This is a genomic window from Bdellovibrio bacteriovorus (genome assembly GCF_048286975.1).
Lineage (GTDB): Bacteria > Bdellovibrionota > Bdellovibrionia > Bdellovibrionales > Bdellovibrionaceae > Bdellovibrio > Bdellovibrio bacteriovorus_H.
In genome coordinates this window covers 795,268-1,022,012 of record NZ_JBLVRT010000001.1, presented here as the reverse complement: position 1 = coordinate 1,022,012, position 226,745 = coordinate 795,268, and the positions used below count along the sequence as shown (strand labels likewise).

At 49.7% G+C, this 226,745-nt stretch carries 224 protein-coding genes, 2 tRNA genes and 1 other RNA gene (2 of these 227 only partly in view); 114 read left to right on the top strand and 113 right to left on the bottom strand.

The annotated features are described in order from the left end of the window. Window positions 1-444, top strand: partial view of a serine/threonine protein kinase gene (locus ACNQKP_RS05055; RefSeq protein ID WP_417863232.1) — the end only. It extends 531 nt beyond the left edge of the window; only the last 444 of its 975 coding nucleotides appear in the window; the start codon falls outside the window, past its left edge; it ends in the stop codon at window positions 442-444. Window positions 445-467: 23 nt separating this feature from the next. On the opposite strand, the gene ACNQKP_RS05050 is transcribed toward ACNQKP_RS05055, so the two are convergent. The 5 genes from ACNQKP_RS05050 to ACNQKP_RS05030 all read right to left on the bottom strand — a co-directional run bounded on the left by ACNQKP_RS05050 (window position 468) and on the right by ACNQKP_RS05030 (window position 4,069). Then, a complete protein-coding gene (locus tag ACNQKP_RS05050) occupies window positions 468-863 on the bottom strand; it encodes a hypothetical protein (protein ID WP_417863230.1) in 396 nt (131 codons plus the stop codon). A gap of 64 nt (window positions 864-927) precedes the next feature. Further along, a complete protein-coding gene (locus ACNQKP_RS05045; RefSeq protein ID WP_417863229.1) occupies window positions 928-1,716 on the bottom strand; it encodes a hypothetical protein in 789 nt (262 codons plus the stop codon). Window positions 1,717-1,851: 135 nt separating this feature from the next. After that, entirely contained in the window at window positions 1,852-2,370 is a 519-nt protein-coding gene (locus tag ACNQKP_RS05040) for a hypothetical protein (RefSeq protein ID WP_417863227.1), read from the bottom strand. Window positions 2,371-2,587: 217 nt separating this feature from the next. Beyond that, window positions 2,588-3,403, bottom strand: a complete 816-nt coding sequence (locus ACNQKP_RS05035; protein WP_417863226.1) for a dipeptidyl aminopeptidase — start codon at window positions 3,401-3,403, stop codon at window positions 2,588-2,590. A gap of 171 nt (window positions 3,404-3,574) precedes the next feature. After that, on the bottom strand, window positions 3,575-4,069 hold the full coding sequence (locus ACNQKP_RS05030; protein WP_417863225.1) for a hypothetical protein: 495 nt from the start codon (window positions 4,067-4,069) through the stop codon (window positions 3,575-3,577). A gap of 86 nt (window positions 4,070-4,155) precedes the next feature. Here ACNQKP_RS05030 and ACNQKP_RS05025 point away from each other — a divergent pair, with 86 nt between their 5' ends. Both ACNQKP_RS05025 and ACNQKP_RS05020 read left to right on the top strand, forming a co-directional pair. Further along, the gene (locus ACNQKP_RS05025) at window positions 4,156-5,028 is read left to right on the top strand and encodes a LysR family transcriptional regulator (protein ID WP_417863223.1); all 873 of its coding nucleotides are present in this window, start codon (window positions 4,156-4,158) and stop codon (window positions 5,026-5,028) included. 424 nt (window positions 5,029-5,452) lie between these two features. Then, window positions 5,453-5,755: a hypothetical protein gene (locus ACNQKP_RS05020; RefSeq protein WP_038450245.1), complete on the top strand. Its 303-nt coding sequence runs from the start codon at window positions 5,453-5,455 to the stop codon at window positions 5,753-5,755. A 15-nt stretch (window positions 5,756-5,770) separates the two neighbouring features. On the opposite strand, the gene ACNQKP_RS05015 is transcribed toward ACNQKP_RS05020, so the two are convergent. Both ACNQKP_RS05015 and ACNQKP_RS05010 read right to left on the bottom strand, forming a co-directional pair. Next, window positions 5,771-6,349 (bottom strand): NAD(P)H-dependent oxidoreductase, encoded by a 579-nt coding sequence (locus ACNQKP_RS05015; protein ID WP_038450247.1) that lies wholly within the window; start codon window positions 6,347-6,349, stop codon window positions 5,771-5,773. Then, the gene (locus ACNQKP_RS05010; protein WP_417863221.1) at window positions 6,346-6,792 is read right to left on the bottom strand and encodes a hypothetical protein; all 447 of its coding nucleotides are present in this window, start codon (window positions 6,790-6,792) and stop codon (window positions 6,346-6,348) included. Before ACNQKP_RS05010 ends, ACNQKP_RS05015 begins: the two co-directional genes overlap by 4 nt. Before the next feature lie 64 nt (window positions 6,793-6,856). Between ACNQKP_RS05010 and ACNQKP_RS05005 the strand changes: the two genes are divergently transcribed. After that, window positions 6,857-7,459 carry a TetR/AcrR family transcriptional regulator gene (locus tag ACNQKP_RS05005; RefSeq protein ID WP_417863220.1) on the top strand — a complete coding sequence of 201 codons (603 nt, stop codon included), beginning with the start codon at window positions 6,857-6,859 and terminating at the stop codon, window positions 7,457-7,459. Window positions 7,460-7,681: 222 nt separating this feature from the next. After that, window positions 7,682-8,911: an NADP-dependent isocitrate dehydrogenase gene (locus ACNQKP_RS05000; protein WP_011166031.1), complete on the top strand. Its 1,230-nt coding sequence runs from the start codon at window positions 7,682-7,684 to the stop codon at window positions 8,909-8,911. 55 nt (window positions 8,912-8,966) lie between these two features. Here ACNQKP_RS05000 and ACNQKP_RS04995 read toward each other — a convergent pair whose 3' ends face one another. From ACNQKP_RS04995 to ACNQKP_RS04985, 3 genes are all read right to left on the bottom strand, one after another. Continuing rightward, window positions 8,967-11,708, bottom strand: a complete 2,742-nt coding sequence (locus ACNQKP_RS04995) for a hypothetical protein (RefSeq protein WP_417863219.1) — start codon at window positions 11,706-11,708, stop codon at window positions 8,967-8,969. Further along, window positions 11,705-12,919, bottom strand: a complete 1,215-nt coding sequence (locus ACNQKP_RS04990; RefSeq protein WP_417863217.1) for a hypothetical protein — start codon at window positions 12,917-12,919, stop codon at window positions 11,705-11,707. Before ACNQKP_RS04990 ends, ACNQKP_RS04995 begins: the two co-directional genes overlap by 4 nt. 148 nt (window positions 12,920-13,067) lie before the next feature. Further along, window positions 13,068-13,823 carry a hypothetical protein gene (locus tag ACNQKP_RS04985; RefSeq protein ID WP_038450258.1) on the bottom strand — a complete coding sequence of 252 codons (756 nt, stop codon included), beginning with the start codon at window positions 13,821-13,823 and terminating at the stop codon, window positions 13,068-13,070. A gap of 229 nt (window positions 13,824-14,052) precedes the next feature. Here ACNQKP_RS04985 and ACNQKP_RS04980 point away from each other — a divergent pair, with 229 nt between their 5' ends. Next, entirely contained in the window at window positions 14,053-14,622 is a 570-nt protein-coding gene (locus ACNQKP_RS04980; protein ID WP_417863215.1) for a lipocalin family protein, read from the top strand. Here ACNQKP_RS04980 and ACNQKP_RS04975 read toward each other — a convergent pair. Both ACNQKP_RS04975 and ACNQKP_RS04970 read right to left on the bottom strand, forming a co-directional pair. Continuing rightward, complete coding sequence (locus ACNQKP_RS04975; protein WP_417863213.1) at window positions 14,591-15,529, bottom strand: hypothetical protein; 939 nt, start codon at window positions 15,527-15,529, stop codon at window positions 14,591-14,593. The genes ACNQKP_RS04980 and ACNQKP_RS04975 overlap by 32 nt on opposite strands. Before the next feature lie 56 nt (window positions 15,530-15,585). After that, window positions 15,586-15,951, bottom strand: coding sequence for a hypothetical protein (locus ACNQKP_RS04970; RefSeq protein WP_038450262.1), 366 nt, complete (start codon window positions 15,949-15,951; stop codon window positions 15,586-15,588). A gap of 473 nt (window positions 15,952-16,424) precedes the next feature. Here ACNQKP_RS04970 and ffs point away from each other — a divergent pair. From ffs to ACNQKP_RS04920, 10 genes are all read left to right on the top strand, one after another. Continuing rightward, window positions 16,425-16,523, top strand: an RNA gene (gene ffs, locus ACNQKP_RS04965) — signal recognition particle sRNA small type. Between the two features lie 34 nt (window positions 16,524-16,557). Next, window positions 16,558-18,375, top strand: a complete 1,818-nt coding sequence (dnaX, locus tag ACNQKP_RS04960) for a DNA polymerase III subunit gamma/tau (RefSeq protein WP_417863211.1) — start codon at window positions 16,558-16,560, stop codon at window positions 18,373-18,375. Between the two features lie 13 nt (window positions 18,376-18,388). Next, window positions 18,389-18,712 carry a YbaB/EbfC family nucleoid-associated protein gene (locus ACNQKP_RS04955; RefSeq protein ID WP_011166039.1) on the top strand — a complete coding sequence of 108 codons (324 nt, stop codon included), beginning with the start codon at window positions 18,389-18,391 and terminating at the stop codon, window positions 18,710-18,712. Window positions 18,713-18,768: 56 nt separating this feature from the next. After that, window positions 18,769-19,383, top strand: coding sequence for a recombination mediator RecR (recR, locus tag ACNQKP_RS04950; protein ID WP_041578098.1), 615 nt, complete (start codon window positions 18,769-18,771; stop codon window positions 19,381-19,383). Next, window positions 19,383-19,976 carry a GTP-binding protein gene (locus ACNQKP_RS04945; RefSeq protein ID WP_011166041.1) on the top strand — a complete coding sequence of 198 codons (594 nt, stop codon included), beginning with the start codon at window positions 19,383-19,385 and terminating at the stop codon, window positions 19,974-19,976. Before recR ends, ACNQKP_RS04945 begins: the two co-directional genes overlap by 1 nt. Window positions 19,977-20,188: 212 nt before the next feature. Beyond that, window positions 20,189-21,154: a quinolinate synthase NadA gene (nadA, locus tag ACNQKP_RS04940; RefSeq protein WP_011166042.1), complete on the top strand. Its 966-nt coding sequence runs from the start codon at window positions 20,189-20,191 to the stop codon at window positions 21,152-21,154. Window positions 21,155-21,160: 6 nt separating this feature from the next. Further along, window positions 21,161-21,697, top strand: coding sequence for a 4'-phosphopantetheinyl transferase superfamily protein (locus ACNQKP_RS04935; RefSeq protein ID WP_417863208.1), 537 nt, complete (start codon window positions 21,161-21,163; stop codon window positions 21,695-21,697). 70 nt (window positions 21,698-21,767) lie between these two features. Beyond that, window positions 21,768-22,160, top strand: a complete 393-nt coding sequence (locus ACNQKP_RS04930) for a hypothetical protein (RefSeq protein WP_011166044.1) — start codon at window positions 21,768-21,770, stop codon at window positions 22,158-22,160. Window positions 22,161-22,276: 116 nt separating this feature from the next. Next, window positions 22,277-23,026 carry a hypothetical protein gene (locus tag ACNQKP_RS04925; protein ID WP_417863206.1) on the top strand — a complete coding sequence of 250 codons (750 nt, stop codon included), beginning with the start codon at window positions 22,277-22,279 and terminating at the stop codon, window positions 23,024-23,026. A gap of 117 nt (window positions 23,027-23,143) precedes the next feature. Beyond that, window positions 23,144-23,632, top strand: coding sequence for a hypothetical protein (locus tag ACNQKP_RS04920; RefSeq protein WP_417863204.1), 489 nt, complete (start codon window positions 23,144-23,146; stop codon window positions 23,630-23,632). Window positions 23,633-23,706: 74 nt separating this feature from the next. On the opposite strand, the gene ACNQKP_RS04915 is transcribed toward ACNQKP_RS04920, so the two are convergent. From ACNQKP_RS04915 to ACNQKP_RS04890, 6 genes are all read right to left on the bottom strand, one after another. Continuing rightward, window positions 23,707-24,342 carry a hypothetical protein gene (locus ACNQKP_RS04915; protein ID WP_038450270.1) on the bottom strand — a complete coding sequence of 212 codons (636 nt, stop codon included), beginning with the start codon at window positions 24,340-24,342 and terminating at the stop codon, window positions 23,707-23,709. Between the two features lie 96 nt (window positions 24,343-24,438). Next, a complete protein-coding gene (locus ACNQKP_RS04910) occupies window positions 24,439-25,179 on the bottom strand; it encodes a L,D-transpeptidase (RefSeq protein WP_235046195.1) in 741 nt (246 codons plus the stop codon). Window positions 25,180-25,409: 230 nt separating this feature from the next. Next, a tRNA-Val gene (locus tag ACNQKP_RS04905) sits at window positions 25,410-25,485 on the bottom strand. Window positions 25,486-25,552: 67 nt separating this feature from the next. After that, window positions 25,553-26,122, bottom strand: a complete 570-nt coding sequence (locus ACNQKP_RS04900) for a hypothetical protein (protein ID WP_015092706.1) — start codon at window positions 26,120-26,122, stop codon at window positions 25,553-25,555. Window positions 26,123-26,131: 9 nt separating this feature from the next. Further along, window positions 26,132-27,235, bottom strand: a complete 1,104-nt coding sequence (locus tag ACNQKP_RS04895) for a winged helix-turn-helix domain-containing protein (RefSeq protein ID WP_011166050.1) — start codon at window positions 27,233-27,235, stop codon at window positions 26,132-26,134. Between the two features lie 207 nt (window positions 27,236-27,442). After that, window positions 27,443-27,706, bottom strand: a complete 264-nt coding sequence (locus ACNQKP_RS04890) for a YheU family protein (protein ID WP_011166051.1) — start codon at window positions 27,704-27,706, stop codon at window positions 27,443-27,445. Window positions 27,707-27,869: 163 nt separating this feature from the next. Here ACNQKP_RS04890 and ACNQKP_RS04885 point away from each other — a divergent pair, with 163 nt between their 5' ends. Then, a complete protein-coding gene (locus tag ACNQKP_RS04885) occupies window positions 27,870-29,291 on the top strand; it encodes an SUMF1/EgtB/PvdO family nonheme iron enzyme (protein WP_417863201.1) in 1,422 nt (473 codons plus the stop codon). 143 nt (window positions 29,292-29,434) lie between these two features. Next, window positions 29,435-30,244: a hypothetical protein gene (locus ACNQKP_RS04880; protein WP_417863199.1), complete on the top strand. Its 810-nt coding sequence runs from the start codon at window positions 29,435-29,437 to the stop codon at window positions 30,242-30,244. Window positions 30,245-30,323: 79 nt separating this feature from the next. On the opposite strand, the gene lon (ACNQKP_RS04875) is transcribed toward ACNQKP_RS04880, so the two are convergent. Next, a complete protein-coding gene (gene lon, locus ACNQKP_RS04875) occupies window positions 30,324-32,819 on the bottom strand; it encodes an endopeptidase La (RefSeq protein ID WP_417863198.1) in 2,496 nt (831 codons plus the stop codon). A gap of 457 nt (window positions 32,820-33,276) precedes the next feature. On the opposite strand from lon (ACNQKP_RS04875), the gene ACNQKP_RS04870 reads away from it, so the two are divergent. Together ACNQKP_RS04870 and ACNQKP_RS04865 are read left to right on the top strand one after the other, a co-directional pair. Further along, a complete protein-coding gene (locus tag ACNQKP_RS04870; RefSeq protein WP_417863196.1) occupies window positions 33,277-34,686 on the top strand; it encodes an ATP-binding protein in 1,410 nt (469 codons plus the stop codon). Continuing rightward, window positions 34,683-35,081, top strand: coding sequence for a response regulator (locus tag ACNQKP_RS04865; RefSeq protein ID WP_417863195.1), 399 nt, complete (start codon window positions 34,683-34,685; stop codon window positions 35,079-35,081). Before ACNQKP_RS04870 ends, ACNQKP_RS04865 begins: the two co-directional genes overlap by 4 nt. On the opposite strand, the gene ACNQKP_RS04860 is transcribed toward ACNQKP_RS04865, so the two are convergent. From ACNQKP_RS04860 to ACNQKP_RS04850, 3 genes are all read right to left on the bottom strand, one after another. Then, the gene (locus tag ACNQKP_RS04860) at window positions 35,070-35,927 is read right to left on the bottom strand and encodes a hypothetical protein (RefSeq protein ID WP_417863193.1); all 858 of its coding nucleotides are present in this window, start codon (window positions 35,925-35,927) and stop codon (window positions 35,070-35,072) included. The two genes, ACNQKP_RS04865 and ACNQKP_RS04860, sit on opposite strands and share 12 nt — an antisense overlap. 77 nt (window positions 35,928-36,004) lie before the next feature. Further along, window positions 36,005-37,300, bottom strand: a complete 1,296-nt coding sequence (clpX, locus tag ACNQKP_RS04855; protein WP_011166058.1) for an ATP-dependent Clp protease ATP-binding subunit ClpX — start codon at window positions 37,298-37,300, stop codon at window positions 36,005-36,007. 6 nt (window positions 37,301-37,306) lie between these two features. Continuing rightward, window positions 37,307-37,945, bottom strand: a complete 639-nt coding sequence (locus ACNQKP_RS04850; protein ID WP_011166059.1) for an ATP-dependent Clp protease proteolytic subunit — start codon at window positions 37,943-37,945, stop codon at window positions 37,307-37,309. Between the two features lie 117 nt (window positions 37,946-38,062). Here ACNQKP_RS04850 and ACNQKP_RS04845 point away from each other — a divergent pair, with 117 nt between their 5' ends. Both ACNQKP_RS04845 and ACNQKP_RS04840 read left to right on the top strand, forming a co-directional pair. Next, window positions 38,063-39,565, top strand: a complete 1,503-nt coding sequence (locus ACNQKP_RS04845; protein WP_417863191.1) for a leucyl aminopeptidase — start codon at window positions 38,063-38,065, stop codon at window positions 39,563-39,565. A 229-nt stretch (window positions 39,566-39,794) separates the two neighbouring features. Then, window positions 39,795-40,430 (top strand): hypothetical protein, encoded by a 636-nt coding sequence (locus ACNQKP_RS04840; protein WP_417863189.1) that lies wholly within the window; start codon window positions 39,795-39,797, stop codon window positions 40,428-40,430. 28 nt (window positions 40,431-40,458) lie between these two features. On the opposite strand, the gene ACNQKP_RS04835 is transcribed toward ACNQKP_RS04840, so the two are convergent. Beyond that, entirely contained in the window at window positions 40,459-41,091 is a 633-nt protein-coding gene (locus ACNQKP_RS04835) for a hypothetical protein (RefSeq protein WP_417863187.1), read from the bottom strand. Window positions 41,092-41,360: 269 nt separating this feature from the next. Here ACNQKP_RS04835 and ACNQKP_RS04830 point away from each other — a divergent pair, with 269 nt between their 5' ends. Both ACNQKP_RS04830 and ACNQKP_RS04825 read left to right on the top strand, forming a co-directional pair. Continuing rightward, window positions 41,361-42,110: a TIGR02147 family protein gene (locus ACNQKP_RS04830; protein WP_417863186.1), complete on the top strand. Its 750-nt coding sequence runs from the start codon at window positions 41,361-41,363 to the stop codon at window positions 42,108-42,110. After that, window positions 42,107-43,354: a hypothetical protein gene (locus tag ACNQKP_RS04825; RefSeq protein ID WP_417863185.1), complete on the top strand. Its 1,248-nt coding sequence runs from the start codon at window positions 42,107-42,109 to the stop codon at window positions 43,352-43,354. Before ACNQKP_RS04830 ends, ACNQKP_RS04825 begins: the two co-directional genes overlap by 4 nt. Window positions 43,355-43,425: 71 nt before the next feature. Here ACNQKP_RS04825 and gshA read toward each other — a convergent pair whose 3' ends face one another. The 4 genes from gshA to ACNQKP_RS04805 are packed head-to-tail and all read right to left on the bottom strand — an operon-like array spanning window position 43,426 to window position 47,761. After that, window positions 43,426-44,682, bottom strand: a complete 1,257-nt coding sequence (gene gshA, locus ACNQKP_RS04820) for a glutamate--cysteine ligase (RefSeq protein WP_417863183.1) — start codon at window positions 44,680-44,682, stop codon at window positions 43,426-43,428. A 30-nt stretch (window positions 44,683-44,712) separates the two neighbouring features. After that, window positions 44,713-45,825 (bottom strand): tetratricopeptide repeat protein, encoded by a 1,113-nt coding sequence (locus ACNQKP_RS04815; protein WP_417863182.1) that lies wholly within the window; start codon window positions 45,823-45,825, stop codon window positions 44,713-44,715. Then, window positions 45,822-46,895, bottom strand: coding sequence for an ArsA family ATPase (locus ACNQKP_RS04810; protein ID WP_417863181.1), 1,074 nt, complete (start codon window positions 46,893-46,895; stop codon window positions 45,822-45,824). The genes ACNQKP_RS04815 and ACNQKP_RS04810 overlap by 4 nt, the downstream gene beginning before the upstream one ends. Continuing rightward, the gene (locus ACNQKP_RS04805; protein WP_417863179.1) at window positions 46,892-47,761 is read right to left on the bottom strand and encodes an ArsA family ATPase; all 870 of its coding nucleotides are present in this window, start codon (window positions 47,759-47,761) and stop codon (window positions 46,892-46,894) included. Before ACNQKP_RS04805 ends, ACNQKP_RS04810 begins: the two co-directional genes overlap by 4 nt. A gap of 128 nt (window positions 47,762-47,889) precedes the next feature. On the opposite strand from ACNQKP_RS04805, the gene tig reads away from it, so the two are divergent. Together tig and ACNQKP_RS04795 are read left to right on the top strand one after the other, a co-directional pair. Continuing rightward, window positions 47,890-49,203: a trigger factor gene (gene tig, locus ACNQKP_RS04800; RefSeq protein WP_417863177.1), complete on the top strand. Its 1,314-nt coding sequence runs from the start codon at window positions 47,890-47,892 to the stop codon at window positions 49,201-49,203. A gap of 129 nt (window positions 49,204-49,332) precedes the next feature. Next, complete coding sequence (locus tag ACNQKP_RS04795; RefSeq protein WP_417863175.1) at window positions 49,333-51,171, top strand: diguanylate cyclase; 1,839 nt, start codon at window positions 49,333-49,335, stop codon at window positions 51,169-51,171. Here the strand turns inward: ACNQKP_RS04795 and ACNQKP_RS04790 are convergent. Both ACNQKP_RS04790 and ACNQKP_RS04785 read right to left on the bottom strand, forming a co-directional pair. Continuing rightward, window positions 51,168-52,463 carry a S1 family peptidase gene (locus ACNQKP_RS04790; protein WP_417863173.1) on the bottom strand — a complete coding sequence of 432 codons (1,296 nt, stop codon included), beginning with the start codon at window positions 52,461-52,463 and terminating at the stop codon, window positions 51,168-51,170. The genes ACNQKP_RS04795 and ACNQKP_RS04790 overlap by 4 nt on opposite strands. Window positions 52,464-52,567: 104 nt before the next feature. Then, entirely contained in the window at window positions 52,568-53,353 is a 786-nt protein-coding gene (locus tag ACNQKP_RS04785) for a S1 family peptidase (RefSeq protein WP_417863171.1), read from the bottom strand. A gap of 314 nt (window positions 53,354-53,667) precedes the next feature. Here ACNQKP_RS04785 and ACNQKP_RS04780 point away from each other — a divergent pair, with 314 nt between their 5' ends. Both ACNQKP_RS04780 and ACNQKP_RS04775 read left to right on the top strand, forming a co-directional pair. Then, entirely contained in the window at window positions 53,668-55,026 is a 1,359-nt protein-coding gene (locus ACNQKP_RS04780; protein WP_417863169.1) for a hypothetical protein, read from the top strand. A gap of 17 nt (window positions 55,027-55,043) precedes the next feature. After that, window positions 55,044-56,465: a hypothetical protein gene (locus ACNQKP_RS04775; RefSeq protein ID WP_417863167.1), complete on the top strand. Its 1,422-nt coding sequence runs from the start codon at window positions 55,044-55,046 to the stop codon at window positions 56,463-56,465. 3 nt (window positions 56,466-56,468) lie between these two features. Here ACNQKP_RS04775 and ACNQKP_RS04770 read toward each other — a convergent pair whose 3' ends face one another. Further along, window positions 56,469-57,308, bottom strand: coding sequence for a transglycosylase SLT domain-containing protein (locus ACNQKP_RS04770; protein ID WP_417863166.1), 840 nt, complete (start codon window positions 57,306-57,308; stop codon window positions 56,469-56,471). Further along, on the bottom strand, window positions 57,308-57,556 hold the full coding sequence (locus tag ACNQKP_RS04765) for a hypothetical protein (RefSeq protein ID WP_157678690.1): 249 nt from the start codon (window positions 57,554-57,556) through the stop codon (window positions 57,308-57,310). The genes ACNQKP_RS04770 and ACNQKP_RS04765 overlap by 1 nt, the downstream gene beginning before the upstream one ends. Window positions 57,557-57,670: 114 nt before the next feature. Between ACNQKP_RS04765 and ACNQKP_RS04760 the strand changes: the two genes are divergently transcribed. Further along, a complete protein-coding gene (locus tag ACNQKP_RS04760) occupies window positions 57,671-59,122 on the top strand; it encodes a DUF6531 domain-containing protein (protein ID WP_417863164.1) in 1,452 nt (483 codons plus the stop codon). A gap of 126 nt (window positions 59,123-59,248) precedes the next feature. Further along, entirely contained in the window at window positions 59,249-60,610 is a 1,362-nt protein-coding gene (locus tag ACNQKP_RS04755) for an energy transducer TonB (RefSeq protein WP_417863162.1), read from the top strand. Window positions 60,611-60,746: 136 nt separating this feature from the next. On the opposite strand, the gene ACNQKP_RS04750 is transcribed toward ACNQKP_RS04755, so the two are convergent. Then, window positions 60,747-60,875: a hypothetical protein gene (locus ACNQKP_RS04750; protein WP_269768125.1), complete on the bottom strand. Its 129-nt coding sequence runs from the start codon at window positions 60,873-60,875 to the stop codon at window positions 60,747-60,749. Between the two features lie 36 nt (window positions 60,876-60,911). Beyond that, window positions 60,912-61,676 carry a hypothetical protein gene (locus tag ACNQKP_RS04745; RefSeq protein ID WP_417863160.1) on the bottom strand — a complete coding sequence of 255 codons (765 nt, stop codon included), beginning with the start codon at window positions 61,674-61,676 and terminating at the stop codon, window positions 60,912-60,914. Between the two features lie 61 nt (window positions 61,677-61,737). On the opposite strand from ACNQKP_RS04745, the gene ACNQKP_RS04740 reads away from it, so the two are divergent. Continuing rightward, window positions 61,738-62,844, top strand: a complete 1,107-nt coding sequence (locus ACNQKP_RS04740; protein ID WP_417863159.1) for a M23 family metallopeptidase — start codon at window positions 61,738-61,740, stop codon at window positions 62,842-62,844. On the opposite strand, the gene ACNQKP_RS04735 is transcribed toward ACNQKP_RS04740, so the two are convergent. After that, window positions 62,841-64,094: a hypothetical protein gene (locus ACNQKP_RS04735; RefSeq protein ID WP_417863157.1), complete on the bottom strand. Its 1,254-nt coding sequence runs from the start codon at window positions 64,092-64,094 to the stop codon at window positions 62,841-62,843. The genes ACNQKP_RS04740 and ACNQKP_RS04735 overlap by 4 nt on opposite strands. Window positions 64,095-64,225: 131 nt before the next feature. Between ACNQKP_RS04735 and galU the strand changes: the two genes are divergently transcribed. The 5 genes from galU to ACNQKP_RS04710 all read left to right on the top strand — a co-directional run bounded on the left by galU (window position 64,226) and on the right by ACNQKP_RS04710 (window position 70,099). Continuing rightward, window positions 64,226-65,110, top strand: a complete 885-nt coding sequence (gene galU / locus ACNQKP_RS04730) for a UTP--glucose-1-phosphate uridylyltransferase GalU (protein WP_011166078.1) — start codon at window positions 64,226-64,228, stop codon at window positions 65,108-65,110. Window positions 65,111-65,120: 10 nt separating this feature from the next. Next, window positions 65,121-65,978 carry a hypothetical protein gene (locus ACNQKP_RS04725; RefSeq protein WP_417863155.1) on the top strand — a complete coding sequence of 286 codons (858 nt, stop codon included), beginning with the start codon at window positions 65,121-65,123 and terminating at the stop codon, window positions 65,976-65,978. Further along, the gene (gene priA / locus ACNQKP_RS04720) at window positions 65,975-68,020 is read left to right on the top strand and encodes a replication restart helicase PriA (protein ID WP_417863154.1); all 2,046 of its coding nucleotides are present in this window, start codon (window positions 65,975-65,977) and stop codon (window positions 68,018-68,020) included. Before ACNQKP_RS04725 ends, priA begins: the two co-directional genes overlap by 4 nt. A 71-nt stretch (window positions 68,021-68,091) precedes the next feature. Beyond that, a complete protein-coding gene (locus tag ACNQKP_RS04715) occupies window positions 68,092-68,901 on the top strand; it encodes a CFI-box-CTERM domain-containing protein (protein WP_417863153.1) in 810 nt (269 codons plus the stop codon). 52 nt (window positions 68,902-68,953) lie between these two features. Continuing rightward, window positions 68,954-70,099: an NAD(P)-binding protein gene (locus tag ACNQKP_RS04710; RefSeq protein ID WP_417863152.1), complete on the top strand. Its 1,146-nt coding sequence runs from the start codon at window positions 68,954-68,956 to the stop codon at window positions 70,097-70,099. Here the strand turns inward: ACNQKP_RS04710 and ACNQKP_RS04705 are convergent. Then, on the bottom strand, window positions 70,096-71,445 hold the full coding sequence (locus tag ACNQKP_RS04705; RefSeq protein ID WP_417863151.1) for a sensor histidine kinase: 1,350 nt from the start codon (window positions 71,443-71,445) through the stop codon (window positions 70,096-70,098). The genes ACNQKP_RS04710 and ACNQKP_RS04705 overlap by 4 nt on opposite strands. Before the next feature lie 293 nt (window positions 71,446-71,738). On the opposite strand from ACNQKP_RS04705, the gene rpsB reads away from it, so the two are divergent. From rpsB to trhA, 14 genes are all read left to right on the top strand, one after another. Further along, window positions 71,739-72,677, top strand: a complete 939-nt coding sequence (rpsB, locus tag ACNQKP_RS04700) for a 30S ribosomal protein S2 (RefSeq protein ID WP_417863150.1) — start codon at window positions 71,739-71,741, stop codon at window positions 72,675-72,677. Between the two features lie 121 nt (window positions 72,678-72,798). Further along, window positions 72,799-73,725: a translation elongation factor Ts gene (gene tsf / locus ACNQKP_RS04695; protein WP_417863149.1), complete on the top strand. Its 927-nt coding sequence runs from the start codon at window positions 72,799-72,801 to the stop codon at window positions 73,723-73,725. Between the two features lies 1 nt (window position 73,726). Next, window positions 73,727-74,440, top strand: coding sequence for a UMP kinase (pyrH, locus tag ACNQKP_RS04690; protein ID WP_011166086.1), 714 nt, complete (start codon window positions 73,727-73,729; stop codon window positions 74,438-74,440). 13 nt (window positions 74,441-74,453) lie between these two features. Further along, a complete protein-coding gene (gene frr / locus ACNQKP_RS04685) occupies window positions 74,454-75,014 on the top strand; it encodes a ribosome recycling factor (RefSeq protein ID WP_011166087.1) in 561 nt (186 codons plus the stop codon). Between the two features lie 18 nt (window positions 75,015-75,032). After that, window positions 75,033-75,767, top strand: a complete 735-nt coding sequence (locus ACNQKP_RS04680) for an isoprenyl transferase (protein WP_417863148.1) — start codon at window positions 75,033-75,035, stop codon at window positions 75,765-75,767. Then, window positions 75,748-76,572 (top strand): phosphatidate cytidylyltransferase, encoded by an 825-nt coding sequence (locus ACNQKP_RS04675; protein ID WP_417863146.1) that lies wholly within the window; start codon window positions 75,748-75,750, stop codon window positions 76,570-76,572. Before ACNQKP_RS04680 ends, ACNQKP_RS04675 begins: the two co-directional genes overlap by 20 nt. Before the next feature lie 76 nt (window positions 76,573-76,648). After that, window positions 76,649-78,322, top strand: coding sequence for an RIP metalloprotease RseP (gene rseP / locus ACNQKP_RS04670; protein ID WP_417863145.1), 1,674 nt, complete (start codon window positions 76,649-76,651; stop codon window positions 78,320-78,322). After that, a complete protein-coding gene (gene tsaB, locus ACNQKP_RS04665; RefSeq protein WP_417863144.1) occupies window positions 78,319-79,023 on the top strand; it encodes a tRNA (adenosine(37)-N6)-threonylcarbamoyltransferase complex dimerization subunit type 1 TsaB in 705 nt (234 codons plus the stop codon). Before rseP ends, tsaB begins: the two co-directional genes overlap by 4 nt. 15 nt (window positions 79,024-79,038) lie before the next feature. Continuing rightward, window positions 79,039-79,992, top strand: coding sequence for a P-loop NTPase (locus tag ACNQKP_RS04660; protein WP_011166092.1), 954 nt, complete (start codon window positions 79,039-79,041; stop codon window positions 79,990-79,992). Window positions 79,993-80,000: 8 nt separating this feature from the next. Next, window positions 80,001-80,627, top strand: coding sequence for a helix-turn-helix domain-containing protein (locus tag ACNQKP_RS04655; RefSeq protein ID WP_417863141.1), 627 nt, complete (start codon window positions 80,001-80,003; stop codon window positions 80,625-80,627). A 37-nt stretch (window positions 80,628-80,664) separates the two neighbouring features. Further along, window positions 80,665-81,624: an RluA family pseudouridine synthase gene (locus ACNQKP_RS04650; protein ID WP_417863140.1), complete on the top strand. Its 960-nt coding sequence runs from the start codon at window positions 80,665-80,667 to the stop codon at window positions 81,622-81,624. Continuing rightward, window positions 81,609-82,319, top strand: coding sequence for a polyphenol oxidase family protein (locus tag ACNQKP_RS04645; RefSeq protein ID WP_417863138.1), 711 nt, complete (start codon window positions 81,609-81,611; stop codon window positions 82,317-82,319). Before ACNQKP_RS04650 ends, ACNQKP_RS04645 begins: the two co-directional genes overlap by 16 nt. Continuing rightward, window positions 82,316-82,894: a DNA-3-methyladenine glycosylase gene (locus tag ACNQKP_RS04640; RefSeq protein WP_417863137.1), complete on the top strand. Its 579-nt coding sequence runs from the start codon at window positions 82,316-82,318 to the stop codon at window positions 82,892-82,894. The genes ACNQKP_RS04645 and ACNQKP_RS04640 overlap by 4 nt, the downstream gene beginning before the upstream one ends. 101 nt (window positions 82,895-82,995) lie before the next feature. Continuing rightward, window positions 82,996-83,622, top strand: a complete 627-nt coding sequence (gene trhA / locus ACNQKP_RS04635; protein ID WP_011166097.1) for a PAQR family membrane homeostasis protein TrhA — start codon at window positions 82,996-82,998, stop codon at window positions 83,620-83,622. An 80-nt stretch (window positions 83,623-83,702) separates the two neighbouring features. On the opposite strand, the gene ACNQKP_RS04630 is transcribed toward trhA, so the two are convergent. The 6 genes from ACNQKP_RS04630 to ACNQKP_RS04605 all read right to left on the bottom strand — a co-directional run bounded on the left by ACNQKP_RS04630 (window position 83,703) and on the right by ACNQKP_RS04605 (window position 87,463). After that, window positions 83,703-83,778, bottom strand: a tRNA-Phe gene (locus ACNQKP_RS04630). Between the two features lie 62 nt (window positions 83,779-83,840). Further along, complete coding sequence (locus ACNQKP_RS04625) at window positions 83,841-85,004, bottom strand: cystathionine gamma-synthase (RefSeq protein ID WP_011166098.1); 1,164 nt, start codon at window positions 85,002-85,004, stop codon at window positions 83,841-83,843. An 8-nt stretch (window positions 85,005-85,012) separates the two neighbouring features. Further along, on the bottom strand, window positions 85,013-86,059 hold the full coding sequence (locus ACNQKP_RS04620) for a PLP-dependent cysteine synthase family protein (RefSeq protein WP_417863134.1): 1,047 nt from the start codon (window positions 86,057-86,059) through the stop codon (window positions 85,013-85,015). A 4-nt stretch (window positions 86,060-86,063) separates the two neighbouring features. After that, window positions 86,064-86,273 carry a hypothetical protein gene (locus ACNQKP_RS04615; RefSeq protein ID WP_011166100.1) on the bottom strand — a complete coding sequence of 70 codons (210 nt, stop codon included), beginning with the start codon at window positions 86,271-86,273 and terminating at the stop codon, window positions 86,064-86,066. A gap of 27 nt (window positions 86,274-86,300) precedes the next feature. After that, window positions 86,301-86,738 (bottom strand): hypothetical protein, encoded by a 438-nt coding sequence (locus ACNQKP_RS04610; protein WP_088563840.1) that lies wholly within the window; start codon window positions 86,736-86,738, stop codon window positions 86,301-86,303. Next, entirely contained in the window at window positions 86,726-87,463 is a 738-nt protein-coding gene (locus ACNQKP_RS04605; RefSeq protein WP_417863131.1) for a hypothetical protein, read from the bottom strand. The genes ACNQKP_RS04610 and ACNQKP_RS04605 overlap by 13 nt, the downstream gene beginning before the upstream one ends. A 147-nt stretch (window positions 87,464-87,610) precedes the next feature. Between ACNQKP_RS04605 and ACNQKP_RS04600 the strand changes: the two genes are divergently transcribed. Beyond that, entirely contained in the window at window positions 87,611-87,742 is a 132-nt protein-coding gene (locus tag ACNQKP_RS04600) for a hypothetical protein (protein ID WP_011166103.1), read from the top strand. Between the two features lie 353 nt (window positions 87,743-88,095). Here ACNQKP_RS04600 and ACNQKP_RS04595 read toward each other — a convergent pair whose 3' ends face one another. The 6 genes from ACNQKP_RS04595 to ACNQKP_RS04570 are packed head-to-tail and all read right to left on the bottom strand — an operon-like array spanning window position 88,096 to window position 92,591. Further along, window positions 88,096-88,749 carry a hypothetical protein gene (locus tag ACNQKP_RS04595; protein ID WP_417863129.1) on the bottom strand — a complete coding sequence of 218 codons (654 nt, stop codon included), beginning with the start codon at window positions 88,747-88,749 and terminating at the stop codon, window positions 88,096-88,098. Window positions 88,750-88,777: 28 nt separating this feature from the next. Then, window positions 88,778-89,554, bottom strand: a complete 777-nt coding sequence (locus ACNQKP_RS04590; RefSeq protein ID WP_417863128.1) for an MlaD family protein — start codon at window positions 89,552-89,554, stop codon at window positions 88,778-88,780. Between the two features lie 8 nt (window positions 89,555-89,562). After that, on the bottom strand, window positions 89,563-90,282 hold the full coding sequence (locus ACNQKP_RS04585; protein WP_417863127.1) for an MlaE family ABC transporter permease: 720 nt from the start codon (window positions 90,280-90,282) through the stop codon (window positions 89,563-89,565). Then, window positions 90,279-91,052, bottom strand: coding sequence for an MlaE family ABC transporter permease (locus tag ACNQKP_RS04580; RefSeq protein WP_417863126.1), 774 nt, complete (start codon window positions 91,050-91,052; stop codon window positions 90,279-90,281). The genes ACNQKP_RS04585 and ACNQKP_RS04580 overlap by 4 nt, the downstream gene beginning before the upstream one ends. A gap of 2 nt (window positions 91,053-91,054) precedes the next feature. After that, window positions 91,055-91,786: an ABC transporter ATP-binding protein gene (locus ACNQKP_RS04575; protein ID WP_417863124.1), complete on the bottom strand. Its 732-nt coding sequence runs from the start codon at window positions 91,784-91,786 to the stop codon at window positions 91,055-91,057. A 46-nt stretch (window positions 91,787-91,832) separates the two neighbouring features. Next, window positions 91,833-92,591 (bottom strand): ABC transporter ATP-binding protein, encoded by a 759-nt coding sequence (locus ACNQKP_RS04570; RefSeq protein WP_417863122.1) that lies wholly within the window; start codon window positions 92,589-92,591, stop codon window positions 91,833-91,835. A gap of 128 nt (window positions 92,592-92,719) precedes the next feature. Here ACNQKP_RS04570 and sucC point away from each other — a divergent pair, with 128 nt between their 5' ends. The 3 genes from sucC (at window position 92,720) to ACNQKP_RS04555 (ending at window position 96,733) form a co-directional block, all read left to right on the top strand. Then, complete coding sequence (gene sucC / locus ACNQKP_RS04565; RefSeq protein ID WP_417863121.1) at window positions 92,720-93,883, top strand: ADP-forming succinate--CoA ligase subunit beta; 1,164 nt, start codon at window positions 92,720-92,722, stop codon at window positions 93,881-93,883. A gap of 6 nt (window positions 93,884-93,889) precedes the next feature. Then, window positions 93,890-94,762, top strand: coding sequence for a succinate--CoA ligase subunit alpha (gene sucD / locus ACNQKP_RS04560; RefSeq protein WP_011166112.1), 873 nt, complete (start codon window positions 93,890-93,892; stop codon window positions 94,760-94,762). A 201-nt stretch (window positions 94,763-94,963) separates the two neighbouring features. Next, window positions 94,964-96,733, top strand: a complete 1,770-nt coding sequence (locus tag ACNQKP_RS04555; RefSeq protein ID WP_417863119.1) for a beta-sandwich domain-containing protein — start codon at window positions 94,964-94,966, stop codon at window positions 96,731-96,733. Between the two features lie 38 nt (window positions 96,734-96,771). Here ACNQKP_RS04555 and ACNQKP_RS04550 read toward each other — a convergent pair whose 3' ends face one another. After that, entirely contained in the window at window positions 96,772-97,128 is a 357-nt protein-coding gene (locus tag ACNQKP_RS04550) for a KH domain-containing protein (protein ID WP_417863118.1), read from the bottom strand. Between the two features lie 205 nt (window positions 97,129-97,333). Between ACNQKP_RS04550 and ACNQKP_RS04545 the strand changes: the two genes are divergently transcribed. From ACNQKP_RS04545 to ACNQKP_RS04530, 4 genes are all read left to right on the top strand, one after another. Further along, window positions 97,334-99,007: a hypothetical protein gene (locus tag ACNQKP_RS04545; protein WP_417863117.1), complete on the top strand. Its 1,674-nt coding sequence runs from the start codon at window positions 97,334-97,336 to the stop codon at window positions 99,005-99,007. 211 nt (window positions 99,008-99,218) lie between these two features. Further along, window positions 99,219-99,557: a DUF2388 domain-containing protein gene (locus tag ACNQKP_RS04540; protein ID WP_374031560.1), complete on the top strand. Its 339-nt coding sequence runs from the start codon at window positions 99,219-99,221 to the stop codon at window positions 99,555-99,557. A gap of 182 nt (window positions 99,558-99,739) precedes the next feature. Continuing rightward, on the top strand, window positions 99,740-101,674 hold the full coding sequence (locus ACNQKP_RS04535) for a DUF4105 domain-containing protein (RefSeq protein ID WP_417863115.1): 1,935 nt from the start codon (window positions 99,740-99,742) through the stop codon (window positions 101,672-101,674). 24 nt (window positions 101,675-101,698) lie between these two features. Further along, window positions 101,699-102,499, top strand: a complete 801-nt coding sequence (locus ACNQKP_RS04530) for a hypothetical protein (protein WP_417863114.1) — start codon at window positions 101,699-101,701, stop codon at window positions 102,497-102,499. Here ACNQKP_RS04530 and ACNQKP_RS04525 read toward each other — a convergent pair. Continuing rightward, the gene (locus ACNQKP_RS04525) at window positions 102,496-103,335 is read right to left on the bottom strand and encodes an energy transducer TonB (protein ID WP_417863112.1); all 840 of its coding nucleotides are present in this window, start codon (window positions 103,333-103,335) and stop codon (window positions 102,496-102,498) included. The genes ACNQKP_RS04530 and ACNQKP_RS04525 overlap by 4 nt on opposite strands. A 120-nt stretch (window positions 103,336-103,455) precedes the next feature. Between ACNQKP_RS04525 and ACNQKP_RS04520 the strand changes: the two genes are divergently transcribed. The 7 genes from ACNQKP_RS04520 to ACNQKP_RS04490 are packed head-to-tail and all read left to right on the top strand — an operon-like array spanning window position 103,456 to window position 109,846. Next, the gene (locus ACNQKP_RS04520; protein ID WP_374034392.1) at window positions 103,456-103,755 is read left to right on the top strand and encodes a hypothetical protein; all 300 of its coding nucleotides are present in this window, start codon (window positions 103,456-103,458) and stop codon (window positions 103,753-103,755) included. Between the two features lie 16 nt (window positions 103,756-103,771). Beyond that, window positions 103,772-104,197, top strand: a complete 426-nt coding sequence (ndk, locus tag ACNQKP_RS04515; RefSeq protein WP_417863110.1) for a nucleoside-diphosphate kinase — start codon at window positions 103,772-103,774, stop codon at window positions 104,195-104,197. A gap of 37 nt (window positions 104,198-104,234) precedes the next feature. Continuing rightward, window positions 104,235-105,416 carry a class I SAM-dependent RNA methyltransferase gene (locus tag ACNQKP_RS04510; protein WP_417863108.1) on the top strand — a complete coding sequence of 394 codons (1,182 nt, stop codon included), beginning with the start codon at window positions 104,235-104,237 and terminating at the stop codon, window positions 105,414-105,416. A 23-nt stretch (window positions 105,417-105,439) separates the two neighbouring features. After that, window positions 105,440-106,195 carry a tetratricopeptide repeat protein gene (locus tag ACNQKP_RS04505; RefSeq protein WP_417863107.1) on the top strand — a complete coding sequence of 252 codons (756 nt, stop codon included), beginning with the start codon at window positions 105,440-105,442 and terminating at the stop codon, window positions 106,193-106,195. Next, window positions 106,195-107,319: a helix-turn-helix domain-containing protein gene (locus ACNQKP_RS04500; protein ID WP_417863105.1), complete on the top strand. Its 1,125-nt coding sequence runs from the start codon at window positions 106,195-106,197 to the stop codon at window positions 107,317-107,319. Before ACNQKP_RS04505 ends, ACNQKP_RS04500 begins: the two co-directional genes overlap by 1 nt. A gap of 2 nt (window positions 107,320-107,321) precedes the next feature. Next, a complete protein-coding gene (locus ACNQKP_RS04495; RefSeq protein WP_417863103.1) occupies window positions 107,322-108,638 on the top strand; it encodes an ArnT family glycosyltransferase in 1,317 nt (438 codons plus the stop codon). Then, entirely contained in the window at window positions 108,635-109,846 is a 1,212-nt protein-coding gene (locus ACNQKP_RS04490; protein WP_417863101.1) for a hypothetical protein, read from the top strand. The genes ACNQKP_RS04495 and ACNQKP_RS04490 overlap by 4 nt, the downstream gene beginning before the upstream one ends. On the opposite strand, the gene ACNQKP_RS04485 is transcribed toward ACNQKP_RS04490, so the two are convergent. Further along, on the bottom strand, window positions 109,843-110,202 hold the full coding sequence (locus ACNQKP_RS04485; protein WP_417863099.1) for a 2Fe-2S iron-sulfur cluster-binding protein: 360 nt from the start codon (window positions 110,200-110,202) through the stop codon (window positions 109,843-109,845). The genes ACNQKP_RS04490 and ACNQKP_RS04485 overlap by 4 nt on opposite strands. A 21-nt stretch (window positions 110,203-110,223) precedes the next feature. Between ACNQKP_RS04485 and ACNQKP_RS04480 the strand changes: the two genes are divergently transcribed. Further along, a complete protein-coding gene (locus ACNQKP_RS04480) occupies window positions 110,224-110,841 on the top strand; it encodes a PolC-type DNA polymerase III (protein ID WP_374031572.1) in 618 nt (205 codons plus the stop codon). Between the two features lie 51 nt (window positions 110,842-110,892). Continuing rightward, entirely contained in the window at window positions 110,893-111,204 is a 312-nt protein-coding gene (locus tag ACNQKP_RS04475) for a hypothetical protein (protein ID WP_417863097.1), read from the top strand. 31 nt (window positions 111,205-111,235) lie between these two features. Here ACNQKP_RS04475 and ACNQKP_RS04470 read toward each other — a convergent pair whose 3' ends face one another. The 3 genes from ACNQKP_RS04470 to ACNQKP_RS04460 form a co-directional block, all read right to left on the bottom strand. Further along, on the bottom strand, window positions 111,236-112,858 hold the full coding sequence (locus ACNQKP_RS04470) for an NAD+ synthase (protein ID WP_417863096.1): 1,623 nt from the start codon (window positions 112,856-112,858) through the stop codon (window positions 111,236-111,238). Further along, window positions 112,855-113,208, bottom strand: coding sequence for a DUF2203 domain-containing protein (locus ACNQKP_RS04465; protein WP_417864090.1), 354 nt, complete (start codon window positions 113,206-113,208; stop codon window positions 112,855-112,857). The genes ACNQKP_RS04470 and ACNQKP_RS04465 overlap by 4 nt, the downstream gene beginning before the upstream one ends. 131 nt (window positions 113,209-113,339) lie before the next feature. Then, window positions 113,340-114,140 carry a hypothetical protein gene (locus ACNQKP_RS04460; protein ID WP_417863094.1) on the bottom strand — a complete coding sequence of 267 codons (801 nt, stop codon included), beginning with the start codon at window positions 114,138-114,140 and terminating at the stop codon, window positions 113,340-113,342. A 139-nt stretch (window positions 114,141-114,279) separates the two neighbouring features. Here ACNQKP_RS04460 and ACNQKP_RS04455 point away from each other — a divergent pair, with 139 nt between their 5' ends. Continuing rightward, window positions 114,280-115,572 (top strand): tetratricopeptide repeat protein, encoded by a 1,293-nt coding sequence (locus ACNQKP_RS04455; RefSeq protein ID WP_417864089.1) that lies wholly within the window; start codon window positions 114,280-114,282, stop codon window positions 115,570-115,572. Here the strand turns inward: ACNQKP_RS04455 and rimO are convergent. From rimO to ACNQKP_RS04440, 3 genes are read right to left on the bottom strand one after another with little or no spacing between them, the layout of a single operon-like run. Continuing rightward, window positions 115,569-116,942: a 30S ribosomal protein S12 methylthiotransferase RimO gene (rimO, locus tag ACNQKP_RS04450; RefSeq protein ID WP_011166141.1), complete on the bottom strand. Its 1,374-nt coding sequence runs from the start codon at window positions 116,940-116,942 to the stop codon at window positions 115,569-115,571. The genes ACNQKP_RS04455 and rimO overlap by 4 nt on opposite strands. Next, window positions 116,939-117,589 (bottom strand): LolA family protein, encoded by a 651-nt coding sequence (locus tag ACNQKP_RS04445; protein WP_417863093.1) that lies wholly within the window; start codon window positions 117,587-117,589, stop codon window positions 116,939-116,941. The genes rimO and ACNQKP_RS04445 overlap by 4 nt, the downstream gene beginning before the upstream one ends. Next, complete coding sequence (locus tag ACNQKP_RS04440; protein ID WP_417863091.1) at window positions 117,582-118,256, bottom strand: ComF family protein; 675 nt, start codon at window positions 118,254-118,256, stop codon at window positions 117,582-117,584. The genes ACNQKP_RS04445 and ACNQKP_RS04440 overlap by 8 nt, the downstream gene beginning before the upstream one ends. A 70-nt stretch (window positions 118,257-118,326) precedes the next feature. Between ACNQKP_RS04440 and ACNQKP_RS04435 the strand changes: the two genes are divergently transcribed. Then, window positions 118,327-119,085 (top strand): protein-glutamine glutaminase family protein, encoded by a 759-nt coding sequence (locus tag ACNQKP_RS04435; RefSeq protein ID WP_417863090.1) that lies wholly within the window; start codon window positions 118,327-118,329, stop codon window positions 119,083-119,085. On the opposite strand, the gene ACNQKP_RS04430 is transcribed toward ACNQKP_RS04435, so the two are convergent. The 7 genes from ACNQKP_RS04430 to ACNQKP_RS04400 form a co-directional block, all read right to left on the bottom strand. Next, on the bottom strand, window positions 119,082-119,552 hold the full coding sequence (locus ACNQKP_RS04430) for a 23S rRNA (pseudouridine(1915)-N(3))-methyltransferase RlmH (RefSeq protein ID WP_011166145.1): 471 nt from the start codon (window positions 119,550-119,552) through the stop codon (window positions 119,082-119,084). The genes ACNQKP_RS04435 and ACNQKP_RS04430 overlap by 4 nt on opposite strands. A gap of 2 nt (window positions 119,553-119,554) precedes the next feature. Next, window positions 119,555-120,583, bottom strand: coding sequence for a nicotinate (nicotinamide) nucleotide adenylyltransferase (gene nadD / locus ACNQKP_RS04425; RefSeq protein WP_041578145.1), 1,029 nt, complete (start codon window positions 120,581-120,583; stop codon window positions 119,555-119,557). After that, complete coding sequence (obgE, locus tag ACNQKP_RS04420; RefSeq protein ID WP_417863087.1) at window positions 120,583-121,614, bottom strand: GTPase ObgE; 1,032 nt, start codon at window positions 121,612-121,614, stop codon at window positions 120,583-120,585. Before obgE ends, nadD begins: the two co-directional genes overlap by 1 nt. Window positions 121,615-121,701: 87 nt before the next feature. After that, a complete protein-coding gene (gene rpmA, locus ACNQKP_RS04415; RefSeq protein ID WP_011166148.1) occupies window positions 121,702-121,962 on the bottom strand; it encodes a 50S ribosomal protein L27 in 261 nt (86 codons plus the stop codon). A gap of 29 nt (window positions 121,963-121,991) precedes the next feature. After that, the gene (rplU, locus tag ACNQKP_RS04410) at window positions 121,992-122,555 is read right to left on the bottom strand and encodes a 50S ribosomal protein L21 (RefSeq protein ID WP_374034407.1); all 564 of its coding nucleotides are present in this window, start codon (window positions 122,553-122,555) and stop codon (window positions 121,992-121,994) included. Between the two features lie 207 nt (window positions 122,556-122,762). Next, window positions 122,763-124,382 carry a hypothetical protein gene (locus ACNQKP_RS04405; protein ID WP_417863085.1) on the bottom strand — a complete coding sequence of 540 codons (1,620 nt, stop codon included), beginning with the start codon at window positions 124,380-124,382 and terminating at the stop codon, window positions 122,763-122,765. A gap of 214 nt (window positions 124,383-124,596) precedes the next feature. Next, window positions 124,597-126,114 (bottom strand): Rne/Rng family ribonuclease, encoded by a 1,518-nt coding sequence (locus ACNQKP_RS04400; protein WP_015092790.1) that lies wholly within the window; start codon window positions 126,112-126,114, stop codon window positions 124,597-124,599. A gap of 147 nt (window positions 126,115-126,261) precedes the next feature. On the opposite strand from ACNQKP_RS04400, the gene ACNQKP_RS04395 reads away from it, so the two are divergent. Then, window positions 126,262-127,365, top strand: coding sequence for a type IV pilus twitching motility protein PilT (locus ACNQKP_RS04395; RefSeq protein WP_011166152.1), 1,104 nt, complete (start codon window positions 126,262-126,264; stop codon window positions 127,363-127,365). A 1-nt stretch (window position 127,366) separates the two neighbouring features. Here ACNQKP_RS04395 and ACNQKP_RS04390 read toward each other — a convergent pair whose 3' ends face one another. Further along, window positions 127,367-127,744: a hypothetical protein gene (locus tag ACNQKP_RS04390; RefSeq protein WP_417863083.1), complete on the bottom strand. Its 378-nt coding sequence runs from the start codon at window positions 127,742-127,744 to the stop codon at window positions 127,367-127,369. 59 nt (window positions 127,745-127,803) lie between these two features. Between ACNQKP_RS04390 and deoC the strand changes: the two genes are divergently transcribed. From deoC to ACNQKP_RS04355, 7 genes are all read left to right on the top strand, one after another. Continuing rightward, window positions 127,804-128,466, top strand: a complete 663-nt coding sequence (gene deoC / locus ACNQKP_RS04385; protein ID WP_417863081.1) for a deoxyribose-phosphate aldolase — start codon at window positions 127,804-127,806, stop codon at window positions 128,464-128,466. Beyond that, window positions 128,466-129,785 (top strand): thymidine phosphorylase, encoded by a 1,320-nt coding sequence (locus tag ACNQKP_RS04380; protein WP_417863079.1) that lies wholly within the window; start codon window positions 128,466-128,468, stop codon window positions 129,783-129,785. The genes deoC and ACNQKP_RS04380 overlap by 1 nt, the downstream gene beginning before the upstream one ends. 27 nt (window positions 129,786-129,812) lie before the next feature. Next, window positions 129,813-130,628: a purine-nucleoside phosphorylase gene (locus tag ACNQKP_RS04375; RefSeq protein WP_088563807.1), complete on the top strand. Its 816-nt coding sequence runs from the start codon at window positions 129,813-129,815 to the stop codon at window positions 130,626-130,628. A 144-nt stretch (window positions 130,629-130,772) separates the two neighbouring features. Beyond that, a complete protein-coding gene (locus tag ACNQKP_RS04370) occupies window positions 130,773-132,002 on the top strand; it encodes a S8 family peptidase (protein ID WP_417863077.1) in 1,230 nt (409 codons plus the stop codon). A gap of 138 nt (window positions 132,003-132,140) precedes the next feature. Next, window positions 132,141-133,709 (top strand): acyl-CoA carboxylase subunit beta, encoded by a 1,569-nt coding sequence (locus ACNQKP_RS04365; RefSeq protein ID WP_417863075.1) that lies wholly within the window; start codon window positions 132,141-132,143, stop codon window positions 133,707-133,709. A gap of 14 nt (window positions 133,710-133,723) precedes the next feature. Then, complete coding sequence (gene accC / locus ACNQKP_RS04360; protein ID WP_417864087.1) at window positions 133,724-135,220, top strand: acetyl-CoA carboxylase biotin carboxylase subunit; 1,497 nt, start codon at window positions 133,724-133,726, stop codon at window positions 135,218-135,220. A 2-nt stretch (window positions 135,221-135,222) separates the two neighbouring features. Then, window positions 135,223-135,750, top strand: a complete 528-nt coding sequence (locus ACNQKP_RS04355) for an acetyl-CoA carboxylase biotin carboxyl carrier protein subunit (RefSeq protein WP_011166160.1) — start codon at window positions 135,223-135,225, stop codon at window positions 135,748-135,750. Between the two features lie 61 nt (window positions 135,751-135,811). Here ACNQKP_RS04355 and ACNQKP_RS04350 read toward each other — a convergent pair whose 3' ends face one another. The 4 genes from ACNQKP_RS04350 to ACNQKP_RS04335 form a co-directional block, all read right to left on the bottom strand. Further along, window positions 135,812-136,807, bottom strand: a complete 996-nt coding sequence (locus ACNQKP_RS04350) for a hypothetical protein (protein ID WP_417863073.1) — start codon at window positions 136,805-136,807, stop codon at window positions 135,812-135,814. 116 nt (window positions 136,808-136,923) lie between these two features. Beyond that, a complete protein-coding gene (gene tatC, locus ACNQKP_RS04345) occupies window positions 136,924-137,685 on the bottom strand; it encodes a twin-arginine translocase subunit TatC (protein ID WP_088563801.1) in 762 nt (253 codons plus the stop codon). Beyond that, entirely contained in the window at window positions 137,682-138,029 is a 348-nt protein-coding gene (locus ACNQKP_RS04340; protein WP_088563800.1) for a twin-arginine translocase TatA/TatE family subunit, read from the bottom strand. The genes tatC and ACNQKP_RS04340 overlap by 4 nt, the downstream gene beginning before the upstream one ends. A gap of 18 nt (window positions 138,030-138,047) precedes the next feature. Further along, window positions 138,048-138,683, bottom strand: coding sequence for a hypothetical protein (locus ACNQKP_RS04335; protein WP_088563799.1), 636 nt, complete (start codon window positions 138,681-138,683; stop codon window positions 138,048-138,050). A 141-nt stretch (window positions 138,684-138,824) separates the two neighbouring features. Between ACNQKP_RS04335 and ACNQKP_RS04330 the strand changes: the two genes are divergently transcribed. Continuing rightward, window positions 138,825-139,883, top strand: a complete 1,059-nt coding sequence (locus tag ACNQKP_RS04330) for a hypothetical protein (RefSeq protein WP_417863070.1) — start codon at window positions 138,825-138,827, stop codon at window positions 139,881-139,883. Here ACNQKP_RS04330 and ACNQKP_RS04325 read toward each other — a convergent pair. Continuing rightward, the gene (locus ACNQKP_RS04325; protein ID WP_417863068.1) at window positions 139,880-142,486 is read right to left on the bottom strand and encodes a M16 family metallopeptidase; all 2,607 of its coding nucleotides are present in this window, start codon (window positions 142,484-142,486) and stop codon (window positions 139,880-139,882) included. The genes ACNQKP_RS04330 and ACNQKP_RS04325 overlap by 4 nt on opposite strands. A 16-nt stretch (window positions 142,487-142,502) precedes the next feature. Between ACNQKP_RS04325 and hemW the strand changes: the two genes are divergently transcribed. The 11 genes from hemW (at window position 142,503) to ACNQKP_RS04270 (ending at window position 156,278) form a co-directional block, all read left to right on the top strand. Further along, complete coding sequence (gene hemW / locus ACNQKP_RS04320; protein ID WP_417863066.1) at window positions 142,503-143,675, top strand: radical SAM family heme chaperone HemW; 1,173 nt, start codon at window positions 142,503-142,505, stop codon at window positions 143,673-143,675. Between the two features lie 84 nt (window positions 143,676-143,759). Then, a complete protein-coding gene (gene grpE / locus ACNQKP_RS04315) occupies window positions 143,760-144,278 on the top strand; it encodes a nucleotide exchange factor GrpE (RefSeq protein ID WP_417863064.1) in 519 nt (172 codons plus the stop codon). Window positions 144,279-144,287: 9 nt separating this feature from the next. Further along, the gene (locus tag ACNQKP_RS04310; protein ID WP_417863062.1) at window positions 144,288-145,298 is read left to right on the top strand and encodes a DnaJ C-terminal domain-containing protein; all 1,011 of its coding nucleotides are present in this window, start codon (window positions 144,288-144,290) and stop codon (window positions 145,296-145,298) included. Then, window positions 145,295-146,965: an ABC transporter substrate-binding protein gene (locus tag ACNQKP_RS04305; protein ID WP_417863060.1), complete on the top strand. Its 1,671-nt coding sequence runs from the start codon at window positions 145,295-145,297 to the stop codon at window positions 146,963-146,965. The genes ACNQKP_RS04310 and ACNQKP_RS04305 overlap by 4 nt, the downstream gene beginning before the upstream one ends. Window positions 146,966-147,072: 107 nt before the next feature. Then, entirely contained in the window at window positions 147,073-147,444 is a 372-nt protein-coding gene (locus tag ACNQKP_RS04300) for a TraR/DksA family transcriptional regulator (RefSeq protein ID WP_041578160.1), read from the top strand. A gap of 92 nt (window positions 147,445-147,536) precedes the next feature. Then, a complete protein-coding gene (locus ACNQKP_RS04295; RefSeq protein ID WP_088563791.1) occupies window positions 147,537-147,917 on the top strand; it encodes a TraR/DksA family transcriptional regulator in 381 nt (126 codons plus the stop codon). 153 nt (window positions 147,918-148,070) lie between these two features. Further along, a complete protein-coding gene (gene lon, locus ACNQKP_RS04290) occupies window positions 148,071-150,476 on the top strand; it encodes an endopeptidase La (RefSeq protein ID WP_417863057.1) in 2,406 nt (801 codons plus the stop codon). A 186-nt stretch (window positions 150,477-150,662) separates the two neighbouring features. Next, window positions 150,663-153,209 (top strand): hypothetical protein, encoded by a 2,547-nt coding sequence (locus tag ACNQKP_RS04285; RefSeq protein WP_417863056.1) that lies wholly within the window; start codon window positions 150,663-150,665, stop codon window positions 153,207-153,209. Window positions 153,210-153,215: 6 nt separating this feature from the next. Next, window positions 153,216-153,713 (top strand): PilW family protein, encoded by a 498-nt coding sequence (locus tag ACNQKP_RS04280; protein ID WP_417863055.1) that lies wholly within the window; start codon window positions 153,216-153,218, stop codon window positions 153,711-153,713. Further along, a complete protein-coding gene (locus ACNQKP_RS04275; RefSeq protein WP_417863053.1) occupies window positions 153,710-154,789 on the top strand; it encodes a PulJ/GspJ family protein in 1,080 nt (359 codons plus the stop codon). Before ACNQKP_RS04280 ends, ACNQKP_RS04275 begins: the two co-directional genes overlap by 4 nt. A 115-nt stretch (window positions 154,790-154,904) precedes the next feature. Then, window positions 154,905-156,278 carry an HD domain-containing phosphohydrolase gene (locus tag ACNQKP_RS04270; RefSeq protein ID WP_417863051.1) on the top strand — a complete coding sequence of 458 codons (1,374 nt, stop codon included), beginning with the start codon at window positions 154,905-154,907 and terminating at the stop codon, window positions 156,276-156,278. 32 nt (window positions 156,279-156,310) lie between these two features. Here ACNQKP_RS04270 and ACNQKP_RS04265 read toward each other — a convergent pair whose 3' ends face one another. Continuing rightward, complete coding sequence (locus tag ACNQKP_RS04265; protein WP_015092817.1) at window positions 156,311-156,730, bottom strand: hypothetical protein; 420 nt, start codon at window positions 156,728-156,730, stop codon at window positions 156,311-156,313. Between the two features lie 360 nt (window positions 156,731-157,090). Here ACNQKP_RS04265 and ACNQKP_RS04260 point away from each other — a divergent pair, with 360 nt between their 5' ends. Then, window positions 157,091-158,290, top strand: coding sequence for a patatin-like phospholipase family protein (locus tag ACNQKP_RS04260; protein ID WP_011166180.1), 1,200 nt, complete (start codon window positions 157,091-157,093; stop codon window positions 158,288-158,290). Here ACNQKP_RS04260 and ACNQKP_RS04255 read toward each other — a convergent pair. The 10 genes from ACNQKP_RS04255 to ACNQKP_RS04210 form a co-directional block, all read right to left on the bottom strand. After that, entirely contained in the window at window positions 158,287-160,221 is a 1,935-nt protein-coding gene (locus ACNQKP_RS04255; protein WP_417863048.1) for a transglutaminaseTgpA domain-containing protein, read from the bottom strand. The two genes, ACNQKP_RS04260 and ACNQKP_RS04255, sit on opposite strands and share 4 nt — an antisense overlap. Continuing rightward, entirely contained in the window at window positions 160,218-161,162 is a 945-nt protein-coding gene (locus ACNQKP_RS04250) for a DUF58 domain-containing protein (protein ID WP_417863045.1), read from the bottom strand. Before ACNQKP_RS04250 ends, ACNQKP_RS04255 begins: the two co-directional genes overlap by 4 nt. Continuing rightward, window positions 161,098-162,012 (bottom strand): AAA family ATPase, encoded by a 915-nt coding sequence (locus tag ACNQKP_RS04245; protein WP_417863043.1) that lies wholly within the window; start codon window positions 162,010-162,012, stop codon window positions 161,098-161,100. The genes ACNQKP_RS04250 and ACNQKP_RS04245 overlap by 65 nt, the downstream gene beginning before the upstream one ends. A 128-nt stretch (window positions 162,013-162,140) precedes the next feature. Beyond that, window positions 162,141-163,601, bottom strand: a complete 1,461-nt coding sequence (locus tag ACNQKP_RS04240) for an NADH-quinone oxidoreductase subunit N (protein WP_417863041.1) — start codon at window positions 163,599-163,601, stop codon at window positions 162,141-162,143. Continuing rightward, window positions 163,601-165,154 (bottom strand): complex I subunit 4 family protein, encoded by a 1,554-nt coding sequence (locus ACNQKP_RS04235; protein ID WP_417863039.1) that lies wholly within the window; start codon window positions 165,152-165,154, stop codon window positions 163,601-163,603. Before ACNQKP_RS04235 ends, ACNQKP_RS04240 begins: the two co-directional genes overlap by 1 nt. Before the next feature lie 3 nt (window positions 165,155-165,157). After that, the gene (nuoL, locus tag ACNQKP_RS04230; protein WP_417863037.1) at window positions 165,158-167,071 is read right to left on the bottom strand and encodes an NADH-quinone oxidoreductase subunit L; all 1,914 of its coding nucleotides are present in this window, start codon (window positions 167,069-167,071) and stop codon (window positions 165,158-165,160) included. A gap of 28 nt (window positions 167,072-167,099) precedes the next feature. Then, window positions 167,100-167,423, bottom strand: coding sequence for an NADH-quinone oxidoreductase subunit NuoK (nuoK, locus tag ACNQKP_RS04225; protein ID WP_011166187.1), 324 nt, complete (start codon window positions 167,421-167,423; stop codon window positions 167,100-167,102). Further along, window positions 167,413-167,949, bottom strand: coding sequence for an NADH-quinone oxidoreductase subunit J (locus ACNQKP_RS04220; RefSeq protein WP_011166188.1), 537 nt, complete (start codon window positions 167,947-167,949; stop codon window positions 167,413-167,415). Before ACNQKP_RS04220 ends, nuoK begins: the two co-directional genes overlap by 11 nt. A gap of 9 nt (window positions 167,950-167,958) precedes the next feature. Next, complete coding sequence (locus ACNQKP_RS04215) at window positions 167,959-169,110, bottom strand: complex I subunit 1/NuoH family protein (protein WP_226987860.1); 1,152 nt, start codon at window positions 169,108-169,110, stop codon at window positions 167,959-167,961. Window positions 169,111-169,119: 9 nt separating this feature from the next. Then, window positions 169,120-169,491 (bottom strand): NADH-quinone oxidoreductase subunit A, encoded by a 372-nt coding sequence (locus ACNQKP_RS04210; RefSeq protein WP_144313889.1) that lies wholly within the window; start codon window positions 169,489-169,491, stop codon window positions 169,120-169,122. 120 nt (window positions 169,492-169,611) lie between these two features. On the opposite strand from ACNQKP_RS04210, the gene mfd reads away from it, so the two are divergent. Then, window positions 169,612-173,130, top strand: a complete 3,519-nt coding sequence (gene mfd, locus ACNQKP_RS04205) for a transcription-repair coupling factor (protein WP_417863033.1) — start codon at window positions 169,612-169,614, stop codon at window positions 173,128-173,130. On the opposite strand, the gene ACNQKP_RS04200 is transcribed toward mfd, so the two are convergent. Next, on the bottom strand, window positions 173,127-174,104 hold the full coding sequence (locus tag ACNQKP_RS04200; protein WP_417863031.1) for a hypothetical protein: 978 nt from the start codon (window positions 174,102-174,104) through the stop codon (window positions 173,127-173,129). The genes mfd and ACNQKP_RS04200 overlap by 4 nt on opposite strands. Before the next feature lie 190 nt (window positions 174,105-174,294). On the opposite strand from ACNQKP_RS04200, the gene ACNQKP_RS04195 reads away from it, so the two are divergent. Then, window positions 174,295-175,836: a glycoside hydrolase family 3 protein gene (locus ACNQKP_RS04195; RefSeq protein WP_417863029.1), complete on the top strand. Its 1,542-nt coding sequence runs from the start codon at window positions 174,295-174,297 to the stop codon at window positions 175,834-175,836. A 60-nt stretch (window positions 175,837-175,896) separates the two neighbouring features. Here the strand turns inward: ACNQKP_RS04195 and atpC are convergent, their stop codons facing one another. From atpC to ACNQKP_RS04145, 10 genes are all read right to left on the bottom strand, one after another. Further along, window positions 175,897-176,313, bottom strand: a complete 417-nt coding sequence (gene atpC / locus ACNQKP_RS04190) for an ATP synthase F1 subunit epsilon (protein ID WP_235046201.1) — start codon at window positions 176,311-176,313, stop codon at window positions 175,897-175,899. Window positions 176,314-176,339: 26 nt separating this feature from the next. Next, window positions 176,340-177,746: a F0F1 ATP synthase subunit beta gene (gene atpD, locus ACNQKP_RS04185; RefSeq protein ID WP_417863027.1), complete on the bottom strand. Its 1,407-nt coding sequence runs from the start codon at window positions 177,744-177,746 to the stop codon at window positions 176,340-176,342. An 11-nt stretch (window positions 177,747-177,757) separates the two neighbouring features. Further along, window positions 177,758-178,645: an ATP synthase F1 subunit gamma gene (atpG, locus tag ACNQKP_RS04180; RefSeq protein WP_417863025.1), complete on the bottom strand. Its 888-nt coding sequence runs from the start codon at window positions 178,643-178,645 to the stop codon at window positions 177,758-177,760. A gap of 12 nt (window positions 178,646-178,657) precedes the next feature. Next, window positions 178,658-180,181, bottom strand: a complete 1,524-nt coding sequence (gene atpA, locus ACNQKP_RS04175) for a F0F1 ATP synthase subunit alpha (protein WP_015092833.1) — start codon at window positions 180,179-180,181, stop codon at window positions 178,658-178,660. Window positions 180,182-180,183: 2 nt separating this feature from the next. After that, a complete protein-coding gene (gene atpH, locus ACNQKP_RS04170; RefSeq protein ID WP_417863023.1) occupies window positions 180,184-180,732 on the bottom strand; it encodes an ATP synthase F1 subunit delta in 549 nt (182 codons plus the stop codon). A gap of 4 nt (window positions 180,733-180,736) precedes the next feature. Further along, on the bottom strand, window positions 180,737-181,294 hold the full coding sequence (locus ACNQKP_RS04165) for an ATP synthase F0 subunit B (protein ID WP_417863021.1): 558 nt from the start codon (window positions 181,292-181,294) through the stop codon (window positions 180,737-180,739). A 13-nt stretch (window positions 181,295-181,307) separates the two neighbouring features. Beyond that, complete coding sequence (locus ACNQKP_RS04160) at window positions 181,308-181,742, bottom strand: hypothetical protein (protein ID WP_417863019.1); 435 nt, start codon at window positions 181,740-181,742, stop codon at window positions 181,308-181,310. 94 nt (window positions 181,743-181,836) lie between these two features. Beyond that, window positions 181,837-182,151, bottom strand: a complete 315-nt coding sequence (locus tag ACNQKP_RS04155) for a bactofilin family protein (RefSeq protein ID WP_015092837.1) — start codon at window positions 182,149-182,151, stop codon at window positions 181,837-181,839. A 41-nt stretch (window positions 182,152-182,192) separates the two neighbouring features. Next, on the bottom strand, window positions 182,193-183,203 hold the full coding sequence (locus ACNQKP_RS04150) for a ParB/RepB/Spo0J family partition protein (protein WP_417863017.1): 1,011 nt from the start codon (window positions 183,201-183,203) through the stop codon (window positions 182,193-182,195). Window positions 183,204-183,217: 14 nt separating this feature from the next. After that, a complete protein-coding gene (locus ACNQKP_RS04145) occupies window positions 183,218-184,030 on the bottom strand; it encodes a ParA family protein (RefSeq protein WP_417863015.1) in 813 nt (270 codons plus the stop codon). Between the two features lie 127 nt (window positions 184,031-184,157). On the opposite strand from ACNQKP_RS04145, the gene ACNQKP_RS04140 reads away from it, so the two are divergent. Next, complete coding sequence (locus ACNQKP_RS04140; protein ID WP_417863014.1) at window positions 184,158-184,652, top strand: hypothetical protein; 495 nt, start codon at window positions 184,158-184,160, stop codon at window positions 184,650-184,652. Between the two features lie 28 nt (window positions 184,653-184,680). On the opposite strand, the gene rsmG is transcribed toward ACNQKP_RS04140, so the two are convergent. From rsmG to rpmH, 8 genes are read right to left on the bottom strand one after another with little or no spacing between them, the layout of a single operon-like run. Continuing rightward, on the bottom strand, window positions 184,681-185,346 hold the full coding sequence (rsmG, locus tag ACNQKP_RS04135) for a 16S rRNA (guanine(527)-N(7))-methyltransferase RsmG (protein ID WP_417863012.1): 666 nt from the start codon (window positions 185,344-185,346) through the stop codon (window positions 184,681-184,683). Continuing rightward, window positions 185,297-187,225, bottom strand: a complete 1,929-nt coding sequence (gene mnmG, locus ACNQKP_RS04130) for a tRNA uridine-5-carboxymethylaminomethyl(34) synthesis enzyme MnmG (RefSeq protein WP_417863010.1) — start codon at window positions 187,223-187,225, stop codon at window positions 185,297-185,299. Before mnmG ends, rsmG begins: the two co-directional genes overlap by 50 nt. A 2-nt stretch (window positions 187,226-187,227) precedes the next feature. Then, complete coding sequence (mnmE, locus tag ACNQKP_RS04125; RefSeq protein ID WP_417863009.1) at window positions 187,228-188,658, bottom strand: tRNA uridine-5-carboxymethylaminomethyl(34) synthesis GTPase MnmE; 1,431 nt, start codon at window positions 188,656-188,658, stop codon at window positions 187,228-187,230. Window positions 188,659-188,677: 19 nt separating this feature from the next. Further along, the gene (locus tag ACNQKP_RS04120; RefSeq protein WP_011166208.1) at window positions 188,678-189,238 is read right to left on the bottom strand and encodes a protein jag; all 561 of its coding nucleotides are present in this window, start codon (window positions 189,236-189,238) and stop codon (window positions 188,678-188,680) included. A gap of 51 nt (window positions 189,239-189,289) precedes the next feature. After that, entirely contained in the window at window positions 189,290-190,909 is a 1,620-nt protein-coding gene (yidC, locus tag ACNQKP_RS04115) for a membrane protein insertase YidC (protein ID WP_417863006.1), read from the bottom strand. Next, window positions 190,893-191,189: a membrane protein insertion efficiency factor YidD gene (gene yidD / locus ACNQKP_RS04110; protein WP_417863004.1), complete on the bottom strand. Its 297-nt coding sequence runs from the start codon at window positions 191,187-191,189 to the stop codon at window positions 190,893-190,895. The genes yidC and yidD overlap by 17 nt, the downstream gene beginning before the upstream one ends. Then, on the bottom strand, window positions 191,131-191,490 hold the full coding sequence (gene rnpA / locus ACNQKP_RS04105) for a ribonuclease P protein component (protein WP_011166210.1): 360 nt from the start codon (window positions 191,488-191,490) through the stop codon (window positions 191,131-191,133). The genes yidD and rnpA overlap by 59 nt, the downstream gene beginning before the upstream one ends. After that, the gene (gene rpmH, locus ACNQKP_RS04100; protein WP_011166211.1) at window positions 191,480-191,629 is read right to left on the bottom strand and encodes a 50S ribosomal protein L34; all 150 of its coding nucleotides are present in this window, start codon (window positions 191,627-191,629) and stop codon (window positions 191,480-191,482) included. The genes rnpA and rpmH overlap by 11 nt, the downstream gene beginning before the upstream one ends. 225 nt (window positions 191,630-191,854) lie before the next feature. On the opposite strand from rpmH, the gene dnaA reads away from it, so the two are divergent. The 10 genes from dnaA (at window position 191,855) to ACNQKP_RS04050 (ending at window position 203,122) form a co-directional block, all read left to right on the top strand. Next, the gene (dnaA, locus tag ACNQKP_RS04095) at window positions 191,855-193,228 is read left to right on the top strand and encodes a chromosomal replication initiator protein DnaA (protein ID WP_417863001.1); all 1,374 of its coding nucleotides are present in this window, start codon (window positions 191,855-191,857) and stop codon (window positions 193,226-193,228) included. A gap of 232 nt (window positions 193,229-193,460) precedes the next feature. Then, window positions 193,461-194,567: a DNA polymerase III subunit beta gene (gene dnaN / locus ACNQKP_RS04090; RefSeq protein ID WP_011162627.1), complete on the top strand. Its 1,107-nt coding sequence runs from the start codon at window positions 193,461-193,463 to the stop codon at window positions 194,565-194,567. Then, entirely contained in the window at window positions 194,567-195,691 is a 1,125-nt protein-coding gene (recF, locus tag ACNQKP_RS04085) for a DNA replication/repair protein RecF (protein ID WP_417862999.1), read from the top strand. The genes dnaN and recF overlap by 1 nt, the downstream gene beginning before the upstream one ends. 86 nt (window positions 195,692-195,777) lie before the next feature. Then, complete coding sequence (gene gyrB / locus ACNQKP_RS04080; protein ID WP_417862997.1) at window positions 195,778-198,198, top strand: DNA topoisomerase (ATP-hydrolyzing) subunit B; 2,421 nt, start codon at window positions 195,778-195,780, stop codon at window positions 198,196-198,198. Between the two features lie 23 nt (window positions 198,199-198,221). After that, window positions 198,222-200,705, top strand: a complete 2,484-nt coding sequence (gene gyrA, locus ACNQKP_RS04075; RefSeq protein WP_417862995.1) for a DNA gyrase subunit A — start codon at window positions 198,222-198,224, stop codon at window positions 200,703-200,705. Window position 200,706: 1 nt separating this feature from the next. Beyond that, a complete protein-coding gene (locus ACNQKP_RS04070) occupies window positions 200,707-201,504 on the top strand; it encodes a tetratricopeptide repeat protein (RefSeq protein ID WP_417862993.1) in 798 nt (265 codons plus the stop codon). Then, window positions 201,504-201,740: an AtpZ/AtpI family protein gene (locus tag ACNQKP_RS04065; RefSeq protein WP_088563748.1), complete on the top strand. Its 237-nt coding sequence runs from the start codon at window positions 201,504-201,506 to the stop codon at window positions 201,738-201,740. Before ACNQKP_RS04070 ends, ACNQKP_RS04065 begins: the two co-directional genes overlap by 1 nt. Beyond that, window positions 201,737-202,093: a hypothetical protein gene (locus tag ACNQKP_RS04060; protein ID WP_041576707.1), complete on the top strand. Its 357-nt coding sequence runs from the start codon at window positions 201,737-201,739 to the stop codon at window positions 202,091-202,093. Before ACNQKP_RS04065 ends, ACNQKP_RS04060 begins: the two co-directional genes overlap by 4 nt. Continuing rightward, on the top strand, window positions 202,083-202,772 hold the full coding sequence (gene atpB, locus ACNQKP_RS04055; RefSeq protein ID WP_011162634.1) for a F0F1 ATP synthase subunit A: 690 nt from the start codon (window positions 202,083-202,085) through the stop codon (window positions 202,770-202,772). The genes ACNQKP_RS04060 and atpB overlap by 11 nt, the downstream gene beginning before the upstream one ends. A gap of 41 nt (window positions 202,773-202,813) precedes the next feature. Further along, the gene (locus tag ACNQKP_RS04050; protein ID WP_417862992.1) at window positions 202,814-203,122 is read left to right on the top strand and encodes an ATP synthase F0 subunit C; all 309 of its coding nucleotides are present in this window, start codon (window positions 202,814-202,816) and stop codon (window positions 203,120-203,122) included. A 98-nt stretch (window positions 203,123-203,220) separates the two neighbouring features. On the opposite strand, the gene ACNQKP_RS04045 is transcribed toward ACNQKP_RS04050, so the two are convergent. Continuing rightward, a complete protein-coding gene (locus ACNQKP_RS04045; protein ID WP_417862991.1) occupies window positions 203,221-204,141 on the bottom strand; it encodes a hypothetical protein in 921 nt (306 codons plus the stop codon). 145 nt (window positions 204,142-204,286) lie between these two features. Here ACNQKP_RS04045 and ACNQKP_RS04040 point away from each other — a divergent pair, with 145 nt between their 5' ends. Next, window positions 204,287-204,775, top strand: a complete 489-nt coding sequence (locus ACNQKP_RS04040; RefSeq protein ID WP_417862989.1) for a hypothetical protein — start codon at window positions 204,287-204,289, stop codon at window positions 204,773-204,775. A gap of 43 nt (window positions 204,776-204,818) precedes the next feature. Further along, a complete protein-coding gene (locus ACNQKP_RS04035; protein WP_417862987.1) occupies window positions 204,819-205,796 on the top strand; it encodes a MerR family transcriptional regulator in 978 nt (325 codons plus the stop codon). Between the two features lie 33 nt (window positions 205,797-205,829). Here the strand turns inward: ACNQKP_RS04035 and ACNQKP_RS04030 are convergent, their stop codons facing one another. The 8 genes from ACNQKP_RS04030 to ACNQKP_RS03995 form a co-directional block, all read right to left on the bottom strand. Then, window positions 205,830-207,197 (bottom strand): phosphomannomutase/phosphoglucomutase, encoded by a 1,368-nt coding sequence (locus ACNQKP_RS04030; RefSeq protein WP_417862986.1) that lies wholly within the window; start codon window positions 207,195-207,197, stop codon window positions 205,830-205,832. A gap of 47 nt (window positions 207,198-207,244) precedes the next feature. Further along, window positions 207,245-208,195, bottom strand: coding sequence for a 4-hydroxythreonine-4-phosphate dehydrogenase PdxA (locus ACNQKP_RS04025; protein WP_417862984.1), 951 nt, complete (start codon window positions 208,193-208,195; stop codon window positions 207,245-207,247). After that, complete coding sequence (locus ACNQKP_RS04020; RefSeq protein ID WP_417862982.1) at window positions 208,188-209,132, bottom strand: peptidylprolyl isomerase; 945 nt, start codon at window positions 209,130-209,132, stop codon at window positions 208,188-208,190. Before ACNQKP_RS04020 ends, ACNQKP_RS04025 begins: the two co-directional genes overlap by 8 nt. Further along, window positions 209,125-210,093 carry a peptidylprolyl isomerase gene (locus ACNQKP_RS04015; RefSeq protein WP_417862981.1) on the bottom strand — a complete coding sequence of 323 codons (969 nt, stop codon included), beginning with the start codon at window positions 210,091-210,093 and terminating at the stop codon, window positions 209,125-209,127. The genes ACNQKP_RS04020 and ACNQKP_RS04015 overlap by 8 nt, the downstream gene beginning before the upstream one ends. 12 nt (window positions 210,094-210,105) lie before the next feature. Beyond that, a complete protein-coding gene (locus tag ACNQKP_RS04010) occupies window positions 210,106-210,915 on the bottom strand; it encodes a peptidylprolyl isomerase (RefSeq protein WP_417862980.1) in 810 nt (269 codons plus the stop codon). A 47-nt stretch (window positions 210,916-210,962) separates the two neighbouring features. After that, complete coding sequence (locus ACNQKP_RS04005) at window positions 210,963-211,496, bottom strand: lysophospholipid acyltransferase family protein (protein WP_226987867.1); 534 nt, start codon at window positions 211,494-211,496, stop codon at window positions 210,963-210,965. Window positions 211,497-211,630: 134 nt separating this feature from the next. After that, window positions 211,631-212,599 carry an electron transfer flavoprotein subunit alpha/FixB family protein gene (locus ACNQKP_RS04000; protein WP_417862979.1) on the bottom strand — a complete coding sequence of 323 codons (969 nt, stop codon included), beginning with the start codon at window positions 212,597-212,599 and terminating at the stop codon, window positions 211,631-211,633. A gap of 10 nt (window positions 212,600-212,609) precedes the next feature. Further along, on the bottom strand, window positions 212,610-213,383 hold the full coding sequence (locus tag ACNQKP_RS03995) for an electron transfer flavoprotein subunit beta/FixA family protein (protein WP_011162646.1): 774 nt from the start codon (window positions 213,381-213,383) through the stop codon (window positions 212,610-212,612). A gap of 180 nt (window positions 213,384-213,563) precedes the next feature. On the opposite strand from ACNQKP_RS03995, the gene ACNQKP_RS03990 reads away from it, so the two are divergent. From ACNQKP_RS03990 to ACNQKP_RS03970, 5 genes are all read left to right on the top strand, one after another. Further along, window positions 213,564-214,223 carry a succinate dehydrogenase cytochrome b subunit gene (locus ACNQKP_RS03990; protein ID WP_417862978.1) on the top strand — a complete coding sequence of 220 codons (660 nt, stop codon included), beginning with the start codon at window positions 213,564-213,566 and terminating at the stop codon, window positions 214,221-214,223. Between the two features lie 11 nt (window positions 214,224-214,234). Then, complete coding sequence (locus tag ACNQKP_RS03985) at window positions 214,235-216,151, top strand: fumarate reductase/succinate dehydrogenase flavoprotein subunit (protein ID WP_417862977.1); 1,917 nt, start codon at window positions 214,235-214,237, stop codon at window positions 216,149-216,151. Between the two features lie 10 nt (window positions 216,152-216,161). After that, window positions 216,162-216,950 carry a succinate dehydrogenase/fumarate reductase iron-sulfur subunit gene (locus ACNQKP_RS03980; RefSeq protein ID WP_011162649.1) on the top strand — a complete coding sequence of 263 codons (789 nt, stop codon included), beginning with the start codon at window positions 216,162-216,164 and terminating at the stop codon, window positions 216,948-216,950. Window positions 216,951-217,250: 300 nt separating this feature from the next. Beyond that, the gene (locus tag ACNQKP_RS03975; protein WP_417862976.1) at window positions 217,251-217,502 is read left to right on the top strand and encodes a hypothetical protein; all 252 of its coding nucleotides are present in this window, start codon (window positions 217,251-217,253) and stop codon (window positions 217,500-217,502) included. A gap of 210 nt (window positions 217,503-217,712) precedes the next feature. Beyond that, complete coding sequence (locus tag ACNQKP_RS03970) at window positions 217,713-219,356, top strand: S8 family serine peptidase (RefSeq protein WP_374027774.1); 1,644 nt, start codon at window positions 217,713-217,715, stop codon at window positions 219,354-219,356. A 68-nt stretch (window positions 219,357-219,424) separates the two neighbouring features. Here ACNQKP_RS03970 and ACNQKP_RS03965 read toward each other — a convergent pair whose 3' ends face one another. Continuing rightward, the gene (locus ACNQKP_RS03965; RefSeq protein WP_417862975.1) at window positions 219,425-220,309 is read right to left on the bottom strand and encodes an alpha/beta fold hydrolase; all 885 of its coding nucleotides are present in this window, start codon (window positions 220,307-220,309) and stop codon (window positions 219,425-219,427) included. Between the two features lie 11 nt (window positions 220,310-220,320). Next, complete coding sequence (locus ACNQKP_RS03960; RefSeq protein ID WP_417862973.1) at window positions 220,321-221,010, bottom strand: FHA domain-containing protein; 690 nt, start codon at window positions 221,008-221,010, stop codon at window positions 220,321-220,323. Between the two features lie 148 nt (window positions 221,011-221,158). On the opposite strand from ACNQKP_RS03960, the gene rpsF reads away from it, so the two are divergent. From rpsF to ACNQKP_RS03940, 4 genes are all read left to right on the top strand, one after another. Beyond that, entirely contained in the window at window positions 221,159-221,617 is a 459-nt protein-coding gene (rpsF, locus tag ACNQKP_RS03955; RefSeq protein WP_417862972.1) for a 30S ribosomal protein S6, read from the top strand. Window positions 221,618-221,636: 19 nt separating this feature from the next. Further along, a complete protein-coding gene (locus tag ACNQKP_RS03950) occupies window positions 221,637-222,527 on the top strand; it encodes a DUF2232 domain-containing protein (protein ID WP_417862970.1) in 891 nt (296 codons plus the stop codon). A gap of 16 nt (window positions 222,528-222,543) precedes the next feature. Then, on the top strand, window positions 222,544-222,987 hold the full coding sequence (rplI, locus tag ACNQKP_RS03945; protein ID WP_417862969.1) for a 50S ribosomal protein L9: 444 nt from the start codon (window positions 222,544-222,546) through the stop codon (window positions 222,985-222,987). Between the two features lie 171 nt (window positions 222,988-223,158). Beyond that, on the top strand, window positions 223,159-224,034 hold the full coding sequence (locus tag ACNQKP_RS03940) for a S1 family peptidase (RefSeq protein ID WP_417862968.1): 876 nt from the start codon (window positions 223,159-223,161) through the stop codon (window positions 224,032-224,034). A gap of 74 nt (window positions 224,035-224,108) precedes the next feature. Here ACNQKP_RS03940 and ACNQKP_RS03935 read toward each other — a convergent pair whose 3' ends face one another. The 3 genes from ACNQKP_RS03935 to dnaB all read right to left on the bottom strand — a co-directional run. Then, window positions 224,109-224,312, bottom strand: a complete 204-nt coding sequence (locus tag ACNQKP_RS03935) for a hypothetical protein (protein ID WP_417862967.1) — start codon at window positions 224,310-224,312, stop codon at window positions 224,109-224,111. A gap of 114 nt (window positions 224,313-224,426) precedes the next feature. Then, window positions 224,427-225,353: an SDR family oxidoreductase gene (locus ACNQKP_RS03930; protein ID WP_417862966.1), complete on the bottom strand. Its 927-nt coding sequence runs from the start codon at window positions 225,351-225,353 to the stop codon at window positions 224,427-224,429. Between the two features lie 14 nt (window positions 225,354-225,367). Continuing rightward, window positions 225,368-226,745, bottom strand: the 3' portion of a protein-coding gene (dnaB, locus tag ACNQKP_RS03925; RefSeq protein ID WP_011162661.1) for a replicative DNA helicase. The gene runs 38 nt beyond the window's last position; the window shows 1,378 of its 1,416 coding nt (coding positions 39-1,416); its start codon lies beyond the right edge, outside the window; it ends in the stop codon at window positions 225,368-225,370.

Below are 226,745 nucleotides of genomic sequence, written 5' to 3'. Positions count from 1 at the left end.
GATCGCTACAACATCGCGGCGGAAGATATTCTGTATGCGATCGATGACAGCTTCGACACGTCTGAATTTATTCGCATTCACGGCGACTGCCACAAGGGGAATCTGCTGAACAACGGCAAAGAATTTTTCCTGGTGGATTTCGATGATTTCGTCAACGGCCCGGTCATTCAGGATTTCTGGATGCTGCTATCCGGGGACGAAGACAGTCTGGATGACGAGCGCATGCAGATCATTCAAGGCTATGAAGAACTGCGCGAATTCCCCGATCACCAATGGTCCTGGATCCCGATGTTGCGAGGTTTGCGGATTGTTTCCTATGCCGGTTGGATCGCGAAACGCTGGACGGACCCAAGTTTTCCGCGTCTGTTCCCGGAATTTAACAAATACACCTATTGGGCGGAAGAAGTTGAAGCCCTGGAAAAGATCGCCTGGAAAATCGGATAAGCTACCGCCTCAGCGTCGACTTCCTAATCGCCAACGTTGAAGTTCATATTCATTTGCGGGCCGGAATTTTGTGATTTCGAATTGTCGGCCTTGCTATTATTTAAGGATTTTAACTTCACATCACTCAGACAGGTTTCATATCCGGCTTCACCTTCCTTGATGGTGCGCCCGGTGATGTCTATACAACTGGAAGAAAAAGTAACCTTGGATTTGGCTTTTTTTGATAGCTCAGCAGGCATCCCTTCCATTTCCATGGTTCCAAAACCTTCGGGCACGGGAACCTTGGTGGTCGTTTCTTCAGAATAGCCTGAACAACTAAACGCCAACATAAAGATAATGACCATGAAATTCCTCATAACTAACCCCCACTTTGCGGGTATTCCATCCAAGAATTCCTCTGAAATCAATAGGAATTCCATCTCATAAAAAAAGCCCTATCTTATTCAGGATAGGGCCTCTTTCATTTGCTCATTGCGCCGACAATCAACGACGGCGCAAAGCTGGATTGATGGAATTTGAAGGCAGGATTTCGCTGGCCTGACGACCATGAAGGGCCTGACCGCCTTTTTTCAGGCTCTTTCTTGGCAGACGCATTTTCGGCTGCTGAGTCATGGCTCTTGAGAACTGCTCTTCTGATTTGGGTGCAAAGCTCAACTCATCTATAGTGGCCTCGCGACGTTGTTTGCCGTTTGTTGATGCCGGTCTTTTTCTAACGCCACTGGCTTTGATGGTTTTGGATGTTCCCGCTTTTTTCGTGCGGATTGATGGTTTGGACTTCATCTTCGCACTCATCGTGCGTTTGGCTTTCGCTGAACGAGTTAGTGAAGAAGACTTGGCTTTTTTGGCTGAAACCGATTTACGGGCACTGATTCGTTTACTTGCCGTCTTTCTGGTTGGTTTAGCGGAAACAGCTTTTCTGACGGGTTTTGCAGAAATGGCGGCTTTAGCTGACTTGCCACGACCTGCGGCGGATTCTTTGGATCTTTTCAGTTGCGAGCGGAATTTTCTAAGACAGGCGTTCAGCTCATTCATGCGATAACGAATCAATCGCGCACTGCCGATCTTTTCGTCCGGTCCTCTCCACGCGTGCTGAAGGCTTTCTTTATCGCTCAGGCGCACGCGATAGCTTTGAATCAGCTTTTGGCAGCGTTCGATGTGTTCATTTAATCTTGTCGGCGAAAGATGATGAAGGGTTTCCGGGAAACTGTCTTTCACAAGTTGGTATTCTGCCCGTGGAAAATTGCGGCGAGCAGTCTGTAGTTCGTCTCTCATAACTGGCTCCTCGGTTAGAGTGATGTTGCTGACTCTAGTTTAGAGAACTCTTCCCGGGTGGCCTTTAAAATCATGTCCTTGCTGTTATAAAACAAGAGCCGCACAAAGCGGCTCTTGAAATTGAAAGTCAGGCTCTTACTGGCCCAAAGTAACGGTATTCAACTCGATCGTTTTTGTTCCTTTGTCCCCTGTGTGCATGACTTTCACCACGCCAAATGGAACATCCCCCATCCACATTGTCATGGTTCCATCATCGTCATCATCATGCTTGCCAAGGCCTACAAAGTCCTCGTCAGACTTCGTAAACTTACAAGTGCTGAAGGTGCCCGCTGGAACGGTCACGTCCTCAAGCATTCCTCCCCTTGCCACGCAATTTGTCTGGACAGTGGTCCACTTTTCCGGAGTCCACATTTTTTTAGCGTACTTCGTTTCCATTTTTTCCCACTTGCCCATTTTGTACCAGGATTTCACCAGCCACTTCATTGTGGTTGGATCCTGCTCAAGAACTTCTTTAGAACCCAACACCTCTGTAGAAGTGCCATCAGTACCAACTACCGTGCCCTTCCATTCCACTTTATCCCCCACCATCGGATACGCCACCGCGTAGTTCGCTGCCAGGAATACTAAGCCCGCAATAATATTTTTTGCTTTCATAAGACCTCCTCGTCTTGGTTTGGTTTGAATTTGGAAGCCTAGGTTGAACTGAAGAAAAAGTTCGGTCGTCCTTTTTCTGGGATAGCTGCAACCTTACACCCACCAAGACCCACAAGGCACAAGATGAAGACAATCTGCTTGTGATTGATCAGTAAAAAAACGAAAAAAGCCAGGTTGTGACGCCTGGCTTTTGTTAATTGAATGATATCTATTTCAACTATTTATGGTTGATGAACCAGTTGGTGATCAGCTCGGGAGCTTCTTCCAGCCATTCGTGACGAGCCCAAGGGCTGACGGACATTTCGGTTTCAACACCCTGATTTTTCAGAGTCTCGTGATACGGATACATCGTGCGCACTGGAACCACCGGATCCAATCGGCCGTGCAGGAAGATTGTTGGTGGATGATTTTCCGGAACCTGCGCCGGAACAAAACACATCGGTCCACCGCAATCAGCATAAGACGCCGAATGAACCGCCAGGGCTTTAAACACCCCTGGGAAGGCCACCGCCATACGGCTGGAATGATATCCACCGCTGGAGATCCCTGTGGCATACAGACGATCCATGTTCAGCTTCCCGAATTCCCCATTCCCCATGGCTACTAATAGCTCTTCCACGAAATAGAAGTCTTCAGAAGTGTCATAATCAATGCCCACGATATTCGTCATCCATGCCACACCTTCAATCGCCGGCGGAGCAATCACCGCAAAGCCGGAATCAAGCAGCGTCTGGATCAGACGAATTTCGTTATAACCCCCAGCAATCATCAGACTGCTGCGGGAAAACTCCACCGGGAAAAGACTGCCCTGATACAGAATGACCGTGGGCCATCCCGCTTTCGGCGTTTTTCCCTTGGGCAGGGAGTATTTCACATGACGAGTCAGGTGCGGACCGGACACCAGCTTTTCCAAGTAAGGGCAGGTCATGCGATCCACAAGTCCCGTGACTTCACAGTTCGATGCCTTTTTTGCCGCTTGAGCCGACATGCTCATCGCCACAACACCAAAGACACCTGCTAAAAGTTTTTTCATCCGGGACTCCTTTGTCCAAACTAAAACCCGAGGCCACTATAAAGGCATCGGCCTTAGTTTGTCCCCTGAATCAGTTGACGGTTTTCCAAGTCTTTTGTCAAAAAGACCCTTTAAACCGCGACTCAGAAGCCCCGAAATACCACTTTGTCGTGGGATAATCCGGTCAGCCGACTAGTGGCAGACCCACTTTGTGCCTTTTCCTGTCAGCTCTGTGCCTTGAACCTGCAAAGTCTTCACAGTCATCGGAACAAAAGACTGCAAAGCCTGTGGCATTTTGTGTTCCAGGATCATCAGGAACTCAAGGCCATTGCCGTTGGCAACATTCAAAACCAACTGGTGATCATTGTAGTTGTTCGCGCCGCCGGTTTTTCCTGGCTCTGCGCTGGAACCTTCGTTCGTGTATTGGACTTCGCTGCCGCAGTTACGGCTTGGACATTTCCCAGCAACCCAAGTTGAAAGATCGTAAGTCACTTTCCCTTGGTCATCGAAAGTTACAGACAATTGCTGCAGGTTGCTGCCAGTGGCCTGGTCCGCTTCTTTCGTGCAGGTGATCTGCTTCGGGAAAGAACACTGATAACTGCTGGCACGATCAAGGAAACAATCCGCCTGCGCCGCTGTGGTGGAAAGAATCAAACCAGAAAGAACCATCAAAGACTTTAATTTCATGACAACCTCCTACGTTGTTGGAGGCGAAATTATTTTCAAACAAAGTATTTGTATAATTCATATATTTCATTTTACTATGATTTTAAATGAGTTTACTGAGCCCTTCCCTTGAAGCTTTCTGGGCCGTCGTCCAAAAGGGCACGGTCCTGGAAGCTGCTAAAATGGTAAATCTCACCCAGACAGGGGTGACCCAACGAATCCGGAGCCTGGAAAAGCAACTGGGTGTAACGCTGTTCACCCGCTCCCGTAAAGGCATGCGTCTGACCCAGGAAGGGGAATCCCTTCTGCGCTATGTCCAGGCGGCCCGCGATCTCGAAGGGGACACCCTGTCTAAAATTTCCGGCAAAAAAGAATCCAGCTTCTTTGAAGTCTGCATCAGTGGCACTTCCACACTGATGCGTTCGCGGATCATCCCCAAAGCCAGCTTGGTGATGAAAAAAAATCCGAAGCTGCGTGTGCGCTTTGATATCACCGACACCGACAGTGTTTTAGGAAAACTAAAAACCGGCTTTGCCCAGATTGGGGCTTTGCCCGCAAATCAAGTGGGTCTGGAACTGGATTCCAAAACGCTCGCGCCGGAACGATATGTTCTGGTGGGACCTTCGGCGTGGAAGAAAAGAACGCTCGATGATATTTTAGCCAACGAGCCCATCATTGATTTTGATCCTCAAGATACGGTGACACTGGATCTGTTAAAGAAGTACAAACTTGCCGGAAAAGCGCAGAAATTGCGTAACTATGCCAACAACATCGATGCGCTGACCTACATGCTGCAACAGGGACTGGGTTATTCCACTCTGACCGAAGAATTCGCGCGGCCTTATGTTAAAGATGGCAGCCTTTGTCTTCTTGCGAGTGATTTGCATCTGGATTATTCCGTAGCGCTTGCATGGTATCCACGCACAGAAATGCCGCCGTATTTCAAACAACTTGTCGAATCTCTGACAAAGAAAACGTAATTCCGCATTTAAGTTCCAACTTGGAACTGACTCTGCTCAATGATTTCAAAAAATTTAGTTTACTTTTTCAGCATCTTCGCGGATATTTGAAATCACTCTATTGAAAGGAGGCCATCAATGAAATTGATGAACATTAATAAATCCAATCACCACGGATCCGCAGTCATCGGGATGGCCTCTGATATCCAATCATAGGTACTCAGATTCAATCCCACGACAATTGAACTGCTATTCTAAGAATTAAAACGCTTTGCTGCGTCTGATTCTCAGATCTTAACCCAAAACAATTTTTTTCAGTCCTACAGGCGCCTTCGCATGGGGCGATTCGTCTGAAGGTCTGAAATTTCAACTCTTGCATCCGCACGGTCAAAACGGCCTTTTGCCACCGCGCTTTGCAAGCATCATTAATCCTGAGGAGGAAGCTATGAACGCTCTAATGCGTAAAAAGAAAGAATGGGAATTCCAAAACGAACGATACTTTATGAGTCTCGTCGAAACCTCAGCTGATGTTTCTGTTGAAAGCGTGAAAAAGGCCGGTCAAGTAACAAGCTTCCTTCTGTACCTCGCGTACAAATCCACAAGGATGATGCTTGCATTGGCGTCTTGGACGATCAATGGACCGAAACTAGTGCGCTATTCAAATCCGGAAAAGTCTTTCGAGACTTTGGAGACAGAAATCAAGCTGTTGGAAACCCGCTTACAAAACCCTTTCAGTCTGCAAAGGTAATCGGTGGAAGGGGGCTTAAATCCCCTTCTTTCCCAATTCGTAAGTTTTTTGCAGGAAGGCCTCAATCTGTGGGGCCTTTCTGTTTTTCACTTCATCAAACTGTGTGACCTTCACCGGTTTCACGCCACAGAATTCCAAAACAGTGGTTTTCATCATATGAATCGCCGGATTCCAGTTCACAAATTTATTCCACCACCACGGTGCATCCGTCGTGATGATCAGTCTGCCGGTGCGGCCTTTTAATAGACGATCCCAGAACGGATTGTTCTTGTGGTATTTAAAAGCAAAACCCGGCAGCAGAACCCGATCCAGGAAGCCTTTTAACAAAGCCGGCACTGTTCCCCACCAGATGGGATAAACGATCACGATGTGCTCAGACCACAGGATGTCTTTTTGAATTTGCACAAGATCTGGCTCTAGCTCCTGAATCTGCAGATAGCCCTTATGCAGGATCGGATCAAACTGCAAACGCGAAAGATGCACAAGCTTCACGTCAAAGCCTGATTCCTTTGCGCCATCAAAATATTTCTGCGCTAAAGATCCGCAAAGAGCCGCCTCATTGGGGTGGCCATTCAGGATCAGAATCTTTTTCATGCAACACCTCCGATATACAAAGCCACAATGAATGCGATCTGCACCAACCCGCGCTGCAAAACCGACAGAGGCTTGGCTCCCCGGAAACGGATGTCATGCTTGGCGGCGTAATAATTGGCCGGGAACACCAGAATCAGAAATACGATCAGGGCTTTGGCGGCAAAAGGGCGTGTGACCGGATCTGCCAGATCCACGGCCCCCAGAATTTCCAGCGCTCCGGTCACATAGACCAAAAGCATCTTAGCCGGAAACACGGGCGGAATCATTTTCACGAACTCATGACGAAGCGGCGTAAAGTGACTGACCCCGGCAAAGAAAAAGACCTGAATCATGATCCACAATGGGACCTCACTCCAGGTGGCCAGCAGTCCGCCAGCTTTGGCAGCCAGTGCTAACAGGGAAAAAACGACCAACATACGATAAAAGGCATTGAGCTTCTTCATGTTTACAATGTTAACATTAATGTGACCATTGTAAACATAGAAAATGCATGCTAGTCTTTATTTCATGGCGAAGACATATCATCATGGCGACCTTAAAACGGCCGCCATTAAAAAGACCGTTGAAATCATTCAAAAAAAAGGCGAAGCCGATTTTACCTTGCGTGAGATCGCCCAAAGCCTCAAAGTGAGCCACACCGCTGTTTACCGCCATTTTAAATCCAAGCAGGATCTGCTGTCCCATATCGCCGAAGAAGGTTTTCATAGTCTGATCGCCGCCTTTGAAAAGTCCTCCTCCGGACTTCGCAGCCCCCGTCAACGCCTGGTCGCCTTGGGAAGAAGCTATATCGAGTTTGCCTTGAGCCATTCAGGGCACTATCGGGCGATGTTTCATCAGGAACTTCGCTGCGCGAAAGAGCAGCGCCCGGAGCTTGAGGTGGTCGGCTACAAGGCCTTTGCGATTCTGGCCGACTGCCTGCAAGACGGAATGAAATCCCAGGTATTTAGAAAATCCAACCCCGAAGAGGCTGGCCGGTCGGTTTGGTCCGGAATTCATGGTTTCTCGGTTTTGCTGATCGATGGACAGTTTCAAAGCCTGACCAATAAGGCCGCTTTGAACGAAGCTATCGACATCCATCTGGCCTTTTTGGAACGGGCCCTTTTGAAATAGAAAGACACCTCACAGTCATTCTTTAATCCCTTCATTCAGTTTTTGAACTCTTTTGAGATTTCAATACTTTGCGTTAATAGTGCTTTCACTTCAGTTTTCTGGCTTAAACAGACTTTCAGGCGCTGTCCGAAGGTTTTGATGCCCTGTTTTTCTTTGTCATCGCGGCAGGGGCATTCTATATTTTCAGGGCTTCTATAATCCAATCACAAAGGACACCGACTTATGAAAAAAATCAAAGTTGCCAATCCCGTCGTTGAACTCGACGGCGATGAAATGACAAGAATCATCTGGAAATTCATCAAACAACAATTGATCCTTCCTTACCTTGATATCGACATTAAGTACTATGACCTGGGCATGGAGCATCGTGATGCTACCAACGACCAAGTGACTGTTGACGCTGCAGAAGCGATCAAAAAGTACAACGTGGGTATCAAATGCGCGACGATCACTCCTGACGAAGCTCGCGTAAAAGAATTCAACCTGAAACAAATGTGGAAATCCCCGAACGGCACTATCCGTAACATTTTGGATGGTACTGTATTCCGTGAACCAATCATCTGCAAAAACGTTCCTCGTTTGGTTCCTAACTGGACAGCTCCCATCTGCATCGGTCGTCACGCTTTCGGTGACCAATACCGTGCAACTGATTTCGTAACTAAAGGCAAAGGCAAGCTGACTGTGACTTTCCAACCTGAAAACGGTGGCGAAACGATCACTCACGAAGTTTACAACTTCAAAGGCGATGGCGTTGCTTTGACTATGTACAACACTGACGAATCCATCACTGGTTTCGCACGTTCTTGCTTCAACCAGGCGTTGACCAAGAAATGGCCGCTGTACCTTTCCACTAAAAACACCATCCTGAAAAAATACGATGGTCGCTTCAAAGACATCTTCGAAGAGATCTATCAAAAAGAATTCAAAGCGAAGTTCGATGCTGCTGGCATCACTTACGAACACCGTCTGATCGACGACATGGTTGCTTCCGCTTTGAAATGGAATGGTAACTTCGTATGGGCATGTAAGAACTACGACGGCGACGTTCAGTCCGATACAGTAGCTCAAGGCTTCGGTTCTTTGGGTCTGATGACTTCCGTATTGGTCACTCCAGACGGTAAGACTATGGAATCTGAAGCAGCTCACGGCACAGTGACTCGTCACTACCGTCAGCACCAGCAAGGCAAACCAACTTCCACGAACCCAATCGCTTCCATCTTTGCATGGACTCGCGGTCTTGAGCACCGTGGTAACCTGGATAACAACCAGGAGCTTGTGAAGTTCGCTCAGACTTTGGAAAAAGTCTGCGTTGAGACTGTTGAAGCTGGCTTCATGACCAAAGACCTTGCCGTTTGCATCTATGGCGACAAAGTTCCAGCTGACAAGTACATGAACACGGAGCCGTTCCTGGCGAAGTTGGATGAGAACTTGAAAAAAGCTCTTTCCATGTAATTGATTTGTCCTAAATGACAAAATGAAAGAGGAGCCTTGCCGGCTCCTCTTTTTTTTATTTCTGCAGTGTCATTCGGCGCACTTGTTTTTGCACGCTTTCATCCACCGCCATCGGAGTCACCTCAAGATAGGCCTCTACGACTTTATCCTGAAGAACCATCAGGCGTTTCATGTTGCCGGTGTATTCAATTTCCCCGGCCGTGACTTCTTCGGCTGAAGGCATGCGGGTTTCATAAACGCCGTTTTTATCCTGCCAGGACAGAATCACATATTGCTCTTTCACGTTGCCAGCAGCGTCCTTCACATCCTTCACCTGCAGTTTTCCGTGGAAATCCAGACCCAGAGTGAATTCCAGCGCCTTGATATTCTTTGCGGCCCAAGCTGTCGCATAGTGAGTGCGAAGACCTTCAACTGGAATGCGCTGGCGGATCACGAACTTCAGCAGGTTTTTGCTGAACATGCTGTTGCGGCGAATGGCACACAGAAGTCCTTGTGTCGGATCATCGTGCTTGCTGCAATCGGTTTTACCCGTGATCTTCCCCCACCTGTCTGCAAGAGCCGGCAACAGAGGCTCCCCGACCATCAAAGCTTCCTGGGCGATGGCGGAATTCACCAGCGCCAGTGCGTTTTTCAGCCAGTATTGAGAGCGATTCCAGCTGATGTTATAGCGTTCTTTCAGAACTGATGGATCTCCTTTCAAGGCCAACCAATCAGCCTTGTCATAGGAAAGAATCGGATGCAGAACCAGCAGACTTTCCACGTAGCGCTCAAGGCCTTCGGTGGAAATCAGATTCTTCAGATCATAATTGCCGGCATCAAATGCTGGCCTCTCGGAGCGATTGGCATAATCCACCTTGCGCACCAAAGCTTCAACATTCGCCGCCGGCAGATGCAGACCAGTGGAATAAACCGGATATCTGATGATGTCCTGATCTTTCAAAGCCTCCCACAGCGGGGCATACATATCCTCATAGAAGTTCGCAAGTTCATCCGCTTTCTGACTTGCCACCAGCTGAATTGGATTTTCCAAAGCTTCCGCTCTTCCAAAGGCGCGGGTCATGCTTTTCTGGCAGGTTTCAAAGGTGGATTCACCCGCGGAACGAACGAACTCCACCAGCGAACCTTTGTTCTTCAGTGCATTTTTTAGAAGCTCTTTGGTGACATCACCCGTGGCAACACTTCCCAGGCGATAGGACTTTGTCGTGTCACCATTGAGGCTGACGCCGAACTGAACCATCTTTTCACAGGCAGCGATTTCGGTGTGCAGAAGAATTCTTTGCGATTCAATTTGCTGAACAACCAAGGACTTGATCGAACGCAGTTCTGCCATCTGCTGAACGTGGTAGGACTCGACCATCACCCCAAGATCGCGGATCATGACCATGGTTTCCATCTGCATCTCAAGCATCTGCTTTTGCATGCGCTTGATTTCAGCCAAATCACGTTTAATCTCTTTCATGTCCGCGGCCATTTGCGCGTCAAGGCCACCACCGCCCAAAGCTGCGCCCAACAAGGCCGGACCGGGACCGCCAGCCATCATACTCATGGCACTGATCAATCCGCCGGAAGAATAAGCCTTCATCACCGCCTGTCCAATGTTGATTGCCGAAGTCACCGTGCGAGCCGTGTCGATGGCTTTTCGAATGCCCGGATCCAGATTAACCCCCAGAGTGACTGCGATCTTTTCAGTCGCATTCAAAATATTATCCAGGCGTCCCGCTGCAGAAGCGGCACTGCTGACGAAGATCTCTACATTTTTGTTGATGGATTGCGGTTCACTCAAAGGCCCATTCCCAGAACCTGTTTGCAGGTTTCCGGTCAAAGCATCATTCATCAGACGCAGGGTTTCGACCCGGGTTTCCGGACGGAACTCAAGATCCCAACGGCCTTTTCTAATGTCATTACCAAGACCCTCCAGCGCCCCACGCGCGGCCTGCAAGTCTTGGTTCATTTGTTTGCGGTTGTCGTGAATGACCTGAACCAAAGAAGCTGCTTCACGCACTTTCGCGGCGACATCGATCACCTCGCGCGCTTTGCGGATGAAATCCTGCACGCTTGGGTTTTTGACCAACTGATCCACAACGGCACCGGCAACCAACCCGATCACCACTAATTTGGTGTTGTCATCATCGTGAAAGTTATAAGCCGACAGGATCTTGTCGTAGTTCTTCAGAATCTCAACAGTCTTTTCGATGGCTTCCGCCCGAGGGGATCTTGCCGCTTGTGCCAGCTTCTTCTGATCTTCAGGACTGAGCTGCTGAATGTAGTGCGGTGCCAGCTCCTGCGCCACTTTCTGGGCACGGTCAGAGTAAGTCTTTAACAAGCTTTGCATCGCTTCGTTCTGGCGCTGAATCTGCAAAGTCAGATTAAAATCATCATGAATACCCTTGGCACTGAAAGACATCTGATTGTAACGATAGTTCACTGTATAGCTCAGAACCGCCGGATCATTTTTGAAGCCCAGAGTCTGCAGCATGTAAATGCTCTTGGCCATCTGGCGGTCTTTTTCAAAAGCCGTAAGAACATTTGAGTCTGCAGGATAAGAGCGCAGGTAAGATTCGCGCTGGGCTGAATTAAGATAAGGCACCAACAAACGCGCCAGCGCCGGGTTGGGCTGGGCTCCGGCCGCCATCTGCTCCCAGAATGGGAAAAACGCCGCTGAACTTTCCGCCTTGCCTTGGTCGTCTTGATTGTCACCCTGAGTACGGATGATCTCCCGCACGGTTTCTTTCTGTGGCGCACAGGCTGATAGAATCATCATCGCACTTAAAGTTGTGGAAATTAATTTTTTATTCATTGCACACCTCCGACATTTTGTTCGCGAGTCACACAGGAAGTTCCGTTGTCCAACAAGGTCACACACAGCTCACCCAAAGCGCCCACTGCGCCGGGCTTGCCTTGAACACCCACGGGGCCTTCTTGACCATTGGCACCAGCTTTTGCCTTTTTGCACATATGAGCGGGAGCTCCGGCATCACCACCAGCTCCGCCTGGCTGACCTTTGCCTCCAGGACCACCAACTCCAGGCAATCCAGGAAAGAACAAAGCTTGATATCTGAAGAGTTTGGCTTTCTTCACGGTTAGATAAAGCGAGCCGGAGGAACCTCCCGGGAAGCCATCAAAGCCCGTTCCGCCCTGAACACCGTTCGCACCCGTCGCACCATCCGTCGGCTGGGAGATACAGATCGGACGATCGCCCCCTTCACGGCGGGGACCGACAGCAATAAAGTCAAATTCACCTGGGCGACCCGCAGCCGCTTTCGCTGGAGGAACCTGAGTTGCATCCACGCCTTTTTCACCCTGAGCTCCGGGATGACCGTGCATTTGAAACACAAAAGTGCCGTTTGCAAATCCGGCATTCACAATCAGTCGACCGCCCCCTTTGCCAGGAGCCTTGTAAGTCACAGAGTGTTCAAGTTCTTGTTCATCAAAAGTCTTGATACGCGCCACAAGGTCGCTGTGAATTTCTTCGGCATCAATTTGCAGATCACGCCCTTCAGTTATTAAAGAACCTTCAGATCCGAAAGACAGCTTGCCCAACATCAGTCGGTTTGAATCAAACTGATAGTCTGAGATTCTGACTTGTTCCCTGATTTCAAGATCTTTCAGCAAGCGCACTTCATGCACCAGCTGCCCGCGATTTGTTTGAATAATGTATTTATAATGCCAAGGACGAAGATTTGATTTCTGATTCGTCGGGCGATCGGTCACATCCGCACCCTGAACAGGAACATCCACTGAATAGCCCGTATGCATATCCAGTCTTTTTACGGAATCAATACCAAAGCTGCTGTTGTCTTTGACGATCTTCACCAGCAATGCTGTCCCGCCAGTTTCACGCTCTGCCGTCACCGAAACACTGACATCAGGATCCGCATCCGACTTTGGATCCGGCGTCTGCGGAGTTTCACCCTGAACTGTGCCTTGGGGGGCTTTTTGAGAGTCCGACCCCGGCTGGCAGCCCGCCAGAAACAGAACCATGGGAACGATCAAGAAATGTGGCTTCATGAATATCTCCTTTTCTTCGCAAAAGGGAGATATCAAGTCCCGGGCCAGCCTCGAAAACCCGTCAGATCAAATAAAAACGCCGAAGACTTGCCTCGGCGTCCGGTCCGTCCCTGAATTTGGACGGACAATCTGGAATGCAGGATTCAAATTAGTTGCAGCTTTTGCCCCAGGTGTTGGCGGTTTTATCGCCCACACCGATATGCAAAGAGGCGCTGCCATAGTGACCAATCGCACGCAGGCGCTTGGCTTTACGCATTTTGCAAAGCTCGCGGAAAGCGCGGTCAGCTTCACTGTTGCTGGAAAAACGAACGTCGATGGAAGTTCCATACGGGTGACGGCCGGCCGCCCCGCCCACGTTCTTGTTGTAGGGTTCAGGTCTCCACCAGTTGTAGATCTGGCTGATCTTGATTCCTTTGGCGGAAAGATCCTGAAGGATGCGAACGCCCTCGATAGGGTATTTCCAGGTGCCTTCATCCGGGTGAATCAGATTGTGCGCCTGAGATGAACCATAGGTGCACTTGAAAGTGTTGGAGCTGCGCGGATTCGGACGAACCAATTCATCACACCAGGAAGATCCGTTTGTTTCTTTGGAGCATTTCGCCAGGAACTCTTCTTTTTTGGACAGACCCAGGTTCACTTGTTTCTTTTGTGATGTTGAAGCTTTCACACAACCCAGCGCCTGAATATCTTCACTGATGGCTTCACTAATGTCGTTGTGAATGTGATCGGCGATATCGTGACTGTCTTCGGCCGTGGTGTCTGTTGGGTCGGTGATATTCTGGGAATCATTTTGTTCTGAAGAAGTGCTGGAATAGTTCTGGAAGTCTTCCGATCCCCCCTGGCATCCGATAAGAGGCAAGCCCAGAGCGACGATCATGGCGATAGCGTGATTCTTAATTTTCATCTGATCTCCTTCATTGCGTTTTCGCAAGGAAGTGTCAGCCTACAATGCTTACATATTTTTCATAGACAGGACCCCCACCTTCTGGAGGAAGGGGCAGTAAAAAGCGAGGGAGTTTTAGGTCACGAATGCGGATTCAGAGAATACTCTAAAAGCAGATTTGTCTTTTAGCACTGGACCCACCATTCCAAAACCAAAAGAAGTATAAATGATCAAACACCAAGGAGTTTTCATGAAGCACCTGCTGCTGTCCGTTTTGCTATTCTCTTCGACGAGCTTCGCCTTTGCGCAGGATCTGCCTGTTGTAGACCAGGTGGACATTCCCCGCTATATGGGAAAGTGGCACGAGATCGCCTCAATCCCCCAGTCTTTTCAAAAACAGTGTGTCAGCAACACCACGGCCGAATATGAGTTACTGACCGACACCAGCGAAGTGAAAGTTCTGAATTCGTGTCAGACGGAAAAAGGCGATCGCAGCCAGTCCGAAGGACGCGCCAAAGTGACCGATCCCACCACGAACGCAAAACTGAAAGTCACCTTCGTGAAAATCGGAGATCGCTGGATTTATATTTTCGGAGGGAAGTACTGGATCATTCGTCTGGATGAAAACTATCAATTCGCGGTCGTAGGACACCCTAGCCGCGACTATGGCTGGATTTTGTCCCGCACTCCGGATCTGCCGGCGGCGACTTTGAAGGACCTGACAAGTTTCCTTCAGGAAAAAGGCTATGATCCGTGCAAGTTCCTGACAACCCCGCAGGACGGCGGCCTTACCGAGAAAAAGCCTCTGTGCCAACTGTAGGCAGCACACTTTCAAGCTCGCGAATCAGGTTCTGATTGGCGAGCTCCCACTCGGGTTCTTCTTCATTCTCGAGGTCTTCAGCCAACATGCGAAGCACCGAGAACAAAATCCAATCGGCCATTTTTCCCGCCTGAACAGAAGTTTCCGGCCACAGATGTCGCCCCACGAACGCCCTCGTGGGCGCAAGTTTCGCGTGATCTTCGGTCATCAAATGCTGCCACTGGGGGTCAGGATCAGAAGAAAAATCACGCATGCGAATGTAGTTATACTGAAAATCATCAAGGCCATCGTGATAAAGCGCTTTCACCATCGCCCGACGATCATTGAAATGATACACGGCCAATACATCCGCAAAGAATTCAGAATAAGCCCCCATGCGCGAACTGATGTGAGCAAACTCGGGTGAATAGTAAAGCGCTGTAGAGTCGCCAACGAAGCTGACATCCGAAGCGCCTGTCAGAATTGCCAGCTTGCGCGCAGATAGATCATCCAGTTTTGTAAAAAGACTTTTGTATTCATCCCCGGCCGACTTGCGAAGAGCCTCATGGAAAATCGCATGACCATATTCGTGAGCTGCACTGACGTACAAATTTGAAAGCGGCACTTCGTAACTGCGACCAAACTTTCCATAAAAGACCATACGATAAGGCACCTGGACAATCGCGCCATTATCAAAGCTGGCATTGTCCGAGGGACCACCGATGACAAGATTCACCGAAGCTGTGGATTGAAAAGTTTGAGCCATTCCGTTGAAGATGTCAGAAAGGCTTGCCGCCAGTTCGCAGTCCTGGTGCTCAAGAAAGATAACCTCACGAACAACACCATTCACACCCTTGCAGGAACCCACGGTGGCCGCTTGAACAGGAGAGACAGAGGAAAGCAGAACGGAAATAAAAAAGCTCAACATGCCCGGAAATATAGACACGTTGAGCTTGATTCGAAATAGGTGTGGAAAGAATTACCCTATTTTACCTTAACTTTAATCTTGGCGTTGGTTTTGGAGCGGCAAGTGGATTCCATCGCAACGGTGGAGCACTCCATTTTTCCGCAGCTCAGGGTCAAGACACGGTTTTCTTTATTCAAATCTTTGGTTTCAGCTTTCCAGTCGGCGCAGGCTTTTTTCCAATTCACACGGGCTTCTTTCAGAAGTGGAGCTGCATCGCCTTCGATTTCGTCTTCGCTTTGGATGACTTCGTATTCGTTTTGGGTTTTAGAGCCTTTTTTGATTTCGATAGTGGTGTCGCCATCAGCCGGGATGTCTTTCACGCCGACGGATTGAGCAAAAGCAAAGGAGCTGATCAGGGACAGGGAAAGGATCAATTTCATCATAGGATTCACCTCGGTAAGTTGAATAATCCTCGCGCAAGGATAGAGGAACAGCAAGCAACGACCCACCCCAACAAACCCAAGTTAACCATCTCCCTCTTCCCCGCCCCTCCCGGGGGCCAGGGGCAAAAGCCCCAAAGGGGGAAAGGGGCCAAGCCCCAAAAAGGCCGCGCCGAAGGCCAGCCAGAAAAACCGCGGCGCCCGCAGGGCCAGCCAACAATCCCCCAAGCACCACCGCCCAGTTATCCCATTCCCCAGTATTTTCGCTAACTTCGGGTATTTCAGTTAGTTTGGGAGGGGACCCCCCGAAGGAGGGCCTCTGGCGGGGCCCGGACGGCCCGAACCGGGACAGAGCCCCGGCGCCAGCAGAGCCCGGACGGCGTGCCCGACGAAGCGGGGTTCCCCTCCCAAACTAACTGAAATGCGCGGCGAGTTATCGAATGTAATCCCCCCACCAATGGGATACATCCAGCGGTGGCCGGGTCCCATACAATAGCTCTCTTGACGAATCCCGCTAGGTCCGGAAGGAAGCAACGGCACTCGAGGGACTATGTGATATGGGGTGCTCGGCCACTTTTTTTCCTGTTTCATGATCTTGAGGGGTGGATTTTGTCTTATCAGGTGATTGCACGCAAATGGCGTCCCCAATCATTTACCGACGTTGTCGGGCAAAATCATATTACCCAAACACTTTCCAATGCCCTTAAAAACGGTCGCTTGCCTCACGCCCTGCTTTTCACAGGTCCGCGTGGTACAGGAAAAACCTCTTCTGCCCGTATCCTTGCCAAAGCCCTTCGCTGCCCGAATGCCCAGAACTTTGTTCCGTGCAATGACTGCTATTCGTGCAACGAAATCGCAGGCGGCTCCAGCATTGACGTGATCGAGATCGATGGAGCTTCCAACAACGGTGTGGATGCGATCCGTGAACTTCGCGACACTGTGGCTTTCATGCCTTCCAGTGGAAAATACAAAATCTATATCATCGACGAAGTGCACATGCTTTCCACCAGCGCCTTCAACGCCCTGTTGAAGACTTTGGAAGAACCGCCGGCTCACGTGGTGTTCATCATGGCCACCACCGAAGTGCACAAGATCCCGCAGACGATTCTGTCCCGCTGTCAGCGTTTTGATTTCCGCCGTATCTCCACCCGCTCTATCACCGAGCGCCTGCAACTGATCTGTGATCGTGAAGGCGTGACAGCGGATGATGAAGCTTTGTGGGTGGTGGCTCGTCAGGGTGACGGATCCATGCGTGATTCGCAAAGTTTGCTGGATCAGGTGATCACTTTTGCCAACGGTCCTTTAACCCGCGCCAGTGTGGTTGAAATCCTGGGTCTGACCGACCGGGCTTTGCTTTTTGAAACTTTGAACGCCCTGATTGATCGCAACTCTCAGGCGGTTTTGAAAGTGATTGAGAAAATCGCTGCGGCCGGTTTTGAGCCGCACTTGTATTCTCAGGATCTTTTGGAAATGATCCGCAACCTGCTTCTGATCAAAGTATCTGAAGCCCAAGCCAGTCAGATTCTGGAAATGCCGGACTCTGAACTGCAGGCTTTGAGCGAAATGGCTCAGCGCCTGCCGGAAGAGGACATTCACATGCTCTTCGACATGGCTTTAAAAGGCGGTTCGGACATTCCTCGCGCTCAGGATCCTCGCATTGTACTTGAAGTGACTTTGCTGCGCATGGCTTCAGCTCCCAAACTTGTGGATCTGAAGACTTTGTTGCAAGGCGGAGCTATCCCCTCTCACAGCGCAGGTGGGGCCAGGCCCTACGTTCCGCCGGTAAGCCTTCCCGTAAAAGGACATGATCGCATCGAAGAATCCCAGAAGGTTCTTGATGGCCCGACCGGTCTTGAGGCGATGAAGGCAGCGCTGAACAAAGCTTCTTCCGCGGCCTCTTCCCTGAAATCAAATCCCGCACCAGCGGCAAAGCCTGCGGCGACCGCACCGGCCGCTCCGGTTCCGGCAGCTCAACCAACTCCGGTTGTTGAAAGCAAACCGAAAATTGCCTCTGGTTCCACCTCTAAAGAGCGCTGGGTGAACTTTGTTGAACTGCTTCGTCAGGACGACGCTTTGTTTGCAGCGAAAGTGGAAAATTTACTGTTTGTTAAGGAAGAGGGAAAGCTGATCAGCCTTGGCGTTCCTGTGAAATTGGCCTTCCTGAAAGACCAAATGGCTGACGCCCAAGTGCGCAAAAAACTACAGGGATTTATTGATTCGTACTGGGGTGCTGGGTATTCTTTTGAAGTATTGATGAGTCGTGATCAGGTCGGCGAATCCGCCCAAGCCATCCAGCAGAAAAAAGTGCAGATGGCCGAAGAGGATCTGCGCAACAAGATCATCGAAAACCCCATGGTTAAAGCCGCTCAAACCGTGTTCAAGGGACAGATCAAGTCCATCGTTGAACTGAACAAGCGCGGCCACTAAAAAAGGAGATTTTATGAAGGGTATGCCCGGCGGAATGGCCCAGCTGATGAAGCAAGCCAACCAAATGCAGATGAAAATGAAGAAAGCCCAGGAAGAACTTGCAAAAGTTGAGTACGAAGCAACTTCCGGTGGCGGCGCTGTAAAAGTAAAAGTGAACGGCGACCACTTGATCACGGCATTGACCATCGACCCTGAAGTTTTGAAAGCTGGCGATGTTGAGATGCTTCAGGACATGATCCTGTCTGCAACCAACGAAGCAGTTAAAACGGCCCGTGATACTTCCGCTAAAGAAATGGAAAAAATCACTGGCGGCTTGAATATCCCAGGAATGTTCTAAGCGGCCTATGGCCACAGTGCTGAGGGCGCCACGGGCGTCCGAAGCTGGAGTAGTAAGTGTTACATATTTCTGCCCTTGAAAAATTAGTCCACGAGTTGAGCCGTCTGCCTGGTATCGGGCCGAAGACTGCTCAGCGTCTGGCTTATTACATTCTGCGCACCGGGAACGAATACCCGGAACGTTTGAGTGAGGCGCTTTTGCGTGTAAAGGCTGAAGTTCACGACTGCCCAACCTGCTTCAACTACACCGACACGGATATCTGCCGCTATTGTGAGGATTCTCACCGTTCGGATGAATCCATCTGTGTGGTTGAAGAACCCTCCGACATCATGAGAATTGAATCTTCGGGCGCGTTCCGTGGCCGCTACCATGTTTTGCATGGGGCGATTTCTCCACTGGAAGGCATCGGTCCTAAAGAATTGAAAATCAAAGAGCTGATCGACCGTGTTGATGACGGCTTGAACGGCACCAGCCCGGTTATCAAGGAAATCATCCTTGCATTGGATGCGGACCTTGAGGGCGATACCACTATTCTGTACCTGGCGAAGCAGCTGCAGGGCAAAGGCTTGAAACTTTCTCGCATTGCCCATGGAGTTCCTATTGGCAGCGACATCGATTTCGTAGATGATAGAACGATGGGTCGCGCCCTGCAAAACCGCGTGGAGCTGTAATGTCCTTTATTAACTACAATGCCAAAGAAATTCACTGCAAAGTCGTGTACTACGGCCCATCCTTGGGCGGTAAAACCACGAACATCCAGTGGGTTTACCAAAAAACAGCGGAGGACCAAAAATCCAAGCTGGTGGCATTGAATACGGACATTGAGCGCACCCTGTTCTTTGACTTCCTGCCATTGAACGTCGGCGACATCCGTGGTTTTAAAACCCGCTTCCACCTGTACACCGTTCCGGGTCAGGTTGTTTACGATGCTTCCCGCAAGCTGATCCTGAAAGGATTGGACGGTGTGATCTTCGTGGCGGACTCCCAAATTGAACGTATGGATGAAAACCTGGAGTCCCTGCGCAATCTGGAAAGAAATCTGGAACAACAAGGCTACGACATCCGCGAAATCCCGCTGATCATGCAGTACAACAAGCGTGATTTGCCGAACGTGGCGTCCCTGGCAGAGCTTAGAAGTGCTCTGAACCCTTATAACGCCCCTGAAATCGAGGGCTGCGCTTCTGAAGGCCGTGGCGTCTTTGAATCGCTTAAAACCGTTTCCAAATCCATTATCAACGTTCTAAAAGGCGGAACGACTCTGTAAAGCAAGACCGCAGAAGAGGATTCAGGGCGCTTTGCCCTTCGAACAGTCCTCGCTTCGCTGCGGAACTTGGTCAAATCTCCCTGAATCCTCTTCTGCTATTTTCTTCACATCCGTCAGGCGCAGCTGGGCTTTTGTGGGGTTGCATTTCGTTCTCTTCGTGCTATATGAGGCCCATCTGTATTCATTTGGGTTACAATAGGCCCGAGGTAGATATGTCTTATGATATTGCTGCTGATATTCAGCGCCTGAAAAAAGAAAAAAACGCCGTCATTCTGGCTCACTATTATGAAGATGGTGATATCCAGGATATCGCCGACTATGTCGGTGACAGCTTCTATCTGGCGAAGATGGGCCAACAGGTTCAGCAAGACACCATCCTGCTTGCCGGCGTTGTGTTCATGGCTGAAAGCGTGAAGATCCTAAATCCCACCAAAACAGTTCTGGTTCCGGACATGGAAGCCAGCTGTTCTCTTGTCAAAGGCGCGCCTTACGATCAGTACCTGGCGTGGCGCCGTCAGCACCCGGACGGGATTGCGGTGACCTACATTAATTCCAGCGCGGAAGTAAAATCCATTTCTGATGTGATCATCACTTCTTCCAATGCTCAGCAGATCGTTGAATCCATTCCGAAAGACCGCAAGATCTTGTTCGGACCGGATCAGCACCTGGGTCGCTGGTTGATGAAAAAACTAAATCGTGAGTTTGTGCTGTGGCCAGGGGCGTGCGAAGTGCACGTGCTGTTCAATGCCCGCAAACTTCACGAACTGATCGCCCAACACCCGGATGCGGTGGTGATTGCGCACCCTGAGTGCGATGAATCCGTGTTGCAGTATGCTTCTGTGGCAGGCTCCACTTCCCGTTTGCTGGAAGAGGTTCAGAAAAACCCGGCGAAGAAATTCATCGTGGCCACTGAAACTGGTATTTTCCACCAGATGCAAAAACTTCGTCCGGACGTGACGCTGATTCAAGCGCCGGTTCTGGATGCCGGCTGTTCTTGCAACAACTGCCCGTACATGAAGATGAACAACATGGAAAAGATCAAACACGCTTTGGAAACATTCCAGCCGCAAGTGGGCCTGGATGAGGCATTGCGCCTGAAAGCCAAGGTGTCTTTGGATCGCATGATGGACATCACCAGCGGCAAACCTGTCAGCTGGCCTGCGGAATTCACGGTTTAATCCTTTATGGACTCTTTGGTTCTTTCCGAACAACTGACAGAGTCCGCGCGAAAGCTTCTTCAGTCTCCGGGTTTGCAAATTCATGCCCGCCCGGAATGGGGAAGCCATGATCCCGCACATCGCGAACTGATCCGTGCGGAAATTCAAAAGCTGCTTCCTGAAAACTGGCACTCTTCCACTTCCCACACGGAAGGGTTGGGTGTCATCATGCTTTCGGCTTCGCCAATTGGTGTTGATGTCGAAGTCACCGAGCGTGTGACTGACAAAACCGTGTCCCGCGTGTCGTCACAAGAAGAACTGACCGAGGCGCCAAGTGCTGCGGCCTTGTGGTGTGCGAAAGAGGCGTGTTTTAAGGCGCTTCGTTCGTATGATCAGCCGTCGGTGATCTCTAAAATTTCTATAGGGTCGTGGGAAAATATAGATTCTCAGACTGAGACATTCCGTCTTTCAAACCCTGAAACGTTTAATTCCTCCTCTGAAAACAGGGGTGTGATGATGAAAATTTCCACCTGGAGTTTGGCCTTTTTTATTTTTCCCTCTTAACTTTGGTCGAGTCCTGCCGAAGAGTTTATTAACCGACGCTAATGCAGTTTGTTTTTAAGGTAGGTGAAAAATGGGAAGTTCAAAATACAACCGCAGAGTGGCTCCAAGGACCGAAGTCTCTCCCATTCATATTTCGTATCTCACTTCACTGGATGACTTTGCAAAGATCGCAAAGAACAGTGAGATTGTCGAAGCCTCTTCCACCGGACTTTTGCTTCTGGTGAAGCGCGAGGATCTGATTCCATCAGCCCTGCGCAAGACGCTGACACTGGATTGCCTGATTGGCGACCGGGTGTTCATGCATCTGGAAGAAATGAATCTTGAAATCTCTGGCGTGATTACGCGCACGCAGCTTCTGGGCAAGAAGGGTTTCTATGTGGCTGTGGACTACAGCGACGAGGCTCCGGAATACTGGCGTGAGTGCCTGATGGATCTCTTGCCCCGTCCGGGCGAGCTTGATTAAAACACCACGAAAACCACCAGTCGCGGGGTCGAAAGATCCCGCGATTTTTTTGCAATCTTTTCAGCCAAATGCCATTTGATTGGCCGGTCCCTTAAACGCCCTTTAAGATCCCGCCCATGAAACTTTGGCTGTTCACCCTGACATTCCTGGCAGTGCTGGCTCCGTCCCACGTGGCGGTTCAGCGCGTGTTGTGCCCGGCTCTTTTGCCGGTCAATGCCAGCGCCTCTGTCAGCGAAGGACTTTCCGAAGATCAGCTGAATCAGCTGCTGGCGCTTTTCCAAAAGTCTTATCCCGATATCGATTTTCAATCCAGCTGGCACAACGACACCATCAATGCCCAGGCTTTGCGTTTTGACGAGTCAAAACTGATCATCGTCTATGGCGGTTTGGTGCGTGAATCCACCACCACGCCTGACAGCTTGGCGTTGATGATCTGCCATGAGGTCGGTCACCACAAAGGGGGCGCACCCTATTTCAGAGATGCCGATGGCCGGGACACCTGGGCTTCGGCTGAAGGCGCTGCGGATTATTATTCCATTCGTGGCTGCTTCACGCGCATTGCCTCGATGATGAAGACCCCGGCAGCGCGCCTGTCAGAACGCGATGAAGCCTTGCTGGAACAAACCTGTGCTAATTCCGCAAAGCCCACCGTGTGCCGTCGCGCCTTGCAGTCCGGCGCCCTGATGGCGAAATTGCAGTGGAATGTCTTTCCCAACAATCAGCCCGTTCCTGCTCTGGATGCCGAAGACAGCAATGTTCCGGCGACAACCTTGCTGGGATATCCAAGCCCGCAATGCCGCTTGGATACTTTCCGCGCCAGCGCTTTGCTGCAAGAACGCCCGTCTTGCTGGTACCGCCCTCTTTAAGGCATCAGGTGTCTTATATTTTGACAGCTCCGTTTCTTCAGATCGAAGCAGGATTATTTTAAACAGGTACAGGCCTTGCTTTAGAGAAGAACTCGAATCAACCAAGGAGTCTGTTCCATGAAGATCGCCGCCACGTCCCTGCTGTTTTGCTCTTTGCTTCTAAGCGCCCTTTCCGCCTCGGCGGGCATGACCAGCGGGACCATCGGAGTGAGCCTGACCATCGTGGAGGCCGGCCGTCTTTCCTCAGACGTCACCAGCGAACCTTCCCAGCTTCGTGATATCAAAGCCCTCAGCATTCTGACGGAAGCCAAAGATGGCGCGGTGGTGGATGTCTATATCAATCGCCAACTGATCACTTCCGTGCGTTCACAAAAAGGTGTCGTGAACTTTGAGCTGAATTGGACATCCGAAGACAAAATGAATCTAGAACTGCGATCCGGCGGCAAGGTGCTTGAACCGTTGCAGACTGCCTATATCACTCCAAGCACGACGATGATTCCGAAGATGTCGACCCAAGCGTATCAGCGCCAGGTGCAGGTCACCAATGACGATGGAACTTTAAGCACCAAGACCATTGAAGTGAAGACTGTGGTGGTTGAATACTAAGTGGTTATTGGAAATTAGAAATTGGATTTAGGAATGAAATAAAAAACCCCGCTTTGTTGGCGGGGTTTTTCTTTTTATAGATCTGAGAATGGTGGCAATCCGATTTCTGAAACCAGCACTACTGAATAGTGTGGAGGCAGGAACCAGCTCAGGGCTTCGGCGATGCCCTGGTGCTCTTTGGTTGGGGGATTACCCAACGCTTCCAAAGAGAAAGCCAGATCGTAGTGTTTGCGGTCCTGGCTCATCACCAGAATGCGTGGGCGCAGAACACCCTGATCGCGGAAGAATTCTTTCAGAATATTGCGAACGTACTGAGGCAGATAGTGTGGTGCCGGCGGACCTGCGTGCAGACCCTGACCTTTTTCCATTTCCACGGTGCCTACCGGAGACTGAGCAGCCTCTTGATAGAAACGGCCGGTTTCTTTGAAGCTCCAAAGCATGCCGTAAGTGAAAACATAGTCAGGATAAGACTTCATCGGATTCACAACCAGGCCCACGCCCTTGGTGGCGGCCCATTGCATGATTTTGTTTGCGGGCTCTGTCGCTTCCGCACCGGTTTCAACCAGCAGATAAGGCCAGCCGTCCGGTCCTTGTTGAGGGACTTCGTGGATCAGCTTAACGTTGCCTTGAGTGACCGCCATGAAAAAGTCGATCTCCCACTGATGGTCACGTTGTTCATCGGGGGTGTTTACGATTTCAATCAGGTTCATAGCTTGCTCCTAAAATACAAAAAGGCCGGGGAAACCCAGCCTTTTTATGCCCCTTTCGGGGCGAGGTCAAGACGCCGCCCTATTGCGAGGGGCGTTCTAGTACTCTTCCACGATCACGATTGTTTTATAACCGCTTTCATAGCGAACTTTGCCGTTCTGGTCGTACTTAGGCTGACCAGTGCGAGTATCCAGCACTGGAACAATGCCACGGTCCGCTGCAGTCACAGCACGATGGATGGTTTGAATCTGGTTTTTATGAACGCGAACACAGCCAGAGGAAGCGCGTTTACCCAGCATCGCTTCGCCCGCCGCTTCACCGCCGGAAAGATCCGGTGGCACCTGGTGAACTGCCAGACCGCGGGTTTCATTGAAGAACATCGCAAATGGCATGTGGAATTTGGATTCACCAGAACGGTAGTTGTAACCGTGAACACGTTTGATGGTGTAGAAACCACGAGTTGTGTGTCTCCAGTGAGAAGACGTCGCCCCTTTGAAGATCTTGTTCACTACGCCACGAACTGCGCTGATGTATTCAAGGTCTTCACGGCCCGTGGAAACGTATGTGGAAAGCATCAACTGACGGTTCGTGTACAGGCGCAAAGTCTGAGCCTGGGAACCGGAAGCGGCTTTATTGATCACAATCACGTTTGTGTACTGGTTCAGGTAAGTTTCGCCGCGCAGGTAAGCCTGCTCATTGAACAGACGACCACGAGGAGCTTCGTAAGAGTCCTCTACCATCATACGGCGCTCAAGTTCAGAACGGGATTGAGCAAATGTATTAAAGGATGCCAAAGTCGCAACCAGCAGAACACCAAAGACAGTCAGCAGACGATTCATGATCACTCCTCTTAGAAAATAATTCCGCCCCAAGGACAAAATTCGTCGTTTCAAGATGGAGAGCTATCTAGCAGAAAGATTACACAGCCCGTACAAAAATTGTGCATTGTGTAACAATTGTGTATTCAAGAATTTTGTTCAAGCAAAGGAGTGCTAAATAAATTGCGGCAGATTTTGGGCATAAAAAAACCACCTTGGCGGTGGTTGATTTAAACTTCTTGGAAGAAGTTTGGTAGGGAGTACAGGATTCGAACCTGCGACATCCACCTTGTAAGGGTGGCGCTCTACCAACTGAGCTAACTCCCTATTGGTATCGAGAGGACCATTTCTAGCAACGGTCCGTCCCTTAATCAATATCTTTTTTTAATAATCCCTATTTTTTTAGGGTCTTCAGGTCATCCATGCAGGTTTTCTGGGTCAAAGTCGCTGAAATCTTCATAATTTGCATATGAATCAGTTCCTCTGTCCCACGCTGCTCCAGCGCTCCGAAGGAAAGAAGCATCACAGCCTCCGTCGGCAGGTTCCCGCGCAACGGTGGAAGTGGAGAGTCTTTCTGATCAAATGCCGTCAGCTGAACACGGAAGGTTGTTCCGCCCTTGCTGGTCATCTGAGAAAGAACCTTTTTGTTTCTTTCAATACCCACACCCGTCGCGATCACACGGCAAGTTTCACCATCAAACTGCTTCACCTGAAGCTGGCGCACACCGGTGGATTTTTGACGAACCACTTTCAGTGCGAAGTAGGATGTGAATTCGCCCTGTTGGGCTTTCCAAAGACCCTGGATGTCCTGCCATGGGAATGGCTGGGCCAGATGCATTGGCCATGGCACCCAGCGGTCATCGCTGGCTGGCATGATGTGTTCTTCATCCTTTGCAAACGCGGTCGCAGAGAATGTCAGTCCAGATAAAGTCACCAAAGTTGCGATCAAAATTTTGCTCAACATGAATCCCCCTTAGTGCTCGAAATGAACTCGAGCCGCTTTATTCATGTAATATCCGTTTTTGGCTCTGAAGATATATTTAGGTTTTTCGTAATCCGGTTCAATCAGTTTACGCAGACGTTTGATCGTCACGTAAATCTTATTGTCGTGGATGGCAGGATCATAAGGCTGCTTCCAAACATTCTCAACCAGGAATTCTTTGGAATAAATCTGACCCTGGTTCTGAACGAACAGGCGCAGAAGATCCAATAATATGAACTGGTTTTTGAAATCAATGCGGCCCAGCTTCTTTTCGATCACAGAGTGGTTCGCCTCATCAAAGATAAGGTCGAAGTTGCTCTGAGTTTCGCCACCGATTTTTTCCGCCAGGTTTTTCACCATGCGCGCCAGACGTTTGTGGTTTTCAGTGTCCACAGATCTTTGCGCCAAAGTGATGTAAGTGCGGGCCATGTCCTTGTCGCCGATTTCGAAGTACGTGTCCGCCAGTGCGCCCATCAGATAGTTGGACATAACCACGTTGCGGGTTTCACGAACGATATCGTAGGCCTTCCACAGAACCTCGATCGCTTCGTCGTATTTTTTCATCTGCTTCAGGATGTCGGCGTTCAGGAACAGAGAGGACGCCTGCAGATCCGGCATCTGATAAACCTGGAAGAAGACCTGAAGATTGTAGATCTCTTTCAAAGCATCAGAATAGCGAGCGGAAGACGGATGCGAGTACACCATCGCAAGACCGAAGATGGCGTGACAGATGTCTTCCTTGTTGTCAGAAGCAAGTGCGATAGCCAGAGCCTTTTGGAGATAGTCCATGGCCGTGTCGATTTGACCTTTGTAGGACGCACACACCGCGAGCGTGTAGTACGTTTTTGAATTCAGTTCGAAGCCCTCTTTCAGAACCAAATCCTGGAGTTTTTCTTTTGTCAGATTTACTTCTTCAAATTGCTCACGCTCTGCAAAGATACGCAGAAGCAAATTGATGCACTTCAAGTATTGAGAGAAATTCTTCTCGGCAAAGAAAGCTTTGGTCGCTTCCTGAAGATTGTCCACGGCAGGCGTGAACTCTCCCCGGTCGTAATAAAGCTTGCCGAGCTCGAAAGCACGATCAGTAGGGCTCATAAGGTCTTAAAACTCCAAAACAAAAAACAAATTACTCGCGAGGGACAGGTTTTTACAGATTGTCAGGAATACGTCAATGTAAGACGCGGACAGTTGCTCATTATTTGAGCATAGTGAGAATTGATTTCAGGAATGTAATGCCCGCGTAATGAAGCACACTCGATTATTGCGGTGTGTGAGGCGAAAAAATCGCTAGGAGAGCGCTTTTCAGCGCTTCTGGAACTTCTTCCACTCCTGCTCGGGCATCAGGCTGACGCTTTCCGTGTTGGGATCAAAAACAATGCGCACGTGCCCTTTGTCGATTTGTTTTTGCACCTGCTGCATCTTCGTTTCGTATGAGATTTCACTGACGCCGTAGTCTGTGCCCTCGCGCTGAATGAAGTTGTCGATCACTCCCCTTAGGGCCTGCTCAGACAAGACTTCCTTGGGGATTTCAATAGGGGCGGCGTTTTCCGGGTTGTTCTCGTTCATAACACTTCCTTTACCACAGCCCGCCCAAAGACGGGCAACGAAAATGAGTCGCCCTTTCAGGCGAAAGGCTTAAGGCGAGTTTTGACTGCTAACATAAGGAATTTTCCGAAGTTCGTCAAAAATCAGTGAAAATAACCAAAGCCCCCCAAACGAAGGATTCTGAATGAAGAACCTGCCACGGATTATTTTGTGTTTGAGTCTGACGACTGCTCTTTCTGCGTGCTCAGGAGGCTTCAGCGGAAAGAAATCAGGACAGGATGATCAGGTTTCAGAAAACCCTCCACAATCAAGCCCGACGCAGCCGCCAAGTCAGTCTCCAGGTCAGGGACAAACGCCAACACCAAGCCCAGAGCCAGTTCCAGCGCCTGCGCCGGAAGAACCGGTTCCGACTCCAGAACCATCGCCAGCTCCAACTCCGGAAGAGCCTACTCCTGCGCCCGCGCCAGCACCGGAACCTGCGCCCGCGCCAGCACCGGAACCTGCGCCTGCACCAGCGCCGCAGCCAACCCCAGAACCCGCTCCTGCTCCGGCTCCTACGCCGGATCCAACGCCTGCTCCAGTTCCAACTCCAACTCCGGAGCCTTCGCCAGCCCCTGCGCCGGAACCAAGCCCTGTGCCCGCTCCGCAACCGACTCCGGATCCTGCTCCTGCGCCGACCCCGGCTCCAGAACCAGCACCAGAGCCAACTCCAGCTCCGACTCCCACTCCCGTGCCAGAGCCGACGCCGGAACCAACTCCGACTCCGACTCCGGTGCCTGTGCCAGAACCTGCGCCCGTTCCTGAGCCTGCGCCGACGCCGATCACTGGTTGTCCAGAGAACTATGAACTTGTTGCTGCCAACAGCACGGCGAAAACCGAGGCGTTCTGTATTGCGAAATTTGAAATGAAAAAAGTGGGTGGAAAAGCGGTTTCGACGGCCGCGAACAAACCTTGGCTGGCGACGAAAGCCGCGGCCACCGACGCGTGTGCCGCTCTGGGGGCAGGTTACCGCCTGCCAACAAATTCCGAATGGAATGCGACGGCCTTGGAAATTTACAACAACCAGGAAAACTGGATTGATAAAAACAAGAAAGACACCTTGTACACGGGATACTATTCCGGCTGGAGTGAGCCCGTGGAAATCAAAGATGTCACCAACCCTTACGACAGCACTGGTAAAACCAGCGGCAGCGAGCGCCGTACCTTCGTTCTTGCCAGTGGAAAAGTGATCTGGGACTTTGGCGGTAACGCCTGGGAATGGGTCAGCGACACGATCTATGGCAATTCGTACACTCCGGATCTTTCAAGCTTCTATGGACGCCAGTATCACAATAACAACTGGGATGTGAAACCCGGATCCAAGGCGCTGTTTGATTTCACCGGTCTTGCGGACGCCGGAAAGAAAGACACTTCCATGGGGAATCTGTTCGGAGGCAGCTCTGGCAAAGTCATCCGCGGAGGTGCGCTTTGCATGCACTCCAAAGGCGTGACGGGAATCTTCACAGCCAATATCGGAGACATCACCGCCGATGAAATGCAGGCCCCGGCCTCGTGGAATCTGAAGATGAACAACATCGGCTTTAGATGTGTGACCAAACCCCAGTAAGAGGGCGTCTAAGGGATAGACACCTGTTGGCCCGGTGACGGCCTCAGCAGTTCGTGGAAACTCAGGGAGGGAGACAGAGACATCTGACTCCCTTTTATTTTGGCACCCGCCTTGCCCTAGGTAATAGGGATAAGGAGTTCGCCATGAAATGGAAAGCTTTTACCGCCTTTGCCGCCACCAGTTTAATTACAGCCTGGGCCCACGCCAAGGCCCCCACCACCAAAGCTGAATTCTGCGAAATGGCCCACAAGCCGGCCACGATGCGAGCCCTTCTGGCTGATACCGACAACCAACTTTCTTTCACCAATCGTGGTGGCCTGGGTGATGCCGGCGTGTGCTGGTGGCATTCCATGTTCACCCGTAACGCCAACTATCTGGCCATCTATCGCCCCGATGAACCGCGCCCCAATCGCAATGAAGCCCGCCAGATCATCATGGATATTTCCGCCAACCGCGGCGTGGTTGAAATTCCGGGCTTTAAAAATCTGTCCGAGTTTTCATATGCTCATGGGACCGAAATTCAACAGGCTTTGGAAGAAGGTCAAATCGTCGACGGCGGCCTGATGTTAGGTTGGGTTCGCGGTGTCACCGGGAATCACAGCATTCCCGCAGCGGAAATGAAAAAACGCATGGATGAGTTGTATGTGGAAGTCAGTAAAGGGATCATCCCTTACCAAATGCTGCAGATTGAAGGCATCACGGCGCACGCCTGGCTGGTGGTAGACATGAAAAGAACCGCGAATGGCTACATCCTGACGGTTCACGACAGCAATTACAAAGGCACCTACAATGTTGTGTATAGTGACGGCATGACTCAACTTTCAGACTATCAGGCCGTCCCCTACACCAGCCGCAACATGATGGACTATGCTTCCTATGAAACAGCACTCAAAAACTTCTGCAAACGCGGCTTCACCGCCAAAGACCTGCGCGCATCCCGCAGCAAGAGATAAAAACAAAAAGGCCGGTATTTCTACCGGCCTTTCCAATTCGACCTAAATCAAATTTTCAATCTCTACTTTCCAGCCACTCTTAGTGGTGGTGTACCGACTGACCCGTGTACTGAGCTTTGATTCCGAACTCGCGCTCCTTTTGAATCTTGAACAATTCTTTTGGAGACTTGATGTCCAGAGCATTGATCAGAACCTGATCCACATGGTCCACCAGGATCACTTTCAGATCTTTCATTACATCCTTAGGGATGTCCTTAAGATCCTTTTCGTTCTCTTTAGGGCAGATGATCAGCTTGATGCCACCGCGGTGAGCAGCAAGGATCTTCTCTTTCAGACCACCGATGGCCATCACACGTCCACGCAATGAAACTTCACCCGTCATCGCCACTGTGCGCTTCACAGGGACTTTCATGATCGCTGACACGATGGAAGTCGTCAGTGCGATACCTGCAGAAGGACCGTCCTTAGGAACTGCACCCTCTGGCAAGTGGATGTGCACATCTATATTCGAGAAATATTCTTTGTCCAAGCCGAACAAAGGACCTCTGGATCGAACATAGCTCATCGCCGCCGCACAGGATTCTTTCATCACATCACCCAGCTGACCGGTCACAGTGAACTTGCCTTTACCAGGCACCACGCTCACTTCGACAGCCAGAAGGTCACCGCCCACTTCCGTCCAAGCCATACCGTTCGTCAGACCGATTTCGTTTTCAGTCTCGATCATACCGAACTTGTACTTGTGCGGGCCCAGAAGCTCGACCAGTTTCTGCGGAGTAACCACATAACCTTCGTTCTTCTTCGTGGAGGTCTTCGCTGTTTTCGCGCCTTTTTTGGCAGCAGCAGCTTTTTTCTCTGTTTTAGCTTCGGCTTTGAAGTTTTCCAAAGTTTCGTTCATCACGATATCTTTAGCGACCTTACGAGCCACGTTTGCAAACTGTCTTTCCAGGTTACGAACGCCCGCTTCACGAGTGTAATAGCGGATCACATCGCGGATGGTGTCATCCTTGATGGTGACTTTGTAGTCTTTCAAGCCGTGGTTTTCCAACTGCTTCGGAACCAGGTAGTTCTTCGCAATGTGGAATTTCTCCTGCTCGATATAACCTTCAAGGTTGATGATCTCCATACGATCCAAAAGAGGTCTTGGAATCGTGTGCAAGGAGTTCGCTGTCGCGATAAACATCACTTTGGAAAGGTCATATTCAAGCTCCAGGTAGTGATCCTGGAAGTTGTTGTTCTGCTCAGGGTCCAAAACCTCAAGCATCGCAGCAGCCGGGTCACCTCTGAAATCATTGGCCATTTTGTCGATTTCATCCAGAAGAACCAGTGGATTGCCTTTGTCCACCTTACGAAGCGCCTGCAGGATTTTACCTGGCATCGCACCGACGTATGTTTTTCTGTGACCGCGAATTTCTGCTTCGTCACGCACGCCACCCAAAGAGATACGTGCAAATGGACGATTCAAAGATTCCGCGATGGATCGAGCCAGGGAAGTTTTACCCACCCCCGGAGGACCCGCCAGACACAAGATAGGCCCTTTCATATCTTTGGAGATGGACAACACTGCCAAGTACTCCAGGATACGGTCTTTGACTTTTTCCAGACCCCAGTGATCGTCATCAAGAATGCGCTGGGCATTTTTGATGTCATGTTTTTCTTCAGTGTAGTCAGCCCAAGGCAAAGACAGAACCCAGTCGATATAGTTGCGAACAACTGTCGCTTCCGCAGACATAGGTGACATCATTTTGAGCTTTTTAATCTCTTTCATGACCTTGTCTTTGGCTTCCTGGCTCATCTTCTTGTTCTTGGTTTTGATCTCAAGATCCTGAAGTTCAGCCTGGTAGTCGTCTTTTTCACCCAGTTCTTTCTGGATGGCCTGCATTTGTTCGTTCAGATAGTACTCTTTCTGAGAGCGCTCCATCTGTTTCTTCACGCGCGTGCGGATCTTCTTTTCCACTTCAAGGATTTCGATCTCGCCCGTCATCAGGTTCAGAAGGTGTTCCAGACGCTTGGAAGGATCAATGATCTCCAAAACGGTCTGTTTGTCTTCCAGCTTCAGATTCAACTGAGCCACGATGATGTCAGCCAGCTCCCCTGGATTTTCGATGGTGGATACACGCATCAGAATCTCTGGCGGGATGCGCTTGTTCAGCTTCACGTAGGTCTCGAACGTTCCTTTTACGGAGCGAACCAAAGCCTGCGCTTCAACGATGTTTGTAGGATCTTCATCCAGGGCTTCAACCGCCACTGTGAAGAAGTTATCGTTGTTTACGAAATTCTTAATCTTTACACGACGTTTACCTTCCACCAGAACTTTAACAGTTCCATCCGGCAGGCGAAGCAATTGGATGATCGTTCCAACTGTTCCGATTGCAAAGATATCTTTGGGTTCGGGATTGTTGGTTTTGGCGTCCTTTTGAGCAGCCAAAACGATGTCGGTTTGTTTGCTCATCGCCTCTTCAAGAGCGTTGATGCTCTTTTCACGACCGACAAACAAAGGCATCATCATATGCGGAAAAATGATGAGGTCTCTTAGGGGCAAAAGTGGTAGTTGTTGTACTTTTCCCTCGCTCATAATCCTATCCCTCCCTGTGGGTTAACGAGCAGGCTCGTTCCTAATTAGAACCGAACCAAATCTGCTTAGGTTAAAAATTCCATCTCAACCATGAGCAAATTCTTATACTCAGTCTAACTATGTGTATGATTGCTGGGAAGTAAATATATTGCAGGGAAAAAGACTTCTGGTCCTAGAAGCGAGTCCAATTTGCCCTTATTTTAGGCATCATAATCAGCCCTAATGCTAACCGAAAATAATTCTAATAAGCGTCGGAAATTGAGAATCTTTCCTAATTGTAATTCCAGGTCCTAACATTTTTATGCCCTTTTAGCCCATTTTGTTCGATAAGTGCTATGTGACACCCAGAGACAGCAAAAGATGGTTCCGCACCAACTCGCTATCACTCAAGCTGCTTATAGCGACTTGGGCTGTTAGCTCGTTTGCGACACTGATTCTTACCGCATTCCAACTCATCATGGACTATCAAAGAGATTTTGATAAGTTGCAGAACAACTTTACCATCATCAAGAACTCTTACCTTGATTCCATGGCCGAACATCTGTGGTCATATGACACTCGACTTCTTGAGATTCAGCTTGATGGTCTGGGCCGTTTGCAGGGTGTCAGCTATTTGCGCCTGGTGGCTGACAATAAAACCATCTACGAAACCGGAAAAACCGATCCGACGGAAGAAAGCCACAAGCGCTTCGATATCTATCACAAAAACACCAACGAAATCCTGGGCGCTTTGGATGTCGAACTTGATATCAAAAGCCTGCGTGAAAAGTACTTCCAGGAAGCTATTTGGATCTTTATCCGACAGGCGGCCAAAACCGCGGTCGTGGTGTTCTTCCTTTATTTCATCTTCAACCGCATTCTGGTGGTTCATATCCAGCACATCGCCCGGTATCTGGCGGAAAACCGTGGCCGCGATGCCAAGGATCTTGAACTGAAGCGCCGGGCCCACAAGGGCCAGGATGAACTGGATGTTCTGGTGGAATCCATCAATCAGTTCCGTTCAGAATTGCTGGAAGCCAACCAAAAGCTGGAAAGCCTGAATCAGGCCCTGGAACAAAAGGTCGCCGAACGCACGCGCCAGTTGACCACCAAAAACGAAAGCCTGGAAAAGGCAATGATGCAGATCAAACGCATGCAGGCGACCCTGGTGGCCCAGGAACGTCTGGCCTCTTTGGGAAGCCTGACTGCCAGCGTGGCGCATGAAATCCGCAATCCACTGAACTTCGTTCTGAATTTCAGTGAGCTTTTGACGGACTCTGAGAATCTGGAAGAGATCAAAGAGATCAGTCGTGTGATTCTGAAACACAGTCAGCGCATCGATCAGATCGTGCGTTCCATGCAGATCCTTTCGGGTTACGACAGCGACGTGCTGGAAGTTGCTGACATCAATGAGATCGTGAAAAAGTCCTATCAGGACACGGTTTCAACCCGTTCTTTGGGTTCAAGCTATGTGCCGCCGAAAGTGACCTACCGCCTGGGTGAGTCGGTCAAAGCTCCGGTTTACACCACATCCCTGCTGCGAGCCCTATCCAACATCGTGGACAATGCGATCCATGCTTTGGAAAAGAAAGTGCGAGCAAATAAGAACTTTGAACCAGAACTTATTTTGTCCACAGCCGTGCGCGGGGACATGGTGGAGATCACCATCCGCGACAATGGTGTGGGCATCCCGACCATTCTGGGAGAGAAAATCTTTGATCCGTTCCTGACGACAAAATCTGCGGGTGAAGGAGCTGGACTCGGCCTGACTGTTGCTTTTAATATTGCCCAGAAACACGGTGGCACATTAAAATACAACAGCGAGTTCGGGCAATGGACAGAGTTTTCGATGTCCCTGCCCCTTACACACGAAAGACCGAATTCATGATCCACATTGTGATAGTCGATGATGAAGCAGACACGCATTTGCTTTATAAATTGAAGTTCAAAAAGCTGTTTGCGCACTGGGGAGATCTTAATCTGACCTCTTTCCTGAATGCGACGGACTGCCTGGACTTTCTAAACACCCCGGAAGGGGCCCGGGTCGACTTGATTCTTTCAGATATCAACATGCCCGGCATGGACGGGTTTGAACTGCTTCAAGCGGTAAAGGGCCTGCATATCAAGGTGCCCTTCTATATGGTCAGCGCCTATGAATCCTCGGAATTCCGCAACAAGGCCGAATCCCTGGGAGCCACCCGTTTCTTAAGCAAGCCCGTGGATTTCAGCCGCCTGGGCGATGCTGTCCGTGAAGACCTGAAACTTTCAGACTCAGCGGTTTAAGAGCATCCAATCCTTCACATCATCCTGAAAAAATCCCGATTCGCGGTAAGCGCGGTGAAGAATCCCCTCCTGATCCAGGAAATGACGTCCCTTTTCAAGGGCCTGATGCAACTCCATACCTCCAGGATATTTTTTTGAAGTCATCCAGTGGCGCGTGCCTTTCAGGTTCACCTTGTAGTTTCGGACCGGCACATAAATCTCTTTCCCCACTGTGAAGGTCTTGTCGGGGGTGTTTCTAAATGGTGCCAGAGTAAAATCCACCCGTCCTGAAGAAACCATCTTCGTCATCAGCTCCCAGTGGCCGACTTCAAAAACCTTTCCCACGTTCAGGTTGTGAAGTGCTTTTACGTCCGGCCCCCAGTCGGGATTGGTGACAGCGGAAAAATTCGGGAAATGTTCAGGGAATTTGGCATTCAGAAGCTTCTGATGCCCGGGACGGGTGTAAATCCCCACCACGAATTCTCCATCACGAATCAGTGGTTCGGTCTTCAGCACTTCGGAATCAGGCACACTTTCCGCCCAGGCTGAATTTGCCAGGGCCGCCACCTTGCCCTTTCGCAACTGCTCCAGCGTGCGCCCCGTGGAGGGAAGCCCCACCAGTTGCACCTGCCCCGCAAACTTTCCATGTCGCAAAGCCTGCATGAATAAAACAACTTCAACGACGTCACGCCGTGAATGCTTGCCATCAAATTTAGTGATTTTCACCGGATCACGTTCCTGCAGGAATAATTTGTAATCCCGCAGCACATCTTCAATCAGACCCACCTGCACAACCTCAGCCGCACTCGCAGGCTGAGCCACCAAGAAAGCGTGCAGGAATAAAAAAAGAAACGATCCGAGTGCCATCAGTTGATTAGACAATGAGGCCTTCGGATCGTCAAAACAGTTACTTAATCTTGTGTATTTCTTGAAAAGCTCCCCGACTAGGCGGAGCTTTTCTTTTTCGCTTCTTCTTCCTCAGCACGAATTTCTTCGTCCGTTTTGTACACGAGCATCGGTTGTGCACCTTCGTTGATCACGTTTTCATCGATCACAACTTCCTTCACATTGTTTTTTGAAGGAATGTCGTACATCACATCCAGCATCGCTGTTTCCAAAACTCCACGCAAGCCGCGGGCACCGGTTTTACGTTTCAAAGCCATCTGGGCCACAGCACGCAGGGCTTTTTCCGTAAATTTCAGTTCCACACCCTCAAAGCTGAAGAGCTTCTGGTACTGCTTCGTGATCGCGTTCTTCGGACGAACCAGGATGTCGAGCAAAGCTTCTTCATCCAATGGCGCCAGAACCGCAATCGCCGGCAAACGACCGATGAACTCTGGGATCAGACCGAATTTGGAAAGATCGTCGGGCTCCACTTTGGAAAGCAGATTCGCGCTCTTTTCAACTTCCTCGGAAGTGCGGATGTCCGCAGCGATACCCATGGTTTTGTTCGTCGTTCTTTGTTCGATGATCTTATCCAGACCCACGAACGCACCACCCACGATGAAGAGGATGTTCGTCGTATCAACCTGGATGAATTCCTGCTGAGGATGTTTACGACCGCCCTTCGGAGGCAGATTCGCCACAGTACCCTCAAGGATTTTCAACAACGCCTGCTGCACACCCTCACCGCTCACGTCACGCGTGATGGACGGGTTTTCAGACTTACGGGAGATCTTGTCGATCTCATCCACGTAGATCACGCCTTTTTGCGCTTTTTCCACGTCATAGTCTGAAGCCTGAAGCAGGTTCAATACAACGTTCTCAACGTCTTCACCGACATAACCGGCTTCCGTCAAAGTCGTCGCATCGGCCATCGCAAATGGCACATTCAGAACCTTGGCAATTGTCTGAGCCAACAAAGTCTTACCGGAACCTGTCGGACCGATCAGAAGGATGTTGGATTTTTGCATTTCAACGTCAGCGGATTTTTTACCGCCGGACATCGCATTCACACGCTTATAGTGATTGTGGACCGCAACTGCCAAAGTTTTCTTGGCTTGTGTCTGACCGATCACATAGTCATCAAGGTAAGTTTTGATGTCGGAAGGCTTGGGAACTTTGAACGTGCCCTTGACTGCCGTCTCGCGCTCTTTTTCCTCGTCAATGATGTCATTGCAAAGATCGATACACTCATCGCAGATGTACACGCCAGGACCGGCGATCAATTTTTTGACCTCTTTTTGGCCCTTGCCACAGAAGCTGCATCTCAAAGCACCGTTGGTATCTTTAGTTGTCATCGGCTCTTATCCTTTTTTTGCCTTACGGGATTCAACCACATGATCAAGCAAACCGAACTCTTTCGCCTGATAAGGATCCATGAAGTTATCGCGTTCCATGGCCGCTCTCAAGGTGTCATAGTCTCTGCCAGTGTGTGTCTCGTAGATGCGAGTCAATTTCTCTTTTGTTTTCACAAGTTCTTTGGCGTGGATTTCAATGTCCGTCACCTGACCGGATAGCCCCCCGCCGGACAAAAGCGGCTGGTGAATCATGATACGGGTGTTCGGCAGGCTGTAACGCATGCCCTTTGTACCCGCGGTCAGCAGCAACGAACCCATGCTCGCAGCCATACCCATGCAATAGGTCGCCACGTCGCACTTTACGAACTGCATAAAGTCGTAGATCGCCAGGCCCGCAGACACGCTGCCCCCTGGAGAATTGATGTACAAATGAATCGGCTTTTCAGGATTGTCCACTTCAAGGAACAACATCTGGGCAATGATAGAGTTCGCCACCTCATCAGTAACGGCAGTACCAAGAATGATAATGCGGTCTTTTAGTAGTCGGGAGTAAATATCGTAAGATCTTTCACCCTTTGAGGTCTGCTCGATGACGTAAGGTATGAGGGCCACTGCTGTCTCCTGTGGTTGTGATTGAGGTGTCATACTGTGCTACCTATCGGAATACTATGGCAGGACTTTATCAAAAAGCCTTTGACCCCCAAAACTGCTGTGCTACATCTATTAACGCACAACAAAACCGAATAATATTAAGGGGTTTTTATGGCTTTCAACTTACTTAACAAAGACATCGACACACTGACCTGCCCGGCTTTGGTCGTGTTTTCCAAGTCTTCTTCTCAAAAAGACAAGCTCGCAAAAGTGACTCATTCTGAAATTCACAAAGCTTTGCTGCCATCTTTGGAAGAAAAAACGATCTCCGGCAAACATCAAGAAACTGTTGTTTTCCGTGAATTCAGCTTCAAAGGTTTCCGCCATGTCATCGTGGTGGGTCTTGGTAAAGAAAACGAAATCACTCACGAATCTGTTCGTCAGTCCATGGCTTCCGCTTACGAGGCGATCAAAGCTTTGAACGTGACTGAAGCCGCTGTTCACTTCGACGGCATCACGGCTGGTAAAAAAGACGCTGCGGATTTCGCAAAAGCGACCGCAGAAGGTCTGATCCTGACTTCATACGTGTTCAACGAACTGATGTCCGGTAAAAAAGAAACCAAAGAGATCAACGTTCACGTTGTTTCCAAAATGGGTAACGACAAAGCTGTGAAAGCTGCTTTCAACGAAGGCGCGATCCTGGGTTCTGTTGTGAACTTCTCCCGCCGTCTGGGCGATTTGCCAGGCAACCTGATGACTCCAACCATCCTTGCAGACTCTGCAGTTGAAGGTGCCAAAGGCATCGCCAACCTGAAAGTGACTGTTTGGGATAAAGCGCGCATTAAAAAAGAAAAAATGGGCGGCCTGTTGGGCGTTTCCAACGGTTCTGATCAAGAACCACGTTTCATCATCATGGAATACAAAGGCGCAGCCGCTTCCAAAAAGCCAGTGTGCTTCGTGGGTAAAGGTCTGACTTTTGACTGCGGTGGTATCTCCATTAAGCCAGGCGCTGGCATGGAAGAGATGAAATACGACATGTGCGGTGGCGCGAACGTTATCGGCACATTGCTGGCGATCGCAAAATTGAAATTGAAAGTGAACGCTGTGGGCCTTGTGGCTTCCACTGAAAACCTGATCAATGGTTCTGCGACCAAACCAGGTGATGTTCACACAGCTCGCAATGGTAAAACATTCGAAGTGAACAACACGGATGCTGAAGGTCGTTTGATCCTGGCGGACGCTCTTTCTTACGCAACTGAATTGCAACCACAAATGATCGTGGATGCAGCGACTTTGACAGGTGCGATGGTTATCGCTTTGGGCAACACTCACACGGGTTACTTCACTCGCAACTCTGCTTTGAAAACGAAAGTTGAAAAAGCAGCTGTTGAATCCGGCGAATGGGTTTGGAACATGCCTTTGACAGACTTCCACGTGAAAGACATGAAGGGCACCTATGCTGACCTTTCCAACATCTCTTCCGGCAAAGGCGCAGGTTCTGCAACAGCAGCTGCCTTCCTGGAGCAGTTCGTGGGCGAAGGCATCCCTTGGGCGCACTTCGATATCGCGGGCACTGGCTGGGCTGTGGGCAACCGTTTGCCTTATTGCCCTAAGAAAGGCGCTTCCGGCGCGATGATCCGTACCTTCGTTGAAATCGCGAAGCAGTACACATAGTTTTTCAGTCACAATCTGAAAGCTTCCATCCCCTCCAGCTTCGGCTGCGAGGGGATTTTTTTTGTCACCACTGACTGATCCGGCGACATTCCCTCCCCATTGCAAATTCCTGAAACTTACCCCAAATCCCCTAAAATGGGCTCCTGTGGCCCCGTACCCGGCTTTTTTGGTAATGCCTGACTGGCAAGGGCTTTGCTCTTTAGGGGCTATCAACCAAAAAGGATAGATTATGAAAAAACCGGTACTTTCCCTGATGGCTCTTTTGGCGTTTTCTTCGACCTCTGTGGCCGATGTGAACTCTTACCTGCTCGAGCTGCAGGAAACTGAAAAAATGATCAAAACCACGGTGGCGATTCAGTACACCTGCGATAAAAACTTTGGCTTTGTGACCTTTGCCAAAGACAAGTTCACCATGAACTTTGGCAATATGATCCATATGAAAAAAGGGTCCTATTCCGGCAAGCTGATTTCGTCAGGCCGCACGGACAAACAAACCTTCACAAAACAAGAGATGAACGCCCTGGAGTTCATGCCGGAATACCTGAAGGGGGTCCGCTCCAATTCCAACGACGGCCTGGAAGATGTGATCATCACCATGGAAAAAGAAATTTCTTCTGCTGTGGATCGCAATAATGCCGTGATCGCCAGCAAGGAACTGACAGAAGAAGTGAAAATGAAAGGTCGTCTGACCCATATCGATCACCGTACCGGCACAGTGGAAGCCGAAGACTGTGATCTGGTGATTCATAAATGTGAAGGTGTGATGTGCGCAACCCGCGTGGTTCTGGTGCACTATAACAAAGCCAAAGCGTTCAAACCCATCACGATGGATGGAATTGAACACTCGGCTGTTGCAGAAAAATAAATCTGAACTCCGAGTCCGTCGGAGTGGCTTACCAGCTAAAGACGACCGGGTGGCCCAGAGTTTTGGCCACCTCGTCGCTTTCCACGACCAGCGCCTCTGAAGCGCTTTCATTGACAAGTTTCACAGATTTCAAAAGCCACGTGCGTGGCCATTCTTCAGGAAGATTTGCAAAACGCACGGTCACTTTCGGACCTTCATTGAACTGGAATTCACCATCGCCCGGATGCTCGCCCAGAATCTTTTGCACTGGAACATACAAGGCATTGATACGGGACATGTCGGAAGAGACATCACAACGCCCCTCCACTTCCATCTGAGGTTTGTCACCACCGACAGAAACACCTTCCGCCTCAAAGCTCAAAAATACTTTCTGGAATTCCTGACAAGCCAGCTTCTTGCTGCCGCTTTCATCGATAAAGACAAAATGTCCAAGGCCGATACCAGCCCCTTGAGTGTTCTTTCTGATTTCCAAACCCGCCAGCAGACGCTGACGAACAGCCTCTTGCAGCTGCTCTCCACGCAAGTGAGAGAAGTCGAAATTATTTCTAACCGCCGCGGGATCACGATTGATTTGATATTCATCCGTGTTGGATTTTAAGAAAGCAAAGCCTGCCACAAAACACACGGTGAACAGACCGACCACTCCGTAGAATTTTCTCATATTTGCGATCCCTCTTTTGTTTAGGATAGCACGGCGTTTTTCTGACATATCCTACTTTGTGTCCGGCTGGCCGTAGGTCGCAGACTTTGTCTACCAAGGTCGAGGTGACATTCCTGTAAGACTACCTGAAATATTTTCCGGTGTTCCGGCACCGGAACACCTGTCATCCCCTTAAATGGCGGTAATTACCAATCTGATTATACCTCTGGTTTACCTCGGGTTTTTTCCCCTTTTAGTCTCTGAAAAAGCATGCAATAAACCCAGTCCTTATGAACAAGACGTCCGAATTTCTATTAAACGAGTATCAAAGACGACGCTCTTCAGCGCCTCAATTGACCAATGCCCAATTCGCCAAGATTCTGGGTATTCCATCCAGCCGCCTCAGCGACTACATCAATGGCCGCCGGATCATGACCATGTCCGTGGGTAAACAGGTGATCAAAGGCCTGGGTATGGGTGAAAACGACTTCGTTCACTTGAAAAACCTGATCGAATTCGACAAGCGCAAAGTCAAAACTCTGCTGCCGGAAGTACAGCTTAAAGAAGACGAATTCGGCGTCATCTGTGACTGGTACCACTTTGCGATTCTGGCGCTGGTGCCGGTAAAAACATTCCAGCCCAACGCCACCTGGATTGCCGACCGCCTGAACATCCCGGCTGAGGTCGCACAAGCGGCCATCGAGCGCCTGTGCCGCCTGGGTCTTTTGCAGATCGAAGATGGAAAATTCATCGTTACTCACAAACAACTGGAAACCAGCCACAACATCCCGTCTGAATCCCTGCGCCGCTCGCACAAGCAGTCCCTGGTTCAGGTACTGGACAACATGGACCGTGTTCCTTTGGATCTGCGCGATGTGACTTCCATCACATTCCCAATGAACCGTAAAAAAATACCTGAAGCAAAGCGCCTGATCAGAAACTTCCGCCGCAAAATGGCCACCCTGATGACCCAGGGGCCAAAGACGGATGTTTATAATCTGAACGTGCAACTGTTCCCGGTAACGAAGGTGCAAAAATGAGATTCTGCCAGTTTGTCATCATCTCCCTGCTCTCGCTGATCGCGGCCTCTGCTCACGCCAACAACTGGTATGACCGCGGCAACGCCGGCTTTGCCCTGTTCTGCACCGGCAAAGCCCCGATCGTGCTGGATCTTTACGAAGTCACCACGCGCGACCTGGGTGAAGTGAAATTCTCCAAAGCAGTTACTGCTGTGGATAAAGCCGTGGATCTTGCCTCTCGCCTGGAAGTTGTGGACCCAGCCCGCGCCCGCCAGTACAAAGAAAGCGCTCTGGACTTCATGAACTCTGCACAGTTTGTGACTGACCTGGGAATTCGCAAGACTCCGGATCTGGGACTGGTGACAGTGCCGACGGACTGCGCGCTTGAGCAGGTGGTCTTCCAAAGAAATCCTTCCATCCTGAACAAAGCCCGCTATGTGGTTAACTCCAACCTGTGGAATCAGCTGGATGCCGACAACCAGGCGGCATTGATTCTTCATGAGGCTATCTATCGCGAAGTCATCAACAGCACTGCCAATGAACTGTTCTCTGAGCGCGTGCGCATCTTCAACGGTGTTATTCACGCTCAATCCGTGCGCAGCCTTTTGAAGAAAGACTATCTGAAAATGCTGCAGGAACTGCACCTGAGCACTTACGAAGAAAACGGCATCAAGCTTTCCTTGGGCTACACCACTCCGGAAGGTTTCTGGATGGACTCTGAAGTGTTCATGGATAACATGGGCCGCATTCTTTCCGCGTCTCTGGCAGCCAACCAGTACTTCGGTCACGGCGGCATGGAATACGCCTGCATCGGCAGCACAGTGCCCGAACTGGGCCGCGTGACACTTGACGAAGGAAATATCCGCACACTTCGTGTGAACCCTGACTTTGCCCGCGACGGCGCCTGCAATCTGCCAATGCTGATTGTTCCGGACAGCAACGGCTTTGCGATCTTTGGCAAGATGTGGTTCTTTGATCGCGCGAAAAATGTGATTCGTGTGGATGGCACTCTTACCAAGAAAACTCAGCTGACCTACAAAGGAAAAACGTACGAGCTTGTACCGGATCTTTTCAAAACAGACGAGTACAACACCACGTTTATTTTTGACAAAAAAATGAATCTCATTGAGATCGGCTTGGGTGGAACTCCATGCCTGAATGAAACCCAAGACAAGGTTCAGTTTGTACAGAATCTGGCAAGCGGCGAAGGCACCGTGACTATCTCCGCCTCAGGTGAACCACAGCAGATTCCGGCTTGCCACTAGTTCGAGGTGGTCGACAAAAGAAAAAGGCCCGCTCTTTTCAGAGGGGCCTTTTTTGTTTTTAGAAACTCTGATTACTGTTTACCGCAGCCCACTGGCGTATAGCCCTTAAAGACCGCACCCATTTCCTGAGCCTCCATGGCAATAGCCAACAGACCCAGCTTGGCTGTCCAGCCGTACACGTTTTCTTGTGGACAGCCCGGTGTATTGATCGCCAGATCCGACACACACAACCTCTTGTAAACCGCACCCGGACTGTTCAGGCTTTCGGTAGAGCTCTTCTCGGCATGCGTGCGCAGGAACCCTCCGACCAGCTCACAACCCACCATGTAGATCACCGGCTCGGCACTGGCGCCATCGGCTTCCACGATGGAAGGGATGCCTTCCTGAATGATGACTTCTTCAACATCACGGCCGCCTTTGGCCGCTTTCATTTTTTTGCGGGACTTGTAGGACCAGGCTTTCACTTCTTCGCCTGAACCCACGCGAATCACCGCCAAACCATAAGTGCCGGCGTTGTTTTTTACGAATACGAACGGCTCTTGGTTGATGCCGCGTTTTTTATAATCTTCACGCAAGCGGGCCAGCATCTGGTCAACTTTTTCAGCCAAAGCATTGCGGCTGCTTTCATCACCGATATCAAAGTGCTCAAACAGTTCCGTTTCAACTCTTAGCAAAAACGGATCTATCTGGGCCACTTCAGCAAACTCGCTGGCCAGCTGGTTATAGTATTTGAAGTATGTGCTTTTCTTTCTCTGATACCAGCCAAGTTCTCGTGGTGGGTTCATCGGGAACTCGCTCATTGTTGGAGCCCATTCCTCGTAAGCTTCAGAAAAGTCGTTGTTGCTGATAATCAGATCCGGAGTGAAGCTTTTCAAAAGCTCCCCGCCCTTCAACGCAGAATGCACAATCACTTCATTGCCAGCAGAACTGGTCAGATTCAATGGTTCAGGCAATTCGCGGGGAATGGCCACCTTCACCACGCGGCCCGTTGCTTCGATCAGCTTGCGGATGGTGTGAACGTTTTCCCAGTAGAATGCATTGTTGGTATGCTCTTCCGTCACCAGCATGATGTTCTTGATACCAGCGCCGTAATGTTTGGTGATGTACTTGTCCACCAGGGCCGGAGCGGATTCTTTGTCTGTAGGGCAGATATTGTTAAATCCCGCCGGAAAGATATTCGCATCCACGTTGGAAATTTTATATCCAGAATCACGAATGTCGTAACTGGAATAAATCGGATAAGACATGTTTGCAGTTTTGGATGCAAACCAAGCGCAGATCTCGTTCATATTGGCGAGGGTTTGTTTGTGCAGAATCAGTTTCGCCATAGTATCTCCTTAAGGCCAAAGTGACAGAAATTACAGATTAGGGTCTTCCGAGGGAACCACTTTGGGAGGAAGAGGTATAGTGGCTTTCTCTTCATCAGGCAAGAGCGAGTCGGCTTTGACTCGACCGGACCTGCGCAGGCTGTTCAGTCGCTGGGACTCCTCGGTCAGCCCCATGACTTCATCGTTCGTATATACAATATTCTCGGTTTTCTTTCGCACGTCAGCCAGGAAGATGAAGAATTCTGTTTCGTGAGAATTCATTTTTTGCCCTGTTGGCGGCCGGTACAATTCAGCCTGGTCGATCAAACCCAAAAGTTCGGCGCCCAAAGCAGACTGCAGGCGGCGATGCTCTCTCTGGGATTCCACCACAGTGAACAGATCACGGTAAGTTTCCTGCAAGCGGGTTTTTGCGCGCACGGACCAGTTGGTGTCATTCAAACGCACAGCTCTGAACAGGTAAATTTGCACCAGCTTCTGCCCACGAACAAAGGCCGAAAAGTTCTGCACTCCCAGCTGGTTGGTGGAAACCCCGCCCATTTGCACATAAGTTTTTGCCAGCCATTCTTTGGGAAGCTCGGTGCCTTTTTCTGCCTGTACCTTTTCAATTCCGCGCTCTGCCTCATTCAAGTAAGCAGCAGCATCGTCTTCACGATCCTGGCGACCATAGACGATGGCGAGCCGAGCGGGAATTTCTGCCGCTGCAGTTTCAAGCGGCAGATACTGGCCCAGCTTCTTTGCATCCAGCAAAGAAGAAACTGTGCGCAGATCATCGCCCTGTGCCTCATAGGCAAAAGACATTTTATACAAAGCCTGAGCGGCGATCTCGGGCTGATAGTTGCGGGTTTTTACTGCGACATCACGGTAAAGATCCAATGCCTCCTGCCAGCGTTCAAGGCCGGCCAAAGACTGCGCCTCTCCCAAACGGGCGGCCTGCACGAACGTGGACTGCGGGTGCAGACCCTGGAATTCCTTATACAGAATCAAAGACTGTTCAAAGCTTCCCGTATTTAAAACTTTTTCCGCATTTGAAATCTGCGCCATCTCTGTGGCGCGGACCGCTTGAGTTTCATCCGGCTGATTTCTTTGACCCAGCAAGGAACATCCTGAAAGCAGAACCAGCGCGGTGGACAGAATCAGTCTCATGCTTTCTTTTCTCCTTCGACAATCAGGGCGCTGAGTTCTTCAAGTCCTCCCAGATCGGAAATATCCTTCACCAGATCAGGGATACGGAAGACGCGGGCCTGACTCTTCATGCCCGACTCAAACTGCTGATACAATTGATCCCTCTGATTGTAGTAGGACCTCATCTGTGAATACAACTTCACAAGGTCTTCATGGCCTTTTCCAAGGTCCTGAGCCGAACGGAGGTCCAGCCAGTACGGGAAGACGCGGTTTAAAACCACCGTGCCCAGATGATAGCCGCCCTTTTTAATTTCGCGAGAGAAGTATTCTGCCTCTTTCAACTTGGCCTGATCAAAGGCCGTTACCAGACAAAACTGAGTGGTCGGCGCCACCAGCATACGATGCACATCAATGGTGCGAGCCTGAAGCTTCCCCTGCCACTGCTCGATGTTGACGAAGAAGTCGCCCAGCTCGCGGATGAAGTTTGATCCCGTCAAAGACTCCAGAACTTTCAGAACCTGGCGCGTGCCGGTCTGAAGCAAGTGACCAAAGAAACCGCCTTTTTTTCCTTCAGGATCGCGGAACCATTTCGCCACGCCCTCGTTGAAAAGTGCGGAAAGCTTTTGTGGGGCATTGAGGAAATCAATCGCATGTTTCGTCGGCGGCGTATCCAGTACGATCAGGTCAAACTGGCCGGATTCATAGCAGGAATACAGCTTTTCCAAAGCGGTGAATTCCTGTGAACCACTTAAGTTCGTGGAAAGCTGCTTGTACAAACTGTTGTTGAAAATCTTTTGGGCTGACTCTGTCTTCTTCGCGGCGCGAGCGACAAAGTCATCAAAGGTTTTTTTATGATCAATCACCGAGGCATACAGCTCGCCTTTGAAATTCTGTCCCGGAACTTTGGTGATGTCTTTGGTGCCTTCAATGCCCAGGGTCTGCGCCAGGCGTTTCGCCGGGTCGATGGTCAGCACCAGAACACGCTTGCCTTCTTGGGCGGCAAGCACGGCCAAGGAAGCCGCAATCGTGGTTTTTCCCACGCCACCACTTCCGACACAGACTAATACTTTGGTGTCTTTAAACAGGCTCACTTCAACACCTCCGCAGCTTTTTCCACCAGAGCCCAGGCGCTGGATTCAAAGTACAACGGCACACGGGTGACTTCAGGGCTTAAACCCTGAGCTTGCGCCCACATCTGATTCTGGCGGCGAATGTGACCGTCCAGATACTCGGCAAACTTGGAAAGATCGGAATTTTCAGACTGCACTTGCTGCAAGGTCTGTTCAGACACCGGGGCCTCGATCATTTTGTTCATGATCAGCTCCGCCGTGACACCAAATTCGTTTTTCAACCGAGCAAGCAGTTCAGAAGCTTCTTTCAGCGGAAGTTCTTCCGGCAAAGTGACCACGTGGTATTTGCAGATTTCAGGATTGCGAATATGCGCATCGATGCTGCGACTTTGCTCACCCATCGGGCCAAACTGCACGGCCTCGGCCATGCCTTTTGGAGCTTCAAGCAATGCTATGAAGTGACCCGTGGCGAATGCATCCACCACAATACAATCAAACGGCAGCGCAGGGCCGTGTTTGCGGGGGCCACTGGTGACTTTTCCCAGGATCGCCAGTTCCGGCAAAGCGGGGGCCACGTTGATAAAGGCCTTCATCACCGCATTCTCAAAAAAGAGCTTCGCCAGGCTTTCCACCTTGATGAAATGGCGGGCGTATTCCTGCAAACAGGCTTCGCCGGTCCACAAGGCTAAGGAAAGATTGGGCCTGATTGTAACTGGCTGAAATCCAACTTGAGGTAAATTAAAGAAATCCTTAAAGAAACTCTGATCTCCAAGCTCAACCAAAAGGGTCTTTTTACCCTCTTGGCTCTTTTTAAGCGCCAGGGCCGCGGCTAAAACCGACTTCCCCACGCCCCCTTTTCCGGTCACAAAGTGAATCTCTTGCTTCATAGGTTCTAAGAGTGTCGCTGACCTCTGATTTATAGGCATTACGCATAGCATTACAGTTGCCTAAAGTCGGCCCGTCTTTTAGTATCCACCAGTTTATAACGCGTTGGCGTAATCTAGGAGAAATAGACATGAAATCGAATGTAGAAAAGGTCTCTAACCTTTCCAGAAAATTGAACATCGAAGTTCCTGCAGCGGCTGTTCAAACAGCTTTCCAAAAAATCTTCAATGGCATCCAAAAAGAAGTGACCATCAAAGGCTTCCGCAAAGGGAAAGCTCCTTTGGCGACTGTAAAAAGCCTTTACGGCGACCGTGTAAAGCAAGACGTGGTTCAGGATCTGATCCAGAAGCACTACGCTGAAGCGCTGAACGAGCACAAGCTTGAGCCGATCAGCTACCCTGAATTCGAATTCGCAGATCCAACAGAGAACAAAGACTTCTCTTTCTCCGCAGCATTCGATGTTCGTCCAGAGATCACTTTGAAAAAATACGAAGGCCTGGAAGTTGAAAAAGAAAAAGCTGAATTCGATGCAAAGAAAATCGATCAGGTTCTTGAAAACATCCGCGCTTCCCGTGCAACTTTCGAAGTTGTTGCTGAAGACCGCGCTGTAAAAATGGGCGATATCGCTGTTATCAACTTTGAAGGTTTCATGGGCGGCGCGCCTCTTGAAAACGGTTCCGGCACAGATCACCACCTTGAACTGGGCGCGAAACAATTCATCGAAGGTTTCGAAGACGGCATCGTAGGAATGAAAAAAGGCGAGACCAAAACTCTTTCCTTGAAATTCCCGGATCCATACCACTCTGCAGAGCTTGCTGGTAAACCAGTAGAGTTCAAAGTGACTCTGAACCAGATCAAAGCAAAAGTTTTGCCTGAACTGACTAACGAATTCCTGGCAACTCTGGGTGGCCCTTCTGATCTAGAGACTTTGAAAAAGTCCATCCAGGAAGACCTTGAACAAACTGAAACCAAACGTATCGAAGACGCTTTCAAAAACCGTCTTTTGAAAACTTTGGTTAAAGAAAACCCGGTTGAAGTTCCTCCATCTTTGATGAAAGAACAAAAAGCGTCTTTGGTTGAAGACTTCAAAAAACGCATGTCTGAACAAGGCATGGGTCCAGATGACTTCGCTTCTTACGTTGAAAAATGGGATGGCGACTTCGAAAAGACAGCTGCTGAAATGATTCAGTCTTCTTTCCTGGTTGATGCTATTGCCAAGAAACATGATCTATTCTGCAAAAAAGAAGACCTGGATGCTAAATTTGCTGAGTACGCTCAACAAACTGGTATCGAAGAATCCCGTATCAAGGAATTCTACGGTCGTCCAGAGCAGGCTTCCCGCCTGACTTACATGCTGACTGAAGAGAAAGTGATCGCTTTCCTGAACAAGTCCGTGAAAGTGAAAGAAGTTCCAGCTGGTTCTTTGAAAGAAGAAAACCACTAGTCTTCTGAATTTCCATTCTGAAGTTTTAAACTTCCAAAGCCCGTCAGGCTGATTCTTGACGGGCTTTTTTTATTCCCGAACCGGCAAATACTTTAGTCCAGCCCGGCTTTGTCCGATGAATCAGGAAGTATGCACGTACTGGCAGCTGGCTGTATCATTCTGGGACTGCTTTTCAGTTCCTCTGTTTTTGCAACTTCGACGACATCACAAATCGACGAAGCCAAATCCCTTGCGGGGACAGATCCTCGCAAAGCCCTGCATTTGCTTTCTCAAATTCAGGAATCAACTCCTGATAAAGACCTTTTGAAGTGCGAGATTCTGGTCGACAACGATGACCCGAAAGAAGCGCTGAAAGTAACCTCCCCTTATCTTGGGAATCCAACCATTCCACCCGCAGTGTTGATGAACATTGAGCTTTGTCACTTCTCGGCGCTGGAGGCTTCGGGGCAGGCATCCAAAGCAATGGAGGGCCTGATGTACCTTCTGGAGAAAAGCCAGAAGCTGAATCTGCCCTCGCAGCAGGCCAAGGCTCATTTGAATATTGGTCAGCTGTTGTCTTATCAGAATCAGTTTTCAGAAAGCCTGAAGCACCTTCTGCAAGCGAAAGAGCTGTTTAAAAACATTAACGACAGCAACGAAGAGCGTATCACCCTGAACTCGATCGCCGTGCTTTACGGGCGCATGGGGGAACACGAGCGCGCTCTGGAATACTTTGCCGAAGTTCTGCAAAAAAACCGCGACCTGAAGAAAACCCGCAACGTCGCCGTGGTTCTTTACAACATGGGTCGCCGCTATGAAGACCTGAACCAGTTTGAAAAATCACGCGAGCATTTCGCAGAATCCCTGAAGATTCATCGCGAACTTGGCAACACCAAGTCCATCGCCGTTGTCGAACGCGCTCTGGGGGGCCTTTACAACAGCATGAACCAGCCGCTGAAGGCGCTGGAGCATCTGAAGACTGCCGTGACCACTTTGGAAGGCATGAACCTGCCTAAATCTCTGGGGCAGTTGTATTTTGAGCTGGGTCGAACCTACGCTAAGCTGGGCGACAACAAGCAGGCTTTGTTGAATCTAAAAAAAGCCCATGGCCTGAACAGCAATCCAAACTCAGTGCAGTTGGCGGCGGATATTTTCTCGGAAGAAAGCCGCATCTATCAAGGCTCGGGTCAGTGGAAGCAGGCCTATACGGCCTTAGAAGGTTTTAAGAAGTATTCAGACCAGATGCACCTGATTCGCGCCGATGAACAATTGCGCCAGTTGAATTTCAAGTTTGATCTGAGCAAAAAAGAAGAGGCCAACAGGATTTTGAAGGCCCAAAACCAGTCCCAGGAAAGACAGCTGAAGGATGCTCATCGCATTCAACGTCTGCAACTGATGTCTCTTAGTCTGGTAGTACTGCTGCTCAGTGTGACGGCGATCTTCACGATCCGTCAGGTGCGCACCGCCCGTCGCATGCGCGAACTGGCGATGACGGACGAGCTGACCCGCATCCCGAATCGTCGTCATGTGCTGGAATACGCCCAGCAAAGCATTAGCACCTGCCAGCGTCAGGGCAAGTCGATGTCCGTGGTTATCTTTGATATTGATCACTTTAAACGCATCAACGACACCTTTGGACATGCTGTGGGTGATGAGGTGATCAAACGTGTTGCGGAGATTGGCAAAATGGCCTTGCGCAAAGGCGATATGATTGGTCGAATTGGCGGAGAAGAATTCCTGCTGATCCTGCCCTTCACTGAACCACTGCCAGCAAAGGAAGTGGCTGAACGCCTCCGCCGTGAGATCTCGCTTTATGACTTCACCGATTTAACTCCGAACTTAACTGTGACCGTCAGTGCGGGCGTATCCTGCTACACCGCCACCGACAAACAAGGCCACATCGACAGCCTGATTCAGCAGGCCGATGAAGCCCTGTATTCCGTCAAGCAGAACGGCCGCAATGGCGTAAGCTTGCGGTTGGTGTCTTAGTACTTTTTCTGTCTACCTGTGAAATCGACAAAGCCCAATCGACTTAGCATCGCGACACCCGCTGGAGTGCAGTTTTGGCCAAAAGTACAATGCTCGCCACCTCGATCATTCGTCCCATCAAAGAAGAAATAGTCCGGCACTTCGGGATGGTCACCAGGCACAAAGTAGCCCCATGAAACAGACATATTGTGATTCGTTTCTGCGATACCGCATTGAGAACTTGCCTGACGGCACTTCTCCAGAGCCTTGCCAAGTGCTTGCTCCTTGGTAGAAGCACCACACGAGGCTCCATGAACTCTATTGTGAGTATGATTAACCGTCGCCACCCAGCCTTCGCTACATTCAATAACTTCCTTCACGTACCTTCTGATTGCCGCGCCGTGCTCGAACTGCTTAACTACCGATTCACGATTGGGTCCATAACCCATCTGAAGAACTGGATAGCCCCTGTCCGTAACTGCCGACAACACATAAAGTTTTCTTCTGGTGTCTTGAAGATAAGGAGCCAAGAATCCCTTGTTGAAATCAATACGTGCGACCCCAATGGCGGTCTGGCACTGATCGGCACCTTCACCGCTAAAGTTACTTCGATTCACGCCCACGAGCTCAATACCGGCAGTTGTATTCAGGAATACGGGTCCTCCAGCGTCACCAACGCACACACGAGAATACTTGGTTGGAGCAATCTCAAACTCAGAAATCCCTACTTTTTGGACCGACATCAAAGCGGATCTCATGACACTGGAATAACGGAATGGTTCTAGGCTATCGACCCCGAAGCCCGCAAAAAGAAGGGTAGATCCCACTCTGATTTTACTAAGATCAGTCAGAATCTTAACCGGCTGATAAAGTTTATTTACTGGCTTGGCAAGTTCAACAACAGCCAGATCTCTGTACTGCATAGCTGGATTAGCTGGATTGTAGTTCGGATGAACGACCACCTTACCCGCCCACTCCGTTACAGTGGAAGGATCATTTACAATAGTTCCATAGAAGACAAAAGCCTTAAAAGAAGTGGTCACTACGCCTTGTTTGAAGAAACAACTCGCAGCAGTTAGCACTGCCTTGGAAGAAATCAACACACCCGAGCACTGTGTGCGCGCGACGACTTGGTCTTTGTTGTAAAAAACCACGCCAACACCAACGGTACCGGAGGCAATCGGACTCGTTTTAACAACTGGGGATCCGCCGATGATGGCGGACTGCTCTTCAACACTGAATTGATAATTGTTGGATGAATTACTACAAGAAATTGCGAACAGAGAAAGAATTAGGATCGATAGGTTCCGCATACTGGTCCTCAAATTTTTTGGGGAACCTTATCAGACTTCCTGTTTCTATATCATTACAAACATACCTGCGTTTACTATTTTCAAAGATACGAGATGCCAACCAGTCAATTCAGAAACGGCTGTAGAAAAGGCATCAACCTTTCAATTCTTGTCAACTCAGTAAGCTGCCCACACTGAACACCAAGGCCACCCACGACTGTTCCAATTAGCTGCAAGCGTCCATCAATATCAGCGAAGACCGGTCCTCCAGAATCTCCTTGGCAGGTGCCATTATCTACCTCAGCACCAATAACCATCATATCTTTACGGATCTCTAGAATCTTTGAAGCTGTAGATTTTAAATTAGCGGACGGAACTTTAGGAAACAGAGATACAAGGCCATACCCAGCAACCGTTACAGATAGACTCTCTGACAGTTTTGAGAAATCCTGAAGAATCTTAGCCGGGGCAAAAGGCATCGGCGCGGACTTCGGCAACACCACCACTGCCAGATCGACACTATTGCTACCTTTTTGCAGGTACTTATACTCAGGATGCATGAATGCATCCTGAGCAAACCAGACCACCAAATCGGAGCTCTGCTTCAGATCGCTTCCAAAAGCCACATAAACTTTCTTACTATCGAACTCGATATCGTTGTTAAAGAAGCAATGAGCAGCAGTAAGAACAACTTTTGAACTTACCAATACTCCAGTACAGTTATTTTCGGCAACCGACTTACCATTCTTAAAGAAAGCGACTCCTATATAAACAGCCATACGAGCGATTTGGGAGTCTTTCGAAACTATTGAGCCTCCAATTATTCCATTTTCTACAATTGGGCGCATATCTATCTCGTTAGGTTCTGCACACCCTAACATCAAACCCACTACAAATAATTGGATAATCATTTTACTCAGTCTCATAGCGAAGCATACTAATACAAACATCAGAAAGCTTAAATATCCGTCGCTTCCGCTTTAATTTTAATGAATTCTTTACACCCTCGTCTCGGTTCGAGCCTCTTTTATTACAAAATAGTATTGTGTTTATGAGTTTACCAATGCCTCCCGATAAATTGTGGGTGAAATATCTTCTACTCATCCTTTCATTGCAAACATTCAATCCTTCGGCCAAGGCCTCTGATGGCGATTGCTCCCATGCCTGCGAATACTGCCTCTTTGGAACAAACGGCCCAACTCGGGAAGCACACATGAACCAGTGTATGAAGGAGTGCCAGGCCTCGCAAAGTATCGATGACTTCTTCTATGATCCCAAAAGCAACTCTATCCAAGGCGGCAGTTCGGCTATGTCACTACTTGGACAGGCAGAAGAGGTAGGAAAAAGTGGCGCAGAATCCAGCAACAAAGATAAGGGCATAAATCAAACCACAAATAGCGATCAGCAACCGTCGATCGAACAACCGTGCCGTGAAAATTACGACGCCGAAGTGGGCGCTTGCGAACAAGCCACTCTCAAGGCGGCCAGCTCCTGCGATGAGAATGGCTCCGGTCTCAGCGCCGCGATGAATGCGATCACCGAGGTCAGCGTGATTGCCGGTCAGAAGTCGGCTGCGGGCATTCAGGAAAGCTGCTCTAAAATGGGCCGTGTTGCCCAAGCCGCCAATGTGGCGGTGATGGGGTATCGCCAGCTTTGTGGCACCTCCGTCAACAGTTGCGTGTCGGCCTGCTCCGCTCCGCTTATCCCGAAATGCAGTGGCAGTCAGTCCTCTGTATCAACCACCGCCAGCGCTCGCACGGCCATGGCGGGAAATCTTTCCTCGTGCCAGGGCTTTTCAACCAAGATGACCCAAGCCGCAGCCGCGGCCCAGAACTTTGCAACTCTTAAAGCTAATTCTGATGCCTGCGCTATGCTGTCAAACGGGACCGGCGGTCCCGATGTCTGCGCGACGGATCCGACAGCGGCCGGGTGCGCCCAGCAAGCCAAGATGGATTGCAGTCATCCGGACATGGCCTCGAACCGGGTCTGCATTTGTTCAAAAACCCCGACGGCTCCGGAGTGTATGAATCAAAAAGCCTCTGAAGAGACAATAGCTCCGTACATGACCAGCGAAGGCCGCAAGATCGGCAAACCAAGTAGCACCGCAGCCATCCGCGACCAAGTAGGCTTTGCTGGGCTTCAAGGTCATGCCCAGCGCCCGGCATCTGGCCCGGACTACAGTGTCGACGGCCGCCAAGGCTCAGGAGCAAGCTTAGGCTCCCCGAATCTTCAGGGTGGCCTCCAAAAGCGTCTTAAAGGCGCAAAGCCGGGCCCTAACACCAACATCCTGGCAGGCACTCAATCTGCCTCTGGCACCAAGGGTGAACCTGAAAAGACATACGAAAAAGTAGATCTGGAAGATCAAGGTGGAGAGAAAACTTATAAAGCGCTTTCCGGCTATCAAATGGGATCAAATCCAGATCTAGAAAGATTCCTGCCCAAATCTGGTGCACCCGGCACCTATCGCGGCCTTGCTGGAAACGGAGTTCCCAGTGGTGTGGACGGAATAACGGGTCCCCATTCAAATATCTGGCTTAAAGTAAAAAATCGATATGAGGCTGTGAAGCACAGCCTGCTTCCGTAATGAAAGGATCCGCAACAATGACGGTCATTATCAAGACGATCTGTTGGGTTCTACTATTTGCAACCTGCACCTCCTTTGCAGACGATAAGCCAGCTCCAAGAAAATCAGAACCTATCGCGGAAAAGAAGAAACACGATCTGAAGGAGCGCGAGCTTGAAGACAAGATCAAGCACCGCGCCGAACAAGCCGCCGCAGCGAAAGCCGATAAAGAGGCGCAAGCTTGCCAGAAGGCGGTCGAAAAGATTGATGAATCCAATCGCAAGATCGCCGAAGCCTGCCGCAAGGGCGGTCTTTCCGGCAGCTCTGATTGCGTCACCAAAGCCAAACAATGCGCCGAACAGGCAGGAACGTCGTCCTATGATGCTCTGTCATCGTTTGCTGTGATGATGGGTGTTCCTGCCACGGCCCTAGCGGGCAAAGAAGGACCATGCCCACAGATGAATGGTCGTGATTACTTTAGCGAGAAAGACAAGATCACGGAAGAGATCAAAGACCTTCAGGAGGAACTGAACGAGCTGAACAAAGAACGCATCGCCGACCAGGATGAATTCAGCCAGATGATGACTGACACTGAAAAAGAGCTTTCCGAAGCCCGCGAGACACTGAATGAAAACAAACTGCAGCTGGAGCGCGACAGCCGCGAACAACTGGTCAGTTTTCAGAATGAACAGAACCAAGTAAAAGAAATCATCCGCCGCAAGGGAGATGAGGTATTGGAGCTGCAAGGGCAACTAACCCAGTCCCACCGTGACCGCGCCCGCACGCTGATCATGCTGTCCGAGTCTGCGGCGAAAAGAAAGTGCATTGCCGAACTGGCCAAGTTGCAACAAGAGTTTGTTCAGCTTTACCCTGGCGCCAACACGACGCCTGCCACTTACATCGGCAAAGCCAAAGAAAAGCGTCAGCAGCTGGTGGCTTTCTATCACTCTTGCATGAGCGACTTTGACCAGCAGAGAATCGCGGTGAACGAAGCCGCCCGTCAGCGTCAGGATGTTCTTGAAAAGAAGATTCAGAATCTGCGTGTCGTCATTGACGAGGCAGAAAACACGCTGAATCTTTCCGGCACGCACATGCAAGAAATCGAAAAAGCCTCCAGCGAGCGTAAAAACAATGCCCAACAGAAAGTCGTCGATCAGACGACACAGGCACAAAAGAAGCTACAGCTGGCGTACTCAAAGCTGCAGGAAACCCTGAAGGGCCATGCCACCAAGGCCGCAAGCCTCAATGCCTCACTGAATCGCGCCAACCAGGCACTGTTAAGCTTGGGGCCTGCACCAAAATCCAAAAGCAGCGAATACACACCCTCGGAAGCCGCTGGGGATATCGAAGCAGAGCTTAATTCCATTTATCGCATCAAAAGAAGTGTCGTTGGCAGCTGCGCCAAACAGGTGCGCCTCATCGCCGATGAGGCCCTGGAATCATTGGAAGGATCGCAGTAGCAGCTACTTAGCGCCTTCGGCGGCCCCGGCCCCGGCCGCGGGCGTCGCCGTCGGGGACGGTGTCGCTGTTGACACCGACGTGGGATTTAGGATGGGTTCAACATAGCCAATCCGGCAGAATGGAATAGCTCTTGTTGTCCGTAACAGAGCGGCTTTGTTGGCTTTGGTTTCCTCCCGATGGTATCTCACGTTTTCGCAGAATGGCTGCCAGTTTCCACACAGACCACTGTTACCCCCAGTACCAATTTGTCCGGTTTCAGAAACTAAGGTCTTCATCAATTCCACACCACACGAGAGATTCTTCTTCGGATCAAAGGTATCCGCTTCCTTTTTTAGATAAGAGCATTGATGCACGCTCATTTGCAGCAAGCCATTACTAGTTGTGCCCGCTGACCGACCTTTGGTTTCCTTATAAGAACGCGTAGGCTGGAAGGAGCTCTCAATTTCCGCCAGCTTCGCCACCAGAACCAACCAGAAATGCCGCCTTTGCACCAGAGTCAATTTATCCCAATTGGGACAATAGTTCTTTGCATCCTTGGGTTGTAAATTTGCCAAGCCTTCTTTATCGATTGCATCCAGCGTGTACTGTGTCCAGACCCCACCTTGTGGGTGCAGAGACCATTTCGGAAGTCCCTCTGAATCCGGCGGCTTGGGCCCATCATAACCAGACTCGCAGTTCGTGCAACTGCTGAAGGCCCCTTTGGCTTTTCCGAACAAATCTGCGATCTTGCTTCCCGCGGCTGACAGGAAGTTGATGGTCTTTGCCATACCATAAGAAGTGTCAGGAGTTGCAAACGCCAGCACACACACAACAAGAACAACAAAAGCAGACTGACGTTTCATTACTGCTTACCATCCTCAACAGGCGCGGCCTTGTCGATAAATTCGTAGTCGCTATCTTTCGGAGTTGTGTCCGCAGAGCTGGACGGAAGTGGTATGAACTTTTTCTTTTCAGGACAGTACACACACTTTTCTTTGGGACTGTCCGTGAAACATTCGCCGGCTTTTTTGTAACTGTCTATATTAGGATCAGAGGCATAAGCACAGAAGCTAAATACAAACGTCACCACTGCAATCAATTTTGCAAACATGATCACCTACCTACTTCAACGAGGTTACATTCACACCTCAGTCCAAGTCGAAACTTTTTCTTTTTACAGGACCAAAAAAATAAATAGATAATAGTTTTGCATCAGGGAGTGTTCATGAAGAAGGTCGCTGTATTCATTCTGGCTTTGTCAGTATTATCTCAAGCCCACGCATTGGTTGATACCTCCACCGGTTCATTCATGCATTCCTGGATTGATTTCGACGGAAAAGGTTTGGATCTGCGCGTGAAGCTGGAGCGCACATATAACAGTCGCTCCACTTTCAAAGGATGGTTTGGCTACGGCTGGTGCACAGACCTGGAGACAGTTCTGATCAATCACGAAGACGCAATCACCATCCGCCACTGCGGCGACGGGCAGGAGCATGAATACAAAAAAATGGGCTCAGACTATCGCTCCACCACCGGGGGCCCCGGCACTATCCGCAAAGCCGGCGACGTCTTCCAGCGTGTTTTCACCGACGGCACGATTGAAACATTTAACAGTCACGGAAAACTGCAGGAAGTGAAAAAGAACGGCGACTTTGTCGCTCTTAAGTACAATGAACGCGGCCCGCCTAAAGAGCTTGTCGACAGTTCCGGACGTGTGGTGACGATTGAAGCAACGCCGACAGGCTTTGTCCAAACTATCACCTTCAAGAACAAAGGTGCAAAAGCCCCGACCCAGGTGGTTGGAAAGTATGAGTATCAAGGTGAAAATCTGGTCAGCGCCACCAACTTCTGGGGCAACACCTATAAGTACTCTTACGAAAAGAACAACAACATGAAAAAGGCCATCTGGCCTAACGGAAAAGAAATTCTTCTTTCATACAACTCCAACGACTGGGTGCTGGCGTTGAAAGGCACCGACATCTGTGCGGAAGATTATTCCTATAAAGTTGACCAGTCCAAAAAGCCTCCCCGCTATGCCGTCAAAGTTACGAAGAAATGTGACAATGATGTGATCGTTGAAAAAGCCTATTCCTACACCTATTCGATGGACAATCGCAGAATTCTTGCGGCAGAGCTTGACGAAGATGCCGTTCGCAGAGAATTCAAATATGACGAGCACGGCAATGTGATTGAGGTCAAAGAACGCAGGCTGAATGGCGATGTGCTGACTAAGATTGTGCGCAACGACCGCGGACTGGTGGTGAAGATCTCCAATGTCCTGGAAAATTACTTCTACAAATACCGTGTCGGCGCAGGTCGTTCTCTGGTAGCGGAAGCCATCCACGAAAACGTCGCGGCCGGTGTTGTCGTGGATCGCTACAAGTTTTCCATGACCTACAACGATGATGATCGCATGATCTCTGTTATCAAACCCAATGGATCCAAACTTGAATTCGAGTACGACTATATGTCTCGTGTTAGCAAAATCAGCACCAAAGACATCGCCATTGAGGTGGTCTACAACGACACGGACAGTACGCCCAAACATCTGAAGCTGGGGGACAAGTATCTGCCGCTCTCCATCTACGATATCCGCGCAACCCCCAAAGAGATCGCCGCGGTTGATTTGTACTTTGACTACCTGCGGGCCCATAGCCTGACTATCCCCGCTTATTAAAAGACTGACAATCGCCCTAACACCCCTGAAATAAGTACAGGCCCACCACCCCCGAGCTGCAAACCAGCCCCAGCAGGGGTGGCCCGGGAATTGATAATGCACTCTTGGATAGCTACAGGAGTGCCTATGGGTTTTAACCTCGATAATGACAAGTCAAAAGATCAGCTGAGTCTGTTCGACTACAAGCTGCCTAATGCTGACTTTGCCCCAGCAAAGAAATCCAATGCCGATAACACGGCCATTGATTTTGATGCTTTCCTGATGGCCCACCGGGAGCCGGAACAAAGCAAAACCTCCCGCTTCCTGACGATCTCTGCCACCGTCCACGCAGCCGCACTTCTGCTGGCAATGATGGTCACGGTGCCTTTGGTTGAGCAGGTCAAAACTGAAACCATCACGATAGAAATCGAAGACGTGCCTCAGCGCCTGATCACTCCGCGTGGAGCAAAAGTGCCACCAACTCAAGGCGGGACACCGGTCGCAGCAGATACTCCCGTAGTAGAAAAACTGGAAGATGCCGGCAGTCCGGGTGATGTGGTAGTTGCGAAACCTAAAGCTGAAGCCAAAGCCAAGAATACAGCAAAAGCTCCGAAAGCTGTTCCTGTAAAGGCCACCAAATCCGCCGCGAAAGCATCCGTGGCAGCAGCCAAGGGCGGTCGCAGTGTGGCTCCGAAAACGGCGTTCAAAGCCGTACCTATGACGATTGATGATATTGAAGCTCCGGAACTGGATGAAGGCCAACTGGCTAAACACGCCGTCGCCTCCAGCATGAATGAAGACTTCAACGAGGACTTCGATAACATGGATCGCGCTCAAGGTGCCGCGATTGAAAATGAAAAGAAGTCGATGGATGCACTGGCGGCAGCCCTTGCTTCCGAACAGGATGAATCCCTGGCAGCTTTGGATGAAAGCAACAAGGCTGAAGCCGACCAACTGGCAGCTCAACAAGCAGAGCTTCGCCAAAGGAACTCCAAGGCGATTGCTTCAGCTTTAGCAAACGAACGTGCTGCTGCGATGGCAGCGGCCGCTCGTGAAGCAGCAGAACGTGAAGCCCGCAGTAAAAAAGCCGGCCTTGGCGGCGAAGGCAATGGCCGAGGCATGGGTAAAGGTGCTGGCGCCGGGAATGCAGGTTCTCCGGGGCAGGGCACGCAACTGGCGGGAACTCCGACGGGTGTTCGCAGTCTGGATCAGCTTCGTCAAATGCCAGGCAATCCACGCCCGCAGTATTCACGCGAAGAACGCCGTCGTGGCGATCAGGGCGCCGTCGCGTTTTATGCTTACATCACGAAAGAGGGGTATCCCCAGCAGTTTAAAATGATGAAGTCGACAGGCTTCCGCAATCTGGACTCCAAAACCCTGGCGGCGCTGAAAAAATGGCGCTTCTATCCAGGTCAGGAAGGCTGGGTGGAACTGCCATTCCGCTGGGACCTTAAAGGCGGTGCCGTGGAAGATGGCGGCTTGCTGCGACGCAGTGTTGGTCAGAGATAAGAACAGACCAAAAGCAAAAGGGCTCCAAACGGAGCCCTTTTTTCGTTTCAGTCCTTTGAAGGGCCATTTCAGCATAAAAAAAAGCCCTTGGACGTCTCCAGGGGCTTTGATCTAAGTGCTTTAAATCAGAAGACAATTAGTCTTTGAAAAGAGTCTTTGCAGATTTAGTAGTGCCCTTAGTGCGAGCTGCAGCTTTACGCTTTTTGCCGCTAGTCGCCTTTTTTCTTTCGCGAATATATTCAGTCTTTTTTGTTTTTGAAGCCATTTTATCCCCTAGGTTTTTAACGGAATGAGTTAGTTATCAAAACGGAATCCCCAAGTCAACTGAATGCCTGTAATCCCCAGACTCCTTGGGATTTCCTTCATAGGCATAGTTCAAAGCGAATCTAGGGCCATTAAAGCCCAATCCGGCCGTCAAAAGCTCCCTATTGTCGTTGGTGTCGTTATAGTACCCCAGACGGCTGACCAAAAAATTGTTCACATAAGTTTCAAGGCCCCCCATGACCTCAGATTCCGTGGTGGCATCCAGGCGGAGTCGGATCATGCGGTTATGGATATAGTTGAATCCCGCCCCGGCCGAGGTTTTACGGCGAAGCTCTTCCGGCGCATCCTTGTCTTCACCGAACAGGTTGTAACCCACCAAGGCCACGCCGATGTTTGCCCGAGGTGTATAGATAAAGCCGATATCCGCATTGGTCTGACGATAAGAAGTATTCGGAAGCTTTTGTTCACGATAGTGACCGGTGACGCCCATCGCCCACTTTTCCGTCGCAAATTCTGCCAGAGTCAAAGTCAGATCACTTTCTTCAAGCTGACCCAGCGACACGTCCGACTTTTTTTTCACGAAGGCCAACGCCGCCGGCATCGCACTGTCTTTTGTGTTATCGCTCAAACTGACGGCGAACTGATTTTCTGCGAATGAAGAAAAGAAGTGACGGCCTTTTAAGTGCACCATAGTACCCGGATTCATGAATGACACATCACCAGGCTCCACCGTCGCACGTCCAGTTCCGCCCGTCGCTGCGGATGTCGAGGAATTATAAACTTGGGCGTGGGCCACGTTCACGATAAGATAAAAGCAGAAAAAAACAGGAAGTTTTTTTAACAAGCTCAAAGGATGGGGCATCATGAATCTTCACCTCGTAACACTAGTGAGTGCATTTCTTTTGGCATTCACATCCTATCAATCGGCCCAGGCCGGAGCCAGCACATTTACCGCAAAACCTGTTCGTCTTGGCGACAATCTGATTTCAATTCTGCGCCAGCATGGCTTTTCTCAGAGTGAACGTGAAACAGTTGTAGGCTCAAACAGCAAGCTTCGCAACCTCTTCCTCACTCTCGACACACGCTATCTGGTTCGTCAGGTGAAGGGCGAAACCGAGCTGCGCATGTTTGATTCACAAACTTCAGACGCTTTCCGCATCGTCAAAAAATCCGGCAGGGTTCAGGCCTTTGCTTACGATCCTCAGTACAAAATCAGCCACACCCGCGTGGAAGGCAAAGTGTACGGATCCCTGCTGGGAAGCATCCTTTCCAAAATCAACAGCAACTGGGTGGCCACCCGTTTTATGGACGCCTATGCCTTTGATATCGCCCCTCGCGCGGTCGGCCGTGGCGCTGATTTTTGGCTGGTGGTTGAAAAGCAGTTCGAGCAGGGTCAGTTCGTAAAATACGGAGAGGTTCTGCAGACTTCACTGGATATCAACGGCAGACCAGTTCAGAAGAAGTTCGTCCGTAACAACAAAGGCGGAGGCGTATTTTTTGCCGCTGGTGACCTGCTTGAAAACAAGCCGTTCTATGCGCCGGTGGATTATCTGAAAATCGCCAGCCGCTTTAAACCCAACCGCGTTCATCCGATCACCAAACGCCTGCAACCGCATCTTGGAATCGACTTTGAGCTTCCAGTGGGCGAGCCGGTATATGCTCCCCGCAAGGGCACGGTGGTCCGTTACGGGCGCAATCACGCCGCCGGCAACTATATCATCCTGCTGCACTCCAACGGCATGGAAACCGCCTATAATCACCTTCATCGTATTGACAGAAGAATCCGCCAGGGCTTGAGAGTTTCCGCGGGGGAAAGAATTGGCGAAGTGGGTTGCACCGGTTACTGCACCCGACCGCATTTGCATTTCGCGGTAAAGAAAAAGGGCCGAATGGTCGACCCTATCAAGTACATCAAATCTTATCCATCGCACATGGAAGCGATGTTGGAAGCGCGCGTAGCCGCAAACTAGTCACGCGTGCACACGGTCACCCAGTGCATGCAACGGCTGTTGGGCACCGTGGTTGAATAGCTTCCGTTTTCGCGGAAGCATTCTTTCTTCAGGTCATATTCCGTGACTGGCGCACCGTTGATGGATTCTTCCTTGTAACAGGAAACTCCGCCCTTCGGAACCACACACTTCAAAGCCACATTCACATCCCACTGATCCGAACGCAGATGACGACGCATCACCGCCAATTCAGAGCGGTAAGTCGCATTTCCGGAGATGTCACTGTAGGACTGCGCCGGGCAAAGAGAAGACGCGTCCTGAGTTCTGATCACCGCATAACGACGACTGCAGTTCCAGTTCTTGGTCACTGTCGTCGGATTCTGCAGATCATATTCAGTAATGCTTGAAAGAATATTATTCGGGTTGTTCACCGCCGCACCACTTACCGGCGCAGGCGTAAACACCATGGAGTAACCCTTGCCGTACGCTGTTTTCACCGGCGCTGTTGCCGCTGGCGCACGAACTTCATAAAGCTCGCCATTGTTGGGCATAAAGGTCAAACTCAAGATAGCCGCCGTCATGAAAGTACTGCGGTATTCGTTCGCCAGTGATTCACTGGAGTTGAAACTCATCTGTGCTTCCATCACACGCGACTCAGGCGAAAACGGGAAATAGTTCGCCGTCGTGTTTTTCTGCGCGAAAGAATCCATCACCAGGGAATCTGTCAATGGCGCCACCAGTGGGATCACGTCCGTCCACAAAGTCAGTTTGTTCGTGGCTGTGTAAACATCCGTCAGGCTGTTTTTCACACGAATGGCCATCGTCGCCACGGCACCGTTGTTGGCCGGAGAGTCAGCAAGATATTCCTTGTACTGATTTTCGGTCAGCTCGGTGGCTGGATATACAGGATTAAAGTTCGTGTCCGCGTAATCAAAGAATTCATTCGTCAGCTTGATACCACCCGTGCTGTAAGCACCGGCTTTAATGGAAAAGAAAGCGGGATTGTTGCGCAAATGGGTGTCCGCACAGGAGTTGTACGTGATCGTGTCAAACCCTGCATCGAAAGCAAATGGAATAGCGGATACTTTGGCTCCGGTTGTGGAACCGTATTTCGCGGAAAGTTCAGCATCTGTCAGGCCGGCTTCCACCTCACTGCCCAGGTCGGAATCAAATCCGGCCTTTCCGCAGTTCTGGAACGACACGATCAGCACGAAGGAGGCAAAGATGCCGCCCGCTGCACGCCAGGTCGCCTTTTTAAAACGCACTTTCATGGAATACTCCCCTGTACCTAGACTATCATATCTCTTTTCGGCATATTGGCGAAAAACAGCAGTCTTTTTCATATTGAGACAGGCCTCGTTAAGGCTTGTCTTAGAATGAAACGTTTGAGATTTTATAGGCTATGCCAAGAGTTAAAAAAGCCATTATTCCCGCTGCCGGCCTCGGAACCCGTTTCCTGCCTGCCACCAAGACTGTCCCGAAAGAAATGCTGACCATCGTGGACGCTCCGATCATTCTGTATGTGGTGGAAGAAGCCGTGAAAGCCGGGATCGAAGATATCATCCTGATCGCCGGTCGTGGCAAACACGCCATCGAGGATTTCTTTGATACCTCCTACGAGCTTGAAGACAAGCTGGCTAAAGACGGCAAAGAAAAACTGCTTGAGCGTGTGACCCGCATCCGCGATTCCGCCAACATCATCAGCATCCGCCAGAAACAAGCCATGGGCCTGGGGCACGCGGTGCTTTGCGGTCTTCCGATTGTGGGTAAAGAGCCGTTTGCAGTTTTGCTGGGGGATGAAATCACGATGGGCTTCCACGGCGAACCGAATGTAACTTCCCAACTTGTCAGCTCTTTTGAAGAAACCGGCACTTCCACTATTTCGGTGATGAAGGTCGAAGACAAAGACGTTTCCAAGTACGGCATTGCCGAAATCGAGGAAAAATCCACGGGCTTCTTCAAAGTGACTTCTTTGGTGGAAAAACCCAAAGCCAGCGAAACCAACAGCCGCTGGGCTCTTCCGGGTCGTTATGTTTTTGACAATGCGATCATGGATATTCTGCAAAATGCAAAACCAACCCTGAATGGTGAAATCCAACTGACCGACAGCATGAAGGTGCTTTGTGCCCAGCATGGCCTGAACGCCATGACATTCACCGCTCAACGTTTTGATGCCGGCGACAAGCTGGGTTACCTGCAGGCCAATATCGAACTGGCCCTGCAAAGTCCGGAGCTGAATCAGGAATTGAAGTCCTACATTCTCAGCCTGGCCGAAAAACTGAAGTAAGGAGTCCCCGATGAAGAAAATGATTTTCTCCGCCGCCCTTTCCGCTTTGCTGCTGCCCGCTTTGGCGACAGCGTACATTCTTCCGACTCGCACGATCCTGCAGAAAACCAGCGAAAACGCCGGTTCTGGCATTTACGCCATCGAACAGGAAGTGCAGTTTTCCAATGGCGAAGAAACGACTTTGGTGAAAGAAACCTGGCTGGTCGACAGCGACCGCACCCTGCGCCTGACGGTGACTGGTGGCAAGGATTTGCAAAACTCTTTCCGTCTGCAGTTTGTCTATAACGGCGGACAAAAATGGAGCATGACCGGCGGCAACCGCAAAAGCGAAAAGCTGCCGGAAGAATTCCTGGAAAAATTCCTGAACATGCGAAATCCTGAAATCTTCGCCAACACCCTGGCGCATTTCAAAATTGTTCCCGCAGGTGCGTTTAACAAAAAACCTGTTGCGAAAAATGCGGCGGACATCAAGCACGACCCGGAAAGCTGGGTGCGCTTTTCCCGCACCGGTGGCGTTGTAAACTACGCTCTGGGCGTGGCGACCCCAGTGGATCAGGAAGCAGGGTCGCCTGGCATCTGGATCCAGCAGGATGAATTCGTTGTGCGCAAACTGCGCCTGCCAAGCCAGGTTGAGATGAGCGCCAACAACTACAACAACTTCGCCAGAAATCTTTCTTATCCGCGCTCCCGCACCATTCGCTGGGGCAACAACACTGTGACCATCCGCCTGATCAGTGCTTCGGCTCGTCCACAGACAGCCGTGGCCTTGTTCCAGCCTTCTTCTTTGGATGCGAACCTGAAATGGGACGGCATCAACTCTTTGGCAACGAAAGACGTTATCACGGAGTTCTACACGAGGTTTAGATGAGTTCGACGCAACTTTGGAAAGTTGCGGCTGACGCCCCCCTTCCTGAAGCATTAACCTACAGTTCAGACCTGCCCCTGCAAAGAGGTCAGCTTGTCACCGTGCCCTTGGGGCGCGGGGGACGGAAAGTTCATGGTCTGATTCTGGGGCCCACCAATGAAGTTCCCGAGTTTGAAGTCAAAGCTGTGGATTCCATTGTGGAAGAATATGCTCCACTGCCTGAACCTTACGTAAAATGGCTTGAATGGCTGGCGCAGTACTATCTGCACCCCGTGGGTCAGGTCGTGCAATCGGCTTTTCCGCCACTGCGAAAAACAGAAAGGCAGCGCGCTTCCAAAAGGCCGCCGGTCATTCCGCAACTGGAAGCAGACTCGGCTCTAAACCTAACAGATGAGCAGCAAACCTGCTTTGAAAGCATTGCGAAGTTTTCCAGCTTTTCGACCCACTTGCTTTTCGGCGTGACGGGTTCTGGTAAAACCGAAGTGTACCTGCGCCTATTGGACAAGGTTCTTTCTGAAGGCAAGCGTGGCATCGTGCTGGTGCCAGAGATTTCCCTGACTCCACAATTGATTCAGCGATTTGCGCGCCGATTCGGCGACAAGATCGCAGCTTTGCATTCGCAACTGACCGATCGCGAACGCACCAACCAATGGTGGGACATTGTCGAGGGGCGAAAATCCATTCTGATCGGCGCTCGTTCCGCCTTGTTCTGCCCGATCGAAAATCTGGGCCTGATCATCGTCGACGAAGAGCACGAGCCCAGCTTCAAGCAGGATGAAAAACTAAAATACAACGGCCGCGACGCCGCCGTCATGCTGGGTAAACAGATGAACTGCCCGGTGGTACTGGGTTCCGCGACGCCAAGCCTTGAAACCTGGAAAAATGCGGTCGAAGGCAAATATCACCTGCACCGCCTTAGCCGTCGTGTGGCCAATCGCGCCTTGCCGGATATCGAAGTCATTGATTTAAGAAAATTGAAGTCCGATGACGAAGAAAAACAAAAAGCCATCACCAAGTATTCGCATCTGCCATTCTGGTTAAGTCCAGACCTTTACGAGCGCATGCATCAGGTGTTGGACCGTGGTGATCAGGCGGCATTGTTCCTGAATCGTCGCGGAATTGCCCAGATGGTGGTGTGTCCTGCCTGTGGTCACACACGCGAATGTCCGAACTGTGATATTTCACTGACCCTGCATGCGCACTCGCATCTGATTTGTCATTATTGCGACTATCACGAAAATTTCAAAACCAAATGTCCGGACTGCAAAGAGGGACAACTGGAAGCCATCGGTCTTGGCACCGAACTTTTGGAAACGGATTTGACTCGTCTGTTCCCGGGCAAAAAAATTGCCCGGGCGGACCGCGATGAAATTCAAAGCCGCGCCGATCTGGAAGACCTGATCGCCAATATGGAATCCGGTGACATCGACATTCTGGTCGGCACGCAGATGATCGCCAAAGGTTTGGATTTCCCGAAACTGAAACTGGTGGGACTGGTGCTGGCGGATGTGGGCTTCAACCTTCCTGATTTCCGCGCCACCGAAAGAAGTTTCCAATTGATCACACAGATGAGCGGCCGCAGCGGTCGGCACGTCAAAGACGGCGAAAGCCCGGGGCTTGTGATCATTCAGACCTTCAACACCGAACATGACAGCATCACGTTTGCAAAAAACCATGACTTTGAAGGCTTCGCCACGCATGAACTCGAAATTCGCTCAGCGCTGAATTACCCGCCCATGGGTCGCCTGGTCAGCTTCCGAATTCAAGGAACTAAACTGGGACAGGTTGAAGAAACCGCGAGACTATTGGCCAGAAGAGCACAGGCTTTAAAAACCCAATTCCCGCAATATGGCTCGATTGAAGTCTTGGGTCCGGCAGAAGCGCCGCTGTCGAAACTGCGAGGGCAATTCCGATATCATCTTCTAATTAAAACTACGCAGCCTGCAGCCGCAAATCCCTTTTCAAGACAACTCTTGGGAGACCAGGATTGGGTTCCTTCAGGGGTTAAAATATTAATCGATATTGATCCAATGAGTTTGCTTTAGCGACAGGCCTTACCTAAAATAAAAGGTTAAGGACCAATGAAATGATTCAATGCCCGCGATGTGGAATACAAGTGACCGAATTGCACCCGGTGGATCCGGAGCTTATCAGTAAGCTTCAGGCCGCTGGTGAAAGCAATTTGCCTCCACAGGTTTGTGCGGGATGCATTTCAGATCTGAAGCGCACCGTTGCCACCAGCAGTGGCGGCGTATTGATGCAGCAGGAACGGGCGCGCGAGCAACACCGCCTGCAGCTTTGGAAAAGCCGCGTGATGCTGATCAAAAAAGCGCGCATGTGCATGGGTCAGAAGCTTTATTCTGAAGCTGCCATTTCCTACGAAAAATATCTGAAGATTCTGGACATCGTCTTTGACATCAAAAAAGGTGAAAAGCTGAAACCGGAAGCTTTCAAAGAAAGCGCCCGAACCACTGAACTGACCGTGGTGGCGTCGGTGTACTGGGACTTGCTGCGCATCTACGACACCCATGAAAAGTATCAGGATCGCATGATGAATGCTGCCAAACAGCTTTCCATGTTCATCCAGTTTACGCCGATTTATCCGGACATCATCCGCAAGGCTGAATCGTTCCAGAAAACCGCGAAGAACCCGCAGATCGTAAAACAGTTCCTGAAGATGTCCGACAAAGAACGCCCTCGCTGCTTTATCGCAACCTCGGCTTTTGAAAACCCCGCCGCCTTTGAGGTGATGCAGCTTCGTGCCTTCCGCGACACACAACTGCGAACCCACAGCTGGGGCAGAAAGTTTATCGCCGTCTACTACAGGTACTCCCCTCACATTGCTTGCTTACTCGATAAGCACTCGTGGCTGAAACCCTCAGTCAGAGCCGCTCTCCGCGTTTTGATTAAATGCGTTAGCAGATAATTCGTCCGATTGAGGCTTGCAAAGCGGCTTCCTTATGAGGGAAGGTATTTGCATGGCTCATATCTACGATTACGCAATTATTGGCAGCGGACTTACCGGACTTAGCATCGCAGCGGCACTTAGCCGCGAAACAAAAAACATCGCCCTGATCGAGGCGGCGGATCTTCCTTTTGGTTCCAACAAAAAGGTCAACTTCCCGACCGGCCCGATGAACAACGGCCTGCGCTTTGTCCCGGACTCTGTGCTTTCTGAGAAAGCCCTGCGTTTCCTGGGCAGCCTGATTGACGTGAACGTGGCGCCGGACGCTTCGGAAGAAGCTCCCGTGACCTACGAAAGCGGAAACTTCAAAACCTTCCTGGGTTTTGGCGAAAACCCACCGGCGTTCTATGAAGAGTTCAGCTATTTCACTTCCAGCAAACGTCTGGATCTGGCAGTAGAGCCTTATCAATGGACCCAGATGCTGTTTGAAAAATTCACCGGCACTTTCATGCCGCGTTCTTATGTGACCAAGTTCCACCAGGAAGGCGAGCGCGTGACTCACGTCACAGTGAATGGCTCCAAAACTGTGCACGCTCAGAACTTCATCTTTGCGGGCTCTGTGAAGGATCTCGCTTTGCTTCTGCCGGAAGACGCGATTTCCGTTCGCGCCCGCACGAAGCTTGCTAAAAACACTTACTGGACTTCTTTGTGCCTGGATATCTGCCACGCTAAACCGGTGACGGATTCTAAGGCGATGCACGTTTTGAACGGCACCACTCAGGATGAAATCGGTCCATGCGTGGGCAAGTTCCACGCACCGGTTGAAGTTGAAGGCGCCCCATTGCAGGCATCCCAGTGGATGACTTTCATTGAGCAGGAAGTGACTGAAGACAGCGAAGTTGTTGGTACGGCTTTGAAAAAAATCAAACGTCAGATCAAACGCGCTTATCCGGAAGCTCTGGATAACGTGAAGCTGGAAAGAATCTTCGTGACTCCGATCATCGCGGGCAACGGCGACATCAAACTGAGCGCCAACCTGACCATGCCGGAACTTGAAAATCTGTGGATTGCTTCCGCAACTGTGCACGAGCAGAAAAATCTGGTCGGCGCCCTTTTGCAGGCTGAAATGATTGTGGCCTCTTTGGGCTTCAAAGTTGAAGCGACTGATACGCTATCTGCATCCGATGAATCTGAATCCATGACAGAGGCTGCTCTTTAAGCCTCTTCCAACGGCAGGGTGAAGTGGAACGTGGTTCCCTCACCCAGCTTGCTTTCCACCTTGATATCCCCACCCATCATCTCAATCAGGTTTTTACAAATCATCAGTCCCAGGCCAGAGCCGCCATAGGTGCGGGAAATCGAGACGTCCTCTTGTGAGAAGCTGCGGAATAATTTGGACATGTTTTCCAGACGAATGCCCCGACCGGTGTCAGACACTTTCCATACATAATGACCCGAACCAGGCTGTCTTTGCAGACTGATACAAACGCGGCCCTTGTCCGTGAACTTTACCGCATTGCCAACAAGGTTCATCAGAATCTGGCGCAAACGGTGCGAGTCACCCATCGCAAAGGCCGGAATACTTTCATCGATGTCGATTTCAAGCTGCAGATTCTTTTCCTGGCACTTGGCCTCGAAGATTTTAAGAATGTCCGTGTGCAGCTCTTTCACGTCAAACTTGTGCCGATCAATCTGCAAAAGTCCGTTTTCAATTTTTGAAATATCCAGAACATCATTGATGATATGCAAAAGTGAATCCGAGCAGCGTTGAATCGTGCGCACATAGTCCGTCTGATCCTTGTCCAGATTGGTGTCGCGAAGAATATCTGAAAAACCAATAATGCTGTTTAGCGGGGTCCGGATTTCATGGCTCATGTTGCTTAAAAATGTGGATTTAATTGAGGATAACTGCAGAGCCTCCTCGCGGGCCTGAACCAGTTGATATTTGGAGTAGGCCATTTCTTGCAGTTCCCCGCGAATGCGCTCAATACCAATAATAAGGATGATGTCTTCAATTAAGATCCAGGCTGCGTGCTCCAGCCACCTCCACTGGTTGCTTTCGGCCACCCCATACAGCGAGATCGGCAGCAGACACCCCCGCAGAATGTGATCTGTGATCACGATAAAGGACGCCACCCCCAAAAGCCCGACGTCCTTATAGAAAGCCAGGGCAGCCAGTGAAACAAAGACATGGAAGTGCGTTTCAATCCGCCCCCCCGACAAATGGATGAACAGGATCGAAAAGCACATCTGCGAGACGGCCACCACATAGCGGGTCCACTTTTCGCCCGGAAAAACATAGACACAATAAACCGCCGGCAGACTGAAAAGCCCCCCAAAGATCAGCCCCACAAAGGCGTTTTCAACCGCGCCGGAAAAGCTTCCCAGCCACGTTGTAGGGGTCAGCACAATGCCCATGATGACTGCCGCAACCCATTGAATTAAAAGAAGAATTGAAAAACCACGATCTACGCGAATATGGATGTCCCTGGATTGCTCCAGGAATATTCGCTGCATCTGTCGTTGTGCTTCCGGATCGCTCCGACCGCCCCTTGATTGGTTCATTTCCCACCGCTTACGTTCTAGATTAATTGGGAGATTACCCCCTTCTTATCGGCTATTACCCAGCGCGTCTAAACATAACTTAATCAAGTCGGTGTTTTGTAACGAAAGCGTCTCAGAAAAGAGCTCCAAAGACTGCTTGCGGTCAATGGCGCCCTGTGATATCCCGAGAGTCCAACAATAAGCACTCACAGGCATCAACTGGTCCCCCAAGTACTGAAAAAGGGGGTCTTCCGGCGAAACAAAAAAAGCTGGCTCTACCTGCGAGGACGATTAACCAGAAAGGAAGTACTACCATGGCACAAGTGACCATGAAAGAAATGCTAGACGCTGGAGTCCACTTCGGACATCAAACACAGCGTTGGAACCCAAAGATGAAACCTTATGTATACACAGCTCGCGGCGGTATTCACATTATCGACCTGCAAAAGACTGTTGTACGCGCAAACAAAGCTGCTGAGTTCGTAAAAGAAATCGCTGCTAACGGCGGTCGTTTGATCTTCGTTGGTACTAAAAAACAAGCGATCGAACCAATCCAAGAAGCTGCAGCAAAATGCGGTCAGTACTATGTTACTAAGCGTTGGTTGGGTGGCATGATGACGAACTTCGAAACGATCAAATCTTCTATCGATCGTCTTCGCAAAATCGACACCATGAAAGAAAAAGGTGAATTCAACTACCTTACTAAGAAAGAGCGCGCGAAGCTTGAAAAAGAATACCTTCGCCTGACTGATTTCTTGGCTGGTATCCGCGACATGAAGGAAATGCCTTCCGCTATGTTCGTAGTTGATTTGCCAAAAGAGCACATCGCAGTTGCTGAAGCAAAACGCTTGGGCATCCCGGTTGTTGCTATCGCTGATACAAACTCTGATCCAGAGTCTGTTGAATTCGCGATCCCAGGCAATGACGATGCTATCCGCTCCATCAAGTTGTTCTCCAACTTGGTAGCTGATGCTTACCTTGAAGGCGCTAAAGAGTGGGAAGGCAAACTTCGCACTATGACTGACAAGCAATCTGACGTTGCTAAAGAAGCAAAAGCAGATGGCAAGGAAGAAGCTCCTAAAAGACGTGGTGCTGGCGCGAAAGCTGGAGCTAAAGAAGCTCCTAAGAAATCCGCTGGTCCTGCAGTTGTTAAAGCCACTAAATCTCGCAAACTTGTTGCTGCTGGTACAGCAGAAGAAGTTGAGATCCAAGCTGAGCTTGAACAAGGCCAGTCTGACGAATCCGCAGAGTAATCTGCAGATCGTTCAAAAAAGGGTGGCCTAGCCACCCTTTTCTTTGTCCTGAATCTAAAAACTTAATTTATATTGTCATCGGCGGCCCGCCCGCGATGCAAAAAACTAAGGAGTCTTCCTAATGTCTATTTCCGCTACTCTTGTTAAAGAGCTAAGAGAAAAAACTAACGCAGGTATGATGGATTGCAAAAAGGCGCTTGAGGCGACTTCTGGCGATTTCAATGCTGCTGTTGAATGGTTGCGCGTAAAAGGTCTTGGCGCTGCCGCTAAGAAAGCTGACCGTATTGCTGCTGAAGGCGCTGTCTTCGCAGAACTTCACGGCAACACTGGTGTTGTTGTTGAAATCAACTCTGAGACTGACTTCGTTGCTCGTAACGATGGTTTCAAAGCATTGGCTGGCAACGTAGTTGCCCACTTGGCTAAAACTAACCTTGAAGGTGATGTATTGGCTCAGGCTTACGCTCTTGATTCTTCTAAAAAGCTTGGCGATCTGTTCACTGAAGCAACTGCTACTATCGGTGAAAAAATCGTTCTTCGTCGTCAGGAAAAATACACTGCAACTGCAACTTCCCTGGTACACACGTACCTGCACGGCGAAGGCAAAATCGGTGTTATGGTTGAAGCCTCCGTTTCCAAGCCAGAAGCTGCAAACGCTCCTGCATTGAAAACTTTCGCTCAAGACGTTGCATTGCACATCGCTGCGATGAACCCAATGGCGATCTCTTCTGAACAGATCCCTGCGGATGTTGTTGCTAAAGAGAAAGAAATCCTGACTGCAAAAAATCTTGAGTCCGGCAAAAAACCAGAAATGATCGAAAAGATCGTTGAAGGTCAAATCCGCAAGTTCCTTGCTGAAAACTGCCTTCTTGATCAGCCATTCGTTAAGAACCCGGACATGAAAGTGTCTGACCTTGCAAAAGCTGTTGGCAAAGAAATCGGCGCAGACGTAACTGTAAAACGTTTCGTTCGCTTCGAACTGGGCGCTGGTATCGAAAAGAAAACCAACGACTTCGCAGCTGAAGTTGCTGCTCAGATGAAAGGACACTAGTTTGAAAGAGCCTGTTTATAAGCGTATATTGCTGAAACTAAGTGGTGAAGCCCTGGCTGGAAAGCAAGGGACTGGTATCAACACTGCAACGATCACTCAGATCGCGCAGGACGTGGCAGCGGCTTACAAGGCGGGCGTTCAAATTGGCCTGGTAATCGGTGGTGGCAATATCTATCGTGGTGTTGCCGCCTCTGCTGAGGGCATGGATCGCGCAAGTGCTGACTATATGGGAATGCTTGCGACCTGTATCAATGCCCTGGCTCTTCAGGACGCTTTGGAAAAACAAGGCGTTCCTACCCGTGTTCAGACCGCCATCGAAATGGCTGAAATTGCTGAACCGTACATCCGTCGCAGAGCGATTCGTCACCTTGAAAAGAATCGTCTGGTGATTTTCGGTGCTGGCACCGGGAATCCTTTCTTCACTACAGACACTGCTGCTTCCCTTCGCGCCATGGAGATCAACGCCCAGGTGATCATGAAGGCAACCAAAGTGGATGGAATCTACGACAAAGACCCTGCTAAACACGCTGACGCGAAGAAATTCGACAAGATCAGCTACATCGACGTGCTCAACCGCGGACTTCAGGTGATGGATTCCACGGCGATCAGCATGTGCATGGACAATAAACTTCCTATTATCACCTTTGACCTCACTGTACCGGGCAACATCCTGAAAGCCGTTCAGGGTGAGACCATCGGAACGCTGGTACATTAATAAGGAGACAGCTATGGCTATCGCAGACGTAAAAAAGAATGCACAAGCAAAAATGGAAAAGACTCTGAACTCTTTGTCTGAAGAACTTAAAAAAGTTCGTACAGGCCGTGCTCAGGTTTCCATGCTGGACGGTATCCGTGTGAACTACTACGGAACTCCATCCCCGCTATCCCAGGTGGCTTCTATCTCCACTCCGGACGCAAAATCCTTCCTGATCGCACCATGGGAAGTCGCTATCCTTAAAGACATCGAACAAGCCATCATCAAGTCTGAACTGGGCATGGCCCCAATGAACGACGGTAAAGTGATCCGCTTGAAAGTTCCTGACCTGACTGAAGAGCGCCGTAAAGACCTGGCGAAACAAGTTAAGAAAATCGCTGAAGAAGCACGCGTAGCTGTTCGCATGGCCCGTCGTGATGCCAACGATGAAGTCAAAAAACTTCAAAAAGACAAAGCTGTCAGCGAAGACGAAGGCAAAAAAGCCGAAGCGGACATCCAAAAAGTAACTGACGATTTCATCAAAAAAGTGGATCAGGTTGCTGAAGAAAAAGAAAAAGCGATCCTGACCATCTAATCAGGGACTTTATAGATCATGGGTTTGCCAAAGCATATTGCCATCATTATGGACGGGAACGGTCGTTGGGCTCAGCTCAAACGCCGTCCTCGCACGTTTGGGCATATCAAAGGCACCCGTGTCGCTAAAAAGATAATCACGGCGTGTTCACGCCGTGGAATCAAAAATCTGACTCTTTACGCATTCAGCACTGAAAACTGGTTCCGTCCCGAGGCTGAAGTCAGCCTTTTGATGCTGATCCTGCGCCGGTATCTGAAACGCGAAACTGAAAATCTGGTCAAAGAAAACATCCGCTTCTCGGTGATCGGGGATCTTTCCCGCGTTCCTCTGGATGTTGCCAATGCCATCGAAAAATCCATCGAAGCCACATCTCAATGCACAGGCCTGAATCTGGTCTTTGCCTTGAGCTATGGTTCTCGCCAGGAAATCACTCTAGCGGTGCGTGATATCGCGGAAAAAGTCGCTGCCGGGGAAATATCCCCTGCAGAAATCGACGAATCCGTGATCAACTCCGCCCTGAGCACTTTCCCGACGCCGGATCCGGATCTGATCATCCGTACCAGTGGTGAACAGCGACTTTCGAACTTCCTTCTGTGGCAGGCTGCGTACTCTGAATTCTATTTTACAGAAGTACTTTGGCCCAACTTCACCGAGTCTCACCTCGACGAAGCCCTTCAGGCTTTTGCGATGAGACAACGCCGTTATGGCAAGGTCTCATCCAATGACAACAACCATGAAAAGCTTCCTAACTAGAGCGGTTTCGGCCCTAATTGCCCTGGCGATCATCATCGGACTTTATGTCTCGTTGGGGGTTCTGGGACTGAAAATCGCCGTGGGTCTGATTGTTGTCATCGGAAACTGGGAACTGATTGGCATTTTGTTCCACAATGAAAAGTCCAAAGTCATAAAAACTCTTTTCCGACTGATGACCTATGCTGTGTTCGCAGCGTCGATCACTTCCTTAAGCATGGGTTCCATCATCTATGCTTTGGCGACCATCGTGATGATCATCACAGTTCTTTTGTCGTCTCACAAAGAAGGCAATCTGGAATACATGGCCTCAGCTCAGGCAAAATCTGCACTGGGTCTGTTCTATATGGGCCTTTTGCCTTCCTTTGCTTTCCGTTTGCTGGATCAGGCGTATGGCCTTTACTGGTTCATCTTCCTGCTGGCAGTTGTATTTGCCGGCGACACTCTGGCGTATGTTTTTGGCGTCTTGTTTGGCAAAAACAAAGTCATGCCTTCTGTATCCCCTAAAAAATCCTGGCAGGGTTCTATCGGAGGCATCATCGGCTCGGTGACGGCAGGTCTGATCTGCTGGTTGTTCTTGTTCCCGGAAAACAGCGTGGGTGTCTTCCTGCTTCTGGGTGGCATCTCTGGGTTTGTGGGCCAGTTCGGAGACTTCTTCGAATCTTTGCTAAAACGTGTGGCGGATGTGAAGGATTCGGGCAAAATCATGCCAGGTCATGGTGGTGTCTTGGATCGAGTCGATGGGGTCCTATTCGCAAGTCCTGTTGTTTTGGGCGGAGTTCTGATTCTATCTCATCTTTTGTCCTAAGAGAAACGTCGAGCCCCTCAGGAAAAATCCCTTAATTTTCTACCCCTTAATCCTTGGCTCACTCTAGAATGGACCAATGGATATTTTCTCATTCTTACAATCTGGTTTGTCTGCAATTGTTCCATTTGTCATCCTGCTGGGGATCTTGATCTTCGTTCATGAGCTGGGACACTTCCTTGTCGCCCGCTGGTGCGGAGTTCGTGTTGAAGTCTTCAGTCTGGGCTTTGGAAAAAAGCTGCTGACCTATAAAAAAGGTGACACCACTTACGCGCTTTCTTTGATTCCGCTGGGTGGCTACGTGAAAATGTTCGGCGAACAAAACGGCGAAGGCATTTCGGAAGAGGACAAGAAAGTCTCTTTCACCCATAAAAATGTATGGCAGCGTATCGCCATCGTTCTGGCCGGTCCGTTGATGAACTTCTTCTTTGCGATCCTGGTGTTCTTCACCGTGGCCCTGATTGGTGAAGATGCCAAGATCCCGGTTCTGGGTGATGTGGCGAAAGACTCCCCGGCTTACACGGCGGGCTTCCGCTCGGGGGATCAGATTGTTTCCATCAACCAAAAGCCGATCACCACCTGGGAAGATGTTCAGCGCACCTTGAGCTTAAAAGAAAGCCATGACCTGCACATTGATGTGGATGTGAAGCGTGAAGGCACGGGTGAATCCCTGACGGTTTCCACCACCGCCAAGCCGGAACCAAATCCAAATGTTCTTTCCAGCTATGAGTACATGGCCAATGTTGAGGGGATCTCTCCTTATTCCGCGGGCACCACGATCGGGGTTTTGGAAAACTCTCCGTTGCATGCTTTGGGTCTGCGTACCGGTGACACCATCACCAGCATCAATGGCGTGAAAGTCGCTTACTGGAGATCTTTGGAAGACACTTTGGCAAAATTCAGCGCCAAAGAGCCTTTGACCCTGGAAGTAATGGGCATCCGCGAAGGTGACAAGGCCGACAAAGCCATCACCGTAACCATGGCGCCGATTGAATCCATCAAGGCGTTTTCACTGGGGTCTTTGGGTCTTGAAAGTTCCGAATTGTATCTGTCCCGCGTGATTGAAGGCTCTCCGGCGCAGGCCGCAGGTCTTCGTGCCGGCGATCGTCTGGTGAAAATCAACAAGATCACTTTGTCCAAATGGGAAGATGTTCTGAACAACATCAAATCCTTCGATGGCAAAAACCCGGTGGCTTTGTCCGTTCTGCGTGAAGGCAAAACCATTGATCTTGAAATCACCCCAAAGATGACCAAGCAGATGACCGCTTCCGGTGCCGAGGAAAAACGTTATACCATCGGTATTTCGCCAATTCCGAACATCGCGATGCCGGAACTGATGACCCTTCGTTCTTCCAATCCGGTGGATGCATTGATCCGCGGAACGGAAAAAACGTGGGAAGTTTCAGTGATGACAGTCATGAGCTTTGTTCGTTTGTTCCAGGCCAAGATCTCTCCGAAAAACATCGGTGGTGTGATCTCTATCGGTCAGGCGGCCAGCGAAACATTCAAAATCGGTATCACTCAGTTCCTGCAGATGATGGCTATTATTTCTGTGAATCTGTTCATCCTGAATTTGCTGCCGGTGCCGGTACTTGACGGTGGTCACCTGGTGTTCTATGTGATTGAGCTGGTCAAAGGTGCTCCACTGAGCATGAAGAAAATGGAAATCGCCCAGCAAGTGGGTCTGGCGATTTTGATGAGTCTTATGATCTTTGCCCTGTTTAATGACTTCACCCGCTTGTTTGGTCTATGAAAATACTAGCTATGGAAACCAGCACCGCCGTCGGCGGTGTTGCCATCATCGTGGATGGGAAAATTGTCGCCGAGGAAACCTCTTTGCGACAAAAAACCCATAGCGAAATCATCAGCCCCTTCACTGAAAACTGCCTGCAAAAAGCCGGATTAAAACTTGAAGACATCGACGTCTTTGCCGTGGGCCAGGGCCCGGGCAGTTTCACCGGCATCCGTGTTGCCGCCAATGCGGGAAAGACTTTTTCCTACAGCTTCAACAAGCCCCTGGTCACTGTTGACTCGCTGATGCTTTTGGCTGAACGCGCGCGAGGATCTGACAAATCGGTTCTTGCCATCATCAATGCCTATAAAAACATGGTGTACACCGGTCTTTTTGATATGTCCGGTGATGAACCGAAGTATCTGAAGGGTCCGGCGGCGATTCCCGTTCGTGAACTTTCCCAGCACATCCATCAGGACGTCCTGGTCGTTGGTGACGGGTGGGAGGCTTATCATGAGTACTTCCCCGAAGAACTTTCCAGGAAAATGCGCCGCGATTCCACCCTGCCGGACTATCCGCTGGCGACCACTCTGGGTCTGATGGCAGAAGCCCGTGCAAAAAAAGGTCAAACTTTAGACTGGAAATCGTTTGTTCCTCTTTATATTCGCGCCTCTGAAGCCGAAGAGACAAAAAAAGGGATTCTTATCTCACCATTGAAATAGCAAGAGGATGCAACCATGGATAAGGCTGTATTGGAATTCAAACCGACCCACGCAAATAAAGACCATGACACCAAACTATGGGTTGTCGCTTCCGGTAAAGGTGGTGTGGGTAAAACGTTTGTATCCTCTTCCCTGGGCATGACTCTTTCCAAATTGGGCCACTCTGTCGTGATCGTGGATCTGGATCTTTCCGGCTCCAATATCCACACCGTTCTGGGTTTGAATCCATCCCACATGAACATCCGTCACTACTTTGAAGGTGCTAAAACCCTGCAAGAGCTGGTGATCCCGACTCCGTATCCGCATCTTTCTTACGTTCAGGGATTCTGGGATTCCTGGACACCGACTGATTTTTCCCACAACCAGATTCAAAGCCTGATCCCGCAGCTGAAAAACCTGCGCGCGGATTATGTGATCGTGGACCTGGGAGCTGGGGCTTTGGAAGCTCACCTGGAACTGTTCAAGGTTGCTGATGAAAAGTTCCTGATCACAACTCCGGAACCAACCAGCATCGAAAAGACTTATCGTTTTATTGAATCCTTCATGTGCTATTCCCTGCGTGAAAATTCCACGCCGGATGCTTACGGCAATATGATTTCCACTTTGCGCAATCACCGCCAAAGAACCTTGAGCAAACCGTTTTCTTTCCGCTCTTATCTGAAAGAAGAAACCGGCATTCACTATGACTTCTTTGAAGCTCTTTCCTCAACACCAGTTCGTTTGTTGGTGAATACTTCACGCAATCAGGCCAACGATGACTTGGGTCACTCGATGAAAAGTGTCTGTAACAAGTACTACGACCTTGGTATTGATTACATCGGCGCGATCGATTACGACAATGCGGTGTGGCAGTCCGTGCGTGTGAGAGAACACGTGCTTGTCGCACAACCTTTCACTCCACTTGCAGGACAATTTTTGGCAACCTGCAAACAACTTATTGCTCCAGAGGAGCTTCGCGCCGTAGTATAATAGCTACGATGCAAGCGACGTCTAGATACAACTATTACGAAGTCCTGGAACTCACAGCCAACGCCCCTCAACATGAGGTGACGACGGCCTATGAGCGCGCTCGCTCGACTTATTCCGGGGACAATCCGGCGATCTACACTATTTTCTCTGAACAGGAAGCCCGCGATCTTCTGGTTGTGATCGAAGAGGCCTATCAGGTCCTTGGTAACAAAATCCTTCGCAATATCTATGATCAAAGACTTTTATCCGGCCGTTCTTCTTTGAACGATCTGACTTATGAATCGATCGTGGAAGCCAGCAAACAGGTCTATCCTGAAGCCAAAGTTGAAAAACCAGCAGCGGCTTATCAAAAGGATGAATCCTTTGAGAAAGAGATCGCGGCCCGCACGGACTGGGATGGCGCTTTCCTTAAAAAGGTTCGCGAGTACAAAAAGATCACCACTCAACGCATGAGTGAGATCACTAAAATCAATTCTTACTATGTCACTGCCATTGAAAACATGGATCCAGGCAATCTGCCGGTTGTGGTTTTCGTTCGTGGTTATGTGGTTCAAATTGCCAAAGCTTTGGGTCTGGACGAAAAAAAGGTCGCCGACTCTTACATGACACACTTTAAAAACAAACTTGGAAAATAAGAGCAACACGACTATTTCAGTCACTGCCACAGCAGAGATGAGTGGACTTCGCCTTGATAAAGCGATGGCGCTTATTCCGGAAATCGGCACCCGTTCACGCGCAAGCCATCTGCTTGAAACAAATTCAGTTCTGCTGAACGGAAAACCCGCCAAAGCCTCTGTCGCCATCAAAGAAAACGACCTGATTGAAATCCAACTGCCAGAACCCGAGCCGTCTGAACTTCAGCCCTTTGATCTGAAACTGGATGTGCTGTTTGAAGATGAAGATCTGATCGTCATCAACAAACCCGCCGGCCTGGTTGTTCACCCGGCTGCAGGACATGCGCACGACACTTTGGTGAATGCACTGATCAGTCACACGGATGATCTTTCCATGAAGTTTGGCGAAGAACGTCCCGGCATCGTGCACCGCCTGGATAAAGAAACCAGCGGCATTATCGTCGTTGCCAAAAACGACAAAGCCCATGAGTCCCTGACCGCCCAGTTCAAAGAGCGCAGCACGCATCGTATTTACTATGCCGTGTGCCTGGGAACCGCGCGCACTTTGTCCGGCAGCGTTCGCAGTTTCCTGGCCCGCCACCCGGTGGATCGCAAACGTTATGCGTCCGTGTTGGGTGAAGACCGTAAGCCATTAACTGATCCCAATGACGATCCGGGCCTGGGAAAATGGGCGGTGACTCACTTTGAAGTGCTGCAAAGAAAAAGCGGTATGAGCTATCTGAAACTAAAACTTGAAACCGGACGGACACACCAGATTCGTGTGCACATGTCCGAAAGCGGTCTGCCGATTGCCGGTGATACTTTGTATGGAGCCGATCGCAAGATCAAATCCATCGAAGCCCGCGCGACCCAGGAAGACCTTCGTACTTTGCCAAGATTCCTGCTGCACGCAGCGGAACTGGGTTTCACTCATCCCCGCACCAAAGAACGCATGTTCTTTACAAAAGACTGGCCAGAAGATGTTCTGGTGCTGATTAAAAAATGGGGCTTGCTGTGAACCTGGAAAAAACCCCGCTTGGATATGAACTCAGAACCCCGCGCATCACGGCCTTCTTCGGCGGGGCCGCAGCTCCACTCGCTGACGTCAAATCCGCCTATCCACAGTTTGAATTTGTCCGTCTAAAACAAATTCACAGCGATGCCGTCATTGAAAGCAAGGACTGTTCTTTGGACTATCAGGTGCTTGGCGATGCGCATTTTTCCCGCACTCAAAATCTGGCCCTGTGTGTGATCACCGCTGACTGTGTGCCGGTGCTTTTCTATCATCATGGTACTGACTTAGTGTCCGGTGTCCACGCCGGCTGGCGCGGAGTTGCCAACAGAATTATCCCCAAGACCGTACAGAAACTTATTTCTGAAGGCGCTGTGGCTTCAGAGCTGGACGTGATCATCGGCCCACACATCCAGAAAAACAGCTTCGAAGTCGGAAACGACGTGCGCGATCAGATTCTGTCCAGCCTGGGACCGTTAAGCCCGGCGGAACGCGCTCAGTATTTCCAGAATCTGGAAGACGGAAAGTCTTTGGTGGATTTGAATCTTGTGGTGCGCACCCAGCTTGAACAAGAGGGGATCAATCTGGACCGCTTGTTTGATCTGCATATCGACACGGTCACCAACAACGAATTTCATTCTTACCGCCGGGACAAAGAAAAGTCCGGGCGTCAGATCAGTTTCATCTGCCGAACCTCATGATACTGCCACAGGAATTTTACTTTGAAGACACGACCCTGGTGGCTCAGGCTCTTCTGGGAAAAATTCTGAACATCCGCACTGACGGTGGAATCCAACAAGCCCGCATCATCGAAACCGAAGCCTATCTAGGCGTCGAAGACCCCGCCTGTCATACATTTGAAGACCGTCGCACCGAACGCACCAAATCCATGTATCTGGATGGAGGGCATTCGTATGTGTATATGATCTATGGAATGTATTTCTGCCTGAACTTTGTGACCCGCACCCATGAACACCCCGAAGCAGTTTTGATTCGTGCCGTGGAACCCCTGCCAGCACAGGAAGACCTGCGCAAGAAATATTTAAAAACCAACGGTCCAGGCAAACTTTGCAAATACTACGGCATCACCCGAAAGCATGACGGACTGAAGCTGTGGAAGGAAAGTTCTGACCTGTTTGTGACTGATGATGATTTCAAAGTTTCAAAAAAGCAGATCGTTCCCACTGCGCGTGTGGGTGTCGATTATGCCGGTGAAGCAGCGAAATGGCCGCTGCGTTTTTATCTGCGCGATCATCTGTTCGTTTCTAAAAAGTGATCAATTTACTGGACCGCTAAAATTTTTTATTCATTCTGGACACACCAATGATGATAAGCTGGACTTATTCGGAACAGGTTATATTCAGCAGGTTTTAGGGAATGATTCAGAAGATCGAACATGGAGAAAGACTCAACGTCGTCACTCACGCCATCGGAGCGTTGCTGGCGCTGGTCGGGTGTGCTCTGCTGCTGGGACTTGCCGCCACAAAACATGACACCTGGAAAATCTTCAGCTTTGGTGTGTATGCGGTTTGTACTGTCGGACTTTACTGCATTTCGACCATCTATCACGGCACCCGTGGTGAAAGAAAAAAACTGTATCGCCGTTTAGACTATATCGGCATCTATCTGAAAATCGCCGGCGGTTACACTCCGTATGCGCTGCTGGCTTTGCGCGGAACTTTGGGTTGGGTGATTCTGGGAATCGTCTGGTCTTTAGCGGTGGTGGGGATTTTCTGGGAACTTCTAAATCCGAAAAACCGTCTGCCTTCACTGCTTTTGTATTCCACCATGGCGGTCACGATCTTCCCGTTTATCAAATACCTGATGGATGCGATCCCCCCAATGGGTTTTGCGATGATCATCGCGGGCTTCATCAGCTATGGCATCGGCATGATCTTTTTCCTGAATGACGAACGCATCAAACACGGCCACGGCGTATGGCACGTCTGCGTGATGGGCGGAACCGCCCTGCAGTACCTGTGTCTTCTGATTTATTTCACTTAATTGCCTGGAGTATCAGGCCCCAGAAACGAAAAAACCCGCTGATTCAGCGGGTTTAGTTGCTTTGAACTTTTGAAGAAAAATGGTGGCTTGAGACGGAATTGAACCGCCGACACAAGGATTTTCAGTCCTCTGCTCTACCAACTGAGCTACCAAGCCACTGGAACTTATGCGTTCAAAGAGACCAAAGGTTTATCCATTGGCCCCCTGCATGTCAACAGTTAAGCCTTATCAAAAGCAGTTTTAAGGTCGGCAATCAGGTCGTTCAGATCCTCTACACCTACAGAAAGGCGGATCAGGGTGTCGTCGATCCCCAAAGCCTTGCGGTTTTCAGGCGGAACGGAGGCGTGCGTCATAATCGCCGGATGCTCGATCAGGGATTCAACCCCTCCCAAACTCTCGGCCAATGAAAAGACATTCACGTTTTCGAGGAACTTACGAGCCGAATCCAGGCCACCCTTGATGTAGAAAGTGATCATTCCACCGAAACCATGCATTTGTTCTTTCGCCAAAGCATGCTGAGGATGACTTTCAAGACCCGGATAGATGACCTTGTCCACTTTTGGATGAGATTCCAAAAACTTCGCAATCGCCATGGCATTTTCCTGATGGGCCTTCATACGAAGTGGCAAAGTTTTCAAACTTCTCAGGAACATGAAGGAATCAAACGCCCCTTGAGTCGCCCCGATACCGTTGCTCAGGAACGCCATTCTTTCTGCCAGATCCGCGCGGGATACAACGACCATACCGCCGACCGTATCACTGTGGCCGCCGATGTACTTCGTCGCAGAATGAACCACGATATCCGCACCCAGCTCCAAAGGTCTTTGGAAGTAGGGGCTCATGAACGTGTTATCAACCGCAACCAGAATGCCTTTGGCTTTGGCGATCGCAGCGATTTTTTTGATATCAACCAGTTTCAACGTCGGATTGGTCGGAGTTTCCAGCCATACCAGCTTGGTGTTTGGTTTTACGGCTTTTTCAAAATTTTCAACCTTTGTCAGATCAACGAAAGAAAACTCCATGCCGTCGTGCTTAAGGATTTTGTCAAACAGACGGAAAGTGCCGCCGTACATGTCATCCATGGCAATCACATGATCGCCACCTTTTAGAAGATGCAATACAGTCGTCGTTGCCGCGCAACCGGAAGAAAACGCAAAACCATGTTTGCCGCCCTCAAGACTTGCCATGCAACTTTCGTAAGCGTGACGAGTGGGATTGTGCGTGCGGGAATATTCCCAGCCTTTGTGAACACCCGGAGATTCTTGTACGTAAGTCGAGGTCAGATAAACCGGCGTCATGATGGCGCCAGTTGAAGGATCCGGAGCTTGGCCGGCATGAATCGCACGAGTGGAAAAACCAAGGTTGTCGTTCATTTTTTTCATTTCATCACCTACTTATTCAGTTCTGCCAGAAAATCGGCGGCATTCACCACGCAATTGAAGACATTTTTCGCTTCTTCCGGTTTCAGAAGTGCATTTTCAATCATCCATGTATCATTGAAGGCCTTGCTCAGATACGCTCGTCCGCTGTCCGGGAAAACCACCACAATATTTGATGGCTTTTCGATCTTTTCCGCAGCTTTCATCGCACCCACCAGGGCCAAAGCACTGGAAGGACCCACAAGAAGACCTTCTTCCGCCACCAGGCGACGGGTCATCGTAAAAGCTTCCGGATCAGACACTCGTTCAAAGCCATCATAAATATTCAGGTGAACGTTGTCCGGCAGCATATCTTCGCCGACACCTTCCACTTTGTAAGAACCCGGTGGATCCACGATTTTCTTATGATAGTAAAGATCATACAGAATGCTTCCAATTGGATCTGCACAGATTGCTTTGATGTTTGGATTCATTTCTTTCAGATATTTAGCAACACCGGAAAGTGTGCCTCCGGTGCCAGCCCCGCCGACCACAACATCCACTTTTCCATCCATCTGCTTCCAGATTTCTGGACCCGTGGTTTGATAGTGACGCTGAGGGTTGTCAGGATTGTGATACTGGTTCGTCAGAAATGCTCCGGGAGTTTCTTTTGCAATTTTCTGAGACACTGAATAGTGACTCAGCGGATGCTCAGGATCAACCATCGGAGTGATGACAACTTTGGCGCCATAGGCACGCAAAATAGCTCTTTTTTCTTCACTCATCTTTTCTGGCATCACGAAAATGCACTTATAACCCTTAACCGCCGCCGCCAAAGCCAGGCCGACACCGGTATTGCCGGAAGTGGCTTCGACAATTGTGCCACCCGCCTTCAGATCGCCGCGTTTTTCCGCCTCTTCAATCATCGCCACAGCGACGCGATCTTTGATGCTGCCACCTGGGTTGAAATACTCGATTTTCGCGAAGAACTGGTGTTTTGAACCCTTGGTAACGTTTTTAAGGCGGACAATCGGTGTGTTGCCGATGGTCTCCAGAATGGAGTCGTAAATATGTGACATGAGGCTAACCTTCTAGATCTTTTCTTCTGTTGGAACGAAGATAGACCGTATTCATGGATTGAAGAACCGTATTAATTTGAGTCATAGGGTCCAAAGAATATGGCATTCCCAGCTCGTTGGTCAGCTGCTTTACAAGCTGACGACTGGGTTGATCTTTCATCAACTCGTCCACCAGTTTTTCAAGTGCCACCTGCTTTTTATCAGCCTGAGCCATAGGAATCCTCCAACAGATGGCACTCTATCACCCCCCTCCCAAAGAGTGAAAAAAATTTTGAAGAAGAGGACCAAAAAGGAGCAGCAGAAACGCCGGAAACTGAAACAAAAGAAGCGGGATCAGCAATATAAACGGCAACCGCGCTATCTTTCCTGAAATTTCCTCCTGACAGGCCTCCACCAGCTCCGATTCCAACTGCACCAGCACATTAAACACGGCCTCGCCCCGCAAACCGCGCTCCAGAACCTGCAGAAGACTGCGCCGATAAAGGGAGGGCACAGCCTTCAACGCCTCTTTCGGATCCTGCCCTTGCTGCAATAGCGCCAACCATTGGGTTACAACGGGGACAAAGTCATCGTGCGAGGTCTTTACATAAGATAAAACACCCTGACGCACCGACTGCCCGCGCTCCACCGCACGTTTAACCTCCAATAAAAGCTTTAACGGAGGTGCTACACCGTCCATTTCATCCTCCGACCCACATAAAAAATGAAAACAAGGCCCGCACTGAACACCAAACCGGAGCCAAAAAGCAGATTTCGATGCTTCTCGAAACCAAATTGCATAATTACAAAGACAAAAAGCGCGAGATAAAGAGCGGTGACAATTATCGCCTGCATCTTGATCTGCTGACTTACTTGTCCGGACCTACGTCGAAAATCTTCAAGCATCTTGTAGTGTCGGCGAAGGGCTTTCACCTGCTCCACACAGCGGGTTTGCGATTGATCGATGGTGCGCATCTCTGACAGGAAATCCGCCAGCAGAGCGGATTTCACGGCAATGTCCGATTCCGGAAACTGCAGCGAATGTAACACTTCAAACATCTGCACACGCACCCAACCGCTTTGTGATTCAACGGCCGAAAGGAACGAAGCACGGAAGGATTTTCCGGTTTGCAAACCCAGAATCATGCAATCAAGAAGCGGAATCAGCGCACTTCGCAGTCGCCGAATTAAGAAAAAACGCAAAATTGCCGGAAAAAACTTTAAAGTTATTAAAAGAATGCCGATGAAAAGCCAGAGCAAGGTGGGTGTCGAGGCTGCGACGGTGAGAAAGCAGATCACAACCAGGTTCATGATCGAAAAAGATCGAACCCAGTGTTGAGAGAATGCAAAATCCCGCGCCACCGATGAAAATATTCGGTGAACGAGCGCATGTCCGAACAGCGAAATCGAAAAAACGATGAGCAAAGGGCACCTCCTTGAACCCGGTTGCTCGCAAAAAATATGCAAGGTAAATTTTTTGTTGACGTCGGTGGTCGAATTAGGAAAAACTTAAGTAAGTAAAGTTTTGTAAGTTAAGAAACAACAACAACGTTTGCATCCTAGGAGGAGCACATGGCAAAGAAAGCAGCTAAAAAAGCTACAAAAAAAGCAGTTAAAAAAACTACTAAAAAAGTAGCAAAAAAAGCTACAAAAAAAGTAGCTAAGAAAGCTACTAAAAAAGCTACTAAGAAAGCTGCGAAGTAGTCTTTCTTAGGAACTAGTTTTTAGTTCTTGAACCCCAGAGGCAACTCTGGGGTTTTTTTATGCCCAAAACCCGCCACCAGAGCGGCTTTCAAGCCGATCCACATTTTCCAATTTCACACAAAATTCCAGATTAAAAAACAGATCCAAAAAAACGCTCTTGCGAAAGCAAGGCGCCCGCGATTCGCGAAGCGAGAGCCAGTAAAAAAAAGACCAACCCAAAAAAGCTTGAGGTTGGTCAAAAGGGTTCAGCCGCGAGGCGGAGGGTTTTTTACGAAACGGAGGCGTGCTCCAAGCACGTCGGAGAGAAGTAAAAGGCCCGACAACGAAGTGGATGGGCCCTTTTCACCAACCGGTTAGAAGTAGTAGAGGGCGCCTACGGTACCGGTCGGAACTAGCATGCCGCGTTTAATTTCGGTCATGGCCATCAGTTCTGCATAAACTGAGACACCTCGGAAGTCGCCGGAAAGCTGATTATATTGCAGTCCAAACGATGCATTCACAAAATCTGTGCCAAATCGGCCGGTTTTTTTCTCTTCCGTGGTCAAAACACGGTCCAGAATTCCGGAATGATTAGCAGCCGACGTGCTGCCGCTGGAATTATACCAGCGGGAATAGCCGGCGGTGAAATAAGGAGCCAGATAATCACCCTCGAAAGCATGTTTCCACGCCAGTTGGAAAGAGTTGTAGCCATGACCCGTGCCGAATCCGGCGATGGCACCGTCAGCATCTTCCACGTTCAATTCCAAATTGAATCCCATGGCACCAAGAGCTCCCCCAACGGACATACCAGCACCGACTTTCAATTGCTGACGCATGCTCAGTGTGGAGGAATAAGTGTTCATCAGTCGCTCATCGCGCATGCCTTGGGCATATTCGGTCTCGATAGAGCGTGCTTTGGTGTTGATGGTGTTGGAGTCGGCACCCAGAATCACCGTGGCTGCTTGGCTTTGCAGGGCTGCAAAAAACACCACGGTGGATACCGCATGACGGATAGATAGTTTCAACATAGAGGACCTCCCTGTTCTCGAGGAGATCTTAGAAAACGCGGGCTTTCACACCCTCTTGCTGGAAGAATTTCTTCAAAGCCGGACCATCCAGCGGTTCGAGCCTGAAAAGAAGCTTATGAACCAGTTCATAAGTCTCTTCCGCTTTCTTCGATCTCATTTTGTCTGTCAAATATGCCATGTCATCGCTGATTTTGACCGCATTATCAAGCAGTCTGGCCATTTCTTTATTCTTCGTGGTTTTATCCAGCAGAACCAGCGTTTTGTTGAAGTTTGTCGTCAAAGAGTTCAGCTGTTGGATCATATTGGTCACCGAACCTTCGTTTTTCTCGACAAGTTCAATGATTTTTCCGGCCAAACCGTAACCTTGAGAGATCAACTGATCCACACGCGGAGGATCTTCACCACGAACATAGTCTCCGGATGAAAATTCACCGGAATCCACCGAGCCTGGCGAGATTTCCAGAAACTTTTCCCCAATGACACCAGCAAGGTTGATGAAGAATTTGGAATCTTTCCGGACACTGGTCCAGGCTTTTTTGTCGACCGTGATTGTCAGGCGAAGTTTTACTTCTTCCCCGGATGGCGCTTTGTATCCCGGATCAAAAGTGATCGCTTTCACTTTGCCCACTTTGATACCCATCACACGCACCGGAGAACCTTCTTCAATCCCGCCGGCATAGTTGTACATGACATTAAGTTCTTTGGAATTGGAAAACGGGGAAATAAATCCCATGAAGTAGGCAAAGATCACAATCAGAACTACCGAGACCAGAGCCAACAGGCCCACTTTGGTTTCAACCTTCATACGTTCCCCTAGTAAAGATAACTAAAAGTATAGGACAAAATAAAATCAATCACAATAATTGCGATCGAAGACACGACCACCGTGTTTGTTGTCGCACGACCCACGCCCTCGGCACCTTGCTGACAGCGGAATCCAAAGTAACAAGCCACAAGTGGAATCACTCCTCCGAAGCATGCACCTTTGATCATTGCAAAAATCAGATCCTTAAAATCCACAAAGCGCTGCATGGAGGTCAGGAACATCCCCGGCGTGTAACCCAAATAGAACTGACTGACCGCCATCGCCGAAAATATACAAGCCATATTGGCAACAACCGTGATCATCATGGCACCCAGAATGCAGGCCAAAAAGCGCGGAACGACCAGGTAATTGACCGGATCAATTCCCAGCATTTTCAGCGCATCGACTTGTTCAGTGATCTGCATGGAACCGACTTCAGAGGCGTATCCCGCACCCACGCGCGAACTTAAAAGCAACGCAGTGACGATCGCCCCCAGTTCACGCAAGATTAAAACAGCAGCAAAACCAGGCACCATCGAGTCATTCTGAATGACCATCTTCATATGGAAAGAGGACTCCAGGATCGTGACAATCGCGGCAAAACACACACAAAAAACCACGATAAAAAGGCTTTTATTGCCCACAAAATGCAGCTGCTGGAGGAATTCCTTGCGACGAAACGGTGGAGTGAACACTCCGGTCAGGGTTTCAGCGATCAATGTGATCATGGTCTAAACCCCCGCACCATTGTCAGGATAATGTCCCCGATAAAACTGGTCATCCAGTCCATTACCACAATACAAATCATCGTCGTCACGGCCGTTGCCACCACCGCGCGGCCCACACCTTTGGCTCCGCCCGTTGTGGAATAACCCTGATAAGTACAAATAGTCGCCAGCACCACCGCAAAAGTCCCGCATTTCACAAGACCGCTTAAAATTGATACCGGACTGACAATCAGCGGAACATGGCGCAGATATTCTTCATAGTTCACACCGGCAAACAGTTCGCCCAACAGCATTCCGCCAAAGACGGACATCATCAAACCCGCCGCCAGCAGGAAGAAGCTTGAAACGATGATGCCCACAAATCGTGGAACGATGATTTCCTGAATCGGATCCGCCCCCAGACAACGGACGGCATCGATTTGTTCAGTGACCTTCATGGTCCCCAATTCAGCCGAGGTGAACGCCCCGACTTTTCCGCTCAGCATGAAGGCGATCAAAAGCGGGCCTACTTCTCTGAAAGTCGCACTGGTGGCCAAAGCCCCCAGGTATCCCAAAGCACCGAATTCTTTTACCTGCATCGCAAACTGCACAGTCATGATCGCGCCCACAAAGAAACCCGCCATCGCGGTGGTCGGGAAACTGTCGACGGTGACTTTCCAGATCTGTTCAAAAATCTCATGAGTTTTGAGTTTCTTGAATATCATCGTGCGCAGGATTCTTTGCAGGAATAAAAGGGTGGCCCCAATCTGATCTAGGAGTGATGTGATCATGGTCATGCCTCTAAAACCTCCGCCAGGAAGTCTTTTACTAACGGCTGATCAGATTTCTTTAATTCGTCGGGTGTGCCTAAGGCCACGATATTTCCCTTGTCCAGTACGACAATGCGATCGGCAATGGAAAGTGCGCAGTTCATATCGTGGCTGACGACCAAAGACGTCGTTTTCAATTCGCGGGAAAGATCCAATATCAACTGGTTCACCGCCGTGGTGGTGACAGGATCCAAACCTGTGGTGGGTTCATCAAACAGCAGAATTCTAGGTTCCAGCGCCACGGTTCTGGCAAGACTCACGCGCTTTTGCATGCCGTACGAAATCTGTCCGGGACGTTTTTGTTCCACCCCGTGCAAGTTCACCAGGCGCAGGGCTTTTGAAACCTTCGCCTGAATGACTTCTTCAGACAGCTGATAGTGACGACGCAGCCCGAAGGCTACATTTTCGTAAATTGTCAGGGAATCAAAAAGGGCTGGATGCTGAAAGACCATTCCGCATTTTTTGCGGATGGGAAGATATTGTTCTTCAGAGAATTTAGAGACCTCTTCATCGTCGATCCAGATCTCGCCTTCATCCGGTGTCAGCAAACCCACGATGTTTTTCAGAAGAACGGATTTTCCTGTCCCGGATGTCCCCAGAATAAAGATGATCTCACCCTCGCGGATTTGTAGATTTAATCCGTTGAGTACTGTCCTTGTACCGAATCTTTTCACGAGGTTTTTGAACTCAATCACTGACTCATGGTAGAGGCGTGTTCACATACGGTCAATGCGAATAAAACTAGACGTTAGCTGTGGTGAGTGGACCTGCAAGCAATCCGCGAATGAACTGATGCACGCGTGGATCGGTGTGACTTTTGGTTTGTTCAGGTGTTCCGGTGATAAGCAGTTCCTGATCAACCACCATGCCGATTCGATCGGCCATTTGGAACGCACGATTCATGTCGTTGGTGATCGCCACCACCGTAGAACCTTTTTCTTTTTTCAACGTCATGATCAGATCAATGATCTTGCGTGAAGTGATCGGATCAAGGCCCGCAGTGGGGTCATCATAGAAAATGATCTCGGGATCCAGAGCTAATGCTCGAGCGATTCCCAGGCGTTTTTGCATCCCGCCGCTGATTTCATCCGGATATAAATCACGGGCATGAGGGATGCCGACGGCATCCAAGAAATACTCTGCTTTCTTTGTTATTTCCCAGTCCGATAGAGCCGTGGTTTCACGCAGCGGAAAGCTGATATTTTGAACACAGGTCAGGGAATCAAAAAGCGCGTTTTTCTGAAACAGAATTCCGACTTTTTTTAGCAGCGGAAGACGCTCTTTGTTGCTTAGCGTCGACCAGTCCTTTTGTTCAACAAATACTTTGCCATTACGGGGACTTACCAAGCCTGACATGGTTTTTAGCAGGGTCGTTTTACCCTGCCCGCTCGGACCAACAATCACGAATGATTCGCCCGCCTGAATTTCCAGATTTATGGACTTCAGCACAACAAGATCTTCAAAGGCCACTGTCACGTCTTTCAGACTGATGATGCTCATGCGGTCCAGATTCTCTCTCTGCAGGCTTCTGCGCCCAGCGGTAATTGTTGTCTCTAAATACGATTTGATATTGAATGGGTCATCGAACGCAAGTTTTTATTTTCGTTGGGAATTCTAGGAGTAATTAAATGAATATTCATGAGTATCAGGCTAAAGAAGTCTTGAGAAAGTTCGGAGTGGCTACGCTGAAAGGCAAACTTGCTCACTCTCCTGAAGAAGCAGTTGCTGCAGCAAAAGAAATCGGCGGAAGCGTTTGGGTTGTTAAAGCCCAGATCCACGCTGGTGGTCGCGGTAAAGGCGGCGGTGTTAAAGTTGCCAAGTCTCTGGACGAGGTTTCTGAATTCACCAAGAAAATGATCGGCATGACTTTGGTGACTCACCAAACAGGCCCTGAAGGCAAAGTTGTTCAAAAAGTCTTCATCGAGCAAGGCTGCAACATCGCAAAAGAATACTATGTTGCCTGCTTGATCGACCGTGCGACAGGCCGTGCGGCTATGATGGCTTCTTCCGAAGGCGGTATGGACATCGAGGAAGTTGCTGAACACAATCCAGACGCGATCAAAAAAGTCGACATCGACCCGACTGTTGGTCTGATGCCGTTCCAGGCTCGCGAACTGGCTTTCCAAATTGGTATGGAACCAGCGATCGTGAACAAAGCGGTGAAATTCTTCGCCGGTCTTTACAACGCATTCATTGCTACTGACTGCTCTATCGCGGAAATCAACCCATTGGTTGTGACTAAAGAAGGCGACGTTCTTTGCTTGGATGCAAAAATGAACTTCGACTCCAACTCTTTGTTCCGTCATCCAGACATCGTAGAGATGCGTGACCTGAACGAAGAAGAACCATCTGAAATCGAAGCTTCCAAATTCGACCTCGCGTTCATCAAGCTTGATGGTAACATCGGCTGCCTTGTGAACGGTGCGGGTCTGGCGATGGCGACTTTGGACATCATCAAATTGCACGGTGCTGAACCTGCAAACTTCCTGGATGTTGGCGGCGGCGCTAACAAAGAGAAAGTGACTGAAGCGTTCAAAATCATCCTGAAAGACAAAAACGTAAAGGGCATCCTGGTTAACATCTTCGGTGGCATCATGAAATGTGACATCATCGCGGAAGGTGTGATCGCGGCGTCCAAAGAATTGGGTCTGAAAGTTCCATTGGTTGTTCGCCTTGAAGGTACAAACGTGGAATTGGGTAAAAAGATGTTGAAAGAATCTGGTTTGAACATCACTCCAGCCGACAACCTGACTGATGCAGCTAAAAAGATCGTTGCTGCGATTAAAGGATAAGCGAACATGGCAATTCTTATTAACAAAAACACAAAAGTAATCTGCCAAGGTTTCACTGGTGCTCAAGGGACTTTCCACTCTGAGCAGGCATTGGCATACGGAACTAAAATGGTTGGTGGTGTGACTCCGGGTAAAGGGGGCACAACTCACATCGGTCTTCCGGTGTTCAACACCGTGAAAGAAGCCAAAGCAGCCACGGGTTGCAACGCTTCCGTGATCTTCGTTCCACCTCCATTCGCTGCGGACTCCATCATGGAAGCAGTTGATGCGGATCTGGATCTTGTAATTTGTATCACTGAAGGCATTCCCGTTTTGGACATGGTGAAAGTGAAAGAATACATGAAGGGTAAACGCACTCGTTTGGTAGGTCCTAACTGCCCGGGCGTTATCACTCCAGGTGAATGCAAAATCGGTATCATGCCTGGCCACATTCATAAACCAGGCCGTATCGGCGTTCTTTCCCGCTCTGGCACATTGACTTACGAAGCTGTGGGTCAGTTGACGGCACTTGGTATCGGCCAATCCACTTGCGTGGGTATCGGTGGTGACCCGGTGAACGGCACAAACTTCATCGACGTTTTGAAATTGTTCAATGAAGATCCAGATACAGACGGCGTTATCATGATTGGTGAAATCGGTGGTACGGCTGAAGAAGAAGCTGCAGAGTACATCAAAGCTCACTTCAAAAAACCAGTCACGGCGTTCATCGCGGGCGCTGCGGCTCCGGCTGGTAAACGTATGGGTCACGCTGGTGCGATCATCAGCGGCGGCAAAGGCACAGCGGAAGCGAAGTTCAAAGCGCTTGAAGCTGCAGGTTGCAAAATCTCCCGTTCCCCAGCGGACATGGGCACGACAATGCAATCCATGCTGAAAAAGTAGTTCTAATTTTTTAGATTCAACTTTGAAAAACCCACGGCAGAAATGTCGTGGGTTTTTTTGTTTCCGAAGCTGACCATTTTCGATCCCTGTCAATTTTTAAGACAGTCCCCCGTCGTCAACAGCCACTGAATGGCTTCAGACCCCTGTTTTGCTGGAACGCCTCTTGTAACAAGCTATGCGTTGATCAATTTAGGAGAGTTTATGAAACGTTCTGGTTTGGCTGCTTTTATGGCCTTATTGTCGCTAACTCACAATGCGGCTCGCGCTGACATCATCGTCGATTTGCCCTTCCCGGGCGAATTCGAAGGTGATGTTGTCACAACACCAGCAACTCCACCGGCCCCACCGGCGGAAGACACGACTCAAACTCAAACCACAACAACGCCGGCAGCACCTACAGCGCCTGTGCAGACCGAATATAAGGGTGAGCTTTCCATCACCTCCATGTCGCGCAAATCCGGCGGCGCCACTTATAAGATTGATCTGCAGCGCTCTGCCGTCCTGAACCGTCTGGAACTCGTAGTCGAGGTCAACAAGCTGAAGATCCATTCCGCTTCCCTTATCACCGAACGGGGTCAGCAGATTTCCGTGCGCGAATTTAAAGACAGCCGTGTGCTTTCCACCTGGGAGTCATTGGCGTCAGAAAATCTGAACCTGTCCGACCGTGTGGTTTCCATCGAACTGGTCGGTGAATCTTATGGTGGGGCTGCGAACGTCCGCCTGCGTGCCATCGGCGCCACCGAGGTTCCTCGTCTGACATTGCAACAGGTGATTGAGCCCGTTGCCGCCACTCCGGCGGCTCCTCCGGCTCCGACAAGACCGGCTCCGGTACAAACTCAGACTTCAGCTCCAGACACTCGCCCCTCTGCCATCGCCAAAGGCACGAAGATTGTGTATTCCGGATCTTACGTCGGCACGATTACGCAGGTTTTGGGCGGCGGTAAAGTTCGCGCCACACTGGATGGGTACAGTGGAACCCACGATATTGATATTCGTGACATCGGCACCCAAACAGCGTGTCTGGATGGCCTCTGCGGTGGATACGATATGCTGTATTCCAATAGCTATAGTGGCGTAATCAAAGAGGTATTCTCGAACAGGAAAGCACGCGTGGTGCTGGATGGTTATTCCGGTCTGCATATCGTAAACTTGAGTGAAATTGCCAAGTCCGTCGACTGCCATCAGAACTTCTGCATCAACCGTCAGGCGATTTATAGCAATTCCTACGATGCTACCATCAAAAAGCTCTTCACTAATGGCAAAGCTCAAGTCACCTTGGCCGGGTATTCCGGAATGCACATCGTAAGCCTTTCCGAACTTGCCAGTTCGATTCAGTGTTCGCGTGAACTTTGTGTCGGCGATTCTGTGATGTACAACAACACCACCAAAGCCAAGCTTCTAAAGGTATATTCCAACGGCAAGGTGCAGGTGACCATCGAAGGTTATTCCGGCACTCATATGATCAGTATCTCAGAGATTTCCCGCCCTACACGTTGTCTTGAAGGCGTCTGTGCAGGTGATTCCCTGATGTACGACCGCACGATGGAAGCCAAAGTCATTGAAGTCTATAACAACAGACAGGCCCTGGTCACAATTGAAGGTTACAACGGAACTCACACCGTCCCGATCAGTTCACTCAGCAAAAAAATCACCTGTGCTAGCGGCATCTGCGCGGGTGATCAGTTGATGTATGATTTCACCATGAAGGCCAAAGTCATTAAAGTCTATAGCAATGGCAAGGCGCTGGTTATGATCGAAGGTTACAATGGAACTCACTCTGTATCTTTGAGCAGTCTGACGAAAGCGGTGACCTGCTCCAAGGGAATTTGCGCTGGTGATCGCATCGTTTACGATCGCACCTACACTGGGAAAGTAATTTCGGTGTTTGGCAATGGCACCGCTCAAGTCACTTTGAGCGGCTACTCTGGAACTCACAACGTCAGCTTAAACAGCCTGGTAAAATCAAAATAGGATTTTTTAAAACCCACACTGGAAACACTGTGGGTTTTTTATTTCTCAGCGGGATAGTAAGGAATTTCGATGACAGCGCGGGCTCCGGCCGCTCCCATAATCGCACCCAAAACCTGGCGCAAGGACATGATGGTGGCGCCCCGTTGACCAATCACCCGGCCAATAGCTTCTTTCGGGCAGCTCACGATGTACTGGGTGGTTTTCTCGCCCACGACCACATCCACGCCGATCCCCTCAGTATCGGGCGCCAGCATCTTCAAAGCCGACAGCAAAAATTCACGGGCTCGTTCACGAATCTCCGTGATGTTGTCGGCCAATGGCGCCGCCCCGGATTCAGCTTTAGCAGCTGGTGAGGAACGCACTACTTTAATCACTTTAACGGACTCGGCACCCATATAACTCCTGTTAACAATTTCATGTTAACCGAGAATTCTTCTTTCACCAGATCCTGTCCGCAGATAGTGCTCCCTTCCATATTTGTGGAACACACCATTACAATTTTTCATACGCTCCCATTTTAAAAGCTCTGGGAGCCCGTACCGCCCGTCAACCGACAGAATATTATTGTCTAGTAATCTTACGACATTGTAAGTATCGGGAATGACGAAGTTCTTTTTTCTTCTGACCCTGATCTCTGTAAGCGCCTTTGCCCAAACCGAACCCGACTGGACTGCCGGAGTCGCTGTCCCACCGGGCGGGAGATCCAATATCTATTTGTGGAACGATTTCGATTTCCAGACGTCTCAAAACAAGGGAAAGATCCACGCCCAAGTTTATCCGGTGACCGTCACCGGGATGTTGCCCCCGTATGAACCCGTGCGCCGCTTGATCGAGGAAAAGAACAGCAATCCTTTGCGCAAATGGATTCAAAGCCTCATGAAGGGTCTTAGTGGATTCAGAAGCTTTGAGGACGTTTTGAAAAACCTCGGCCTGCACAAGTACCCGCTTGAAAACGAACGTGGTGTTTATGCTGTCCCTTATCCCAACGAAATTCGTCCCGACACTCTGATGGGTTTTGGCCTGATTGAACGAGACGGCGCCGAAGGCTTTACGTTCAGCTGTGCCGCCTGCCACTCATCGAACCTATTTGGTAAAACAGTCCTGGGAATGACCAACCGATTCCCTCGTGCGAATGAATTCTTCATCAAGGCCAAGAAGGTCATGCCTTTGATGGATCCCCACATCTTCCAGGCTTACACGCGCGCCACCGATGCGGAAACCGCCTTGTTGGTTGAATCCAAAGCGCGCCTGAAGTTCGTGGAATTGAAACAGCCCATCGCTCTTGGTTTGGACACATCCCTGGCGCAAGTCAGTTTGTCGCTGAATCGTCGTGCGAAAGACGGTTATGCCAATTACAGCGATAAAACCGCAAGATCCCCGCGTGCGGATGCTTATCTGGACAACAAGCCCGCGGATTCCAAACCGGCCGTCTGGTGGAACGTTAAATACAAAAATCGCTGGCTGTCGGACGGAAGTGTTCTTAGCGGCAACCCCATCTTCACCAATTTGATTTGGAATGAAATCGGTCGCGGTGCGGATTTGCACGAGTTAGAGCAGTGGCTGGCTGACAACGATCATATCATCAAAGAGCTGACCACGGCGGTCTTTGCCTCGGAAGCTCCGCACATCACAGATTTCTATCCAGCGGAAAAAATTGATCTGGGTCGCGCTAAAGCCGGCGAGCAAATCTTTAAAAACAACTGCGCCAAGTGCCACGGTAATTATGAAAAAGCCTGGAACCAGCCGCACGCCCTGGTGCTGTCAGCCGCCGAACGCCTGAAAACCGTGGAAGTGCGCTACAAAGAAAAAACCCCGGTGGTGAATGTCGGCACAGATCCGTTCCGCCGTCAGGGCATGAAGTCGTTGGAGCAGCTGAATGATCTTGAGATCTCCAAAAAGAACGGCATCGTCATCAAAGCACAGGAAGGCTATGTGCCACCACCACTGGTGGGCATCTGGGCCAGATGGCCGTACATGCACAACAACTCGATCCCGAATCTGTGCGTACTGCTGACTCCGGCAAAAAAGCGTCCGTCGATTTATTATTCCGGCGAAGCACTGAACAAAGACACGGACTATGACTTTGCCTGCGGAGGCTACCCAATCGGCGATAGAACTCCGAAAGCATGGAAGACACGCGAGCATTTGTACGACACAAGAAAAGCGGGCATGGGCAACATGGGTCACGATGAAGGAATCTTCATCAAAGACGGAAAAGAAATTCTGTCTGCAGAAGACAAATACAATTTGATCCAGTTCCTGCAGACACTTTAAAAAAATTTTCGTTGCGAGTGTTCCATCGCAACCATCAAACGCGGGCGCTTATTGGCGTCCGCTGTTCAATCCCTAAACACAAGCCAGCATCGGATTTACCGTGGAATTCCGGCAAATCCGCGATTTCCCGTACTGAGACACCTTGGCACTGTTGCTGCAATACTCCCCAGCCAGTAACCAAAAACACATTAAACCCCTTTTAGGAGTATCCATGAAAAAGTCCGTTATCGTTGCTTTGTTGTTGTCTGCCACTATGGCTCAAGCTACTGAGATCTCTCAGGTTTACTCTGCTTCTGTGACTTCCACAGTGGACTCCATCCTGGCGATCCCTTTGATGACTACTGGTGGTGTTGTGGCGACGTCCGCTTCTATCTCTGGTCAGACTTTGAAACTTGTTGTTGAAGCTAAAGAAGATGCTGCAACGATGGTTGCTTCTGATGGCGCGATCCGTGGTGTGGCTTTGCAAAAAGCGCTGGAAGCGATCCGCGCTGAAAACCCAAAACTTCAGGCTTCCGATCTTGAGATCGCTGAAGGCATCCTGAAAATGTAATCCGCGCTTCATCTCCTCCTCTTCTCTGGAAAAGGGCTGCCGCAAGGTGGCCCTTTTTTATTTTCATATCAATCACTTAGGTCCCCATAATCTGGCACTGAATTTGTATTAACTTTCAGAGCAGGGCTTGGATTTTCCAAAGTCCGGGCAGGTTTGTCTCATTTTGAAACAAGGAGAGACTGATGAATAAAGCAGGATTGATTGTCGCCGCGATGCTAATGGCTTCCAGCGCTCATGCTTCATTCAGTTACTCTCTGACCGAGGGCCCCTCTGACAAACAGTTCAGGCAAAACGCACAGATCCTGCTAAAACAGGCAGAGCAATTGCTGCCAGTTTCCATCAAATCCAAATTCAAAAAACCTCTGGAAGTCCGCTTTGAAAGCCTCAAAGAAAACGGCGATCACGCTTTGGGAAAATTATCCTGGGGCAAGGTGCGCATTGATCTTAAGGCCGTGGCAGAAATCCGCCGTGGAGAAAGCAATGCCACACGCACCAACCGCACTCACAAAACTTTCTATCGCGAAATTCTGGCCACCGTGGTTCACGAAACCATTCACGCCTATGACAAGCTGAATGATCACGATGCCGATGAGGCTCGCATGATCCGTATCTGCAAAGAGGAAAAAGACGATCGCCAGAACAGCCAGACAAGTCCTGAATGCCGACCGTACGAAAACATGTATCGCAGTTATTCCCAAAATCCGTATTTCACGATGATCGCCGGTTTTGTCGACAGCGACGAGTCGTGGATGAAACATCGCAGTCCCGACATCTATGAACTGACCAGCGCCTTTGAATCCTTCCCGGTGAACATGGAATATTTCCTGATGGATCCGGACTATGCGTGCCGTCGTCCTTCGCTTTATCACCTGTTCCGTTCCAAATTCAATCACACCCCATTCCCGAACAGCCGCTGTCAGGTGCCGCTCAACTATGTCATTCCTGACTTTAAAGGCAAAGACAGTCCACTTCGCAGCATCGATCCCAACCGCATCTATCAGGTTCACTATCTGCTGGCCGCTGAAGGCGAGGCGATGATGAGCGGCTGGGGTCACTCCATGTTCCGTCTGGTCATGTGTGCTCCGGAAAGAAAGGTTGTCGGTCCTGATTGCCTGAAGGATCTGGACCAGCACATCGTGCTTTCTTACCGCGCCTTTGTGAACAGCATTCAAATCAACACCCTTAAAGGTCTGACCGGGGACTATCCATCCCGTCTGTTCCTGGTCCCGATGCATCAGGTGATCGAGGAATACACCAAGACCGAACTGCGCGATCTTAGAAGCGTGCCGATGACTTTGACCCGTGATGAAATCCGTCAGTTCGTGACCCGCACGATTGAAACTCACTGGTCTTATGATGGCCGATACTATTTCACTTCGAACAACTGCGCGGTGGAATCGTTGAATCTGATGAAGGGCTCTTTGTTCCGTCCTGAGCTGATCTATCTTCAAACCAAGACCCCGATTGGTCTTGAAAAGGACCTCTTGCGCCTGAAGATTGCCGACAACCGTGTTTTTGCCAACCGCACTCAAGCCATCAACACAGGTTACCTGTTTGATTCTTACCGTGACCGCTATGAGATGAGCTTCAAGGTTCTGAAAGACACCATTGGAGTGAATCAAAAGGATTTCCGCGAGCTGCTCAGCCTGACGGCTTCCCAGCGTGGCAGTCTGTATTCCCGCATCAACAAACTGGAAGGAAAAACCCGCCGTAAAGCGGCGGCGGCTATCGTCCTGCTTGAAAACGGCGCTCATCGCTTCCTGACGGCCGCCATCAAAGCGGATCTGACCCAGCATGTGATCAAGGAAGAAAAACAGGCCGCCAAACGTGGCGAAACCACCCGTCAAAAAGAGATCGTGACCGCATTGACTGAAATCAGCGACATGTTCTCGCAGCCGGCTTCGTTCCTGAAAGGTGCGGAAGGTTACGGTCTGCCGACGGAGCAGGACTGGGAGCAGGTTCAGCGTCTTTCCTCGCACAAACAAAACCAGGGATCTGACATCTATGATGAAGTGCAAAAGAATGTGGAAAGCCTGATTAACTCGAATCAGCTGAAAGAAATTGAAGCTATTAAAAAGAACGTGGAATTTGCGCTTAGCTTTATGCGCTCCATTTAACCCTAGGGACAGACAGATTTGACGATGAAAAACGCCAAGCTGATACTTACATTTGCAATGATGCTGACGTCCTTGAAGACATATGCCAACTCGTTCAGCGAAGAGCGCGAAACCCACGCCCGCGGAATTATGGTGGCGGTGGACACGCGTGACCACCGGCAATGCCGGACCACCAAGCGCAGTCTGGAAGACCTGGTCCCTCTGGAAGAGGATCTGTGTGCCTTTGATGAGCTCAATCCCCTCAGCGTCGTGGTCATCACCATACCCACCGACGAATGGGACTTCATGGCAGAGATCGACAACTCCCGCAATGCCGAAAAGAGCATCCGCGACACCAACGCCGGATTCGTTCGCGCCAGTCGCACCAATTTGCTTTTCATTCTGCCCAGTGCCAGAACCTCAAACAACATGATCCGCGTGGCCGTGCGCCGTCACCAAGCCACCGTAGCCCAGGTGCGTGTGTCGGACCTGTCCATGCTGCATGAAATGAATTTCGGCTCAGCCATCGTGCATTTTACCTTAAAAAATATCCCGCACCAGCTGACCGAAAAGGACCGCGAATCCGCTGAACGCATCGTCCGCCGCGTGCGCGTGCGCTCGAATGCCATTGCCGGTGCAGAACGCGAAAAAACAATTTTGGATTCATTGAACGTGGTCTCTACCATCAATTCATCACTCAACGAAGCGGCAAACACTCCGAATCGATTTGAGATGAACTTGTTCCTGCCGGATGCCTATTGCCGCAGAGAAAACAAATGCTCCAAGGGCGATGACGACCGCCTGATTCCGCTGGGACTGGGGTTTTCATTTAAAATCAGATTCTAAAGCAGATACGCCGGGTCTTTACGATAATGGGCGAAAGGATCATACTCGCCCACGTCCAGGCGTTTTTTCTTGTTATACTTCTGCCATCTTTCCACCATGGCAAAAGCATCATAGTCGATACCGCCGTTTAAAAGATGATCCTGCAGATTTGTCGCCACCGGCTTTTCTTTGGTGGCCCGGGTGAAGTTCAGCACCGGTTTGCCAAACTCGCGCTGCTTGCGAAAGTTCAATGAAGGTGAATCACTCAAGAATTCAAACTTTGCCTGGAAGATAGTGTTTTCTGAACTCCACTTGAGCTCCTGGAACTTTTCCGTCAAAGCCTTTCTAACGGCGCGCACGGCATGCACTTTCAAAATTGGATCCTCGGAAGAGGCACGCAGTGATTCTTCCAGCAGATAACCCTTTTCATCGACTTCAAACTGCAGCATCACCGTGCCGAAGTGATTGTACTGAGCAAGAATCGAATCAAACATCAGCTCGCTGTCAATGCGCCTAAAAACCTCGCGGTGATAATCCCAATTGTCAGTGTCGGCAAAGACGTTGGCACTTTCCAGTGCATAGGTGGCGCGGTCCCAAAAGTCTCTTGCGGGCCCGTCAGAGTTTTCAGTGACATCCTCACTGTCATTGAAGTCATAGGTTTTAAACAGGGACTTTGTTATCTTCCCGGGCTTCGCACCCATGGCTTGCGACGCCCCGGAAGGGATCCCTGCAAACTCCACCGGGATCGGGTCCGGACTGTGGGGCACTTCAATAGCCGCAGGTTTTCCCAGCCACAGGGCTGACAAAACAAGGGCATGAATCGCGACAGAAGTGAGGATCCATCTTGAGGAATGCATGGAAAAAACGCTATCCCAGGATTCAGTTCGAATATAGCGAAGCCTATGACCCCAAGCAGCAATTTCCCGTTGACAGCCTGCCTTTGGGCCTCTATTTAAGGGCCATCCAGGAGATCTAAGATGAAGAAATTATTGGTTTTTGCCTTGCTGGCAGCCAGTCCCGCATTCGCCGGTCGTGTTGATGAAATCCAGATCATGACCACCGAAGATGTCGAGTTCACCCTGAATCTTTGGCAGAACCGTGAAGCTTATCAGATCACCTACCAGAACTTCACCACCCCGTCCGAAGGCCACGATCTGGCCGTTCAGACAAAACTGGTTGTGAACATGCCGAACCAAGGAAACCAAGAGTGGACATGTGTCACTCAATTCGTTAAAACTCCTAGGTTCTTTGAGATTACTAAAACAGTTTGTCATTAATAAACAAGGAGACACCATGTCTATCGAACAAACATTCTCTATCATCAAACCAAATGCCATGAAGAAAAACGCTATCGGCGATATCGTGAGCATGTTTGAAGCTAACGGCCTGAAAATCGCTGCTGCGAAAATCACCGTTCTTACCACTGCTAAAGCTGAAGAGTTCTACGCTGAACACAAAGCACGTCCGTTCTTCGGTGAGCTTGTGTCCTTCATGACTTCCGGTCCAGTTATGTTGATGTGTCTTCAGGGTGAAGGCGCAGTTTTGAAAAACCGCGAAATCATGGGTGCTACTGACCCTAAAAAAGCCAACGCTGGTACAGTTCGCGCGAAATTCGGCGACAACGTGGGTGAAAACGCAGTTCACGGTTCTGACTCTCCAGAGTCTGCAGCTCGTGAATTGGCTTTGTTCTTCGAAAAACACGAAATCTGCAACGTTTAATCGTTCACAGATTCAAATTTGAAATTAGCGATATAAAATGTCTGCGAAATCAAACCAAAGGGGAGCGAAAGCTCCCCTTCTTGGTTCCAAGATCAAACTGAATATTGAAAAACTCGCCATTGGCGGTGCTGGAGTCGCTCGACACGAGGGCATGGTTGTCTTCGTTCCTCAAGCAGCGCCCAATGAAGAAATCCTGGCGGAAATCACCCTGGTCAAAAAGAACTTCATGGAGGCCCGCGTGGTCGAAGTTCTTTCCGCCAGCCCCCATCGTCGTGAACCACCCTGCCCGGTGGCGCATTCCTGTGGAGGCTGCAACTGGCAGCACATCAATGAGGAAGAACAGCGCCGTCAGAAACACACGCTGGTTCTGGAAACGATCAGAAAGTTCAACCGGGATCTGGATTTCAACTATCTTCCCATCCAACCAAGTCCGCGTGTGCTGCGCTATCGCAACCGCATTCAGCCGAAATTCAAAAACGGCCGCTTCGGTTTCTTTGCGCGCAATTCCCACCAGATCGTGGAAACGATGGACTGCCTGATCACGGAAGAAACTCTGACCGATAAATTTGCCGAAGTGAAAGCCTGGGCCGAAAAGAAAAATGCGAAAGATCTTCAGCGTCTTGAGATGTACATCGCCGAAGAAGGTGATGTGCGCTATGGCCTGATCACTGACGAAGATGACGGCATCGGTTTTTCTCAAGTGAACCGCTTTCAGAACGAGGACCTGCTGCGCACGGCTTTGGACTGGGCGGGCGACGGTCCGTACAAAAAAGTTTATGACCTGTATGCCGGTGCCGGGAACTTCACCTTCCCTCTGGCGGCAAAGTACGCCGACTCGGAAATCATTGGTGTGGAGCTGAATCCGAAGCTCGTGGAGCGGGCTCGTTCCAAAATCACTGACAAGCGCATGACCTACTTCATGTCGGATGTGGAAACCTACATGCGCCGAGCCAGCATCGGTAAAGACGATCTGGTGGTCCTGGATCCACCTCGGGCCGGAGCCAGCGAATACACCATGCAGACCCTCGCCGCTGCCCAGCCTCGTAAGATCATCTACATCAGCTGCCACCCAGTGTCTTTGGCGCGGGATCTTAACTGGTTCTTTGCTCAGACGCAGAAAATGGGCATCAAGTACAAGCTCGACCGGGTGCAGACTTTCGAGATGTTCCCGCAGACGGATCATGTGGAAACTATTGCGGAACTCAGGGTTGACTCTTAGTCCTCTAATGATACCTTTTTAGCATGCGTAAATGGATTCTCGCTCTGTGCGCCCTGACCATGCTGGGTTGTGCCAGCCGGTCGGCACAGGAAAAACAAAAAGCTGAACTTCACCTCCGTTTGGGTGCCACTTACATTGAAAGCGGCAACTATCCTTTTGCTTTGCAGGAACTGTTGAAAGCGCAGGAGCTGGATCCAAAAAATCCCGTCATCCAAAACAATCTGGGTCAGGTGTACTTTTATCGCGATCGTTTTGATCTGGCAGAAAAACATCTTCGCCAGGCGCTGGATTTCGAACCGCGCTACTCGGACGCCCGCAACAATCTGGGCCGGGTGCTGATTGAGGCCGGCCGTTATGCTGACGCCGAAAAAGAAATCCGCACCGTCATCAATGACCTGACTTACGGAAATCCGGAAAAAGCCTACATCAATCTGGGACTGGTGAAGTTCAACCAAAAAGAGTACGGCGCCGCCCGCTCTGCTTTTGGCAAAGTCATGGACACGCAAACCGACGACTGCATCGCCAACACCTACTATGGCCGTACGTTCTTTGAAGAAAAGGACTATGGTCGTGCTGCTGAAGCTCTGGATCGCGCCATCGGGTTCTGCCAGAAGAACCTTTTTGATGAGCCTCACTACTACAGTGCGCTTTCCTACTATCGTCTGGGCGAAAAATCGAAATCTGTCGCCCGCTTTGAAGAGTTGATAAAATATTATCCCACCGGTAAGTACCGCGACAAAGCCAAGGGAATGCTCAGTTTGATTCGAAAGGGACATTAATGAAAAAGACCGGAGAACTTCTCAAGAAAGCCCGTGAGGAAAAAGGCCTCTCCCTGCACGAAATTGGTCTTTCTTTGAAAATCAGCAGCAAGGTTCTTAAAGCCATCGAAGAGGGTGATGAAACCCAATTGCCAGCAAAGACCTTCCTGCGCGGCTTTGTACAAAGCTATGCCAACTTCCTGCACCTGAACTCTGATGAAGTTCTTGAAGTCTTCTACGAAGAGATGGGTTCCACAAAACCGAAGCCCTACATCCGTCAGACAGAAGAAACAAAACCTGCGGGAACATCTGAGACAGAAGCAAAGCCGGCAACAGAAGGCACCACTGAAGCAGCGGCAGCAGCTCCAGCCCCGGAAGCCACGGTCACTCCGATTCGCAGGACTCCGCCACCAACCAGCTCTAATCACGGCATGCAGTCCCTGAAAGAAAACAAGAACACCAAGACCTACATCATTCTGGGTCTGGGCATTGTTCTGGTGGGATTGATTCTGTTCACGAAAAAAATGATCGACAAGTATTCCAAGGAAGCCGAAGTTCCAAGTGCGGAAGTGGCGCAAACCATGGAAGGCGCAACTCCGGTTGTGGTCGACACCTCTATTGATGGCGGCACTTTGACTGAAGTGGAACCAAACACCACTCCGGGTCCATTGGGCAACCTGACGACAACACCAACGCCAACGGCGCCGGTGTCGTCCACGGCAGCCACAGCTGCGTCTCCGACTGCGGCAGTTTCAACTCCGGTGACAACCCCGACTCCTGCGGTTTCACCGACGCCAACTCCGAAACCAACAACGACTCCAAGCCCGACTCCGACCGCAACTCCGTCACCGACGCCGGTGGCTTCGCCATCTCCTACCCCAACACCAACCCCGAGTCCGAAACCAGAGTCCGGCAAACCTGTTGAACTGATCGTGGAAGCTTTGGATTCAGTCGAGATCGAATACTCCGCTCCCAACGGCAAACCTCAAAAAATCCGTCTTTCTGCTGAGCAGGTTCACACCTTCAAAAGCAAAAGCGGTCTGAAGATTAATTTCTCCAACGGTGGTGCTGTGAATCTGATTTTGAATGGAAAAGAAATCGGTATTCCGGGTGACCTTGGTAAACCTATCCGCCTGAGCTACTAGTCTTGAAAGATCTATTCCGCATCTGGTGGATCAGCCTTTTGGTGAAACTTGTTCTTTCAGCACTCATCCCGTTGAGTGCTGATGAAGCTTACTACTGGGTGTGGGCCCAGCGCCCCCAGCTGAGCTACTTCGACCACCCCCCTCTGGTTTCCTGGCTTTTTTATCTTGGACACTTCCTTGAACCTTTCATGCACGCGGTCCGCTGGCCGGCAGTGATTCTGGGTCACGGTCTTTTGGCCGTGTGGTTCTATATCCTGAAAGACCAGATCGACTTTGAAAAAATCAAGGTATGGACGTATCTGGTGCTGTTCTCCCCGCTTCTGGGGTTTGGCTCTTTGATAGTAACACCGGATCTGCCGGTGATGTTCTTCTGGTCTTTGGCGATTTTGCTGGCTCTGCAGGCCATCAATAACAAATCCCTTTCCAGCTACATCTGGCTGGGTGTGGCTTTGGGTCTGGGGTTCTGTTCAAAGTATCACATCGTTTTGTTCGTACCGTGTCTGCTGGCGTACCTGACCGTGGAAAAACGCTGGAAGGATGTGCGCTGGAACGGGGTCCTGCTGACTCTGGTGTCCGGCCTGATCTTCTGCACGCCGGTTCTTTTGTGGAATTATCAGAATGACTTTGCGTCGTTTGAATTCCAGATCAAACACGGTCTTGAGAAAAGCTCTTACAACCCGGAATGGACCCTTTCCTACATCCTTGGGCAAATCCTGATCGTGTTCCCCCTGATCTTCTGGGCTGCTTTGCGGGCAAAAGTTCCCAAGGACCTGCGCTGGTTGTTCTATTTCGGCTGGGGTCCATTGCTGTTCTTCCTGTTCACTTCCTTCCGCGCTTTGGTGGAAGCCAACTGGCCGATCATCGCTTATCCGGCGATCCTGGCATTGGCGCTATTCCATCCGAAGGTGCAAAAGTGGACAAAAGTTTACGTGATCTTCTGGGGCGCGATTGTCGCCGTGGTGCTGGCAACCTTGTTCACACCGTCCTTGCGCAAGCTCAGTGACAAAGTCGAAGAGCCTTATGTCTTCCAGGAACTGAGCAGCGTGGCCAAAGAAGTGAGTCCACTTTATGCCAGCAGCTATCAAATGGCGTCCTCACTTTGGTACTTCAGCAAAGTTCCGGTGTTTAAGCTCAAAGGAATCAGCCGTTACGACTTCTTTGACACACTTCCTGAAGCCGAGCCGCAGGGCAAAGTTTTTTATTTAGTGAAGCGCGAGAGAAATGGTTTACCAAAGTGGATTTCCGAACAACAATGGCAGATGAAAGAGATTCGAAAAATCTCTCCTGACTTTGTCCTGTTGGAATTCACAAGACCATGAAAGTAATTGCAACTCTTTCTTTTTTGCTGGTGACCTTCTTCTTGTACGGATTTTATCTGAATCAGTACGAACTGGCTGTGGTGCCACCGCAGATCACTTCGCAACATTCCTCAAGAAATCTGTATGACTATAAAGGTGTGCTGAACGTGCACACCGACCTTTCCAGCGGGTCGGCCACTTCAAGTTTTGTCATCACTTCGGCGAAACTTGCCAACCTGGATTTTATCTTCTTCACCGACTACAACATCTTCAATATCCCGACGACGTTTGAATCCTATCACGGGAACCTGCTGGTCTTTAACGCCGGCAAATACAGCTATCTGGATTCCCGTTTGATTTACTATTCCCTGAATCAGGAAAGCATCGGCGCAAACCTTGGCGATGCTCAGGTGAAGCTTTCAGACCTGTTGTCACAGAAAACCGGCGCCAGCAAGGACACGCTGACGATCCTGGCTCACCCGTATAAGGCGGGTTATTCCTGGTCCGGCGAAATTCCTTCAGGCCTGGATGGTTTTGAACTTTTAAACATGAAAAGTCTGATCAACCGCGCCTGGGGCGAATCCAAGATCTCCACCATCTGGAGTCTTCTGATTTATCCATTCAATCCGCGTCTGGCATTTGTTCGACTTTACACCGAACCCACGGATGAGATTGCACTTTTGAACAAACTCAGCCAGCAACGCAAAGTGGTGGTCTATGCCGGAACCGAAGCCTCGGCCCGCGCGATTCCGCTGGCAAATTACTTCATTCGCTTCCCAAGCTATAAACGCAGCTTTGAATTCATGAGCAATCACGTGCTGCTGAAGTCCGAACTGACCGGAAGCTTTAACAGCGACCGCACCAAGATCTTCAATGCCATTAAAAACGGAAGCTTCTATATCGCGCTGGACACTTTGGGGGATCCAAAAGGATTCTCGGCAACCATTGAAGACGGCAATCACAGCCACATGATGGGCTCAGAGGTGAAATTCAGCAAAAACATGAGTCTGAAAGTAACCCTGCCTGCGAAGCCTCAGGACTTTTTCGAAATCATGATCATCAAAGATGGTGAAGTGGTGGCAAGAAAGAATGAACCTGAAACAGTATTTGAACTGAAAGAACCGGGAACTTATCGTGTGCAAGTGCGTGTCAGCCCGATGCTGCCCATCCCGGACGCCAAAAAATGGATCACGTGGATTTACACAAACCCGTTTTACGTTCGCCCTTAATCATCCGCCAATGGAATTTCAACTGTGAGCCCGTCCACGGGCTCGATCTGACAAGCCAGACGCTCAGAAGGCTGAAAGCCCCGGTCTTCGGCCATCTCCTGCTCCAGCTCGTTGCGTGGAGGCAGTTTTTCCAGGCCCTTCACCACAAAAATCCGGCAGGTTCCGCAGGTCGCATTTCCTCCACAGGTGTGGTTCAGCGCCACCTTCGCCCTCAGGGCCACGTCCAAAACGGAATGATCCTTTTGACTCACCGAGACATCAATATTTTCGGGCAAAAAGCTTATAATTTTTCCAGACTTGGATGACACAGTCAGGAACTCCTTCACGGGGACACTCTTTAGTTGAAACAGCCCCATCCATTTTGTATCAATGTTTTCATGAGATTCATAGCTTTTGACTTAGAGACCACTGGTACAGTTCCTGGAGTAGATCAGATCGTAGAAATCGGTGCCGTTCGTTTTATCGACGGCCAGCCTGAGGCGATCTTTGCCACTTTGATTGACCCACTTCGCCCAATCCCACCAGGAGCTTCGGCAGTGAATGGTATCTCTGACGACATGGTTAAGGGTAAGCCCCTGATCGACTCCATCCTGCCGGCTTTTGCTGAGTTCTGCGGTGACGATGTTCTGGTGGCGCACAATGCGCCGTTTGACTCCCAGTTCCTGATTGCTGACATCAAAAAGCATGAAACCGCAGCGCCAAAAGGCGTGATCCTGGACAGCTTGCCAATCGCCCGCAAAGTCTTCCCGGGTCTTCCGAACTACAAACTGGGAACTTTGGTTCAGCATTTGAAAATCCCAACTTCCAATTTCCACCGTGCTGAAGAAGATGCGACTTATCTGGGCCACATGTTCAGCCAGATGATGAAAAGAATCTCTATCGGCGGCCAAGCACCTCAGGTAGGAAACCTGATCGCTCTGACTGGCAAACCAGAACTGCGCTTCCCGCAGATTGTGCGCCAGCCAAAACAAATGGACTTCTTCGGAGGTCTTTAGAACCAGGCCCTTCGGGGCCTTTTTTCTTTCCCAGATCTATAGGAGTTTTTCATGAACAAATTGATGATTCTTTCCGCGACCCTGACTCTGACTTTTGCTTCTTCCCTACAGGCCGCAACAAGTTTTCCCGATCTTAAAACCTGCGAAGAGGCCGTTTTCTATGTGAAAAGTCTCGGTGATTGCAAAATCACTGCGGACGAAAGAAATAAATACGAAGTCTCTGTCGGGGGTAAAAACGATATACCAGCCGGCTTGGAGCATGTTCTGAGAATGCTCGCTCAAGCTGAATGTGAGGGTGCAGTTGCTGGAGCCCAGCGTGAATGCATTCAGCTCTGTGGAAATGTCGCCATCTGTGCAAAATAATAAAAGCCCCTGCAAAGGGGCTTTTTAGTTTCTAAATCTCACGAGCTCGGTGCGCCACTGGATATCTTCGGCCACGCCCAAACGAGTGCTGCGACACCTTCAGGATCGGCGGCGCCTGCCAGCGCTTGAATTCCGTGCGCATCAAAACAGGCAACAGCCATTTTTCGGTCGCTGATTTCGCCGGACCTGATTTTTCCACCAAATAAGTCACAGCCTTGTCCAAATCATCGTACTCAGGCAAAGAGTCCTGATCTTTTTGGTTCGGACGAAGTTCCGCCGATGGTGGACGATCAATGATCTCTTGAGGGATCACTTCACCTTGTTTGTTATAGTATCTGGCCAGAGCATAAACTTGCGCTTTGGTCAGATCACCCAATGGCGCCAAACCACCGCACATGTCCCCGTACAACGTGGAATAGCCCGAGGCATATTCACTCTTGTTCCCGGTTGTCAGCAGCATGCTGTTTTCCTTGTTGGACCAGGCCATCAAAGTCAGACCACGCAAACGCGCCTGCAGATTTTCATTCACGATACTGAAACCCTCAAGCCCCAGGCCCTTGTTCAAAGCCTTCAGCACAGATTCATACATCGGACCAATTTCGACAGTTTTGAAATCCACACCCATATTGGAAGCCAGATCTTTTGCCAAAGTCAGACTTTGTGGAGCATTGAACGGACCCGGCAAGCCCACGCCCACGACATTCGCAGGCCCCAGGGCATCCACCGCCAAAGCGGCCACGACCGCAGAATCAATCCCGCCGCTTAAACCCAGATGAACTTTCTTGATGCCGGTCTTTTCACAGAAATCACGGATTCCCAAAACCAGCGCCCGGCGAAGTTCTTCGATGGCTTCAAGTTTGGGATTCTTGTTCCAGACTTCCAGGGTGTTAAGGTCAATCACGTTGATGTCTTCACTGAACTGCTGGCAGGTCAGAAGTTTTTTGCCTTTTTTATCCAGCACGAAGCTGCCGCCATCAAAGATGATTTCATCCTGCGCACCCACCAGATTCACGTACATGATCGGGGCATTGAAATACGCTGCGGTTTTCTGGGTGACGTATTCACGCTGCTTCATCTTGCCAACAAAGTAAGGCGAAGCGCTCAGATTGATGACCATGTCGATCTTTTGTTTTTTTACTTTGGCCAGCGGGTTTTCACGGTAAGCGGAATTCCCCTTGGCATCCGGCCAGGCCCAGATGTCTTCACAGATGGTCAGGAAGAACTTCTTCCCTTTCCATTTGAAATAGTTTTTTGAAAGGTCGCCGGATTCAATGAAGCGCGCTTCATCAAACACGTCGCCGGTCGGCAGAAGCTGTTTGTGGAAGAAGCGCGGCTTTTCACCCTTGGCGATCAAAGCGGCGCTGTTGAAATAAGGACGCCCTTTTTTTGCCGGGTTCTTGGTGATCAAGCCCATGATCACGCCGATATTTTTGGGAAGTTTTTTAATCAGGTCTTTGAATTCGGATTCTTGTTTGGCGACGAGCTTTTCACGCTCCAGCAGATCAAACGGATGATAACCAAACAAGGTGCATTCAGGGAAGACAACCAGATCACATTTTCTTTGAACGGCCTGGTTGACGAAATCGAGGATCTTTTCTTTATTAAACTGAAAGTCAGCAAGAACTGGATTTATTTGGGCGACGGCGATTCTCATTCAATCGTTATACGCCCAGAAAAGCCATCTTGGTAGCCGTGCCAGTGATTAATTTCAACTTCTGGATACTTCCAGCAATAGTATCCATCACCATTGTCAAAATCAGCCATCCACAAGCCCTTGGGCTCGCCGCCCAGCTTTTCAATCTTAACCTGCCAGCGGTCAATAACAGTGTTGATCTGGGTTTCAATAACCGCCACGGAAGGGTGGCTTTTGTCGGAATAGGCATCGATGCGGTTCAGGTGTTGTTTCACCTCACGGCAGGCCTCTTCGGTCATGCGATAAATGACGGGAAGCAAGCGACGTGCTTCATCCAAACTAAATGTTTTACTGCGATTGATCTCAATCACATTTTCCAATGGAACTCCCCCATCACTGAACAGATAGGCTGTATCCTTTAAAGAATGTTCTGTTTCAAGAAATTAACGACATGACAGACAACTTAAGAATTTCTATGAAGAATTTCTAAACGCGACGCAGATTATTTTTCAAAACTCTTCGACATTTGCAGGGCCTGACCGCCCAGGAACACGACCAGCGCCAGAATGATGGCGACGATGAACAGAATTCTTATAAAATTTCCAATGGTGAACGGTTCTTCCTCTTTTTCAAAGGTTTTGACCGGTGGTTTCTTCACCGCAAGCTTCTTCACCGGTGGAGTCAGCGATTCCCCGGATACAATCGAGGCTTTTCCTTCACCGTTTGATTTCTTTTCAAGTTTTTTGCGTTCCGCTTCGGTCAGCCCCGAAATCGCCACAGATCTGGTTTTAATGGGACGAGGACCATAGCTGCCACCACTGCTGCCGCGGAAGAATCCACCGCTGCCGCCGCCTTCCAGCGCGATTTCAACGACCTTTCCTTGAGCTCCCCCGCCAGTTTCCACCCCGGAAGACGGACGACGACCCCGGTTCATGAAACGACTGCCCCCACGGGATTGGGAACCCGCATAAGTGCCGCCACTGGAGCCGCCCCCACTGCCACTGCTGCTGTCACTGCCAGAGCCGCTTCCTGAGCCGTCTTTATTGGACCCCGAACCACTGCCGCTGGAGCCCCCGCCGCCACTGCCATTCGGCGGACGACCGTTCGCCCACGTTCCGGCCTGGAATCGGGTGTTGCACCCTTCATCGGCCACAGTGGTGTCTTCACTTCCCACGGAAGGAAGCTCACCCATCTCCAGTAAACATTGCACGTAAGAACCCATGTAGTTTTTGATGAAAGCATCCATGGGTTTGATAATTTGAGACGTCAGCCCGATCAATAATGCGACAATGATCACGAGCATAAGGACATACTCGAGCGCGGCCTGACCTCGCTCGCTGGGTAGTCCAGATGTAAGTTGAGATTTCTTCACTCGTAAGAGCATTTAGGTCATAATACAGTATATGCCCAATGGACTGAATTTCAATCGACTCATATTTACTGTGTTCTTGGCTTTTGTCTCATTTCTGGTCATTGATCCGCCCTGTGCCCTTGCGGCAGAGCAGACCAAAGACGAGTTCTCTCTCTTTGAAGAGGAACTGAAGCCGGCGGCGACACCGGCTCCTCCGGTCGTAAAACCCACCGCCCCCACCATCAGCAAACCGACCGTGACCAAACCCACGGTGACGGCACCCAAAGTGGAGACTCCGAAAGTCGACACACCTGCGGCACCGGCCACTCCGGCAGCTCCGGAAAAAGCAACTGTCACCGTGCCAAAGCCCGAGGCGGTTACCGCTCCGGTCGCAGCTGTTCCGACAGATGAAACACCAGAGCAAAAAATTGAGCGTCTGAAAAAAGAAATCCGCGCCAGCCCCAAAAATGCGCGCCTGATTGTGGACTTGTCCGAGGAACTTTACAAAAAAGAAGAATACGAAAAGGTCACTTTGCTATTGTGGAAACACGTCGACAAGATCGACCGCCGCGGACTTTTGATCCTGGCAAGGTCCCATGAAAAACGCAAAGAGCCGACCGAGATGATCCGTTCCCTGAATGTGCTTCTGGGCAAGGATGAAAAGGACTTTGAGGCTTACAACCTGATGGGGAATGCCCACATCCTTCAGCGCAAAACCAAAGACGCGATGGAAGCCTACAAGAAATCCATCGAGTTGAATGCGAAATACGAACCGGCTTACGACGGATTGATCACGCTTTACGAAAAGCGTGACACGCCGAACCTGTACGAGCTGCGCATCCTTCTGCAGGACATGGTGCAAAATATCGGTCCGCGCCCGCAGTACCTCAGAAAACTTTGCGAGATCAACACCCGCGACGGCACTTATGAGCCAGCCGTGCAGTCTTGCAAGGAAGCCATCCAGAAAGACCCTAAAATCGCCGACGCTTACGTTTACCTAGGACTTTCCTACAAGGCCCTGGGGGAAGATGCTATTGCGGTAAAGACGCTTAAAAAGGCTGCCAGTGACTTCCCTAAGTCCGAGCTTGCGCAATACCATTATGGCGCCCTGCTGGAAGAGCAAAAGAACTATATCGATGCAATGAAGGTGTTTAAGTCGGGAACTGAAGCCGACGCCCAGGCCGGACGCTCGTGGCTGGGACTTGCCACCACATCATTTGAGCTGCGCAAGTATGATATTTCGCTGATGGCTTACAAAAATGCCTGCAAATTTGATAAAAAAAATGCCGTGGCCTTTAGAAGAGCCACGACAGTTTTAAGAAACGCGAAAAACAGCAAATGGACCGACCAGTTTGAACAGGCCTCGGAAAACTGTACGTTCTAGTTTTCCACCACGATCTCACCAATGAGATCGTATTCCATGTTGTCGGTGATGTGAACTTTCACCATGTCACCGACCTGAGCCTGACCATCATTGATCAGAACCACACCGTCGATATCCGGAGCCTGACCCCAGAAACGGCCCTGCAACAACAGGTCTGTTTCCTCTGAGAAGCCCTCCACGATCACCTGCAAAGTTTTGCCGACAAAGTCGCTGTGCTTTTCACGGGAGATGTTCTGCTGAACTTCCATCAAAGCATCGTGACGGTATTGTTTTGTTTCTTCGTCGATCTGGTTTTCCATACGACCGCCCGGAGTGTTTTCTTCCGGAGAGTATTTGAAGCAACCCACGCGGTCGAACTGCTGTTCCGCCACGAAGTTCAGAAGCTCTTCGAACTGCTCCTGGGTTTCACCCGGGAAGCCCACGATGAACTGCGTGCGGATCACTGCTTCCGGCAGATGTTCACGGATGTTCATCAGTGCCGTTTCGATTTCGTCACGGGTCATTTTGCGGTTCATGGATTTCAGAACCTGATCGTTCACGTGCTGCAAAGGCATGTCGAAGTACTTCACGATCTTGGTGCTGTTTTTGATAACCTGAACCATCTCTTGTGTGATGCCATCCGGATACAGATACATCAAACGGATCCACTGCAGTCCTTCAACCTGATCCAGAGCTTTCAACAGCTCCACCGGGCTTTCTTTGCGAGTTGGATCCTTACGACGGATATCAAAACCATAATCAGTGAAATCGTGGCTGATGATGATCAGCTCTTTCACGCCGCCAGCAACCAGCAATTTTGCTTCGGCCACGATCGCATCGATGGAACGGGACTGCAGGTTGCCACGGATCAAAGGGATCGCGCAGAACGCACAACGCTTCATGCAACCTTCAGAGATTTTCAAATACGCACGGTGACCCGGCTGGGAGTTCACACGCGGAGTCGCTTCTTCCTGCAGATAAGTCGGCAGGTTGAAGAAGGTCTTTTGTTTTTCACCTTCATCAGAGTTTTTCAGGATCTTCGCGATGTTCTGGAACTCACCAGAGCCCACGAACAAGTCCGCTTCCGGCAAACCTTCCACCAGATCGTCTTTATAACGCTGGGTCAGGCAACCCGCGACAACAACCTTTTTGATTTTGCCTTCTTGTTTCAGGTCACTCATGTCCAGAATGCGCTGAATGGACTCTTTTTTGGAGTCCTCGATGAAACCACAGGTGTTCACGATGACCGTATCCGCCTGATCCGCCTCGCCCACAACTTCATAGCCGTCTTTCATCAAAGTGCCGGCCATGATTTCGCTGTCGACCAGATTCTTCGGGCAACCCAGAGAGATAAAGTGAACTTTTTTGTTTTGAGCAGTCTCTTGTTTCATAGGTCGGTTACCTGTGCATCTTTTGGCGGTTGATATTTGAACAGTTTCTTATTTTCTTTTTTCAGGAACTTCACATCGGAAAACTTCATGGTTGTGAGGTTTCCGATATCGTCCAGGTAGGAAATCGTCTGCAGCGTGTTGTCCTTGGGCTTCACTGTCAGCTTCAGGGATTTCACGGTCAGGCCGTCATTCAGCGGCTTCACTTCGATGTTGACCAGCTCCCCGTCTTTTTCCTCTTTCAGAATCTTGAAGTTTTTGTTCAGATCCTCACCCAGCAAAGAAGAAATCAGGATGTGGGATTTCGTCTTTTTGTCGACGATGCCCTTTGCCACCTGTACCGGTCCGCCGAATTCTTTTGGCGGCACCTGCACGCTCCAGATGGTTTTACCATCGAACACCAGCAGAGTTTCTTCCGGCTTGGTGTTTTCCCAGCGGAACTTTCCGTTCGCCAGATAGATCTTGCCGTCGTACTTGGTTTCTTTGCCAAGCAATTCAGACTTCACAGTCTTTTCCACACTCATTTCCACAAGCTTTGTGGTGCGGTATTTTTTTGCGACTTTCTGAAGAGCACCGTTGCCAGTGACGGCAGCCATAGCGCTCAAAGAAAACAGGAATGTCAGGACCAGGGAAAGAGTCGATCTAAGCATGCGGGTTTTGTAGCATATCCGTGGACGCTCCGCAAGAGAGGCCCCTCTCAGCCAAGACCCAAACTTCAAAGTGAGGGGGACTCCCGAGCGCCAGCCGGGCGGCGCGCGCTGTAGAGCCTGTTGTAAGGATGTCGTCGACAAAGATCCAGAGGATGTCTGTCGAGTTTTTAGACAGCTCTGTATTTTTTTCAACCAGCTCCATCGCGATCAAGGCTCGCTCTCCCCGGTCGGCCCTGCGTTGTTTCCCCGAAGAGGCCTTGCGCAAACAGGGAAAATAGACGCCACCCATGTGAGCTGCCAGTGCCCGGGCAAACAATGAGGCATGATCTTCAGCACCGGACTTCGACGGTGCGGGAACAAAGTGCAGCCTTCGTCCGGATCCAAGATGAGGCACATTCCGCTGCACCATCAGCTGTGCAAAGTGATCCCAGCCTTGTTTGTTGTACGGGCCTTTTAAACTGAGCACCAGTGCCGACAACAGATCACTTTCCCCCGGATTCCACGAGTATAGAGCCCGCAACCACTCCTGCCGGCGACGCGATTTGTGGGGATAGTGATTCAGCACCTCATGACAGGGAACACACAGACCCGCTTGCACCACCTGCAATGATCCGCAGTGCAGACAGGCGGACAGCCGGGCTTTAAGCAACTTCAACAAGGAATTCATTCTTTCGCGTCACTGCAAATTCTTTGACAGTCCCTGAAGGCAGGCCTAGAACCGAAAGAGTGAGGGGTTTATGAAGGCATTTTTCGTTTCGTTGATGATTCTGTCTGCTTCCGCCACGGCCGTGGCCGGTCTTTCTTCCATCCGACATTCCGGTGAGTCTTTCGAGGCTGCTCGTCAGCGCAGCACGCCGGTATGGGAGCTTTTTGGTCGCAACAGCTATCCTGATCGCATGAAAAAACCCATGAAAGAACTGAACATTCAGGACATCCCGGATGTGGGTTCTTACGCGGATCTGGAACGGGAATTCAAATACGTGCGCGACACCCGCTTCATTGCTGACGCCGAGCCTTTTGCCCGCCGCCTGACTTGGATGTATCCGGACGATGGCTGTTATGCCCGCGCCGAACTGGCCGCCACCGAGCTGGTGGAACATCACTTCACCACACCAAAGAAAATTTTTGTCTTCGGGAATCTGTATGCTCCGACTCAGAACGCCCCGGGCGGATCTGTTTCCTGGTGGTATCACGTGGCCGTGACCTACCGAGTGGGTAACGAAGTTTACGTCTTTGACCCGGCTATCAATCCGGAAAAACCTGTGACTTTGGTTGAATGGAACAAGGCCGTGGGTGGCGAAAAAAGCCAGGTGCAATACACCATCTGCTCTCACAAGACATTCGATCCGGGCTCAGACTGCCTGAATCCACGTGCCTTGTCTGACCAGGAAGCCATCTCGGAACAAAAGAATTTCCTGAGTCTTGAATGGAACCGTCTGCTGGATCTGGATCGTGATCCCGAGAAAGAACTGGGTAACGAGCCGCCTTGGCTCTAGATATTGTGATACGGGATTTTTTTGATGATCGTAAAGGCCCGGTAGATTTGCTCTAAACTCATCGCCTGGGCCATCAGATGATTCATCACCATCGGCGACAAAGCCACCTTCAGGTCCGCACGCTTGCGGACCTCTTCATTGACTCCAAAAGCACCGCCAATAATGAAAATCGCGCGCTTCTTGGAGCTTCCCAGGATGTTTTCCACTTTTTTTGAAAATTGAATCGAATCCAGCACAGATCCACGCTCGTCAAAAAGCACGACATAGTCATCGCTGTTGATATTCTTAAGGATCAGTTCGGATTCTTCGTTGCGCTTAAAGTCTGCGTCTTCACGCGCGGACTTTTTCGCTTTTAAGGACTGGATGTCGAAGGGAATGAAGAAGGAGATCTTCTTCTTGTACAACTCGCTGACCTCGTCCGCCCAGGGCTCTTTGGCCGTCGCGAGGTTGTACAATATGAACTTCATGATTACTGCTCGCCCTTGCCAACATAAGGATCTTTCAATCCCATGTCCTTGCCTTGTCTCCACAGGTTTTCCAGGCTGTATTCCTGGCGAACGAAGTCGTAGAAGACGTGGATGATCAAAGAACCGTAGTCGACAAGAACCCAGCGGCCCTCATCCACACCCTCGATGCTTTGCGGGTGAACGTTGTATTCCTCTTTCACCGCCATCACGATGTTTTCCGCCATCGCCGCCGCATGACGGGTGGAGGTACCGGAAGCGATCAATGTGTATTCGCTTGGAGCCGACATGGAAGTCAGATCGAAACCACGAACGTTGATGCCTTTTTTTGCAAAAAGAACATTAGCGCAGAATTCAGCGAACTTGGTGTAATCACCGATACGGTCGCCCAGATTGCGGTAAAGCTTGTGTTCTTTGATGTAAGATTCAACGGACAACGGCAGGTATTTTTCAACCGGCTTGCCGGAACGAAGCCATTTACGAACTTCACTGGAGGACACTTCCACATCACGCAAAGTGATGAACTGGATATTGCGGCCGGTGTTCAGCTCGATAAAGTTGAAATCAAATTCCGCCACCAAAGGCTTCAGGAATCCAGGCATTTCTTCCAGGGATTCCGGCATGTCGTAACCCGGGCGGGTTGTAACAATCAGATTCGCCTCAGTCAGGATCTTTTGATAGTCCTTCCACTGAGCCAGCTCTTCAAACTTATCAGCACCCACGACAAGGTACAGATCATTGGCGTCGTAGGATTTGCGCAGATTCATCACGGTATCAATTGTGTAGCTCATGCCACCGCGTTTGATTTCCTGATCGTCCACAAAGTAAGTTTCACCGTACTGGGCAAACGCCAGACGAGTCAGTTCCACACGCTGTTCAGGCGTTGGACCTTCCACCGGAGTTTTCAGAGGATTCTGAGCCGCAGGCAGGATGTGAACTTTACCCAAGCCGGCTTTTTTCGCCACGGTTTGGATTGCGTTGATGTGACCCATGTGTGGAGGGTTAAAACTGCCTCCGAAAATACCTATTTTCATTATTCTTCTTCCTCTTTCAAAATCTGACGAGCCAGTTCCTGAACAAATTCTTTGATGTTTTTGCCAGTCACCGCAGAAATCGCAAACGGCTCAGTGCCGCTGGCTTCCTTGAACTGCTTTTTCAGCTTCGTCAGCTGAGATTCACTCAAAGTGTCGATCTTGTTCAAAACAACCAATTGAGGACGCGTGGATAGAGGGAAGAAACCCTCTTTGTCCTGGTTGTTTTCATCGTACATCTTAAGTTCGTTATTAATATCCGTATAATCCTCTAAGGGATCACGACCTGACATTCCGGATGCATCAACCAGATGGATAAACAGACGTGTACGTTCAATGTGTTTCAAAAACTGAATGCCCAGACCCACACCCGCGTGTGCGCCTTTCACCAGTCCTGGAATATCCGCCACCACGAACGAGGAATAATCCCCGGCCTTCACCACTCCCAGATTCGGAGTCAGGGTTGTGAACGGATAGTCCGCAATTTTCGGTCTTGCTGCAGAGATGCGCGAGATCAAAGTGGACTTGCCCGCGTTCGGGAATCCAACGATACCCACATCCGCAATCAGCTTCAGTTCCAGGCGAACTTCAATTTCCTGACCGTCTTCACCGGGCTGCGCGTGCTCAGGAGCCTGGTTCACACTGTTTTTGAAAAATTCATTTCCTTTTCCGCCACGACCGCCTTTAAGCAGGGTGTGTTCGGAAATGCCGGTCATATCGATGATGATTTCACCATCCATATTACGGAATACAGTGCCTTGAGGAACAATAAGGATAAGGTCTTCGCCATCCATACCGGATTTCTGACGACCCTCACCCATCCTTCCGGATTGAGCGGCGTATCTTTTGTTTTGTCTAATATCTACCAGAGAATTGATATGACGAGATGTGCGGATAATGACATCCCCGCCCTTACCACCGTTGCCCCCATCTGGGCCGCCACGGGCTTGCATAGACTCGCGGCGAAAACTGACACAACCCGGGCCGCCACGTCCCGAAGCTAAAGAGATACTGACTTCATCAATGAATTTCATAACTGACTGTCTATACAACAAAAAAGGAGCCATGGGATGGCTCCTTTTCCATTTGTGAAAAAATGTATCGATTTATCTTAAGACTGATTAAACAGCTTTAGGATAAACGCTAACTTTGAAACGCTCTTTGGAGAAACGTTCAAATTTAACAAGACCTTCAACTACAGAATAGATAGTGTAGTCGCGACCCATTTTTACGTTGTTACCCAAGTGGAACTTAGTGCCACGTTGACGAACGATGATAGTTCCTGGAAGAACTTTCTCGCCACCGAATCTTTTTACACCCAGTCGTTTACTCTGTGAATCACGACCGTTCTTTGTACTACCACCGGCCTTCTTACTTGCCATGACGAACCTCTCTTACGAAATAAAATTAATTATGCTTTCTTAGAAGTTTTTTTAGCTGCTTTTTTCTTCGCGCCAGTTTTAGTCGCTTTTTTAACAGTCTTTTTAACTGCTTTTTTAGCAACTTTCTTTTTCGCTACTTTTTTAGCCGCTTTTTTTACAACTTCTGCAGTACCTTTGTTCGCTGCGCGCTCTTTACGAGCTGCTACGCGAGCTTGTGCTTTTTCAGCACGAACTGCTTTCACGTCAACAACAGTTGCAGCTTCATCAGATTTAGCAGTTTTTCCATCGAAGGAAATTGCTTTAACAAATAGTTCGGTGAACTCTTGCTTGTGAGTTGCGAACTTTCTGTAACCTTGACGACGCTTCTTTTTGAAGACGATCTCTTTTCTTGTCTTAGCTTGTTTAGTAACAACAACAGTTACTTTCGCACCTTTAACAAGAGGTTGACCAACAGCAGTGGACTCACCACCAACCATCAAAACTTCGTTGATTTCAAACTCTGCACCAAGTGCTTGTTCAAGTTTATCAACCTGAACTACGTCACCAGCTTGAACTTTATATTGTTTCCCGCCAGTACGAATAATCGCGTACATGTAATACCTCCAGCTACCCGAATTAAGCCAATGGTAAATGCCACTTTGCACTAGGCTTTGTCAACCTAATACATGCTATTTTTTTCAGCTTTTTACGAGAGAAAGAGAGGTTAGCTTTAACCCCCCTCAAATGCAAATATTTTTGGAAAAAGTTAGCGAGGTCTAGGTGCCAAATAAAAGCCTATATTTTCAGCACCTTAGCTTAACTCAGGGCTTCAAAAGTTCCCGCTTCCAGGCGTCCCCGAGCTGCAGGTTCTTACTATTGACCACCGCCTCAATCAGCTTTTTATGATCCTGATAATTTTTCTGGGCGGACTTGCTGGCAGGATTTCGGGCAGCAATAACGCGCAACTCATCTTTTTCGCGGCTTAAAGCATTAAAGATGTTCTGCGCCTTAACATCCGTTCGGCTGGTGGCCTGCTCGGTTTTGATGAAGTATTCCGCAGCCTTATCGTATCTTTCAGCCGAGGCATTCATCTTTGCCCCCACCCAGTAATCCCGCGAAGACTTGGCCGCTTTTGCATCATTCATAAAGACTTCATAAGAGTCAGACGCCTTGCGGTAACTATTTGTAGATTCAGATATATTTCCAGACACACGCAGCTTATCAGCTTCCAAGCGGGCTCTGTTGGCAAAGTCTCGGGCCGCTTTGGTGTCTGACAGGCTTCCCGCCAATCCCTGACGCATTAATAGATCACGCTCTTCGGTTTTGAACCCGGCGTTCTTCAATATATTAGCCTTGTCGCTGAGATCCGTCTTTGAATAGGTTCCGTAACCCCGGCCGGTCCCCTTGCCCACTTCGTGGGCCGAGATCAGAGCCTTCTTTTCAGTTTCACTTAAAGATCGCCCCAGGGATTTTTCCGCCGCCGTCACGCGCTCTATATTAGACAGCTTTGCGGCCTTTTCCAGTTCCGCGGCTGAAGCCACGGCTCGAGAGGCGGTGGACGCCTTCCCGGCATCAGCCCCAATGCCCGCCAGTTTCATGATGTTTTTGGCTTTGGCAGCTTTCAGTGCCACCCCGGCCGGCCCACCGGCAAGCGTTGCCACCTCAGCAATGGCCTCACAAACAATCGCCGCGGCCTGCTGGGAGTTGTAACACTCAATCTGCACACCCATCTCTTTGAGTTTAGCCTTGGCCGCCCCCAATAAATCAATTTTCGCAGGAGCCGCTTTCGTCGCACGAGATTTGCCCCAGTCCACAAATTCCTGTTCTTCAGGGGTGTATTTGGGATCTTTCATTCTGGATTTTTGCGCTATCTGCAAACTGGCGGCATAGCCGTAATCCAGGCGATGCTTCTTGATCTGTCTTTTTATATCTGCGCACTTGGTCTTTGCCATGACAGCGGCAGCAGGAAGCTTCATCTGCATCAGTTTCGGAACAGAGCTGTTATATTGGAGCACAAGATTTTCTTTGGATTTGGGATCGGCATCACAAACTGCGTTCGCAGCCACCTCCGCCTCATGATCCATAACGATCTGAGCGGCCCCTTCCCCAATCGCCGTACCAATCGCAACAACGCTGTCCTTCACAAAATTCCAACCACCCACAGCACAGCCTGAAGTGTAATCCCAGGAGGCTTCAAAAGCCCGGCTCATGGAACTTTGCTTATGACATTGCAAAGCCTTTTCTTCCGGCTTTTCTCCCGCCGCGCGCATCTTCGCAAAAAGATCCTGACACTCTTTGGACTGCAGGGTCTGCACACAAGAGCTGCGAGAAACATCCGCCAAAGCTTTCACCTTATAAGGATTGCCACCACAGAAAAGCGGCTCGGCTTGTGCAGCAAAAGAAAATAGAATGCCAAAAAGAAAAATCAAAAGATGTTTCATACAGAATCTATCGGAACACCAGACCCCCGACTCAACAGCCCAAGGTCCAGCAATCCCAAATTGATTCCCCAATTCCCAAAAAACTTAGCGGCTGGTCAAAAGGGTTCAGCCGCGAGGCGGAGGGAGCTTTCCGAAACGGAGGCGTGCTTCATGCACGTCGGAGAGAAGGAAAGGGCCCGACAACGAAGTGGATGGGCCCTTTTCACCAGCCGCCCTATACGAAGAAGATTTCGTACTGCTCGAGATGGTAATTTGGTTCGATTTTAAACGCGACAGAGCGGCCCAGTTTCTTTTCGATGCCTTCCAGGCTTTCGCCTTCGACTTCGTAAATCCAGTCGACCACTTCACTGTGGCAGTGAATGACCACGTTGGTTTTTTTATTGATCAGCATGTCGGCATCACGCTCAAGCTCACGGAAGATCTCATTGGCCACCGTGGATTTGCGTTTAATGTAGCCTTTGCCCTCACAGTAAGAGCACGGCTCACACAAAGTCTTAATCAAACTCGGGCGAATGCGCTTACGGGTCATTTCCACCAGGCCCAGCTGGGACATGGAAACGATGTTGGTGCGGGCACGGTCGCGCGCCAGTTCTTCAGCCAAAGCCTCCAGAACCTTTTCACGATGGGATTCTTTTTCCATATCGATAAAGTCGATGATGATGATCCCGCCGCAGTTACGCACGCGCAGCTGGTGCGCAGTCTCGCGAACCGCTTCCAGATTGGTTTTTAAGATCGTGTCTTCCAGATCTTTTTTGCCGACGAACTTACCGGTGTTCACGTCGATGACCACCAGAGCTTCGGCTTCATCAATCACGATGTAACCGCCGGATTTAAGCCAGATCTTACGCTCCATCGAGCGGGAAATTTCAATATCAATGTCATACAGGTCAAACAGCGGCTTTTTCTCTTCATAAAGCACGATGTTTTGTTTGTACTTCGGCATGAACTGAGACACGAATTTCACGACTTTTTTGTGAATCTCGACATCATCCACCCATACGCTGGTGACATCCTCACTCATCAAATCACGAAGGGCGCGCAGCTCGACATCCAGTTCCGTGTGCAAGGTGCCCGGAGTTTTTTTCTTTTCGTAGTTTTTAAAGATCTCTTTGCTCAAACGATCCAGATACTCAATGTCGGCTTTCAACATCTCTTCCGAAGCGCCGTCCCCGGCGGTTCTTACGATTACACCACCGGAAGGATTGATTTTCTGAACCAGCTTTCTTAAGCGTTCACGTTCGCCTTCGTCTTCGATACGACGGGAAATTCCCAGGTGGCGCACCGTCGGCAGGAACACCACGAAACGGCCTGGCAATGACAAGTGAGTCGTCAGACGCGCGCCTTTGGTGCCCAGCGGATCTTTGGAAACCTGAACCAGAATGCTCTGGCCTTCTTTCACCAGATCCTGAATGGGAGTTTTATTGGTGTGACTTAGAGGTTTGTCGTCATCACCTTCATCCATCGGCTCTTCACGATCAACTGCTGAAAGGAAGTTGTCATCGACGTCTTCGCGAATATCGCCGACATACAGGAATGCTGCTTTTTCCAGACCAATATCCACAAACGCCGCCTGCATGCCCGGAAGAACACGAATCACCGTGCCGCGATGAATGGACCCGACCAAAGTGGGGGACGTTTTTCGTTCAATTTTCAAATCAGTCAGGATACCGCCGTCAACATAGGCTACACGTGTCTCTTGAGGTCGAACGTTAATCAGAATTTCTGCGGACACAGGCGACTCCTTGGCGAATATAACCCCTCTTGAACGGGGCTGGTCTTAGTTCAATAGTCCAGAAACAAGACCGATAGCAATTAATATTTAATATTGAAACATATCTGACCGAAAAGATCACTGAATTAGAGACCTTAGGAGACGACGATGGCAACAATTGATGAATTGTTCAAACTCATGGTGGAACAAGGTGCCTCCGACTTGCATATCACAAGTGGAGCCGCCCCTTATTTGCGCCTGCATGGAAACATGGTTCCATTGAACTATCGCGAGCTCACAAATCAGGACGTGCAGGGACTGCTTTTTGAAATTCTCTCTGAAAAGCAGAAGAAAGCTTTCGTTGAAAAGTGGGAACTGGATTTCGCCTACACATTGTCAGGTGTCGGACGTTTCCGTTGCAATATCTTTATGCAGCGTAAAGGCCTTGGCGCCGTTATGCGTATCATCCCGGAAAAAATCAAAACAGCACAGGAACTGGGACTGCCTCCGGCAGTGATGGACATGATCGATTGCGATCGTGGTCTGATTCTGGTCACCGGTCCGACGGGTTCTGGTAAATCCACAACCTTGGCGGCGATGATTCACCAAATCAACATGACCCGCGAAGCCCATATCATCACGGTGGAAGACCCGATCGAGTTCGTTCACCCGAACTTGAAGTCTTTGGTCAATCAACGTGAAGTGGGAAGCCACACCAAAAGTTTCGCCAACGCCCTGAAAGCGGCCTTGCGTGAAGACCCGGATATCCTGCTGGTGGGTGAGCTTCGTGACTTGGAAACTATTTCTTTGGCCCTGACTGCCGCAGAAACAGGTCATATCGTTTTCGGAACCCTGCACACCAACAGTGCGGCGAAAACCATCGATCGTATCATTGACGTATTCCCTGCCGGCCAACAGCAGCAGATTCGAACGATGCTGGCTGAATCCCTGCGCGGAGTTGTCGCCCAGACGCTGTTCTCCCGCGCGGACGGACAAGGTCGTGTGGCGGCTTACGAAATCATGAGAAACACCAAAGCCATCTCGAACTTGGTTCGTGAAGGTAAAGTCCACCAGATCCCATCTGCCATGCAGACCGGTGCCACTCAAGGTATGGTTCTATTTGAAAAGTACATTGAAGATCTGGTTCGTAAGGGTAAAGTTTCCGCAGCCGACGCCAAGACCTTCCTAGGTCAGGCCGGTGGTGGCGACACCAGCGTACAGACCGGAATGGGTGGCGCACCTGCTGGCGGTCCGCGCACCAAAGTGGGCTAATCTAGAAAGTAAACGAATACTGAATCATGGGAGGGGCCTTGGCGACGAAAGTTTCCGAGGCCCTTCGGTTTTTAAAGTCCATTCCCAAATTCTGGGAATACTCATACTGAGGCGCCGCTGGGCGCGAAGAGTCATAAATAACATACCCCACCCCGCCTAGCAGTCCCACCAGCGCACCGGTGGTGATATTGCCCGTGTGCTCTTGCGGTTCACCGTAAAAAGACAATGTGCTTAATCCCAGAATCGCCCCGCCCAGAGTGGAAAACAGGACCGCAGCGACATTGCGTTTCACACCGCGATTGGCCTGGGCCATCGAGGTGGAGGACATGAAAAGGAACAAAGATATGAGTAAAACTGAGGTCCACTTCTGTGGTGTCATGATTGCCTCCTGCAATGATCTGGGATAACTTTTTAATTTAAACATTCTTGAGGTGCCCCGTGCAACTAAGTCGTTACATTGACCATACTCTTTTAAAGCCTGAAGCCCAAACCGCCCAGATTGAAAAGCTGTGCGCGGAAGCCAAAGAGCATAACTTCTTCTCTGTCTGCGTGAACACGTCCTATGTAAAGACCTGTGCAGAACTTCTGAAAGACTCTTCCGTAAAAGTCTGCTGCGTGGTGGGTTTCCCGCTGGGCGCCATGGACACTGTCAGCAAGGCCTTTGAAGCCAAAACCGCCATCGCCAACGGGGCGCAGGAAATCGATATGGTCATTCAAATCGGCGCACTGAAAGACCGTCGTCTGGACTATGTTCGCGACGATATCAAAGCCGTGGTTCAGGCAGCGGGTGGTCACACCGTGAAAGTCATCATCGAGACTGCTTTGCTGAATCAGGAAGACAAAACCCTGGCGTGCAAAGCGGCTTTGGAAGCTGGTGCGCATTTCGTAAAAACCTCCACCGGTTTTGGTGGCGGCGGCGCCACGGTGGATGACGTGAAACTGATGAAGTCCGTTGTGGGCTCATCCATGGAAGTCAAAGCTTCCGGCGGCATCAAAGATGCCCAACAAGCAAAAGCAATGATCGACGCTGGAGCCACCCGTCTTGGCACAAGCTCAGGGATCACAATTATTCAAGGCGGCTCTGTACAAGGTGGTTACTAATGGCTTTTCTTCCTGCTGAAATTATCAAAATCAAACGCAACGGCGGTCAGCTGTCCTATGAAGAAATCAACGAATTCATTCTGGGCTACGCGCGCGGGCAGATTCCTGATTATCAGATGTCAGCCTTGCTGATGGCGATCTTCTTCCGTGGCATGAACACGGAAGAAACTCTTTCTTTGACCAAAGCCATGCTTCATTCCGGTGAAGTTGTGGATTTTTCTTCCGTGAAAGAATTCAAAGTGGATAAACACTCCACCGGTGGCGTGGGCGACAAAACCAGTCTGATTCTGGGTCCGATCGTGGCGGCCGCGGGCATTCCGGTGCCGATGATTTCCGGCCGTGGCCTGGGTCACACCGGCGGAACTTTGGACAAACTGGAATCCATTCCAGGATTCAACACTCAAAAGTCCCTGCCTGAATTTATCGAGCTGGTTCACAAACACAAAATCTGTTTCATCGGTCAGACCAAAGAAATCTGCCCGGCCGATAAAAAAATCTATGCCCTTCGTGATGTGACGGCGACGGTGGAAAGCCTGCCACTGATCTGTGCTTCAATCATGTCCAAAAAAATGGCGGAAGGGATCGATGGCCTGGTGCTGGATGTGAAGTTCGGTTCCGGCGCGTTTATGAAAACTTCTGTGCTGGCGGAAGAACTGGCGGTGAACCTGATGGCGATTGCAAAAGGTTACGGCAAAAAAGTCACGGCCTTGCTAACCAATATGGATCAGCCGCTGGGTCGTTATGCCGGGAACTCGGTGGAAGTCGAAGAATGCGTGGCCATCATGAAGAACGAAAAATTCATCGGCGCTGGTGGTTATGATCTTTACGATGACACTCGCGAACTGAGCCTGCGCCTTTCTGCGCACATGCTGCTATTGGCAGGTGTGGGTAAAAACGAAGAGGAATCTTACAAGATTGCCGAAGACATCCTGGTGTCTGGTAAAGCGATGGCGAAGTTTGAAGAGCTTTGCTCCATCCACGGTGGCAATTTGAAGGCCCTGCCAAAACCGAAACATTCCATTGAAGTTAAATCTGACAAAGCCGGCTGGGTGGGTGGTTTCCACACCGAAAGCATTGGTGTTGCGGGCATCTTGATCAAGGCCGGTCGTGCACAAACCACGGACATCATTGCCCCCACTGCGGGTATCGAATTCCATATGAAAGTGGGAGATGAAGTGAAGGTGGGCGACACCGTGTTTACATTGCATGGCGACGACAAAGATCTGCTGCAATCTGCTCTGCCGATGCTTCGTTCAGCAGTGACAATTTCCTTGCAAAAGACGACAAAGCCTAGTTTGATACTCAAAACTTTGAGCTAATACTCAAGGTCGAAAAGGGAGAATATTTTGGTACTCAATAAGCTACAAGAATCCATGACCTACATCCGCACCAAGACTTCGGCAAAACCGAAAATCGGTGTTGTATTGGGATCGGGCCTTGGCGCTTTTGTGAAAGAAGTGGAAGTTGAAACGACCATTCCTTACAAAGACATTCCTCACTTCTCCCCTCCGACTGTCGAAGGACATTCCGGAAATCTGATCTTCGGTAAAATCAATGGTCAATCCATCGCGATCCTTCAGGGTCGCAACCACTATTACGAAGGCCACAGCATGGAAAGTGTTGTGTTCCCGACTCGTACTTTGGCGATGCTGGGTGTGGAAACTTTGATTCTGACCAACTCTGCCGGTGGTTTCGGTGAAAACATGCAGGCCGGTGACTTCATGGTCATCGAAGATCACATCAACCTGATGGGCACGAATCCTTTGATGGGTCCGAACATCAAGGAACTGGGTCCTCGTTTCCCGGACATGACGGAAGCTTACGACAAGCGCCTGATCCAGATCATGGAAGATGTCTTGATGAAACAAGGCACACGCTATCACAAAGGTGTGTACTGCGGTGTGAGCGGTCCTACTTATGAAACTCCGTCTGAAGTTCGTTACTTGAAACTGATTGGCGGCAAAGCGGTCGGCATGAGCACGGTTCCAGAAACCATCGCAGCCAACCACCTGGGTCTGCGTGTTGCGGCTCTTTCCTGCATCACGAATTTGGCGGCAGGGATTTCTTCTCAGAAGCTTTCCCACGACGAAGTGACAGAGACAGCCAAGCAAGTTGAGATGCAATTCTCCTCGTTTTTGCGTGAGTTCATCGCTCATATCTAATGGGTTGGACCTGATAAAAGGGTCCAGTCCAGTTTCTGAAATTTAGCCTCAAAATAAGACATATAATAGCCGAAGAGCTAACCGGTCGGGCCTTTGTAGTGCGTCCCATTGATGGGACCCGTTGGGCTCGCACAGGGAGTGAACATGGATGTTCAAAAAATTCTCTCGGCGGTCGCTTGCGTCTTTGTATTTGCAGCTTGTAGCCAGAAATCCGCTGAAACAGTCTTTCCAGAAAATGGCGCGCTTGATTCCAGCGCCTGTCGTGGTCAGGCTCTTGAAAACAAATTCATCGTGCAATGGGAAGACGGCAGTTTCACAACTGAAACCGCGGCCAATGCCGCAGAATTCAAAGAAAATTTCATCAAACCTCAATTGGAAAATATCAAACACGTTGATTACGATCGCGTGATCCAACTGCAAAGATCCAGCGAAGTGTCGGCGACAGCCTTCACCGACAGCTGGGGCCAGCAGCGCATTGGCGCCCCGACGGTGTGGAGCCAGGGTGTTTACGGTCAGGGCGTGAAAGTCGCCGTGGTGGATGCTTACGTGGATGTGTCCCATCCCCAGCTGCTTCCGCGCATTGCCGTGAACACGGGTGAAATCCCGAACAACGGGATTGATGACGATAAAAATGGAATCGTCGATGACTATTATGGTGCCGCCTTTGTTTCCCAGCCGGGTAACAATCAGACTCCAAGCTCGCACGGTTCACACGTGGCGGGTATCATCGCCGCGGATTCTCGCTATGGTTCGATTGAAGGTGTGGCTCCCCAGGCGCAGATCATTCCCGCGCAGTTTATTGCCAATGACGGCGGTGGATCCTTGGGGGATGCCGTTCTTGCCATGCAGTACTCTGCCAGTCGTGGTGCCAAGATCATCAACGCCAGCTGGGGTGGAGCTCCGTGCGTGGCCTCTTTGCGAAATGCTTTCGTGGAGCTTGAGAAAAAAGGCATTCTGGTTGTCGTTGCTGCCGGTAATGACGGGCGCGATGTGGATGTATATCCGGAATTCCCGGCGTCCTTCAATATGGCCAATCAGATCACAGTGGCTGCCGCTTCGGTTTCAGACTTCATGACCTCTTGGTCCAACAGTGGTTTTTCTCTGGTGCACGTGGCGGCTCCGGGAGAAAGAATTCTTTCCACCGTGCCGGGCGGATCCACTGCTTATATGGAAGGAACCAGCATGGCAGCACCGTTCGTCAGTGGTGCCGCAGCCCTGGTTTGGAGTGCCAAACCGACGGCCACTGCAGTGCAAGTTAAAGAGGCAATTTTGAAGTCTGTGGACGTGTCTTCCGGACACGAGTTTAAAGTAAATACTCGAGGGCGCATCAATGTCGAAAAGGCGCTTCAGTACATTCAGCAGTTAGTTCCGTAATTTCAAACACATAGATCAATTCACGCGGGGCATAAAAAGTATGCTCTGCGTCTCTAGTTTTAAGATGATTCTTTGAACTGAAGTGCTAGATTGGTTCCTTGTTTTTTGAGGATGGTTCCTCACAAGAAAAGGAATTTTATGAGCACAGAAGTTTCATCTGGCATTCAAGCACGATTGGCAGATCTTGAGAAAAGAAACGAAGCCGCAATGGCCGGTGGTGGCGCAGCTCGTTTGGCGAAACACAAACAAGGTGGTCGTCTGACTGCACGCGAGCGCGTGGATGTTTTGCTGGATCCAGGCAGCTTTGTTGAAATGGATCGTTTTGTTTCTCACCGTTGCACAAACTTCGGCATGGATAAAAACGTGGTTCCTGGTGATGGTGTCATCACGGGTTACGGTCGTATCAACGGCAAACTGGTTTATTTGTCTTCCCAGGATTTCACCGTGATCGGTGGATCCATGTCCCGCACTCAAGCCAACAAGATCTGCAAAGTGATGGATCTGGCGATGAAAAACGGGGCTCCCTTCATCTCTATCAATGACTCTGGTGGCGCGCGTATCCAGGAAGGTATTGAATCCCTGGGTGGTTACGCGGACATCTTCACCAGAAACACCATGGCTTCCGGTTTGATCCCACAGATCACCGCTATCATGGGCCCGTGCGCGGGTGGTGCGGTTTACTCCCCGTCCATCACGGACTTTGTCTTCATGGTGAAAAACACCTCTTACATGTTCGTGACCGGTCCTGATGTTATCAAGACTGTGACTCACGAAGATGTGACCAAGGAAGAACTGGGTGGAGCGACCACTCACTCTGCAAAATCCGGTGTGGCTCACTTTGCTGCTGAAGATGACAAGCACTGCTTGCTTCTGATCCGCGAGATGATGAACTTCCTTCCGTCCAACAATCTTGACGATGCTCCGGTTCTTCCAACCAACGACCGTCCGGACCGCCTGACAGAAGCCCTGAACAATCTGATTCCGGAAAATCCAAAGAAACCTTACGACATGATCTCTGTTATCACAGAGTGCGTGGATGAGGGTTACTTCCTGGAAGTGCACAAACACTTCGCTCAGAATCTGATCGTGGGCTTTGCACGCTTCAACGGCCGTCCTGTGGGTATCGTGGCGAATCAGCCCAACATCCTTGCTGGCTGCTTGAACATCGAAGCGTCCCGCAAAGGTGCTCGTTTCATCCGCTTCTGTGACGCCTTCAACATCCCGGTTGTTTCCTTCGTGGACGTACCAGGCTTCCTGCCGGGTAAAGACCAGGAATGGAACGGCATCATCACTCACGGTGCGAAGCTTCTTTATGCTTATGCCGAGGCGACGGTGCCTAAAATCACAGTGATCACCCGTAAAGCTTACGGCGGTGCTTACATCGTTATGGGCTCGAAACTTCTTCGCTCTGACGTGAACCTGGCTTACCCTTCTGCAGAAATCGCGGTTATGGGTGCTGACGGTGCCGTAAGCATCATCTTCCGTGAAGAGATCAACAAAGCCAAAGACCCTGTGGCCGAGCGCGCGCGCCTGACGGCAGAGTACGAAGCCAAGTTCAGCAATCCATACGTGTCCGCTGAACTGGGCTACACGGATGAGGTTATTGAACCTGCGATGACTCGTAAACGCATCATCGACTCTTTGGAAATGCTGAAACATAAACGTGACGTTACTCCGGCTAAAAAGCACGGAAACATCCCTCTGTAGGAGCGAACATGGCATTGTTTAAAAAAATCCTGATCGCCAACCGCGGGGAAATCGCCATCCGTATCACTCGCGCTTGCCGTGAGCTGGGAATCGGCTCTGTGGCGGTGTTTTCCGATGCGGACCGCGACAGCTTGCACGTATTCCTGGCGGACGAGGCCTATCACATTGGCCCATCTCCATCGCGAGAAAGCTACCTGAATTATAACAAGATCATCGAAGTCTGCAAAAAAGCCGGCGTGGACGCTGTTCACCCGGGTTACGGCTTCCTGTCTGAAAACACCACTTTTGCGCAAGCTTTGAAAGATGCAGGCATCACCTTCATCGGTCCAACAGTTGCGAATATTGAAGCCATGGGGGATAAACTTTCCGCCAAGGCTTTGATGAAGAAAGCCGGTGTCCCGACGGTTCCAGGCTCTGACGGCGGGGTTGAATCCGTTGAGGAAGCCCGGAAGATCGCAGAAAAGATCGGCCTTCCGATCATCATCAAGGCTTCTGCCGGCGGTGGTGGTAAAGGGATGCGTGTGGTTCGTCAGATGGACGAACTGGAAAGCGCTTTCCGTGCGTGCCGTTCTGAAGGCCAGAACTATTTCGCAGATCCGACTGTTTACATCGAAAAATTCATCAACGATCCGAAACACATCGAGATCCAGGTGTTCGGCGACACTCACAACAACCACGTTCACCTGTTTGAACGTGAGTGCTCTGTGCAGCGCCGTCACCAGAAGATCATCGAGGAATGTCCGTCCCCTTCTGTGCCTCACGAAGTGCGCCTGCGCATGGGTGAAGCCGCTGTTCGCGCAGCAAAACAGATCAACTATGTGGGCGCGGGAACGATTGAGTTCATCTTTGATAACGCCACGAAGGAATTCTACTTCATGGAGATGAACACTCGTCTTCAGGTGGAACATCCGATCACGGAAATCGTGACTGGTTATGACCTGGTGAAAGAGCAGATCTATGTAGCTGCGGGCAAACCTTTGAGCTTCAAACAAGAAGACATCAAACAAAAAGGCCACGCCATCGAAGCCCGTATCTGTGCGGAAGACCCGATCACCTATAAACCGCACCCGGGTGTGATTCGTGCCTGCCGTCACCCGCAAGGTCCGTTTATGCGTGTGGATTCCTACGCTTACCCGGGCTATGAAGTGCCTATCTTCTACGATCCAATGATCGCCAAAGTGATCACTTGGGGTGAGACGCGCGAAGAGGCCATCGACAGAATGCAACGTGCTCTGAGTGAGTTCGTGCTGACCGGTATTAAAACCAATATCGTTCTGCATAAAACCATCCTGGATCACCCGAAGTTCCGTGATGGCTCTTACACGACTCAGTTTATTGAAAAGAACTTCGAAGTTATCGAACCAAATCTTTTCAAAGAAGTTGAAGACCCTGTATTCCTGATCGCGGCGGCAATCACTGCTTACAACGATCGTAAATCCAAAGACGTTCGCCAGCTGAACCTGACTTCCAACTGGAAGCGTATCAGCCGCAAACTTCAATTGAGGACGTAACCATGTACTTTGAGGCAGAACTTAAAGGTAAAAAATTTAAAGTGGATGTGACCGAGCACCGCACGACCTGGAAGGTTTCCTTGCAGGAAGAGGGCAAAGACTGGATCCACTATGACATCTCCAAAAACGACTACAAACAGGCCGAGCAGTACATCAGCTTCCTGTTTGGCGGTAAGTCCTATCTGATCGACGTGATCGGACAGGACACTGAGTACACGGTCTTTACACGTAACTCTTTCCGCACCATCAAAGTCTTCAATGATGAAATGCTTCTGCATGAATCTCTGAAGAAAGGTGGCGGTTTCGGTGGCGATCAGGAACTGAAATCCGGTATGCCTGGTAAAATCATCGAAATCTTCGCCAAAGAAGGTGAGATCGTGAAGGCCAACAAGCCATTGCTGATCATGGAAGCGATGAAAATGGAAAACGAAATGCGCGCATCCCGCGATGTAAAAATCAAAGAGATCCGCGTGAAACAGGGCGATTCTGTGGAATCTGGCGCTGTTTTGATCAAGTTCGAAGAACCGTAGTCTTCAAATCACATCTTGTAAAAACTAAAAGGGGCTCTTTGGAGCCCCTTTTTAATTTGTCTTACTTGGTGCCTTTGGCATCTTTCTGGTTCGATTTGGCTTTCGCCGGAACGTTCCCGATTATACCGCCAGTACCCATCATACCGCCGGAATAACCGCCCATCACGCCACCCATACCAGTGCCGTAGTAGCCACCCATCATGCCTACACCGCCATCAGCCATAGAGGCACACATGGCGATCGCACCGCCGATATTAAAAGCGCTGCTTTGAGCTGCTTGTTTGGTTTTGGCATTGGAAGAAAGCGCGCCACCATAAGGATTCGCGTACATACCGAAAGCACCGCCGGCCATAGATTTGCCCTCTTTCGCAAGTTCAGCGTTACGCTGATCGAAGGCGCCTTGAGCCATACCGATCAAGTTTCCACACTGAGCCGCGTTCTGAGAACCCATTTTAGAAATCATCGGCTTCATGCGGTCGCAGAAGACTTTGTCATAAGTGACTTTACTTTCCACTTTGGAATTTTCGTCCTGCATCTGCATGTAAACACTTTGCGCGACATCACAGGAATCCCCGTCGTACGTGAATGTGGACTCAGTTCCTTTGATCAGCGGATAGTTACCTTTGGCGTGTTTGCCCCATTCTGTTTTCAGATAAGCATCACGGTTTTGAATCTGAGTTTTCAGATTCATGTCCTTGTTCACCGCCACCACGCGCCCCTGATCATCACGGCGAATCGCCACTGTTTTGCGGTCCGTTTCAAAAACCGGCTTGCCATCTTTGAATCCGGTCACCACTTTCGCTTTATAAACGATCGTTTCAACGCCGTCCTTGGTTTCGCGGGAAACGATTTTTCCGGAATCCAAAACATTGGTTTTACCATCAGCACCGATAGCGAATGCAGCCCCATCCGGCTCTGTGCCGAAACCCATATCCATGGTGGCCATGTTGACTTGATTGATACACGCAAATTGTTTGGATGCTTTTTGATAGTCCGCCATGTCGGCCGCCGCAGACAAAGAAAGACCCATCAGGGACAAGAAGATCAAAGACTTCACAGTTCCTCCATGAACGTAAGAATGCATTTATACACTTTTTTGAGCGTACTCTTAAGATTCTCACATTTCACATTAAATGCCGAACACCCAGACTGTCGTCGGGGCAGGAACTGTGGCTACTCGCGCTCGTTTACAGCGTAGCTGTCTTCACGCTTCTTTTCAAAGACACCGACGATCAGGACCGCCGCTTCGTAAAGAACCCACATCGGCGCCAGCATCATCACCATGCTCAGCAGATCCGGTGGAGTGATGATGGCAGCGATCACCGCAATGGTCATGATGGCATAACGACGGTTCTTGCGCAGGAAGGACTGGGACACAATGCCCATCATTCCCAGAACCACAATCACCAACGGCAACTCAAACGCCACACCGAACATCAAACACATCTGGGTGAAGAAACCCATGTACTGGTCGATGGATATCATCGGCTTGTCGACCTCGCCCCCGAAAGTCATCAGGAATTGGAAAGCCATCGGAAGCGCGATCCAATAAGAAAACGCCGCCCCCAACACAAACAAACCCGTGCCGGAAACAATAAAGCCCATGGTGTACTTGCGTTCTTTGGCATACAGGCCCGGAGCAATAAACTTCCAAACCTGATAAAGCCAGAACGGGCAAGACAACAGGATCCCGCACACGAAGGATAGCTTTAAGTGAGCGATGAATTTATCCAAAGGACCGGTATAGATCAGACCGCCACCTGGAAGGTAGGGACGAATTGGTTCACGCACGAAATCGAAAATCTTTTCGCTGAAGCCGTAACAGATTCCGGTTGCGATCAGCAAAATCCAGACACAGTTGATCAGACATTTACGAAGATCTGACAGGTGCTCATACAAAGATTGGGCTTTGGAATCGAGTTCTTCGCGTCTCATGAAGGCTTCTGTTCTTCTGATTTTTCGTCAGCGGTGGCTTGCGGGAACTCCAGCTGTTCTTCAACGATCGGCGCGGCCTCAGCGGAAGCAGCCAGCGGCGCTTGCTCTGCTTCATTCTGATGGGCTTGTTGTTGAGGATTGCGGATGGTGTCCATGTTCAACTTGTCTAACTTATCCAGGCGCATCTGTTGCTTGAGTTCATCACCCATGGAATCGGTGCTTCTTTTCAACTCGTTGAGAAAGCGCCCCAAAGTCCTTGCCAGTTCCGGAAGTTCTTTGGGCCCGATGACAATCAGGGCAAGAACCGCAAGGAAGATAATTTCAGACATACCTAAGCCAAACATGGCGCCAGAATAGAGGAATCAGCTCTGCTTGCCAAGCTTTACTTGATCCTGAGGAAGGGTCAAAACTCCCATTTCCTCAAGCTTTTCACGAGCCAGCTCAGATCCTGTTCTCATGTAGCGCTCATACAGCCTCAAAATGCTTTCATCGCTTTTGATAAACGAATGATGACTGATGTACGTCAGCACATCCACAAACTCCAGGAAACGGTCCGAGAATACTGTGTACACACGCGCCATGGTGTCTTCACGGGTGCAATGGGCCAATGACGCGTAAGCCGCTCCGCCAATCTCCGCATAGTAATCCACATCAATGATCTTGCGAGAAAGAGAGTCCCCAAAAAAGCCGCTGATATACAGAGTTCGGTCGCCGAGTTTTCTCAGCATTTCAGCTTTCACAAAACTTTCGGCATTCTGTGCTGTCAGATACATTTCTGCCAGTGTCTGGGGATTTCGGGTGCCGCTTTCGCTGGCGTAGGCTGGATCGTGCAGATTTCGCGCATCCAGATAGTGCTGTAATAAATTCACAAGATAGGCCTCAACCATCGGAAAGGTCTGAACCTTTCGCTGGGACAGACCTTTCTGAACCAGCTCCTGGAAGTAGCCCTCTGGGCTTACAAAAAGCTCAACTGTCGGTGTCGAACGCTTTTCCCGCATACTGCTAGTTTAACAAATTCTGAATGGTTTTCGGTTAGTAGTTTTTTGCAAAGCTGGTCAAAAGTCTCACAATGAGACACCCCACCGGCGCCCTCTTTGCATTTCAATCTGGCAAGCCCGTTTGAAGGAGCTATAAGCAGAATGAAATTAAGATGGATGACTATCACTTTGGCAGTGCTCAGCGCTTTTGCGCCGGGGTCCCTGTGGGCTTTCGGGGAAAAGTGCGGGCCAGTCTTTGCTTCGGAATATGCGAAACTGGGTCAGATTGAAGTCAAACCTTCCGGGCAAAAAGGTCCTCCGGCCAGGGACTACGCCCACACAGTGGATAAAATCCATTCCCTTTTGGGTGACCTCGCCGTTCCCCACGAAGTCCAGATCCAAGTCGACAGTGCTTTTATCTTTTCCACCTTCAATGCCCAGAGCTATCAAATCAGTGTCGGTGTGCGACCGGACAAGATGGGCAAAAAACATCCGGCCATCAATCAAAACACCCTGATGCACGAATACGCACATGCGGTTTTTGAAAAGAACATGACTCTGAAATCCCCCGGCTACAAGACTTTGCGTGAAGAACAGATTTCGCTACACACGCGGGAAGACAACCTGCACGCAACGAACGATACTTTGATGGCCGAACAGGCAAAAGCCACCGATCCGGTGGTCCGCCAGGAACTGGATAGAAAAATCTATGAAGTCATCAAAGAGATCGACGCCGTTGCTGAACGCCGCAAGGAGCTTTCGGCTCACTGGAGTCTGCGCAGCGCCGTGCATGAGCTGTTTGCCGATTCTTTGTCCATGGTGGTCACGAAAGACCCGAAAGCCATGTCTTCAGTTTTAAAAAGTGCCGGTGAAAACTATCGCCCCCACTCTTCCACCGTTTTGCAGTTTCGCGACTTTACTGAGGGCCGTCACCACCTGTCGCGGCAGCGCTGGAAAAAGGAATATCCGTTTTATTCCCAGTTCGGCGGGGATCTGTATTATGCCTTCTTACCCGCACGCTGGGAGCTTTGGCAAATCGTGAAAACCCGCATCGGCAGTGACAACTACCAACGCACGGTGATCCCAAAGGTGTTTGCGATTTTAGAAAAGCATTTAAGTATGGAAATGACCAAGGGACCTGAAGAACTCAAGCCCCGCGGGTTTAAGGATCTGGAAGCCCTCAATCAAAGAATCATTGAGGACTTCCGTCGCGAACTTTAGGATTTCACATCCGTCGGACCCACCAGACTGACGATGGCTGGCTGGGCAAAGATTTTTTCCGCCAGCTTCAGCACATCTTCCGGACTCACTGCAAAGTACTTGTCGGCCACATCCAGGCTTTCACGGTAATCCAGGCCATAGATATCATCGAACAAGATCGCGTTGCCTATGGTGCTCTTTCTTTGCAGCTCAATATCGTGTCTGCCGATCAGATATCTCTGCGCGCGCACCAGTTCTTCCGGAGAAATTTTTGTTGTCGCCAGTTTGTTGAATTCCGCTTTCAGCATCTGAATTGCTTTCTCGGATTTTTCCGGCGAACAACCAATATATCCACCGAAATATCCACACTCAATCCCTTCCATGTGCATCGGCGACACGGAATAAGCCAAAGAGTTTTTGTCGCGAAGCTCGATGAACAGTCTGCCACCCTGGCCACTCAGAATGGACTGAATGATCTCCATCGTGTAGCGCTCAGGGCTTGAAAGTGTCAGACCCTGATAACCCACGATGATGTGACTTTGTTCTTTTTTAAGCTCACGGAACAGGTGTTTGGATTCGGTGATTTTAGGTGCGGCGAAATGATTTTTCACGCGCTCCCCTTTGGGAAGCTCTTTGGTGATTGCATTCAGCGTCTTCACCCATTTCTTGGTGTCCACATCGCCCACCACAGAGAATGTCACGTTCTTCGCCATGGCGATCTTTTTATAATAACCAAGCAAGTCTGCGGACGTGATGGCATTGACCGTGGTTTCACTGCCCACCAGATCGCGTGCATACGGGTGACCTTTAAAGATCTCCTGCATGAAGGCCAAAATACAAAGCTGGGCTGGATTGTCATTGCGGGCCTTGATCTGATTTTTCAGAACAACCTTTTCGCGCTCCAGAATGATTTCCGGGAACTGGGGCTCCAGCAGGGAATCGGCATAGATCTCCAGCATCTTGTCTTCAAACGGCGACAGATAGTCCATCGAAAGACCTGCGGAGTTTCGGCCGCCAAAGGCACCAATCCCCGCTGCCAGCTCATCCACACGCAGATTGATGTCATCTTCAGTAAAGTTTTTCGATCCCGACATCCAGTTTCTGGCAAAGAGTTCCGTCAGACCGTTTTGGCCCTCTGGTTCGACACGCGCCCCGCCCAGGAACGCGGCTTTCATCGCCACATACGGCGTGTCGCTTTGTTCCCGGATCAACAGGGTCGCGCCGGAATCAAGAACGATGCGCTCCGTGGTTGGAACACCCTTGGCTGCGCCGGCATTGATATTGAACTTCTTGGCGGCAAAACGCGGTGCTTTTTGTTTTACGACTTTTGCCTCACGCAGGGCTTTCCTTAAGTCTTTGGCAAAGGCTTTCAGGATACGGTCCGCGTTTTTCTTATCCATGTTTGTCATCATGGACAGACCAAAGCTGTCTGCCTTCAGATATTTTTTGGCGATCTTCTGAATGTCTTCCGGTTTCAGCGCATAGACCTGTTTCATGTACTTTTTGTAGTAGTCATGATCGCCGTAATAAAATTCATTGCTTCCGGCTTTTCTCGCAATGTTATCCACAGTCTCCATGGAATACACTTCGTGGCTGGCAAAATTGGTGATCGCCTTTTGCATTTCCGCCACCGTGGGAGGTTCGGTCACAATCCGAACCAGTTCCGGTATCAGTGCACTGAGCGCTTTGGTCAGATTTTCCTTTTCAAGGCCCAAGGACACGGCAAACAGACCGTCATCCTGCATGGAATACGCAAAAGACCCCACCGAGTTTGTCAGTGGCTCCTTGATACGCAAGGTCTGCATCAGGCGGCAGGAATCCCCCTGCCCCAGAATCGCCGACATCACTTCCAGGGCGGCGATGTCCTTGTGCTTCACGCTGGGGATTCTCCAGGTCAGATAGGCGGTGGTTTGCTCAAACTTCGCCTGCTCCACCTTGATGCGGATGGTTTTTTGCGCCGGCTCTTTTTTGCGCGCCACTTTACGCAGTTTGTACGGCGCAAAACCGCCAAACATCTGCTGCACGCGGTTCTTCATTTCTTTGGAATCAAAGTCACCGGACACCACCAGGAACATATTTGATGGCACATAACGCGACTGATAGAACTCACGGATTTTTTTGGCAGAAACCTTTTTAACGACCTTGTCATAACCAATCACCGGAATGCCGTAAGGGCTTTTTTGGAAGACGTTGGTGAAAAGCAGCTGACTGGCTCTGCGACCCGGGCTGTCCTGCCCGCGTTTGATCTCTTCCAGAACGACTTCGCGTTCATTGTCGATTTCTTGTGGATCAAAAGTGGGATAGCCCATCATTTCACTGATCACATCCAGAGCGACATCCGAGAATTGTTTGGAAATGGTCACATAGAATACTGTCTGGTCAAAAGAGGTGTAGGCATTCAGCTCCCCGCCGGAGCCTTCGACGGTGGCCGCGATCTCGCCCACCTTGTACTTGCGGGTCCCCTTAAACACCAAATGCTCGATAAAGTGAGAGATCCCCTCTTCGGTCTTTTTTTCATCCGCCGAGCCTGTTTTCACCCACATTTGCACTGAGACCACCGGAGACTTGTGGCTTTCCAGTAAAAGGACTTTTAGACCGTTTTTTAGTTGAAATTTCTTAGACATACTCTACATAACTCCCATGGCATTTGGCGTCTATATCCACATTCCCTACTGTATCCAGCGCTGCACTTACTGCGATTTTGCCACCTATGAGCAAAGCAAGATTTTGCCACCGGATCAGTACGTCGAACTTCTGTTTAAGGAAATTCGCCAGAAGCACCGCTATTACACTCCCCAAAGTCTGGACACCATTTACTTTGGTGGAGGCACGCCGAGCCTCATCCCTGCAAATCTCATTGTAGCGATTATCAAAGAGCTGGGTAGATATGGATTTACAACTAGACCTGACACCGAGATCACCATCGAGATCAATCCGGCAACCGTCAGTAAAGAAAAACTGAAAACCTATCTGGATAACGGCATCAACCGTTTCAGTGTGGGGGCTCAAACCTTTGATGATCGTCTGTTGAAAATGGTTCACCGCGAACATTCGGCAAAACAGACCCTGGAAACTCTCGACCTTCTTCGGGCCCACGGTGTGAATTTCAGCTTTGATATTCTGTTTGCCCTGCCTTCCCAAACTGTCGAAGGCCTGCGCCGGGATGTGGAAATCGCCGTTGAACAAGGGGCGAAACACATCAGCCCTTATTGTCTGACAGTTCCTGACGGACATCCTTTGTCAAAAGGCCGCCCGATTGACGATGAACAAGTTGAGATGTTTGACATCATCGCCGACGAACTGACACGCAAAGGTTTTCAGCAGTACGAAATATCCAACTTTGCCCTGCCGGGTTTTGAATCCCGTCACAACATGCTGTACTGGGTGGATGAGCCCTACTGGAGTTTGGGCCTCAGCTCGCATTCTTATTCCAAGGAATCCGCCTGGGGCACGCGTTACTGGAATATCAATTCCATCAACGAATACCAGAAGCAGATTCTGGCATTTGACGGTCAGGAATTTGATTCCCCGGTGCGCCATCTGCCATCGAATCAGGTGGAAGTGCTGGAAATGCATCAGGCTCTTACAGACTTTTGTCATACTTCGATGCGTCTGATGCGCGGACTCAATGTGGGGCAGCTGCAAGCCAAATTCCCGCAGAATATCAGCGAAAAGGTCCTGCAAATCATGAAAAATCTGGAGCAAAAATCCTGGGTTCGCTTTGACAACGGGCATTGGTCACTGACGCGTGAGGGCCTTGTGCTGAGCAACCGTGTTTTCCAGGAACTGACTTTCCTTCAAGAAGATTTCTAAGGGGCTAGGAGTTTTTCTTCCGCCCCCCTGACATTGACATTGCTTCGTGAATACACAATCTTAAGTATTGCGAAAGGAAGTCTCATGTCAGAAGAAAACAACTCTCAAAACTCCAATCCACCTAATCCAGAAAATGCCGAAATCGCTTCTGAGATCCAGAAACTTCAGGAACAAGCTGAAAAGTTCAAAAACGACTATCTTTACCTGCGCGCTGAGTTTGAAAACTACAAACGCAACGCGATCAAGGAACGTTCCGATCTGACAAAGTACGGCGGTGAGCGCCTGGTGCGCGACCTGCTGGAAGTGGTGGATAATTTTGACCGCGCTTTGAGTGTGAATGTGAGTGCCGAGAACTTCAACACCTTCAAACAGGGTGTGGATATGACCGCTCAGGAATTAAAGTCTCTGCTTCAGCGTCACAATGTCACTGAAATCCCGGCGCAAGGCGCGCCGTTTGATCCCACTGTGCACGAGGCACTGAGCAGCGAAGCGACGGACCAAATGGCTCCAGGCCACGTGGTGCGTGTATTTAAAAAGCCTTACAAACTTCATGATAAAGTGATCAGACCTGGCCAAGTGGTTGTTGCCAAGAAGCCAGAGTAAGGAACCTGCTTGTCTAAAAAAGATTTTTACTCCCTTTTGAATGTTTCCCGCTCTGCCACTGCTGATGAGATCAAAAAATCTTATCGCAAGCTGGCTATGCAGTATCACCCGGATAAAAATCCCGGCGATAAAAAGGCCGAGGAAAAATTCAAGGAAATCACCGAGGCCTACGAAGTCTTGAGTGATACCAAAAAACGCGAAATGTACGACCAGTTCGGTCACGCCGGGGCCCAGGGCTTCGGCGGAGCCGGCGGCCCGTTCGGTGGTGCCGGTGGATTCGGCGGCTTTGGTGGCGCCGGAGCTGGCGGTGCTGGAGCCGGTGCGGGTGGTGATCCGTTCCAGGACATCTTCGGTGATGTCTTTGGCGAAATCTTTGGCAATGCCCGCGGCCCGGGTGCAGGACCTGGCGGAGCGCGTGCCCGTCGTCCCAGCAAGGGTACGGATCTGCGCTATACGCTGAATATCTCTTTTGAAGAGTCCGCCTTGGGCAGCGAAAAAGTCATCAGCTTCATGCGCCAGCGTGGCGGCCGCGAAGAGCCTGCCAAACTTTCTGTCAATGTTCCTGCCGGAGTAAAAGAAGGCCAGCGCCTGAAACTGGCAGGCGAAGGGGATGCTTCCGGGGGTGCTGCTGCCGGTGACCTGTACGTGATTATCAACATTCAGGAACACCCGCTGTTCAAACGAAACGAAAACGATGTGACATTGGATCTTCCGATTGTCTACACCGATGCAATTTTGGGAACGAACATCGAGGTTCCGACCCTGACCGGAAAAGCCATGATTCGTATTCCTCCGGGAACACACTCCGGGCAGACGTTCCGACTGAAGGGCAAAGGCTTCCCGAAACTGGGTGGCTTCGGATCCGGCGACATGCTTGTGCGCGTTCTGGTGGACACTCCGAGCAGTCTTAGCAACAAACAAAAAGAACTGGTGGAAGAACTTGCCAAAACCACGGACACAAGTCCTTTGGTGAAGGCCTTCCAGGATAAAGTCGCACAACTGATGAGGACGCGTAAATGAAACCCTACTTTTCACTCTTGCTGACGGCCGGTCTTCTGGCTTCCTGTACGACAGTGGCTACCAAACGCGCTCCGATGAAGCCTGCGGCGACCACCGCCTCCACCGGAAAAAAGCCAAAAGCCGTGGGCGGTCTGACCACCGGCAAACCTCCTGAGCAGATTGAAAGTGAACCCTTGAGTGTTCCTGGCGCACCGTCAACGGATGTGCTGGGGCAACTAAAATCCCTGGTGAATCAGGCTGTGCAGGCGCCCAGCAAGGCCGATCAGGAATCTTACCGTCTGAAGGCCATCGACATTGTTGAAAATAAACTCAATGAAGATCAGCTGGAAGACGTTGCCGATGAATCGGACTTTGGCTTCCTGCGCGGACACGCGATGTTCCGTCTGGGTGAAATCTCTTTGGACAAAAAAGACACGTCCGATGCCAAGATGTACTTTAATTCGGTGACTGAATTTGTTCCGGGCAGCGATCTGGCCCTGAGAGCTCAGGAAATCATCCTGCAGCTGGATTCAGCAAAGAACGTGAAGTCCCAGACCGTGGGCGTGGTGCTGCCACTGAGTGGCCGTAACGCCCCTGTAGGGCAGAGAGCGCTGCGCGGCCTTGAAATGGGCCTGGGGCTGCATATTCCGGGCTCGGGCTTCCAATTGGCGGTGATGGACAGTGAAGGCAATCCTGATTCCGCCCGTCGCGGAGTCGAACGCCTGGTGAAAGAAGACAACGTTATTGCCATCGTGGGAAGTTTACTTTCAAAAACCGCTCCTGCCGTGGCCGCAAAATCAGATGAGCTGGGTGTGCCGACCATCGCCCTTTCCCAGCGCTCCGGTTTGACCGAAGTGGGCCCGACAGTATTTAGAAACTCTCTGACCAGCGGTATGCAGGTGCGCGCCCTGGTTCGCACGGCGATGGAAGACATGGGCATGAAAAAGTTCGCGGTGCTTTACCCGAACGATCCTTACGGCATTGAATTCACCAATATCTTCTGGGATGAAGTGTTGGCCCGTGGTGGTGAGATCACAGCGGTTCAGACCTATTCCGTGAAAGAGACCGACTTCCGTCTGGTGGTGCAGCGTCTGGTGGGAACTTACTTCGGCGAAGCCCGTCAGGATGAATTCAATCTGCGTTTGAAAGAGCTTCAGTCCTCTGGAAAAAAACACTCTGTTCGCCAAAGCAATCTTGAAAACGTGCTGCCGCCGATCACGGACTTTGATGCGATCTTTATCCCCGACTCGGCCCGTGCGATGGGACAGATCTCAGCGATGCTGTCTTATAATGATGTGCGCGGCGTGAAGCTTTTGGGAACCAATCTTTGGAACACGAAAGACATCGCCAAACGCGCCGGGAATTTTTCGCAGAATCTGATCTTCGTCGACAGCATGACTCCGGCGAATCAGGATCGTTCGCGTTTTGTGAACGAATACCGCAGCCTGTACAATGAACCGCCTTCCCTGATTGAAATCCAGGCTTATGATGCTGGTCTGATCCTGCGTCAGCTGATTGCCGCCGGAGCCAGCTCCCGTGAGGAGTTGGTGCAGAAACTGGGGCAGCTAAATAAGTTCCCAGGATCGCTAGGAAACCTCAGTATTAATGCTGAGCGCGAAATCGAGCGCCCGGTGACCGCTCTAACTATTGAAAAAGGCGAAGTAATTCCCCTTAAAGTCCGCAAATAGTATCTATAAGTTAATTTAATGACGATTTTTTAACCCCCTTCTTGCGGTGCCCTGTCTTAGGAACACCAGCGACCAAGAGAGTCGCAAATCTTTAGAAGGGGGTTGTTATGACAAGTCGTATTTCTGAAAACTTAGTGATGGAGTGCAGAAGAAAACTTCTAACCGCGAAACAGGATGTTTTGAATCGTTTCAGAACAGCCCAGCGCGAACTGGTCCATGCGGAGCGTGGCGGTGACGAAGCAGATCAATCTGTCGCCCACATCGAAGAACATTCTTTTTTGATATCCCAAGCACGCATGAGAAATCAACTGGTCGAGATCGAGATGGCCCTGGCACGTATCGAGCAAGGTACCTTCGGCATCTGCGAAGAGACCGAGGAAGCTATCGAATCTGAAAGGTTGCTGGCAATTCCATGGACCCGCTTGTCCATCGAAGGTGCCGAGATGCGAGAAGCGGTAAGTCGTAAGTTTGCGCGATAAATAATCACGCTGTGCATTTTTAGTGACAGATAATCATTCCCCCGTAATATGCGATCAATTTTCGGCCAAGGATCATCATATCGGGGGGTGAGATGAACGCAACCGAACTCACAGAGTTGACTGAAACTGAACTGCAAAATCTGAAAGAATCCTTGCTCTTCCAAAAGAGCACGATCCTCAATAAATCACATGAATTTAAAGAGGAGCAATCCAGCATGGCTGCGGTTGCGGATGAAGCGGAAGCCGCTTCTCAGGATATCTCCAATAATATTTCCATTCATCTGCACGAACGTGACCGTACAGCTTTGTACGCGATCGAAAGAGCTTTGGGGAAAATTGCTGACGGGACCTACGGCCAGTGCGAATCCTGCACGGAAATTATCAATGCCCGCCGCCTGCAAGCACGACCTTTCACAGCCCTTTGTATTGACTGCATGGAAGAACAAGAAAGCCAGACGGGCCTGTTCCAATAACATTCCTATTTAAACTCATTGGATGAGGTCCGCTGACATGGATGTCAGTCCAATTTTTTAAATTAATCAACGATTGCAGTTTAGAAAAAACTGTCTCACACCGAGAAGACTCATACCAGAAACATAAATTCCCGCATCACGCGGAGGAGCGGTATGAGTTTTGACGATAAAGTCCTAGAAATCCCACAGACCCTTCCCATGCTACCTGTGAGAGACATCGTAGTATTCCCCTACATGATCATTCCTTTGTTCGTAGGCAGAGACGCTTCGATCCGCTCAGTTGAAGAAGCTTTGGCAAAAAATCGCCTGATCTTCCTGGCTTCCCAGAAAGACATCACTGAAGAAAATCCATCTCCAGACAACATCTACACTGTTGGTACAGTGGCGATGATCATGAGAATGAGAAAACTTTCCGACGGTCGCGTGAAAATCCTTATCCAAGGTGTCGCAAAAGGCCGCGTGAAGAATTTCACCAAAACCTCCCCTTCCTTTGAAGTGGCTGTTGAAAAGATCGAAGAAACACCGGTTCAAAAAACTGTTGTTGAAAACGAAGCTTTGATCAGAACCGCGAAAGAGCACATCGAGCGCATCATCGCTCTGGGCCGCCCTCTTTCTCCGGACATCCTGCTGGTATTGGACGATGTTTCTGATCCAGGTCGCATTGCTGACCTTATCGCTTCCAACCTGGGCATCAAAGTTCAGGACGCACAGAAGGTTCTGGAAACTTCTGATGCGACAGAAAGACTGAAACTGGTTAACGAGATTCTGGCTGCAGAACTTGAAGTGATGCAGACTCAATCCAAAAATCGCACGGGCGCCAAGGACGACATGTCCAAGTCCCAGCGTGAATACTTCCTGCGTGAGCAGATGAAGGCTATAAAGAATGAGCTTGGAGAAGGCGACTCCAAATCAGAAGAAATGGATGAGTTGCGTGAAAAGCTGGTGAACGCCGGCATGCCGACTCATGTGGAAGCAGAAGCCCTGAAACAACTGGGCCGTCTGGAGCGTATGCACCCGGATGCATCTGAAGCCACAATGGTTCGTACATACCTTGACTGGATGGCGGATCTTCCTTGGAGCAAAAAATCTGAAGATCACATCGATCTGAAGCGCTCCAAAGAAATTCTTGATGAAGATCACTATGAACTGGAAAAAGCCAAAGACCGTATCATGGAATTCCTGGCGGTTCGCAAGCTGAAACCAAACCTGAAAGGACCAATCCTGTGCTTCGGCGGTCCTCCAGGCGTGGGTAAAACTTCCTTAGGTAAATCCATCGCTCGTGCGATGGGCCGTGAATACTTCCGTATCGCTCTGGGCGGCGTGAAGGATGAAGCGGAGATCCGTGGTCACCGCCGCACTTATGTGGGCGCGATGCCGGGTAAAATCATCCAGGCTCTTCGTCAGGCAAAAACAAGCAATCCAGTGATCGTACTGGATGAAATTGACAAGCTGGGTTCTGACTTCCGTGGTGACCCTTCTGCAGCGATGCTGGAAGTGCTGGATCCGGAACAAAACGCAACTTTCCGTGACAACTATCTGAATGTCGACTTCGACCTTTCAAATGTGTTGTTCATCGCAACAGCCAACGTGTTGGAAAATATCCCACCAGCTTTGCGTGACCGTATGGAGATCCTGAACATTCCTGGTTACACCGAGAATGACAAACTGTTGATCACGAAAAAACATCTGATCAAGAGACAGATCGAAGCCAACGGTATTACAGAAGAGAATATCAAGTTCACCGATGAAGGTATCAAATACCTGATTGCAGGCTACACTCGCGAAGCGGGTCTTCGTAACCTGGAGCGTGAAGTGGGTTCCGTCTGCCGTAAAGTGGCTAAGATGGTGGTCATGGAAGAAACAAACTTTGTGGAAGTAAATGCCACAACAGTTCCGGAGCTTCTGGGTCCTCCAAGATTCCAGCGCGACGACAAAATCGCCGACTCTCAAGTGGGCGTGGTACAAGGTCTTGCCTGGACACAAGCTGGTGGTGAAGTTCTCACTATCGAAGCTTTGAAAATGAAAGGTAAAGGACATCTAGCATTGACGGGCCAGCTTGGCGACGTGATGAAAGAGTCCGCTCACGCAGCAATGTCTTACGCTCGTGCTCACCAGGAAGAACTGGGTATCCCAGAAGACTTCTTTGAAAAGTACGATGTGCATGTGCACTTGCCAGCCGGTGCGATCCCGAAAGACGGTCCATCTGCAGGTATCACACTCACGACCGCTCTTGTGAGTTTGATGACAGGCACTCCGGTTCGTCACGATATCGCGATGACTGGTGAAGTGACCTTGCAGGGACGCGTACTGCCTGTCGGTGGTATCCGTGAGAAGTGTCTTGCCGCTTTGAACCTGGGTATTACAAACATCATCATCCCGATGGCTTGCCAAAAGGATCTTGCTGATATCCCTAAGGTGTTCAAGGACAAGATCAACTTCATCCTTGCAGAGAATCTGGATGAAGTCTTCGCAGTCGCCTTCGACAAGTCGGCAAAAGGTCAGGAGAAAAAGCCTGTCGCGAAGAAAGACCCTAAAAAGACCAAAACTCTTGCGGCGTAAACCGCAAGTGACATCGCCCCTCCCTAAAATGTGATGTTACGTCAGAAGGCCGGTAAACCCGGCCTTCTGTCTATTTGGAATCACACTCGTGAATGTGTCTCGTGATGACACACTTTCTGTCACTGCAAGACCAGAAACACCCCCTGTAACTTGTGCTAAACAACTAACAGTCATACTCTGTAAGTAATGACACTCAACCGCCTGGGGCAAAGCACCCTTCTGTTCGTAACTGTATTGTGTGCTATCGGGACTATTTCCGTCCTGAATTCGGCTGATATCCACAAACGCAACTACGACTATAAAACCAAAGATTACGATCAGGTGCTTTTGAACGAGGTCACCACGTCAGCTTTTGCCGTGATGGAAGCGGCTTTGCAAAGACGCATGTGGGAACCGCCACCGGACAACGCCTGTCTGAAGTCGGAGGACTTCAATGTCGAGGGCGAACTTGCCGGCGGCATGAAGTGGAAAGTTTCAGCCAAGTACAATTTCACCACCAAGAACTATGAACTGATCTCGGAAGGTCAGTACCGCGATCTGAAGGCGTTCTATATCAAACGCATCAAGATTCTGGATGTGTCGGACTACTTGTTGTTCTCAAACTCTCCGAACACGATGACCTTGCGTCGTCTGTACAATGAAAAATATCCCACCGCCCTCATTGCGCGCGATCGGCGTATTTACACCAAGGGCCCTTTGCAGTTTGGTGGCAACATCCACCGCCCGAACAGTCACATGGACTGGAACGGCTCACCAGCTGGCTGGCCGGGTGAATGGGGTACGATCATTCAAGGGGACCGCATTCAGTTTGGCGGGGGCATGCATTATATCCAGTACAGCATTCCCAAGCCAAATCCCGTCGGCAACAACATCGAAACCCTGCTGGCACCATATGCGGCAGATTTAGGAACTCCCAACACCCATCACTCACAGTTTGGCGCATCTTCCGTCGTGGTCACTCGTGATTACAGCAAAGCACAGACCTTAAAGCAGCAGGTGATTGACGCCACCCCGGGCCCGCTTAGCAAGGCCTCGGTGGCCAGCGAGGTTTATCCGATTGCCCTGTTTGGCGGGACACCTCCCCTACAATCATGGTCCGCGACAGATTCAGGGACTTACTTTAATAATCCGGATCGCTACAGCATCTTTAACTACGCCTGGGGTGGTGCCAACGGCTTTGGTATCCGTATTGATGCCACCTGTATTTCCAGATCCGATGCGGGCACGACTAAAAAGATCTGTTCTCATTCCGAACACTTCCCGCGCGGTTTTTCCAAATGGCGTCAGGATGCAGGACTTGAAGGAACTCTTTTCACCGCGGATGCGGAAGAAATTCCTTCTCCAAGTTTGAACTGGGATAACATGGAAGCGCTTGAAGAAGATGCGCAAGCGTGCGGCACCGTCATCAGCACCCCCACCAGCCCTTATCAGGATTGCGACATCTGGGATCTGGAGTTCCAGAAAAAATATGCCACCAGTTCCGGATCCAACGTCTGTGGGCAGGTTTCCGCCATCGACATGAACTCCTTGGCCCTGAACAACTTCAACCCGGGGCAACTGACGAATCCAGCCTTGAAAGAGCGCCTGCTTCGTCGTGTAGTTTACACAAAAGTTCCCACCGAGATTCGCCAGACCGCCTCTCAGGGTTTGATGCTGGGATCTCTGTCGGCGAATGCGGCAAGAAAGAATTTTTCTTTGTGGGTTGTTTCCGAAGACACTCTGGCCTTGCGCGGATATCAGCAGGACAACACTTCACCACTGGACACGGATCCAGGACGATTGCGCGAAGTGGTCTTTAATGCTGATGCCACGAATGCGGGCAAAGAACCGCTGCCGATGGTTTTGCTGTCGCCAGAACGCGTGCACTTGCTGAGTCCCCAATATGTTCCAGCCACCTACAACTATTTGCAGGGATACTGGCCCGTTGTCAGCGGACAGATTCGGCCTGTATTGCACAACTATACAGATTACATTCGCCAGGAAAACGACGGCTTCCGCTATGGGTATCGCACCTTCCGCATGGAAAATGTCAGTCTGATCACCAATGCCAATATCGACACCTCAAATCCTTTTGTAATGAGAGGCCTGTGGAGCGGACCTGATTCCACCGACAGTCAGTTCCCTTCCAATCTGTGTATGGTTTCCATGGCGGGACACACTCTGACTCCGGTTCCTGGCAACGACATTCTGACGACGGCCAATATTCCCCCTTATCATTCAGCACCGAATTCTCCGATTCCTCCGCTCAGTTCCAGATACTATAATGGTGTCACGGATCGTTTCCCAAGATCCTACTATCCTGCGATCTTCTGGGTGCAGCGGGCTGCGGGTCTTAATGCCACTCGCGAGGAATCTGATCTGGTTTTCACCGGCATTCGCATGTACACGACGTTTGATGATTTTGTTCCTTCAGGAAAAAGAAATCTGAACACTCCACTTCACACCGTGACCGACACGCGCGGAAACTATGGAACGCAGTTTTCTCTGGCCCATAAAAACATGCAATGGACCAGCTCTGCTTATTACAATCCGATGGCGCCGGGAACGCCCTGTCTTGTGGCCAACCTGACTCACCGGGAAGCAGCATACTCCAGTCAGCCGGATTACTATGGCACTCAACCATCAGTGAATAACGGACGCTATATCTTTGTTCATGCTGATCCACCTGTGGATTACCGCAACCTGGGCTCTATCATCGGGATTGACCAGCCTATTCTGGAGACCCGACAATAGATGCATATGAAACCTCTGAACAATTCCGGCATGACGCTGGTTGAAGTGCTTGTTGCAATCGGGATTTCCCTGATCAGCTTGACAGTACTGATGCAGCTGACTCTTTCCAATCGCACTCACAAATCCGAAGTGGATCGCTCTATCATCCTCAAAGAAATTCTGACCAACAACGCCATCGAGCTGAAAGGCCGCGCGGTCACAGATATCCCCCTTCCCGGGAATTGCATCGTTCGGACATACAATTACCAGACTGAATTTCAAAACGAAGTGACTCAAGCCGGAAACCCGCCGCTGTGCGGACTTCCGGAGCCCTCCAAAGACAGCATTCAAGTTGTATGGGAGGTTGAGCCTGCCACCAGTATCAGTGCGGATTTCAGTTCTCCGTCGTTGAAGCTTCCAAAATATTCCAACACACTGAAAAAAGTGACCCTGCATGTGCGCGGGTATTCCAGCGGAGCCGGAGCCCGCCTGATTCACAATCAGGTGACTCTGTTTAAACGATGAAGAAGAACTCTGGATTCTCCGTCATGGAGCTTTTACTGGCGGTAAGCATTTCCACGATGGTGATCGGGATTGTGACCTATCTGATTCACAACTTCTTTTCCGAGCAGCGCAATTTGGAAGTCTGGTCCGGTGGACAGCTTGAAATGTCGATGGCTTTAAAAAATGCCGAAGGCGACATCCGTAATGTCATCCGTTTTGATCCGGTGGAAAATCTGACCTCAGCTTCCAGTGTTGCCTATTTCGGGCTGACCTCTCTGACACCCGGCCTTGAACCGTCGGTGTGCCTGAACGATTCCACGGGGTCGGTCATCCGCTACACCACTTTGGATCGAAAGCAGCGTTCAGAACGTGTGCTTCGCGCCTGGTCTGAAATGGCTGATGTGAATAAAACCGGCAGCTCTCATGAACTGCGCCTGACGGCGGATGCCACCACCAGCTCCATGTTCGGGACTTCGAAATCGCCGCGGGAACTTGTTCTGGTCGATGCCGATCGCCGGTACATCCGCCGCTACATGGTGTCCACCCACACGATGCGCTTGAATGCGACTTTGGATCCCTACGATGACCAGCCACGGGTGGACTCGGCGGGGAACCCCATCAAGTTTAACAATGTGAGTGTGATTTTGAAGTCCCCGCCCACCGCCAACGGCAGCAGCATCACGCCGAAAACCTCGGTCTTTATCACCGGGACGGAAGTGTATTCGTCTAATACTTATTATCTGTGTTTACGAAAAAGCGATCGCAGTTTGATCAAGCTGGATGAAAACACCCGGGCTGAAACCGTGCTTTTGCAAAACCCCCACGTGGATTTCACGATCAACTCTTTCAAGATCGGTTACCTGGCGACCAGATCGGGCCTTCGAGTGGAGCCGGCGAACTTCATCCCGGATATGCTGAATGCGGCTAATAATGTCTGCTTTAATACGGTGCTTTTTGATCTGAAGCTGGATGCTTCGGAAAATTATATGAAACGAAACCAAGGACAAACTGTCGGAGATATCAAAACCAACATCAGCCGCCAGCGCACGGTCTTTTCCCAGAATTTGAATTTAAAGCGACCGCTCAGTTGCCAATAGACAAAGTCGCAGATTTGTTTAATTTGATTAATTCCACGAAACCCTCCCGGGATCTTAGACCAAGCCCAGTGTATATTTAGTCCACCTAAGCGCATGATCTTCTTAGAGGTTGATTATGCGCACACTTGATTTAGCCATTATTTCCCCTCATCAAAAGTTTTGTGAAAGAGCCAAAGATCTGTCGACGTCCTTTCAGTTTGAATTTCACGTCTTTCGAAGTGATGAAGATTTCTTTACAGAGGCTGAGAGCTTCAAAAACATTACGTCCGTCGTGTTGGACTGCAGCTTTCTTGAAAAACCAAATGAAGTGGCGGGTCTTGTGCAGGTCGCTCGGCAGGGAGCTCCGGAGAGTTATATTCTAGCGGTCATCAGCTCCAAGTTGACGCCGGAGGATGCGCGAATCGCCAAAACTTCAGGAGCCTCTTTGGTGATGATGGAGAGTGAGTACTATTCTTCTTGTAAAACCGAATTTGCGCTAAGCCAGGTGATACGCTCTGCCTTTATACCCGTTAAGACGCTGGATTTGATCGAGGACACGGAATTGTCTTTTGCTTTGTATCACCTGCTCCCCATGAATCGACGTTTTCTGAAAGTCCTTAAACCAGATTCAAGACTGAACAAAGAGTTTCTGGAAAAATATTCGTCCGCTGGTGACTTGTTCATTCCCCGCAAAGATCTTGGTGCCTGGTTGGAATACACCAACAGCATACGTGCAGAAGACGAGGCGGGTTTGCTTCGTCAATGCCGCTCCAAATTCTTACAGCTCAATCAGAGCTTTTTGGATCTGACTCTGCTTATCAGCGATCAAAGCTCCGGATCATCCTTCGCCGCAGGAAAAGAAGTTTATGAGCTTTGCAGAAAGTTTGCCTATGAACTGCACAGTTCCCTGATCAGTACACCGGACCCCTGGAAAGTGGTGGCCAGTTCTGCGGTGGGTGACTTCGGTTCTGTTGAAAGATCACCCGCCATTTCCGCCTATGCCGGAATTCTGAGTTCCCAAAATCAGATTGGCCTGGCGGAAGAAGTCATGATCGGAGCCCTGCTGGCGGATATTGGTTACCTGGAGTTCAGCCCCTCCACCGCTCGCAAGGTGCGCAACAATCAAATGGGCCAGCTCAACGCTGAAGAGCAGATGGAATATCATAAACACCCTATCTTCAGTCTCAACAATTGCCTGTCCCGACGGCTTCCACTGACAGAGACCATCAAAGACATGATTCTTATGAGCCATGAAAGATCCGATCAAAAAGGTTTTCCACATCGCCCACGATCCGACAAACTAACGGAAGAATCCATGCTGGTTCGGCTGTGTTGGGAACTGGACAATAGAACTCAGGTAAGAATGGGGGAAAAAAGACCGGAGATAGACGAAGTCAAAAAAAGCCTGGGTTCGGCCCTTTCTGCAGACAGTGGCAACTTCTCTGTGGGTTTTGCCTGCAAAATAGCCAAAATCCTGAACACCCGGAACCCGGGAACGATCAACGCCTGAAATAAAAAAGGGCTGATCTCTCAGCCCTTTTCTTATTGTTTAAAACCTTTTAGACGGTCATTTTCGGATTCAAGAACACGAACAAGAGTTTTCAGGTCCGTCACTTCTTCCTTCAGATGGAGGATTTGCTCCTCTTTTTCATGAAGGATCTGGGTGTAGGCCTTCTTGAGCTCATTCAGCAGTTTGTTGGCCGCTGTCAGAATGGGCTCATCGTTTTTCACCTTTACCACTTTGTCGGCAAGGTCTGCGGTCTTTGTTTCGTCCTTTGAAGTGGCCATTTCATAACCTTTCATCATTCCTTGATGAGCACCCACCAAAGCCAGGTCGCTTTCTTGGGAGGGGCGATGTACTCTTTGATGGGTACCCATCGGTTCGTCCATGATGAAGTACTTGCCGTCTTCAAAGCGGAATTTAATGTCGTCGGCTTTGATTCGTCGGCGGAGGGTACTCACACTAATTTTGTACTTAGTAGAGTAGTCCGTTAGCGGTAACCAAGAACCGTAGCTCTCAACGTTCATTAAATCCTCTTATACTTTCTGCCTCGGTGGCGCCGAAGCTTCAGTAGCTAGCCTTTTAGGAAGGTGGTATCCCTACTCAGCCTGCGTAGTCAACATTATCACAGGACTTCAGTCTGTCAAATTTTGTGTGAACACTTACTCAAATTCAACTAAATTCAGGACCTTGATCTGGTTAATCATTGCCTATTCACTGGACCAAAGTCTGACTACGCAACCCTAAGTCATGGATTTCTGGTGGAATAAAAGAATTCTTTGCTCCTTTTGACCAAAGACCCGATAATTTAAATTAGCTATATGCGTATCAGAGATAAAAAGAAAGTCGCCCTGGTTCTAAGTGGTGGAGGCATCAAAGCCGCCGCCTTCCACATCGGGGTTTGCTTGGCCCTTCAAGAAAAGGGATTCAAATTTGCCGGCGGCACCAAAGAGATGGTGCGTCAGAACTTCGGGTCCGATGATCCGATGACGATCCGTCTTTATGTCGGATCCAGCGCCGGGGCGTTTGTCGCTTCGGTTCTTGCTGCTGGTTATCCAGTGGAATCTTTGATCAACGCTTTCCAGGTTGGTTCGGGGTCAGACCCCACCTTTGATAAATCCGACCTTCGTTATCTGAAGCCGATTTCTTATCGCAGTCTGTTTAACTTAAACTCTTCCGGCCTGATGAAATTCATCCCGCGTTCGATCATGGAAAAAGCCCTGGTCACCGGGGGCCTTGAATCCATTTTGAAAAACGGTTTGAAACTAAACGGTCTGTTTTCAACCAAAGGGATCGAGAACTATCTGCGCAAAGAAGTTCTGGTCGATAATGACTTTGCCCGTTTGGGGGTTGAGCTCTTCATTATCGGAACTCAGCTGAACCACACCCGTAAGGCCATCTTCGGGAACTTCCCCGAGTCATTCAAAACAGACACCACCAAGTACATCAACTATGCGACCATCAGTGATGCGGTGGCTTGTTCGACGGCTTTGCCTCCGGTGTTTTCTCCGTACGGAATCAAACGCCCGGACGGTAAAGAAATCTTCTATTATGACGGCGAGATTCGCGACACGCTTTCCACCCACGTGGCGGCGGACTATGGAGCTGATCTGGTGATTTCCTCATATTCCATTCAGCCTTATCACTACACCAAAGAGATGGGCTCACTTCATGACTATGGTATTCCCCTGATCGCCAATCAGGCGCTTTACCAGGTGGTGCAGCAGAAGATCACCCGTCATATCCAGTATAAAAACGACATCCGCGGTATCTACAATGCGGTCGATGGTTATTTCAAGCAGCAGAACTTGCCGGGCGAACACCGGGACAAGATCCTTGAAATCATTAGGAATCGTGTGAACTATCGTCCGGAAGTGGATTACATCTATGTGGCTCCGCGCCCGCAGAACTATGAGATGTTCTTTGTTGATCACTTCAGCTTGAATCCGGAAATCCTGGCGCGCATCGTGCGCATCGGTTTCAAATCAGGGATCAATGCGCTTCGTCAGCACGATATCTAATTCCGGCAGGCCTCTTTCCATTCCGCCAAGATCTTGGATCCTTCCCCGGAAAGATCCTTTTTTGCATAAGCCTTCTGGTCATAGTAGTCACTGACCTTGCTTAAGATGGCTTTTTTGGAGGGATGCTCTTTCCCCAAACGCTCCAGATACTGCAGCGGGGTTTCGGCGTCTTGCGGGAAAGTTTCCTGCTTTTTACCCCAGCTTAAAACCGCGTGATACAAAACTTGTTCTTCGCTCAGTAAACCTTTGTTTCTGAAAAGACTGCGGAAAATCAAAACACAAAGAGCCACCACGAAGATCAAACCCACAACAAGTTGTAACTTTAAATCAATCAGACTTTGCCAGAAGCTTTTTTGCGAAGTGCGATCGAAGTCGACCAGGAAGTAGGTCCACCGATAGTTCAGATCATCCATCAAAAAGCCCACGCGGTCCCACAGCGTGATGCCATCGCCCGTTTTTGGGCGCCATTGGATATCCCGTGCGAACACCTTCTGATCTTCTTCCGACAGATTGAAGAAATCCTCGGCTCCGATCACCAAACGTAACGGCGCCACCCATTGAGTGGGATCCACCCGCTGCCATCGGCCGTCGTTGAAGATTTCAACCCAGGCATGGGCATCACGCTGACTGACCCGCCAGAACTCCCCCATCGGATTGTATCTGCCACCCTGATAACCCACGATCACCCGGGCCGGAACCCCCAAAGCCCTGGCAAGCGTCGCGTAACTGCCGGCGAAGTGTTCACAAAAGCCGCGTTTTCGATAGAACAAAAACGATTCCAGTTCGTTCGCTCCACCATAAGCACCGGGATTCAAAGTATAGGTAAAGTCATTTCCCTGATAGAAAGCCTGCAAAGCTTCAATCCTTGCCGCCGGTGTTGGGTGCTTTTCTTTGGTGGTGTTCACCCAGTCGGCCACCTGCCCGCGCAGTTCCGGAATTTTCAGATACTCTTCATCCGGGGTCTGACGATCAAGGAAGCTTTCATTCCAGCGCCCGCGATACACGGTCGTGGTCATCAAAGGCCGGGCACTGCGAAACACCGAGGCGTTCAGTGAAAACGAGTTTCCGATTTCAAGCTGCACCTGTTCAGTGCCCTCAAGCACGAACAAGAAAGTGTTCGCATGGGGTTCCAGGGCGACTTCATAGTGTTTGTCGGTGGGTTTATCAACTTCAGCTTCACTGCGTGGTTTGATCCCGAGCATTCCCGGTCGCCAGCTTAAACCCCGGGAATTCATCAGCACCGATCCACGCCAGTAAAGTTCCTGACCGGATTTTATCGGCAAATCAGAAAGCTTCGCACGAAACACCATATTGGCCACGCCGGCAAGTTCCGCCACGCGCCCGGGGTTTAATTCTTCACTAAAACCAATCTGTCCCGTGGCTTCCCCACGCGACATCGCCCACGGAAGCACGAATCTTGGAAACGCAAAGAACAACACCACCGCACCCGGAACTGAAAGCGCAAAGACCTTTAATAGAATCTTTCCGCGCTGAGGAAGTTCTGGTGACAACAATGAATACCACAAACCCGCAAACGCCAGACCCGAAGGAACGATCCAATAGATATCCAGACTGAACAGGGCTTTGATGGAAATCAGAACAAAACCCAGAAGCACCAGGAAACGATGATCCCGTTCATTTTCATAATCCATCACACGCAAGGCGGAAAGACCCAGCAAAAATGTGTACGAAGGATCCTGACCAATCAGGGTCCGGTACTGCACCAGAATCTGCGCCAGCAACAAAACACTTAATCCCCCCGTCACTTTGCGCGAAAGGTTTTTCCAGTGAAGTTTTTCAACTCCCCACTTCCAGATCAAAAGACCCAGCGAAAACAACGCCACCCACGGGGACACTTCAAGTCCCACCATCACCATCGCGGTGATAAAGGAAAATGCCAGGGAGGTTTGTGCGTAGAACTGCCTTTTCATGACAAGGCCTCGGCCTGCGCGAGCGCCAGCAACGTCAGACACTCTTCCCGGTGATGCGGGCCTTTGTTTAGTTTGATCTCTTGCGGGCCGATGCTTAATGAATACTGAAAGCCCTGTCGTTCAGCTTCATCCACCCACAGACACAACTGACTGATGCGGGCCTCAGAGTCCGACAAGTTTTCCGTCTGCTCCCAGTTGAAATGCAAAGCGGGCTTTTCAGGCTCTTCATAGTTTTTCACCAGCAGATCCTGCCTTCGGGCACTGGCGCGCCAGTCGATACGACTAAGTGAGTCCGCGCTTTGAAAATTGCGATGATCACGAAACAGTCCCGTGGCCTGCTGCCCTTTTCCGGCCACCGCATCAGTGGGAAATTGTTTTTCCCCCAAACGTGCCGGGTACACCAGTACAGAATCCTCGGAGGCCATGTATTTCCACGCACGCAAAAGTCCAAAAGGATAAGTGCTTTGCAAAGTGATGCGCGGAAGTTTCACCCAGCCCCTGGTGGCAGGACGATAAGGAATCTGCAAGTTCCCATGAGACAAGGGTTTGATGGACGTTTTGCGAATCGTGTTTTTATCCTTACCCAACACTGCTTCCACATCCCAGGCCGGAGTCACGGAAAGATTTTCCAATGAAATTCGCAGCAGCCCTTCCTCGCCGGAAAAAAGTTCTTCGTTTTCAAGTCCCTCGACCTGCACGACATCCATGTTTTTATTGGTCAGAAGAATCCCGGTGAACGCGACCGAGATCAAAAAGAACACGAAGATATAAATCAGATTGTTTGCATACCCCACGGCCAAAAAGAACAACGTCAGGGCCATGGCCCCAAACGCCAACCCGAATCCGGATGGCATAATGTAGGTTCTTTTCTTTTTCTTAAACAGGGACTGGAGTCGCTTTTTGAAGGGCATGGGCCCACTCACGACCTCGCTTGATGCCATGATTTCCTCCCAGTCGGTGTCCTAGTACGGGAACCAGAACCTGTTGAACATCATCGGGACGAACATAGTCACGTCCCTCCAAGAACGCCCACGCTTTCGCGGCCCGCACCAAAGCCATGCCGGCGCGAGTGGAAAGGGGTGCCCCTTCAAAGCCCGCACGGCGGGAACGCTCTAAGATCTCGGCAATGTATCCGGCCACCACAGGCGACACGGTCACGGATTGCACAGCGCTAAGTGCATTTTCAATTTCGCCGTCAGTAAAGAGGGCCGAAATTTTCTGCAGTCTTCCACGCGGGTCTTCCCCCTGCAGCAGACGCACTTCGGTTTCTTTCGAAGCGTGATGAAGTTCCAAGCTCATCAGGAAACGATCCAGCTGACTTTCCGGCAGCGGGAACGTTCCGGTTTGCTGATGCGGATTCTGGGTCGCGATCACATAGAAAGGCTTTGGCAAAGGCCACGTGGTTCCGTCCACGGACACTTCGCCCTCCTCCATCGCCTGTAGCAGCGCACTTTGGGTGCGGGGACTGGCGCGGTTTAATTCATCGGCCATCACCATCTGAGAAAACAAAGGCCCCGGATGAAACACAAATTTTTGTTCCTGCGGATGAAACACCTGACCGCCGATCGCATCGGCAGGCAGCAGATCAATGGTGAATTGAATACGGCGGGTTTTTAAGCCGGTCAGTTTTCCCAACACCTGCACCAAAGTGGTTTTACCTACGCCCGGAAGATCTTCGATCAACAAATGTCCACCGGCCAGCAGACAGGTCATGGCCAGACGAATTTCCACATTCTTATCCAGGACAACTTTCGAGGCTTCAGAAATCAGATCGTGAAACTTGGTGTTCATAGACTGATAGGATAAGGTCCACCGCTTCAGTGACCAACCCTTTTTTGGAAAATAAAAAAGCCCCGGGTTCACCGAGGCTTTAATTATGTCTTATTTTAAGATCCCGCCCTGTTCACAAGGCGAAAGTCCTACAACAGACTTTTTTCGACAGCAGAGAAGATGGGACCAGATACAAAGCCCATCAAAACAATGGCAAGAGCCATAACAACTGCCGTCACTGTGGTTGCATTCAAAGAATGGCCCGCGATCTCCGCGTTTCCTTCTTTCATGTACATCACAACAATTGGGCGCAGGTAGTAGTAAACACCGATCACAGAGTTCAACATACCCCAGACAGCCAGCCACAGAAGGCCTTCACCGATAGCTGCGTTGAACATATAGAACTTACCGAAGAAGCCCAGTGTTGGTGGGATACCTGCCAAAGAAAGCAGGAACACCGTCAAACACAGCGCCAGCATCGGACGTTGTTTCGCAAAACCAGCAAGATCATCGATGTTCACGATGTGGTTTTCAGATTTTTCCAGCATCGCCGCAATCGCGAACGCACCGATCGTCATCAAACCGTAAGCCAGCAGATAGAAGATCACACCAGAAGCACCAAACGCACCGTTGTCACTGACACCCGCCGTGATCAAACCCACCATCAGGTAACCGGAGTGAGCCACAGAAGAATAAGCGATCATGCGTTTGAAGTTGTTCTGCATGATAGCTGCGGCATTACCCACAATCATGGTGATAACAGCCATCCACTGAAGGATGTCGAACAGCTGATCAGAGCCCGTCAAAGACTTCGTCGCGATGATTCTCAAGAACGCTGCGAAGGACACTGTTTTCACCGCCGTTGCCATGAAAGCTGTGTGCGGCGTCGGAGCACCCTGGTAAACGTCCGGAGTCCAAGCGTGGAATGGAGCAATCGAAACCTTGAAGCAGAAGCCCAGGATCACGAAAGTCACACCAAACAGGAACAAACGGCTGGTCTGAACAAGTTCAGCAGCGTTGTCCATGAAGCTCAGGATGTTTGTGCCACCCGTGGAGCCGAAGATGAAAGCCACACCGTACAGGAAGATGGCTGACGCAAAAGAACCCAGGATGAAGTATTTCAAAGCCGCTTCTTTGGAAAGTTTTTCCTCGTGGCTCATTGCGATCATCAGGTACAGCGCCAAAGACATCATTTCCAGACCGATGAAGACCATCAACAGGTCCACCGCGGAAACCAGGATCAACATCCCCACCGCACTGCTCATCGCCAGGAAGATCAGTTCAGAGAACTGCTTGCCGGTTGTCGCCGGATTTTCGTACATCATAACCATCGCGGCACCCGCGCCAGCCAGGGCAATGATACCCATCCACTGAGTCACACCGTCGAAGATCAGACCGTTGTTGAAAGCTGTTTTGTCAGAGCCACCAAAGACCACCAACAACACAACCGCTGCCACGATACCCGTCAAAGCCTGACCCAGAGTGATCAGGGCATGTTGTTCGCGATTGCCACGAAGAACTTTCATCGTGATTGGCAGAAGACTTGCCAGGAACAACGCGATCATCGGAGAGATCAAAAGCACGTCGCTAAGACCAACATTGATATTCATTAGTTACCTCCTTGCGCGTGCGTAACTTCAGAGGCGCCCGGCTGAACAATCGTCAGATTATAATTGCTTCTGTTGTTCACCAAGTGATCGATGCTGGCTTTAGAGAAGTTCAGGAAATGATTCGGGAACAAACCCATCCAGAACACCATGATCACCAATGGAACCAGAACTGTGATTTCACGCGCATTCAGGTCATGCAGCGGATGATGCTCGTCTTTAACCAGCTCACCCTGCTCGCCGAAGAATACACGTTTAAACATCCACAACATATACACCGCACCCAGAACCACACCGGACACTGCGAAGTAAGCAAAGACCGGATGAGACTGGTAGGTACCCAGAAGGATGAAGAACTCGCCCACGAAACCGTTGGTCATTGGAACCGCGATCGAGGACAAAGTGATAATAAAGAAGAAGATCGTGAAGATTGGCAACACACCCGCCAAACCGCCGTATTTGGAGATTTCACGAGAATGCGTTCTTTCGTAGATCATACCAATCAGGATGAACAGCGCCCCGGTAGAAATACCGTGATTCAGCATCTGATAAAGACCACCACCCATGCCGTAAGCGTTGAACGCAAACAGACCCAGAAGGATGTAACCCATGTGGGATACGGAAGAGTACGCCACTAGTTTCTTTACATCTGGCTGAACCATCGCCACCAAAGCACCATAGATGATGCCCACAGTACCGATCAGCATGAACAACCAAGCCCAGTATTCAGAAGCCTCTGGGAACAAAGGAATCACCCAGCGCATGAAACCGTAGGTACCCATTTTCAGCATCACACCCGCCAGGATCACAGAACCTGGAGTCGGAGCTTCAACGTGGGCATCCGGCAACCAAGTGTGAACCGGGAATGCCGGAACCTTGATCGCGAACGCCAGAGCAAAGGCAAAGAACAGAAGTGTTTGAAGGCTGAAGAACGTGCCGCCCACAAACGGGATTTGCAGCTGATAGAAATCAAGCAAGCTTGCGCTCATCTGCCCAGTCGCTTCCTGAGTCAGGTACATCATATAGATGATCGCTACCAGCATTAGTACAGAACCCGCCATCGTATAGATGAAGAATTTCACTGTTGCATAGATACGGCGAGCGCCACCCCAGATACCGACCATGAAGTACATCGGAACCAGAGAAAGTTCCCAGAACACATAGAAGAAGACCGCATCCATTGCCAGGAAAGTGCCCAGCATCGCGGTTTGCAGGATGAACAGGCAAATGTGGAAGCCTTTTACGCGTTCAGTGATGGATGTCCAGCTGGCCAGGATAATGATCGGGGTCAGGAACGTGGTCAGCAGAACCAGCCACAAAGAGATCCCGTCGATACCCATGAAGTACTGGATGCCGAAGCGTTCAATCCACATGAACTTTTCCACCATCTGCAAGCCCGTCGCGGAAGCGTCGAAGCTTTTAAACAGGGAAAGGCTCACGATGAATTCAATCACGGAAAGACCCAAAGCCAGGTGGCGAACGGTGTTCGCCTTGGGCCAGATCGCAACTAACAGTGCGAATAGAAGAGGTAGGAAAACAATGCTACTCAGGATCATACATTACCTCATGATCACAAATGAAAGGGCCACAACCACGCCGATGCCGATGTACATGGCGTATTGTTGCATATTTCCGGTCTGAATCGAGCGGGCGAAGGAACCCATGCCACGCACAAGATCTCCAGCCCAGAAAGTCATCTTGTCGATGAAATTCACGTCGATGTAGTACCAGGTGTTTTTACTCAAAGAAACCAGCGGATTGATGATGAAACCAAAGTAGGCTTCGTCCACGAAGTACTTGTTGTAAACCATGTTGTAAACCGGCTTGATGCTTTCAGCGATCTTCTTCGGAGTCTCTGGAGACTTCACATAGAACTGATATGCCACGATCGCAGAAACAGTCGCCAGACCCACAGAACAGCCCATCAGAACCCATTCCGTTGTGTGATCAATCGCTGTCCAGCCCGGGATCGGAGAAATCAACGGGTGCAACCAGTGCTCCCAGAAGTTCGGCATGTGACCCAGGTGCTCACCGATAACATGAGGAACACCAATCCAGCCCGCGAACACAGAAAGTATCGCCAGGATGATCAGCGGAATTGTCATGATCGCAGAAGATTCGTGCGGATGAACATCAGCAGAAACTCGGCTCTTGCCCCAGAACGTCAGCGCCATCAAACGAGTCATATAGAACGCCGTCAAAGTCGCACCCAACACACCCGCCGCCCAAAGGATCGGAGAACCCATTGGAGAGTGGAATGCGTAAGCCAGGATTTCATCCTTGGAGAAGAAACCGGAGAACAGCGGAGTTCCGATGATCGCCAGCCAGCCCATCAGGAAAGTGATGTGCGTGATTGGCATGTACTTTTTAAGACCACCCATTTTGCGGATGTCTTGTTCTTCGTGCATTCCGTGAATCACAGAACCAGAACCCAGGAACATCAGGGCTTTGAAGAACGCGTGAGTCATCAAGTGGAACATCGCTGCCCCGAACGCACCCACACCGGCTGCCAGGAACATGTAGCCCAACTGAGACACCGTAGAGTAAGCCAGAACTTTTTTGATGTCGTTTTGAGTGATACCGATAGTCGCTGCAAACACCGCGGTCGCCGCACCGATGATCGCAATAACCATCATCGTGTTAGGAGCCATAATAAACAGTGGATTCAGACGAACGATCATGTACACACCGGCAGTCACCATTGTCGCCGCGTGGATCAGGGCGGAAACCGGTGTTGGACCGGCCATCGCGTCTGGAAGCCAAACGTACAAAGGAATCTGTGCGGATTTACCAGTCGCCCCGATGAACAAGAACATCGTACCCAGAGTCAAAGCCCCCAACCAGGAGGATTCAGCCACAGTTGGTGCCAAAGCGTTCAGTTCAGAGAAGTTCAAAGTGCCGAAGGTGATGAACAATACGAACATACCCAGCAAGAAGGCCGCGTCACCAATACGATTGGTGATGAAGGCTTTCATACCTGCCGCCGCTTTTTCTTTGTCCGTGAACCAGAAACCGATCAGCAAGTAAGAGCAAAGGCCCACGCCTTCCCAACCCACGAACATCACCAGCAAGCTGTCACCCAGAACCAACAACAACATGTTGAAGATGAACAGATTCAGGTAAGCGAAGTATTTCGCCACACCTTTATCGTGGTGCATGTAACCGATAGAGAACAAGTGGATCAGAGTACCAACACCGGTGATCACCAGAATCATGATGGCGCTGATTTGATCGACGACGAAACCGGCGTTGACCTTGAACTTATCAATCGCCATCCACTCAAAGAAGCTCACCGCAATACGGCGGGCTTCAGCGGGCATGGAAACCAGGTCCACAACCAGAAGGATTGCGGAAATAAAGGAGATCGCCACCGCAACCGTTGCGATGGAGCCAGCCACATTTCCAGAGTGTTTTTTATATCTGGCACCGTTGATCAGGAAACCAACGAATGGAGCCAGAATCAGGATTGCCATTAATAGAGAATGATTCACAGCTTATCCCCTATCCTTTCAAGTGCTCAAAGAAGCGAATATTCACTTCGTTGAATCGTTTAAAGATGGATACTGCCAGCGCCAGACCCACTGCCGCTTCCGCAGCCGCGATAGTCATAACGAAGAACACCATGATGTGACCATCCAGCAGGCCCAGGTATTTACTGAAAGCCACGAAAGTCAGATTCACAGAGTTCAGCATCAACTCGATGGACATCAAAAGAACGATCACGTTACGGCGAAGAAGAACGCCCGCCATACCCATAACAAACAAAAGTGCAGCCAGAACCAAGTAATGAGTCAGGCCGATATTATTGATGAACTCAGTGTTCATGTGTTCCACCTTTACTGCGTGCCAAAGCAACGGCACCCACTGCAATTACCAGAAGAAGAACGCCCAAAGCCTCAAATCCGAAGATGTATTTGGTGAACAAGATCTGTCCCAAAGCTTTGGTTGATTCCATGCCTGTACCCACCAGCACCGGATTATCTGTGGTTTTTTCACCCATCAGATTCACCGACATGGCGATGGCACCCACTACCAAGCCTGCAAACAGGCCGACAGAGGCGATTTTAACCACACCCGTGAACTTGCCACGAGTGAAGGCCTGAACGTCTTTCTTCAAGTCGAAGAGCATGATCACCATCGTGAACAAAACCATGACCGCACCGGCGTAAACAATCAGCTGAACGCCCGCGATGAAGTAGGCATTCAGAGTCACGAACAATGCGGAGATTCCCACCATGGTCATCGCCAGGCACAAAGCGGAGTAGATCGGATTGGACATCAAAATGACACTAAGGCCGGAGGCCAGAGTGACAAACGCTAAAAACCAGAAAAGAAATGCATCTGCTGTCATTTTAACTCCTTACAAAGATGCGATGTAGATCACAAAGGCTGTGATAATGGTGTTTGCCAAAGCCCAAGGAAGCATCGTCTTCCAACCCAGATCCATCAGCTGATCGTAACGGAAACGAGGCAAAGTCCAACGTACCCAGATGAAGACCCACATGAAGAAACCAAACTTGATGTTGAACACCAGGAAATGGATCAGCGCCACCAGGGCACTTGCCTTGCCGGCTGTGGAAGCAACACCCGCCGCCCATTCATTCAGCTCAGCCACAGACACGTAAGGGATCGTGTAACCGCCGAAGAAGAACAGCACCATCAGACCGGAAGCGATCATCATGTGACCGTATTCCCCGATGAAGAACATGTTGAATTTGAAACCGCCGTACTCAGTGTGGAAACCACCTACCAGCTCGGACTCACCTTCCGCCAAGTCAAATGGCAGACGGTTGGATTCCGCAAACGCGGCCGAGAAGAACAACAAAGCGCCCACTGGTTGATAGAAAATACCCCAGTTAGGAAGCCAGTTTGCGGTGATCGTGTGACCCAGGAAAGAGAACGCCAAAGGACCCTGCTGAGCCAGCGTCATTTCCGTCAGGTTGAATGTGCCATAAAGCATGATCACACCCACGATGGAAAGACCCAAAGCCAGCTCGTAAGAGATCGTTTGAGCGGAAGCACGAAGCGCACCCATCAAGGTGTACTTGTTGCCGGAACCCCAGCCCGCCATCAGCAATGTGTAAGCAGCCAATGAGCTGACACCAAGGATGAACACGATGCCCACGCCGATATCATAGCCCTGAACCAGGAAAGTGTAAGGACCCCAAGTGGAGCCGAACATTTCAAAGGTGCCTACCTGAATCGGAGAAGAAAGCGGAATTGCAGAGAAAGCCACTGCCCCCGGAATCAACGCGAAGATCGGAGCCGCATAGTACAGGAACGGCTTCGCAGTTTGCGGCATGAAGTTTTCCTTGTTCAGGAACTTCACCGCATCGGCAAGAAGCTGCACCAGACCCAGAGGACCCACGCGGTTCGGACCCAGACGATCCTGAATGAAGGCAGATCCACGGCGCTCAAGCCAAACCAAAATAGGCACTGCTTGAACCATCATCAGGAAGATGACGACCAGTTTTAAACCGTTGACGGTTATCTCGAAAATATCTTTACCCATTCCCATCGCTTAGTCCCATTCCAAAGCTTTAGATTTAACTTCCCAGAACAGCCCGAAGATGAAGATCGCGATGAAGATCATCATGGAAACGAAGACAAATGTGCCTTCGCCTGTCGCGATGAACTCACGGAATGAAATCGCCCAAGGGTACATGAAGATAATCTCGATATCGAAAAGGATGAAAAGGATCGCTGTCAGATAGTACTTAACAGAAATCTTTGTTTCCTTTTTCTCAATACCAGGAATACCGCACTCGTAAGGCTCGTACTTCACAGGGTTGTATACCGGTTTTGTCCCAGTAATGTTGGCTGCAAGCCAAACTAAAAAGGCTCCAAAAAGAGCAATGAAAATGACGATGAATATGACTCCACCGAGTGGCACTAGTCCCTCCAAAGTTGTCGTTATTATTTGGATTTCAATTAGTTATATATGTGTCGTCAGTGAAAACCAAGAAATATGAATGGAAACAAGGCGATAAGCGTGGCAAGATGAGCCCACCAAATGAAAGCCGAAAGCACTCACACAAGACTCGAATCCATCCTGGAGAGAGCCTTTGAAACAACTCGCGGAAAGATTCAAGTCACCGGGGCGGCGTCTCCGCTGGCGCTTGCTTACTTTTTGTCGCAGACTTACTCTAAAAAAATCAACGGCTTGCCGCATCTTGTTGTGACTGGCAGTCATCGTGAAGCGGTGACCTTGCAAGCCTTGCTGGAGTTCTTCGACCCGAGTCGTCAAAGTCATATTCTGCCTGCTTTCGATGTTTCACCCTACTCCGGCCTCTATCCCAACACCCAAGTCGTCGCCGACCGGGTTCGTTTCCTGGCAAAAGCTCAGTCGGCCAAAGCCGGAGAAATCTTCATATCCTCAGTTGACGCACTGATGCAGAAAACCCTTCCGGTGAAAATCCTGAAGGATCACTCCAAAACAGTTCGCGCCGGGGATGAGCTTCCCGAGAACCTTTCGGACTATTTTTCGTCCTTGGGTTACACCGCGGCTCCGATGGTTGAAGACAAGGGTCAGTTCGCGGTTCGTGGTGGTATCGTGGACATCTATCCACCCACCGAAAATCAGCCCGTGCGCATGGATCTGTTCGGGGATCAGGTGGAAAGCCTTCGTCATTTCAGTGTGGCGGATCAAAGAAGCTCGGACGAGATCCAATCCTTTGTTCTGACTCCGGCCCGCGAAGTTCTTTATCGCGATGAAACGCACGAGCGCCTTTTGCAACGGGTGCGCGCCTCGCTTGAGGGCCGCAAGGTGGATAAGGCGGAGGCCGAAGAAACCCTGCGATCCCTGGTGTTAAAAAATGCCTTTCCGGGCATTGAATTCCTGCTTCCATTTTTCTACGGCGAACTTGCCACGCCGGCCGATCATTTCCCGGGCGCTTTGAATCTGTGGTTCCTGGATCCGGTGGAGATCTCTCGCTGTGCTGATGAAATGTGGGCGGAACTCAAAGCCGATCACCGCACCAGCGACGCTCACGTGATTCGTCCGGAGCTTGAAGACATCTACGTCAACTTTGAAGCTTTGGCCTATCCGCTCAACTCTCGCCAGGTGTATTTCTCTTCCTTGGAATACTTTGACGAAGAAAACTCGGACGATTCCCGCGTTGAGTATCGTACGGCAATGACTCAGGATTTTACAAACCTGGCATTAGCCAACGCAGTCGGCACCGAGCAGTGGCTGCAGGCCGCGACCAACAAACTTCATCGCTGGCGTGATGAGGGTTATCGCATCTTTGTCAGCACCAAGAATCAGTCCCATATCGACCGGTTGTCTTTGGTGTTTGAAAAACTGGAACTTAAAGCCGTTCGTACAAGCAGCGATGAATACCGCTGGGATTCGTGGCTGCAGGAACAGGATCGTGAACAAAACATCGTTCACATCGTGCCCAGATACCTTGCTGAAAGCCTGCGTCTGGAGGAAGAAAAGATCATCTTCCTGCGCGACGAGGACTTCTACGGCAAAAAACAGCGCGCTAAAGAATCCAGCGGCGCCCAGGATTTCCAAAAGCAGGCCAAGCGTCTGTCCTTCGGTGATTTAAAACCCGGTGATCTGGTTGTTCATACCAAACACGGGATCGGCCAGTATGAAGGCCTGAAAATCATGAATATCAGCGGCGTCGAATCTGAATACATCCAGGTCGGCTACAAGGATAAAGACAAACTTTATCTGCCCGTGTACCGCGTGGGTCAGCTGCAGAAGTTCTCGGGCGCTGGCACCAGCATCCTGGACAAGCTGGGTGGCACAGCCTGGGAAAAAACCAAAGCCAAAGTCAAATCTCACGTGCGCGACATTGCTGCGGATCTGTTGGCCTTGTATGCGAAGCGTGCTGAAATGCACCGCCCGGCTTTTGTGATTAAAGAAGACGAAGTGCTGATGTTTGAAAACGGTTTTCCGTATGAGGAAACCGACGATCAACTTCGCGCCATCAATGACATCCGCAAAGATCTTAAATCCACAAAACCCATGGATCGGCTTGTGTGCGGCGATGTGGGCTTCGGTAAAACGGAAGTTGCCATGCGCGCGGCGTTCTTTGCCATTCAAGCCCGCAAACAAGTGGCGGTGCTGGCACCGACCACTGTTTTGACCTTCCAGCACTTTGAAACCTTCAAAAAACGTTTCGAAGGCTGGCCGGTGGATATTCGCGTGCTGAATCGTTTTGTGACTCCGGCTGAAGTGAAAAAGACTTTGCAAGATTTGAAAGACGGCAAAGTTGATTTGATCGTGGGCACGCACAAACTGCTGGGTTCCTCGATTGCTTATAAGGACCTGGGACTTTTGATTATCGACGAAGAACAAAAATTCGGCGTCACTCACAAAGAGAAAATCAAAAAGATCAAAACCAGCGTCGACACCCTGACGTTGTCAGCGACACCGATTCCGCGCACGCTGAATATGGCTTTGGTGGGCATTCGCGATCTGAGTTTGATCAACACGGCTCCCGTGGATCGTCTGCCCACTCGAACGTTTGTAACGAAGTTTGATCCGGAAACCATTCGCAAAGCCATCACTGCGGAAATTTCTCGCGGTGGTCAGGTGTACTTCATCCACAACCGCATTGAATCCATCTATGGCCTGGTCGATGAAATTCGTCAGATTGTGCCGGAAGCAAGGATTCGTGTGGCCCACGGACAGATGGAAGAGCACGAACTTGAAAAAGCGATGCTCGCCTTCTTCCATCACGAAATTGACGTGCTGGTGTGTACGGCGATTGTGGAATCCGGAATGGATGTGCCACGTGCGAACACCATGTTTATTGATACGGCACACTTGTTTGGCCTGTCCCAGCTTTATCAGCTTCGCGGACGCGTGGGTCGGTCCAAAACACGGGCTTACTGTTATTTGATGATGCCAAGAAATCACAAGCTCGATAAAGAGCAGCAAGAGCGTCTGAAAATCATTCAGGAAAACACCGCCCTTGGCAGCGGCATCAAGATTGCCCAGTACGATCTGGAACTTCGTGGCTCCGGGAATATCCTGGGCGAGGAACAATCCGGTCACGTCAACTCGGTCGGTTATGAAATGTACATGGATCTTCTGAACGAAGCCCTGGCGGAGGCCAAGGGTGAGTCGGTTGAAGACATGGATCTGGATCCAGAACTGAATTTGAAAATCCCGGCGCTTATTCCGGATGCTTACATCAAGGACATCCGCATTCGTCTGGGTTACTACAAAGCTTTGGCGGATATCACGTCCAACGAAGAACTGGATCGCATCGAAGAAGAGCTGCGTGATCAGTTCGGACCGATCCCGGAACAAACCGTGAACTTGATGGGCCTTATGCTGATTCGTCGTCAGTGCAAAGAACTGGGCGTTCGTGATATCAGTGCCGGACTCAAATCCATCTCTTTGATCTTCACCGAGAAAACCAAACTGAGCCCGGAAAAGGTGATTCAGCTGGCGATCCGTGAAAGCAAAAAGTATTCACTGACCCCGGACAACCGCTTGAACATCAAAATGAGCACCATCACCTGGTCCGCGGTTCACGAAGAAATCGATGCTCTGTTAAGACTTATCTAGAATTCCAAACGAAGGCCGCCACCGAACAGGAAGTCTGTGGTGGTGTCTGGATCATCCGGCGCTTCGGTTTTTGCATACTGAGTCGCATAGACGTCGATGAAGGTGTTTTCAAGACCCCAGTTGAACGTGCTTTGTTTCGCCGACTCGTAATCAATCCAATCAAGCTGGATCAACAATCCCACCGTGTAGTTGTAGCCCATCTGAGTGGTTGCCGAGAATGAATCCGTCGCACTTTTTTCCGAGAATCCCATCTGCCAGACGTTGATTCCCACATAAGGGGCCACGTATGGTTCATTCATCAGCATGTCGGCCGTGAATTTAAAGCCGATGCCATATTTGGTGATTTCAAGACTGCGATCGCTGTTGCCGTCGACTTTACCAACGCCGTAGAAAGCACCCGCCGCCAAAGAGCCCAGCATGAAGTTGTATTTATAGTCCACACCCAGCTGAATCAGGTTCACCGTGTCCGAACCAAAAACAGCTTTGTAGGATTGACCGTCCAAAGTGGAAATGAAGTTTTTAAATTCGATTGCCTCATAATCAAACGACACATACGTGCCGTGATTTTCACGTCGGACTTTGTAGTCAGCCAGATTGTCCTGACGAATCTGCACTTCCACCAAAGGAAGGTTTTCCAAGGTCGGGCTTGGCGTCGGCTCGGCATATCTTTGAACCGGAGCCTCAATCACAGCGGGCTCCTCAGGAGCTGGCGCAACTTCTTCCGTTTCTGCGGTGGAAGTTTCTTCAGATGTTGTTGTGGATTCTTCCGCGAAGGGGTCTGATTCTTCATCCACGTCGGTGGTTTCTACAGGTGTTAGATCGTCAAAGTCAGCCGGGGCTTGTTGCTGCTGTTGAATCTCGACATCGTCAGCAGCTTCCACTTCTTGCTCGATATCTTGAGCATAAGCAGAAAAGCCCACCATCAAGGTCAGCAGAATACATACTTTTGATTTAAGACTTTGGTGCAATTTCATGCTGTCTCTCAAATCTCGTCTGGCCTCGTATTGGCCAAGTGATAGTCTGAATCTTATGAACAAGTATATCAGGGGAATCCTTAGGAATTTTAGTTTTTGTCTGCTGATTCTTGTTTTTCCCCACCTTGTACTAGCTTCTGGTCCTTCGGCTGACAAGCTGTCAAAAGTCATCGATTCCAAGATCAAACAAATGAGTCCTGAAGAAAAAGTCGGACAGCTTTTCATCGTCGGCTTTCCCCATAAAGACGTGGCTCCGGATCTTGAATCTTTTATCGCGAAATACAAACCCGGATCCTTCTTGTTATTTAAGCGCAATATGATTTCAGCCCCGCAGATTCGTGAACTGAATCTGGCTCTTTATAAATCAAGCTACAAACATTCCAAACTTCCACCACTGATTGCCATCGATCAGGAAGGGGGATCGGTGTCCCGATTACCGATCACGCCAGCTCCGCCGAATGCGTTGGCTTTGGGGCAAACCCAGTCCCCACTTTTGGCGGAAGAAATGGGATATCAAACAGGACTGTTCCTGCGCGAAGTGGGCTTCAACATGAATCTGGCGCCCGTGCTGGATGTGGTGGATCCCTATTCGACAAGTTTCATTGGTGTCAGATCCTTTGGCTCGGATCCGGAACTGGTGCGCGATATCGGCGTGGCCTACTCAAAGGGTCTTCTTAAAGCGCGCGTGATCCCCACGGCGAAACACTTTCCCGGCACTGGCAGCTTGAATCAGGATCCGCATCTGACGGTAGTAAAGAACAGTGCAACTTTGGAAGAAATGAAAAAGCGCGATTTGATTCCTTTCATGGGTTATTCAAAAATCGGCGGCAATATTGCCGTGATGATGTCCCATCTGATTTACCCGGGTCTTGATGAAGATTTGGAACCTGCTAGCTTTTCCTCCAAGATTTCAAAAACGCTTTTGCGTGATGAATTAAAATACCAGGGCTTGGTCATGACCGATGACTTGCAGATGCAAGGATCAAAGCAAGTGCTGCGTCCGGAAGCGGCGGCCCTGCGCGCGCTGCAATCCGGGTCTGACATTGTGATGCTGACATGGTCTTTTGCCGACCAAGGAAAGGCTTTTGACTATGTCTTAGCGGCGCTGAAGTCCGGAGAACTTCCAACCGCCAGCGTGGATGAAAAACTTCGCCGTATTTTGCGCGTAAAGGCCTTTGCGAACGTCTATCGCAGAGATCCAAAGCTTCCGTCCATGCTGAGTGGCAACAGCCTCACCTCGCCTCAATACGCGGAAGTCGAAGATGAAGTTCTATCCCAGAACCTAAAAACCAGCCTGATCCCAAGACAGCTGCCTTCAGCGAAGTCCGCACGCAAACCCGCTTCGGTGGAAACGGTCTGTGCAGCCTCACCGTCTCAAGATTTTTTGCTGTCCTTTGTGGGCGCGGAAAAAAGAAAGATACCCAGCCTGAAGCTTGAAAACAGCTCGTTGGGTAAGGACCTTTCTGCCTTGTTGAATAAAAAACGGTGCACGGCTTTATTTGTCGGGGTTACCGGCCCGCGCACAGCCCGTCAGGTGCGTGGCCTATCTCTGCAGGAACGCCAGAAACTGATTGTGGTGAACTTGGGGGCGCCTCGCCTGTTTCCGAAATCCCGCGGCTACCGCCAGGTGATTCAGCTTTATTTTAATCACAAGGATGCCGGTAAAAAGATCGCCCAGTACCGGGATGAGATCTTAAAAAGTTCTCAAGGCTCGTTTGCTCTGAAGGATTAGATCCGCAGAAATGACATTCTGAAAAAAGAAACGGAGGCTTGTGGCCTCCGTTTTAGTTTCTTACTTCTTAGCTGGCTGTTGTTCAGCCGCTTCGATTTTCGCTCTCGCGTGAGCCCAGTCGCGCTGGAACTCTGCCCAGTCTTCGTCTGTGATCAATTCGTTCATGATCTTCTTTTCAGAAAGAGCCAAGAACTCTTTTGTCGCCTGAAGATCAATGTCTTCAGGAAGGTCAGCGATATTGGCAAGAATATTCACGCCCTCAGGAGAAACCTGGCAGTAACCCCAGCTGATAACAGCCAAGTCCTGCTTTTCTTTCCCTTTGAGTTTCCATTTCATCACGCCTGTTTCCAGAGTGGTGATCAATGGAGCGTGACCAGGAAGAATGTTCAACTCTCCCTTGAATGCTGGAACAGTCACCTCGTCGACCTCTTGGCCAACAAGAATGCGCTTTTCCGGTGTCACGATTGTCAGTTTCATATTCACCCCTTAGGAAGAGGCAGGCACTAGGCCTGCAGCTTCTTAGCTTTCTCGATAGCGTCTTCGATAGTACCAACAAGGTAGAACGCCTGCTCTGGAAGAGCATCGTGCTTACCATCAAGGATCTCGCGGAAACCTTTAACAGTGTCTTTGATATCCACGTACTTACCTGGCAAGCCAGTGAACTGCTCAGCAACGAAGAACGGCTGAGACAAGAAACGCTGGATCTTACGAGAACGGGAAACAACCAATTTGTCAGATTCAGACAACTCGTCCATACCCAGGATCGCGATGATGTCTTGAAGCTCACGGTTACGCTGCAACAACGCCTGAACGTCACGAGCGCACTTGTAGTGCTCTTCACCGATAACTGTTGGATCCAAAAGACGTGAAGTGGACGTCAATGGGTGAACCGCAGGGAAGATCGCCATAGCCGCGATATCACGATCCAAGTTTGTCGTAGCATCCAAGTGAGTGAACGTGGTTGCTGGAGCTGGATCCGTGTAGTCATCCGCTGGTACGTAAACCGCTTGAACGGAAGTGATGGAACCTTTTTTAGTGGAAGTGATACGCTCTTGAAGAGTACCCATCTCAGTAGCAAGAGTTGGCTGGTAACCAACCGCAGAAGGGATACGACCCAAAAGTGCGGAAACTTCAGCACCCGCTTGAGTGAAGCGGAAGATGTTGTCGACGAAGAACAATACGTCCTGGTTTTCAACGTCACGGAAGTATTCAGCAACAGTCAGACCAGTCAAAGCAACGCGCGCACGAGCTCCAGGAGGTTCGTTCATCTGACCGAACACCAAAGAAGTCTTAGCCAATACGCCAGACTGTTTCATTTCTTGCCACAAGTCATTACCTTCACGAGTACGCTCGCCAACGCCGGCGAATACGGAGAAACCACCGTGCTCAGTAGCGATGTTACGGATAAGTTCCTGGATAAGTACTGTTTTACCAACGCCCGCACCACCGAACAAACCGATCTTACCACCCTTAGCGTAAGGCGCCAGCAAGTCCACGACTTTGATACCAGTCATCAACATTGCTGCAGATGTAGCTTGGTCTTCAAATTTTGGAGCTGTTCTGTGGATACCCCATTGCTCTTTTGCGTTTACTGGACCCATTTCGTCGATTGGTTCACCAACTACGTTGATGATACGGCCCAAAGCTTCACGGCCTACTGGCGCTGTGATTTGAGTGCCCAACGCTTTAACTTTCTCACCACGAACCAAACCTTCAGTTTGGTCCATAGAGATCGTTCTTACAACACCGTCACCCAAGTGCTGAGCAACTTCAAGAACAAGGTTGAATTCAACGTCAGAGATAAATTTGTTTGATACACGCAGAGCAGAGTTGATCGCAGGAAGTTCCCCGCCTTCAAATTCTACGTCCACTACGGGACCCATAACCTGTTTTACTTTACCGAATGCCATTATTCAGCTCCCTATCCTTTAAGCGCTTCAGCGCCAGATACGATTTCAATCAATTCTGTAGTAATTTTTTCTTGTCTCAATTTGTTGTACGTCAGAGTGAGCTTGTTGATCATCTCTTTCGCGTTGTTTGTCGCGTTTTCCATCGCGCTCATACGAGCACCATGTTCACCCGCAACAGACTCGGACATACATCTGTAAACCTGAAGTTCGAAGTGTTTCTCAAGCAATTCTTTGATGATTTGCTCTGGAGCCGGTTCGAAAATCATGTCGACAGCAAAGTTGGATGCTGTGTCAGCCTCTTTTTTGAAAGTCGTCAATCCAAGATCAATTGGAAGAAGAGTTTCAGCTGTCACAACCTGAGAGATTGCAGATTTGAACTCGTTGTGAACGATACGAACTTCATCGTATGAACCTTCGAGGTAGTCATTCATCACGCGGTTTGCAACTTTGGAAGCCAGCTCATAGGAGATGTCCTTATCAAGCTTGGTGATGTAATCAACCGGCTTGATACCACGTCTTGCGAAGTAGTCATGACCACGACGACCCACGAACAGGAAGTCGATCTTCTCTAGAGAAGCTTTGTTGTTGTTATAATAAGCTTCAGCGAATTTGTTGATATTGCTGTTGAAAGCGCCGCAAAGACCGCGATCAGAAGTGATAACAACAAGCAAAACATTCTTTACTTGTTCTTTCTTCTCCATCAACGGATGCGACACTTTATTGGTCACAGCGATATCCGCAATCACCTGACGCAAAGCCAGAGCATAAGGACGCATATTAACGATGTTATTCTGCGCCTTTCTCAACTTTGCAGCAGACACGAGCTTCATAGCTTTCGTGATCTGCTGGGTGTTTTTAGTGGACTCAATCTGAGCCCGGATATCCTTCAAGCTTGCCATTTAAGCACCAAATTACTTGTTAGAAGGTTGGAAGATTGCTTTGAACTCTTCAAGAGCTGCCAACAATGCTTTTTTAGTATCGTCAGCAATCGCTTTCTTCTCAGAGATAGTTTTGATGATCTCAGAGTGCTTGTTTTTCAAGAACTCGATCATTTCTTTTTCATATCTCTTAACGTCTGTCTCTGGGTATTGGTCCACGAACGCGTTACCAGCAGCGAAGATCATGATGATTTGTTCTTCAACTTTTACCGGAGAGTATTGAGGCTGTTTCAACACTTCGATCAGACGACGACCACGAGCAAGCTGTTGCTGGGACGCTTTATCCAAATCGGATGCAAACGCAGCAAATGCTTCCATGGAACGGAACTGAGCAAGCTCAAGTTTCAGGGAACCTGCAACTTGTTTCATCGCTTTAATCTGAGCCGCACCACCCACGCGAGAAACGGATTTACCTACGGAGATCGCTGGACGCACACCTTTGTAGAATAGATCGGATTCAAGGAAGATCTGACCATCAGTGATGGAGATCACGTTTGTAGGGATATAAGCAGAGATATCGCCCGCTTGAGTCTCGATGATTGGCAATGCAGTCAAAGAACCGCCGCCTTTATCAGCAGACAATTTGGAAGCACGTTCCAACAAACGGCTGTGGCAATAGAATACGTCACCTGGGTAAGCTTCACGACCCGGAGGACGACGAAGAAGCAAAGACAATTGACGGTAAGCTTGAGCTTGTTTCGTCAAGTCATCGTAAACGATAAGAGCATGTCTGCCAGTATCGCGGAAGTATTCAGCCATAGCTGTACCGGAGTAAGCAGCCAGGTATTGAAGTGGAGCTGGGTCAGAAGCATTCGCCGCGATGATAGTGGTGTACTCAAGAGCACCCGCTGCACGCAGTTTTTCAACCACTAGAGCTACTGTGGATTGTTTTTGACCGATAGCTACGTAGAAGCACTGAACATTCAAACCTTTTTGGTTGATGATAGTGTCAACTGCGATAGTTGTTTTACCAGTTTGACGGTCACCGATGATCAATTCACGCTGACCACGGCCGATTGGTACAAGGGCGTCGATCGCCTTGATACCAGTTTGAAGTGGTTCTTCAACCGGGTGACGGTAAACGATACCAGGAGCTTTGGTTTCAACGATACGGGAGTGAGGCGTGTTGATAGCGCCACGGCCGTCGATCGGGTTACCAAGGGCGTCTACAACGCGACCAAGAAGAGCTTCACCTACAGGTACGGAAACGATTTTTTTCGTTCTTTTTACTACGTCGCCTTCTTTGATGTGACGGTCTTCACCGAACAATACGGCACCAACGTAACCTTCTTCAAGGTTCAGAACCATTCCGTATACTTCGCCTGGGAACTCTACAAGTTCACCAGCCATTGCGTTTTCAAGACCATAGATACGAGCAACCCCGTCCCCTACGGAAAGAACGCTACCTGTTTCACTTACTTCAATCTTTTTGTTGTATTGATTGATTTGCTCTTTGAGAACGCGACTGATCTCGTCAGCACGGATTTGTGTTTCCATTGTTAGTTGGCTCTCCTGTTTAGTTCTTCATTTAATTTTTTAAGATGAGTGTCGATGCTGTCATCGAATGTCCAGCCGCCTACAGTGGCAACGATGCCACCAAGCAGTTTTGGATCCTGTTCGTAAGTCAGAACGATTTTCTTATTCAATACTTTAGTGATTTTTTGCTCGATGTCTTTTTGAGCATCTGCTGCCAGAGGCTGGGCAGAACGAACCACTCCGCGAGTCACGCCCTCTTCCAAATCAAGAAGATCACGGTATGCGAAGGAAATTTGCTCTAGAACACCGAAGCGGTTTTTTTCAGCCAGAAGAACAAGGGTATTCACCACTTCTTCAGACACACCCTTGCCGGACAAAGATGCTTTTACAGCTGCGATCTTTTGATCAGAACCGATCATAGGATTTTCGAAATAGTTTTTTACAGTGACATCGCCCGCGAAGGACTTCACCAATGCCTGCAGTTCTGCGTGCACTTGAGTGTGGATGCCTTTTTGCTTTGCTACAGCCAGAAGGGCTTTTGCGTATCTTTTGGAAATCTCGCTGACTCTCATCGGCTTACACTCCAACGTTGTTGATGAAATCTTTTTGCAATTTTTGTTGATCGGAAGAACCAAGATCCTTCGTCAAAACGATGCGAGCGGCTTCTACAGAATCCTGCAGAAGCTGAGTGCGAAGCTCTTTTTGAGCGCGCTGAACTTCAAGACGTGCTGTCAGTTCGGCATCATTTTTAATACGCTTGGAAACATCATTGGCTTCATCAAGGATTTGTTTTTTCAGGTCTTCAGCGTGAGTCTGTGCTTTGCGCAGGTTCTCTTCGCGAGTCTGATCCAGATTTGCCAGTTTGTTTTTGATATCAACGAATTCTTTTTCAGCCTGCTCACGCGCGAACGCGGATTTCTGAGCTGCTTCCAGGTAAGCCGCTTTGCGACCTGCAAAGAAGGACACGATAGCATCTTTAGTGAAATAGATGATCGCCGCAAACAGGATCGTCAGGTTGATCGCCTGGAACATGATTGTGGAAGTTGGGATATGACCGTCACCGTGATGACCGCCACCTGCTGCAAATACCGCTGCCGGAGCCAGAAGTACCAATAGATTCAAAATCAATTTCATATGCACTACTCTCTTATTTACCAAGAAGCTTGCTGGTGATTGCCATTGCTACAGAGTTTGTCTGGGACTTCAGTTCGCCCGCCGCAGTCGCAACCGCAGTCGTGATTTGAGTTCTGTTGTCCTGAACAAGTTTGTCAGCCTCTGTGCGGGCTTTGGATACTGCAGTTTCGTAATCTTTGTTCGCCTGAGATTTGGCCGCATCGATGATGGACTTCATCTGGCTGTTCAAGTCACGAGTTTTAACCTCGTACTCTGTCTGCAACTCTACGGATTTATTTTGATATTCAAGAGCAAGATCTTCGCCGCCCTTGGTTCTTCTTTCTCTTTCTTCCAATGCATGAGCATAAGGACCGAAAACGACTTTGCTTAAAAAGATCAAAGCGATTGCGAAGAACACAAACTGAATGCCGGCCGTGGTATTGATACCTAGTTGTGCAAAAATGTCCATTTTGTTGAAATCCCTACTGATTTTTTGACCTTCGGAATTAGCATTGGCGGCCTGAACAGGTCAAGGCGTATTTCTAGATGATAATGTTCGCTGCCTAAGACTTAGGCATGTAGGACGCACCCTCGAAAACGACCCCTTCGTCGATGCGCAGACTTGGGGATGTTACGGTGCCTTTGAAGATGGCCGGAGGGTGCATTATAACCCTGCGACGGGCAAAGAGATTTCCCTCAACCCGGCCAGAAATAACGATGGTATCGGCTTCGATTTGGGCCGTTACGGAGGCCCCTTCGTTGATAACGATGGTGTCCTTGGTAAAGATTTCCCCCTTAAAGTCGCCCCCAATTTGAACGGTCCCCTCGAAGCTGAGCTTTCCTTCGAAATGGGTCCCCTGGTCAAGGATTGCCGTCACATGACCAGTCAAAAGATCTTCTTGGAGTGCGGGGGAAAGGTTTACTGCCATCCTTCTTTAAGCCTATCTACCATATTGGTCAGTTCATCATCGGAATAGAAGTGAATGGTGATTTTACCTTTTGAATTGGCGTAATCAATGTTCACTTTCGTACCCAGCATTTTCTGAAGCTCATCGCTCAAACCAGAAATCAAACGCTGAGTAACATTAGAATCAAAAGTTGGTGCCTCTTCAACTTCATCGTTACCTTTCACGACGGCTTGCACCATTTTTTCAAGCTTACGAACCGCGATTTTTTCGTTCACAACTTTTTTCGCGAATTCCATCTGCTTCTTCGGATCCTGCAAAGAAAGAAGAACTTTGGCGTGACCCACAGAAAGTTCGTTTCCAGAGATCATCTCTTTCACAGAATCAGGCAAAGATAATAGACGAACAGCATTCGCCACCGTCGCACGGTCACGGCCGACTTTTTCCGCCACCTGCTGCTGGGACAATTTGAACTCAGAAATCAGACGGGAATAACCTTCAGCTTCTTCGATCGGATTCAGATCTTCACGCTGAATGTTCTCAACAATCGCCAGTTCCAGGGCTTGTTTGTCGTCGTAATTCTTAAGGATAACTGGAACTTCATGCAGTCCCGCCAGTTGGGATGCACGCCAGCGGCGTTCACCGGCCACGATTTCCAGTTTCCCGGACACCGTACGACGAGCCACGATGGGCTGAAGAATACCGTTCTCTTTAATAGACTGAGCAAGTTCCTGAAGCGGCTCTTTCTCAAATGTTCTACGAGGTTGGTATTGACCAGGTGAAAGCTTATCAATTCCCACTTTCCAGATTTTGCTCTCAGGATCTACGGGAGGGGCGACGGGTGTCGCTACTTGAGGAGCAGCCGCTGGAGCGGGAGTTGAAGCTACATTACTATTAATAGATGTGGCAGCAGGCGCCTTCGGTGCCGCCGGAGCTTGTTCCGGAGCCGGGCCACCCAACAAAGAGCCCAAGCCGCGGCCCAGGCCTTTTTTCTTGTTTGAGGATTCTACAGCAATATCAGACATTTAAATTCCCCTTCTTATGCCATCTGTTCTGTCTGTGGAGCCATCTCTGGCGTCACTTTTACTTCTGAGCGCACGATCACTTCACGTGCCAACTCAAGGTATCTCACTGCGCCGATGGATTTGCTGTCGTATTCGAAGATGGATTGACCATGGCTTGGTGCCTCACTGAGGCGTACATTTCTTGGAATGATGGCGTTGAATACTTTCTCGCCAAAGTGGTTCTTAATCTCGGTCACAACTTGGTGACTCAGATTATTCCGGATATCAAACATCGTCAGAACGATGCCTTCGATATGCAGTTGAGGATTCAAATTCTTTTTGATTAGTCCCGCAGTATTCAACAGCTGACTAAGCCCTTCAAGTGCATAGTACTCACACTGAAGAGGCACAAGGAAACTGTCCGCCGCATTCAGGGAGTTCAAAGTCAAAAGACCCAAAGATGGAGGGCAATCGATGATCACGAAGTCATATTGATCAGCCACGGTGGCAATCGCCTGTTTAAGACGGTATTCACGCTGCGGCATATCAACCAATTCAATCTCCGCGCCCACCAGGTCAGGATTAGCCGTGGATACTTGAAGATTTGGATTGGACGTTTTTTGAGTAGCCTCGGCCAGAGTTTTTTCGCCGATAAGCACATGGTAGCTATTCGCATCCTGGCTATCGTATCTTTTGATACCCAAACCGCTGGAGGCATTTCCCTGAGGGTCCATGTCGATCAAAAGAACTCTTTTACCAAGAGACGCCAAGGCGGAAGAGAGGTTTACAGACGTCGTTGTCTTACCAACACCACCCTTTTGATTCGCTATGCAGATTGTTTTTGCCATTTTTCCTCCTTGAGGTAAAAAAGTCCTCCTTTTTGCGTGAACATTCAAGAATAAAGACTAGTTTTTCGCGCCACACCTTATGTTTTTCGCTGTTTTTGCCGATGTTCCACGTGGAACAAGTGTATTTATGAGATTAATCACCCTTTGCATCCTCAGTTTATGCCTCTTAGCCTGTAATAAGCCCGATCCAAATCCGGAGCTGAAGGATCCTATATACACCGACTACAAATCACAGCTTGGCGCCACATCCGCCGCTCTTGAATCCGAAAAGAAGGGTCTTGAGGGTTTCGAGAAAGAACTGGCAGAAGTAATTCCGCAAACAGGTCAAATTAAGTACGCCCAAAAGCGCGTGCGTGAATCAAAAGAAAAGATCATCCGCCTGGAGCAGGAAAAGCAGTATCTCGAACTTAAAATCGAGGCCCGCCGGAAAGAATCCATACGCTCTTATAATAAAGCCTTTAAAAAGGGTGAGCCTTGGCCCGACCCACAGGAGTGGGCGTCTTATCAGACCCAGCAGCGCTTTAGAAACGCCAAGAAAAGCTGGGATGTGAAGGAAAGAATGAAAGAAGTCGGCCTTGGGGAAGAAAAAACCCCCGAACCAGCGGCCGGGGGTCATCATTAGTCTCTTCTGGGATGTTCCACGTGGAACATCAGGCGATTTTGTCTGTTTTCACCACTGAAAACTTAATAGCCCCAATCGGAAGCTTGTATTCCCCCACCAGTGAAGGTGCCCAAACAGAGCAAAGCTGGGTTGGAATATCTCCCACTTCAATCCCCCACTCTTCGCTCTTCAAGTGATAGAAAACACCACCCTTAGGGACCACTTTACGGGTTATCATAATAGACTTGGAAATATTCGCTAGTCCTCGAGCCATCACATAGTGCATGGATCCGTCCGGGAAAGACTCGATGGCTTTATTCTCGACCGTCACATTTGAGAGCTTTAAAACACCCGCAACGTGGGTCAGGAACTCGCACTTCTTTTGATCGACCTCTACCAGGACCACTTGCACCTTTGGATACAAAAGTGCGAACACCAGACCCGGGAAGCCGTTGCCGGACCCCAGGTCAAAGATTTTCTCTAATTTTGGATTGGATTTCATAATGGCCTGGGAGGCCATGATAGAATCAGCAAAATGAAGAGCGTCAGCGACAAAAACCGTCTTGGCTGAAATAAGATTCAGAGTGCGGTTAAACTTAAGAAGTTCTTCATGATAGGTCTTAAGTCGAGTCCTGAGATCTGGACTTAGATCAGGGAACCACTCATCAATGCGCCAGTATACTATCGGTGCTGCCTGTTCCTGATTGTCCTTCAAGCCCCATCTCCTTGATCTTCTTATGACCTTTTAGATGGATCATTATAGCCTGAATAGCGGATGGATTAACACCACTTATGCGTTGAGCTTGACCTAAGGTACGGGGCTTGACGCGCAGCAGCTTATCCTTCTCTTCATTGGAAAGACCCCGGATTTCACCATACGCCAAGTCGTCTGGAAGAAGCATTTCTTCCAGCCTTTTTGACTGAACAATGAGGTCCATCTGCCGTTTTACGTAACCCGAGTACTTCACTTCAATTTCAACCGGCTCAACCACATTTGGATCCGGATCCAGCTCAAAATTCAGCAGTTCCAGGTGTGAACTCGTAAGTTCAGGACGACGCAGCAACTCCTCGAAAGTTAAAGACTTCGACATAGCTGGAGTCGGAATTGTCGCCAAAATAGCCTGGATATCTTTGGTCGGATAAAGCACAGTGTTCTTCAAACGATCATGTAAAACCTGACGACGTGCGCGCAGGTTTGTCAAAAGCTCGAAAGACTCTGCAGAAACAAGACCCAGTTTGCGACCCAAGTCACTCAACCTGTCGATAGTATTGTCTTCTCGCAAAACCAAACGGTGTTCTGCGCGTGAAGTGAACATGCGATACGGTTCGCGAGTCCCTTTCGTCACAAGATCGTCGATCATCACGCCCATATAGGCTTGATCGCGACCCAAGATGAATTCCCCACGACCCAAAATACTGTGAGCCGCATTGATTCCGGCAATCAGACCTTGAGCGGCCGCTTCTTCATAACCGGAGGTTCCATTGATCTGTCCGGCCAGGAACAACTGACGAATGGTTCTGGTTTCCAGACGATGCCAGATCTGAGTCGGCTCAATATAGTCGTACTCCACGGCGTAGCCGTACCGTGCAACTTTCACATTCTCAAGACCCGGGATGGTTTTTAAGAAACGATCCTGAACGTCTTCCGGAAGACTGGTGGAAATACCCTGCAGATAAATCAAATCCGTGGAAAGACCTTCCGGCTCCAGGAATGTCTGGTGGCTGGTTCTTTCGGCGAAACGAGTGATCTTGTCTTCAATGGACGGGCAATAACGAGGGCCCACACCTTCAATAATCCCGCAGTACATAGGGGATTTATCCAGATTCCCACGAATGATGTCGTGAGTTTCTTCGGTGGTGCGGGTCAGGTAACAAAGCACTTGGGGAAGTTTCAACTTATCCGAGGATCTGAAGCTGAAAGGATAAACCTTTTCATCACCAGCTTGCGGGATGGTTTTAGACCAGTCGATGGAATCTTTCAGCAAACGCGCCGGAGTTCCGGTTTTTAGGCGTTTCACCTCAAAACCGAATTGCGCCAACTGATCAGACAAGCCGATAGAAGGCTGATCCCCCACGCGGCCGCCGGCCTCCTGGCGAAGACCGATATGCATAACCCCGTTCATGAATGTACCGGTGGTGATGATGGTCGCTTTACCGAAAATCTCAGAACCATCTTGCAACACCACGCCCACACACAGATCCTTTTCCAGGATCAGGCGTTTTACTTCGCCTTGAAGAACCTCAAGGTTAGGTTGGTTGTACAAGGCATCTTTCTGGAATTGAGAATACAAGTGCTTGTCGTTCTGAACACGGGTGCCGCGAACCGCGGGACCTTTCGAGGCATTCAAGCGTTTGTACTGGATGCAGGTTTCATCAGCTGCAACACCCATCTGACCGCCCAACACATCGATCTCTCGAACCATGTGTCCTTTGGCAAGTCCCCCGATGGACGGGTTGCAACTCATGTAACCGATACGATCCGTGTTGGTAGTCACCATCAGGGTGTTCAGACCCAAACGTGCGGAAGACAGACACGCCTCAATACCCGCGTGGCCGGCACCGACAACAATCACATCATATTTTTTGTTAGCCATAATTATTTCCCGATACAAAACTCTTTAAAGACGCGGTCCATGATCTGATCATCAAACCGTTTCCCCAAAGTTTCGTGGATCGCAATGAGAGCTTCTTTAAACTCAAGAGCCAAAAACTCAGCACCTAAACCTTGCGCCACGACTGATTGTGAACGTTGGGTGTTTTCAAGGGCGCGGGAAAGATTCTCGAAATGACGGGCATTGGAAATCAGCACTGTGTTTTCCACCTGCAAATCGGCGAACTCTTTCACCAGGTCCTTAAGCACCTCAGAACGCACCTTTTTATCAAGAGCGCTGACAAAGAACACCCTTCTTGTGAAGAAAGCCCCAGGGTCCGTCAGTTTTTGGAAAAATTTACTGTTTTTCAGTGTTTTTTCGACAGTTTCCAGGGGTTTAGACCCCCCTATTTTGTCGGTTTTATTGGCCAGAATATAGGTTTTTGCCGGATCCAAAGACTCTAAAATCTGCAGCTCTTCAGCCCCCAGACCCTTTTCGATGTCGTAAACAAAGAACACCACATCGGATTCATTCTGGGCTTCATAACTTTTCTGGATACCAATTCGCTCCACCAAATCCGTGGCTTCATCACGAAGACCGGCGGTGTCGACGAAAGTGAACTTCACGCCTTCAAAAGTCGTATCCCCGTGAATCACATCACGGGTGGTCCCCGGGATGTCCGTCACGATGGCCCGTTCATCTTCCAGGAACAAGTTCAACAAACTTGATTTACCCACATTCGGAAGGCCCGTCAGAACAATCCGGAAACCATCTTTCAGCAGACGGCCCACTTTGAAAGTGGCCACCAGCTCTTTCAGACCCGCTTCGATTTTTTTCAAACGAACCTGAATGACGTTTTCTTCGATGACTTCAATGCCCTCAGTGGAAAAATCAATGCTGGCTTCAGCATGCGCCAGAATCCAGGTCATATCATCTTCAATCTCTTCAAGCTTGTGGGAAAGGGTCCCTTTAAGCTGGCGCAAAGCCAGTTTCGCGGCCTGCTGACTTTGGGACTCAATCAAAGAAAGAACGGATTCCGCCTGAACCAGATCCAGCTTCCCGTTCATGAACGCACGGAAAGTGAATTCCCCGCGATCGGCCGGACGAGCCCCCAGATTGACTAATTGATTTAGAATAGTTTGGCAGATCAGCGGACTTCCGTGGCAGGAGATTTCAATAACCTCTTCACCCGTAAAAGAGCGGCCTTCTTTGAAGTAGGTTGCCAGAACCTCGTCAATCTCATCGCCTGATTGGGAGTTTTTCAGATTCCCAAAATAGACTTTATGAGACTCAGGATGTGCCGGCAAAAACTCGCAGATTTTGGAGACGATATTCAAAGTCTGGGGCCCACTGACTCTGATAACAGAGATACCGCCCACTCCATGAGGAGTGGAGATCGCACAGATTGTATCTTTATCACGATCTCCGCGGATCATAGGCCCCACTTAAAGCTCACTAGTCGTGAGCAGCTTCTTCCGCACCAGCAGCATTGTTAGAGCCGCCTTTAGCCGGATAGATTTTGATTTTTTTGTACAGACCATCACCCAAAGAACGGCTTTTTACGCGCGGATCTTTTGCCAGGTACTGGTGAACAACTTTGCGATCTTTCGGCGGCAGAGCTCTGTAATAAACAGATTTCCCCTGCTCGATGCAGATTGCTTTCAGGTTTTCCGCACGCTCGATCAGAGCATTTGCGGATTCATCACGGTATCCACCGCAGTCCACTGTGATATTTGTTTTATCTTCAGGGAAGTTGTGCTGGATCACGCGTTTTAAGAACAACTGGAATGCATCCAGCATCTGTCCTTTTTTGTCTTTCAGAATCTCTTCATCAGCGCCAGAGAACTGAACAGCCAATGTTACGGAGCCGTCTTCTTCTTTTTCAGTCACGATCTCGAAAGACAGTTCAAACTGAGCTTTCTCGATGATCCCTTCCAAAGTTTTTTCAACAAGGGCTTCCACTTCATTGTTAGCACCTTTGCTTTTCCCCCCGAAAAGCTTACTAAAAAAACCCATTATGCCTCCTATTTATAAATATAAAATAAATCTAAAATCATCACCCAAAGACTAAGCGGTGACCGCTTTGGTCTTTGGCTCTCTCATGATCAACCATTGCTGGATGATACCAAACAGCGTACTGACAACCATATACAGAGTCAGACCGGCTGGAAGTTGCAACATGAACAAAGAGAAAACCACTGGCAGGAACGCCATGATCTTCGCCTGAGTTGGATCCATCGTGCTTGGAGTGATCTTCTGCTGAATGTACATGAAGACCGCCATGGAAATCGGCAACACATAGAACTTGTCATGAGAGCTCAGGTCCGTGATCCACAGGATGAACGGAGAATTATAAAGCTCAATGGAAGAACCAATCACGCGGTACAAAGCGAAGAACACCGGGATCTGAAGCAGCATCGGCAGACAGCCGCCCAGGGGATTGGCGCCATTTTGTTTCATCACGGCCATCATTTCCTGGTTCAAACGCATTGGATCTTCTTTGTACTTTTCACGCAGACCCTGAATGATCGGCTGAACCTTCTGCATCGCCTTCATGGATTTGAAGGACATGATATTGAACGGCAATACGCACAAACGAACCAGCAAAGTCAGGATGATGATCGCAAAACCCCAGTTGCCAACAACAGAGTGAGCCGCCTTCATTACATAAAGAAGCGGACGAGCGATAAAGCCGAAGAAACCAAAATCAATCAGGCTCGCCATCTCTGGATCCACAGCTTTCAAAGCGTCGATGGATTTCGGACCGGCATAGAAGACCTCAGAGAAAGTCATTTCAGACTTTACAGAAGCCGGCTTATAAACCAGTTCGGCCATAGCGGTTTTTGCGTTGATTTGAGCATTTAACTTCACTTCCGGCATAATTTCAGATTTGTCCAAAATAGCCGCTGCGAAATACTGGGAGCTTACAGAAACAAGGGATGTTGCCGGGAAGTCTTTCACCACATCTTCTTTAGCGCCGCTAAAGTTCACTGTGTCGTGTTTGCCACCGTTGTGTGTGACAAAGAAATCCTGATGTTCATAGGAAGGGAACAGGAAAGACGTGGAAGCGTGCGTGTGAATGGATTCCGGAATCAACAAAGAGAAGCCTTTTTTAAAGTCTTCGGTCGGGTTAGAAACGGAAATCGTGTTAGTGAAAGAGGATGTTTCAGTGTTGAACTTCAATTCACGTTTGATCACTGTTTCGCCCACATGAGCCGTACCCACGTAGTGACCAGGAGCCTGTTCAGCCACATCAAACGCCAAAGGTTTGGAATCCCCTGCCCAGCGCATTTCAAACAGACCATCGGTGGTGGAAACACCCAGCTTGATGTTGTTCTTTTCTTTATCCTGGTAGTTGTTGATGGTGTAACCCTTCAAACCCATACCGAAGCTGGTCATAACAAAGGAAACTTTGTCGTTTTCGAAATGGAATTCTTTCGCCGTTGTTGGCGTTTCCATGATTTCAGATTTTGTATCGACTGTGTTTGCTGTGGCAGCAGGAGTTTCAGAAGTGGTCGCAGCGGTCGCTGGTTTGCCAGTTTGCTCAGTCTGAGTTTTTGGCTTGTTGTAATCAGGATATTTTTTGCCGAGGTAAGTGTTCCATCCGTAATAAACGATAGCTACGGCAGCCACGGCGATAAGTGTTTTGGGATCAAAGAATGACGGGTTGTTATTCTTTTGTTGCATTGATTACTCCCTTTGCAAGAGGAACCGGATCATAACCATAAGGTCCTCCCGGTCGGCACTTGCAAACCCTTTTGGTGATTAACCAAAGAGCTTTGTGTGTATGATGAGTCTTAATGGCTTCGAGTGCATAGGCAGAACAACTTGGTTCGAATCGACAGGATCCACCTAAATGAGTCGTCCCGATGGTTCGGTAAGCCCCGATAAAAACCCATAAGATGTACTTAAAGGTGTTTTCGTAGAGTTTCCAAACCACGGTCCATAGCTTTGACAAATTCCTCATGACTGAGACCTTTGTAAAAGTTTGCTTCCATAGGTTTAAAGATAAGATTGATGTCGGCTTCAAGGGTTTGTCCCGCCACAAGGAAACTGCGGAAATACTCTCTGGTCCAACGCTTGAGCTTATTGCGTACGACGGCCGATCCAGTCTTGCGACTAGCGGTCACGCCAAAACGCAACTGACCTACCTGGTTTTTCTGATAATTCAGAAGCAACCACTTTGTAGGCCAGTGTCTTTTACCCGATTGTTTTAGAGAGAGAAATTCAGAGCTTCTCTTAATTACTTGTGCGGAATTATTTTCCACCAGTAGAAACCGTCAGACGCTTTCTACCTTTAGCGCGACGACGATTTAGAACTTCTTGACCGGCTTTAGTAGCCATACGAGCGCGGAAACCGTGTGTGGTTTTACGACGTTTATTGGATGGTTGGTATGTACGTTTCATAACTATCTCCCCAGGGTTTTTTTACGACGCTAAATGACGTCAAAGACACCTATATATGTATTCCACAAAGTTGGTTCCAACTAGATACGTGGGGCATTAATAAAGCACATTGCGACATGAAGGTCAACTGTTGAAAACTTCAGCTCCCCTTGTTAAGAGGTCCCAGCGCTTGAGGGGAATCACGTGGAATTAAACTCGTCTTTTTGGACACTTATCAAAACAAAGATGAAAAGCCGGAACGACAACAATAAGTTGTTGGATACCTGGCTTGATCCTATTGAGTACGTGAGTACCACGGGCTCTGCGGATCGTCCGCGCCTGGTCTTAGGAGTACCCAACGCCCTTCACCAGTACTTCGTTATTGAGAACCTGCAGGATAAGATTTATACTGAAATTTCAGATACTTACGGTAAGCCGTTCGAGGTCGAGTTCAGTATTACGGGGAACAAAATAAATTCTCATATTGAGACATCTACAACCCCGGATGAGGTTCTAAGTGGTTCTGAGATCCTCCAGGCGCAATTGGCGCGTGCTCAGAATATCCAGCCTACTCAACCAAGGTCCAGTTCTGACACCTTGAACTCGGAACTGACGTTTTCGACATTTGTCGTGGGGAAAAACTCTGAGTTCGCCCATGCGGCCTGTTATAACGTCGCCCGCAACCCCGGAGCTGATGACTACAACCCTCTCTATATATATGGACCAGTGGGAATGGGTAAAACCCATCTTTTGCACGCCGCTGGAAATCATATTCGCGAACAATATCAGCACCTTAGAATTACATACATCTCAGCTGAACGCTTTATGAATGAGTGTATTTCTGCTATCCGCCGTCATGAAATGGATAAGTTCCGCCAGAAGTACCGTGAAAATTCGGACATTCTTTTGGTGGACGACGTTCAATTCATCGCCCGGGGTGAAGCGGTTCAGGAAGAATTCTTCCACACCGTGAACAGCTTCATCGACAGCCGTAAACAGGTCATCCTGGCAAGTGATCGCATGCCCAAGGATATCCACGGCCTAGAAGACCGCAGCCGCACCCGTCTGGAACGTGGTTTGATTGCGGACATCACCATGCCGGATCTGGAGACCCGTATTGCCATCCTTCGCTACAAGGCTGAAAAGTTCAACGTGCGTCTTCCTGAAGACGTTGTGAACTACATAGCCAGAATATCCAAACGTTCCATCAGAGAGCTTGAAGGCAATCTAAAGAAGGTGAAGATGTTCTCGGAGCTTCAGGGTCTGCCGATTGATCACGAACTTGTGAAGCGCATTTTGGCCCACCATGAAACCCAAAGCACGATCTCGGTTGAAGAGATTATGAAACTGGTGGCGGATCATTTTAAAGTGCGTGTTTTGGACCTTAAATCTTCAACCAGAGCCAAGCCGATTGTCGTTCCACGTCAAATCGCGATGTATCTGATTAAGAAGTTCCTGGATAAATCTTTGGTGGATATCGGCAAGTCTTTTGGAGGCAAAGATCACACAACTGTGATGAATGCTCTGGAACGGGTCAAGAATCTACAGGCGGCAGACCAGGATATCGCCAAGGATATCGAAGACTTGGAACAAAGAATCCACAATATCACAGGGGTGTGAATGTGGACTGTGGAAAGAGTTGTGGAAGAGTTTGGGGCTTAAAATGTGGATCTGAGTTACCCCCAAAAAAGGCTCAAAAACTGCAAAGTTGTACAGAGTCTTTATCCACAAATGTTTTTTAGTGTTTACATGGACTTAGGGGATTTGTTAGGTTTTCCACGCCCCTACTACTACTACTAGATATTTATATATATAGAATTAGTTAATAAGAGCGTTCAAAAGAGGGTCTTTCATGAAATTAGAGATTGATAAGCGAGATCTGTTAAGTCTTATCGGAAAAACACAGAACATCGTTGAGAAGCGCAATACCATGCCCATCCTCATCAACGTTTTGCTGGAAGCTGATCAGAACACTTTGAAAGTTTTTGCCACCGATCTGGAAGTCAGCCTTACCGATCAAATCAAAGTACAAGTTCACCAGGCCGGTAAAGTAGCCGTCAGTGCAAAAAGTCTTTTTGACATCGCCAAGGAACTTTCTGAAGGTCCAATCACTTTGATCAAAAAAGAAAACAACTGGCTTGAAATCAAACAAGGCAAGTACACTTCCAAAATCGTTGGTATCTCTGCTGAAGAATATCCGATCTTCCCTACTTACAACTCTCAAGCTTTCATCAAAATTCACGCACAGGTGCTGAAAGAGATGATTGATAAAACGATTTACTCTGTATCCACAGACGAAACTCGTTACCACCTGAACGGTGTGTTTTTTGAATTGAATCCTCAGACAGGTTTCAAAATGGTTGCAACCGATGGTCACCGTATGAGCCTGGTGAACAAACCTTCCGAAGACATCAAGGTTAACGCCACTCAAGGTGTGATCATTCCGCGTAAAGGTTTGCACGAAATCAAAAAGATTCTTGAAAGCATCGACGGCACTGTGGAAATAGCTGTGGAAGGCTCCCAATTCGTATTGAAACATTCATCAACAATTCTGATGATTCGTTTGATCGAAGGAAAGTACCCGAATTATCAACAGTTTATTCCACAGAAGCTTCCGCAAAAAGTGATGATCAGCCGTGATGCGTTCCTGACTTCACTAAAGCGCGTATCCCTTTTGGCGAATCAGAAATCCAAAGCGGTGTTGTTGAATTTATCCAACGGCCGTATGGAGATCTCCTCGAACAATCCGGAACTGGGAGATGCGAAGGAAGAAATCGAAGTGGATTACATGGGCGGCGAAATCAAAATCGGTTTCAATGCAAAGTACATCACCGACATCCTGACCAGCATGAACCAGGACAAAATTGATTTCGAACTGAATGATCATCTTTCACCAGGATTGATGAGACCTCACAACGACCAGACTTACACCTGCGTTGTGATGCCAATGAGAATCTAATGATTTTCGAAAGACTGCGTCTGGTTAATTTCCGAAATTATCGGGACGTGGTTTTGTCCTTCTCTCCTCGGGTGAATGTTTTCCTCGGAGAGAACGGACAGGGTAAAACAAATCTCCTTGAGGCGATGTACATGATCTCTCAAGGGGACTCCTTCCGCTACTCTGACAACTCCACGCTGATCAACTCAAACACATCCGAGTCGGTTATCCAGGCGCTGATTACTCAGAACGATCTTCATTACAAACTGAAACTGGGTCTTTCAAAAAGCCGCAAGGTTTTAACTTTGAACGACAAGCGTGTGAACTCGGCCGACATCCGGAAGATTTTTGCCAGTGTTGTCTTCAGTCCTGAAAGTCTATCTTCGATCAAAGAAGGTGCAGATCACCGCCGCGAGCTGGTGGATGAGCTGCTGGTGACCTTTGACCGAAAAAATGCCCAGTTGATCGCCGATTACCGAAAAGCGCTCAAAACGCGCAACAAGATCCTGAAGAACTTTTTGGAGGGTTTGCAGGATAAAGTGGTCACCCTGAACCTTTTGGAGTCTCTAAACCCCCAATTTGTGCGTTTAGCGACCGATTTGACCCACGCCCGCATCTCGGCATTGCACGGACTTTCCAAAGACTTCAATAATGCCATGCAATACATTTCTGGCAACTCCACTGTGGATATCTCGGTGGAATACCTTGTTTCTGATCAAAACGCGGTGAGTTTCACACGTGAAGAAGTTGAAAATGCAATCACAAAACGACTTCGCGAACTGCATGATGCAGAGCTCTCAAGCGGGACAAGTTTGGTGGGTCCTCATAAGCACGATATTGTGTTCCTATATGGGCAAAAAGACTCACGATTTTTCTGTAGCCAGGGGCAGCAGAGAGCGATCATTCTTTCTTTCAAAATGGCCCAAATTGTGTATCATAGGAAGGCTCACGGGACCTATCCTGTGCTGATGTTGGACGATGTACTTTCTGAGCTCGATAAAGCCAAAAGAGATGCACTGATTACGTTCTTACACGAGATCAATACGCAGATTTTTGTGACGACGACGGATTTCACATTGCCTGAATCATTCAGCCTCGATCAGCTCCGCGTGGTGCGCATCAAGGATGGCCAAATCCTTGAGTAGCTTTCTGCAGTTTCTCAACTGCGGAAAATGATGAACGCGACACCTTCGAATCTGTCGAGGGGTATGCAAAGCAATGAGGGGTTCCAGTGTCAACAGAAGAACAAAAATCCTATTCAGCCGATTCAATTCAGGTTCTCGAAGGTCTCGAAGCAGTTCGAAAGCGTCCCGGTATGTATATCGGTGATACTGCTTTCAAAGGCTATCACCACCTTGTGTATGAAATTGTGGATAACTCGGTAGACGAACACTTGGCTGGCTACTGCAAAAAGATCAGCGTCTCCATCAATGCCGATGAATCCATCACAGTCGAAGATGACGGTCGTGGTATTCCGGTTGCTACTCAGAAACAAACCGGCAAGTCCGCTCTTGAGCTGGTTATGACCGTTCTTCACGCCGGTGGTAAATTTGACGGCGGCGGATACAAAGTATCCGGTGGTCTGCACGGCGTGGGTGCTTCCGTTGTGAATGCGCTTTCTGACCGTGTGTCCGTGGAAGTTCAGCGTGATGGTCACTTCTGGAGACAGAACTACGAGCGTGGAAAAATCCTGGCGCCCGTGGCTCAGGGTGAAACCACCACGAAAACCGGAACGAAAGTAACTTTCAAACCGGATCGCACTATCTTCAAAGACGAAACTTTGAGTTATGACTTCACCACTTTGGCGAATCGTTTCCGTGAATTGGCGTTCCTGAATGCCGGCCTGCATATTTCTTTGACCGACGAACGCAATGGCAAAAAGCAGGACTTCCAGTATTCCGAAGGTGTGGCTGAATTTGTGAAATACATGAATCAGTCCAAAAAATCCCTGCATAACGAAGTGGTTTACTTCAAAGGCGAAAAAGACAACGTCGATGTGGAAATCGCGATGCAGTGGAATGATTCTTACTCTGAATCCATTTTCACTTACTGCAACAACATCAACACGCATGAAGGTGGTACTCACCTGGTCGGCTTCCGCGCTGCTTTGACTCGTACAACGAATGCTTATGCGACGGAAAAAAATCTTTTGAAAGATCTGAAAGCCAACCTTGAAGGTGAAGACATCCGTGAAGGTTTGGCTGCCGTTATCTCCGTGAAAGTTCGCGAGCCTCAGTTTGAAGGTCAGACAAAAACCAAGCTGGGTAATGCCGAAGTTAAAGGTATTGTCGAGGCGATGGTGAATGAAAAACTGGCAGACTGGATGGACCGCAATCCATCTGTAGCAAAAAACATCATCATGAAATGCGTGGAATCCGCGCGTGCCCGTGAAGCTGCCAGAAAAGCCCGTGATTTGACTCGTCGTAAAACCGTTTTGGATGGCGGTTCTCTGCCAGGTAAAATGGCGGACTGTCAGGAACGTGACCCGGCTCTTTGTGAATTGTACCTGGTGGAGGGTGACTCCGCAGGTGGTTCCGCGAAACAGGGACGCGACCGTCGCACGCAGGCGATTTTGCCGTTGAAAGGTAAAATCCTGAACGTTGAAAAAGCGCGTTTTGACAAAATCATTTCCTCGGAAGAGATCAAAGTCATCATCTCCGCTTTGGGGACCGGCATCGGTAAAGACAATGTGAACGTGGATAAAATCCGCTATCACAAAATCATCATCATGACCGATGCTGACGTGGATGGATCCCACATCATGACTTTGCTTTTGACGTTCTTCTATCGTCAGATGCCTATGGTGCTTGAACGTGGTTATGTGTATATCGCACAACCACCTTTGTACCGTGCGAAGAAAGGCAAAGAGGAAACTTACCTGAAAAATGAAGCGGCTTTGACTGAGTATCTTCTGAGCTCGGGCCTGGGTAACTTCAAAATCAAAGGCAAAGAATCCCTGCCGGAAAAAGATCTGCGTCAGTTGATCCTGAACATCCAGCGCTTCAACGATCTTCTGCGTGTTTCTTCCAAGAAATACGACAAGGACGTTCTGTACTTCCTGCTAAGCAAAGTCACCGATTTTGAAAAAACCTTCACAGACGCGAAAAAAATCGAACAGGTTCTTACAGACCTGGGTGCGTGGGTTAATTCTGATCAGACTTTAGGTATCACCGAATACAAAGGTGAAGTTAAAACCGAAGCTGAAACCGGAAAAATGTATGCTGACATCTACACCGTTCGTTATGCCGACCGCATGACAACAAAATTCAGCACAGACAATCTGCGTTCTTCCGAGATCATCGAGCTTAGAAAAATCTGGGCCGATATCCAGGCGATCAGCACCTTGCCTTTGACGATTCTGGAAGGTGAAAACGAAGTTCAGTTTGAGAACTACAACGACTTCTACACTCACGTTATGGAATCCACGAAAAAAGGAATCTACATCCAGCGCTATAAAGGATTGGGAGAGATGAATCCGGAGCAGTTGTGGGAAACCACTCTGAACAAGGAAAACAGAACTCTTCTGAAAGTGACTATCGACGATGCCGTTGCCGCCGACGAAACCTTCTCCATCCTGATGGGGGAAATGGTTGAACCTCGTCGTCAATTCATCCACGACAACGCATTGTTGGCACGAAGCCTGGACGTTTAATTTTTTAAGGGATTTGAAATTTTATGGAAAATAATCAAGAAGAAAAAGGCGTCACGTTAGTTGATATCAGCAAGGAGATGCGCGGAGCCTATCTGCAGTACTCCATGTCGGTGATCGTGGGCCGTGCCCTGCCGGATGTTCGTGACGGTTTGAAACCGGTTCACCGCCGTGTCTTGTTTGCTCAAAGTGAAATGAACAACCGCCACAACAGACCGTATTTGAAGTCGGCCCGTGTGGTCGGCGACGTGATCGGTAAATATCACCCGCACGGTGATGCTTCCGTTTACGATACCATGGTTCGTATGGCCCAGGACTTCTCCCTGCGCTACCCGCTTGAGGATGGTCAGGGGAATTTCGGTTCCATTGACGGTGACTCTCCGGCAGCCATGCGTTACACCGAGATCCGTTTGACCGCTTTAGCTGAAGAGCTGCTGAACGATCTGGAAAAGGAAACTGTTTCTTTCGGTCCGAACTACGATGACTCTTTGTTGATCCCGACGGTACTTCCATCCAAGTTCCCGAACTTGCTGGTGAATGGTTCTGCGGGTATCGCGGTGGGTATGGCGACGAACATTCCTCCGCACAATCTGGGCGAGGTTATCGACGGATGTATCCATCTGATCGGAAACCCTGACTGTCAGATCGAAGATCTCATGCAACACATCAAGGGTCCGGACTTCCCGACTTGCGGTGTGATCGCCGGCCGTGAAGGTATCTTGCAGGCTTATAAAAAAGGCCGTGGTATCGTCACTATCAAGGCGGTTGCGGAAATCGTTCAGGTCAAAGACCGTGAAGAAATCATCATCACCGAGATCCCGTACCAGGTGAATAAAGCCAAGCTGATTGAAAGCATGGCGGACCTTGTTCGTGACAAACAAATTGAAGGTATTTCGGACATTCGTGATGAGTCTTCCCGCGAAGGCATGCGTATCGTTGTTGTTCTGAAACGCGGTGAAAATGCCAGCGTGATCCTGAACAGACTTTACAAGTACACTCAGATGCAGACGAGCTTCGGTATCATCATGCTGGCGCTGGATGCGAAAAACCAGCCAGTGACTTTCGATCTGAAAGGCATGCTGGAAGCGTTCGTGGATCATCGCCGTGACGTTGTTACGAAGCGTTGTATCTTCGAACTGAAAAAAGCCCAGGAGCGCGCGCACATCCTGGAAGGTCTGAAAAAAGCCCTGGATCACATTGAAGAAGTGATCAAAACCATCCGTGCTTCCAAAGAGGCTAACGCCGCTCGTGAAGCGTTGATGTCGAAATTTGAATTCTCTGAAAGACAAGCCATTGCGATCCTGGAAATGCGTTTGCAGCGCTTGACCGGCCTGGAGCGTGACAAGATCGTTGCGGAACTGGCTGAGTTGATGAAACAAATCGACTGGTTGAAATTCGTTCTTTCTGATGTTCGCGAGATTTACAAAATCATCGTGAGCGAACTGGAAGAAGTGAAAAAACGCTACGCCGATCCAAGACGCACTCAAATCACCGGTGACCTGAGTGATCTGGAAGACGAAGACCTGATTGCCGATGAGCCGATGGTTGTGACTGTGACCAACACAGGCCTGATCAAACGTATCCCGGTCGAGGAATACCGCGTGCAAAAACGTGGCGGTAAAGGTCTGAAAGGCATGGAGACCAAGGACGAAGACTACGTAACGGACATCTTCTCTGCGAGCACCAAAACCATGCTGTTGGTCTTCACCGACAAGGGTAAAGTTTACTGGTGTAAAGTTCACCGTCTGCCTCTGGGCTCCAGAACTTCCAAAGGGAAGTCTTTGGCGAATGTGGTTCAGCTTTCCAATGGTGAAAGTGTTCGTGCGATTCTGCCGGTGAATGAATTCAGCGAAAATAAATACGCTGTGATGCTGACTGAAAAAGGCGTGATTAAGAAGACATCTTTGGATGCCTTCGCGAATCCTCGTACTGCAGGTATCATCGCATTGACCACGGATCTTGATGACGGTGTGATTGATGTGAAGATCTCTGATGGTCAGAGCGATATCTTCATTGCGACCAAAGAAGGTATGTCCATCCGCTTCAACGAGGCAGATGTGCGCGAGATGGGCCGTACTGCCCGCGGCGTGAAGGCAATCACTTTGGCAAAAGACGATATCGTGGTGGCAATGGAAGTTCTTGAGAAGAACACCAAAGACACCATCTTGATGGTGACCTCCAAAGGTTATGGTAAACGTTCGGAAACGGGCGAATACCGCATCCAGTCCCGTGGCGGTGTGGGTATCATCACTCAGAAAACGACAGACAAGGTCGGTCTGGTTATCGGCACCAAAAAAGTCGCTGACAACATGGAACTTATTCTTTCCACCGATAAAGGACAGGTTATCCGCATGAAAGTGACGGACATCTCGGTTCTGGGCCGTAACACTCAAGGTGTGCGCCTGATCAATATCGATGAGAAAGACGAAACCGTGACTGGCGTGGCGGTAGTGGCTGAAGACGAAACGGCGACAGAGGAAACTCCGGCACCGGAAGGCGCACCACACTAATATGATCAGAGCCTTGCTGGTCGTCCTAGTCTTGGCTCTGTCCGCCTGCTCTTCGCAGGAAGAGGCGGATTTTAAACAAGCTCAAAAATCCATATCCCAGGGTCATCATCGGATCGCCCTGGGGTACCTGGACCGGGTTATCAAAAGAAACAGCACCAGCAAATTCCCTCTGGAAGCTGCCCGTGAAGCCGCAAGAATCTCGTTTTTTGAGATCAAGGACTTTAACAAAGCCATCAACTATCATCATTACATTGTTCTGCATTCAACGGATGAGGCGGAACGCCTTGAGTCCCAGAAACAGATTGCCTCGATTTATTTCAACAATCTGCAGAACTATCAAATGTCGATCATTGAATACAGCAAGCTGCAACAGATGCCCCACACGGATCTGGAAGCCGCCCAGTACAAAATGAACGTCGCGCGGGCGCAGTACTATCAGAATAACTTCTTTCAGGCCGAATCCGAGATTGATTCCCTGCTGAAACTAAAAAGTGATGACAACATCCGTTTCAGCGGTCTGATGCTGAAGGGTAATATCCTGGTGGCGAAGAAGGATTTCAAGAATGCTGCCGCGATCTTTAAGGAACTGATTGATAAGTATCCAGATAAAGCGGTTCAGGAAAACGTCGCCCTGACCCTGGCTGTTTGTTACGAAGAGAATTTGGACTTTAAGAGTGCCATTGCCGTGCTTGAAGAGCATCGGGGCAAGTACAACCCTCCTGAGTACATCGAACTGCGAATCAAGCGCCTGCAGGAGCGTATGAAGAACGCTCCAGGAGCGAAAGGGTTCAGGAAGTAATGAAAAAGTATATAATCTTTGCATCCATCGGCTTTGAACTTGTCGGTTTGATCCTGGGATGTTTTTACCTTGGCCAATATCTTGATCAAAAGTACCAAACCAAGGGTCTGATCTTTGCCGGATTAAGTCTTGCGTGTTTGGTGGGCTGGTTGGTCAGGGTCGTCTGGTTGCTGAATCGAATTCAGAAGCAAGATGAGAAAGAATCAGAATCCAAGAAACCACCCGGGACGCCATGAAATATGTACTTGCCATTCAAGCCCTCACCACCCTCCTTGGGGGCGTCCTTCTGTGGCTTTTTGCCGCGCCACAACAGAGCTATTCCTTCATTTCAGGCGCTTTGGTCATTTTGGTGAGCTTTTTCCTGATGGGATGGGCCTGGGGATTGATCTTCAGTAAGAAATTGGTTGCCCTAGCCATCGGGATCATTGTATTTAAGTACGCGATTTTAGGGATTATTATCTTTAAGCTTGTAGACCAAACTTGGTTCGACACTTTGTGGTTCGCACTAGGGGTCGCAAGTTTTATTCTTTCAGCGCTGGGATATGCGGTGAAAGAAGCCTTAAGAGAAGGAAAAGAAGATGTCATTTAACTGGACACAATTGGTTCCGGGTGTTGGTCACGAGTATGCACACGTTGCGACTCTGGGTATTGCCACTGTAGCAGCAGTAGGTATCGGTGCAGCTGCACGTGCTTCTCTGGGTAAAGGTGAAGCTGCTGTATTGCCAGCAAGCAAGTTCTCTTTGCGCGGTATCTTCGAGCTTCTGACTGAGATGACTTCCGGTCTGGCTGACATGGTTATCGGCGAGCACGGAAAACACTACATCCCGTTCTTCGCTTCCGTGTTCTTCTTCATCTTGTTCAACAACTTGTTGGGCATGATCCCGGGTATGACTCCGGCAACTGAAAACATGAACACCACATTCGGTTTCGGTGTGTTGATGTTCCTGTTCTATAACTTCCAGGGTGTAAAAGAAAACGGACCTGTTGCTTACCTTAAGCACTTCATGGGCCCGGTGATCTTCCTGGCTCCATTGATGTTTGTGATCGAGATCGTTTCCCACATCGTTCGCCCATTCTCTTTGGGTCTTCGTCTTGCGAACGTTATGATGGGTGACCACACGGTTCTTTCCGTGTTCCTTGATCTGGTTCCAATCGGTGTACCAATTCCATTCTACGTGATGGGATTGTTCGTATGCTTTGTTCAGGCTTTTGTATTTACTTTGCTTTCAATGGTCTACGTGGCATTCGCGATTGCACACGATCACTAAAAGGCAAATTTTTAAACCATAAGGAGTTCCACATGAAAAAAATGATCATCGCAGCTATCGCTATGTTCGCATCTTCTTCCGCTTTCGCTCAAGAAGCAGCTGTTGCAGTTACTGAAACTGTAGTTGCTAACTCTGACCGCGGTCTTGTTGCTATCGCAGCAGCTCTTGCAATCTCTATCTCTGTATTCGCAGGTGCAATGGCTCAAGGTAAAACTGCTTCCACAGCTTTGGAAGGTATCGCTCGTAACCCAGCGGCTTCTGGTAAGCTTTTGATCCCAATGATCTTGGGTCTAGCTCTTATCGAATCCCTAGTAATCTACGCTTTGATCATCGCTTTGGGCTTGAAATAATTCAGGCTTGATCTCTTGATCAAGAAGGCCGGTTTAACGGTCTTTAGAAACCCACAACTTTCATCGGTTGTGGGTTTTTTATTTTGTGTCGATGAATTCTAATACGCGGGCGTAAGCGACTTTTTCAGTCCGGTGCTTTCATACACTTTCACACCGTCTCTCTTTAACTCTTTGGCCTGATGGCAGACGTTCTTAAGTTCTGACAACAAGTTCTGATCTTGTGCCGTAAGAGTCTTTGCCAGATCCACACAGTCTTCCAGAATCAAACGCAAAGCCTCCTGGGCCTTGAAGGACGTATTATAAACGTAACGGTCACTGCGTTCGGTGTCTTTGTGAGTAAAACCGTGAGGCTTGTGAGTCACATGGTAATTGCGCAGAAGTTTCTCGATGGTGGTTTCTTCAAGGCTAGCGGAGCGCTCAAAGAAAATCTGCATTTTCGCGTAAAGAACAAAGCTCTGGATCGTGCGTTTCTTGTGCTCCTCATCACGGTATCCTCCCAAGTTGCGAAAGGACTCTTTGGCGTCAAAGAAGTCCTCTTGCGCGTCTTCAGAATGCATCAGGTGCATGGATTCCCGGGTGTCATCTTCCATCAAACGAGCGCGATCAAACAGGTAGTGCGCAAACTCGTGAATCACCGTCCAGTCATCCACACTTTCAATCAATAGAATGGTCGGCTTTTTCACTGTGTAAGCATAATTGGTTTCGGTCATGTACTGACCGATGGCACCTTCCGAGAAAAGCTTGATAAACTTGGCGGGAATAATGTCCTCCGTGGCATACGGAAGATACGGCACGGTGATGGGAAGATTTTCCGGATCCTTCACGGCGTAGACATCAATACCGAAAGACTGCACGTAGGTGATTTTTTCCTTTAGCGACATATGCAGCATCGGGGTCAGCAGATTCAGCTGGATGTTCTTTTCAAAGTCCACGGTCGTACAGTCCTGGCAGTCCGCCATAGACACGGAAGCGCTAAAAACCACAGAAAGAATCACAGCCGCCAGTCGAATCAGAGCCATCACTTCACCTCGTGGCGTTTTAAATGCAAATGATATGACAGCTTAAAAGCCCTAGATTTCAGGATAGAAATTTTAAGTGTCGAATACTTAGACAGGGGCCTTTTTCCGTCTTGAGACGCCTTGAAGGCCTTGGTATTTATGGAGTATGAAGCAATTTGAAAACCGCTGGATCTTTGAGTTCTTTGAAGAAAAACCCGACGCCATCATCAAGTCGATGTTCGGCGGACTGGCACTGTACTATCAGGGCCAGTTGAAGATGCTGCTGTCTGAAAATGTAGGGGACTATTCCTATCACGGTAAAGAATACGACTTCGAAGTCTGGAATGGTATTCTGATTGCGACCGACCGGATTCATCACGAGTCCCTGCAGAAGCAGTTCCCTTTTTTGGTGAATCATCCGGTTCTGCCGAAATGGCTGTATCTGCCCTTCACGTTCGAAGGCTGGGAAGAGCGCATCGAAATGATCACCCGCCTGGTGCGAAGTTCAGATCCCCGTGTGGGTGTGTGGCCCCAGGAAAAAGCGCGCAAGAAAACGAAGAAGAAAACCGTCAAAAAAGTCGTTAAAAAGAAAGTGACCAAGAAGGTCGCCAAGAAAGCCGTTTCCAGATCGAAAAAACCTGTAAAACGCCGTTGACCTTAACCCAGCGTCAACGTTGAGAGTTGTCTTAGAGGTAAGAATGAAAAACTGGCTGACGATTGGACAATTTGCCAAAGCTTCGGGCCTTTCCCCCAGAGCCCTGCGCATTTATGAAGACATGAATCTGCTGGTGCCACCACACCGCGGAGACAACGGTTATCGCTACTATCAGGAAAGCCAGCTTTCTGAAGCTGCTCGCCTGAAAGAGTTCAAAGATCTGGGATTCCTGCTGGAAGAAGTGAAAGCTCTTCTGCGGGCCGATCGAGATCTGGACAAATCAAGTCTGGTAAACTCACTCAGCCGTCGTCTGGATCTGGTGCGTGAGCAGTCGGATCAGCTGCAGGATCAGCGCCGACAGATTGAACAACTTCTTTCCTCTCTGAAGAACAACAAAAAGCCCATCGCGGCTGACGAGAGGAGAGCAATCATGAGTTATCAGGGAAATCCGGCCATTGTGGTCACAGGAATCCAAGGACTTCAGAAAACGGCCGAATATATTCAAAAGCATCTTCAGGATCGCAACATTCCCCTGCTGTTTTGGAGTGAGGAACTGGAACTTCCGGAATCTTATATTCTTGTTCTTCCTGAAGACAACCTCGGGGATAAAGGTGTGGAAAACCTGGCGCCCAATGTGATTGTCTTAAATTCCGTGAGTGGTTCAGATGATGCGATTCAAGAAAAGTACCTGCGTCTTTATAACTTTGTGGGTTCTCACGTGACGACGGTGATTCATGCTGAAGATCAGGCACTATTGGATATTGTTTCCAACGAAAGAATCAGAGACACCTACTATCAGTACTATTCAAAAAACCGCGCTTTGGAGAAGCAGATCAAAAAAATTGGCGGTCTGGTTTGTTCCGGCAGTGAAATTTCGTTGTACGGATACAATCTGCAAAAAGAGACGGTGTTTTTGAAGTTGGAGAGTCGTCTGGGGTTTACCGACGAGCTGGCTCTTTTAAGTTCGATCACGGCGGTGATGAAGCTGGGACTGCCGACAGAAAGTCTTTGTTTGAAATAAAAAAAGCCGGGTGATGAACCCGGCTTATAGCTTTTAAAGATACTTGTTCACAATCGCTTCCACGCGGTTGCGGATCGCATCCAGGCCCGCCTGGGAGGAGGATTCGTAACGAACCACCACCACCGGCTGCGTGTTGGAAGAGCGGCACAGCGCCCAGCCGTCAGCAAAACTCAAGCGGATGCCATCAGTGAAGTCGACTTTATAGTCAGCACCCTCTTTAGCCGGGAAAGCTTCGATCATCTTTTCAACGATCAGAACCTTTTTCTCCTCGGTAGTGTCGATGCGGATTTCCGGAGTGTTGAAAGCCGGTGGCAAACCTTCCAGCAATTGTGGAATTGTCTTGCCTGTTTTTGCCAGGATTTCCACCAAACGCAAAGCTGCGTAAGGAGCATCGTCATAACCGTGGTTGCGGTCGGCAAAGAACACGTGACCAGACATCTCGCCACCGAATGGTGCTTTTTCAACTTTGATTTTTTCTTTCACCAAAGAGTGTCCGGTTTTCCACATGATCGGCTGACCACCGTGTTTGGCAACATCGTGGTACAGGCGATCAGAACACTTCACGTCGCCAATGATCTTAGCCCCTTTTTGTTCAGCCAAAATCGCGCGGGAAATGATCACCATCAATTCATCACCGTAAACCATGCGGCCGGTGTGATCGACGACACCAATGCGGTCCGCATCGCCGTCAAAGCCGATACCGGCTACAGCACCCTCTTTCAGAACTTGCGCTTTCAGATCCACCAGGTTTTCTTCAACCGTTGGATCCGGGTGGTGATTGGGGAATGTGCCATCTGGCTGTTCAAACAAGATGGTTGGTTTCAAACCGCAGGCTTCAAACAGGCCGCGCACCACAGATCCGCCAGCACCGTTACCGCAGTCCAAAACAACTTTGGTGTCTTTGATGTGGCCGAATTCTTTAGCGTAACGTGCGTAGTACATTGGCTTGATGTCGAAGGATTCTTCTGAACCCTGACCGTCAATGAATTCGCCTTTTTGAATGATGTGCAAAAGCTTCTGGATTTCGACGCCAAAGATGGTGCCTTTACCCACAGAAATTTTAAAGCCGTTGTATTCTGGAGGATTGTGCGAACCAGTGACCTGAACCGCGCCATCGACTTTCAATTCAAACGTGGCAAAGTAACAAACTGGCGTGGTCACCAGACCCAGGTGAATAACGTTCGCGCCGGAATCCATCAGACCTTTTGCAAGATTCTTGATGATGGCCGGAGAGCTTTCACGTGCATCACAGCCCAACGCCACGGTTGGATTTGTGATGTTCTTGTTTTGTTTCATGTAAACGACGTAAGCGCGACCCAGCAGGTAAGCAAAGTTGTCGTCGAACTGTCCGTTATAGACGCCGCGAATGTCGTATTCTCTAAAAATGACGGGTTGAAACATATATCACCTCAATTATTTCAAGGGCTTAGGATTATAATTTCTGAGCTCTAGAGTCGAGCTAATTTTACCGCCCAGCGAACGGCATCAATCATCGAATGGGGGTTGGCTTTGTTCTTACCAAAGATGTCTTTGGCGGTCCCGTGGTCCACACTGGTGCGAATAAACGGGATCCCCAGGGTCATATGCACGCCACTGTCCTGCCCGTGAATCACTTTAAACGGAATCAGGCCCTGATCGTGATACAGACTCAAATAAACGGAGTATTTCTTCCAGTTTTGCGGGAAGAAAGCTGCGTCCGGAACCAGGGGTCCTTCAAATGGAATCTTTTTCTCTTTGGCAAAACTTACAAGCTCGGGGAAGAACAAAAGCTCTTCCTGCCCGATCAGGCCGGCCTCGCCGGCATGGGGGTTTAGACCCAGAACGCCGATGGGTTTTTTTGCCTGGGCCGCGGGAAGTTTCTTTCTGAGTTCATTGGCGTTAAGAAGGGCTTCGGCCAGCACGCTGAAACTTAAGTGCTTGGTGATTTCTTTCACCGGCAGATGTGCGGTGGCCAGAACCACGTTGAACTTTTCACCGACAAAACCCATGTGCACATGTTTGACACCAGAAAGTCTTTTTAAAATGTCCGTGTGTCCAAGGTCTTTAAAGCCTGCCGCTTTGATCGAAGTTTTCGATAAGGGGGCTGTGGCCAGCGCGTGAATTTCTTTCTTCAGGCAGGCTTTGGCGCTCAATTCCACCCATTTCGCGGGTGCCAAGTCCGAGGCAATATCAATCAGGTAAGGACCTTCGATTTCCAGAGCCTGGGAAAGGTCATCCACAGTGATGCGCTCAAATTTTTGATCAATCAATTTCAAATACTTTTGTGAAGCGCCATCCGGGCGCCACAACAAAAACTGTACGCCCTTTTGCGGGCCCAGATGATGCAGAGCCTTGGCCGTGACTTCAAAGCCAATGCCATCCACATCCCCGGTTGTAAGAGCGATTCGAAGTTTACTCATTGATACGGATGAAGGACTCATCACGTTTGGATTGCAGCCAGTTTTTCAACTGACGTTTGAAGCTGTTTTCCAGAAGCTGCGCTTTGATTTTGTCTTTGGCGCGTTCAAACTTCGGATCGGTGGTCAGCTTTTTGCCGGTCAGTTTTACGATATGGAAGCCCATGCGGGATTTCACAATCGGAGTGGTCTCGTTCACTTTCAGGCTGGAAATAGCCTCTTCAATTTCCGGAAGGAAGTCGCCGGACTTGAATGTGCCCAGAGCGCCGCCAGTGGAGAAATTGGGATCTTCACTGAACTGCTGCGCCAGGTTTTCAAAGTTTTCACCGCTGCGAAGTTTACCCAGCACGGTTTCAGCACGTTTAATGGAAGCTTCCGCGCCACCTTTTTTCGGGTTGAAGAAGATGTGGGACACCGAGAACTCGTCAATGGACGGACGGTTGTTCGGATTGGTTTTCAGATATTCATTCAAAGCGTCTTCATCAGAAATGCGCAGTTTGGAAATGATCTCGGCATCCATCAAAGAGCGTTTTTCAATGCTGTCTTTCAGGAAGCGGCGATAGTCATCCATGGAAACACCCTGCTGCTGGATCACTTTGGCAAGTTCCGCTTCGCTGACCTGGTTTTTGCGGGCCATTTCTTTCAATTCGGATTCCACGCGGTCGTTGGTCACGGTCAGATTCAGACGTTTGATTTCAGACTGCAGAATCTTTTCATTGATCAGGTAATCCAGCTGCGCTTTGCGGTTGCCGATAAGGCTGGTGGCTGGTTTATCAAACAGCAATGATTCATCAACCATGCCCTGTTTTGGAATGCGTTTTACAAGGTCCTTGAAATCAGATTCCAAAACCAGTTCGCTATTTACGATAGCCACAGTTTTTTCCACAATCTCGGCATGACTTGGTGTAGCCACTAGCAAAGCAAAAAGAAGATTAATCATTGGTTCCTCGTGTATCAACCTTGATGGAATTCATCAGTTCATAGTCCTTTAAGACTTTACTACTTCTGAGCTGGGCATCAAGCCACGCCACGTATTCCGCCTGCTCGCGTTGTGCGCGCAGCGCCCGGATAATCTGTGGTTTGACCTCTTCCAGGGATAAAGTGGAGGCCGGGGCCTTTTTTTCCACGCGAATCAGATGGATTCCGAACGGACTTTTGATTGTTTGCACGCCAGAGCCAACATTAAACAGGGGATCAAAGTAATCCACCGAGCCTTTTTCAATCCATCCGACAACACCACCCTGCTTGGCTTCAGGGGTGATGGAATACTTTCGGGCCAGCTCCGCAAAATCACCGGTTTTCAGGTCGACTTTGATGGCGTCCGCTTTCGCATCCTCGTCCACCACGATCTGGCGCAGGAATACACGTTCTTTGCGCTTGTAGCGGTCTTTGTTATCCTCGTAGTAACGTTTGATCTCTTCTTCCGTGGGTGCCTTGACCTTTTCGTTGATCTTTTTAAAGACCTCGCGTTCAACCAGGGAATATCTCAGTTCTTCACGCCATTCCGAGAACGACAGATTCTCCAAAGCCAGAGCCCGGCGGAAAGAAAGATCATCCGGATAGTTCGCGCGCAGTTTGTCGACTTCTTTATCCAGGGTGTTTTCCGAGATCACGATACTTTGCGCCCGTGCCCAGTCCAGCGTCAGGCTTTTCACCAGGAAGTCGCGCAGGATTTCTTCTTTGATGCGATGGATGTTGTTGGGGTCCTTCGCCGCCAGAGCGTCGAAGTTTCTAAGTCTTCGTGCCAGCTGGTTGGCAAACTGCTTGGAGGTCAGAACGTGATCATTCACCTTCTCCACAGGTTTGGTGGAGAGTTTCTGATAGCTTGATGGACATCCCGCCAAAGCGAGGCTCATAAAAATAAAAAGCCCCGTCAGTGCGGGGCTCTTTGAAAATTTCATCGGATCAAATCCTTATTTAAGAAGACCTTTGTTTTCTTTGATCGGATAAGACTTCTTCATTCTTTCGAAGTAGTCGTTAAAGACCTGTTTTCTTTTTTCATCGAAAACGGCCGCTCTGATCTGGCGTTTGTTCGCGTTCTCAAAGCTTCTGCGACCGGTCAGTTTAATAACGTGGAAGCCAAACTGAGTTTCGATAAGCCCCGTAATCTCACCGACCTTCATGTTGGCCACCGCTTCGTAATAATTCGGAACCAGTGTCACGCGGGATTGCCAGCCGATATCGCCGCCAACCTGCTTGGAAAGAGCATCGTCAGAGTAAAGCTTCACCAGCTCTTCAAATGGTCTTTTGCTCTTTTTAACCTCTTCGTAGATTTCTGTCGCACGTTTTTTTGCTTCAGCCACCTGCGCCGGAGTCGCCCCTGCTTTAAACTCAATCAGGATATGGCTGGTGCGAAGTTCCGGATTCTTGGCATACCATGCTTTCATTTCAGCATCGGAAACCTGGATTTTCTGAACACGCTGACCTATGTCTTTTTCCAGAAGGGCTTTATACATCTCCTGGTTGAAACGGTCTTGCACGATAGGGTCTTTTTGCAGATTGCGCTTTTCAGCCTCTTGAACACCCATTTCGTAGCGAACCAGGTCTTCCAGGAACTGTTCTTTGGTTGGCGGGTTGATCGTCTGAGACTTCACTTCGTTGTACTTTTTATTGAAGTCTTCAAGCGTGATAGTTTTTTTACCCACCTGAGCCACGACGTCCGTGGATTTCTGTGCAAAAGCGGTCGCAGAGATGAGCAACAAGATGCTGATTACAAGTTTCATGCTTCAAAAGTCCCTTTAAAAAGTTGAATGAGAACTATGCTAAAACGCTAGCACTGGGCATCATTATCCGCAATGAATTTAAGAGCTTGCTGCCTAGCTTGGTGCAAAAGAGCCTCTAACTCTAGAGCAAGGTCTGGGTTTCTCGGATCGATCTCTTTGCTCACTGGAGCCATCGGTCCCACCCAGTAAATGATCACTTTGGCGAAGGGTTTTGGCAGGAAGGTTTTATTCCATGATTTGGGGAAATGAATCGCACGATCACACGCCACACCCGCGGCGTAAATCGGACCGTGAATCATGCGTGAAAGTTCAAACACACCGGGTTTGACTTTGTGTAACGGGCCTTTTGGACCATCCACAGCAAAGCTGCAATTTCCCCCGTCTTTTACCAAACGCAAAAGACCTTTCAGGGCCTGCACACCACCGCGCGTGGAAGAACCGCGACTGGTTTTTGCCCCCAGCCATTTCAGCACGGTCGCCATCAACTCACCGTCTTTGGATTGTGAAGCGATGGTGGCTATACGGTATCTTTTTACGATGGATAAAAGCGCGAGCTCATCCCCGTGAAAATGCGCGAGCACCACCGGAGATGGAGTTGCAGAATCAACAGATTGTTTCAGGGAATCAGGCTCGATAAGCCGAACCCTCCATGTCCATGAGAGGGTTCGGTAGAAGACGAAAACAATAATCGGAAGAATATACTTTCTAAACACGATTAGTGGTGAAGAGCTTTTTTGAACTCTTCTGTCAGTTTCGGAACGATATCCAAAGCGTCACCCACGATGCCGTAAGTCGCTTTTTGGAAGATCGGCGCGTTGGCGTCGCTATTGATTGCCACGATCACTTTGGATCCGCTCATACCAGCCAAGTGCTGGATAGCGCCGGAGATACCCACCGCGATGTACAAAGTCGGAGCCACTGTTTTACCAGTTTGACCCACCTGCATGCCGTGACCAACCCAGCCCGCATCAACAACCGCACGGGAAGCACCCACTGTGGCACCCAAAACGTCCGCAAGATCATTCAAAATCTTGAAGTTGGCCGCTTCTTTCAGACCACGACCACCGCTGACAACGATGTTAGCTTCAGTCAGATCCAATTTTTCGGAAGCACCCTTCACGATTTCTTTGATCAAGGTCTTCAGGTCCGCCGCTGCAGCCGTGTGTTCAATCACGTTTGCAGTTTTGGAAGTGTCCGCGGCAGCCACTGGAAGCTGATTGGCGCGCATCAAAACGATTTTAACGGCGCTGTTTTCAAAGTTCACCGTCGCAAAACATTTGCCGGAGTACATTGGTTTAACCGCAGTCACGTTGTCGCCAGAAATATTCAAAGTCGTGCAATCACTTGCCACACCCACGCCCAAACGAGCCGCCACGCGAGGGAAAAGATCCTTACCGGTGGAGGAAGCAGAAGCCAGAATGATAGTCGGCTGAACTTTGCCGATGATCGCTGCGATATTCGCAGTGAAAGACTCTGGATTGTAAGCATCCAGGGAAGCGTCTTTCACAACGTGAACTTCAGAAGCCCCGTTGTGACCCAAAGCAGCCGTCACATCACCTGCGTGAGAGCCGAAAGCCACTGCAACCACTGTGTTGCCGGAAGCCGCTGCTGCCTGAAGAAGCTCTTGGGAGCTGCGTTTTAGTTTACCGTTTGAGTGTTCAGCAAAAACTAGAATTTTACCCATGTCTTAATCCTTACAGAACCTTCGCTTCATCGCGAAGAAGTTTAACCAGCTCGGACGCTTGTGCAGAAGCATCGCCAGAAAGCATTTTTACAGCTGGTTTGTCAGCCGGAAGAGCAAAGCCGGAGTATTTTATTTTGATGTCAGAAGCCGGGATGTTCAAAGAAGCAAATTCGATTTCTTTGATCACCTTCTTTTTGGCTTTCATGATGCCTGGAAGACTTGCATAACGAGGCATGTTCAAACCTTTGTTCGCCGCCACAACCGCTGGAGTCATCATTTGCACGACTTCTTTCGCGCCACCTTCGATATCGCGCTCAACCACAACGTTTTCGCCATTGAAATTGAATTTCGATACCACTGTGGTGTGAGGAACGTTCAGGAATTCAGCCATCATCTGGCTGACAGAGGAAGCATTGTCATCAATTGCAAGTTTGCCGGAGAAGATGACTTTTGCGCCGCCTTCAGCCTTGATCACTTCAGCCAAAGCTTTTGCCGTGGCAAAGTTGTCCAGACCTTCGCCGTTAACCACGATCGCTTCATCAGCGCCCATAGCCAATGCCGTACGCAAGGATTCAACGACACGAGCCTTTGGTCCAACAGACAGAACCCATACTTGGGATCCCGGATTTGCGTCGCGAAGCTTGTTGGCTTCCTCGACTGCATACTCGTCATAAGGGTTCATAACCCATTTAATACCCGCCGTGTCGATACCAGTCTGGTCGGGAGAGATCTTAATCTTTGTTTCGGTGTCAGGCACCTGCTTGATACACACAAAAATCTTCATGTTTTACCCCGTTTTTAAGAGGGTTTCGTTCTATCCCAAGTCCAGGAAAGGCAAAACTAAATTGTATATTTAACGTGTCGCGAAACATGACGGGGGACATGGACAAAAAGCTGCACCCGGGAGTATGGTAAGTGGAAACTTATTGAGAAAATACACACCAAAAACAAGGGGTTCTACACCATGTCTGGATTTCTCGGATCTACCGTCGGGAAAAAGTACCTAATGGGAATCACCGGTTTAGTATGGGCGGGATTTGTTCTCGCACACATGGCCGGCAATCTGCTCATTTTCGTAAGTAACGATGCCTACAATGCTTACGGACACGCACTGACAAGCGGAAACATCATCTACGTCGCAGAAGCCGTTCTGGTTCTGGCGTTGATCGTTCACGTCTTCTGTGCTTTGAGTCTTACTAAAAATAACCGCGAGGCAAAACAACAGCGCTACGCCGTTGCCGCTTCCGGAAAAAAGAAAGTCACACTGGCTTCCCGCACGATGGCGATTCAGGGCAGTCTGATTCTTCTTTTCATCATTCTTCACCTGATCACTTTCAAATACGGCACGCACTATGAAACCACCGTCAACGGTGTGGTGATGCGCGACCTGGCGAAGCTGATGTTTGAAGTCTTTCAAAGCCCTGGTTACATCGCATGGTATGTGGTGTGTCTGGTTCTTCTGGGCTTCCATCTTAGCCACGGTGTCGGATCCACATTCCAGTCATTGGGTTTGATGGAAGGCACATACAGAAACACGTGGAAGAAACTGAGCTACGCTTACGCAGTTGTTGTGGCGGCGGGTTTTATCGCTCAACCAGTTTACATTTTCCTTGTCGGTAACTAAGGGGACAACACATGGCGCACAATTTAGACAGCAAAATTCCAAGTGGCCCGATTGAATCCAAATGGACCAAAACCAAGTTCGACTACAAGCTGGTGAATCCGGCAAACAAAAGAAAGCACTCCATCATCGTGGTGGGAACCGGTCTTGCCGGGGCCTCTGCGGCGGCTTCTTTGGGTGAACTGGGATATAAAGTAAAAGCTTTCTGCGTGCATGAATCCCCTCGCCGTGCCCACTCGGTGGCGGCTCAGGGTGGTATCAATGCTGCGAAAAACTACCAGAACGACGGCGATTCCACGTACCGTCTTTTCTACGACACCGTTAAGGGTGGTGACTTCCGCGCACGTGAAGCCAACGTTTACCGTCTGGCGGAAGTGTCTGCGAACATCATCGATCAGATGGTGGCTCAGGGGGTTCCATTTGCCCGTGAATACGGCGGAACTCTGGCCAACCGTTCTTTTGGTGGCGCGCAAGTGTCCCGTACTTTCTATGCCCGTGGTCAGACCGGTCAGCAGCTTCTGCTGGGTGCTTACTCAGAGATGATGAGACAGGTTGATATCGGCAACGTTGAGTTGCGCAGCCGCCGCGAAATGCTGGATGTTGTGGTGATCGACGGCAAAGCCCGCGGCATCGTGGTACGTAACCTTTTGACCGGCGAAATTGAATCCCACGAAGCTGATGCGGTGGTGATTGCTTCCGGCGGTTATTCCAACGTGTTCTTCCTTTCCACCAATGCGATGAACTGTGCGGTGACGGCAGCGTGGAAAGCCCACAAACGTGGCGCTTACTTCGCGAACCCTTGTTACACTCAGATTCACCCGACTTGTATTCCGGTTCACGGCGAAAACCAGTCCAAACTGACTTTGATGTCTGAATCCCTGCGCAACGACGGTCGCGTGTGGGTGCCAAAAGCTGTCGGTGACAAACGTCATCCGAATGACATCCCGGAAAACGAACGCGATTACTATCTGGAGCGTGTGTACCCGTCCTTCGGGAACCTGGCTCCTCGTGACGTCGCTTCCCGTCAGGCGAAATACCGCTGTGACGAAGGCCGTGGCGTGAATGAAGCTGGTAAAGCGGTTTACCTGGATTTCGCAGATGCGATCAAACGTCTGGGTGAAGACAAGATTTCTGAAAGATACGGAAACTTGTTCGACATGTACGACAAAATCACCGGCCAGAATCCGTACAAACAGCCGATGATGATTTACCCGGCTCCTCACTACACCATGGGTGGTCTGTGGGTGGACTACAATCTGGAATCCACGATTCCAGGTCTGTTCGTTGCGGGTGAAGCGAACTTCTCTGACCACGGTGCCAACCGCTTGGGTGCGTCTGCACTGATGCAGGGTCTGGCGGATGGTTACTTCGTGCTGCCGTTCACTTTGGGGAACTACCTGGGTGGAACCAAACTTGAAAAAGTGGCGACCACGAATGAAGCCTTCAAAGCGGCTGAACACGGCGTGAAGGAAGAAATCAAAAAAATGATGAACATCAAAGGGGCCCGCACGGTGGACAGCTTCCACAAAGAGCTGGGCAACGTGATGTGGGAATACTGCGGTATGGGTCGTAACGAAGCCGGCTTGAAGAAGGCCCTTCAGGAAATCCCAAAAATCCGCGAAGAGTTCTGGAACAACGTGCGTATTCCGGGTGATTCAAATTATCTCAACGTCGAGCTTGAAAAAGCAGGACGTGTGGCGGACTTCCTGGAGCTGGGTGAGTTGATGTGCCGTGATGCTCTGGAGCGCCAGGAATCCTGCGGTGGTCATTACCGTGAAGAGTATCAGGTGGATGGCGAAGCCAAACGTGATGACGAGAAGTTCTGTCACGTGGCTGCTTGGGAATACACTGGCGAAAACAAACCGTCCGTGCGTCACCAGGAAGAGCTGAAATTCGAAAACGTACACCTAGCAACTCGTAGCTATAAATAAGAGGCGTAGCATGTCTGGAAAAAATATTAATCTGACTTTGAAAGTTTGGAGACAAAAAGGCCCGAAAGACCAGGGGGCCTTTGCAGAGTATCAGGCCAAGAACGTTTCTGAAGACGCTTCTTTCCTGGAAATGCTGGATGCTGTGAATGAAGAGCTGGTTGCAAAAGGTGATGAGCCTATCGCCTTTGATCACGACTGCCGTGAAGGTATCTGTGGTACTTGTGGTTTTGTGATCGACGGTGAAGCTCACGGTCCGATGAAATCCACAACTGTGTGTCAGCTGCACATGCGTAATTTCAACGATGGTGCGGTTCTGACAATTGAGCCTTTCCGTGCAAAAGCCTTCCCGATGATCAAGGACTTGATGGTGGACAGATCCGCTTTGGATCGTATCATCTCTTCCGGTGGTTATATCTCTGCGAACACCGGTAACGCGGTTGACGCCAATGCGATTCTGGTTCCGAAGGCCGATGCGGATGAAGCGATGTCTTCTGCAACGTGCATCGGTTGTGGCGCATGTGTGGCGGCTTGTAAGAACGCGTCTGCGGCCCTGTTCACTTCCGCTAAGATCTCTCACATGGCACTGCTTCCGCAGGGTCAGGTTGAAAGAAAAGAACGCGCCATGCGCATGGTGGGTGCGATGGATGCAGAAGGCTTCGGCGCCTGCACCACAACAGGTGCGTGCGAAGCGGCCTGCCCGAAAGAAATCCAGCTGACCAACATCAGCCGCATGAACCGCGAATTCTTCGTGGCCAACGTCACTAAACGTGAAAAACACAAAGACGGCGGCGCCGGCTAAATCTTAAAAGGGAGTCTTCGGACTCCCTTTTTTATTTCCAAAAGGTGCCTGGTGATTTTTTACACCTACGGCGCGTTAAGTCCCCCTAAACACGGCTATTCTGTTTAGACTTCTGCTTGTTAATTCGCTCACTTAAGGTAAATGACGCTGTGTAGGTGTAAAAAATCACCAGGCACCTTTAACCTTTAAATTCTGCATCATGGGTCTGTCTTATTGAGAGACATCTTTGAATCAAATCATCTTCGAATACTTCTAAAGCTTGTTCAGCAAACTTCCGAAACTAGACCAAGGATTGGGCTTATGAAGAAGATTGATCAACTGATGGCAGAACTGGGCTTTAACAAAAACGCACCTGACAGTGTGAAAGAAGCCTTTATTAAGCACCTTATTAAAGCGTCCACGGGTGTGAATGTGGTGACTCCTTCTGAGAAAAAAGAGATGGCGGCAAACCCTGAACGCATTGTTCAGTTTAAAACTCCTCAACAACTCAGTTTTGATTTTGTTGAGGACGCAACACCTAGACCAAAGACCAGCAAGAAAGCCGTGTCTTAGTCGAGAGCCCGGTGGAAATCCCTGCTCACCACTGGACTTTCGTCTGGAAACAACTGGACTTTGAGCCAAAATTTTTAAGAAATCTAACCACAATCGAAAGATAGATAACCAGCCCCCTTTCACATTGGTACCATTTTGGAACTAGGAAACGTCTGGGAAAATTTTTCCCCTTCGCTTTCTGGAAAATCACCCAATGAAGGAGAGGATCATATGAAAGGGCTTATCGGAAGAGCCTCCAAGGCAGCCATCTTCGGTTTGCTGATCACAGGATTGAACGCGTTTGCAGCAACGCCGGAATCCGTACCTGGTGAATTCATCGTAAAATTCAAGGACGAAGCCGTCGCTGTTTCTTCCATGAAAGAGCTGAGCCAGGATCTGGGTTCTTACATTAAAGATGTAATCCCTGGTCAAAACATCGTCGTGATCAAGCGTCCGGTGTTTGAAATCCAATCCAACGTGATGAAATCCCTGGCGATGAATCCCAACGTGGACATCGTTGAGCCGAACTTCATCTATAGAATCAATAAAACTCCCAACGATCCAATGCTGGGTCAATTGTGGGGCATGATCAACACTGGTCAGGCTGATTCCCAAAAACGTGAGGGCATTGCCGGCATCGACATTGGTGCAGCACAAGCCTGGGATATCACGACGGGTTCCAAAGATGTTGTTGTTGCCGTGATCGACACGGGTATCAACTACAACCATCCGGATCTGAAATCCAATTTGTGGACGAACGATGCGGAATTGAACGGTAAAGCAGGCGTTGACGATGACGGCAACGGCATCATCGATGACATTTACGGTGCAAACTTCGTAACGGCGGCAAAACCTACTGGTAATCCACTGGATGACCACGGTCACGGTTCTCACTGCTCTGGTACCATCGGTGCTTCCGGTGATGACGGCAAAGGTCTTGTGGGTGTGGCTTGGAACGTTCGCATCATGGGTGTGAAATTCCTTTCTGCGAGCGGTTCCGGTTCTTTGGATGGCGCTTTGAAAGCCATTGATTACGCAACTTCCAAGGGTGCAAAAATCCTTTCCAACTCCTGGGGTGGCGGTGGCTACTCTGAGACTTTGAAGCAGGCGATCGAAAGATCCAATGCAGCAGGTACTTTGTTTGTGGCGGCTGCGGGGAATGAATCCAACAACAACGATTCCAACCCGACTTACCCTGCAACTTACGATGTGCCAAACGTGTTGTCTGTAGCAGCTATTGATAACCGCGGTCAGATCGCTTCTTTCTCGAACTATGGTAAAACCAAAGTTCACGTGGGCGCTCCGGGTGTGAACATCGTTTCCTCCATCACAGGTGCGGGTTATGATTCCTGGTCCGGTACTTCCATGGCGACACCTCACGTGTCTGGCATGGCCGTTCTTCTGGCAACAGCAGAACCGAATCTGACAGGTATCGAGATGAAAGAAAGAATTATCGCGACTTCCAAGCCTCTGGCGGGTCTTCGTGGTAAATCCAAAGGTGGTTTGGCAAATGCATACACCATGCTGACAAACACCCTGCCACAGCCGGATCCAAACGATCCCGTAAACTGGCAGACTGTGGACGTGGCTCACTCCACTCCGCACCCTTACACCAACAAATCCAACCTGGTGTATGAAGTTTCTGTACCGGGCGCAAAGCAGATCTCTGTCTATTTCTCCAAGTTCGACACTGAGAGAGACTATGACAAAGTGGAGCTTTACGATGCCAATGGCAAACTTGTCGGTACCATGAGCGGCAAGAACGATGAAACATTCTCTCCGGTGATTGATGGTGAGTATGTGAAGATCGTCTTCACTTCCGATGATTCAGTTAACAGATACGGTTTCGATATCACTAAAGCGGCGTGGAGATAATAAGCCCCACTGGTGATTGAAAAAGCAAAAGCCACTCTGGAAATGAGTGGCTTTTTTATTTTTCGGATTCAGATTTTATTTTCTTTTACGTCGATCAGGAATTTTTCGATCTTCAGATTGGTGTAATCCGGGAAGTCCAGCTGGGTGCAGTGGGATCCGTAAGGCACCAGGACAAATTCGGAGTGTTTGATCTTTTCCTTGAAGTGGTACTGAAAGCGGATCGGCGTGACCATGTCTTTTTCGCCGGAAATAATCAGCACGGGCACTTCGATTTTTTCCAGCACCGGTTCACCGTCGTATTTCATCAGCTCTTCAAACAGTCTTAGGAACACTTCCAGATTCATGCGGGCGACACCCCGGGCATAGACCTCGATGTCTTTGAAGTGGGTGACTTTCAGATTGAATCCACCCGCTAACGCCGCGATGTACATCGACATCGGATTATCCACAGCCAGTTTCCACAGAGTATTCCACACGTCCGGCTGATTTTCGTATTGTGACTTCACAAAATAGAAAAACGGTTCCACGACATCCAGGCCGAACATGCCCTTGATCGGATTTTTCGCAAAGCCGTTGATGAAGACCATCGACAAAAACAGTTCCGGCTTTTTTTCGTACAGATCCAGCAGCAGAGGCGCGCCAAAGCTGTGCCCGGCAAAGTGAGCCTTGCGGATATTTAAATGCGCCATAAGCCCGATAATGTCTTTGGAAAGGGCTTCCACGGTCAGCTGGCTGACATCGGCGACGGGACAGGATTTCTGATGGCCGCGCAGGTCAAAACTGATGACCTGATATTTTTTGGAGAAGTATTCAATCTGGTGATGCCAGTGATTCAGCAAACAGGCGATGCCATACACCAGTACCAGCGGTTCACCCTCGCCGCGCACTTCGTAGTAAATCGGAGTGCCGTCGAAGCTTTCAAAGCTGCCGGTGGTTTTGGGTGTGGTCTGCATGATGCCTTCCTCTAGATGTAGGTGACTTTAATAAGGGTGTTCCCCACAGAAATCAAATCCCCATCTTTTAACATTTCGGCATCTACGGATTTATTGTTAAGTGTGACCCGGCCAGGTGCTTTAATTTTTATTTCGACCATGCCCGGTCCTGAGTGCAGTTCAAAGGCCTCTTTAGGGGCTTCATCGTCTAAAAGCTCAATATCCAGGCAGTCGGCGCCGGCCTTGCGGGGGCCGTACCCTAAAATAATTTCCTCATCGGTTTGGATGCCCTGAATGAACTGTAGACGCAGCGCAGGACTGAAGCTTTGCAGGGTGATCGGTTCGGATTTCTCGGGTGCTTCAAGTCCCCCCAGGCGGTCTTGCAGAATACTGCGCCAGGTGATCAGACGGCTGAAATCCAACGCGAGCTCTTCTTCGACGGTCACGACTTTGAACTGGGTCCTGCCAAGCTCAAAGATAACCCCCGGTAATAAGGCCACTTTTTTCACACGGCGGCCGTTGATATGGATCCCGTTGGAAGATTCCAGATCCTGCAGAACGTACTGCCCCTTCCCGTCCACCGCAAATTGGGCGTGGGTGCTGGAGACTTTTCCGTCCTTGATGATGATATCGGCCTTGGATCGACCCAGGGTCAAACCCTCTTCTACCTTGAAGCGGGAACCTTCGTTGGGACCGTCCATAATCTCAATAAATGTGACCATTTACACATTCTAGGGCTGGTTTCTTGGGGATTCAATTGCCTATTCCTTGTGCTTGGGCCAAAGCCGTGCTAAACCCGTAAAACATTTTAAAAAGTCATCCTTGCTCCCGCACACAGAGGTGGGGGCTATAAACCGAAAGGATAGTTCAATGGAAACTACTACAACGAAAAAACCTTACGAGGTTGTCGTTCTTATGCACCCGGATGCTTCTTTGGAAGATCAAAAAGATCTTTTCAAGAAGAACAAAGCCACGATTGAATCCTACAAAGGTTCCATCAACTCTTTGGAAACTTGGGGTAAAAGAACTTTGGCAACTCCAATTGGTAAGCTGAAAAAAGCTATCTACTTCCACTCTACATTCGAAGCAGATACTCAAGCCATTGCAGAGCTTGAAAGAACTATGCGTATCAACGACAAAGTTCTTCGCTTTATGCACACTCGCTTGGATGAGCGCACTTCATTGGGCAAATTCATGGAAGGCTTCAAAAAAGGTCTTGCTGAATCTGCTGCTCGTGAAAAAGAACGTGAAGCAAAAGCTGCTGCCCGTAAAGCTGCATTTGCTGCTGCTAAAGCAGAGCGTTCTGAGCGTTACGACAAAGGCGAATAATTTAGAAAAGGCGTAAGCCATGAAGAAGACGGCGACCCCACAGAAGTTCATCACAATTTCATCTCTCTCGATTTTGTTGTCGATGCTCACTGTGGTCATGGGCGCCCCTCTTCTTCGTGTATTGCGCAAGACTTACGGCCCCGTCGCCTTTTGGATTTTGGGGATCGTGGTCACAGGAGCAGCGTGGCTCCTGAACGCTCAACCTCTCGCTCTGTTTCTAGGCTCTGTTTGGATGACTTTAGGCGCCTATATGGAAATGGAACAAAGAGGACTTGGGTGGTGGATTTCGGGTCTGCTGAGTGTCTTCGTGGGATCTGTGGCCGCTGGCCTGGGTATCCTGGGGGCTTTCAAAAGAAACGGTATCAACACGTATGCTGAAGTTCAGGGACTGGTGGAAAAGTTCGCACAGAAGGTTCAGGAAATGAATCCCGCTGTGAAAATGGATCCGGGTGTTCTGATGCAGCAGGTTCCCTCAGCCGTGGTTATCATTTTGGTGTTAGCCCTGGGTTTGGGACTTATTTTTGAGAGAAGGGTTTTTTCGTGGCTCAATTTGCCCCGCGAGAAAATTGCCTCTCAGCTCAAGTTGTTGGAATATCGTTTGCCCGATTATTTTATTTGGGTGGCGATGACAGCCTTCCTTCTGACAATGGTGAGTTTTGGCGGTAAGGCCATTGCTATCCTCGCAGTAAATATTTTGAACGTAACAATCGTTCTTTATTTCTTCCAGGGGCTGGCAGTGTTGGAGGTATTTCTGAATTCGATGAGAGCAGGATTGTTCATTCGGGTTCTGACGTACATAATCTTGGTCGGTCAGTTATTGCCGATTCTGGCAGTGGTTGGCTTGATCGATTACTGGGTTGATTTCAGAGCGCGTCTTCGCAAAATGAAGACACCGTCTGAAAACAGCTAAAAACTATGGAGATCACATGAAAGTTATTCTTCAAAAAGACGTTAAAGATGTAGGTCGTGTTGGTGAGTTGGTGAACGTTTCTGAAGGTTTCGCAAGAAACTTCCTGTTCCCACGCAAACTGGCTGCTGAAGCTACTGAAAAACGCGTAAAAGAGTATGAGCACTTGCAACGTGTTGCCGAAGCTAAAAAGAAAAAAGCTATGGCAGAGAGACAAGAACTTCTTGGTAAAATCAACGGCACAACAGTTACATTCAAACTGGCTGCTGGTGAGACTGACAAGTTGTTCGGTACTGTAACAACTACAGACATCTCTAAAGAACTTCAGAAAATGGGTCACTCTGTTGACCGTCGTGACATCCACTTGGAAGAGCCAATCAAAGTATTGGGTCAGCACAAAGCGGTTGTTCGTTATTCTGAAGGCATGGAAGCAAAGATCCAGATCGCTGTTGAGCGCGCGTAAGCCGCATTACAGGCTTCTGAAAGCTGAATGTTTCTTTAAAGGGACCCCACAAGGGTCCCTTTTCTTTTTATCCATAAGACTTTTTTATGGACCACATTTGAAAAATTGTATTGCACCGGTGCCATTTTGGGTGTTTAACGGCCTCACCTTTTGGGGAAGGTAGGGGGCGACATGAAACTAATCAACGTATCTAAGGCATTGGTTCTGACGACGACGGTTCTGGCGGGTTTGGTGGCGTGTTCACCGGCTTCTCAAAACACGGTAAACACTCAAGGCACAAGCATTATCGGCGGCGAGCCGGTAGAGACTTCTGATTCCATCGCAAAGACCACAGTGGCTATTATCGCTTCTGTACAAACTCAGGATGGTCAGGAAGGTTCCTTCATCTGCACGGGTTCCCTGCTTAAAAACAACATGGTTCTGACGGCAGGTCACTGCGTTCCGGTTGTGGGCGAAGAATACAAAGAAGTCGCTATCTATATTATCTTCAACACTGACATCAACAAAATGGAAAGAACTGATGTTCGTCTGGTGACGGATGCAGTTGTTCATGAAGACTACGGCAAAATGGGTGAGCAAGGTGAAGACGCGAACGACGTGGCTGTATTGAAGTTCGCGGGCAACATGGCTCCGGGCTACAAAGTGGCAAAGTTCCTGTCTGACGAATCCCTGCTGGTTCCAGGCACAAAAGTGACTTTGGCTGGTTACGGTCTGATCGAAACAGATGGCGTGAACACAAAATCTGACGACCGTCTTCGTAAAGTGGACGTAGAAGTCGTTGAATCCTTCGGTAAAACTGAAATCCTTTTGGATCAGTCTCAAGGCAAAGGTGCTTGCCACGGTGACTCTGGTGGTCCGGCGTTCCTGGAAGTAAAAGGTCAGCAGTACGTTTGGGGTATCACCAGCCGTGGTGCCGGTAAAGACGGTAAAGATGACTGCTCTCTGGTGAGCGTTTACACGAAAGTGAAATCTCAAGCGGACTTCATCAACGGTGCGATGAAGACTTTGCAAAAAAGAGCGAAACAAACAGCGGTAGCGGCGAAGTAATTCCCCACCGGGTTTAAAAGCAAAAAGCCACACTGAAACAGTGTGGCTTTTTTCGTTTTAAGGGGGCGAGATAACTAAGCGCTCTCGGCGCCGTCCTCGACATGCATTTCCAGGAAAACCATCTGCAGGTATTCCGCCATCACCTCACGCAGTTCTTCCAGCGTCAGGCTGTCGGGGTTCTTCCCGTGCTTTTCAAGCAGTGTGTTGAATTCTCTTTCGACAGGGTCCTGTGGCAGTCCAGTTGCCGCAACCACTGTCTTCGCTAGATTATTTCCCATGATCAGCCTCCATGCTTTTCAAAGGTCTCTATATTGAAGACGACTTCAGTCCATCAAGAGGTTAACGGGAACTCAACCCCAAACCCCTAAACAAGTCCAAGGTCCAGTTCGGCCTTAGGAGCGCCTGTGGGTGTGCTCTTTGGCCCAATGGCGCGCCCCTGGCAGGCACCAATACAGGAACGGTAGAAGCACCCGGCGGGGCAACAGACGGCGGATATAATAAAACACCGTCGCATCCAGGGTGGCTGGAATCCATAGCGGCGGGTTTTCGGTTTTCATCGTGTGCAGGATCTGTTTGGCGACTTTTTCCGGAGTGGTCAGCGACATGTTCATCATGTTTTCCACAAACGGGGTCATGTTCTTATAGAAATCACAATACGGTCCACTCCAGTTGCGAGCCGGATCCGAGTTCTGGGTGTGATAGACGTTTTTGTGGGAAGGACTGTGAATAAAACCGGGTTGCACCAGCGAGATTGTCACACCAAAGGGGCGCATTTCATACCACAAGGCCTCAGAAGCGCCTTCCAGCGCGAATTTCGAAGCCGAATACGAAGACATCGTCGGCATCGCCAGCATCCCGCTGACGGAAGACACGTTGATGATCTTTCCCCTGCCCGTTTCGCGCATGTGCGGAAGGCACAGACGAATCAAACCCATCGGCCCGAAATAGTTGGTGGCCATTTGCAGCTCTTCATCTTTTTCGGTCATGTGTTCAACCACCGCGCGATAAGAAATGCCGGCGTTGTTGATCAGAATGTCGATGCCGCCCCAGATTTTGCTGACTTCGTTCACCAACTGCATGCGGTCGGTTTCCGAGGTCACATCCAGCGGACGAATCAGCAGGAGTTCGTCTTCCAGGAATTCATCGCGAAGTTTATCCAGACTTTTTTCCCGCGCGGTCAGCACCAGGCGGTATTCAGGATGCCGGCGCAAAAGATGCGCAACGGCCAGGCCGATACCGGCGGAACATCCCGTGACCAGAACGACAGGTTTGAATTCTTGCTTGTGCTTGCGACGGAAGAAATGAAAAAGGGGCCCCATAGGACCCCATTATGTTAGACCGTTGAACCCGGTGCAAAGTTTTTAGGTCTGCCGCCCGGCATTGGTGGGGGCGCCTGTGGTGGAGGCAGTGGACTCACCGGGCTGCCTTCAGGATCTGCATCGCGGAATCTATTGTACTGGGCATCGAAGCGCATCTTCACAGGGCCGGTGGCACCGTTACGCTGTTTACCCACGATCACTTCGGCGTGACCTTGTTTGTCTGGATTTTCTTTGTCGTAGTAGTCATCACGATAAAGCATCATGATAACGTCGGCATCCTGCTCGATGGATCCGGATTCCCGCAGGTCAGAAAGCATAGGTTTTTTCTCGGTACGTCCCTCAACCCCACGATTCAGCTGGGCTAGTGCGATCACTGGAATCTGCAATTCCTTGGCGATGGCTTTCAGGGATTTGGAGATTTCGGCAACCTCTTGCTCACGAGACTGCATCTTTTGTTTCATGCTCATCAACTGCAAGTAGTCGATCATGATCAGATCAAGACCGTGTTCAGCTTTTAGACGACGGGCACGGGAACGGATCTCAAACGGCGAAACACCCGGTGTATCATCGATGAAGATGGAAGCTTCAGAAAGCGCACTGGCGGCGTTGATCAGTTTCGGCCATGCAGAATCCTGGATACGGCCGTTACGGATTTCGCTCATGCTGACTTTGGATTCCGCTGACAACATACGCATCATCATGGACTCTTTACCCATCTCCAGGGAGAAGTAAGCAACAGTCTTTTTCAGACGAAGCGCCACGTGCTGGGCGATATTCAGAGAGAACGCGGTTTTACCCATGGACGGACGAGCGGCGATGATCGTCATCTCACCCGCGTGCAGACCCGCAGTCATTTCATCCAGTTTCTTGAAACCAGTGGCAAGACCGGTGATCTCCGCTTTATTTTTGTAAAGCTCTTCGATTTTCTGGATGGAAGCTTTAACGATCTCCATAGAGCCCACCAGGCCCGTTTTGGCTTTGGTATCACCAATTTTGAAGATCTCGGATTCGGCCTGATCGACGAAGGATTCCACGTCCACGAAATCCTGATCGTAGGCTTTTTCAATCAACGATGAGTTGATGGAAATAAGACGGCGCAAAGTCGCCTTGTCTTTCACGATTTTCGCGTGAGTGGAAATGTTCGCAGAAGAAATGGTTTTATCCAGAAGGCTGATCAGATACTCAGGACCGCCGGCAACGTCCATGTGTCCCTGGGACTGCAGAACGTTGGTCACGGTGATGATATCGATGGGCTGGCCTTTGGCGTGCAAATCTTTGATGGCTTCGTAGATTTTCTGGTGACCAGGCTTGTAGAAGTCATCGGCCATCAGGACGTCACCGACCTGATCGAGAGCTTCGCGATCTAGCATCAAACCGCCCAGGATGGACTGT

What these genes read in the sequence shown, in the direction of transcription:
- ACNQKP_RS04120 (WP_011166208.1), bottom strand. Translation starts at nt 189,238, where the DNA reads ATGGGTTTTTTTAGTAAGCTTTTCGGGGGGAAAAGCAAAGGTGCTAAC.
- frr (WP_011166087.1), top strand. Translation starts at nt 74,454, where the DNA reads ATGGCTATCGCAGACGTAAAAAAGAATGCACAAGCAAAAATGGAAAAG.
- lon (WP_417863057.1), top strand. Translation starts at nt 148,071, where the DNA reads ATGAGTTTTGACGATAAAGTCCTAGAAATCCCACAGACCCTTCCCATG.
- ACNQKP_RS04655 (WP_417863141.1), top strand. Translation starts at nt 80,001, where the DNA reads ATGCAAGCGACGTCTAGATACAACTATTACGAAGTCCTGGAACTCACA.
- rplU (WP_374034407.1), bottom strand. Translation starts at nt 122,555, where the DNA reads ATGTACGCGATTATTCGTACTGGCGGGAAACAATATAAAGTTCAAGCT.
- ACNQKP_RS03935 (WP_417862967.1), bottom strand. Translation starts at nt 224,312, where the DNA reads ATGGGAAATAATCTAGCGAAGACAGTGGTTGCGGCAACTGGACTGCCA.
- ACNQKP_RS04600 (WP_011166103.1), top strand. Translation starts at nt 87,611, where the DNA reads ATGGCAAAGAAAGCAGCTAAAAAAGCTACAAAAAAAGCAGTTAAAAAA.
- ACNQKP_RS04390 (WP_417863083.1), bottom strand. Translation starts at nt 127,744, where the DNA reads ATGACACCACAGAAGTGGACCTCAGTTTTACTCATATCTTTGTTCCTT.
- ACNQKP_RS04790 (WP_417863173.1), bottom strand. Translation starts at nt 52,463, where the DNA reads ATGCGGAACCTATCGATCCTAATTCTTTCTCTGTTCGCAATTTCTTGT.
- ACNQKP_RS04530 (WP_417863114.1), top strand. Translation starts at nt 101,699, where the DNA reads ATGAAAAACGCCAAGCTGATACTTACATTTGCAATGATGCTGACGTCC.
- ACNQKP_RS04365 (WP_417863075.1), top strand. Translation starts at nt 132,141, where the DNA reads ATGAGCACAGAAGTTTCATCTGGCATTCAAGCACGATTGGCAGATCTT.
- obgE (WP_417863087.1), bottom strand. Translation starts at nt 121,614, where the DNA reads ATGAAATTCATTGATGAAGTCAGTATCTCTTTAGCTTCGGGACGTGGC.
- ACNQKP_RS04765 (WP_157678690.1), bottom strand. Translation starts at nt 57,556, where the DNA reads ATGTTTGCAAAATTGATTGCAGTGGTGACGTTTGTATTTAGCTTCTGT.
- ACNQKP_RS04460 (WP_417863094.1), bottom strand. Translation starts at nt 114,140, where the DNA reads ATGCTCGTGATCATTGTCGCATTATTGATCGGGCTGACGTCTCAAATT.
- galU (WP_011166078.1), top strand. Translation starts at nt 64,226, where the DNA reads ATGCCAAGAGTTAAAAAAGCCATTATTCCCGCTGCCGGCCTCGGAACC.
- atpD (WP_417863027.1), bottom strand. Translation starts at nt 177,746, where the DNA reads ATGGCATTCGGTAAAGTAAAACAGGTTATGGGTCCCGTAGTGGACGTA.
- ACNQKP_RS04750 (WP_269768125.1), bottom strand. Translation starts at nt 60,875, where the DNA reads ATGGCTTCAAAAACAAAAAAGACTGAATATATTCGCGAAAGAAAAAAG.
- ACNQKP_RS04480 (WP_374031572.1), top strand. Translation starts at nt 110,224, where the DNA reads ATGAGATTCATAGCTTTTGACTTAGAGACCACTGGTACAGTTCCTGGA.
- ACNQKP_RS04545 (WP_417863117.1), top strand. Translation starts at nt 97,334, where the DNA reads ATGACGAAGTTCTTTTTTCTTCTGACCCTGATCTCTGTAAGCGCCTTT.
- ACNQKP_RS04330 (WP_417863070.1), top strand. Translation starts at nt 138,825, where the DNA reads ATGAAATTAAGATGGATGACTATCACTTTGGCAGTGCTCAGCGCTTTT.
- ACNQKP_RS03965 (WP_417862975.1), bottom strand. Translation starts at nt 220,309, where the DNA reads ATGCAGACCACACCCAAAACCACCGGCAGCTTTGAAAGCTTCGACGGC.
- ACNQKP_RS04975 (WP_417863213.1), bottom strand. Translation starts at nt 15,529, where the DNA reads ATGTTGAGCTTTTTTATTTCCGTTCTGCTTTCCTCTGTCTCTCCTGTT.
- nuoK (WP_011166187.1), bottom strand. Translation starts at nt 167,423, where the DNA reads ATGAACACTGAGTTCATCAATAATATCGGCCTGACTCATTACTTGGTT.
- ACNQKP_RS04245 (WP_417863043.1), bottom strand. Translation starts at nt 162,012, where the DNA reads ATGAACACCAAGTTTCACGATCTGATTTCTGAAGCCTCGAAAGTTGTC.
- ACNQKP_RS04835 (WP_417863187.1), bottom strand. Translation starts at nt 41,091, where the DNA reads ATGAGAAAATTCTACGGAGTGGTCGGTCTGTTCACCGTGTGTTTTGTG.
- rseP (WP_417863145.1), top strand. Translation starts at nt 76,649, where the DNA reads ATGGATATTTTCTCATTCTTACAATCTGGTTTGTCTGCAATTGTTCCA.
- ACNQKP_RS04145 (WP_417863015.1), bottom strand. Translation starts at nt 184,030, where the DNA reads ATGGCAAAAACAATCTGCATAGCGAATCAAAAGGGTGGTGTTGGTAAG.
- ACNQKP_RS04650 (WP_417863140.1), top strand. Translation starts at nt 80,665, where the DNA reads ATGAGTGGACTTCGCCTTGATAAAGCGATGGCGCTTATTCCGGAAATC.
- gshA (WP_417863183.1), bottom strand. Translation starts at nt 44,682, where the DNA reads ATGGCGAAACTGATTCTGCACAAACAAACCCTCGCCAATATGAACGAG.
- clpX (WP_011166058.1), bottom strand. Translation starts at nt 37,300, where the DNA reads ATGACAACTAAAGATACCAACGGTGCTTTGAGATGCAGCTTCTGTGGC.
- ACNQKP_RS04280 (WP_417863055.1), top strand. Translation starts at nt 153,216, where the DNA reads ATGAAACCTCTGAACAATTCCGGCATGACGCTGGTTGAAGTGCTTGTT.
- ACNQKP_RS04550 (WP_417863118.1), bottom strand. Translation starts at nt 97,128, where the DNA reads ATGGGTGCCGAGTCCGTTAAAGTGATTAAAGTAGTGCGTTCCTCACCA.
- ACNQKP_RS04060 (WP_041576707.1), top strand. Translation starts at nt 201,737, where the DNA reads ATGAAATATGTACTTGCCATTCAAGCCCTCACCACCCTCCTTGGGGGC.
- atpC (WP_235046201.1), bottom strand. Translation starts at nt 176,313, where the DNA reads ATGAAACTGACAATCGTGACACCGGAAAAGCGCATTCTTGTTGGCCAA.
- ACNQKP_RS05035 (WP_417863226.1), bottom strand. Translation starts at nt 3,403, where the DNA reads ATGAAAAAACTTTTAGCAGGTGTCTTTGGTGTTGTGGCGATGAGCATG.
- ACNQKP_RS04590 (WP_417863128.1), bottom strand. Translation starts at nt 89,554, where the DNA reads ATGAAGGTTGAAACCAAAGTGGGCCTGTTGGCTCTGGTCTCGGTAGTT.
- ACNQKP_RS05010 (WP_417863221.1), bottom strand. Translation starts at nt 6,792, where the DNA reads ATGAAGAAGCTCAATGCCTTTTATCGTATGTTGGTCGTTTTTTCCCTG.
- ACNQKP_RS04990 (WP_417863217.1), bottom strand. Translation starts at nt 12,919, where the DNA reads ATGAAGCCACATTTCTTGATCGTTCCCATGGTTCTGTTTCTGGCGGGC.
- atpB (WP_011162634.1), top strand. Translation starts at nt 202,083, where the DNA reads ATGTCATTTAACTGGACACAATTGGTTCCGGGTGTTGGTCACGAGTAT.
- ACNQKP_RS04825 (WP_417863185.1), top strand. Translation starts at nt 42,107, where the DNA reads ATGAGATTCTGCCAGTTTGTCATCATCTCCCTGCTCTCGCTGATCGCG.
- ACNQKP_RS05025 (WP_417863223.1), top strand. Translation starts at nt 4,156, where the DNA reads ATGAGTTTACTGAGCCCTTCCCTTGAAGCTTTCTGGGCCGTCGTCCAA.
- ACNQKP_RS04845 (WP_417863191.1), top strand. Translation starts at nt 38,063, where the DNA reads ATGGCTTTCAACTTACTTAACAAAGACATCGACACACTGACCTGCCCG.
- ACNQKP_RS04775 (WP_417863167.1), top strand. Translation starts at nt 55,044, where the DNA reads ATGACGGTCATTATCAAGACGATCTGTTGGGTTCTACTATTTGCAACC.
- hemW (WP_417863066.1), top strand. Translation starts at nt 142,503, where the DNA reads ATGGCATTTGGCGTCTATATCCACATTCCCTACTGTATCCAGCGCTGC.
- gyrA (WP_417862995.1), top strand. Translation starts at nt 198,222, where the DNA reads ATGGAAAATAATCAAGAAGAAAAAGGCGTCACGTTAGTTGATATCAGC.
- ACNQKP_RS04250 (WP_417863045.1), bottom strand. Translation starts at nt 161,162, where the DNA reads ATGGCATCAAGCGAGGTCGTGAGTGGGCCCATGCCCTTCAAAAAGCGA.
- ACNQKP_RS04640 (WP_417863137.1), top strand. Translation starts at nt 82,316, where the DNA reads ATGATACTGCCACAGGAATTTTACTTTGAAGACACGACCCTGGTGGCT.
- ACNQKP_RS05020 (WP_038450245.1), top strand. Translation starts at nt 5,453, where the DNA reads ATGAACGCTCTAATGCGTAAAAAGAAAGAATGGGAATTCCAAAACGAA.
- sucD (WP_011166112.1), top strand. Translation starts at nt 93,890, where the DNA reads ATGGCAATTCTTATTAACAAAAACACAAAAGTAATCTGCCAAGGTTTC.
- ACNQKP_RS03995 (WP_011162646.1), bottom strand. Translation starts at nt 213,383, where the DNA reads ATGAAGATTTTTGTGTGTATCAAGCAGGTGCCTGACACCGAAACAAAG.
- ACNQKP_RS03980 (WP_011162649.1), top strand. Translation starts at nt 216,162, where the DNA reads ATGTCTGGAAAAAATATTAATCTGACTTTGAAAGTTTGGAGACAAAAA.
- ACNQKP_RS04780 (WP_417863169.1), top strand. Translation starts at nt 53,668, where the DNA reads ATGAAGGAGTGCCAGGCCTCGCAAAGTATCGATGACTTCTTCTATGAT.
- ACNQKP_RS04275 (WP_417863053.1), top strand. Translation starts at nt 153,710, where the DNA reads ATGAAGAAGAACTCTGGATTCTCCGTCATGGAGCTTTTACTGGCGGTA.
- ACNQKP_RS04195 (WP_417863029.1), top strand. Translation starts at nt 174,295, where the DNA reads ATGAGTCCTGAAGAAAAAGTCGGACAGCTTTTCATCGTCGGCTTTCCC.
- ACNQKP_RS04910 (WP_235046195.1), bottom strand. Translation starts at nt 25,179, where the DNA reads ATGAATCGTCTGCTGACTGTCTTTGGTGTTCTGCTGGTTGCGACTTTG.
- ACNQKP_RS04510 (WP_417863108.1), top strand. Translation starts at nt 104,235, where the DNA reads ATGTCTGCGAAATCAAACCAAAGGGGAGCGAAAGCTCCCCTTCTTGGT.
- yidC (WP_417863006.1), bottom strand. Translation starts at nt 190,909, where the DNA reads ATGCAACAAAAGAATAACAACCCGTCATTCTTTGATCCCAAAACACTT.
- ACNQKP_RS04160 (WP_417863019.1), bottom strand. Translation starts at nt 181,742, where the DNA reads ATGGACATTTTTGCACAACTAGGTATCAATACCACGGCCGGCATTCAG.
- ACNQKP_RS04470 (WP_417863096.1), bottom strand. Translation starts at nt 112,858, where the DNA reads ATGAGAATCGCCGTCGCCCAAATAAATCCAGTTCTTGCTGACTTTCAG.
- ACNQKP_RS04285 (WP_417863056.1), top strand. Translation starts at nt 150,663, where the DNA reads ATGACACTCAACCGCCTGGGGCAAAGCACCCTTCTGTTCGTAACTGTA.
- ACNQKP_RS04540 (WP_374031560.1), top strand. Translation starts at nt 99,219, where the DNA reads ATGAAAAAGTCCGTTATCGTTGCTTTGTTGTTGTCTGCCACTATGGCT.
- atpH (WP_417863023.1), bottom strand. Translation starts at nt 180,732, where the DNA reads ATGAGAGTCAGCGAGATTTCCAAAAGATACGCAAAAGCCCTTCTGGCT.
- ACNQKP_RS04890 (WP_011166051.1), bottom strand. Translation starts at nt 27,706, where the DNA reads ATGAACGAGAACAACCCGGAAAACGCCGCCCCTATTGAAATCCCCAAG.
- ACNQKP_RS04740 (WP_417863159.1), top strand. Translation starts at nt 61,738, where the DNA reads ATGAATCTTCACCTCGTAACACTAGTGAGTGCATTTCTTTTGGCATTC.
- ACNQKP_RS04030 (WP_417862986.1), bottom strand. Translation starts at nt 207,197, where the DNA reads ATGTTTCAACCCGTCATTTTTAGAGAATACGACATTCGCGGCGTCTAT.
- rimO (WP_011166141.1), bottom strand. Translation starts at nt 116,942, where the DNA reads ATGAAACAAGAGACTGCTCAAAACAAAAAAGTTCACTTTATCTCTCTG.
- ACNQKP_RS04335 (WP_088563799.1), bottom strand. Translation starts at nt 138,683, where the DNA reads ATGCGGGAAAAGCGTTCGACACCGACAGTTGAGCTTTTTGTAAGCCCA.
- ACNQKP_RS04710 (WP_417863152.1), top strand. Translation starts at nt 68,954, where the DNA reads ATGGCTCATATCTACGATTACGCAATTATTGGCAGCGGACTTACCGGA.
- ACNQKP_RS04000 (WP_417862979.1), bottom strand. Translation starts at nt 212,599, where the DNA reads ATGGGTAAAATTCTAGTTTTTGCTGAACACTCAAACGGTAAACTAAAA.
- ACNQKP_RS04625 (WP_011166098.1), bottom strand. Translation starts at nt 85,004, where the DNA reads ATGAAAAAAATGAACGACAACCTTGGTTTTTCCACTCGTGCGATTCAT.
- ACNQKP_RS04435 (WP_417863090.1), top strand. Translation starts at nt 118,327, where the DNA reads ATGAAGGCATTTTTCGTTTCGTTGATGATTCTGTCTGCTTCCGCCACG.
- ACNQKP_RS04430 (WP_011166145.1), bottom strand. Translation starts at nt 119,552, where the DNA reads ATGAAGTTCATATTGTACAACCTCGCGACGGCCAAAGAGCCCTGGGCG.
- ACNQKP_RS04645 (WP_417863138.1), top strand. Translation starts at nt 81,609, where the DNA reads ATGGGGCTTGCTGTGAACCTGGAAAAAACCCCGCTTGGATATGAACTC.
- ACNQKP_RS04995 (WP_417863219.1), bottom strand. Translation starts at nt 11,708, where the DNA reads ATGAATAAAAAATTAATTTCCACAACTTTAAGTGCGATGATGATTCTA.
- ACNQKP_RS04955 (WP_011166039.1), top strand. Translation starts at nt 18,389, where the DNA reads ATGAAGGGTATGCCCGGCGGAATGGCCCAGCTGATGAAGCAAGCCAAC.
- ACNQKP_RS04215 (WP_226987860.1), bottom strand. Translation starts at nt 169,110, where the DNA reads ATGGGTAAAGATATTTTCGAGATAACCGTCAACGGTTTAAAACTGGTC.
- ACNQKP_RS04970 (WP_038450262.1), bottom strand. Translation starts at nt 15,951, where the DNA reads ATGATGAAATTGATCCTTTCCCTGTCCCTGATCAGCTCCTTTGCTTTT.
- ACNQKP_RS05000 (WP_011166031.1), top strand. Translation starts at nt 7,682, where the DNA reads ATGAAAAAAATCAAAGTTGCCAATCCCGTCGTTGAACTCGACGGCGAT.
- ACNQKP_RS04235 (WP_417863039.1), bottom strand. Translation starts at nt 165,154, where the DNA reads ATGATCCTGAGTAGCATTGTTTTCCTACCTCTTCTATTCGCACTGTTA.
- ACNQKP_RS04785 (WP_417863171.1), bottom strand. Translation starts at nt 53,353, where the DNA reads ATGATTATCCAATTATTTGTAGTGGGTTTGATGTTAGGGTGTGCAGAA.
- dnaA (WP_417863001.1), top strand. Translation starts at nt 191,855, where the DNA reads ATGAAAAGCCGGAACGACAACAATAAGTTGTTGGATACCTGGCTTGAT.
- rpsF (WP_417862972.1), top strand. Translation starts at nt 221,159, where the DNA reads ATGGAAACTACTACAACGAAAAAACCTTACGAGGTTGTCGTTCTTATG.
- rpsB (WP_417863150.1), top strand. Translation starts at nt 71,739, where the DNA reads ATGGCACAAGTGACCATGAAAGAAATGCTAGACGCTGGAGTCCACTTC.
- mnmG (WP_417863010.1), bottom strand. Translation starts at nt 187,225, where the DNA reads ATGGCTAACAAAAAATATGATGTGATTGTTGTCGGTGCCGGCCACGCG.
- ACNQKP_RS04405 (WP_417863085.1), bottom strand. Translation starts at nt 124,382, where the DNA reads ATGAAACATCTTTTGATTTTTCTTTTTGGCATTCTATTTTCTTTTGCT.
- ACNQKP_RS04815 (WP_417863182.1), bottom strand. Translation starts at nt 45,825, where the DNA reads ATGAGACTGATTCTGTCCACCGCGCTGGTTCTGCTTTCAGGATGTTCC.
- ACNQKP_RS04555 (WP_417863119.1), top strand. Translation starts at nt 94,964, where the DNA reads ATGAAACGTTCTGGTTTGGCTGCTTTTATGGCCTTATTGTCGCTAACT.
- ACNQKP_RS04490 (WP_417863101.1), top strand. Translation starts at nt 108,635, where the DNA reads ATGAAAGTAATTGCAACTCTTTCTTTTTTGCTGGTGACCTTCTTCTTG.
- ACNQKP_RS04660 (WP_011166092.1), top strand. Translation starts at nt 79,039, where the DNA reads ATGGATAAGGCTGTATTGGAATTCAAACCGACCCACGCAAATAAAGAC.
- ACNQKP_RS04980 (WP_417863215.1), top strand. Translation starts at nt 14,053, where the DNA reads ATGAAGCACCTGCTGCTGTCCGTTTTGCTATTCTCTTCGACGAGCTTC.
- rpmH (WP_011166211.1), bottom strand. Translation starts at nt 191,629, where the DNA reads ATGAAACGTACATACCAACCATCCAATAAACGTCGTAAAACCACACAC.
- ACNQKP_RS04380 (WP_417863079.1), top strand. Translation starts at nt 128,466, where the DNA reads ATGGCTTTTCTTCCTGCTGAAATTATCAAAATCAAACGCAACGGCGGT.
- ACNQKP_RS03960 (WP_417862973.1), bottom strand. Translation starts at nt 221,010, where the DNA reads ATGGTCACATTTATTGAGATTATGGACGGTCCCAACGAAGGTTCCCGC.
- ACNQKP_RS03985 (WP_417862977.1), top strand. Translation starts at nt 214,235, where the DNA reads ATGGCGCACAATTTAGACAGCAAAATTCCAAGTGGCCCGATTGAATCC.
- trhA (WP_011166097.1), top strand. Translation starts at nt 82,996, where the DNA reads ATGATTCAGAAGATCGAACATGGAGAAAGACTCAACGTCGTCACTCAC.
- ACNQKP_RS05015 (WP_038450247.1), bottom strand. Translation starts at nt 6,349, where the DNA reads ATGAAAAAGATTCTGATCCTGAATGGCCACCCCAATGAGGCGGCTCTT.
- ACNQKP_RS04475 (WP_417863097.1), top strand. Translation starts at nt 110,893, where the DNA reads ATGAACAAATTGATGATTCTTTCCGCGACCCTGACTCTGACTTTTGCT.
- dnaN (WP_011162627.1), top strand. Translation starts at nt 193,461, where the DNA reads ATGAAATTAGAGATTGATAAGCGAGATCTGTTAAGTCTTATCGGAAAA.
- tsaB (WP_417863144.1), top strand. Translation starts at nt 78,319, where the DNA reads ATGAAAATACTAGCTATGGAAACCAGCACCGCCGTCGGCGGTGTTGCC.
- ACNQKP_RS04570 (WP_417863122.1), bottom strand. Translation starts at nt 92,591, where the DNA reads ATGAGCATCATCAGTCTGAAAGACGTGACAGTGGCCTTTGAAGATCTT.
- ACNQKP_RS04010 (WP_417862980.1), bottom strand. Translation starts at nt 210,915, where the DNA reads ATGAAACTTGTAATCAGCATCTTGTTGCTCATCTCTGCGACCGCTTTT.
- ACNQKP_RS04525 (WP_417863112.1), bottom strand. Translation starts at nt 103,335, where the DNA reads ATGCATTCCTCAAGATGGATCCTCACTTCTGTCGCGATTCATGCCCTT.
- ACNQKP_RS03975 (WP_417862976.1), top strand. Translation starts at nt 217,251, where the DNA reads ATGAAGAAGATTGATCAACTGATGGCAGAACTGGGCTTTAACAAAAAC.
- ACNQKP_RS04260 (WP_011166180.1), top strand. Translation starts at nt 157,091, where the DNA reads ATGCGTATCAGAGATAAAAAGAAAGTCGCCCTGGTTCTAAGTGGTGGA.
- ACNQKP_RS04240 (WP_417863041.1), bottom strand. Translation starts at nt 163,601, where the DNA reads ATGAATATCAATGTTGGTCTTAGCGACGTGCTTTTGATCTCTCCGATG.
- ACNQKP_RS04735 (WP_417863157.1), bottom strand. Translation starts at nt 64,094, where the DNA reads ATGAAAGTGCGTTTTAAAAAGGCGACCTGGCGTGCAGCGGGCGGCATC.
- ACNQKP_RS04300 (WP_041578160.1), top strand. Translation starts at nt 147,073, where the DNA reads ATGACAAGTCGTATTTCTGAAAACTTAGTGATGGAGTGCAGAAGAAAA.
- mnmE (WP_417863009.1), bottom strand. Translation starts at nt 188,658, where the DNA reads ATGATCCGCGGAGATCGTGATAAAGATACAATCTGTGCGATCTCCACT.
- tig (WP_417863177.1), top strand. Translation starts at nt 47,890, where the DNA reads ATGAAATCGAATGTAGAAAAGGTCTCTAACCTTTCCAGAAAATTGAAC.
- nuoL (WP_417863037.1), bottom strand. Translation starts at nt 167,071, where the DNA reads ATGGCAATCCTGATTCTGGCTCCATTCGTTGGTTTCCTGATCAACGGT.
- ACNQKP_RS04520 (WP_374034392.1), top strand. Translation starts at nt 103,456, where the DNA reads ATGAAGAAATTATTGGTTTTTGCCTTGCTGGCAGCCAGTCCCGCATTC.
- ACNQKP_RS04805 (WP_417863179.1), bottom strand. Translation starts at nt 47,761, where the DNA reads ATGAAGCAAGAGATTCACTTTGTGACCGGAAAAGGGGGCGTGGGGAAG.
- ACNQKP_RS04140 (WP_417863014.1), top strand. Translation starts at nt 184,158, where the DNA reads ATGAGATTAATCACCCTTTGCATCCTCAGTTTATGCCTCTTAGCCTGT.
- ACNQKP_RS04270 (WP_417863051.1), top strand. Translation starts at nt 154,905, where the DNA reads ATGCGCACACTTGATTTAGCCATTATTTCCCCTCATCAAAAGTTTTGT.
- ACNQKP_RS04395 (WP_011166152.1), top strand. Translation starts at nt 126,262, where the DNA reads ATGGCAACAATTGATGAATTGTTCAAACTCATGGTGGAACAAGGTGCC.
- ACNQKP_RS05030 (WP_417863225.1), bottom strand. Translation starts at nt 4,069, where the DNA reads ATGAAATTAAAGTCTTTGATGGTTCTTTCTGGTTTGATTCTTTCCACC.
- atpG (WP_417863025.1), bottom strand. Translation starts at nt 178,645, where the DNA reads ATGGCAAGCTTGAAGGATATCCGGGCTCAGATTGAGTCCACTAAAAAC.
- ACNQKP_RS04585 (WP_417863127.1), bottom strand. Translation starts at nt 90,282, where the DNA reads ATGATCACATTGATCGCTGAAACCCTGACCGGAGTGTTCACTCCACCG.
- ACNQKP_RS04865 (WP_417863195.1), top strand. Translation starts at nt 34,683, where the DNA reads ATGATCCACATTGTGATAGTCGATGATGAAGCAGACACGCATTTGCTT.
- tsf (WP_417863149.1), top strand. Translation starts at nt 72,799, where the DNA reads ATGTCTATTTCCGCTACTCTTGTTAAAGAGCTAAGAGAAAAAACTAAC.
- ACNQKP_RS04445 (WP_417863093.1), bottom strand. Translation starts at nt 117,589, where the DNA reads ATGCTTAGATCGACTCTTTCCCTGGTCCTGACATTCCTGTTTTCTTTG.
- ndk (WP_417863110.1), top strand. Translation starts at nt 103,772, where the DNA reads ATGTCTATCGAACAAACATTCTCTATCATCAAACCAAATGCCATGAAG.
- grpE (WP_417863064.1), top strand. Translation starts at nt 143,760, where the DNA reads ATGTCAGAAGAAAACAACTCTCAAAACTCCAATCCACCTAATCCAGAA.
- ACNQKP_RS04680 (WP_417863148.1), top strand. Translation starts at nt 75,033, where the DNA reads ATGGGTTTGCCAAAGCATATTGCCATCATTATGGACGGGAACGGTCGT.
- ACNQKP_RS04595 (WP_417863129.1), bottom strand. Translation starts at nt 88,749, where the DNA reads ATGTTGAAACTATCTATCCGTCATGCGGTATCCACCGTGGTGTTTTTT.
- ACNQKP_RS04985 (WP_038450258.1), bottom strand. Translation starts at nt 13,823, where the DNA reads ATGAAAATTAAGAATCACGCTATCGCCATGATCGTCGCTCTGGGCTTG.
- ACNQKP_RS04860 (WP_417863193.1), bottom strand. Translation starts at nt 35,927, where the DNA reads ATGGCACTCGGATCGTTTCTTTTTTTATTCCTGCACGCTTTCTTGGTG.
- ACNQKP_RS04925 (WP_417863206.1), top strand. Translation starts at nt 22,277, where the DNA reads ATGAAACTTTGGCTGTTCACCCTGACATTCCTGGCAGTGCTGGCTCCG.
- rplI (WP_417862969.1), top strand. Translation starts at nt 222,544, where the DNA reads ATGAAAGTTATTCTTCAAAAAGACGTTAAAGATGTAGGTCGTGTTGGT.
- ACNQKP_RS04705 (WP_417863151.1), bottom strand. Translation starts at nt 71,445, where the DNA reads ATGAACCAATCAAGGGGCGGTCGGAGCGATCCGGAAGCACAACGACAG.
- recF (WP_417862999.1), top strand. Translation starts at nt 194,567, where the DNA reads ATGATTTTCGAAAGACTGCGTCTGGTTAATTTCCGAAATTATCGGGAC.
- ACNQKP_RS04760 (WP_417863164.1), top strand. Translation starts at nt 57,671, where the DNA reads ATGAAGAAGGTCGCTGTATTCATTCTGGCTTTGTCAGTATTATCTCAA.
- ACNQKP_RS04220 (WP_011166188.1), bottom strand. Translation starts at nt 167,949, where the DNA reads ATGACAGCAGATGCATTTCTTTTCTGGTTTTTAGCGTTTGTCACTCTG.
- nadD (WP_041578145.1), bottom strand. Translation starts at nt 120,583, where the DNA reads ATGAAAATAGGTATTTTCGGAGGCAGTTTTAACCCTCCACACATGGGT.
- ACNQKP_RS04015 (WP_417862981.1), bottom strand. Translation starts at nt 210,093, where the DNA reads ATGAAATTTTCAAAGAGCCCCGCACTGACGGGGCTTTTTATTTTTATG.
- rpmA (WP_011166148.1), bottom strand. Translation starts at nt 121,962, where the DNA reads ATGGCAAGTAAGAAGGCCGGTGGTAGTACAAAGAACGGTCGTGATTCA.
- ACNQKP_RS04255 (WP_417863048.1), bottom strand. Translation starts at nt 160,221, where the DNA reads ATGAAAAGGCAGTTCTACGCACAAACCTCCCTGGCATTTTCCTTTATC.
- ACNQKP_RS03950 (WP_417862970.1), top strand. Translation starts at nt 221,637, where the DNA reads ATGAAGAAGACGGCGACCCCACAGAAGTTCATCACAATTTCATCTCTC.
- ACNQKP_RS04920 (WP_417863204.1), top strand. Translation starts at nt 23,144, where the DNA reads ATGAAGATCGCCGCCACGTCCCTGCTGTTTTGCTCTTTGCTTCTAAGC.
- ACNQKP_RS04020 (WP_417862982.1), bottom strand. Translation starts at nt 209,132, where the DNA reads ATGATTAATCTTCTTTTTGCTTTGCTAGTGGCTACACCAAGTCATGCC.
- ACNQKP_RS04340 (WP_088563800.1), bottom strand. Translation starts at nt 138,029, where the DNA reads ATGTTTGGCTTAGGTATGTCTGAAATTATCTTCCTTGCGGTTCTTGCC.
- ACNQKP_RS04755 (WP_417863162.1), top strand. Translation starts at nt 59,249, where the DNA reads ATGGGTTTTAACCTCGATAATGACAAGTCAAAAGATCAGCTGAGTCTG.
- ACNQKP_RS04040 (WP_417862989.1), top strand. Translation starts at nt 204,287, where the DNA reads ATGAAGCAATTTGAAAACCGCTGGATCTTTGAGTTCTTTGAAGAAAAA.
- ACNQKP_RS04165 (WP_417863021.1), bottom strand. Translation starts at nt 181,294, where the DNA reads ATGAAATTGATTTTGAATCTATTGGTACTTCTGGCTCCGGCAGCGGTA.
- ACNQKP_RS04885 (WP_417863201.1), top strand. Translation starts at nt 27,870, where the DNA reads ATGAAGAACCTGCCACGGATTATTTTGTGTTTGAGTCTGACGACTGCT.
- ACNQKP_RS04500 (WP_417863105.1), top strand. Translation starts at nt 106,195, where the DNA reads ATGAAAAAGACCGGAGAACTTCTCAAGAAAGCCCGTGAGGAAAAAGGC.
- ACNQKP_RS04305 (WP_417863060.1), top strand. Translation starts at nt 145,295, where the DNA reads ATGAAACCCTACTTTTCACTCTTGCTGACGGCCGGTCTTCTGGCTTCC.
- ACNQKP_RS04355 (WP_011166160.1), top strand. Translation starts at nt 135,223, where the DNA reads ATGTACTTTGAGGCAGAACTTAAAGGTAAAAAATTTAAAGTGGATGTG.
- priA (WP_417863154.1), top strand. Translation starts at nt 65,975, where the DNA reads ATGAGTTCGACGCAACTTTGGAAAGTTGCGGCTGACGCCCCCCTTCCT.
- sucC (WP_417863121.1), top strand. Translation starts at nt 92,720, where the DNA reads ATGAATATTCATGAGTATCAGGCTAAAGAAGTCTTGAGAAAGTTCGGA.
- yidD (WP_417863004.1), bottom strand. Translation starts at nt 191,189, where the DNA reads ATGAGGAATTTGTCAAAGCTATGGACCGTGGTTTGGAAACTCTACGAA.
- ACNQKP_RS04840 (WP_417863189.1), top strand. Translation starts at nt 39,795, where the DNA reads ATGAAAAAACCGGTACTTTCCCTGATGGCTCTTTTGGCGTTTTCTTCG.
- tatC (WP_088563801.1), bottom strand. Translation starts at nt 137,685, where the DNA reads ATGAGACGCGAAGAACTCGATTCCAAAGCCCAATCTTTGTATGAGCAC.
- ACNQKP_RS03990 (WP_417862978.1), top strand. Translation starts at nt 213,564, where the DNA reads ATGTCTGGATTTCTCGGATCTACCGTCGGGAAAAAGTACCTAATGGGA.
- ACNQKP_RS04045 (WP_417862991.1), bottom strand. Translation starts at nt 204,141, where the DNA reads ATGGCTCTGATTCGACTGGCGGCTGTGATTCTTTCTGTGGTTTTTAGC.
- ACNQKP_RS03930 (WP_417862966.1), bottom strand. Translation starts at nt 225,353, where the DNA reads ATGGGGCCCCTTTTTCATTTCTTCCGTCGCAAGCACAAGCAAGAATTC.
- ACNQKP_RS04725 (WP_417863155.1), top strand. Translation starts at nt 65,121, where the DNA reads ATGAAGAAAATGATTTTCTCCGCCGCCCTTTCCGCTTTGCTGCTGCCC.
- ACNQKP_RS04880 (WP_417863199.1), top strand. Translation starts at nt 29,435, where the DNA reads ATGAAATGGAAAGCTTTTACCGCCTTTGCCGCCACCAGTTTAATTACA.
- lon (WP_417863198.1), bottom strand. Translation starts at nt 32,819, where the DNA reads ATGAGCGAGGGAAAAGTACAACAACTACCACTTTTGCCCCTAAGAGAC.
- ACNQKP_RS04370 (WP_417863077.1), top strand. Translation starts at nt 130,773, where the DNA reads ATGGATGTTCAAAAAATTCTCTCGGCGGTCGCTTGCGTCTTTGTATTT.
- nadA (WP_011166042.1), top strand. Translation starts at nt 20,189, where the DNA reads ATGTCTTATGATATTGCTGCTGATATTCAGCGCCTGAAAAAAGAAAAA.
- ACNQKP_RS04325 (WP_417863068.1), bottom strand. Translation starts at nt 142,486, where the DNA reads ATGTCTAAGAAATTTCAACTAAAAAACGGTCTAAAAGTCCTTTTACTG.
- ACNQKP_RS04770 (WP_417863166.1), bottom strand. Translation starts at nt 57,308, where the DNA reads ATGAAACGTCAGTCTGCTTTTGTTGTTCTTGTTGTGTGTGTGCTGGCG.
- ACNQKP_RS03970 (WP_374027774.1), top strand. Translation starts at nt 217,713, where the DNA reads ATGAAAGGGCTTATCGGAAGAGCCTCCAAGGCAGCCATCTTCGGTTTG.
- ACNQKP_RS04200 (WP_417863031.1), bottom strand. Translation starts at nt 174,104, where the DNA reads ATGAAATTGCACCAAAGTCTTAAATCAAAAGTATGTATTCTGCTGACC.
- ACNQKP_RS04930 (WP_011166044.1), top strand. Translation starts at nt 21,768, where the DNA reads ATGGGAAGTTCAAAATACAACCGCAGAGTGGCTCCAAGGACCGAAGTC.
- ACNQKP_RS04945 (WP_011166041.1), top strand. Translation starts at nt 19,383, where the DNA reads ATGTCCTTTATTAACTACAATGCCAAAGAAATTCACTGCAAAGTCGTG.
- ACNQKP_RS04915 (WP_038450270.1), bottom strand. Translation starts at nt 24,342, where the DNA reads ATGAACCTGATTGAAATCGTAAACACCCCCGATGAACAACGTGACCAT.
- ACNQKP_RS04620 (WP_417863134.1), bottom strand. Translation starts at nt 86,059, where the DNA reads ATGTCACATATTTACGACTCCATTCTGGAGACCATCGGCAACACACCG.
- ACNQKP_RS04580 (WP_417863126.1), bottom strand. Translation starts at nt 91,052, where the DNA reads ATGATCACATCACTCCTAGATCAGATTGGGGCCACCCTTTTATTCCTG.
- ACNQKP_RS04870 (WP_417863196.1), top strand. Translation starts at nt 33,277, where the DNA reads ATGGACTATCAAAGAGATTTTGATAAGTTGCAGAACAACTTTACCATC.
- ACNQKP_RS03940 (WP_417862968.1), top strand. Translation starts at nt 223,159, where the DNA reads ATGAAACTAATCAACGTATCTAAGGCATTGGTTCTGACGACGACGGTT.
- ACNQKP_RS04065 (WP_088563748.1), top strand. Translation starts at nt 201,504, where the DNA reads ATGAAAAAGTATATAATCTTTGCATCCATCGGCTTTGAACTTGTCGGT.
- ACNQKP_RS04900 (WP_015092706.1), bottom strand. Translation starts at nt 26,122, where the DNA reads ATGTTGAGCAAAATTTTGATCGCAACTTTGGTGACTTTATCTGGACTG.
- ACNQKP_RS04895 (WP_011166050.1), bottom strand. Translation starts at nt 27,235, where the DNA reads ATGAGCCCTACTGATCGTGCTTTCGAGCTCGGCAAGCTTTATTACGAC.
- ACNQKP_RS05005 (WP_417863220.1), top strand. Translation starts at nt 6,857, where the DNA reads ATGGCGAAGACATATCATCATGGCGACCTTAAAACGGCCGCCATTAAA.
- ACNQKP_RS04440 (WP_417863091.1), bottom strand. Translation starts at nt 118,256, where the DNA reads ATGAATTCCTTGTTGAAGTTGCTTAAAGCCCGGCTGTCCGCCTGTCTG.
- ACNQKP_RS04535 (WP_417863115.1), top strand. Translation starts at nt 99,740, where the DNA reads ATGAATAAAGCAGGATTGATTGTCGCCGCGATGCTAATGGCTTCCAGC.
- ACNQKP_RS04795 (WP_417863175.1), top strand. Translation starts at nt 49,333, where the DNA reads ATGCACGTACTGGCAGCTGGCTGTATCATTCTGGGACTGCTTTTCAGT.
- ACNQKP_RS04675 (WP_417863146.1), top strand. Translation starts at nt 75,748, where the DNA reads ATGAAAAGCTTCCTAACTAGAGCGGTTTCGGCCCTAATTGCCCTGGCG.
- ACNQKP_RS04505 (WP_417863107.1), top strand. Translation starts at nt 105,440, where the DNA reads ATGCGTAAATGGATTCTCGCTCTGTGCGCCCTGACCATGCTGGGTTGT.
- ACNQKP_RS05050 (WP_417863230.1), bottom strand. Translation starts at nt 863, where the DNA reads ATGGAATTCCTATTGATTTCAGAGGAATTCTTGGATGGAATACCCGCA.
- mfd (WP_417863033.1), top strand. Translation starts at nt 169,612, where the DNA reads ATGAAAGCCGAAAGCACTCACACAAGACTCGAATCCATCCTGGAGAGA.
- ACNQKP_RS04070 (WP_417862993.1), top strand. Translation starts at nt 200,707, where the DNA reads ATGATCAGAGCCTTGCTGGTCGTCCTAGTCTTGGCTCTGTCCGCCTGC.
- ACNQKP_RS04150 (WP_417863017.1), bottom strand. Translation starts at nt 183,203, where the DNA reads ATGTCTGATATTGCTGTAGAATCCTCAAACAAGAAAAAAGGCCTGGGC.
- ACNQKP_RS04850 (WP_011166059.1), bottom strand. Translation starts at nt 37,945, where the DNA reads ATGACACCTCAATCACAACCACAGGAGACAGCAGTGGCCCTCATACCT.
- ACNQKP_RS04615 (WP_011166100.1), bottom strand. Translation starts at nt 86,273, where the DNA reads ATGGCTCAGGCTGATAAAAAGCAGGTGGCACTTGAAAAACTGGTGGAC.
- ACNQKP_RS04050 (WP_417862992.1), top strand. Translation starts at nt 202,814, where the DNA reads ATGATCATCGCAGCTATCGCTATGTTCGCATCTTCTTCCGCTTTCGCT.
- ACNQKP_RS04295 (WP_088563791.1), top strand. Translation starts at nt 147,537, where the DNA reads ATGAACGCAACCGAACTCACAGAGTTGACTGAAACTGAACTGCAAAAT.
- ACNQKP_RS04830 (WP_417863186.1), top strand. Translation starts at nt 41,361, where the DNA reads ATGAACAAGACGTCCGAATTTCTATTAAACGAGTATCAAAGACGACGC.
- atpA (WP_015092833.1), bottom strand. Translation starts at nt 180,181, where the DNA reads ATGGAAACACAAATCCGTGCTGACGAGATCAGTCGCGTTCTCAAAGAG.
- ACNQKP_RS04025 (WP_417862984.1), bottom strand. Translation starts at nt 208,195, where the DNA reads ATGAGTAAACTTCGAATCGCTCTTACAACCGGGGATGTGGATGGCATT.
- ACNQKP_RS04610 (WP_088563840.1), bottom strand. Translation starts at nt 86,738, where the DNA reads ATGGACGGTGTAGCACCTCCGTTAAAGCTTTTATTGGAGGTTAAACGT.
- ACNQKP_RS05040 (WP_417863227.1), bottom strand. Translation starts at nt 2,370, where the DNA reads ATGAAAGCAAAAAATATTATTGCGGGCTTAGTATTCCTGGCAGCGAAC.
- ACNQKP_RS05045 (WP_417863229.1), bottom strand. Translation starts at nt 1,716, where the DNA reads ATGAGAGACGAACTACAGACTGCTCGCCGCAATTTTCCACGGGCAGAA.
- ACNQKP_RS04035 (WP_417862987.1), top strand. Translation starts at nt 204,819, where the DNA reads ATGAAAAACTGGCTGACGATTGGACAATTTGCCAAAGCTTCGGGCCTT.
- ACNQKP_RS04935 (WP_417863208.1), top strand. Translation starts at nt 21,161, where the DNA reads ATGGACTCTTTGGTTCTTTCCGAACAACTGACAGAGTCCGCGCGAAAG.
- ACNQKP_RS04485 (WP_417863099.1), bottom strand. Translation starts at nt 110,202, where the DNA reads ATGGGGCTGTTTCAACTAAAGAGTGTCCCCGTGAAGGAGTTCCTGACT.